Consider the following 223,822-nt stretch of genomic DNA (forward strand, 5'->3'; position numbering starts at 1 on the left):
CGGTCAACTCTCCAGCCTGGTCGCCGGGCTGGAGGCGCTCGGTTCGGCCGCCACCCGGGTCTGCGTCGGCGGCGCCCTACGGCAGATCGTCGTGCAGATGGCCCGCGCCTTCCTCTTCGTCGCCACCACCCGCAACGGCGCCATCCTCACCGTCCGGATCGGCGCCGACGCCGAGGTCGGCGACATGGCGTACGAGGTGGCGCTCTTCGTGGGGCAGGCCGAGCAGCACCTGCCGGTGTACCTCGCACCGGCCTCCACCGTGACGGGCGGGGAGATCGGTGCAGCCGACCGGAGCGCCTGACGAGGCGTGGTACGACGACGACGCCGGACCTGTCGTCCGTCCGTACACCATGACCCGGGGCCGCGCCGCGCCCGAGCGGGGCCGATTCGACCTGATCACCCTGATCATCACTCGCGGTCCCGGCCCCGCGGCGGGACGCCTCTTCCCCGAACAGGCGGCGATCGTCGAGATGTGCCACCGGCCGCTGTCGGTGGCGGAGATCGGCGCGGAGCTCGACCTACCGGTCGGCACCGTCCGGGTGCTCCTCGGCGACCTGCTCGCGGCCGGGCTCATCGAGACACACGAACCGCCGACGCTCGCCGAGCTGCCCTCCGAGGACCTGCTCAGGGACCTGCTCGCCGGGCTCCGCGCGCTCTGAGCCGACGAACCACCGTGGCCGCCTCGCCGCGTCGAACCAGTTGAAGGGGGAAGTAGGCAGTGCCGGCATCACCGCCGCAGCCACGGCGAACCATAGCGATCATCGTGCTCGACCGGATCGTGGCCCTCGCCCGGTCCGTCGGGCGTACGGTCACCGGCCGGAGCACGGGGTCACGCGCCGCCTGGATCGCCGTCCTGGCCGTCCTGACGGTGCTGGCCGCCACGGCGGTCCCCGTCATCCTGATGCTGCGGGCACCGGAGCAGCTGGCCCCGGTGGCACTCGACCCACCACCCAGGACCGGTCCGGCGGCCCCCACCGAGCCCGGCACTCCGGGCGCGGAGGCGCGACCCGCCGCGTCCGCCCACCCCACAACCAGCCACCCGGCGGCGACGTCGAGCCCGAGCAGCGCGGCGCCGCCGTCCCGCGCGCCGGCGAGCGCGTCCGCCCCGGCGCCGACACCGCTGCGCGCCGAGCTCTCGATCGACGAGAGCGCGCTGCTCAGCTACCGCGCGGCGGTGACCATCAGCAACCCGGGGACGGCCCCCGCGCCGGACTGGACCCTGGTGGTCACGCTGCCCCGGGAGTCCCTCAAGCTCACGGCGGTCACCGGGGCCAGCGCCACCCGTGCCGGCGCCACCTGGACCCTGGTGCCGGCCGACGGCGGGCAGGTGCCGGGAAAGGGTTCGGTGCAGGTGACCTTCCGGGTGGCCGGCGCACTCGTCAGCGCGGCCCCGACGGCCTGCACCATCAACGGCGTGACCTGCACCGGCCTCCCCGACTGACCCCGCCTGCGGCCGTCGGCGGAGTGGCCGGCCGACCACGGCAGCAGCCATCGGCGGGTGGCCGACTGACCACGGCGGCGGCCGCCAGCAGCGTGGCCGACTGACCACGGCAGTGGCCGCCAGCGGGTGGCCGGCTCAGCGCGGCGTTGACGGTCGGCGGGGTGACCGTCGCGGACCGGCGCGGCCGGACCGGTCAGTCCCGGTGCGCGGCCGGCACCGCACACGCGGCGGTGCCGCCGGGCAGGCGGTGGCGGTTGCGCGCCACCCAGCGGTACGCGGGCCAGGCGGCGGCGCGCGCCGGTGGGAAGCGCAGGATCGCGCCCGGGATCCGCCAGAGTGGACCGCTGTCGCCGAGCAGCCGGGCGATGGCGTCCGGCCCGGCGGCGCGTACGCCGTCGACGCCCACCCACTGCACGGCCTGCTCGCACTCCGCCTCGGTCAGCCCGAGGGCGGCCAGGTCGGCGAACTGCCACGGCAGCACCCGGGCCGAGGTGGGGATGCGCCGCTCGATGAACTCGGCGCAGCGGGTGCAGAACGCGCAATCGCCGTCGTAGACGAACGTCGACCTCTCCATGCCTCCATCCTCCACCCGGAGGCCGTGGCGCGGCCGGCGAGGTGGCCGGGGACACGGCGTGCGGGCTTGCGCCGCGCTCGTACGTGTGTTCGAATAATGCCCATGCGCTGGGCCAACCTCGCCGCTCCCCCGGCCGAGGGGGCTCCCGAACGGGCAGCGCCAGCGACGCCACCCCTGCCGCTGGCGCTGCCCGGCGCAACCGTGCGCACCTTCGACACCCCCGGCTTCGCCGGCATGACGTTCTACGAGGTGCGGGCAAAGTCGATCATCAATCGGGTGCCGGGCGCCTCCCGCGTCCCGTTCGAGTGGACGATCAACCCCTACCGTGGATGCAGTCATGCTTGCAAATATTGCTTTGCGAGAAATACTCACACCTACCTCGACCTCGACGCCGGGGCGGACTTCGACCAGAAGGTGATCGTCAAGGTCAACGCCGGTGAGCTGGTCCGGCGGGAGCTGGCGGCGCCGCGCTGGCGGGGCGCGCACATCGCGATGGGCACGAACGTCGACTGCTACCAGCGCGCCGAGGGTCGCTACCAGCTGATGCCGCAGATCATCGCGGCGCTGCGCGACTTCGCCAACCCGTTCTCGATCCTCACCAAGGGCACGCTGCTCCTGCGCGACCTTCCGCTGCTCCGGCAGGCCGCCGAGGTCACCCGCGTCGGCGTCTCCTACTCGGTGGGCTTCGTCGACGAGCGGCTCTGGCGGGCCGTCGAGCCGGGCACCCCGAGCCCGCGCCGCAGGCTGGACGCCGTCCGGACGCTCACCGACGCCGGCTTCTCGGTGGGCGTACTGATGGCGCCGATCCTGCCCGGGCTCAGCGACGACGACGAGTCGATCGACGCCACGGTGGCGGCGGTCGCGGCGGCCGGGGCGACAAGCGTTTCGGCGATACCGCTGCATCTGCGCCCCGGTGCCCGCGAGTGGTACGCGAACTGGCTGGCCCGGGAGTTCCCGCACCTGGTGCCCCGCTACCGCGAGCTCTACCGGGCCAGGTCGTACGCTCCGCAGGCCTATCAGCGGGAGTTGACCGCGCGGGTGCGGATCGCGTCGCGCCGCCACGGTATGCATCGGGGCGAGCGGGGCGAGAGCCGCGATCTTCCGGAGCCGCCGTCGCCGCCCGCCGCCGAGCAGCTCACTCTGCTCTGACCGCGCACGCCGGTGGCGCCGTTCCGGAGCTACAGTCGCCGGGTGCGTACCGCTCAGCAGATCCTCGCCGACTCCGCCGTGATCGCCGTCGTGGGCGCGTCCCGCGATCCGCTCAAGGCGGCACACAGTGTGCCGCTGCAGATCCAGCGGCACGGCTGGCGGATCATTCCGGTCAACCCGAGCGCCGATGAGCTGTTCGGGGAGAAGGTGTACCGGACGCTCGCCGACATCCCGCACCCGGTGGACCTGGTGAACGTGTTCCGGCCCGCCGAGGACGCGGTCGACGTGGTCCGGCAGGCGGTGGCGATCGGTGCCCCGGCGGTGTGGTTGCAGCTCGGCATCGTGTCGCCGGAGGCGCGACGGATCGCCGAGGAGGCGGGCATCGAGTACGTCGAGGACCGCTGCCTCGCGGTGGAGCGCGCCGTAGGCGCCCTGACCCGCCGCCCCTAACCCTCGAACCCGACCCCCTCCCCACCCCCACTCAACCCGTTGATCATGAGGTTGGCGGCGTAGTCGATCTCCATTTCGCCCGCCAACCTCATGATCAACGGGGCTGCAGCCGAGGGATGCGATACAGCCGCATTGCGTCCGCGGGTCTGCGGTGGTTACATTGCAGTTGCAATGTAACCACTCAGGGGCGGAGCTACCCGGTGCGGGAGCGGAATCCGATCGCGTTGCTGCGAGCCGCGATCGTGTACGAGATCGGGATGTGGCGCAGCCTCTACCGCTGGCTGCTGCGCCGGCCGCCGACCCGGGAGCCCGGGGCGGAGGTCTTCAGCTACGTCGGCGTGGTGAAGCCGATCCTGATCGCCTTCATCGTCCTCTCGGCGGTCGAGATCCCGATCTTCGACGTGATCCTCGCCCACACCCTCCCGTCGGCGCGGAAGATCGTGCTGGTGCTCGGCATCTGGGGCCTGCTGTGGATGATCGGGCTCCTGGCCAGCCTGCGGATGCACCCGCACGTCGCCGAGGCGGCCGGGCTGCGCGTGCGCAACGGCTTCTCCGTCGACTTCCTGGTGCCGTGGACGGCGATCGCCACGGCCGGCGCCCGCTACCGCTCACTGCCCTCCAGCCGAGCCGTCCAGGTCGAGCGGGACGAGTCGGGAGCGATCCTGAGCGTCGCCGCCGCCAAGCAGACCAGCGTCGACCTGGTGCTGCGCGAGCCGATCTCCGTACGGCTGCCGAAGGGGCCGAGCGAGCCGGTGCGGGAGATCCGCCTGTACGCCGACGACCCCGCCGCCCTGATCAGCCACGCCCGCCGGCAGCTCGCCGCACACGCGCCCGGCGTCGGCGCCTGACCCGGGCCGGAACCACGCACGCGCCCGGCGCCTGACCTGGGCCGGAACGGTCAGAGCTTGTACTCCTTGAGCAGGCCGCGGGAGATGATCGTCTTCTGGATCTCCGAGGTGCCCTCGCCGATCAGCAGGAACGGCGCCTCCCGCATCAGCCGCTCGATCTCGTACTCCTTCGAGTAGCCGTAGCCGCCGTGGATGCGGAAGGCCTCCTGCACCACCTCGGCGCAGTACTCGGAGGCGAGCAGCTTGGCCATGCCGGCCTCGACGTCGTTGCGCTGGCCGGCGTCCTTGAGCCGGGCGGCGTTGACCATGAGGGCGTGCGCGGCCTCGATCTTCGTACCCATCTCGGCGAGTTTGAACGCGACGGCCTGGTGCTTGGCGAGGGGCTGACCGAAGGTGCGGCGCTGCTGGGCGTACGCGACGGCCAGCTCGAAGGCGCGGACGGAGATGCCGCAGGCGCGGGCGGCCACGTTCACCCGCCCGACCTCGATGCCGTCCATCATCTGGTAGAAGCCGCGGCCGACCTGCTCCTCGCCGCCGAGCACGGCCGAGGCGGGCACCCGGACCCCGTCGAGCACCATCTCCGTGGTCTCGACGCCCTTGTAGCCCATCTTCTCGATCCGGCCGGGGATGGTGAGGCCGGGTGCGGTCTCGCCGAAGCCGGGCTCCTTCTCCAGCAGGAAGGTGCTCATGTTGCCGTAGACCGAGTCGGCGCCGGTGTCGGTCTTGACCAGGGTGGCCACCACCGAGGAGTACGCCCCGTTGGTGAGCCACATCTTCTGACCGTTGAGCACGAATCGGTCGCCGTCGCGGACCGCCTTCGACTTGATCGCGGCGACGTCGGAGCCGCACTCCGGCTCCGACATCGAGAAGGCGCCGCGTACCTCGCCGGTGGCCATCCTCGGCAGCAGGCGGCTGCGCTGCTCGGCGGAGCCGTGCTGGGAGATCAGGTACGCCACGATGAAGTGGGTGTTGACGATGCCGGAGATCGACATCCAGCCCCGGGAGAGCTCCTCGACGACGAGGGCGTAGGTCAGCAGGGACTCGCCGAGCCCGCCGTACTCCTCGGCGATGGTGAGGCCGAAGAGCCCCATCTCCCGCATCCCGTCGAGGATGTCGGTCGGGTACTCGTCGGCGTGCTCCAGCCGCTGCGCATGCGGGATGATCTCCTTGTCGGCGAACTCGCGGACGGTCTCCAGGATGGATCGCTGCACATCGGTCAGGCCGGGCGTCTGGGCGAGTCGAGCCATCTCAGCCTCCGGGGATCAACGATTACTCGTAGGTAACCTAACGCTCGGTCAGTATCGGTCGCCTCGCACGGCTGGGCCAAGGTGACCAGTCCACACAACCGCTGTGAAAAGGTTCACCGCTCCGGTAGCGTCCGGCAAGAGGGCCATGACCCTGCGCCGGCACGGAGGAGGAGACCGTGACGAACCCGCCACCGTCCGACCCACCCGGTGGCGAGCAGCCGCCCTCCCCCTACGAGCCGCCACAGGACCAGCCGGGCTCCGCGCAGCCACCGGAGCGCTCGCCCTACGCACCCCCGGCCGACGAGGGCTCGCCGTTCGGCCCGCCACCGGAGCGCCCGCCGTACCTGCCGCCCGGCGACCAGCCGCCCACCCCACCCGCACCGGGCCAGCCGCCGTACGGTCAGCCGGGCGGCTACCCGCCGGGCCCGCAGTGGGGACAGCAGCCGTCGTACGCCCCGCAGCCGCCCTACGGGCAGTACGGTCCGCCACCCGCCGGCCCGGTCCGCACCAACGTGCTGGCGATCCTGTCGTTGATCTTCGCGTTCGTCTTCCCACCGGCCGGCATCGTCCTCGGCCACCTCGGGAAGCGGCAGCTGCGCACCAGCGGCGAGGAGGGCGACCAGCTCGCCACCTGGGGGCTGATCCTCAGCTACGTATTCACCGCCCTAGGGCTGCTCGCCTGCTGCGGCTGGCTCGCCGTGGTGATCCTCGCCGGCAACGACGGCGTCAACTACTGACCATCCGCCGACTCCAAGCCCGGGCTTGCCCCGCCCACGCCCCGCTCAGCGGAACTGGGCCTCCCGCACACTGTTGCCGCCGTCGACGACCAGCATCTGCCCGGTGATGTACGACGCGGCCGGCGAGCAGAGGAAGGCGATGGCCGCCGCCACCTCGTCCGGACTGCCGGGCCGCCCGACCGGCGTACCGAGGCCCTGTTTGATCTCGGCCATGGTGGACGCCGCCGTGTAGATCGTGCCAGGTGCCACCGCGTTCACGGTCACCCCGTCCGCGATCGCCTCCATGGCGAGGGCACGGGTCAGTCCGACCACTCCCGCCTTGGCCGCCGCATAGGCCGCCTCGGTGGGCAGTGCGTTGACCGGCCCGGCGGTGGCGGCCAGGTTGACGATGCGCCCCCAGCCGCGCTCGGACATCCCACCGATGAACGCCCGGCTGCACAGGAAGGCGGTCGTCAGGTTCCGGTCGATCTCACCACGCCACTCGTCGTAGCTGAGCTGGGCGACCGGGCGGAGCACCTCGGGGCTGGCCCGGCTCGCCAGGCCGGCGTTGTTGACCAGCACCTCGACGTCGCCGAGCTGCTCGGCGACCGCGTCGGCCAGCGCACCAACCTCGGACTCGTCGGTCAGGTCGGCGACGAACCCGGTGACGCCCAGCTCGCTCGCTCGCTCATGAATCCGGCGGGTGGTGGAGACGATGGCCACCCGAGCCCCCAGGTCGGTGAGGCGGCGGGCGGTCGCGTAACCGATGCCGTCCGGGCTGCCCGCCCCGGTGACCAGCGCGACCCGACCGTCGAGCCGCATCGTCGCCGGCTCCGGCAGTGCGGCCGGCGCGTCCTGATCGGGCGGGGTGTTCGGTGCCGCCGCACGGTTACGTCGCGCGAAGCTCGGACGGCTGGCGTCCCGTCTCGGTCGACTGCCGGAGCGGTCCGCGGCGCGCGCGTCGATTGCCATGCCTGGATCCTGCCCGTTCCGGCGGGCCCGAGCAACGAGGCACCCGGGTCCGAGGGTCATCGGGTTCGCCCGGTGCTGGATACCCTGGCGGCACACGCAGCCACTGGAGAGAACGCATGACCTATCCCCCACCGTCCGGTTGGAACGATCCGGCGGGAGCGGGCCAGCAGCCCGGTACGCCGGCTGATCCGACACTGCCGATGAGCGGCCCGCCGGTACCCGCCCAGCCCGGTCCGGTCGACCCGTACGCCCCGGTCAACCCGTACGCCGGGCAGCACCCGCCGGCCGCCGCCCCGTACGACCCGTACGCCCAGCAGCAGCCGCCCGCCGCCCCGTACGCGCAGCCCGGCCCGCCGCCGGGCTACCCGGGTTACGGCTATCCGCCCGCGCCCGCCACCAACGGGATGGCGGTCGCCGCGATGGTCGTCGGCATCACCGGAGTCATGGGCCTCTGCGGCTACGGCGTCGGCGGAATCATCGGCGTCGTCGGCGCGATCCTCGGTCACATCGCCAAGCGCCAGATCCGCGAGCGGGGCGAGAGCGGCGAGGGCATGGCGACCGCCGGCATCATCATGGGCTGGGTCTCCACGGGGATCGCGGTGCTCGCCACCATCGTCATCATCATCGCGATCGTCATCGCCGCCAACCAGAGCAGCTGACGTGGATCGTGCCGTCCGGGGCGTCCCGGACGGCACGACCGCCGCTCACTGCGAGGGCGGGGTGAACGAGGACGTGCGGGTCATCCCGGCGGCCCGCCCCTTGGCGGCGATGACCAGGGCCATCTTCCGGGACGCCTCGTCGATCATCTCGTCGCCGAGCAGCACCGCGCCGAGCCGGCCCCCCGCCTCCGAGGTGTAGTGCTCGTACGCGTCGAGGATCAGCTCGGCGTGGTCGTAGTCGGCCTGCGCCGGCGAGTAGACCTCGTTCGCCGCTTCGATCTGCGCCGGGTGCAGGACCCACTTGCCGTCGAAGCCGAGCGCGGCCGAACGCCGAGCCACCTCGCGGAACCCGTCGACGTCCCGGATCTGGAGGAACGGCCCGTCGATGGCCTGCTTGTCGTGCATCCGGGCAGCCATCAGGATCCGCATCAGGATGTAGTGGTAGGGGTCGCCGGGGTACTCCGGGATCAGCGCGCCGACGGTGAGCGACCTCATGTTGATCGAGGCCATGAAGTCGGCCGGACCGAAGATGATCGTCTCCACCCGCGGCGAGGCGGCGGCGATCTCGTCCACGTTGACCAGACCGGCGGCGTTCTCGATCTGCGCCTCGATACCGATCCGGCCGACCTCGAGGCCGAGGGTCCGCTCCAGCTGGGTGAGCGTCAGGTCCAGCCACTGCACCTGGCTCGCGTTCTGCACCTTCGGCAGCATGACGCAGTCCAGGTTGGCGCCCGCACCCTCGACCACGTCGATGACGTCCCGGTAGGTCCACGGGGTGGTGAGGTCGTTGACCCGTACCACCCGGGTCTTACCGGCCCAGTCGCCCTCGTTGAGCGCGGCCACGATGTTCTTGCGGGCGTCCGGCTTCGCCAGCGGCGCGACCGCGTCCTCCAGGTCGAGGAAGACCTGGTCGGCCGGGAGCCCCTGGGCCTTGCCGAGCATCTTGACGCTGGAACCCGGCACCGCGAGGCAGGACCTGCGGGGTCGACCGAGAGCGGCCATGGAGGGCTCCTTCCAGCGCGGCGTCCGCCGACGACGCCGGCGACTTAACGATCCCAAAGGGAGTTACGCCACGGTAACCTCACGCCATGACCGCGGTGAACGGAGCTGTGGAAGATCTCACTGGGCGTCGCCTGGTGGTGGTGACCGGCGCCAGCTCGGGCATCGGCCGGGCGGCCGCGGTCGACCTCGCGCGCCGGGGCGACCAGGTGGTACTGGTCGGGCGTGACCCGGCCCGGCTGCAGGCCGCCGGAAGTCAGGTCCGGGACGCGTCCGGGTTGGCGCCGGAGCTGTTCCGCGCCGACTTCGCGGTGCTCGACGACGTACGCCGGCTGGCCGAGAAGCTGCGGGCGGCGTACGACCGGATCGACGTGCTGGTGAACAACGCCGGAGCGATAGTGCTCCAACCGGTCACCACGGTCGACGGCTTCGAACTCTCCATCCAGGCCAACCATCTGGCGCCGTTCCTGCTCACCAACCTGCTGCGGGACCGGGTCGGCCGGATGGTGGTCACCGCCTCCGGCGCGCACCGCAGCGGCGCGCTGGACCCGGGCGACCTCAACCTTCCGCTGCGCCGCTACCGGGCCCTGACCGCGTACGGCACCAGCAAGCAGGCGAACATCCTCTTCACCGCCGAGGCGGCCCGGCGCTGGTCGGACGTCCACGCGCACTGCTTCCACCCGGGCGTGGTGCGCACCCGGTTCGGCAACGAGAGCCGTTTGGTCGCCGCCGGCATGCGCCTGCTGCCGTTCCGCAGCCCGGAGAAGGGCGCGGAGACGCTGCTCTGGCTGGTCAACTCCGATCCGGCCCGGCTGCGTAACGGCGCCTACTACTACAACCGCAGGCTGCGTCGTCCGCTGCGCAAGGCGGCCGACCCGCAGCTGGCCGACCGGCTCTGGACGGCCAGCGCCAAGGCCGTCGGCCTCGACGGCTGACCCGCAAAAGGGGTCTGCCTAGGGCACCCCATCGCTGCCATACTCCGCGCCATGACGACGGGGAACGACACCACCACCGGGCCGATCCTGCACGTTGCCGGCGAGGACGCCGAGCTGACCGAGCGCATCGACCGGGAGCTGACCGCGTTCAACAACGCCGCCACCGGCACCGACGACGAGGCGGGGCTCTCCGTCCGGGTCACCGACGCCGACGGCGGACTGATCGCCGGCCTGACCGGCTGGACCTGGGGCGGGCGGGCCGGCATCAACACCGTGTGGGTCCGGGCCGACCGGCGGCGCGACGGATGGGGTGGCCGGCTGCTGCGGGCGGCCGAGGAGGAGGCCCGGCGGCGGGGCTGCACCGAGATCTCCGTGTCGTCGTTCTCGTTCCAGGCGCCGGACTTCTACCGGCGGCACGGCTACACCGACACCGGCATCCGGGACGGAATCCCCGGCGGCCACGTCGACCACCACTTCTGGAAGTCGCTGGTCGCCGACCCGACCGGCACGGTGCGGCTGGTCGCGCTGGTCGAGCTCTCCGACGTCGAAGCCGGACAGCGGTACGAGGACGCCGTGCTCGCCCTGCTCGGTCGGCACGGCGGGCGGCTGGAGCGGCGGCTGCGCACCGACGACGGCCGCGAGGAGGTGCACGTCATCCGCTTCACCGCCCCGGAGGGTCTGGAGAGCTTCCTGGCCGACCCGGAGCGGCTCGCGCTGCGGGCCGGGCTCGGCGACTCCGCCCCGATCACCCGGGTGCTCCCGGTCCACGACGTGTGACCGCCCGCGGTGGGCGCGCCCCGGTGCGCCGGCCACGCCAGTGGCGGAGCAGGGCGAGTAGCGGAACGGCCAGCGCCGCCGCGCCGAGCAGCCAGAGCGCGACGAGCCAGAACGGCGGCGGGCCGTAGTCGGGGCGGCCGGACGGGCGTACGTCGCCGTCGACCGCGAGGTCGGCGGCGACCGCCAGCTCGGTGATCCCGGCCGGGGTGCGCAGCAGCACCTCGGGGGCCGGCGCACCCCGGCGGAGCAGCACCAGTTCGACCGCTTCGGTGCCCAGCTCGTGGTAGGGGCCCCACGCGATGTCGTGCTCCTCCGGCCGGTCCACCGCCTCCGGGCCGGGTACGCCCACCAACGCCACCGCCTCGTCCGCCGAGCGCCAGCCGAGCACCTGCACGTACGAGCGGGAACGCAGCTCGGGGAAGGCGGCGGCGGGCCGCGCCACCGCGTCGGTGACGGCGCGGGTCGCCAACCGCCAGGTGCGCGGGTACGACGGCATCGGGCAGTCGGTGCACGTCGACCGCTCCAGGACGGCCACCGACCGCCCGTCCGGCGGCCACGACCCGGCCCCGGCGAGCCGGCCCCCGGTCAGCGGCAGTCTCCGGTACGGCTCGGCGCTGCGATCGGCGCCCGCGTCGGCGACCCGGGTCAGCCACACCTCGTCCCGGACCTGGAGGGCCAGCTCACCGCCGTCGGGTGAAAGGGCGGCCGTGCGCCCTGGCGGGATCCAGGCGCTGCCCACCCGGACCCGCAGCACCTCGGCCCGGCTGCTGCGGTCGTAGACCCCGACGTACGGGGTGGCGTAGGTGTTCGGCGGGGTGAACGTGCCGTCGGCGGCGTAGACGAGCCGGGTTCCGTCCGGCGCGAAGGCAAGCGGCTGGCCGATCGGCGCGCCCGGAACAGTGCTGCCGGTGGTCAGGTCGTACAGCCTTCCCCGCTCCCACGCGTACCGGCCGTCCGGGGAGAGCAGCGCCTCGAACCCGGGCACGTTGGTGCCGGCGTCCAGCACCCGGTACCGGTCCGCGTCGGCGGCCAGCACCCCCATCCGGTTCTCGAACCAGTCGGTGCGCACCGCCGGGCCGCCGAAGAGCAGCGCCGCCGCGCCCGGCGCCGATTCCCGCACCGACGCCGTACGCAGCGGTGGAACGACCAGCCGGGTGGGGAGCCCCGGCTCGTCCACCCGGGGGGTCGCGGGTGCCGGCAGGGCGACCGGGCGCAGCGCGTACCCGGTGCCGGCCAGCAGGACCAGGACGACGACGACGGCGGCCACGACCGTCCGGCGACGACGGTGCCGGGTCCGCGCCGCGTCGAAGAGCTCCTCCGGTACGGAGGTGGCGGGCACCTCGTCGGCCAGGTGACGCAGCGCCTGGGTGAGCCGGGTGGTCATCGCGACACCTCCTCGGGGGCCCGGCCGACCAGTTCGGCGAGTTCGGGGGCGAGGACGCGCAGCCGGGCGAGCGCGTGCCGGGTCTGGCTCTTGACCGTGCCGAGCCGGCAGCCGAGCAGCACGGCGGTCTCCGACTCGGAGCGGTCCTCGTAGTACCGCAGCACCAGCACGGCGCGTTGCCGGGCGGTCAGCCGGCCGAGCGCCGCCCGCAGGGTCAGCCGCAGGTCCGGGTCCTCGACCGGTCCGGTCGTACGCTCCGGCACCGCCCCGCCGAGCTGCTCAGGTGGGCGGACCCGCCGCCATCGCCACCAGCTCGCCGCCTGGGTGCAGAGCGTCCGGCGCACGTACGCGGCCGGGTCGTCGACCCGTTCCCAGTGCACCGCCACCCGGGCCAGGGCCGTCTGGACCAGGTCCTCGGCGTGGTGCCGGTCGCCGGTGAGCAGGTACGCGAACCTGGTCAGCGCGGCGTTCTCGGCCCGCACGAAGTCGGCGAAGCCGGCCCGGGCTCGCTCCTCAGTCGTCAACTCGCCCTCCTCACCCGGACAGACGCCGGGCGAGCGCGCTGTGGAGGGAACCGTATCGAAGATCCGTCGTGAACCCTCCGTGGCCGTTCTGCTGATAACCGGGTGAACCCTCAGCGCCCACGAAAGGTCGCGTATGCATCGGACAGGGCAAGGCGGGATCGTCGTCGACATGGAGGACGACTCGACAGTCATCGAGAGGTCGGCGCGGGATCCGGACTGCTTCGCCGTCATCTTCGACCGGCACGCCTCCCACATCCATCGGTATCTGGCCCGCCGGCTGGGCCGGGAGACGGCCGACGACCTGGTGGCGGAGACGTTCCTCACCGCGTTCCGCAAACGGGGGCAGTACGACCCGCAGCGACCCGACGCCCGGCCGTGGTTGTACGGGATCGCGACCAACCTCGTCGGTCAACACCGGCGGGCCGAGCTGCGCGAGTACCGCCTCCGGCAGGCCCTCGCCGCGGATCGGGGCGAGGACTTCCCCGCCGACCGGATCGACGCCGATGTGACGGCCCGGTCGCTTCGCCGGTTGCTGACCGGGGCGTTGGCCGAGCTCTCCCCCGGCGATCGGGATGTCCTGCTCCTGATCGCGTGGGAGGAGCTGACCTACGAGCAGGTGGCGGCGGCCCTGACGATCCCGGTCGGCACCGTCCGCTCCCGACTGAACCGGGCCCGTCGCAAGGTCCGCCGGGCGCTGGGCGAAACCGACCCCAGCACGACTTTCGAGGAGAGGCTCAGCAATGGATGACCTGCGAATGGTCCGGGAGTTGGACGGGAACGCCCCGCTCCTGAAGACCGATGATCTCGCGCCCGCCCGTGGTCGGCTCCTCGCCGGGATGGGCGCGGAGCAGCACGGCGGCGAACCCGCGGCGCGTCCGGTACGGCGTACCCGGCGGGTGCGACGTCTCCTGCTGGCCGGCTGGGCGACGGCCGGCGTCGCGGCGGCGGTCGCCGCGGTGCTCGTGCTCGCCCCCGACCGGATCGGCGGTCAGGTCCCGGCCGCCCACGCGGAGGCGGCGCAGGTCCTGCACGGCGCGGCGGCGGCAGCGCTCCGGCTGCCGGACGTCGAGCCGCGCCCCGACCAGTTCGTCTACACGAAGACCCGCTCCGGCGACTCGACGGACGAGTCCTGGCTGTCGGTCGACGGCACACACGACGGGCTGCTCCGGCAGACGCCCGCGACCGACGTCGAGAACATGCCAGTGCCGGGTTGCCGCGACGGGCGGGCGGCCGCGACGAAGGGTGGCCGGTTGGACCCACGGCGGACCGAGCCGTGCACGCCGAGCCCGGCCTACCTGCCCGACCTGCCGACCGACCCGGACGCAATGCTCGACCACCTCAACGCGAACTACCGGGGCGAGCCGGGCGATTCGAACGCCCTGGGCAAGGACGTGCACGACCTCCTCGCGTCGAAGTACCTCCGCCCCCAGGTGCGGGCCGCGCTCTTCGAGGCGGCCGCGCGAATCCCCGGACTCACGGTCGTACCGGACGTCGCAGACGGTGCGGGGCGGCCCGGCATCGGGATCGCCTGGTCGCACGAGGGCAAATCCGGGGTGCTCGTCTTCGACGAGGAGAGCCACACCTTCCTCGGCACGGCCGGCACCTCGGCCATCCTGGAGGTCGCCGTCGTGGACGAGGTGGGCCGGCGCCCCTGACCACGTCCGCGACGGACGCCTGATCGGTATCCCGGTTGAACGGGTGCGCCTCCGCTGCGGCGCACCCGGTCAGCTACGGCCCGGACCTGATGGTCCGGGCCGTAGTTCTGCGTTCAGGGCTGCTCGTCGGAGCCTGTTCCCCGCGCCTGGTACGGGCGGTACTCGGCGATCCACGCTTCCACCGCTGCGCGGTCCCAGACGCGCACCTTGCCGCTCGCCACCGTGTCGACGGGGGCCGGGAAGCTGGCGCGGTTCGTGATCTCGGTGGTCCTGGTGCGCGACACACCACCGAGCATTTCGGCGATATCGGAGAGCGCCACGAGTCTCACGCCCTGACCGTATGTACGTGCAACCTGCACACGTTGCCACTTGCAAGCTTGACAGTGCTAACGTTGCAAGTGAGGCTGGAGCGGCTACATCCGGTGAGCGGTCCGGCTGCCTGAACGGGGTTCGGTGGCCGGGCCTGCCCGTCTTGCGGAGGTCCGATGATCGAGCGGGAGCTGTCCCGGGCGCAGTGGCTGCCGCTGCTGGCCAAGGGGATCATCCGGGAGCACCACGCCCACGGTGCGTGCCGGCGGTGCGGCGACGACGGGTGCGCGAACCTGACGTGGGCGCGCGACGTGCTCAAGGTGCTCCGCCGGGCCGGCAACCGGCCGGACCGGTACTGAGCGACCCGCTAGTCGGCGAGGTGCACGGGCAGGCTCGTCACCACCACGCCGGGCAGGGCGCGCAGGGCACGGCGCAGGCGATGCTCCGCCCGGCTGTGCAGCAGCCGGTGCCACGGCCGCCGCACCACCACCTCGGGTACGACGACGGTGAGCAGGACGTCGGGGCGGGAGATGCGCAGCGCCTCCAGGTAGTGGGCGAGCGGCCCGATCGCCGTCCGGTACGGCGACACGATCGTCTCCAGCCGCACGTGGTCACCCCACGCCTCCCACTGCTCCCGGAAGCGGTCCGCCTCGGGATCCTCGGGGGCGATGTGCACGGCCAGGGTCGGCTGGCGCAGCGACGCCGCGTACGCCAGTGCCCGCAGCGACGCGCGGTTCAGCCGCGCGACCGGCACCACCACCAGGTGTTGTACCTGCTGCGGAAGCTCCTGTGCCTCGGCTGGCGCACCCGGTTCGGCCGCACCGGGCAGCGGCGCGACCGCGGCGGGCGGTGCGGGACGCCGGCCGTCCGGCGGCGCGTGCAGCGCCAGCGACCGGTGCAGCCGCCGGTAGTGCCGGTGGATGGCGAGCGAGGTGAGCACCAGCAGCGGCACGGCGACGACCACCAAGAAGGCGCCCTCGGTGAACTTGGTGATCGCGGCCGTCACCAGCACCACGCCGGAGAGCACGGCGCCGAGCAGGTTGATCGCCGCCCGCCGACGCCACCCCCGGCTCCGCCGCCGACGCCAGTGCACCACCATGCCGGCCTGGGACAGGGTGAAGGCGAGGAAGACGCCGACCGCGTAGAGCGGGATGAGCCCCTCGGTACGGCCGCGGAACGCGAGGAAGGCCGCGCCGGCTGTGACCGCGAGGGCGACCAGGCCGTTGCTGAACGCCAGCCGGTCCCCCATGTGCAGAAACCGGCGGGGTGCGTGCCCGGCCCGGGCCATGAAGAAGAGCAGCCGGGGAAATCCGTTGAACGCGGTGTTCGCGGCCAGCAGCAGGATCAGCGCCGTGGCCGCCTGCACCAGCGCGTACCAGGGGCCGGTGGGGAACGTCGCCCGGGCGAGCTGGGACAGCAGGGTGTTCTCCGGGGTCGGCACCAGCCCGTTCAAATGGATCAGCACGGTGAGCCCGACGAAGAGCGCCACCAGCATCCCGATCATCCAGCTGAGCGTCGTGCGGGCGTTTCGCCACTCGGGTGGGCGGAAGACCGGGACGGCGTTCGACACCGCCTCGATGCCCGTCATCGACACCGCCCCCGACGCGAAGGCGCGCAGCACCAGCAGCAGCCCCAGCCCCTCGGCGGCCGGCACCGCCGGCGGCGGGACCGGTTCGAAACCCCGGGCGCCGGCCCGCAGGTAGCCGACCAGGAGCACCGCGAGCAGCGCGAACACGAAGGCGTACGTGGGCCATACGAAGAGGTTCCCGGCGGCGCGTACGCCACGCAGGTTGCCCGCGAGCAGCACGGCGATCGTCAACAGCCCGAGCGGCACGGTGTACCGGGCCAGCCCGGGCAGCGCCGAGGTGACCGCATGCACCCCGGCCGCCACCGACACCGCCACGGTCAGCACGTAGTCGACCATCAGACCGGCCGCGGCGAGCAGTCCCGGCCGGACACCGAGGTTCTCCCGGGCCACCACGTACGAGCCTGCGCCGTGCGGGTAGGCGACCACCGTCTGCCGGTAGGAGAGGCCCACGGCGACCATGAGCACGGCCAGTACGGCGGCGAGCGGCAGCGACAGACCGAGCGCCGTGCTGCCGGCGAGCACCAGCACGGCCAGCATCGCCTCCGGCCCGTACGCCACCGAGCTGAGCAGGTCGGAGGAGAGCACCGGGAGGGCGACCAGCTTGCGCATCCGCTCGTAGAAGACCGCCGCGCTGGTCAGCGGCGGGCCGAACAGCGCCCGACGGCAGCGGAACAGCGCCTGACCCGCCCGGGTCGACGGGGCGTTCGCCGGCTCGGTCGCCACCAGTTCGCCCGGCTCGCCCGCCCGGAACATGGCGATCGGCGCGAGCCGCCCGAACCGGCCGGGGGCCGGCTCGGCCCGGGTCCGTTCGAGCGTCGGATCCAGCGGCAGCCGGTTCGGGGCGGGCGGAGGTCCGTCCGAGGGGACCTGCCATTGCTCACCGATGCTGCGCAACGCGCCCAGCTCCGCCCGGTCCAGCGGTGGAAACTCGGCCGAGGGCGTGACCACCGTCGCCGGCGCCCCCTCGCCCTCACCTCCACCCCCGTTCCCCCGCCCCCGCATACCCCGCCTTCCCGCTCCCCGCCGCGCTTCTCCTTCCCGCACTTTCACGGAAAGTGGGCGCTCCGGCGGCGGAATGGCGACTCTTTCGGAGAAAGTGCGCCCGCCCCGCCGTCAGCGGCGGTCGTCGGCGGGGGCGGTTAGGGGGGTGGCGTCGGGAGGGAGGGCGGCGGGGGTGGCGGCGGGGATGGGGGTGGGGGTGGCGCGGCGGGCCGCTCGGGCGCCGCCGAGCACCACCACGACCACGCCGGCCAGCAGCAGCGCCAACCCGGGCAGGGCGAGCGTCCGGGGCAGCTGACCGAGCCACACCCAGCCGAGCAGGGCGGCACCCGGCGCCTCCAGCAGGATCAGCACACTCACCGTGGTGGCGGAGACCCGCCGCAGCGCGTAGTTGAACATCGAGTGCCCCAGCAGCTGGGCACCGGCCACCAGGGCGAGGATGGCCAGCCAGGTGCGGCCGTCGAACCCGGTCACCGGCACCCCGCCGACCAGGCAGACGACCAGCAGGATCAACGAGCACACCCCGTAGCAGACGGTCGTGTACGTGGTGGTGCTGATGCTGACCCGGGCCCGTTCGCCGAAGGCGGTGTAGATCGCCGCGAACAGCCCACCGGCGACCGCGAGCAGGTCACCGGCGAACGCCCGGCCGGAGGCGGAGAAGTCCGCGCCGGTGGCGAGCACCGCGCCGGAGACCGCGACCCCGATGCCCGCCCACACCACCGGCGGCAACCGCCGCCCCTGGCCACGGGCGATCAGCCCCTGCCACACCGGCTGGGTGGCCCCCAGGGCGGTCGCCGCGGCGACCGAGGTGAGCTGGGCGCTCGGCATCCAGGTCGCGAAGTGGGCGGCGAGCGCGACACCGGAGAGCACGCAGTAGAGGCCCTCCCGTCGGCCGGCGCCGACGGTGAGCGAACGCAGCTCCGCGCGGCGGCGGGTCGCCGAGAACGGGCCCAGCAACGCGACCGAGAAGAGGTTGCGCCAGAACGCGACAGCCAGGGCGGGGGCGGCCGCGAAGGCGATGAGGGGTGCGGACGACGAGACGGCGACCACGGCGAGCGCGAGCGCCCCGACGGTCATCGGGTCGCGCGGCGGGCGGTGTTGAGCTGGGGACACGGGGAGCAATCCTCACACGACCCGAACGACCACGTACCGTCAGCGCTCCGCTACTATCACGCGGTCCGCGCCGGCGACCCCCTCACGCCCGGAGGCGCTCCCTCATGCCCAGGTTCCAGGCGGTGCTCTTCGACTTCTTCGGCACGCTCACCCGTTCCGTCCAGCGCGGTGTGGGCCACCAGGGCACCGCGCGACTGCTCGGCTGCCCGCCCGACACCTTCACGGCGGTGCTGGACCGGACGTTCTACCAGCGGGCCAGCGGCCAGCTCGGCAACGCCGAGGCGACCCTGCGTTGGGTCTGCGCGCAGGCCGGCGTACACCCGTCGGACGGCGCCGTGCGCGCGGCGGTGGCGTCCCGGCACCTGGCGGTACGCGCGGACACCCGGCTCCGGCCCGACGCGGTGCCGACGCTGGCCAGGCTGCGCCAGCTCGGGCTCCGCACCGGTGTGATCAGTGACTGCACCCACGAGCTGCCGGCCTTCCTGCCGGACCTGGCGATCGCCCCGCTGCTCGACGTGCGGATCTTCTCGGTGCAGGTGGGGCGCTGCAAACCGGATCCGGAGCTCTACCTGGCGGCGTGCCGCCGGCTCGGGCTCGCCCCGCACCAGTGCCTCTACGTCGGCGACGGGGGCAGCCAGGAGCTCACCGGCGCGGAGCGAGCCGGGTTGACCGCGGCCCGGCTGGCCGCGCCGGACCTCGCCGAGCACATGGTCTTCAACGCCGATCTCGGCTGGCGCGGCCCGCTGCTCGGCTCGCTCGCCGAGGTGCTCACCATGGTCGACCCCGGGACCGACCAGGCGGAGTCGCCGACGACCCGGTACGCGGCCACCGCTGCCGGCCAGCCCACCGGATGACCGCCCCGCCGGTCGCCGTCGGCGACCGGTGGGACCGCCCCGGTGGACGGTCGGCGACCGGTCAGCGGCGGCGGACCCGGTGCAGCCGGAACGGCTTGCGGGTGGCTCGGGCGGCGGGGGTGTCCCGGGGCGGCTCGGCGAGCGAGCCGGTGGGCAGCGCCTCCCCGGAGACGGTGTCGCCGGCCGGCGTGAGCCGCGTCAGCGCGCAGCCCTCGTCCGCCCAGCGCTGGATCAGCTCGGCGGTGGATCCGGAGGCGTTCAGCCGTTTCGCCGCGACCAGCGGTGCTACGGTCTCCCACTCCTCGCTGCCCGGCAGCAGCCGGTCGACGCGGGCCGACCAGGTGACGACCCGGCCGCCGTGGTCGCCCCGCATGGTGACCTGCGCCGCGGTCGCCTCGGCGAGCCCCGGTGCCGCCTGCTCGCCGGGACCGCTGACGACGAGCAGCGCGCCCTCCAGGGGAGCGCACCAGAGCCCCCGGGCCGGCTCGTCGGCGACGGTCACCCAGGCCACCGCAGCCTTCTTGATCACCTCGTCGACCAGGGGCGTGCCGCGCCGCCCGTCCTCGTCCGTCACAGTGGCATCCTCTCCCACCCGACCCGCGCCGGCATCGGCCTACGTACCGATTCAGCCGACGAACGGCGGCACCATGATCTCGCCCCGGGCCACCGGGACGACCTGGCCCGCCACCGTGGTCCCCACCGCCGCGCCGTTCGCCGCGGTGACCGTGCAGGCGAGCGAGGAGGGGCGGTTGATCTCGATGCCCTGCCGGACGGTGTAGCTGGAGCGGCCGTCGCCGGGGAGCAGACCGCTGGCCACCAGCCACACCCCGAGGCCCAGCGCCGCCGACCCGGTCGCCGGGTCCTCCGGAACACCCATGCCGGGCACGAAAACCCGGCTGTGCGCGGTTTGGCTCGCCGCGTCCCAGGAGAAGACGCTCACATGATCCACACCGACCCGCTGCGCCGCCGCCGGGTTCACCCGGGCGCGGGCCACCGCGTCAGGATGGACCGGCAGGTACGGGAACTCCAGCCCGCACCCGGCGACCCGGGGCGCCGGACCGGCGTGGTCGGCCACGGTGAGACCCGCGATCTCCAGCAGCGGCTCCGGGTCCAGCTCGGGGCCGAGGGTCGGTACGCCACCGGTGAGCGTCGCCCCGGTCTCGGTGACGTCGATCGGCATGATGCCGGCCGTGCACTCCTGCGCGACCTGCCCCACGCCGAACACGCCCCGCCGGGCCGCCACCACGGCCGCCCCGACACTCGGATGGCCGGCAAACGGAAGCTCGTCCGTCGGGGTGAAGATGCGGGCCCGGTAGGTGGCGCCGGCCTGTGTGGGCGGCAGCACGAAGACCGTCTCGGAGAGGTTGAACTCCAGCGCGAGCGCCTGCATCTGCTCGGTGGCCAGGGCTTCGGCACCGAACACCACGGCGAGCGGGTTACCGGCGAAGGGGCGGTCGGTGAAGACGTCCACGATCTCGTAGGACAAGGTCGACATGCTGGTAAACCCTAGGCGCTTAGGCTGGTGGCCGTGACATCGCCGACCCGCATCTACCTCGCCCGGCTGGCCGGAGTCGCCGTCTTCGATCCGAACGGCGACCTGGTCGGGCGGGTACGCGACGCGGTGGCCCGGCTCCGGCTGACCCAGCGGCCGGAGATCGTCGGTCTGGTCGCCGAGATGCCGATGCGCCGGCGGATCTTCCTCTCCATCAACCGGATCACCTCGATCGACGCGGAAGCCGTCGTGCTCGGCACCGGCACGCTCAACCTGCGTCGCTTCGAGAAGCGACCGAACGAGCTGCTGGTGCTCCAGGAGCTGCTGGACCGCCGGGTGCAGCTCGACCCGGGTGGCCAGGCCGGCGCGGTGGTGGACGTGGCGATGGAGTGCAGCCGGGGCGGCGAGTGGGCCCTCACCCGGGTGGCCGTACGCGAGCAGACCGGCCGGCTCACCCGCCGCGGTCACCTGCACCAGGTCGAGTGGGAACGGGTACGCGGGCTGACCGGCATCGCCGACGCCCGGGGTACGGCGAACCTGCTCGCCGTGCTGGAGGACATGCGCCCGGCCGACCTGGCGAACGTGTTGCAGGACCTGCCCGACGCGCGGCGCAACGAGGTCGCCGCCGCCCTCGACGACGAGCGGCTGGCCGACGTGCTCAGCGAGCTGCCCGAGCACGACCAGGTGGAGATCCTCGCCGCGCTGGACCGGGAGCGGGCCGCCGACGTGCTGGAGGAGATGGATCCGGACGACGCCGCCGACCTGCTCAACGAGCTGCCCCCGCCGGAGCAGGACGTGCTGCTCGACCTGATGCAGCCCGACGAGGCCGACCCGGTACGGCAGCTGCTCAAGTACAGCCCCGGCACCGCGGGCAGCATGATGACCTCCGAGCCGGTCATCATGCCGCCGGACGCCACCGTGGCGGAGGCGCTGGCGCGGATCCGTGAACCCCAACTCTCGCCCGCGGTGGCGGCACAGGTCTTCGTGGCCCGCGCCCCGATGACCACGCCCACCGGGCGCTACCTGGGCATGGTGCACTTCCAGCGGCTGCTCCGCGAACCGCCGGCCGACCTGCTCGGCGGGGTGGTGGTCAACGACATCGACCCGTTGCAGGCGGCCACCCCGCTGCCCGAGATAACCCGCCGGATGGCCACGTACGACCTGGTCGCCATGCCGGTCATCGACCAGAACAGCCGGCTCGTCGGCGCGGTGACCGTCGACGACGTGCTCGACCACTCGCTCCCGCGGGACTGGCGGGACCGGGACGCGATGACGGCCCCGACCGAGACGCCGGAAGGTATCGATGGCTGAGCAGCGGCGGGCGGGCCGGCTCGATCAGCCGCGTGAGCCACGGGGCGTGAAGCTGCCCCGCTTCGACCCGGAGGCCTTCGGCCGCTGGTCGGAGGGGATCGCGCGGAGCATGGGCACCGCGAACTTCATCGTCTACATGACGTTGGTGATCGGGATCTGGTTCGGCTGGAACACGCTGGCCCCGCCCAGCGTCCAGTTCGACCCGTACACCTTCACCTTCCTCACGCTCGTGCTGTCGCTGCAGGCCAGCTACGCGGCTCCGCTCATCCTGCTGGCGCAGAACCGGCAGGCGGACCGGGACCGGGTCGCCCTGGAGGAGGACCGGCGGCGGGCCACCGCGCAGAAGGCGGACACCGAGTACCTGGCCCGGGAGATCGCCGCGCTGAGGATCGCGCTGGGCGAGGTGGCCACCCGGGACTTCGTCCGCACCGAACTGGCCCGGCTGGCCGAGGAGTTGGACGAGGCGAACCAGCGCCGGCAGCGGCTCGACCGGCGTCAACCGGGGAAACCGATCCGCCCGGCGGGCAGCGACGGGCTGGCGGAGCCCCGGGACGAGTTGGACGGCGACTTCGCGCCGGACCGTCGCGAGGGCTCGGCGACCCGGCACGATTCGAACGGGTGACGCGGCCCGACCGGTGCCGCCCCCGGACGCTTGAACGCCGCGCGCCTCAAGGGGCCAGGCGAGCGGCGTTCCGCCTCGATCGTCCCACTTCGCCGGGTGGCCGTCCAGCCCCCGGCCGGGTGGCCGGTGGGGCCCATCGATTCGCTCACACCGCCCCCCGCTGACGCGGACACGGATCACTGCCGACGTAGCATTGCGGGCATGTCAGCACCCGCCAGCACCGTCGAGGACGCGATCCAGGCCGCCCTGGCCACGGTCAACGACCCGGAGATCCGCCGGCCCATCACCGAACTCGACATGGTCCGGTCCGCGGTGGTCGGTCCGGACGGCGTGGTTCGGGTCGAGCTGCTGCTCACCGTCGCCGGTTGCCCGCTCAAGGACAAGCTGCGCGCGGACATCACGGCCGCGGTCGCCGCGGTGCCCGGCGTGACGGGTGTGGAGATCGAGTTCGGGGTGATGAGCCCCGAGCAGCGCCAGTCGCTGCAGGCGAAGCTGCGCGGCGGCGCCGCCAGCGCCGAGCCGGTGATCCCGTTCGCCCAGCCCGGTTCCCGCACCCGGGTCTACGCGGTGGCCAGTGGCAAGGGCGGTGTCGGCAAGTCCAGCGTCACGGTCAACCTGGCGGCGGCGCTGGCCGCGCGGGGGCTCGCCGTCGGCGTCGTCGACGCGGACATCTACGGTCACTCGGTGCCCCGGATGCTCGGCGCGGACGGCCGCCCGACCCGGGTGGAAGACATGATCATGCCGCCGCAGGCGCACGGCGTGAAGGTGATCTCGATCGGCATGTTCACCGCCGGCAACGCGGCAGTGGTGTGGCGCGGCCCGATGCTGCACCGGGCGTTGCAGCAGTTCCTCGCGGACGTCTACTGGGGCGACCTCGACGTGCTCCTGCTCGACCTGCCGCCGGGCACCGGCGACGTGGCCATCTCGCTGGCCCAGCTGCTGCCCAACTCGGAGATCCTCGTGGTGACCACCCCGCAGGCCGCCGCCGCCGAGGTGGCCGAGCGGGCCGGCGCGATCGCGCTGCAGACCCACCAGCGGGTGGTCGGTGTGATCGAGAACATGTCCTGGCTGGAGCTGCCCGACGGCTCCCGGATGGAGATCTTCGGTGCCGGCGGCGGGCAGACCGTCGCCGAGTCGCTGAGCCGGACCATCGGTGCCCAGGTGCCGCTGCTCGGTCAGATCCCGCTCGACACCCGGGTCCGCGAGGCCGGCGACGCGGGCGACCCGATCGTGCTGGCCGCGCCCGAGTCGCCCGCCGCGGCGGCGCTGGGCCAGGTGGCCGACCGGCTCGCCGTCCGGCGTGAGTCGCTGCTGGGCAAGCCGCTCGGCCTCAAGCCCGCCGGCCGCTGACAACTGCGCCCGCACGGGCGGCACGCCACAACCCCGGGCCGTGAGCCGCCGCAGCGCTTGGCGGCGGCCGCTGCCCCGGCAAGCCGGGAGCCTCGGGTGCCGCCCGCTCGCCGACGAGTCCGTCCAGGTGCAAGCCCCGGAGCCTCGGGCGCCTCACGCCCGCCGACGAATACGTCCAGGTGCGCGCCCGGAGCCTCGGGCGCCGTTCGCTCGCCGACGATTACGTCCAGGTGCGCGCCAGGGCCCTCGGACGCCTCTCACCCGCCGACGAATACGTCCAGGTGCACGCCCGGAGCCTCGGATGCCGCTCCCTCGCCGACGAATACGTCCAGGTGCACGCCTTTGGAGCTGATGTCGTAGCCGATTCACGGCGGGTCGCCGTTGCCCAACGGCGGGCGGCCCGACCACGCGGGCGGTTCCGCCACCCGGGGCCCTGCGTCGCAACGGTCGCGTGATGGCGTGGACGACTCAGCTCCAAAGGGCGCGAACCCCGAGCATCAGCCTCCGCAGGCAGCTACGGCCGCGGCGCATCCCAACCGGGCTGACAGCCACCTGGCGCTGCCCCACCGGGACTCCCGGGCCGCGCCGCCCAGGCCGGCCGGGCCGAGCGGGCCGGGCCGAGCGGTGCGGGCCGAGCGGGCCGGGCCGAGCGGTGCGGGCCGAGCGGGTGGGGTCAGGTGGCGTCGTCGTAGCTGGCGCGCTGCGCCGGAGCGGGAGTGTTGCCGGTGGCCGTGGAGGTACGACCCCGCGGGTCCGCGGCGTCGGCCACGTCCTTCAGCTCGTCGCGGACACCCGTGACGTCCGCACGCAGGTTGTCGTAAACGCCCTGCAGCGGCTTCCGGATCGCCTGCTCGTCCTCCTCGCTGAGCAGGTGCTTGCGGATGAACGCCTTCGGGTGCAGATCCTCGAGCTGGATGTCGGTGCCGAGCTCCTTGCTCAGGTCGGTGGTGGCGCTACGCGCCATGTTGCGCAGGTTGCGCACCATCCGCAGCCCGTCGTTGATGACCGTGGGCAGCCGGTCACCGAAGATCAGCAGCGCCAGGAGCAGCAGCGCACCGATCTCCCACCAGTTCAGGTTGTCGAGCATCCTGCGGGTCCCCTCTCGGCGTCAGGAGCAAGACTACGCACGACGGGGGCGGGCCGGGGAGGGGGTGAGCCAGTGTTCACTTTGCGTCCGCAGCCAACGTCACCGAGGCGTTCTGCCTGCTCGACCCGCGGCGGTACTCGACCGTGACCACCGATCCGGGGGCGAACTTGCGGACCAGTGCGATCAGATCGCTCGGCTCGGTCATCGGCCGTCCGTTCAGCCGTAGGACCACGTCGCCGGCCCGTAGCCCCGCCGCCTCGGCCGGGCCGGACGGCTCGACCGACTCGAGGCGTACGCCGCCGCCGGGAACCGCCGCGTTCGGGCCGCCCACCTGCGCGCCGATCACCGTACGGCGGGCCTTGCCGGTGCCGATGATGTCCTGCGTCACCCGCTTCGCCTGGTTGATCGGGATGGCGAAGGCGAGGCCGATGTTGCCCGCCTCCTGCCCCTCCGACACCAGTGACTTGATCGTGGAATTCACCCCGATCACCCGACCCGCCGAGTCGACGAGCGGGCCGCCGGAGTTGCCGTGGTTGACCGCGGCGTCGGTCTGGATGGCCGCGTAGTAGCGGACCGGCCCGCCCGGCTCCCCGGCCTGCATCGTCCGGTCCAGGGCGCTCACGATGCCGGCGGTGACCGTGTTCGTCAGGGAGAGCGGCGAACCGATGGCCAGCACCGGATCACCCACCGCCAGCGCGTCGGAGTCGCCGAACTCCACCGCCCGCAGGCCGGAACGCTCCACCTTCATGACGGCGATGTCCGACTCCGGATCCTGGCCGACCAGCTTCGCCGGGGCAGAGGTGCCGTCGTTGAAGATCACCGAGGCGCGGCCGGTGCCGCCGGCCACCACGTGGTCGTTGGTGATCACGTGCCCGTCGGCGCTCGCGATGAAGCCGGAGCCCTCGCTCGTCCCGCCGAGGCTGCTCATCCGGATGGTCACGACGCTGGGCAGCACCCGTTCGGCGACCGCGGCGAGGGATTCCGGCCGGCGCTGGGCCAGTGCGGGCGCCTGCCCCGGTTCGGCGCCGAGCACCGTGCCGCCCGCGACCCCGCCACGCACCGCCAGCGCGTAGCCGAGAGCGCCGCCGAGCGCACCCGCGAGCAGCGCGGTGACCAGCGGGATGAGAAGCAGCTGGCGCAGCCTCGGCCGACCGGGCGCATCCGGATCGCTGACCGGTTCGGGCTCCGTACCGGCGTTGTTCGCCAGCGGGACGACCACCGCCGCCGGCGCCGCCGGGTCCCGCCACGGGTCGGCGAGCGCGTCGGACCACCAGGGCGACGCGGGGTGTCCCGGCGTCGCGGCCGGCGGGCCGCCCGTCACCGGCGGTGCCGCCGACGCCGGAGCATCACCGGGCCGGCGCCAGTCCCAGCCGTCGGTCACGTTGGTGCCTCCCAGTCCGTCCCCCGGGCCCCGCGTCTCGCGACCACGACAAGCGCGTCCGGGCCGCGGCTGACGGGACACCGCTTCCAGGATTGCACGGATGTCCGGGTTGGGGTCAGCGGTTGTCGTCGTGATCGCGTGAGCGGGACGCGCGGCTGCGCGTACGGAGGGCCCGCTCTAGGCTCATAGCCGCGAACCCACCCCTCGCACCACTTCGCCGCCCGGAGGTGCCCCATCGCCACGGTCGCCGGTTCCGGCAGTTCGACGAACCCGGCCCTGCACTTCGCCGAGTCGTACGTCACCGAGGACCTCGTGCTCCGCACCGCCCGCAGCCTGGCCCACGAGGTGGGTCTCGATGCGGTGACCCCCGGCGCGGGTGCCGCGCTGCGCCTGCTCGCCGCCGCCGGCAACGCCCGCGCGGTCGTCGAGATCGGCACCGGCACCGGAGTGAGCGGGGTCTGGCTGCTGCGCGGGATGCGCGCGGACGGCGTGCTCACCACCATCGACGTCGAGGTCGAGCATCAACGGATCGCCCGGCGGATCTTCACGGAGGCGGGCTTCGCGGCCGGCCGTACCCGGATCATCACCGGCCGCGCCTTCGACGTGCTGCCGCGGCTCGCGGACGGCGCGTACGACCTGCTCTTCGTCGACGCCGAGGTGACCGGCTTCCACGCCTGCGTGGACGCGGCGCTGCGCCTGCTGCGCCCGGGCGGCGTCCTCGTGCTCAACGGGGTGCTCGCCGGCGGCCGGATCTGGGACCCGGCCGCCCGGGACGCGGAGACGGTGACGGTCCGGGAGACGATCAAGGCGATCCGGGAGTCGGAGCACTGGATCCCGGCCCTGCTGCCGGCCGGGCACGGGCTGCTCGCCGCCGTCAAGTGCTGACCGCCCCGGCGGGCCGTCGGTCCGCCGGGACGGGACGCCACCCGCCGGTCAGTCGAGCGTCGCCAGCCAGCGCAGCAGCGACCGTACGCCCCAACCGGTCGCGCCCTTGGTCAGCTCCGCGTCGTCGGAGTCCGCCCAGGACGGCGCCGACATGTCGACGTGCACCCAGCGGTCACGCAGGTCGTCGGTGAACTCGCGCAGGTAGAGCGCGGCGAGCACCGATCCGGCCCCCTGCGCCGGCGCGCTGAACAGGTCCGCCACCTCGCTGCCCAGGTACTCGACGTACTCCGACGGCAGCGGCATCCGCCAGGCCTGCTCCCCGGACGCGTCGACGGCGGCGAGGAAGCCGGCGGCCAGCTCGTCGTTCTCGCTGTAGAGGGCGGCCGTGCGCTTGCCCAGCGCCACCGCGTTCGCGCCGGTCAGCGTGGCCAGGTCGACCAGCACGTCGGGCTTGAGTTCGCGCACCGCGTAGCTGATCGCGTCGGCGAGGACGAGCCGCCCCTCGGCGTCGGAGTTGGTGGTTTCGCTGGTCACCCCGCCGTAGTGGCGCACGACGTCGCCGGGGCGGAACGCGGAGCCGCTCACCGCGTTCTCGGCGAGCGGGGCCAGCGTGGTGACCCGGACGGGCAGGCGCAGCGCGGCCGCGCCGAGTGTGGCGGCGACCACAGCGGCGGCCCCGCCCATGTCCTTGCGCATCAGCTTCATCGCCGGCACGGGCTTGATCGAGATGCCGCCGGTGTCGAAGGTGATGCCCTTGCCGACCAGCACCACGTGGGTACGCGCACCGGCCGGGTGCCAGTCCAGCTCGACCAGGCGCGGGGTGCTCGCCGAGCCGCCACCGACGGCGAGGATGCCGCCGAAGCCCTCGGCCGCCAGCTCGGCCGGGCCGCGTACCCGCAGGTGCAGGTCCGGCGTGCCGTCGGCCCGCTCCGCGATCTGACCGGCGAACCACTCGGGGCTCTTCACCGAGGAGGGCATGTTGGTGAGGTCGCGGGCCAGCCGGGTCACCCGGGCCGTGGTGCGGGCGGTCTCGACCGTCGCCAGGTGGTCGTCCGGATCGGCGACCACGAGGTCCACTCCGGCCAGCGCGGGCGCCTCACCGGCGTCGGTCAGCCGGAACCGGTAGGAGGCGAGCAGCAGCCCCTCGTAGAGCCCCCGCACCGCGTCCGGGGAGGCGTCGGCCGGCAGCACCACGGTGGCGTGCTGCTCGCTGGCGACCGTCCGGGCGATCGCCGCGCCGGCCCGCCGCCAGCCCGCCTCGTCTCCGTCACCCACCCCGACCAGGACCAGCACGCCGGGGGCGCGCCCCGGGCGGAGCTGGGTCCGGATCTCGCCCGCCCGACCGGTGAGGCGCGCGGCCCCTACCAGTGCGGCGGCCTCGTCAGCGACGCCGTCGGGCAGCGTTGCCGTGGTCAGGACCGGAACGGCCGGGGCGTCGCCGCCCTCCGCGTCGGCGGCCGGTCGAACGGGCAGGACGAGTGTGTCGAGCCGGTCGGGCTCGGCGAACAGACGGATGGCGAGCACGCGGAACCGTACCTCCAGGAAATTTCTCGATGCGGGGCGTTCCGCACCGGTGAAGCCCTGAGCCACCGGCCGGGCCGGTGGCTCAGGGTATGACGAACCGTCGGGACGGCTGGCGCCGCCCAGATCGTTTCTCGATCAGCCGGCGGCCGCCTTCAGCGCGTCACCGAGCGCGTTGGCCTCGTCTGGAGTCATCTCGACGACGAGCCGGCCACCGCCTTCCAGCGGGACCCGCATGACGATGCCCCGGCCCTCCTTGGTGACTTCCAGCGGACCGTCGCCCGTCCGCGGCTTCATCGCCGCCATGTTGTCTCCCCTCAGACCTACACCAGGGTCGGTGGGTTGCCCCACAGCCACTTCCTCACGACCACCGCGATCATCGCGGGGGCGTCGACCAACGATTTTCCCTGATGAACACCGCCGGACCCAAACCGAAGCAGCATTGATGTAACAGCATCTAGCTTATCTTGAGAAGGCCTGTCACAATGTGCGGTCATGCAGGCACGGTCGGCACTCTTCGACCTGTACGGCGACCACCTCCGGGCGAGGGGTGGCCGGGCACCGGTGGCCGCCCTGGTCAAGCTGCTGGCACCGCTGGGCATCGCCCCGCCGGCGGTCCGCACCGCGGTCTCCCGGATGGTCCGCCAGGGCTGGCTCGACCCGCTCAAACTGTCGTCCGGGCCGGGTTATTCGATCACCCCGAAGGCGGCCCGGCGACTCGACGAGGCGGCCGCGCGGATCTACCGGACGGGGCGGATCGGCTGGGATGGCCGGTTCGACCTGCTCGTGCTGGAGGCGCCGAACCCGCGCCGGGAACGCCAACGGCTCGCCGCGAACCTGACCTTCCTCGGCTACGGGACGCTCGACGAGTGCACCTGGGTGGCGACCCGCCCGGGCGAGGACGTGGACATCCTGCTCAGCGAGGCGGGGGTGCGCTACGAGCGGTTCACCGCCACGCACGCGGCCGGCACCCCGGGCGCGATGGCCGTGGTCCGCCGCGCCTGGGACCTCACCGAGATCGGTCGGGCGTACGAGCGGTTCGTGGCCGAGCAGCGACCCGTGATCGCGAAGGTGACCGTCCGCAGCGGCGACGAGGAGGCGTACGCCGCCCGGTTCCGGCTGGTGCACGCGTGGCGTACCTTCCTGTTCCGGGACCCGCAGCTGCCCCCCGCGCTGCTTCCGGAGCGCTGGCCCGGCGCCGCCGCGGCCAGTTTCTTCGACCGGCACGCCGCCCGGCTGCGCCCCGCCGCCGACCGGTACGTGGAGAGATGCCTCGACGCCGGCAACCGCATCGCCCGACAGAAGGGTCGTTAGACAAGTGACCGAGCCGCTGCTCGTCGACCGGACCGACGCCGTCGTCACGCTGACGCTGAACCGCCCCAAGGCGATGAACGCGTTCGACGTGGCGCTGAAGGAGGCGCTCCGGGAGGTCCTCGCCGAACTGGAGACCGACCGCACCTGCCGGGCCGTGGTGCTCGCCGGGGGGGGCGGCTCGTTCAGCGCCGGGCAGGACCTGCGCGAGCACGTGGCCACCCTGGAAGCCGCCGGTGGGGATCCGCTCTCCACCGTCGGGGCGCACTACAACCCGATCGCCGCCCGGCTGGCCAACCTGCCGAAGCCGGTGGTCGCGGCGGTGCGCGGAATGGCCGCCGGGGCCGGCGCCTCGCTGGCCTTCCTGGCCGACATCCGGGTCGGCGGCCCCAGCACCAGCTTCCTGATGGCGTTCGCGAAGGTCGGGCTCGCCGCCGACACCGGCGCCTCGTGGACGCTGCCCCGGCTGGTGGGCCACGCCAAGGCGATCGAGCTGCTGATGCTCGCCGAGCCGGTACGCGCCGAGGAGGCCTGCCGGCTCGGGCTGCTCAACCGCCTGGTCGACGACGACGAGCAGGTGCTGCCGGCGGCGCAGGAGCTGGCCGCACGGCTGGCCGCCGGGCCGACGGTCGCGTACGGCGCGATCAAGCGGCAGCTCTCCATCGCCGACGCCGGCACCCTCGCCGACGCGCTCGCGGCCGAGGCTCAGGCGCAGAGCATCTGCGGCGGCACCGCCGACCACCGGGCGGCCACCATGGCCTTCGTCGCCAAGGAACGGCCGGTCTTCGAGGGGCGCTGAGCGGGCGACAGACGGGTCACGACCGGACTCAGTCGTCCTCCTCCGGGTCCTGGTTGGCCTCGGCCCCGAGCACGAACGCCTGCATGGCGAGCTCGTCTCCGGCGGGCGAGACGAAGGCGGGCAGCTCCCGGGGGCCCAGCTCCTGCACGTACGCCCAGAAGAGGCGGGCCGCCTCGGCCGGCGAGTCGGCCTCGATCGGCAGGTCGAGGCTGACCAGCCAGGTGCGCCGGGGCGGCGGCGGGCCGAGCCGCTCGGCCAGCGCCCGGTGGACCGCCGGGTCGAGCGGGGTGACCGGCCCGACGGGAGCGAGCTGACCGGCCGGCAGCGGCTCGTCGAAGACCCGCCTGGTGTACGTCACCACCAGCGCCGCCTCGCGGTCGGACTGCGGGTCCTCCGGGTCGTCGGGGCGGACGCCGCTGGGCGGGGCGACGCGGCCGAGCGCCACCACCCGCACCGGGTCGTCGATCAGCACCAGCACGTCGTCGCCGGGGCGGGCGCGCACGGCCTCGTCCAGGCCGGTCAGTTCGAGGGTGTCGTGGTGCACCAGACGTTCGGCGTCGTAGCGGCCGGCGGGCAGCAGGACGGCCCAGGCGCCGGCGCTCGACGCGCGGCTCGTCCCGTCCGCCCGGTGCGCGATGTCGGTCGTCATGCCCACCATCCCATCACGCCGTGCCGGTCGGCTCGACGTGGCAGCCGTCGAGATGGTCGTCGACCATCCCGGTGGCCTGCATCAGCGCGTACGCCGTGGTCGGGCCGACGAACCGGAAGCCGCGCTTCTTGAGCGCCTTGGCCATCGCGGTCGACTCGGCCGTGATCGCCGGCACCTCGGCGAAGGAGGCCGGCCGGGCCGGTCGGGGGGCCGGGGCGAACGACCAGAGCAGCGCGGAGATCCCCTCCGGCAGCTCCGCCGCCGCCCGCGCGTTCGCGATCGCGGCCTCGATCTTGGCGCGGTTGCGGACGATGCCGGCGTCGGCCAGCAGCCGGGTCACCTCGGCGTCGCCGTAGCCGGCCACGGTCGGGATCCGGAACTCGTCGAAGGCCAGCCGGAAGGCGGGGCGCTTGCGCAGGATGGTCAGCCAGGAGAGCCCGGACTGGAACGCCTCGAGCGTCATCCGCTCGTAGAGCGCGTCGTCGCCGTGCAGCGGCTGCCCCCACTCGGTGTCGTGGTAGGCGGCGTAGTCGGGGGTGCTCGCTCCCCAGGCGCAGCGCGGTAGCCCGTCGGCGCCGATCACCAGGTCAGTCACGCGCCCACGCTAGGCCACGCCACCGACAGCCCGGCACTTCCGGCCGTCTCAGGGCAGCCGGCCCTGCTCGACCAGGCGACCGAACCGCCGCAGCGCCCGGGTCAGCCCGAGCTTGGAGCCGGGCCAGACCACCGGCCAGGCGACCCGTCCGGCCGCGCCGCCGGGGAGGTGGAACCATTCGTGCCAGACGACCTGCGTCCGGTCCCGGGCCAACGGGGTGCAGCGCAGCACGCCGGGACCGCGCAGCAGCGGGCCGCAGTGCACCACCCCGATCTCGTACGGCTCGTCGACCCGGACCACCCGCATCTCGTCGCGGAGCTCGGCCGGGCCGAGGGCGGTCAGCGCCTCGACGAGGCTGCCCTCGCGGCCGTCGCCCTCGACCACCCGGACCCGGGTGAACGGGATCCAGTCGGACTGCCGCTCCCAGGCGAGCAGCGCCGCGAAGACCCGTTCCGCCGGGGCGTCGACGATGACCGTCGCGGTCACCTCGCCGGCGCCCGGCTGGGCCGCCTCGGGCAGGTCCTCCCCGCGCTGCTCTGCGGTCACACCGGCTCCGAGCGCACCACCGGGCCGGGCCCGCCGGCGCCGTCGGCCGGCTTGCTCCGGGCGGGTGCCGGGTCGTCCGAGTCGGCTCGGGCGGGGCCGAGGAAGCTGGTCCCGCCGGAGGCGACGCCGTTCGTGGCGACGAAGGGCTCGGCCGCGCTGACCGCCACGTCCGCCGAGCCGCCCGGACGGTCGTCGCCGGAGACGGCCACGATCCCGGTGGCGGCCGACCCGCCGAGGGCGGACTGTTCGCGCGCCCGCCGTAGGGCCTCCGCGTCCGCCGTCCGACCCTCCCGCAACGCGGCGACCTCCGCTTCCAGCACACCTATCAACTCGGACTTGTAGCCGAGGTCGTAGGCGGCGCGACGCAACGCCCGATCGACCTGGGCCATCTGGTACCCACGCAGCACGGTGTCGAACCGGATCTCCTCGACGTCCGTTTCCCGCAGCGGGCGGTCGCCCGGCAGCGGCACGGCACGGCCGTCCGGTTCGGCCGGCACCAGACCCGGATCACGACCGGTGACCAGCACCGCCACCCCGAACACCACCGCCGCGACGGTCAACGCCACGACCAGCATGAGCAGAACCTGACCCATGCACAGATCGTGGCATGCCGAGCGGGCCGGAGCGAGCCCGCCACCGACGCCGGGCCGACGGACCGTGCGAACGCCGTGCGGGCGGACCGGTTAGCGTCGGGACCGGCCGGTGCGGGGAGCGCCCGCGGGGCTCGGGGTGAGGGAGGCGGCAATGGCCGGGGAGCTGCGGCTCGGTGGGCGGAGGTTCGCCGCCGGAGAGCTGGTGGTGATGGCGATCGTCAACCGCACACCGGACTCGTTCTTCGACCGGGGGGCGACGTTCGAGGCGGAGAGCGCGCTGCGGGCGGTGGAGCGGGCCGTGACCGAGGGCGCGGAGATCATCGACATCGGCGGGGTGAAGGCCGGCCCGGGTGACGAGGTGGACGTGACCGAGGAGATCCGCCGCACGGTCGGCACCATCGCCGCCGTCCGCGCCGCCTTCCCGGACGTGGTGATCTCCATCGACACGTGGCGGGCGGAGGTCGCCGTGGAGGCGGTCGCCGCCGGGGCCGACCTGCTCAACGACACCTGGTCGGGCGCGGACCCCGCGCTGGCCCGGGTCGCCGCGGAGACCGGCGCCGGGCTCGTCTGCTCGCACGCCGGTGGGCTGGCACCGCGTACCCGCCCGCACCGGGCGGCCTTCGACGACGTCGTGGGCGACGTGGTCACCACGGTGACCGGGCTCGCGGAGCGCGCGGTCGGGTTGGGGGTACGCCCCGACGGGATCCTCATCGACCCGGCGCACGACTTTGGCAAGAACACCCGGCACTCGCTGGAGATCACCCGTCGGCTCGACGAGCTGACCGCTACCGGCTGGCCGCTGCTGGTCGCGCTCTCCAACAAGGACTTCGTCGGGGAGACGCTGGACCTGCCGGTCGAAGAGCGGCTGGAGGGCACCCTCGCCGCGACCGCCGTCTCCGCCTGGTTGGGCGCGCGGGTGTTCCGGGCCCATCAGGTGCGGCCCACCCGTCGGGTGCTCGACATGGTCGCCTCGATCCGTGGCGACCGCCCGCCGGTGGCGACCCGGCGCGGCCTCGCCTGAGCCGCCCGGCACTCGGCGCTCGACGCCCGGCGCCCGGCGACCCGCGAACGCCGGTTCACCCGCGACAGCGACCGGTCAATCGGTCGGTCGGGCGCTCAGGTCCAGCGCAGGATGTTGCGGCGCCAGGCGTAGAGGATGCCGAGCGCCAGCACCGCCACGAAGATCGCCATCTCGACGACCGTGACCAGGCCGAACCCCGGCCGGTCGAAGACGACGGCCCAGGGGAAGAGGAACACCGCCTCGACGGCGAAGAGCACGTAGAGGTACGCGTACACGTAGTAGCGGATCTGCATCTGCGCCCAGTCGCCGCCGACCGGATCGATCCCGCACTCGTAGCTCGCCCGCTTACCGGCCGGCTCGGCGGGACGCGCCGGGCGCAGCACCCGGTTGGCGGCGAACGCCGCCACGAAGAAGAGCGCGCCGACGAGCAGCAGGAGCCCGAGCGTCGCGTACGAGCCCAGGTAACCGTCCACGGTCGGCAGCCTACCGCCCGGCTCATTGACCGGTACCGGACACGTTACGGATTTGTTTCCGGGTGGGACTGGTGCCGTCGGGCAACCATGCCGACGATGAGACCCCTGATCCGTCGTCACCGGAGGACCGATGGCCAGCGTGGACGTACCACCCGGACGCCGGGGCCGGCGAGCCCTGCCCGCGCTCGGCATGTCCGTCGTGCTCTGCGCGTTCGCCGCGCTCGCCGTCCTGCCGCTCCCGGCCGCTCCCACCGGTCCGGCGACCCGCCCGATCGCGGTGCTCACCGACCCCGAAGAGCAGGGCGGCGAGACGCCGACGGCGGAGCCGACCGCCACCGACCCCGGGCCCACCACCGCGCCACCGACCATCGACCCGCCGCAGGAGACCGGGCCGCCGCCCACGACCGACCCGCCGCTGCCGACCACCACCGCGCCGCAGACGGTGGCGCCCACCACGGCCGCGCCGACCTCGGGCGCCCCCACGAAGCCGTCGAGGCCCTCCGTGCAGCCGTCGGCGCCGCAGAGCGCCCCCGCAGCGCACCCGCTCGGAGTCCGGATCGAGACCGGTGACGTCACGCTGACCGCCGGGTACTGGAACGCGCGCAGCACGGTCACCACGCTGCAGGTGACCGTCACCAACACGGGGAGCGCGACCGCCCGGGTCGGCCTGTCGTACCGGCTGCCCACCGGGTTGACCGACGCCGGCACGGCCGGCTGCGCGCCGGCCGCCGGCGGCGGGTACCGCTGCGGGGATTGGACGGCCCCGGCGGGCGCCCGGTTCAGCAGCCTGATCCGGGTCCGGGTCGCCGGCGACGCGTGGCGGCGGATGCCGTTGGGCGGTTCGGTGGCGGTCACCGCCGCCGCGCCGGGAGTGGCGGGGAGGGTCGGCGACGACGAGGGTTTCGCGGTGCTCTTCCCGCCGGGGCCCCCGGCGGCGGGCATCGCCCTCGACACCGACGAGGTCACCTTCGACATCAGCGGGACCGCCGCTGACCTGGCCGTGCGGCTCGCCAACACCGGCTCGGTGGACGCCGCCGGCCGGATCGACGTGCTGTTGCCCGCCGGGGTGAGCGTGCCGGCGCCGCCCGCCGGCTGCGTACCGCTTGAGGAGACCCGGACCCGGTGCGACCTGGGGACGGTCCGCGCCGGGCACCGCGTGGAGCTGCGCCTGCCGGTGGCGGCGACGCCGGCCGCCCAGCGGGACGCGCCGCTGGCGGGCGCGGTGATCGCCCGGCTCGCGCCCTCCGGCGGGGGCACCCGGCAGGTGCAGATGAGCTTCCGGATCAGCGCCGCGGTGGCGCTGGCCACCCCGGTGGCCGCTCCCGCGCCGACGGGCTCGCAGGGCGTCCTGGGCGTCGGCGCAGGGCTGCCGGACGCACCGACCGGCAGCCCGGAGCGACGCCTCGCGATCGTCCTCGTGGTGGTCTCGACGCTGCTCGTCGCGCTGGCGCTCGGGCTGGTCGTCACGTCGCTGCGCCGACGGCTGCCCGGAGCGGCGTCGGCGGGGCGGGAGTGACGTCGCGGTCCGATCGGCGCAGCGGGGACATCGGCCGATGGTGATCTCCATTACCGCACGGGACGCGAAACACCACTAAGTGGTGAATTTCACCCCCCGATTCGGTCCCGGACGATGAACCTCCGGGGAAGGTGACGGGTCGGTCCGACGTAGGCTCTGAGGTGAGAAACCACATGCGGGCCGGACCACCCACGGCCGGCGCGGTGCGGGGTGCGTCAGGGAGGTCACGTGGCCGGGCAGGGCGGGATCACCAGCAACTCGGGCCGCCACCGCGCGCAGCGAAGCGAGGTGCAGGCGTGAGCAAGCAGATCCGTCAACTGGACCGGGTGGTGATCCGGTTCGCCGGTGACTCCGGCGACGGCATGCAGCTGACCGGTGACCGATTCACCTCCGAAACGGCCCAGCTCGGCAACGACATCTCCACGCTGCCCAACTTCCCCGCGGAGATCCGGGCACCCGCCGGCACCCTGCCGGGCGTGTCGAGCTTCCAGGTGCACTTCGCCGACTACGACATCCTCACCCCCGGCGACGCGCCGAACGTGCTGGTGGCCATGAACCCGGCCGCGCTCAAGGCCAACCTGGCCGACCTCCCGCGCGGCGCGGACATCATCGTGAACACCGACGAGTTCACCAAGCGCAACCTTTCCAAGGTCGGCTACCAGGCGAGCCCGCTCGAGGACGACACGCTCGCCGGCTACGCGGTGCACCCGGTCGCGCTCACCTCGATGACCGTCGGCGCCCTCGCCGACCAGGACGTGTCCAAGAAGGACGCCGAGCGGGCCAAGAACATGTTCGCCCTCGGGCTGCTCTCCTGGATGTACTCCCGCCCGTACGAGTCGACGCTGCGCTTCCTGGAGCGCAAGTTCGCCCGCCGGCCGGAGCTGGTGGCGGCGAACGTGGCGGCCTTCCGGGCCGGCTGGAACTTCGGCGAGACGACCGAGGACTTCGCGGTCCGCTACGAGGTCAAGCCGGCGAAGATGCCGCCCGGCACCTACCGCAACATCACCGGCAACGCAGCGCTCTCGCTCGGCCTGGTCGCCGCGGGCGTCCGCTCCGGGCTGCCGGTCTTCCTCGGCGCCTACCCGATCACCCCGGCCTCGGACATCCTGCACGAGCTGAGCAAGCACAAGAAGTTCGGCGTGCTCACCATGCAGGCCGAGGACGAGATCGCCGCGGTCGGCGCGGCGCTCGGCGCGTCGTACGGCGGGGCGCTCGGCATCACCACCACCAGCGGCCCGGGCGTCGCCCTCAAGAGCGAGACGATCTCCCTGGCGGTGGCGCTGGAGCTGCCGCTGCTCATCGTCGACGTGCAGCGGGCCGGGCCCTCGACCGGCATGCCGACGAAGACCGAACAGGCCGACCTGAACATGGCCCTCAACGGCCGCCACGGCGAGGCCCCGGTCGCGGTGATCGCCCCGAAGTCGCCCGCGGACTGCTTCTACGCGGCCCTGGAGGCGGCCCGGATCGCCCTCACCTACCGCACTCCGGTGATCCTGCTGTCGGACAACTACGTCGCGAACGGCTCCGAACCGTGGCTGCTGCCCGACGTCGACTCCCTGCCCGACCTGCGGGTGGAGTTCGCGACCACGCCCAACGGCGAGGACGGCACCACCTTCCTGCCGTACCTGCGCGACCCGGAAACGCTGGCCCGCCCGTGGGCCATCCCCGGCACCCCCGGTCTGGAGCACCGGATCGGCGGGCTGGAGAAGGCCGACAAGACCGGCGACATCTCCTACGACCCGGCGAACCACGACTTCATGGTCCGCACCCGCGCCGCCCGCATCGAGACGATCCCGGTGCCGGACGTCGAGGTCGAGGACCCCGACGGCGACGCCCGGGTGCTGGTGCTCGGCTGGGGCTCGACGTACGGGCCGATCGGCGCCGCCTGCCGCGGCCTGCGTCAGCGCGGGCTCTCGGTGGCGCAGGCGCACCTGCGCCACCTCGCCCCGATGCCGGCCAACCTCGGCACGGTGCTCCGTTCCTACGACCGCGTGGTCATCCCCGAGATGAACCTCGGCCAGCTGGCGCACGTGATCCGCGCGAAGTACCTGGTCGACGCGATCGGCTACAACCAGGTCCGCGGCCTGCCCTTCACCGCCGCGGAGCTGGAGACGATGCTGGAAGAGGTCCTCAAGAATGTCTGAGCCCATCGCCCTCAAGCTCACCGCCAAGGACTTCAAGTCCGACCAGGAGGTGCGCTGGTGCCCCGGTTGCGGTGACTACGCGATCCTGGCGGCCGTTCAGGGTTTCATGCCGGAGCTGAACATCCCGCGCGAGCGGATCGTCTTCATCTCCGGCATCGGCTGCTCCTCCCGCTTCCCGTACTACATGAACACGTACGGGATGCACTCGATCCACGGCCGCGCCCCGGCGATCGCCACCGGCCTGTCGGCCACCCGGCCGGACCTCTCGGTCTGGGTGGTCACCGGTGACGGTGACGCGCTCTCCATCGGCGGCAACCACCTGATCCACGCGCTGCGGCGCAACGTCAACCTCAAGATCCTTCTCTTCAACAACCGGATCTACGGGCTGACCAAGGGGCAGTATTCTCCCACCTCCGAGGTCGGAAAGATCACCAAGTCGACTCCGGTCGGCTCGGCGGACGCGCCGTTCAACCCGCTCTCGCTGGCGCTCGGCGCGGAGGCGACCTTCGTGGCCCGCACCATCGACTCCGACCGCAAGCACCTCCAGTCGGTGCTCCGGGCGGCCGCCGAGCACGAGGGCTCCGCCTTCGTGGAGATCTACCAGAACTGCAACATCTTCAACGACGGCGCGTTCGAACCGCTCAAGGAGCACGGGATCCGCGACGACTACCTGATCCGGCTGGAGCACGGGCAGCCGATCACGTTCGGCAAGGACGGGCAGTTCTGCGTCGTACACCCGCCGGGCGGCTTCGGCCTGGAGGTACGGGAGACCGCGGCGACCCGCCCGGAGGAGATCGTCGTGCACGACGCGACCGTCACCGACCCGGCGTACGCCTTCGCGCTCTCCCGGCTGCCCGGGCTGGACCTGCGCAACACCCCGATCGGGGTGTTCCGCGCGGTCGAGCGGCCGTCCTACGAGAACGTGGTACGCGCCCAGCTCGACGCCGCCCGGGCGGAGGTCAACGAGACTCCCGAGCAGCAGCTCGCCGGCCTCCTGAGCAGCGGGGACACCTGGACGATCCTCTAGGGTCTGTTTCATAAGACCGCGCCCGGCTGCGCCGGGCTGGACGACGGGAAAGGGGCCCGCAACCGATCGGTTGCGGGCCCCTTCGTCGATGTCGGTGCGATTGTCCCGGGATCAGAGGACCAGGTTGAAGGCACCCCAGCCGGTGGAGATGACCTTGCCACTTCCGTCGACCCAGGCGCCACGACCGTTGGTCGTGTAGAGCCGCATCTGGTTGCTGCTGTTGATGCCCAGCAGGTCCATCATGTTGTCGCCGCTCCAGTCGCCCGGAATCATGATGTTCTTGTAGCTGGCCCAGCCGCTGCCGATGATGGTGCCGGCCGGGTTGGTCCAGCCGCCCCGCCCGTCGGACTGGTACATCTTCAGGTAGCCGGTCGAGGTCCGGCCGATGACCACCTCGAGGCCGTCGCCCTTCCAGGCGCCCGGGGTGATGAACAGGTTGAAGCCGTTCCAGCCGGTGCCGATCCGGGTGCCCGCCGGGTTCTCCCAGCCGCCCGTACCGTTGCTGGTGTAGCGGATCAGGTCGCCGTTGGACTTGCGGGCCAGCAGGCTCGGTCGGTTGTTGCCCATCCAGTTGTTCGTCACCATGAGCGCGGTGAAGTTCCCCCAGCCGGTGCCGATCCTCCGGGCGTCACCGACCCAGTTGCCCTTGCCGTCGGTGTCGTAGATGACCAGCTCACCGTTGGTCTTCACAGCCATGACGGACGGCTTCTTGTCGCCGTTCCAGTTGTAGACCCGGAAGACCCGCTTCATGCTCGACCAGCCGGTGCCGATCTGCTTGCTGGTGTAGAAGCCGCCGTACCCGTCGTTGGAGAAGCCGCTGCCGTAGATCAGGTGGAGCCTACCGGCGCTGTCCCGGGCGAGCAGGTCGGTGTGACCGTCGCCGGACCAGTCCGCGTTGATCAGCGCCGGACGGGTCAGGTCCTCCATGATGGAGTTGCGGTAGTAGCTCAGCCGCTCGTAATAGCCGGGAGACGAGCCACACGGAACGAAGCCCCAGTCGGTGATGCCGACCTGGACGCCGCCCACCAGCAGCGGCCCGCCCGAGTCGCCGCCGCAGGTGTCGCTGCTCGGCGCGGCGGGAGTGCCCGAACCGGCGCAGATCATCCGGTCGGGGTAGTAGAGCCCCGGCGCCGAGCATTCGCTGTTCGACCGCATGTTGACGGTCGCCTTGCGCAGCCGGCTGTCCGGCTTCGGCTCACCGTCGTAGGTCTTGCCGTAGCCGGCGATGACCGCCGGGGTGCCCGCCGTGTACGGCGTCTGGTCGCCCTGCGGGCTCAGCGTGACGGGGGTGTACTCGCTGGGCAGGTTCTGCTTCAGCGTGAGCACCGAGACGTCGTCGAGGATCGGCGCGTTCTCGGGGTCGGCGTACTGCTGGGCGATGTTCCAGCCCGGGTGAGTCCAGGTCGAGGCGACCTCGGCGGCGTACCCGCTGCCAACGAGGATGTTGCCGTCTCCGTCGACGATCCGGTCGTTACCGGCGATGACCCGGGTGGTGCCCGGCCCGTCCGCGGTGCAGTGCGCGGCCGTCAGCACCTTGTTCGGGGCGATGATCGTGCCGGTGCACCAGTACCAGTAGAGGTCCTGGCCCTCCCGGAACGTGGTGACGATACCCACGATGTACGGGAACTCCGAGGCGCTGGCGAACGTCCCCTGGAAGATCTTCGGGGCGTGGTCCGAGCCGGTCTGGAACCGACGGCCCATCGGGCCCGGGTCGGGGAGCGCGAGCTTCCCCTTGTGCAGGTTCGGCAGCTTGCTCTTGCGGTCGTTCTGCGAGCTCGCCGCGTTGAAGACGCCGTCTCCGGCGGGGGCGGCCTGGGCCGCGGTCGCGGGGGCGACGGCCGCCACAGCCGCGAGGGCGAGGCCCGCCAGGATGCCCGCCGACCAGCGTCGTCTGACGCCTACGGATGCTGACAGTTCAGCCACTGATTCGTATCCCGTCGTTCGACTAACGAGGAACTCGGAACAGCCCGCACGAGGGTGCGTCCGACAAGACGGGAGACGACGACCGAGGCACCAACCCCGGACGCGATGCTATGAAGTTCCCCCGTCGTGCCTGTGCCAATGACGCCGTACCGAATCGAGATCGACGGCTCTCCCCCACTGGCAGTTCCAAGCCGCCACAACGTAGCAAGCCTCGCGCCGAGGAGAAAGCGCCTTACAGCCGGTTCTCCTCAGCCGAACGGATCGGGACGGGTCGATCCGGCGGGGCCCGCTCGGCGGCGATTCGTCGGCGACGGTGGAACGTGGACACGACCGGCCCGCGCTGGTCGTCCTCGATGTCGTCACGCCGGCCCGGATCCGGTCGAAGGGCACGAGACCCGCACGAGCCCGGAAGCCGATTCAGCCTCGGAGGCGACAGGCCCGGGAGCCGACGGATCCGGTCGTCGGGCCCGGCAGGCGACGGGCGCGGGATGGCCGCTCCAGGTGGAGCGGCCATCCCGTTCGCGCCGGTGACGGGGATCCGGCTCAGGCAGCGGCGCTGGCCGGCGCCCAGAGTCCGTCGATGGAGCGCTCGGCCGCCGTGAGGCTCTGCTCGTGCAGCGGGATGAGTTCGGCCATGGCCGGCATCACCGGGGCGAGGGTCAGCTCGGCGGCGATGAAGGTCGGCTCCAGACCGGTCTGCGAGATGCCGTGCGGCAGCCAGGGCTCGGCGTGGTCCCAGCCCTCGCGCGGGGTGCCCGGGCCGTAGCCGCCGCCCCGACTCATCAGCACGACGAACTCGCGCCCACCGAGCAGGCCGGCGCCCGTCGCCGGGTCGAACGCGATGCCGGGCGCGATGAGGTGGTCCACCCAGGTCTTCACGCTGCTCGGCGCGCCGTAGTTGTAGAGCGGGAGGCCCAGCAGGACCGTGCTGGCCTGCTGCACCTCGGCGACCAGCTGCTCACTGAGCTCCCAGGACGCGCGCTGGGCGGGAGTGTGCTGGTCGAGCGGCGTCAGCCGGGCGAGGCCGCCCGCCTCGTCCAGGTGCGGCAGCGGCTGCTTGCCGAGGTCGCGGTAGGTCACCGTGCCCCCGGGGTGGGCGGCCTGCCAGGCGGCGGCGGCCCGGGCGGTGAGCCGGCGGCTCACCGAGTGCTCGCCGCGGATGCTCGAGTCGATGTGCAACAGGTGTGCCATGCGCAAACTCTCCGTTAGCTACCAATGGTTGGTGAACGACCAACCATTTATAGCAGGTCTATCGGAGGGGTCGGCGGTAAACTGGCTCACATGCCTGACCTGCCGGCCGTCCAGTCGGAGCGCCGCACGGGGCCGCTGCTCGACCACCTGGCTCGACGGATGCGGCTCCGGGCGAAATCGGTGCTGGAGCCGTTCGGGCTTCGACCGCGGCACCTCATCGCCCTCACGGCGCTCCGCGATGCGGGCGGGATAAGCCAGCAGGGGCTCGCCAGCACCCTCCAGATCGACAGCACGAACGTCGTAGGGCTGCTCAACGACCTGGAGGCGGCGCAGCTGGTGGAGCGACGCCGGTCACCCGAGGACCGCCGCCGGCACATGGTCTATATCACCGAGGCCGGGGCAAATCGCCTCAACGATGCCGAATGCGCCCTGGAGACCAGCGAGATAGAGGTGCTCGGCGCGCTGAACCCCGACGAGCGGGAGACGCTCTACGAGCTGCTCCGGCGGGCCACCCACGGCGGATGGCACATCACCTGCACCGTGGGGGAAGACGACTAGACGAGCCGGGTCAGGCGGTGCTGGCCGCCTGAGGGCGGTCGTCCCGGACGTAGACCAGCATGTCGCCGGTCTCGATCTCGGCCCCCGCCGGGTCGGTCAGCGTGACCACCCGGCCGCGCCGGACCAGCGCGATGACCAGGCAGTCCAGCTCGCGCGGCGTGCGACCCACCTCACTCCGATCGGCCGACCGCATGGCCAGCGCCATCCCCTGACCGGGGGTGAGCAGGTCCTCGACGACATCGATCAGGGGCGGCGCGGAGGTGGAGAGACCGAGCAGCCGGCCCGCCGTGGCGGAGGAGACGATCACATGGTGCGCCCCGCTCTGCTTCAGCAGTGGAGCGTTCTCGGCCTCCCGGGCCGCCGCGATGATCCGCACCTGACCGGCGGTGAGCTGCCGGACGGTGAGCGCCACCAGCACCGAGGCGTCGTCGCTGTCGGTCGCGATGATCACGGCCTTGGCGTTCTTCACGTGCGCGTCGTTCAACGTCGCGGAACGGGTCGCCGACCCCTCGATCGCGACGAGCCCCGCCGCGGTGGCCTGCCGTAGCGCGGTCCCGCTGCGCTCGACGACGATGATCCGCGACTTGTCCAGCCCGTTCTCCAGCAGCGCGGAGACGGCGCTACGGCCCTTGGTGCCGTAGCCGCAGATGATCACGTGGTCCTTCACGGTCTTCCTCCACCGCGTCAAGCGCCGGCCCGTCCGGTACTGCTCGGTCAGAACTTCCAGGGTGGTGCCGACCAGGATGATCAGGAAGATCACCCGGGCCGGGGTGATGAAGAGGACGTTCACCAGCCGGGCGCTGTGGCTGACCGGAGTGATGTCGCCGTAGCCGGTGGTGGAGAGGGTCACCACCGCGTAGTAGAAGCAGTCGAGGAGAGTGAGACCGTCCTCGTTGACGTCGCGGTAGCCCTCACGGTCGAGGTAGACCACCGTGACGGTGGCGAACACGAGGGCGAGCGCCGCGGCCAGCCGCAGGCTGAGCGCGCTGAGCGGACTGCGGCGCTGCGCGGGGAAATGGATCACCCTCGAACCTGCTCCGTCGGCTGCACGCCCACAACATAGCGGGTGGGACGAATCCCGTACGCCGGGTGGGGCACCCGGGCAACCGATCGCCACCGCGCCCACGACTACCAGTCGACGGACGACGGACCGGTCGAGGCCGGCAGACGAGAGGCGGATTCCTCGTGAGAACGAGCGGCGGGCGCAGAGCCGAAGCCGACGCCGAGTTCACCGACTTCGTACGCGGCCGGATGCGGCAGTGGCGGCGGACCGCGTACCTGATGTGCGGCGACTGGGATCGCGGTGACGACATCCTGCAACGGGTGCTCACCGAGCTGTACCGCAACTGGGCCCGGGCCCGGCAGGCCGAGCATCCGGACGCGCTGGTGCGCACCATGTTGTTGCGCCGACTGCTCGACGAGCGGCGGTTGCGCTGGAGCCGCGTGCTGCTCGGGGCGGCCCTGCCCGAACGACGGACCGACCCGACCGACCCGACCGACCGAATCACCCTGGTCGCGGCGCTGCGTGAGGTTCCACCCCGGCAGCGGGCGGTGCTCGTTCTCCGGTACTTCCAGGACCTCAGCGTCGAGGAGACCGCCCGCGCCCTGGGCTGCTCGACCGGAACCGTCAAGAGCCAGGCGGCGAAGGGACTCGCCACCCTGCGCACCGTGCTCGACACCGCAGCCGCCGGCCGATGAGAGGAGCATCCATGCTGGACGAACGGCAACTCGCCGACCTGATGCACGCCGAGGTGGACTCGGCGGAGCGTCCCACCGCCCGGCTCGACGTCGACCGGGCGATGTCCACCGGCCGCCGCCAGCGCCGCTACCGCCAGGTGGCGGGCGCGGCGCTGGCCGTCGGCCTGCTGGTCGCCGGCGGAGTGACGGTCCCCAGCCTGCTGGCACCCGAGCGCCCACCCACCACCGGACCGGCCGACGCCGGGCCGCCCACCGCCGCAGCCGGTCTACCGGCCGCGCTGACCACGGTCGACCCCGAGGTGGTGTACGTCCGCTTCGGCTGGCTGCCGGACGGGATGCGCAGCCTCCAGTACCAGTCCGGCCTGCTGCTCTCCGGGCCCGGCGTGCACCTCAGCGCCGTCAACAGTCCTCCCGGTGAGCTGTGGCGAGGCGTGACGGTGAACCTGTACCCGAAGGGAGTGCAGCCGTCGGCGCCGCAGCGGGACAGCGGGGAGCCTGCCACGCTCACCGGTACCCGCCCCGGGCCGGAGCTCAACGGCGCGCCGAGCGCCTTCGCCACCTACAGCAACCCGGACCGGCCGGAGGCGATCCTGCGCTGGCGGTACGCCCCGGACGGCTGGGCGCAGGTGCGGACCCACGGCGTCCCGGGCGATCCGGCACAGACTGCCGAGCGGGTGGCAAGCACACTCGTCTTCGGCCACGAGGTGCTGCCGATGCCGGTGACCGTGCCGGAGGTCCCGAAGAACCTGCGCCCGATCACGGGCAACGTCTCACTGGACCTCGGCGAGCCGGGGTCCTGGAACGCCTACACCGAGTGGTCGCCGGAGCCGGCCGACGCCGATCCGGGCCGGCAGCGGGCACGCACCCTGATGGTCGCCTTCACCCCGTACCGGCTGGTCACCGACCCCACGGACAAGGCGTACGTGGATCCGAACACCACGCTGGACGGCCACCAGGCGCGGTTCGGCGGGCAGGACGGCGTCGAGTCGCTGATCGTCTACGACGTCGCCGGCCTCAGCGTGTCGATCTCCGACGACGGCTTGCTGCCCAGTGGCGGCACCCGGGCGCTCTTCCGGAAGCTCGACATCGGCCCCGACGCGGCCGGGTGGCGACCGCACCTGACGCGCTGACCGGTCGCTCCGGGCGGGGGTGCTCCCCGCCCGGAGCCACCCCGATCGCCCCCCACCCCACGGTGAGCTGGGGCGACGGATGCCCCTCCGGGGCCCTCCGCGGCGGCGGGACGGGGCATGATGGGGGTGTCCCCGGGACGACGAGGCAGGAGAGTGAGGCCGGCATGTCGTTGCTGCGACGGGTGATCGGTGGGGTCCTGCGCCGGCTCCGCCTGCGTCAGGGCCGCACGCTGCGCGAGGTGGCCGAGTCCGCCGGCGTGTCCGTGCCCTACCTCTCCGAGGTGGAGCGCGGTCGCAAGGAGGCCTCCTCCGAGGTGCTCGCGGCGATCTGCCGGGCCCTCGGCATCCACCTCTCGGAGCTCCTCGAAGAGGCTCGGGACGATCTTCGCCAGGTCGAGCCCCGGCTACCGGCCGCACCGCGCGCGACCACGGTGACGCTGGCCCAGGTGCCGTTGCCCCGGCCGGAGACCGGGCCGAATGTCCGGATCGGCCCGCGCACGCCGGGCACGCTGCTGCACCGCGGCCCGGGAGCGGGCGGCCCCACCCTGCGCGTCGGCCGGTCCGGCTCCGCACCGGCCGGGGGCCCCGGCCCGCGCAGCGCCGGGCTGCTCGGCTGCCGGCGGACCCGCACGTCGCGGCGCACCCTCACCAACGTCTGATCCGTCCGATTCTGCCGGCGGCAGATTCGCCGCCGGCAGAATCGCTGGGACCACCGCGGTCACCGTGCGCAGGCTGGAGGGGCCGGTCCCCCGGGCGCTCCCGCCGCCCGCCGGCACGGAGGGCGGACACGATGATCGGGTACGACCAGGTACGGATGCTCACCGAAGGGCAACCGGCCTTCGGTGACCAGGTGTTCGAGCGGCTACTGAAGGAACGGATCGTCTTCCTCGGCACGGAGGTGACCGACGAGTCGGCGAACCAGATCTGCGCCCAGATCCTGCTGCTCGCCGCCGAGGACCCGGAGCGGGACATCCACCTCTACATCAACTCGCCGGGCGGCTCGGTGACCGCCGGCATGGCCGTCTACGACACCATGCGGTACGTCCGCAACGACGTCGTCACACTGGCGCTCGGTTTCGCCGGCTCGATGGGACAGTTCCTGCTCTGCGCCGGGACGGCGGGCAAGCGGTACGCGCTGCCACACTGCCGGATCATGATGCACCAGCCGTCCGGTGGGATGGGCGGCACCGCCGCGGACATCAGCATCCAGGCCGAGAACATGCTCCACGTGAAGCGGACCATGCAGGAGCTGATCGCCCGGCACAGCGGCCGGACGTTGGAGGAGATCCAGCGCGACTGGGACCGGGATCGCTGGTTCACCGCCGAGCAGGCCCGCGAGTACGGGCTCGTCGACGAGGTGATCACACGGGTCGAGCAGCTGCCGGTGGGGTGAGGCGCGACGGCGGCCGGCGATGGTCCCGCCGGCCGCCGTCGTATCCGCCCCGACCTGCTCCGCAGCGGGGCAGCCGTGCGGCACAGGTGTTCGTGGCGCTGGCGGACGCGCCCCCTCGTTCGCGTCCGACAACCCGCTCATGGAAATACCGTGACTGTCGGTTCGGTACGCCGGAGCCTATGCCTGCCGCACAGAGGGCGCGCCCGCTCGCACCGCAGCGACTTCCGACCAATTCTCGTTACATCACCGGTCGCTTCAAGCGCCGCCGTCGCCGCATCGACCGATCGACCGGACGCCGTAGCGTGCCGGAGATGACCGAACCCGCCTTCCTGCGCGAGACCCGGACGTCGTACGACACCGTCGCCACCGAGTTCGCCGAACAGTTCGCCGACGAACTGGCGAGCAAGCCCTTCGACCGGGCGATCCTCGCCGCCTTCGCCGAGCTGGTGCTCCGCGGCGGCGGCGGGCCGGTCGCGGACCTCGGCTGCGGCACGGGCACGGTCACCGCCCACCTCGCCGGCCTCGGGCTCGACGTGTTCGGCATCGACCTCTCGCCGGGGCTGCTCGCCGTGGCCCGCCGCAACCACTCCGGGCTGCGCTTCGAGGAGGGCTCGATGACCGCGCTCACCCTGCCCGAGGGCCGCCTCGCCGGCATCACGGCCTGGTACTCGATCATCCACGTCCCCGACGAGCTGCTGCCGGTGACCTTCTCCGGCTTCCGTCGCGCCCTAGCCCCCGGCGGCCACCTCGCCCTGGTCTTCCAGGCCGGCGACGAGTCGCTGGTCCGCACCACGGCGTTCGGCAAGGCGATCTCACTGACCTTCCGGCGGCGTCGGCCGGAGCAGGTCGCCGCACTGCTGACCGAGGCCGGATTCGAGGTACGCGCCCAACTCGTGCGGGAACCCGAGCCGTACGCGGGTGGCACGGAGAGCACCCGCCAGGCGTACCTGGTGGCACGCAGGCCAGCCCTCGACCGGCCCACCGCCTGACTCCCCGTCAACACCGGACCGGCCGCTGATTCCCCGTCGACATCGGACCGGCCGCCACCGCGCCTGGGCAATCACGATGGCGGCCCGATCGACAGCCGTCTACAGTGACGGCTCGACCGCACGGCCGGCCGGTACGAGGCCGCCGGAGACGGAATCCAGAGAACAAACGGGGAGTCAGCATGCCCACCCTTCGCCTGCGTACGCTCGGCAGCCTCACGGTCCTCGCCGCGCTGGGCGCGCTCGCCGCCGGCTGCGAGACCAGCACCGAACCGGACGCCGCCGGCAGCGCGCCGTCCAGCGCCGCGGCCGCCAGCCCGACCGTCGACCTCGCCGCGAACAAGAAGACGGTCTGCGAGGCCGGCCTCCAGGCGGTGAAGGCCGGCTTCGGGGGGATGGCCGACGACGCCATCGCCCAGATCGACAAGCCGGTCAGCAAGGCCGAGGAGGATCGCCTGATCCGCGCGCACTACACCACCATCGTCACCGGCCTGAAGGCGCAGGCGCCCCAGGCCGCGGACTCGGCCGTGCGTACCGCCTTCGAGAACCTCGCCGGCGCGATCGAGCAGCGGATGGCGGACAAGAAGCCGATGGAGGTCGACGAGCCCAGCCTCACCAAGCCGATCGAGGCGTTCGACACCGCCTGCGCCAACTGAGCGCGCACCGGTCGGCCGGCGTAATGCCGGCCGACCGGCTCCGGGCGCGCGCACTTTCCCCGAACATAGAGACGCGCCGCTGCGGTGATGCTTTTATGGTCACGACCGCATTACGGCGCTCGCAGGAGGCGCGGACCCACCGGGCAGCCGGGGTCGGCAGTCACACCGCAGCGCGATCCGATGGAGGTAGCCGTGACCGTTCAGCCGCAGACCTTCAACTTCGGCGTGCCGTGGGAGTCGCTCCACGGGTACAGCCAGGCACTCCGCGCCGGTGACACGGTCTACGTCTCCGGCCAGCTCTCGCACGACATGGACGGCAACTTCATCGGCGCCGGCGACTTCGAACTTCAGCTGAACACCACCCTGGCCAACCTGGACCTGGTGCTGGACCACTTCGGGGCGAGCCGCACCCAGATCGTCGAGACCACCGTGCTGGTCCGGAACCTCCGGGACAACTTCGACACAGTGACCCGCCTCCACCTGGCGTACGTCGGGGCCCACCGCCCCACCAGCACCGTGCTGGGCGTCGCCGACCTCGCCCTGCCGGAGCAGCTCGTCGAACTCGGCGCGGTCGTCCGCCTCGACCTGCCGGCGTAGCCGACCGAGGAGGGCCGTGTTCTGGGGCGGAGCCGCTTCCTGACCGAACGTCATAGCGGCCGACGTTGCCACCGCTGTCGGACATCGCGAGGTGAACCAGGGCTACGGGGCGGGCTGCCGTCCGCACCTGCGCATTGCCATGCGAGAACGGCTCATCCGGACGGTGGAGCAGGTCGATGCCGGTGAGGAAGCCCGCTCAACCCACTAGGAGTTCCTAACGAAATGATCTCGGCGCTGGATCCCTCGTCCGTTATGGAGGGACTTGAGCGTCGATCGGTCGCCGAACAGGCGTCGGGCGGCCACGCCGACGCCGCCATTGACGCTAATATCTCCACGTTTTGCTTGCAGCGGGGAGGAAGACCCACATGTCATGGAAGTTCCCGGCCGGCGTGGTAATGGCGCTGGCCTTTCTGATTCCGGCGGCACCGGCGGTGGCGCAAACCGAACCGTCCGGGCTGAACGAGGCCTGCCAAACGGTCGAACGCAAGGTGTACAAGGACATCCGCGAGCTTGTCACCATCGACCTGGATACCGCCACCGATCGCGAGGTGCGCGTGCTGACCGCCCAGATCCTCGCCGTGGCAAACGCCGACTCTCTGCCCATCTTGTCCAAGGCAATTCAGGAGAGGCTGAACGGCACCGCGGATGAACTGCGCGCATTCCTCAAGGCGGACGTGCAGCAGGCCTGGTCGGTGGACCTGCGGATCACGGTGCTCCGGACGTTGACGGGCGCCGGCGCCAACGTGAAGGCCGCCGCGCAGAACGCGCTCGACGACGGTGCCATCGATACGTTCCTGGCTTACCTGAACAACGGCCTGTACGAGGCCCGTGCCCTTGACTGCGCGTCTCAGCCCACGCCGACCCCGACGTCTCAGCCCACATCGACGCCGAGCGCCACGCCCAGCGCCACGACGACCGTTGCACCGACCCCTGCCTCCTCCACGAGCGTGGGCGGCGGCGAGGGCGGTGGGCTGCCCGTGACCGGTGCCGACACCGCGACCGTAGCCGGCATCGGCGGTGCGCTTCTGCTCCTCGGCGGCGCGGGCTACGTGATCGCACGACGACGCCGTTCCCACTTCGTGGCATAGCTCGCTCGACGCGCCCGGCTCGATACTTCGTCGGGCCGGGCGCGATCAGCGGAACCGGCGTAGCCCCCACCCTCGGCCCGGCGGACGATCTCCCGCGCGGGGCTTCCCGGCGGCTCCGCGCCAGCCGAGCGCACTGGTCTCCCGGACGGCCCAATTTCGGTCGATGCTTGCTCCTTGTGCTTGCATGCGGCGCGTTGTCCAGGGAGAGTGCCCCGGTGGGGCGCCGTTCGGGGACGGCGTCGTATGACCTGGGGGTTGGACGGATGTGCGTGGTGGATGCCGCGGCCAAGGAAGCCGCCGTCGCCGGGTTTCTTCAGGAGTATCCGCAAACACTCCAAATCGATAGCGAGCACCCCGCGCTACGGGGCTGCGCCGAGGTTCCCTGGTCCGATATCCCTGGCTGTCCGGCTGGCATCCCATCTCTGTTCTACGGGCTGCTCGATCAGGCGGCCGCCCCCGAGGCCGCGCACGTACTCACCAACGTCCTGATGGATGGCATCTTCTACGTAAGTGCGGCAATGCCGATGGCACTGCCGTTCCTGCTTCGCCTCGTATCCGACCCGGATGTTTCGGTACGGTCAAGCCTGCTCGACATCGTGGTAATCGCGGCCGAACTGTCCGAGCCGGTCGACGCGGAGAACGAGCGCGCGGTGCTGCTACTGGGCTGCGACAGCGATCATCCGGAACGTGAACAGTGCAGAGCCGCGTTTACCAACCATGCCTCGCTGCTTCGCATGCTTTTGGACGACGATGCACTGCCGCACGGCCTGATGAGCGTTGACGACAGAGCATGCCTTCAGAAGATGGCAGAGGCTGGCGGCTGATTCAGGATCTCCTCGTCGGGCGGTCGTAGACCGCCCAGCCCTTGCGGTGCCCGGCGAGGTGATCCTCGGTGGTATCCCTGCGGAGGACCGGGGTTCGGGGGGAGCCCCAAGGTCTCCAACCTTGGACCACACCCCGCCGCCGGGATGGATGTGCCCCATCGCGCCCGGGCAGGTGCCAGTGGGGTACTGGCAAGGCGACGGGCGCCCAGCGGGCACGAAGGGCCCTGAACGCGGATCAGAGATCGGTGATCAAGGATTGACCTGGTGCCCCCGGCAGGATTCGAACCTGCGACACACGGTTTAGGAAACCGATGCTCTATCCCCTGAGCTACGAGGGCGCGAGGGCCTAGTCTAGCGACCTGGGTGTTCACCCGGGGTGGCAGGGAGTGGCCCACGTTCCACCACACCAACTGGAGCCGTTCTCCCAGTCCACGGCGACGCCCCGAGCACAGGAACCCCGATCTGCCCAGTCGCGGCGGCCGACGTCGACCGGCGTACGCATCGACCGGGCATACGGTTCCTCGTCCACAGCGGCGATCGCCCACCACGTCGCCCCCGGCGATCTCGTGGCCGCCGACGCCGCCCATGAGATCGCCGAAATCGATCCTTCGGTACTTACCGGCGCCCGGCCCGGTACGGCCGGCCCGCCGCGTCACCCACGCCGGCACCGACACCGACACCGCGAACGTTGCTGGTCAGGGCGCTAGCCCGGCACGTGCGACGCGCTGGATTCCAGCAACGACGCGAGGAAGAGCCGGGCGCCGGTGCCGAAGACGCCGGGCCAGGGCGTACCCGATCGCCGCGTCCGCGGCGCTGACCTCGACGTCCTTCGTCCACCAGACCTTGATCTCGGTCTGGCTTTCCCGCTTGAACTCGGCGATGGTTCTGCCGTTGCGGACCAGCCGGCTGGTGTCCGGGCTCTTTGGCCGGAGGTGATAGGTGATGTCGCCGTGCACCACGGTCACGTGGTACGAGCGCCGGCTCAGCCGACCCGGCCCGGGCGTCAGCAGTACCGGCGCGTCGTCCAGCGTCATGCGCAGGTGATCGGCGTTCCGGGTGCCGATGGGTACGTGGGTGACGAGCCCGGCGTCGACGGATCGCTCCACCACTGCGGAGTGCTCGGCCGCCGCGTTCCGTACGGTGACGGCGACCCGCCCGTCCGCCACGTCCAGCAGGACCGACTGCTGATCCTTCTTCTGCATTGGCTACCAAGCTTCCTCGCGATGGTCGCGGCACCGGCAGCGGTCACCTGTTTCGCGTGTACTCGCTCGGCATGGACCCGAACTCCTGCCGGAAGAGCTTCGAGAAGTAACTGCTGTTCGGGAAGCCCCAGCGCACGGCCACCTCACGGATGTTCGCCGCTGCACCCGCGACGTCGAGCTCACGCTTGACCGCGCGCAGACGGCCGGTGCGGATGTACGAGGCGACGGTCTGGCCCTTGTCGGCGAACGACCGGTAGAGGGTGCGCTTCGAGACGTGCAGCGCCGCCGCGACGGTGGCGGGGCTGAGTTCCGGGTCGCGCAGGTGGTCGTCGATGAAGGCCTTCGCCGCCGCGTGGAACCCCGGGGCGGCGGCGGGCGCGTTCTCCTCGAGCGTGGCGGCCGCCATGTTGATGAGCGACTCGTTCACGCTCGCCAGGGCCTTCTCGGAGAGAGCGGGCCCCCCTCTCATGCGGTGCGCGAACGAGTGGAAGAAGTCGAAGAGCACGTCTGCGGCGCTGTCCGGAGGCGCGAAGTCGCCGTTCGGCTGGAGCAGCCGCTCCGGCAGGCCCAGCCGTCGCAGTCGTGGGCGGGGAACCGCGATGAGGCTGATGTCCTGGTAGAGCGGGGTGAGGCACTCGAATCCCTGTGCCGTCGACGAGGCGTAGGCGTCCCCGGCCGAGATATCCATCGCGCCGTCGGCCAGCGTGACGGTTCCTCCACCCGCGCCCACTCGGGTGATCGTGATGAAGTCTCCGGGGATTCCTTCTTTCCAGACGGTCGAGGAGGTGGTTCGGGCATTCACGAATGCGACGTCATCGACCTGGCACGCCAGCAACCCGAACGCGAAGTCCTTCATCTCCAACCAGTTGTGGTGGACCTTTCCGACGCCCATCGCGGACTCGACCACAGCGATCTCGCCCCGATCGTTCAGGGTCTTGAATTCACGGTTGAAGACCGACGCGTCCAGGGACACCTACTCGCTCCTCGTTGACAGTCGGTTCGCTCGTCTTCCCAAAGGCGCCCGCGCGTGAAGCGGCAGAAACTACGCCAACAAGTGATCATATCACCCGTAACCCGGCATCCACCCGCTCCGTCATGCGTCCTGCGCCACAGGCCGAGGCGTCGCGCCCAGGGCCGGGTTGGCACGGATCCGCCGGGGGTTGGCACAGGTTTTTCCTTCCCCACCGGAACCGCTCGCCATGATTCAACCAGTGCTCGCCTCTCATTCCGCGAACCCATTAGGAAGAGAAATCATGACTGGTAAGGAAACACAGCTTCCGCCGGCAGTTCGGATGCTGCAGTTGCTGAGCGGATTCGAAATCTCGCAGGCATTGTTCGTCATTGCAGAACTCGGAGTTGCCACGGAACTCCTGGACGGACCACGGAGGGTCGACGAACTGGCGGACGCGGTCGGCGCCGATGCCGACACGCTGGGCCGGCTCATCCGGCTCCTGGCCCAGGACGGGGTCTTCCGCACGTCCGGTGACACCGTAGCGATCACGGAGCTGGGACGAACGCTCGCCGACGGGCCGGGCGACTCCCTCCGGAACGTCGCCCGATATTTCCGGCAGACCCACTACGCGCCGTTCGGCCGTCTGATGGACACCGTACGCAGCGGTGACCCCGCCGCAGCGATCCACTACGGCAAGCCCTTCTTCGACTGGGTCAACGAATCACCGGAGCTCGCCGAGTTGCAGAACAACGCGATGGCCGGCTTCACCCAGAACGCCCGCGGGGATCTGCTCGACGTCTTCGAGCTTCCGGCGGGCCACACCGTGGCGGACATCGGCGGCGCGGACGGCACGCTGCTCGCCGAGCTGCTCACCAGGTACCCGGATCGCAGTGGCATCCTCTTCGACCTGCCGAGCATGGCCTCCGCCGGCAGCGCGACGTTGCAGGCCGCCGGCTTGGAGAAGCGGGCGGAGGTCGTCGCGGGAGACTTCTTCGAAGCCGTGCCGACCGCGGACGTCTACGTACTCTCCGCCGTCCTGCAGGACTGGAACAACGCGACCGCGGGCCGGATCCTGACCAACCTCGCGAAGGCGGCGCCGGCCGGCGCCCGGCTGGTCGTCATCGACATGGTCGTACCCGAAGGCGACGCCCCGCACCCCACCAAGATGATCGACATCACCATGCTGGGGATGCTCGGCGGCCGTCAGCGCAGCGAGACCGAATGGCGGCGGCTCCTCGCCGACGCCGGCTTCACCGTTCAGCGAGTCGTCGCCGGCTCGGGTAACTACTCCGCCCTCGAAGCGACCATCGCCTGACGCGTCCGGCCAGAATCTGGAGATCCAGCACTATGTCAACCATTGGCTTCATCGGGGCCGGGCACATCGGTTCCACCGTGGCTCGGCTGGCCGTCGCGGCCGGGTACGACGTCGTACTCAGCAACTCGCGCGGACCCGAGACGCTCAAGGATCTCGTCGACGAGCTGGGCCCACGAGCCCGGGCCGCCACTCCGGCCGAGGCCGCTGCGGCGGCTGACCTGGTCGTGGTGGCGTTCCGCTCGAAGGCGTACCGGGATCTGCCGGTCGAGCCGCTCGCCGGCAAGCCGGTCATCGACACCAACAACTACGTCCCCGAGTTCGACGGGTCGATTCCCGAGTTCGAGGACGGCACGACCGTCAGCGCGCGCATCCAGCAGCACCTGCACAACGCGCACGTGGTCAAGGCGTTCAGCAACGTCTACTTCCAGCATCTCGCGAGCCTGAGCCGCCCGGCCGGGGCGAGCGACCGTAGCGCGATCGCCATCGCGGGCGACGACGCGGACGCCAAGGCGGCAGTCACCGAGTTCCTGGACCGCGTCGGCTACGACACGCTGGACATCGGGCCGCTCGCCGAGGACCGGCGCCTGCGGCCGGGCACCCCGGCGTACGGCGTCCCGTACGGCGACGGCCGTGCGGACTTCTGGGCCTCCGGCCCCGAACCGGCCGGCGCCGAGCAGCTCCGGAGCGCTGTCACGGCCGCAGACGAGCAGTTGGGCGAGCGCGCCGGCAAGCTCCCGGAGGGGTACGACCACACCACCGGTGCGGTCCACCCGAGCGAACGGTAGCGCCACGGCGACGCGGGTCGACGCGGGTTGCCGTGACCGGTAACGACCGCTCGCTCAGGTTCCGGGCGGGTCGGGTCGGGTCTTGCCCGATCCGCCCGGATCCGGCTCCGGTGAGGCCCCACGCGGACGTGACGCCCGGATCGCAACCCGGCCCGTCACCGCACCTTGAAGTAGAGGTGGGTGTGCAGCCGGCAGCGCTCGTTGAACAGCGCGTCGCAGTTCGGGCAGGAGTCGACCGCTAGGTACTCGTCGATGGTCAGCTCGCTACGGCAGACGCCGCAGAGCACCGCGCGCTGCCCGCGCTGGTCGAGAGGCCACTGACTCGCGGGATGGTCGGTCGTCTCCTCGTGGCAGAGGTGGCACGGGTAGTAGCGCAGGCAGCAGGCGAACTTGATCGCGATGACGTCCACGGGCGTGGCGTAGTGGACGCACCGGGTCTGGTCGTCGACGGTCTTGCCGTGGATCTGCACGACTTGCGCGCTCCCGTGAATGGATGTCCGCTTCGGTGGTGTCGCCGCCGGCCCGCACTCGCACCGGGCGTGGGACGGCGACCCGCCCCGGCAGCCTAGTTCTCGCCCGCCGCCGGAGGTCAACTCGAGTTCGGTGAAGTCGGGTTATCCGCCCGCCTCGGACACCCCGACTTCAGGGAAGGCGAGTCGATCAACCGCTCGCTTCAGCGCGACCCGGCACGCGCTCGATGGGCCGCTCCCGCCCGCACGGCGGGTCCCGATGCCGACGAACGATCGGAAGCTTTCGTGCATTAATTTAAAAGTTTCCATGCATATATCTAAAGTGATAACGTCGGCGATCGATCTTTCGTCTCGCGAGATCGATCTGCCCACCCCGGCGGGAGAAAGTGGGACGACGGCTTCTCCCCGGCCGGGACCCGTACCCAGCTCGGAGGACCGATGACCGGACCGAACCGATGGCGGTATCGCCGTCGCGCCGTGCTCACCACCGTGGGTGCCGCTCTGGCGACCCTGCTCGCCACAGCCCCTGTCACCCCGGCCACCGCCGCACCCGGCACCGCCGACGTACCTCCGCAGGAACCCGGTGTCACCCTGCGGTCGTACGACATGGGCGCGCCGTTGTCGGCGCTGTGCACCCTCAAGCCCGCGCAGACCCCGAACGTCGACAAGCTGATGCCGCAGATCAACTGGACCACCACTGACGAGTTCGGACTCTCCGACCGGTTCATCAGCCACGCCATCGCCAACCTCACGGTGCCCGTCGACGGGACGTACACGTTCCGGCTCACCAGCGACGACGGGTCCCGCCTGACGATCGGTGACCAGGTCGTCGTCGACCACGACGGCCTGCACGGCGAGACCTCCAAGGAGGGCATCGTCGACCTGGCCGCCGGGCTGCACCCGCTCTTCGCCGAACTCTTCGACAACGGCGGCGGCCAGGTGCTGCGGCTGGAGTGGCGTGTTCCCGGCGCGGACACCTTCGAGCTCGTGCCGGCCTCCGCGCTGAGCACCGACGCGGGCGTCGTGCGGGTGACCGCGCCCGGCTGGAAGTACTGCGAGGGAGCCTCCGACTCGGCCGGCGACGGCATGCCGCTCGACCGGGTGCACCCGGGCTACAACCTCACCGACCTGCGCCCCGAAGGGTTCCAGCCGCAGGTCACCGGCATGGCCTTCAGGCCCGACGGCGACCTGGTCGTCTCCACCTGGGGTGGCACCGACAACACGACCGGCGAGATCTACGTCGTGGAGGGCGCCACCGGCCGGACCGGTCCCGAGCAGGTGACCTATCGCCGGTTCGCGGAGGGGCTGCGCGAGCCCCAGGGCGTCGCGGTCGTCGGCGGCACCGTCTACGTCAGCCAGAAGCATGAGCTGACCGCCCTGCGCGACACCGACGGCGACGGCGTCGCGGACAGCCGGCGGACGGTCGCCACCTGGCCGTGGGGCCAGAACTTCCACGAGTTCGCGTTCGGCCTGCTCTACCGGGACGGGTACTTCTATCTCAACCTCTCCGTCGCCATCGACCTCGGCGGCGCCACGACGGTGCCCCAGCCCGCCGCGAACCGCGGCACCTCGATCAAGGTGAACGCGAAGACCGGCAAGATCACGTACGTGGCCGGCGGGCTGCGTACCCCGAACGGCATCGGCTGGGGTCCGCGCGGCGAGGTGCTCGTCACCGACAACCAGGGCGGTTGGCTACCCGCGTCCAAGCTGGTCGAGATCCAGGACGGCGCCTTCTACAACCACTACACCACCCCCGCCGGACCCTTCGACGACGAGCCGGTGACCCGCCCCATCGTCTGGCTCCCGCAGAACGAGATCGGTAACTCGCCGTCCACCCCGGTGCTGCTCAAGAAGGGGCCGTACGCGGGACAGCTGGTCGTCGGTGACGTGACCTACGGCGGCCTGCAGCGCGTCTTCCTGGAGGAGATCGAAGGGCAGTACCAGGGCGCCGTGTTCCGGCACACCCAGGGCCTGGAGGCCGGCGTCAACGAGGTCACCCTCGGCCCCGACGGCGCGCTCTACCTGGGTGGCCTCGGCGCGGGCGGCAACTGGGGCCAGGAGGGCAAGCTCAGCTACGGCCTGCAGAAACTGACGCCCAACGGCACCTCGGTCTTCGAGGTCAAGCGGATGCGCGCATCGCACGTCGGGTTCGAGCTGGAGTACACCGAGCCGTTGTCGGCCGAGACCGCGCAGGACCTCGCCGACGCGTACCAGGTGACGCAGTGGCGCTACGGCGCGACGAGCCAGTACGGCGGCCCGAAGCTCGACCTGGAGACGCTCGACGTGGCCAAGGCCGAGCTCTCGGCCGACCGCCGCACCGTCAAGCTCCGGATTCCGGGCCTCAAGGAGAATCGGGTGGTGCACGTGCGGTCGCCGCGTCCGTTCTCCTCCGCCGACGGCGAGGAGCTGTGGAACACTGAGGCCTGGTACACGCTCAACGAGATCCCGGGTCGCGTGGTGCAGCCGCAGACGTTCTTCGAGGCCGAGGAGGGCCGGACCGTCGGCGTCGGCATGGCGACCGACCACGCCGCCTACTCCGGCGCCGGGTTCGCCGCCGGGTTCGCCGAGGACGGCTCGTCGACCAGGATCTCCGTCGACGTCCGCAAGAGCGGCACGTACGACCTGGCGATGCGGTACAGCAACGGCCCGAACCCCTACTCGGGCGAGAAGCAGCTCAGCCTCTACGTCAACGGTCAACGGGTGGAGCAGACCGTCTTCCCCTCCACGGTGACCTGGGAGGAGTGGGGCACGGTCACCACCACCGTGCGCCTGCGTGAGGGGCGCAACCTGGTCGAGTACCGCAAGGAGGCCGCCGACTCCGGGCACGTGAACCTCGACGTCCTCGCCGTCCGGCCGCACGGCAAGCGCATCGCCCTGCTCGACGGCGGCGGCGACCTCACCGAGTGGCAGCACAGCGACGGGCGCGAGCCCGAGTGGGAGGTCGCGAACGGCGCCATGACGGTGCGCGGCGGGGACCTGCGTACGGTGCAGGCCTTCGGCGACTTCCGGCTGCACGTGGAGTTCAACCTGCCCCAGTACCCGCCGGACGTGACCGGGCAGGCGCGCGCCAACAGCGGCGTGTACCTGCAGGACCGCTACGAGATCCAGGTGCTGGACTCGTTCGGCATCGACCCGCCGCAGACCAACGACGCCGCCGCCATCTACCAGCAGAAGGCGCCGGACGTGAACGCGGCGCGGCCACCGCTGACCTGGCAGACGTACGACATCGTCTACCGGCAGGCGCGCTACGACGCGGCCGGCAACAAGCTGGAGAACCCGCGCGTGACGGTGATCTGGAACGGCGTCACCGTGCACGACGACGTCGAGATCCTCGGCCCGACCGGCGGTAGCCGACCCGAGGGCCCGGCCACGGGCGCCATCCGGCTCCAGGACCACGGCAACCCGGTGCAGTACCGCAACATCTGGGTCGAGCCACTCGACCCGTAGCCACGCCGGTCGCCTGAGCACGGGCGGTCGGGTCCGGTTCGCCGGCCCGGCCGCCCGCCCATGCGGATCATCGCCTTGGCCGCCTCGGATGCCTGGACACCCCGCGCTGTGCGGGCTTCATCCCGCCGAACGGAGACGGCCGCGAGGCATCAGCCGGCGCCCGCCAAACGGACGACTGTCGGTGGATGGTAGTCGGCCACCAGACCCAACACGGTCATCAGATCTTGCATCAGGAGTTCGAACATCGGTTCGTGGTCCGTGATCAGGGGGGCGAACTGATCGAAGACCTCCAGGGCGACCGCACCGTAGATCGACCGCCAGCAGGAGAGCATGACGACGAGAGCGCCAAGTGGAATCTCCACTCCGGTGGCCCGGCGGTACTCGGCGAGCTGTGGTCGGAGGCGGGCATCGAGCTCGTCATCGTCGAGGATCGGATAGGGGCGAGCAGCCCACAGTTTTACGAACTCGGGCCCCCAGACGCCGGCGAGGCGCCGCACCCAGTCGCTCGTGACATCGACCTGGGCACTCCCGGCGGCCGCGGTCGGGGTGCCGAATAGCAGGGCAAACTCCTGCCGGTTGGCCAACGCCCATAAGCGGAACGCCCGGGCCGGCTCCACCAGGCGGGCCGCGTAGTCGTTCTCCTCCTGAGCGTCCACCGTCGTCTGCAGCAGGTCGGTGATCTCGGCAGTGACTTCCCGTGCCGCCTGCCGGACGATGTCCGCGAGGGGCGGGTCCTCGAAATGACGGTAGAGGGCGGCGGGGGTGACTCCCACCCGGCGTGCCACCTCGGCGAGCGTGAGCGCCTCCACCCCCTGGTCCTTGATGACGGCCCTCGCCGCGCTCCGCGCATCCGCCACCATCTGCTCCCGGAGCCGATCGCGCCGCGTTGCTGCTTTCACGCTCTTCACTCTCTCCGCTCGACTACCGCCGCACCATAGTCCCAGCCGGGCATCCTTCCGCCCACGCGCGACCTTGCGGCGAGGCGTCGATGCATCCGTGTGCCGGCGGCTACGGCCTACCCGGCCGCCACTCGACCGAACCGTGTTTCACACACACTGTCCACTTTGTCCGAACACGCATACACGAACATCGTTCGTTGCCGCATCAGGTAAACGCCATTAACATAGTTAATTCTCATCGCTTGGTAATGGGCCATCACGGATCAGCGGACGGAACGGCCGACATGAAGGCCGACGCCGACGAGGCCCCGCACGCGGCCGGCACCGATGCCGCTCGCAGCCAGGTCGGAAAGACGCAGCTCCTTCGTAGGGAGGATGTCACAATGGAGGACTTTTCGCACTATTCATCCCTGTTCAACCAAGCATTGCAGGATGCACCGCACAAGGTCGTGCTCTTCGTCGACATGGTCGGTTCGACTGACCTGAAGCTTCGCTCTCCCGAAGTCGAGTGGCTCCCCACCATGGGCCGATTCCTCGATCTGGTGGACGAGGCCGTACGGAAGCACGGCGGCACGGTCGTGAAGTACCTGGGCGACGGGGTCCTCGCGGTCTTCGGCGACGAGCAGGCGGCAAACGCGATCAACGCGGCCATCATGATCCAGGAATCACTGGAGGCCGACAACGACGGCAACCGGCTCCGCAACTGCCAATGCCGCGTGGGTCTGGCGACCGGCAAGGTCGTCGAGTACGAGGGACCGGGCGGCGTAGTGGACTACGTCGGGACCGTCGTCGATCTGGCCGCTCGACTGAGCAACGCCGCCTCCGCCGGCGCGATCTGGGCGGACATGGCCACCACCGACGCGGCGAACCTGAACAAGATCAGCTCCAGGGTCGGTCGCGCCCTCAAACGTGGTTCCCGCGAGTACGTGAGCGAGCACGAGCAGAAGGTGGACCTGAAGGGCTTCGCCAAGTCGATCATCTACAAGGAGGTCATCTGGGCCCAGGCCAGCAAGGGCGTGAGCAACGAGGTGACGACCATGATGGCCGATCGGGCGGCGAACCAACGGCGCAGCGACGAGCCCGCGCAGCGCACCGTGGAGGGCACCGTCACGTCGTGGATGGCTGAGCCGGGACGCGGGTTCATCCGCACCACCGACGAAGGCGACTTCTACGTCGACCGGCGTTTCCTGGGTGGCGGTGGGACCGACCTGACGGTCGGCCGGACGGTCATGTTCATTCCTCGCCCCGCCACCCGGGCAGACGGACGCCCGGTCGCCGGGTGCACCGTCCAGGACGGTCAGCAGGTGACCGGCCAGTTCGTCACCTTGCACGACCGATACGGCTTCATCAGGTTGGCCGATTCGAGCGGTAACCCGATGAACATCTTCGTTTACCTGGGCGCCAAGGCAACCACGTACGAGATCGGACAGGCCGTGACCGTGACCCTCGCGCCCGGCCGCAGGGGCGGACTGCAGGGGCTCGTCCTGGACGTCGGATCGGGGCAGACGAGCGCGGCCGCATGACCTTGGCACCGGACGGGAGAGAGGAACGGTCGGAGGCAACCGTCGGCGGCATCCCGTTGGACGCACTGCTGCAGGAGACCCGGCAGGAGATCGGCCGGACGGACGCCAAGGCCAGTCTGCTGCTGGCCCTCCTGGCTGTGCTGATGGGAGTGTTCGTGAGCCTCAGCGCCACCGCTACGGCGCTGTCGCCCAGCAGCTGGGCGGTGGGCACGGCGACCGCGTTGTTCATAGTGAGCGCGCTACTGCTGGTCTGGGCCGTCCGGCCGCGCCTCAATGCCGGCGGACGTGGGCGACAGGAGTACTTCGCGCACTTCGCCACGTTCGTCGATCGACCTGACGACCTCGAACGAGAGCTCGCGTGCACCCCTGACGACGTGAACTCGCGTCGGGCCGCTCAACTTGTGGACCTCTCCCGCCTGGTGCTGCGGAAGTACCGGTTGATTCAGGTCGCCGTGGACCTCTTAGTGGTTGCGGTCGCCATCGGGGGGATCGCACTGATGCAGGCACTGTGGCGGTTCTGAAAGCGGCCATCCCGCGGCCGCCCGCATAGGTGGCGCGCCGAAACGCGGAGGGGCCGTGCGGCCCGCGACTCACGCGGCTCAGCGGCACGAGGGCCGGTTCCCCGGGTCACCCACGCCCTGGGAGCCGGCTGCCCCGTCGGGGCCAGCCCTACCCGCTCTCGGGCGCACCGGAGCAATATCATTCCGGTCCGGTGAGACCGGTGCCCACCCACCATCCGTCTGTCCTCTATGGAGTGCGAGCATGGCGCGCATGGATATCTACGAGGACGCCCGTACGGTGTCACGGGCCGACCTGGCCGGCTGGCTGCGTCAGCTGGCGAACCAGCTGGAGTCCGACGGTCGGGTCTACTACGGCGCCGCCGGCGCGGTGGCGGTCGCGGACGAGGTCCGGTGCGAGCTGGAGATCGAGCGCGAGAGCGAGACCGAGCTCTCCGTCGAGATCGAGTTCTCCTGGACCCTGCCCGCTCCGGTGAAGGCGGCGGAGCAGGAGACGGCGGCCGCGACGGACGACGAGGCCGACGAGGAGCCGAAGGCCGAGGAGTCCGCGGAGGAGCCGAAGGCCGAGGAGAAGCCGAAGGCCTGACCGCGGAGCGACCGGGGGGCGGCGGCGGTGCCGGCGCCCGCCGGACGATCGACCCGAGGCCCGTCCACGGTCACGGGGCCGCAGGAGAAACATGACGCCCGCTGTTCCGAGTCCGAGACACCGACTGGCCGACGCGTGCCAGGCGCTGGTGGCGGCCTCCTGGTTCAACCTCACGAGCTTCGTCCTGATCCTGGTCAACTCGTTGGCGCTCGGCCTGGAGACGTACGGCCGGGCGGTGGTGGCGGCCGGTGCCCCGCTGCGGGCGATCGAGCACGCGTGCCTCGCCTTCTTCGTACTCGAACTGCTGGTGCGTTTCGGTGCGCACCTGCGCCGTCCGGCCGGGTTCTTCCGGGATCGCTGGAACATCTTCGACCTGCTGATCGTCGCCACGCCGCTGCTGCCCGGCGTACGCGAGAACGTGACGCTGCTGCGCCTGCTGCGGCTGGCCCGGATCGTCCGCGCGTTCCGCCTCTTTCCCAGCCTGCGGGTGATCCTGGTCGGGATCCGGCGCAGCCTTCCGGGGCTCGGCAGTTTCCTGCTGGTCACGGTGCTGGTGCTGTACGGGTACGCGATGCTCGGCTGGATGCTCTTCGGCACCGCCGAACCGCAGCGGTACGGCACGGTCGGGCAGGCGATGCTCACGCTGTTCCTGCTGTTGTCGCTGGACGGCATCACCGACACGCTCCAGGCCGGCCGGGAGGTCACCGAGTGGGCGGTGCTGTACTACGTGTCGTACATGGTGACCGCCTGCTACCTGCTGACCAATCTGCTGGTGGGCGTGGTGCTCCGCGCGTTGGAGGAGGCCGACCAGGAGGAGCGGGCCACCCGGCGGAAGGTCCCCGACGACCTCGCCGAACCCTCGGTCCACCAGCAGCTGGCGCAGCTCCGCACGATCATCACGGACCTGGAGCGGCGGCTCCCGGAGGCCCCGGACGGCGAGGCCCCCGGTTCGGCTCCGGCGCGACGCCACACCCACGGTCAGCCCGCAGGCCGTCGCCGGGGTCGCGGGAAGCGGAAGGCCGCGTCGACCGCTGCCCGGCCGCGAGCGGGAAAGTCGGAGTCCTCTGTGGAGGGTGTTCGTCGCGGGTGATGTAATTCCTCCCGATCGGTCCCGTCCGGGCGAGATGTCAGCCCGGGTATCGAAGGAGAGTCCATGCCCGTCACCGCCGACCTCACCAAGCTGGTCGACAAGGCCTACCAGGACAAGACCCTCACCGAGCTGGTCGACGCCCCGGTGGCCGCCCTCGCGGGGGTCAGCGAGGGTGGCGCCAAGCTGCTCAAGGAGGCGCTCGGCATCGTCACGATCGGCGACCTCGGCCGCAACCCGTACTTCCGGGCCGCACAGGCGCTGGTCGCCCTGAACTCGAAGTAGTCACCGAGTCCGTGCTGCCCGGCGGTGACCCGAACCCGCCGGGCGTCACGCGGCCCCGGCACGCACCACGGCCCGGCCGGCCGCTAACGCACGATGTGCAGCCCCGCCTTGACCGCGCCCCGGGCATCGAGGTAGCTGCTGATCCGATCCATGGCCGCGGTGTAGAGCGAGCGCCTGCGGTCGATGCGCGGCATGGGCTTCACGGCCGCGGGTAGGTTCACGACACGGATGGTGGGCCGCAGCGACAGCCAGATGGGCGTCGCCTCCGCGCGCGTCACCTTCCACCGGTGGTTCGGCTGCTCGGTGAAGGTGAACGAGGCGATGACGCCCTCCCGGTTGGCGTCGACGGGGAAGTCGTGCCGGGCGAGGGTGTTCCCGACGCCGTACGCGATCCACTTGTCGCCGACCTTCTCGAAGGGCTGCACGACGTGGGCGTGGTGGCCGATGATCAGGTCGATGTTCGGGTCGGCGATCAACTGCCGGGCCCAGTACAGCTGGTCACCGCTGGGCTCGTGGACGAGCTCCTTCCCCCAGTGCGCGGAGAGCACGATGATCTGCGCGCCCGCCTTACGGGTGGCGGCGGCAGCCGCCTTGATCGCCTTGACGTCGATCCGGTTGGCCAGCCACTCCTTCCCGGCCGGCGGCTTGAGCCCGTTGAAGTGCATGGCGTACGACAGGTGCCCGACCTTGACGCCCTTCACGTTGTAGATCGTCGGGCGGACCCGCTCGGCGGCGCTGCGGAAGGTGCCGGTGTGGCCGAGGCCCGCCGCGTCCAGCGCGTCGAGGTTGTCGTAGACGCCCTGCTCACCCTGGTCGAGGGCGTGGTTGCTGGAGGTCGAACAGGCGTCGTAGCCGGTCGACTTGACCGTCGCCGCCAACTCGGTGGGCGCGCGGAACCGGGGGAAGTCCTGCGGACCGCCCGGTCCCATGGGCCCCTCCATGTGGCAGATGGCCAGGTCGGCGGCCGAGACGACGGGACGGATGTCGGCGAAGATGCGTTCGAAGTCGTAGCCGTCCCGGCCGTCCGCCTCCGCGTCGGCGTGGGCCTGCTGCCAGGTCGGCGGGTGGACGAGGATGTCACCGGAGCCCGAGATGGTGATCTGCCGGGGCCCACCGGACGCGGTCGGTGCGGCGACCTGACCGGCCGGGCTCGGCTCGGTCGCCATCCGGTCCCGAATGATGTCGCCGCGCAGCACCCAGACCAGGCCGGGTGAGAGTACGAGCGCAACGATGAGGATGATGCGGACAGCACGCATGACCGTTCCTAGTGTCAGAGCCGGATGACCCGGCGCAGCCGCTCGCCGAAGTAACCGGAGTCGACGACACCGTCTCCATTCACGTCGCCGAAGGTGGGACCGTCGACGGTCTCGCGCGAGGAGACGAAGCGCATCCCCCCGTCCTCATCCTTCCCGAGATAGATCCCGGAGTGGGTGATGAGGTTGGGGTCCTCCTTGTGCAGGGAGAAGAAGACGAGGTCGCCGGGTTGCAGGGCGCTCAGGTCGGCGGGCGCCTTGCCCGGGGTACGTCCGGCGGCGACGAGCACCGAGCGGGCGTACGAGGCCATGCTCGACGCCGTGCGCGGAAGGCCGTCGACGGTGGTGCTGACCGGATCGTTGAAGAGCGGGAGCCCGAACCGGTAGCCGTAGATCAGCCGGACGAAGCCGGAGCAGTCCAGGTCACGGTCCCACCGCTCGGACGGCTTCTTCTTGCCGCTGTCGGAGAACTCCCACGGGATCTCCAGGTAGTCGTAGAAATCCGCCCCGTCACGCTCGTCGGCGCTGTGCACGTACCCGAAGCCGGCGTCGCCGATGTACCTGACACCCTCGTCGTTGCGGCCGTCGGGCGCGTCGGCCAGGTACTGCATCGTGGCCGCGAGCACGTCGATCGGCGGATCCTCGTCCTCGATCTGGTCGAGCAGCCAGCCGACGAACTCCTCGTCCTTGCCGCGTCGCGTCTGCCACGGCTCCGGCGCCACGCGCACCCAGGACGTCGATTCGATCTCCGCGGGAGTGCTGGACGGTTCGCTGAAGCGGCGCTCGGGGCCGGCCACCACGACGGTCCGCGCGCCCACGGTGAGCGTGGCGACGAGCTCGTTGTCGCTGCGGCGATGCACCTCGGTGCGGTCCGGGCGGGTCCGGTCCACCAGCTTGTACTGCTGCTCCAGCCGCTCGACGTCGTTGCGCGGCGAGCGCGTCGGGGTCGGCGTACCCCAGCTCGACGCCGGCGCCGCGCCGTTCGGGCTCCCGGTGACGAGCCGGACGACGACCAGGCCGGCGGCGACGACGGCGACGGCCGCCAGGACGGTGAGGACGACCCGCAGGTTGCGCATCAGAGCGAGACCATCAGCAGGGCGAGGCCGCCGGTGCCGGCGCTGACCACGCCCGTGGCGGCCAGCGTCTGCAGCGCACGCGGCCGCACCAGCTGGTAGGTCATCAGTCCGGGGATGATGAACGACAGCGTGTCGCCGGCGAAGAGGAACGGCAGACGGGTGTGCAGCAGCACGAACGACGTCACCGACATGAAGGAGGAGACCAGCACCGCCACGGCGAAGAGCCGCTTGCCGTACAGGATGGTCATGCGCTGCAGCACCTTCATGATCAGCACCGTGACGGTGGTGATGGCCACGACGGTGATGAGACTGCGGGCGTCCTCCAGCGCGGTGAGCACCAGACAACCGGGCACCATGAGGCCGGCCGGCGCGACGTTGGTCACGAGGTAGCCGACGAGCCCGAACAGCAGCCCCGCCGCGATGATCACGGCGCTGAGCTCGGAGGACAGGTCGAATGTTGGCATCATGTTCCTTCGCTCAGGGGCGGGCGGCTCGACGTCGGTCGCCGTGCAGGACGGCGATGCGGGCGCTGTTCAGCACCGTGGTCGCGGTCAGGTCCTCGCGGGAGAGCACGACTGTCGCGTCCAGGTCGACCTGCGCCCCGCTCTCCGCCGTGTCCGGCTTGCGGGCGGTGTCCAGCTTGTAGATGCGCTCCAGGGTCTGGGAGAGCTCGGCGAACGGCGCCGCGGCGGTCGCCGCGACGGTCACCGAGTGCAGCGCCTCCAGCAGCTCCTCGCCGCGACCGTGGATGTTGCCGATCATCAGCAGCGAGGTCCCGGTCTCGCCCGCGCCGAGCTGTTCGACGATGGCGTCCCGCAGCTCGACGCCGGTGCGGTGCTCGCCGTCGAGGTCGACCACGCGGTCGCGCCACTCTTCCGGGATGAGGTGCAGCGCGCTACGGGTCGGGGCGCCGATGAGGAACACCTTCGTCGGCTTGATCTCCGGGATGATGCCGCCCATCTGGCCGTTGCGCTCGATCCGGTCGGGTCGGCAGTTGATGACCACGGCGACCCGCTCACCGACCAACCCGCGCTCCCGGAGCAGGTTGATGTTCATCAGGGTCGAGGCCGGGTCGTTGGCGGCGAAGAGGTTCACCGCGGCGAACCGCCGCCCGTTGTGGGCGCACGCGTCCACTCGCAGTACGCCCGGGTCCGGGGCGGCCTGCCACATCCCCTTCAGCGCGGTCCGCCGGTCCACGCCGCAGAGCTCCGCGACGGCCAGCGCGATGGCCACGTTCTCCTTGAAGGTGATCCACCGGAAGCGCCGCATCTCCGCGTCCGTGACCGTTTCCGGGTCTACGGCGATCAGGTTGCACTGGCGGCGGTCCGCCTCCTCGCGCAGGATGTGCAACCGTTCCCGCTCCGCGGTCACCACCGTGCCGCGATGAGGCATCGAACGGCTCAACGACCGGGCGACGTCGTCGAGGGTCGGGCCCATCTCCTCCAGATGGTCCTCCCGCACGTTGCTGATCACGACGACGTCGCCCTCGATGAGCAGCTCCTGGTTCACCTGCTGCAGCTCCGGCAGGACCGCCATGCACTCCACGACCAGGGTGTCCGCGCCCGCGTGCACGGCTCGGCGGACCACCCCGATCTGCTCGATGACGTTGACGCCGCCTCGACCGCGACGGATCGGAACCTCCCGGCCCTGCGGGTAGATCAGGCGGGCGGCGGTGCCCGTCGTCTTGGCGAAGACCGTGCGTCGGTCGTCCGCGCGCAGGGCGCCCGCGATGAGCCGGGTCACCGAGGACTTGCCGCGGATTCCGTTCACCACGATCCGGGTCGGCAGCCGGGACAGCTGACGCCGGTGGCGTGCGCGTTCGACCAGAAGGTGAGTGAGCAGGCCCGCGATGCATACCCCGAGCAGCCACAGGGGCGCGGTGACCGACGTCATCGGGACCGCTTCGTCGAGGGCAGGCTGCCGCCAGGCATGGTCGTACTCCGTCTCGGCACGAGGAAATGGCTGAGGAGTGGCGGCCGGACCGTGAGGCGTCAACGGGACCGATGCACGACCGGGGCGCCGGGCTGGGTGAACGGGGTTCGAGGATCAGTGCGGTCGCGGGCCGTCCTTGCCCGACGAGTGACCACAGCGGCTTCCCCGCTGCGAAGACATACGCACCTCCCGGTCGACACACCAGCTGCCGCGGCCGTACACCTGAAGCTGTGCCAGGGCAGCATGACCTACAGCGGCAGACGACCAGCAACTGTCACACGTCATGGAAGACAGGCGGTTAACTTCGGGCGGGTGAGCCTGGCGGCAAATGTGAAAATGGTCCAGCTTGTCCCGTCGGTGTGATGCCTTGTTGGGGCTTTCGACGCGTCTGTCCCCCCGCAACGGACGAGGTCATTCCTGACCACTCGGGTCTCCTGATCAACCTGGTCGGGCACCCCGGCGCGGGCCGCAGCCGGCCGAACGAGGTAGGGCTGGGCATACCCGCGGAGTGGATCCAGTCGGCTGGGTCGGCCCCGGCACCGCCGATAGCGTCGAGGACATGACGTCCTCCCGGCCCTCGCACCTGGCCACGGCGCTGCGCCACCCCCGCTACCTGCTCTCCGAGTGGCCCTGGCGAGCGCTGGCCTACCTGGTCTCCACCGCCCCGGTCGCCGGCGTGCTCTCCGTCGGGCTGCTGCTGGTCGGGGCTCCCCTGCTCGCGGCCGTCAACGCCGTACACCGGCACGACCGTCCGATTCCCCTGCCGCTCGCGCTCTTCCTGACCCTGGGCACGCTCGCCCTCGTCGGGTTCGCGCCGATCGTCAGCGCCGCCGTCGCGGCGGTCGAAAGGTGGCGGCTCGGGCTCATCGACTCGCGCCCGGTGCCGGCCCGCCGCTGGTCGAGCGTCGCCGAGCGCTACACGAGCGCCCACGCGTGGCGCGAGGTCGCGTACCTGGTGTGGCTCGGCGGTGTGGTGCCGGTCGTCTACTGGGTCTATCTCCTGCTGGTGCTGATCGACGTGCTGCTGGTCGCCAGTCCGTGGCTGGCCGGGGACGCCGACCAGGTGATCGTGGTCTGGGACACCATCGACACGCCGGGTGAGGCCGTCCCGTACGCAGTCGTCGCCGTGCTGCTGCTGCCGGTGCTCTGGTACGGACTCGGGGCGCTCGCGGCGACCCAGGGCGCGGTGGCGCGCTGGCTGCTCGGCTCGTCGCCCGACACCGCCGCGCTGCGCGAGGTGACCAGGTCACGGGCTCGCCTCGTGGACGCGTACGAGGCGGAGCGCCGCCGGATCGAACGCGACCTGCACGACGGTGCCCAGCCCCGGCTGACCAGCCTCACCCTGCAACTGGGGCTGGCCCGGCTCGACGTGCCCGACGACTCCCCCGCCGCCCGGCCGCTCACGGTGGCTCACGACCAGGCGAAGGGGCTGATGGTCATGCTCCGGCAGATCGTGCACGGCCTCCGCCCGCAGAGCCTCACGGACCTCGGCCTCGCCGGCGCGGTCCGGGAACTGGCCGACGAGGCCACCGTCCCGGTCACCGTGCACGCCGACCTGGAACGGCCGGTGCCCGAGAACGTCGAGACGACAGCCTGGTACGTGGTCTCGGAGTCGCTCAACAACGTCACCCGGCACGCCTCGGCGACCCGGGCCGAGGTACGACTCACGCGGGCCGGCGAGCGGCTGGTGGTCGAGGTCTCGGACGACGGCCGGGGCGGCGCGGACCCGGCGCGGGGCACCGGGCTGACCGGACTCGCCGACCGGGTGGGCGCCGCCGGCGGGCGGTTGCTGCTCGCCAGCCCGCCGGGCGGCCCTACCCTCGTCCGGGTGGAGCTGCCATGCCACCGGTGACCCGGGTCGTACTCGCCGAGGACGAGGTCCTCCTCCGCGAAGGGCTGGTCGGCCTGCTGGAGCGGTTCGGTTTCGAGGTGCTCGCCGCCGCCGGCTCCGCGCCGGAGCTGCTGGCGGCGGCCCGCACGCACCGGCCGGACCTGGTGGTGACCGACATCCGGATGCCCCCCGGCCGGCGGGACGACGGTCTGCGGGCGGCGGTCGAGTTGCGCGCGGAGCGGCCGGAGCTCGCGGTGGTGGTGCTCAGTCAGCACGTGCAGGCCGAGTACGCCGCCGCGCTCCTCGGCAGCGGGGACGGCCGCCGCGTCGGCTACCTGCTGAAGGACCGGGTCGCCGAGGTGGTCGAGTTCGTCGAGCAGCTGCGCACCGTCACCGGCGGCGGCACGGTCATCGACCCCGACGTCGTACGCCGGCTGCTGCACCGCCCGAACGACCCTCTCGCCGCGTTGTCCGGACGGGAGCGGGAGGTGCTGGGGCTGGTGGCGCAGGGCCGTTCGAACGCGGCGATCGCGGCGGCGCTGCACGTCACCGAGGCGGCGGTCGGCAAGCACGTCGGGAACATCCTCACCAAGCTCGGCCTGCTGCCCAGCGACGACACCAACCGTCGCGTGCTGGCGGTGCTCACCTACCTGCGCGGCGGCTCGACGTGGACCGGCTCGTCCGCCGACCGGCGCGGATGAGGCGGGACGGGCCGGCCACGTCGGACGTCACCAGGAGGCCTTGCGTACCCCCGGCAGCTCACCCCGCAGCGCCATCTCCCGGAAGCGGACCCGGGACAGGCCGAACCGGCTGAGCACCCCACGCGGTCGCCCGTCGACGACGTCCCGGCTGCGCAGCCGTACCGGGCTGGAGTCGCGTGGCAGCCGCGCCAGGCGGCGGACGGCCTCGCCGCGTACCACCGCGTCGGTGTCGGGGTGGGCGATGAGCCGCTTCAGCTCGGCGCGGTGGTCGGCCTGCCGCGCGACCAGCTCCGCCCGGCGGCCCTGACGGTTGACGAGACCGCGGCGGGCCATCAGCGCTCCTCCCGGAACTCGACGTGCCGACGCACGAGCGGGTCGTACTTGCGCAGGACGAGGCGGTCCGGGTCGTTGCGCCGGTTCTTCCGGGTGACGTAGGTGTAGCCGGTTCCGGCGGTGCTGCGGAGCTTGACCACCGGACGGATGTCGGTCTGCCGGGCCATCAGATCCGCGCTCCCCGGCCGCGCAGCTCGGCGACGATCGCCTCGATGCCCCTGCGGTCGACCGTCCGCAACGCCTTCGCGGTGAGGGTGAGGGTGATCCAGCGCCGCTCGGACGGCAGCCAGTACCGGTGACGCTGGAGGTTCGGGTTCCACCGGCGGCGGGTGCGTCGATGGGAGTGGGACACGGCGTTGCCGAAGCCCGGCTGGGCGCCGGTGACATCACATCGTCTGGACACGTGACTCCTTCTGGTTGATACTCGGCCTCTCACTATAATGACAATCGTTTTCAACAAGCGACGAGGAGGACCGTGATGTCGACGTCACCACTCGCGCCCGCCGGCACCCTGGCCGGAGCGGCCGACCTCCGGCCGGCCCTGACCGTGTTGAGCGGCTTCTGGCCGGGCACCACCTACGCCGCCGCCCGCGCCCTGCTCACGGCGGACCCGACCCTGCTGCTGGTCCGCCACGACCTCACCGAGGTGCACGCGGGCGCGGTCCAGCGCATCGTCCGCGACGGTTCCGGCCTGCTGGAGGACGTACGCATCGAACTCGCACACGGCTGCGTCTCCTGCACGCTCCGCGAGGACGTGCTGCCCACCCTGGCCCGACTCGCCCGCACGCACCCCGGCCGGGACCTCATCCTGATGCTCCCCGAGGTCGTCGAGCCGGAGGCGGTCGCCACCGCCTGCGCCCACTGCCTGGTCGACGGCGCCCCGGTCACCGACCTGCTGCGCATCGACTCGTACGTCACAGTGGTCGACGCCGAGCACCTGATCGACGCGCTGGCCACCACCGACGACCTGAAGAGCCTCGGCATCCACGCCGCCGCCGACGACGACCGCGCCGTGGCCGACGTGGTGGTACGCCAGATCGAGTACGCCGACACGATCGTCCTGTGGGGCCTGTCCCGCGACGGGGAGTTCGACACCAGCCGGCTGTCGGTGCTGCTGGACCGGATGGCGCCGTGGACCACTCAGGTCCGGGTCGACGCGGAACTGGTCGACACCCACGCGCTGAGCCGGCAGCTGCGCGACACCCGCCGTCACCGGCCCGACACGCCGGGCACACTGACCCGAGGCCTGGAGGGGTACGCGCTCGGGGTGCACGAGCCGCACCCGGACTGCGGAGTCGTCTCCGCGCTGTTCCGGGCGCGCCGGCCGTTCCACCCCGGCCGCCTGCACGACGCGCTGGAGGAGCTCAACGCCGAGGCGATCCGGTCGCGGGGACACCTCTGGCTGGCCAGTCAGCCGGAGACCGTGATCGCCTGGGACTTCGCCGGTGGCGGCCTCGCCCTGGGTTCGCTCGGGCGCTGGCTCGCCGTCCTGCCGGACGAGCTCTGGGCCGAGGCGTCCGACCACCGGCGGCTCGCCGCCGCTCTGGACTGGGACCCCTACTACGGCGACCGCCACCAACATCTGGTCTTCATCGGCCTGGACCTGGCCGCCGCCGAACTGCACCGCACCCTCGCCGCGTGCCTGCTCACCGACGCCGAACTGGCTGACGGCGAGGAGGTCTGGCGCAGCTATCCCGACCCGTTCGCCGGCTGCTTCCCCCTCGTCACCCTCACCCCGGACGGCAGTCCCGATCCCGATCTGCCCGACAGTTCCGCCAACCCCGAAGGAGAGAGCGCATGAAGCGCGGCATCCACCCCGAATACCGGCCGGTCGTCTACCGCGACCGCGCTGCCGACTTCGCCTTCCTCACCCGCTCCACCGCCACCAGCGACCAGACCGTCGAGTGGACCGACGGCAACACCTATCCGGTCATCGATGTGCAGATCTCCTCCGCGAGCCACCCGTTCTGGACGGGGAAGCAGCGGCTCGTCGACAGCGCGGGCCGGGTGGAGAGGTTCCGGGCGCGCTACGCCCGGCACGGGACGCAGCGGGCCCGCTGAGGGCGCCCGTCGTCACGGTCGGTCGACCGGCGTCTCCGGCCCGGCCGGACGCCGGTAGACGCCGTACCACCAGGTCTCGGCGAGCTCGCGGGCGGCGGCCTCGTCACCGCTGCCGTCGTCGGTGGCCACGTGGTCGGCGAGGAAGCGCTCGCCGCCCAGCACTATCAGGCGGCTCGCGGCGGCGATGTCGACCTCCGCGGGCACCCGGCCGGCCCGCTTCTCCTCCTCCAGCACCTGGGCGGTACGCACGAGGAACAGGTCGAGCCTCGCCCGCCAGAACCTGCGGATCACCGGCTCGTACCCGGAGACCTCGGTGATCGCGGCGAGCACCCCGCTGTGCTGCCGGTAGACGGCGAGGATCTCCCGGAAGCCGGCAGCCAGCGCGTCCAGCCCCACCGAGCCGCCGACCGGCGGACCCTCCGGCGCCGGCTCCCACTCCCGGGCGATCCCGAAGGCGACGCCGGTGAACGACTCGGCGAGCCGCAGCAGGAGCTCGGTCTTGTCGGCGAAGTGCATGTAGAAGGTCGACCGCGCGACGCCCGCCTCCCGGGCGATGCGCTGCACCCCGAGCTCCGTGAAGCTCTCCCCCTCGGCGAGCAGACGCTCGGTGGCGGCGAGGATCTGCGCCTCGACGGGGAGACGCCGGTCGGAGCCGCCGGAGCGTCGTCGCGTGATCGAAGGCATAACCAGATCCTAGGCGTCGCCGCTCGGCTCCGGTTAGGCTGCTCGGACACACTGTCCGAGCAGGCTGTCTCAGCGGCGGCCCCGGCGGGCCGCACCCGGAGGGAGTACCCACCTTGAAGTACCGACTCCTCGGCAACACCGGCGTCTGGGTCTCCGAGCTCTCGCTCGGCACGATGACCTTCGGCGGCGCGAACGACCCCCGCTACGCCGGCCTCGGCGGGCTCGGCCGGGAAGAGGTCGACCGGATGGTGGAGCGAGCGCTCGACGTCGGGATCAACTTCATCGACACGGCCGACGTCTACGGCCGGGGCGAGAGCGAGGAGCTGCTCGGCCGCGCGCTCCGCCGCCGCCGCGACGACGTGGTCCTCGCCACGAAGGTGCACTCGCGTACCGGCCCCGGCCCCAACGACGCCGGCTGGTCCCGGCTGTACGTGACGCGCGCGCTGGAGGCCAGCCTGCGCCGGCTGAAGACCGACCACATCGACCTCTACCAGCTGCACAACTTCGACCACCTGACCCCGTTCGAGGAGGTGCTCAGAGCGCTCGACGACGCCGTACGGCAGGGCAAGGTCCGCTACCTCGGCTGCGCGAACCTCGCCGCCTGGCAGATCACCAAGGCGCTCGGCGTCTCCGCGCTGCACGACCTGCACCGCCTGGTCTCCGTGCAGGTGTACTACTCCCTCGTGGGACGGGACGTCGAGCGCGATCTGGTGCCGATGGCCCAGTCCGAGAAGTTGGCGCTGACCGTGTGGAACCCGCTGGCCGGCGGCTTCCTCACCGGCAAGTTCAGCCGGGACGGGTCGGTGCAGGGTCCCGCTCGGCGCAGCGGCGCGGCCGGCTTCCCGCCGGTGGAGAGCGAACGCGGGTTCGAGGTGGTCGAGATGCTCCGCACCGTCGCCGCCCGGCACGACGCGAGCATCCCCCAGATCGCGATCGCCTGGCTGCTCGCCCAGCCGGCGGTCACCAGCGTCGTCATCGGCGCCCGGACGATGGCACAGCTCGACGACAACATCGCCGCCGGCGGGGTGACGCTGACCGAGCAGGACCTGGCCGACCTCGACGCGGTCAGCGCCCAGCCGCCGGCGTACCCGAACTGGCTCCAGCAGATGTACGCCCCCGGACGCGACGCGAACCGCTGAAACGACCCCGGCGGGCGGCGGTATCACCGTCGCTGGGCCGTCCCCGGCTGGGATAGGATGAGCGCGGAAGGCGCAGATGGGGACGAGTACCGTCGCACGCAGCCAGGAGCGATCCGGGGATGGTGGAAGCCCGGAGGCGTGCGCGGCGGGAAGATCACCCCGGAGCCGTCGGAAGAAAGGCCACCCGGCCCAGTAGACCCGACCACACCCGAAACGAGAGGGCCGGACACCGGCCAAGGAGGGTGGTACCGCGGGGCCACGGCCTCGTCCCTCCGGCGGAGCTTGAGCACACGCGCCGACGGAGGACCGATGTACCGCAGCGTACCGACGCAGGTCGATCTGCCCGACCTCGACCACAACGTCCTGCACTTCTGGCACGCGAACAGCATCTTCAGGCGCAGCCTGGAGCAGTCCGAGGGCCGCCCGGAGTGGGTCTTCTACGAGGGGCCACCCACCGCCAACGGCATGCCCGGCGCCCACCACATCGAGGCGCGCGTCTTCAAGGACGTCTTTCCCCGCTACAAGACCATGAAGGGCTTCCACGTCGCCCGTAAGGCCGGCTGGGACTGCCACGGCCTGCCCGTCGAACTCGCCGTCGAGCGGGAACTCGGCTTCTCCGGCAAGCAGGACATCGAGAAGTTCGGCATCGCCGAGTTCAACGCCCGCTGCCGCGAGTCGGTCACCCGGCACACCGACGCGTTCGCCGAACTCACCGAGCGCATGGGCTACTGGGTCGACATGGACGACGCCTACCGGACCATGGACCCGGAGTACATCGAGTCCGTCTGGTGGTCGCTGAAGCAGATCTTCGACAAGGGCCTGCTGGTCGAGGACTTCCGGGTCGCCCCGTGGTGCCCGCGCGACGAGACCGGGCTCTCCGACCACGAGCTCGCCCAGGGGTACGAGACGGTCGTCGACCCGTCGGTCTTCGTCCGGTTCCCGCTCACCTCGGGCCCGCTGGCCGACCGGGCCGCCCTGCTGGTCTGGACCACCACCCCGTGGACGCTGCCGTCGAACGTCGCGGTGGCGGTCCACCCCGACGTGCGGTACGTGGTCGCCAGCGACGGCAACGAGCAGCTCGTGGTCGCCGAGCCGCTGCTGGCGTACGCGCTGGGCGACGGCTGGGAGCTCACCGGCGAGTCGTTCAAGGGCAAGGAGCTGGAGCGGTGGACCTACCGGCCGCCGTTCGACCTCGTCGAGGTGCCCGACGCGCACTACGTCGTCCTGGCGTCGTACGTGACCACGGACAGCGGCACCGGCCTCGTCCACCAGGCGCCGGCGTTCGGCGCGGACGACCTCGCCATCGCCCGGGCGTACGGGCTGCCGATGGTGAACCCGGTGCAGTCGAACGGACGCTTCGAGCCGGACATCCCGCTGATCGGCGGACGGTTCTTCAAGGAGGCCGACCGGCCGCTGATCGAGGACCTCCAACTGCGCGGCCTGCTCTTCAAGAACGTCCCGTACGAGCACACCTACCCGCACTGCTGGCGCTGCCACACCGCGCTGATCTACTACGCCCAGCCCTCCTGGTACGTGCGGACCACTGCCGTACGCGACGCGCTGCTGCGGGAGAACGAGCGCACCACCTGGCACCCCGGCACGGTCAAGCACGGCCGCTACGGCGACTGGCTCAACAACAACGTCGACTGGGCGCTCTCCCGTCGGCGTTACTGGGGCACCCCGCTGCCCATCTGGCGCTGCGCGAACGACCACCTCACCTGCGTCGGCTCGCTGACCGAGCTGAGCGAGCTGACCGGCACGGACGTGACCGGGCTCGACCCGCACCGGCCCTTCATCGACGACGTCACCTTCGCCTGCCACTGCGGCGAGACCGCCCGCCGGGTGCCGGAGGTCATCGACGCCTGGTACGACTCCGGCTCCATGCCCTTCGCCCAGTTCGGCTACCCGTACCGGAACAAGGAGCTCTTCGAGCAGCGCTATCCGGCGCAGTTCATCTCCGAGGCGATCGACCAGACCCGTGGCTGGTTCTACACCCTGATGGCCATCGGCACGCTGGTCTTCGACCGCTCCCCGTACGAGACGGTGGTCTGCCTGGGCCACATCCTCGCCGAGGACGGCCGGAAGATGTCCAAGCACCTCGGCAACATCCTGGAGCCGATCCCGCTGCTCGACCAGCACGGCGCGGACGCGGTGCGCTGGTTCATGGCCGCCGTCGGCTCGCCCTGGTCCGCCCGGCGGGTCGGGCACACCGCCCTCCAGGAGGTCGTCCGCAAGACCCTGCTGACCTACTGGAACACGGCCGCCTTCCAGTCCCTCTACGGCCGTACCGCCGGATGGACCCCGTCGGCCGAGGACCCGGCCCCGGCCGACCGGCCGGTGCTGGACCGGTGGCTGCTCTCCGAGCTGAACACCCTGGTCCAGCAGGTCGACGCCGCGATGGCCGACTTCGACACGCACCAGGCCGGCCGGCTGCTCGCCACGTTCGTGGACGACCTGTCGAACTGGTACGTGCGGCGCAGCCGGCGTCGCTTCTGGCGGGGCGACCGGGCGGCGCTCGCCACCCTGCACGAGGCGTTGAGCGCCGTCACCCTGCTGCTGGCGCCGCTTACCCCGTTCATCACCGAACGGGTGTGGCAGGACATGATCGTGCCGGTCGACCCGGAGGCGCCGCAGTCGGTGCACCTCGCCCCGTACCCGGTCGCCGACGAGTCACTGATCGACCCGGCGCTGTCCCGGCAGATGGCGCTCGCCCGCCGCCTGGTCGAGCTGGGCCGGGCGGCCCGCGCCGACTCCGGCATGAAGGTCCGGCAGCCGCTGTCGCGGGCGCTGGCCTCGGCGAGCGGCTTCGAGGAGCTTCCGCCGGAGCTGCTGGCGGAGGTCTCCGCCGAGCTCAACGTCGGGTCGGTCGACCCGGTCGGTGGGGCCGGCGGGTCGCTCGTGGACACCACCGCCAAGGCCAACTTCCGCACCCTGGGCAGGCGGTTCGGCAAGACGGTGCAGCAGGTGGCCGCGGCGATCGCGGCGGCCGACGCGGCGGCCCTCAAGGACTCGCTGCGCGACACCGGGTCGGCGACCGTCCAGGTCGGCGACGAGACGGTGACGCTCGGCCCGGACGAGGTGGTGGTCACCGAGACCCCGCGCGAGGGCTGGGCGGTGGCCAACGACGCCGGCGCGACGCTCGCGCTCGACCTGCATCTCACCCAAGAGCTGCGGCGGGCCGGCGTGGCCCGCGACGCGATCCGGCAGATCCAGGAGGCGCGTAAGAGCAGCGGCCTCGAGGTCACCGACCGGATCGAGCTGCGCTACCGCACCGACCGGGACGAAACCGCGCTGGCCCTGAGCGAGCACCGTGACCTGGTGGCCGAGGAGGTGCTGGCGTCCGACTGCGCCGAGGGCGAGCCGTCCTGGCCCGGCGCGGAGCCGTTCACCGACGAGTCGTTGGGCCTGACCTTCTGGATCCGGAAGTCCTGAGCCGACACCGGGTGCTCCGGGCCACTCTCCGGCCCGGGGCACCCGAGCGGCGTCACGACGCCGCGGTGAGACGCGCCGCGATCTCCCGAGCCGTCCGGTCGTGGGCGACGGCCTCGTCGTCGCGACGGAGCGCCCTGGCCAGGTCGGCCAGGTGCCGGGCCACCGGACCGAAGCTGAGCACGCCGCTGCCCGCCCCGGCCAGCTCGGCCGCGGCGGGCAGCAGCTCGGCGTACGCGTAGCGCATCGTGGGCTCGTCGCCGACGGCGAGCGCGGCCCGGGCGGCCAGGCAGAGGCGGGCCTCCCGGAGCAGGTCGTGCGGCGACTCGGGCAGCGCGCGCAGGGCGGCGACGGTCTCGTCCGGGCGGCCGGCGGCGGCCACCTCCAGCGCCCGCACCCACGGCTCGTACGGCCCCCGGTCAGCCTCGCCGGGCACCGGCCCCGCCGGGTCCGCGAGCGCGTCCAGCGGCCGCAACGAGAGCAGCGCGAGCGGCAGCAGACCCTCGGTCAGGCCGGGCATTCCCGCCGCCGGGGTCCGGGCCGCCGCCCGACGGTAGGCGACCGCCGCGTCGGTGCGGCGTCCGAGCAGGGCGAGGCGCAGCGCGGCGTACCACTCGGTGAAGACGCCCACGAGGGGCAGGTCGTGCCGGACGGCGAGCCGGTCGGCGGCGGCCGCCGCCGCGTCGGCGGTGCTGAGGTCGGCCAGCGCGCAGCTCGCCTGCACCACGATGAGATGACCGAGCACCTCGAAGGTCACCAGGTCGTGCCGGGCCGCCAGGTCGACCAGCTCCGCGCCGAGCCGCGCCCGCTGCGGGGCCAGGCCGGTCCGCTCGAAGGTGTGCATGAAGCGGGCGTTGAGCGCGAACGCCAGCAGCGCCGGTCGGTGCAGTCGCCGCGCGATCGTCTCGGCCTCGACGGCCGCCCGACGTCCACGGTCGCCGGTGCTGCCCCGCAGCTCCAGAGCGAGCGTGCTGAGCAGCCGGCTCCGCAGCTCCGGGTCGTCCGCGCCGGCCGCGCCGAGCGTCCGGTCGGCGGCCGCCACGATCCGGTGGGAGAGCTCCTCGTCGTCGTTGCGGGTCCACACCGCCGGCACGTCGAAGGCGGAGAGCACCGCGGCGACCAGGGCCGGATCGTCGAGCGTCTCGGCCGTGCCGATCGCCTCGGCCCGGTAGCGACGGGTGCGGTCCAGCTGGCCGGTCACGGCCAGCGCCCGGCCGAGGCCCATCATCGCCACCAGCCGCCCGCGCACGTCGGCGTCGCCGGCCCGGTCGTGGGCGTCCACCGCCTGCTGCCACAGCCGGGCCGCCTGGTGCGGGTGGGCGCGCCGTTCGGCCTGCTCGGCGGCGACCCGGGCGTACCGGCCGGCGCGCCCGGCGGTGGCCCGGCTCGCCGCTTCGCCGAAGTGGTGGGCGAGGGTCACCACGTCGTCGGGGTGCAGCCGCTCGATCGCCTCCCCGGCGGCGGTGTGCCAACGGGCCCGGCGCGGCGCGGAGAGGTCACCGTAGATCGTGTCCCGGACCAGGACGTGGGTGAACCGCAGCTCGCCGCCCTGCTCGGTGAGGAACCCGGCGGCCAGCGCCTGGTCCAGCGCGTCGAGCACCATCACGTCGTCACCGGCGAGGACGGCCAGCACCTCCGGATCGACGTCCCGGCCGAGGACCGCGGCCTGCCGCAGCACGTCCTGCGCCGCCACCGGAAGCCGGTCGAGCCGGTGCCGGATGACGTCCCGAACCCCGGCGGGCACCCGCTCCAACGCCGCGTCACCCTCGGTCGCGAGGAGCCGGGCCAACTCCCGTACGAAGAACGGGTTGCCACCGCTGCGGCGGTGGATCGAGCGCACGACGGCTCCGTCCAGGTCCCGCCCGGCGACGGCTCGGGCGAGCACACCGGTCGCCGGTTCGGCGAGCCCGCCCAGGTAGACGCGGAGGGGCTCGATCCGGGCGAGCCGGGCCAGCGCCGTGGTCAGCTCCGGCGTGATCTCGGTGGCCCGGTAGGTGCCGAGCACCGACACCGGGCCGCTCACCGGTTCCGGGCCGGTGAGCAGCGCGGAGAGCAGGTCGAGGGTGCCGTCGTCCGCGCGGTGCAGGTCGTCGAGGACCAGCAGCACCGGTCCGCGTCCCGCCGCCTCGGTGAGCTGTGCCGCGGCGGCGCGGTGCAGGCGGAACCGTGCGACGGCCGGATCATCCTCGGCGCCCGCCGGGTTCTCCGCCTCGACGCCGGGTGGCGCGGTTCCGGTCGCCGCGGTCAACTGGTCGGCGATCTGCCGCCACGGCCAGGCGACCGGAGCGCCGTCGTACTCGGGGCTGCGACCCCACGCCGTGGTCCAGCCGGTGGCCGCGAGCTCGGCGGTCAGCGCCTCGGCGAGCGCGGACTTGCCGGCGCCCGCGTCCCCGGAGATCAGGGCGAGGCTCGGGGCGCGGCCCTCGGCGAGCTGCTCGGCCGCCTGTCGGAGGCGAACCAGTTCGTCGTCCCGCCCGACGAGCGGGCGCCGCCCCGCCCCGATCACCCCACGGGCGGGCGGGATCCGGGGGCCGGCCGACGCCGTGGCCGCCGGGGCGGATGCGGGGCCGGCGAGGTGCGGCGCCTGGGCGAGGACGTCCGCCTCCAGTTGCCGCAGCCGGGGGCCGGGGTCGACGCCGAGCCGCGTCACCAGCGTCTCCCGGGCACGGCGTAGCGCCGCCAGGGCGTCGCCCTGCCGGTCCGCGCGGTACAGGGCGAGGGCCAGCAACCGCCAGGCGTCCTCGCGCAGCGGCTGGTCGGCGACGTGCGCCCGTAGGTCGGAGGCGGCCTCGGCGGCCCGACCGGAGGAGAGCAGCGCCTCGGCCCGCCGCTCGACGGCCAGCAGCCGCAGCTCGTCGAGCCGGTCGATCTCCGCGCGGGCCCAGCTGCGGCCGGCGTACTCGGCGTAGGCGGGGCCGCGCCACAGGGCGAGCGCCTCGTCGAGGCGGGCGAGCGCCTCGCCGGGTTTGCCGCCGGTGAGCAGCTCCGCCGACTCGCCGACGGCCGCCTCGAATCGCCACGCGTCCACCGCGCCGTCGGCGGGGTGCAGCGCGTATCCGGGCGGCACGGTCACCAGCAGGCGCGGCGGTTGGCGGGGCGGTCGCTCGGGTTCCAGGGCCCGGCGCAGGTCGGCGACGAAGGTGCGCAGCGCGGCCACGGCCCCGTCCGGCGGTTCCGCCCAGAGCGCGTCGAGCAGCCGGTCGACCGGCACCACCCGCCCCCGGGCGACCAGCAGCCGGGCCAGTACGGCGCGCTGGCGGGCACCCCGCAGCGCCACCGGGCCACGGGCGTCGTCGGCGCGTACCTCCCCGAGGACGCCGAACATCACCGGGGAGGTGGCCGGCTCGCTGGTCATGGCCCCAATCTAGGTCGACTCCGCGGCGGCCGAGCAGCCACTCATCCGACGCTGATCGGTTGCTGATCGGTCGGGCGCAGGCTCGACGCGTACCGCCCGGGGCGGCGTCCCCGCCCCGGGCCTCCGACAGCGAAAGGTCCCCTCGTGGAGATCAAGGGTTTCGACTACCAGCGCGTCACCGTCGCGGACGGTGTGACGCTCCAGGCGGCGGTGGGCGGCTCCGGCAGCCCCGTCGTGTTGTTGCACGGCTTCCCGCAGACCCATCTCATGTGGCGGCACGTCGCCGCCGATCTCGCCGCGGACCACACGGTGATCTGCCCCGACCTGCGCGGGTACGGCGCCAGCGACAAGCCCGTCGACACCGACGGGGAGCGGTACGCCAAGCGGACGATGGCCGCCGACATCGTGGCGCTGGCCCGGGCGCTGGGCCACGAGCGGTTCGCCCTGGCCGGGCATGACCGGGGTGCGCTGGTCGCCGTGCGGGCCGGCCTCGATCACCCGGACGCCGTCACCCACCTCGCCGCGTTGGACGTGCTGCCCACCCTCGACATGTGGGACGTCCTGCACGGCACCACCGCCGCCGTCGGCTTCCACCTGTACCTCATGGCCCAGCCGCCCGGCCTGCCGGAGCAGCTGATCAGCGGAAGCCCGGACGCCTTCTTCGGGCACTTCCTGGATGTCTGGACCCGCGACCCGGCGGCTCTCCCGGCCGACGTGCGGGCCGCGTACCTGGCGGCGTCCCGGGCGGCGGTCCCCTCGATCGTGGCCGACTACCGGGCGTCGGCCGGGATCGACGTCGTGCACGATCGGGCCGACCTGTCGGCGGGGAACCGGCTGCGGATGCCGGTGACCGTGCTCCAGCAGGACTGGGGTGCCGCTCTCGGCTACGACGCGGCGGCGCTGTGGCGGGCCTGGGCGCCGGATCTGGAGCACCGCACCGTCTCCTGCGGCCACTTCATGGCGGAGGAGGCACCGGCCGAGGTCGTCGCGGCGCTGCGCGCCCTGCTGGGCCGGTAGCTGCTCGTTCGGTAGCGGCGGCCCGGCCCGCGTCACCTCGGCGGGCGATCAGCGCGCAGAACGACGAGAATTTCCTGCGGGGCGTGTCGATTGGCGCCGGCCCCGTTCGTCGTCAGAACGTAAGGCAGCCGGAGAGACGACAGGAGTCGGACATGAAGTACATGCTGCTGATCTACAGCGGTTCCGCGGACGCACCGGACCCGTGCACCGTCGAGGACTGGGTGGCCTTCGACAAGGCGGTCGCCGAGGCCGGGATCCTGGTCTCCGGCCACTCGCTGGCCGACCTGACCACCGCCACCACGGTGCACGTCGCCGAGACCGGCGAGCGGGCCGTCACCGACGGGCCGTTCGCCGAGTCGCGGGAGGTGCTCGGCGGCTACTACGTCATCGACGTGCCGGACCTCGACGTCGCCGTGGACTGGGCCGCGCGCTGCCCCGGGGCACGCGGCAACGGGGCGATGGAAGTCCGGCCGATCGCCGAGTTCTGAGGTCGAGCGGAGTGGACGAGCGGGCAGCCGGCACGCGCTCCTCGGTCGAGGCGGTGTTCCGCGAGGAGCACGGCCGGCTGCTCGCCGCCCTGGTGCACCGCTTCGGCGATCTCGACCTCGCCGAGGACGTCGCCTCCGAGGCGATCGAGGCGGCCCTGCTGCACTGGCCGGTCGACGGCGTACCGTCCCGGCCCGGCGCCTGGCTGCTCACCACCGCCCGCCGCCGGGCCGTCGACCGGCTCCGGCGCGACCAGGCGTACGCGGCCCGGCTGGCGCTCATCGCGGCCGAGGCGGAGCGGGCCGACGCGGCCGCGCCGGTGAGCGACGACGACGGCCTCCCCGACGAGCGGTTGCGGCTCTTCTTCACCTGCGCCCACCCGGCCCTGCCGGCTGCGGACCGTGGCGCGTTGACCCTGCGCTACCTGGCCGGACTGACCACGCCCGAGGTGGCCCGGGCCTACCTGGTGCCGACGGCGACCATGGCCCAGCGGTTGGTACGGGCGAAACGGAAGATCTCCGAGGCGCGCATCCCGTTCCGGGTGCCCGAGCCGGCGGAGCTGCCGGGGCGCCTGCCCGGCGTGCTCCAGGCGGTCTACTCGATCTTCACCGAGGGGTACGCGGCCAGCTCCGGCCCACGGCTCCAGCGGCTCGACCTCGCCGAGGAGGCCATCCGGCTGGCCCGGATCCTGCGCGGGCTGCTGCCCACCCAGCGGGAGGTCGCCGGCCTGCTCGGGCTCATGCTGCTCGTCCACGCCCGGTGGGACGCCCGGATCGGCGCCGACGGTGAACTGGTGCTCCTCGACGCCCAGGACCGCACCCGGTGGGACCGCGACATGATCAACGAAGGGCGCTCCCTGGTGCTCGTCGCGCTCACCGGCGGCACGCCCGGCCCGTACGGCGTACAGGCCGCGATAGCGGCGCTGCACGACGAGGCGGCCGACGAGGCGTCCACCGACTGGCCGCAGGTGGTGGCGCTCTACGACGTACTCCTCGCGTTGACGCCCTCGCCGGTGGTGGCCCTGAACCGGGCCGTGGCGGTCGCGATGCGGGACGGCCCGGAGGCCGGCCTCGCGCTCCTGGACGAGCTGGCCGGCGAGGCACAGCTACGCGGCTACCACCCCTACCCCGCCGCCCGGGCCGGTCTGCTGCACCGGCTCGGCCGGCACGCGGAGGCGGCCGCCGCCTACCGGGAGGCGCTCGACCTGGCCGGCACCGAGCCGGAGCGGGAGCACCTGCGTGGCCGGCTCGCCGCCGTCGACCCGACCGACGGTTGACCGCCGGCCCCACCGAACCGGGGGCCGGGACACCGCAACCGGCCGGTGCGGTCGGGTCAACGCGCGGTGCGGGCCCGCTCCTCGGCGACCAGCTCCCGGGTGGCCGGGGCGACCTCGGCGGCGAAGACCTCGATGGTGGCGGGATCGTCGGCCATCAGGATGAAGGCGCTCACCCCGTACTCCAGGGTCAGGCCGGCGAGATCCTCCGCCCACTGCTCCGGCGGGCCGTTGAGCAGCGACCGACCGGTGGGCGAGAACTCGCCACCGATGTTGAGCAGCCGCCGGATCTGTGCCGGCTCCCGACCCGCCGCCGCGGCGGCCTCGTCGATCTGCTCGTTCATCGGGGTCAGCTCGGCCGGTCCGTTCTGGAAGTACGGCAGGGACGGCAGCCAGCCGTCGGCCATCCGCCCGGTCAGCCGCAGCATCCGCGGCTTGTACGCGCCGACCCACACGTTCACCTCGTGCGCGGGGGCGGGTCCCCGCTTGGCGCCGTTCACCCGGTAGTGCTCGCCGTCGACGCGTACGCCGCCGGGCCTGTCGGCCGCCCAGACCTCACGGATGATCCGGATCGCCTCGTCGAGCGCCGTGATCGCCTGACCGGCGCTGCGTCGCGGGCCGCCCATCGCCTCGATGGCGTCCCAGTACGCGCCCGCGCCGATGCCCAGCTCGAACCGCCCGCCACTGAGCAGGTCGAGGCTGGCCGCGCTGCGGGCGATCATGGCGGGCTGCCGCAGCGGCAGGTTGAGCACGTTGGCGCTGAGGTGTACGCGCTCGGTGCGCGCGGCCACGTAGCTCAGCAGCGTCCAAGTGTCGTGGAAGCGCGGCTGGTACGGGTGGTCCTGGAAGGTGACCAGGTCCAGCCCGGCGCGGTCGGCGACGACTGCCAGGTCGACGGCGTGCCGGACGGGTTGCACGGTGGGCGTGGCGAAGGTGCCGAACAGTAGGTCGTGCCCGTAGTCGGTCATGGCGTCGTCCTCGATGCGGTGTCGGGTGTGATGGCGAAGTTGTCGCGGAAGAGGCCGTCCGGGTCGTAGCGCTTCTTCAGCGTGCGCAGCCGGGCCAGCGTGCGGGGCGGGAACGCCTCGGTGAGGCGTTCCGGCCGCAGGTCGGTCTCGAAGCTGAGGTACGTGCCGCTCAGGTGCTCGGCGAGCAGGTCGTCCCAGAGCGTGTCGAGCCGGGCCCGGTGCCGCCCGAAGGCGGTCACGTGGAAGTTGGACCCGCGGTGGCTCCAGGCCATCGCGTCCGGGTCCACGTCGGTGACCGCGCCGCCGATCGAGCGGATGTGGAAGAAGTAGACGACGCCGCTGGTCAGCAGTCGGGCGGCGGCCGCCGCGAACTCGGGGGTGAGGTGGCTGATCAACCCGGTGCGGGAGATCGGTTCACCCTGCGCCTGGTGCGGCGCGTCGCTCGCGTTCGCCATCACCGAGGCGTACGAGGTGATGACGACCTGCTGGTCGTACCCGGGCGCGACGTCGGCGAGCGGCTGGAGCTGGGCGACGATCGTGGCGGGATCGGCCGAGTCGACCATCGCCATCACCTGCGCGACCGCCGGTTGACCCATCCGGGGCGGGCCCATGATGATCGCGCTGGTCAGGTCGCGCGGCGCGGCCTCGACCGCGGCGCCCCAGCGGGTGAGCAGACCGGCGGGGTCACCGGCGTCGAGTGCGAACTGGGCCCAACCGACCGGCCCGACCTCGTCCACCTCGAACTCGAACGCGGTCACCACGCCGAAGTTGGCGCCGGCGCCGCGTACCGCCCAGAAGAGGTCGGGGTTCTCCGTCTCGCTCGCCCGCGCGACGCGGCCGTCGGCGAGGACCAGCTCGACGGCGCGGAGGTGGTCGATGGTGAGCCCGTGCTTGCGCGCCAGCCAACCGACACCAGCCGCGGTGGCCAGCCCGCCCACGCCGACCCCGCCGTAGTCGCCGGAGGTGAGCGCCCAGCCGTACGGGGCCAGCGCCTGGGCGACGTCCGTCCAGCGCGCGCCGGGACCGATCCGGACCAGGCGGCGGGCCTCGTCGAGCACCTCGATGCCGTTCAGCTCGCCGACGTCGAGGACGATGCCGCCGTCGTTCGTCGACCGGCCGCTGATGCCGTGCCCGCCGCTGCGGATGCCGAGCGGCAGGTGCCGGTGCGCGCGGGCGAAGGCGAGCGCGTCGGCCACCTCGGCCGGGGTACGCGGCCGCAGGACGAGACCGGGCGTGCCGCCGCGCAGGTAGTTCGACTTCACCCGGGAGTAGTCGATGTCGCCGGGCTCCACGGCGCGGTCGGCCAGGGAGGCGGGCAGCTCGTCGTACGCGATGCCGGGACGCCGCTTGGCGCGGACCGCACCGCTGCGCGCGGCGGTGCGGGGCAGCGGCGCGGGCAGGGCCCGGTCGGCCGCCTCCCGCAGGGCGGGTGCCACCTCCCGGGCGAACCGCTCCATGGTCGCCACGTCATCGGTGATCAGGATGAAGGTGCCGACACCGTCCTCGACGACCAGCGGCAGCAGGTCCTCGACCCAGCCGGCGGCCGGTCCGTGCAGGAAGCCCTGGCGGGTGTCGGTGAAGCGTCCGGAGACGTTGAGCAGTCGGCGGATCTCCGAAGGGTCGCGGCCCGCCTCGCGGGCCGCCTCGTCAATGAGCTTGTTGCCGGCCCGGACCGCGTCGGGCGTGGCCGGGTCGAGGGTGCTGAGCCACCCGTCGGCCGTCACGCCGACCAGCCGCAGCAGCCGGGGGTCGGTTCCGCCGAGCCAGATCGGGATGTGGTGGGCCGGCAGCGGACCCCCCGCCGCCCCGTCGAGGCGGTGGTGTTCGCCGCGGTAGCGAACCGGTGCCGGGTCGCCGGCGTCGAGCATGGCCCGGACGACGTCGACCGACTCGCCGAGCGCGTCGACGGCCGCTCCCGGTTCGAGCGCGGGGCCGCCCAGCGCCTCGACGGCGGCGAGCCCGCCGGGGGCCCGGTCGCTCTCGCCGGTGCCGAGGGCGAGTTCCAGCCGCCCGCCGGAGAGGAGGTCGAGGCTGGCGGCGGAGCGGGCGAGCAGGGCCGGGGGCCGCATCGGGGTGGTGAGCACGTTCGCGGCGAGGTGGATCCGGTCGGTCCGGCCGGCGACCCAGGCGAGCAGCGTCCACGTGTCCAGGTGGGCGGGCTGGTCGGGGTCGTCGGAGAAGGTGACCAGGTCGTAGCCGAGCGCCTCGCTGCGCCGGGCGAGCGCCACCGGGGTGTCGGGCGACGCGTTCACCGGCGTGACGAACGTGCCGAACTCGAGGCGGTGGCCGTAGCTGCCTGACACGACTGCCTCCCAAAGGTTGATGCGTCAACCAGACTACGGCGCGCACGGTGGATGCGCGTGTGATCCCGGTCATCCCCGACCGGCCCGGGTTCCCGACCCGGGCGGTCGGCCCCATCCCGAATTACGCTGGTCGGATGGGCGAATCCGGCAACCGGCTCGACGGGCGCGAGTACCAGAGCTGGCGCGCCTTCCACCGGATGCACGACCAGCTCTCGCTCGCCCTCAACCAGCACCTCCAGCGGGACGCGGGAATCTCCGAGCCCGACTTCCAGGTGCTCGCCGCGCTGGCCGAGGCACCGGGGCAGGCGCTGCGGTCCCGTGAACTCCGCGAGGAGCTCCAGTGGGAGAAGAGCCGGCTCGCCCACCAGCTCCGCCGGATGGAGCAGCGCGGCCTGGTCCTGCGGGACGACTGCCCGGAGGACGCCCGGTCGGCCACCGTCCGGATCACCGACACCGGCCTGGCCGGCGTCCGCACCGCCGCGCAGGCCCACGCGGCCCTGGTCCGCGAACTCTTCTTCGACGCGCTCACCCCGGCACAGCTCGACGCCTTCGACGAGGCCGGCGCGGCGGTGATCGAGCGGCTGCGGCAGCGCTGCCCGGCGGAGGCGCCGTGACCGGACGAGTGGCCCTAAACTGCCCGCATGGGGCAGCGGGCGTGATCAGCGGCATGACGCCTTCGACGACGTACGGGCACGTCTGCTGGGTCTATGACGATCCGGCCGCGCTCGACCAGGCAGCCCGGACGTTCCTCACCGCCGGCCTCGCCGCCGGCGAACAGCTCTGGTACGTCACCGCCGGCCCGGTCGAGCCGGTCGTCGCGAGGCTCACCACCACCCCGGCGCTGGGCGACGCGCTGGCCCGCGGGGCGGCCGAGGTGGTGTCGCTGCCCGACACCTACCCCTCCGGCGCCGTCGTGGACGGCCCCGCCCAGGTGCGGGCGTACGCGGCGGCCACCGAGGCCGCCCTCGCCGCCGGTTACCGCGGCCTGCGGGTGGTCGCCGAAGCCACCCCGCTGGTCCGCACCCCGGCCCAGCTCGACGCCTTCACCCGCTACGAGCACCTGGTCGACCGGTACATGCGCGCCCGGCCCTTCCGGGCGATGTGCGCGTACGACCGGCGGGAGCTCGACGGCCGCGCGGTGGCCGAGCTGGCCTGCCTGCACCCGGAGACGAACGCCGTCGAGGCCCCGTTCCAGCTCTTCGCCTGGGACGGGACGGGTCACCGCGCGGGCCTGACCGGGGAGCTCGACGAGACCGGCGAGGAGCTCTTCGTCACCGCCCTGGAGCGGGCCGACCTGCGACCGGTCGACGGCCGGCTGGTGCTGGAGGCCCCCGGCCTGCGCTTCGTCGACCACCGGGCGCTGCTGCGGCTACGCGAGTACGCCCGCCGCCGGAACACTGCCGTGCTGCTGCGCTCGCCGCTCCCCGCCGCGGCGCGCCTCGCCGCCCTGCTCGATCTGCCCGGTCTCACCGTGGAGGTGGCCCGATGAGGACGGGTGGCGCCGCAGGCCACCACGGCTACTTCCACGAGGCGGTCCGCTACGACTCCGACGAGCAGCTGCTCGCCGTCGTGCTGCCGTTCCTGCTCGGCGGAGTCGAGGCCGGCGAGCCGACGTTCGTCGCCCTCGGCGAGCGCACCGGCGGGCTGGTGCGGGCCGCCCTGCCGACCGGATCGGGCGTCGAGTTCCTGACCGGCGGCAGCGTCTACGCCCGCCCCACCGCCGCGATCCGCTCCTACCGGCAGCTGCTCGCCGACCGGGTGGCCGCCGGAGCCGGTCAGATCCGGATCATCGGCGAGCTGCCGGAGGTCGCCTTCGGGGCGACCTGGGACTGGTGGGCCCGGTACGAGTCGGCGATCAACCACGCGTACGACGACTTCCCGCTCTGGAGCATGTGCGCGTACGACACCCGGATCACGCCACCGCACGTGCTCGACGAGGTGGCCCGCACCCACCCCCGGTACGCCACCCCCGGCGGAGAGCACCTGCCCAGCCCGACGTACACCGAGCCGGTCGTCTACCTGCGCGAGGAGCGCGCCGCGCCGGCCGATCCGCTCCAGGCCACCGCGCCCCTGATCGAACTGACCGATCCCACCGCCGCGCAGGCGCGCGCCGCCGTGCAGGCGGTCGACCGGGGCGTACTGCCCCCGGACGACGTCGACGATCTGATCGTGGCGGTCAGCGAGACCGTCACCAACGCGCTGCGGCACGGGCGCACCCCGGTCCGGCTACGCCTCTGGGCCGGTCCGGACCGGATCGTGGCGACCGTCAGCGACGCCGGGGACGGCCCGAAGGATCCGTTCGCCGGGCTGCTCCCGGCCGGCGACGGCGCGACCGGTGGCCTCGGACTCTGGATCACCTACCAGTCCTGCAACCACGTGAGCCTGCACCGTGGCGGCCCGGCCGGTTTCACCCTCCGGCTCACCGCCGGCAACCCGCACTGACGCCCCGCGCATCGTCCACCGCGGCACCGTCATCGGCTGCCCGGGCGCGCCGCGGCCATGGGCCGAACGCACGCGACAGCGAAGCAGGCCGCTGAGCAGTAGCTCAGCGGCCTGGGCGGGCGGGTGGGGCCACCGTCACTGGGGCAGCTGCCGCCAGGCCGGATGGTTGCCGCGCCACGCGCCGGCCAGGATGGCGGCTGCGGCCCGGCTCGGGCACTCCTGCACCCGGGACCGCCCGGATTCACCACCGATCTGGGCCTGGACCTCCCAGCGCTGCCCGTCGGTGCGGATGTACACGTCCCGGCGCCCCCGCGCCGTCCGGTCACCGTTCCACCAATGCTGCTCGACAATCACGTCGCTGACGCTATAGCACCGCTCCGACGGTGGTAAGGGCACGGCCACCGGATCGCCAGTGCCTGGCACATCGCGCGAAGTCACTCGGCCACCACCAGCGCCTGCGGGGCGGCCTGCTTCATCCGGCTACGCAGCCACTTCAGCTGCATGGCGGTCTCGCCCTCACACCGCCGGACCACCGCGAGCAGGTCCCGGTCCCGGGCGCCGTACGCGGCCTGCCCCACCACCGTCCAGCAGATGTCGCACTCGGCCGCCATCAGATAGAGGTCCTGAAGGTCGCGGAGCAGCCCGATCCCACCGCTGCGGGTACCACCGAACAACTCCGAGTGCAGCCGGTCCGGCTCGGCGGGCGCCTCCTCGGCGTACCGGGCGACGAACGGCTTCAGCAGCTCCGCGTACCCGTGGCACCGCTTCGCCTGCTGCGCGCAGAGGTGGAAGACGTCCGGCTCCTCCTGGTGCGCGGCGCCCACCTGCCCGAACGCGTCCGCGAGGTTGGTCTCGGCCCGGTGCAGCAGCCCGAGATAGAGCGCGAGATGCATGACTCACTCCCCTCCCACCTGGCTGGTCGCCTCCGCCGCCGGGCCACCGACCGTCGCCGGGATCCCGGCGACGGCGGGCGCGCTGCCGCCCACCGTCGGCGCCGGCGCCGGGACGCCCCCGCCGCCGGCAAGCCGGGTCACGGCCACCGCGGCGACCTTGAAGAGCGGCTGCTTGGAGACCGGATCCCAGGCAGTGATGGTCAACTCGTTGGCGGCCCGCGGCGTACGGTCGGCCGGGTCCTGGTCGAACCAGCCGTAGTGGAACGGCAGGAAGACCACCCCGGGGCGGATGCCGCTGAGCCGCGCCCGGGCCTGCACGGCGCCGCGCGCCGAGGAGACCCCCACCAGGTCACCCTCGCCGATGCCGAGCCGCTCGGCGTCGACCGGGTTCAGCTCCACCCAGACGTCCGGCGCGGCGGCGTTGAGCTGCGGTGCCCGGCCGGTCTTCGTACGGGTGTGGAACTGGTAGACGGTGCGGCCGGTGGTGAGCAGCATCGGATGCTCCGCGTCGGGCACCTCCGGCGACGGCCGGTACTCGTCGGCGTGCAGGAACGCCCGCCCGCCCGGCTGCTTCGCCCGGTACTCGTCGGCGAGGAGTTCGGCGCCGGTGGCCAGATCCTGGCCGTAGGTCTCGCACACCTCCGGGTCGGTGGGGAAGACCCCGTCGACGTAGAGCCGCTCCGTGCCCTCGGGTCGGGCGTCGGTGCACGGCCACTGGATGCCGCTGCCGCCCCTCAGCCGGTCGTAGCTGAGCCCGGTGTAGTCGCACGGGCGGCCCCGGGAGCACTCCTTCCACGCCTCGAACGCCTCCTCCGGCGACGTCCACCTGATCAGCGGTCGACCGTCGCGGTCACGGAAGTCCATCCGCCGCGCGTACTCCAGGAAGATGTCCAGATCGGGTCGCGCCTCGCCGGGTGACTCGACCGCCTTCTCGCTGAGGTGCACCGTCCGGTCCACGTTCGTGAAGGTGCCGGTCTTCTCGCCCCAGGTGGCACCGGGGAGCACCACGTCGGCGAACTCCGCGGTCTCGGTCAGGAAGAGATCCTGCACCACCACGAAGAGCTCGGGCCGGCGCAGGATGCGCCGGATCCGGGAGAGGTCGGGCAGGGAGACCGCCGGATTGGTGGCGCTGATCCAGAGCAGCTTGATGGAGCCCTGTTCGGCGTACCGGAAGATCTGCATGGCGTGCGTGGGCGGCGCCCAGTGCGGGATGACCTCGGAGTCGACGTTCCACAGCCGGGCCAGCTCGGCGATGTGGTCGGGGTTGTCCCAGTTGCGCAGCCCCGGCAGGTCCCCGTCCGCCCCGGTCTCCCGGGTGTTCTGCGCAGTCGGCTGGCCGTTCATCTGGTAGAGGCCGGCGCCCGGACGGCCGATCATCCCCCGGAGCAGGTGCAGGTTGTTCACCTGGCAGGCCGCCGCGGTGGCCTGGTTGGACTGGTAGAAGCCCTGCAGCACGGTGGAGAGCAGGCGCTGCGACCCGCCGAGGAGCTCGGCGGCGCGGCGTACGTCGGCGGCGGGCACGTCGCAGATCTCGGCGACGCGCTCCGGCGGGTAGCCGTCGACGGTGCGGGACAGCTCGTCGAAGCCCAGCGTGTGCGCCGCCACGTACTCCTCGTCGTACCAGCCGTTGCGGATGACCTCCCGCAGCAGCCCGTTGAGCAGCGCCATGTTGGTGCCGTTACGGATCGGCAGGTGCAGGTCGGCCTCGCGGGTCACGGCGGTGGACCGCGGGTCGACGGCGAGCATCGCCGGCGGGTTCGGACCACGGCGGCGATCCAGCATCCGCATCCAGAGCACCGCCTGGGTCTCCGCGACGTTGTGCCCCCAGAGCGCCAGCGTGTCGCAGTGGTCGATGTCGGTGTACGAGCCGGGCTGCCCGTCCGCGCCGAAGGTCGCCTTCAGCGCCGCAGCCGAGGTCGCCGTGCAGAGCCGGGTGTTGCCGTCCATGTGCGGCGTGCCGAGACCGGCCTTCCCGATCACGCCGAGCGTGTAGTACTCCTCGAGGAAGAGCTGACCGGTGGTGTAGAAGCCGAAGTGGCCCCAGCCGCCGGGGCCGTCGAGCAGCTCCTTCGACCGGTCCACGATCCGCCCCATGGCGGTGTCCCAGTCGGTCTCCACCAGCCGGTCACCGTCGCGGACGAGCGGACGGGTCAGCCGGTCGGGGCTGTGGTTGGCCTGCCAGCCGTAGAGGTCCTTCGGATCGAGCCGCCCCCGGTTGACCCGGTCCACCGCCCGGCCCCGTACGCCGACCATCCGGCCGTCCCGCACCGCGATGTCGAGCGCGTCGCCGTTGGAGTGCAGGATCGACGCTGACTGGACCCATTGGTCCACGTCCTCGGCGCGCAGATCGCCGTCGAGGAAGGTGTCCACCCGTACCGGCCACTCCTGTCCCGCCCCGTACGGGGTTCGCGGACCCCACGGGTCGGCGATCCGGTCGACCACGTCGCGCTCCCTCCGACTCCCTGCTCCGATCCTCACACCTGCCCACTGCGAATCGGGCGAAACCGCGAACCGGGGCCGATCCCGCTCGCGGCGGGACCAGGTCGAGGCATGGCACCGTGACGGCCGGGTAGCCGGACCCGTGGCCGCCTGGGAACAGTTGTTCGTTCCGAGTACACCGCTGCTGGAGACGGTCATCCGCGGCAGCGTCATGTACCTGGTGCTGTTCGGGCTGCTCCGGATCATCCTCAAGCGGGAGAGCGGCACCACCGGCGTCACCGACCTGCTGGTCATCGTGCTGCTCGCCGACGCCGCCCAGAACGGTATGTCGGGCAACTACACGTCGATCACCGACGGGGTGCTGCTCGTCGCGGTGATCATCGGGTGGTCGTACCTGCTCGACGCCGTGGCGTACGGGTGGCCGGCGGCGGCCCGGGTGATCCGGCCCAGCTCGCTGCTGCTGGTTCGCAACGGGCAGATCATGCACCGGAACATGCGTCGCGAGCTGATAACGGACGAGGAGCTGAACCAGCTGCTCCGCGAAGAGGGGGTCGACGACATCTCGAAGGTGCGGGAGGCGCGGATGGAGTCCGACGGGCAGATCAGCGTCACCACCCACCACAGCGTCGACCACCGCCGAAAGCGGCGTAGACGACAAATGCCCTGACCGGCGGGGCCGGTTTGTACCGGTGGTGGGCGGGAAAGCGGGGGGTTGCCCGGCGCGAGGCCGCGCCTCGCGCCCGTCCTACAGATGGAGGCTGAGATGACCAGCCGGGAGCAGCTGCACGACATGCGTCAGCAGGCCCACAAGATGGGCATCGAGGGCAACTCCAAGATGACGGAGAGCCAGCTCAAGGACGCCATGAAGATGGCCGGCAAGGGCATGAAACCGCAGGAAGCCAAGGAGCAGGCCAAGCGCTGACCCGTCATCCCGCCGGCCGCCCGGGCACACCCGGGCGGCCGGCGGTCGTACGTCAACTCATCGCGGCCAGCAGGTCCCGGCAGGCCTTCTCGCACTCCCGGCAGACGTCGGCGCAGATCCGGCAGTGCTCGTGCATCTCGGCGTGCCGGGCGCACTCGTCGCCACACGCCCGGCAGGCCGCCACGCACGCCTCCAACACGCTGCGCGTCACGTTCGCGTCGTAGCCCTCGTGCCGGGAGAGCACCCGCGCCGTGGTGGTGCAGACGTCCGCGCAGTCCAGGTCGGTCCGCACGCACTTGGTCAGCTCGGCCACATCCTCCTCGCTGAGGCAGGCGTCGGCGCACGCCGTGCACGCCTGGGCACACGAGTTGATCGTGTCGATCACCGCGGCGAGCTTCGCCCGGTCCAGGTTGATCGACTTCGGGTACGCATCGAGCATCTGCCTCGTCACGCTGGCCATGGCCGGCTCCTCCGTTCGACGGCGCACTCTTGCGACCCGCCGTACCCCTGGGTGCCGCGTCCACACCTCGCACCGGAGCGCCCGCCGACGGCAGGTGTGAACGACGCGTCAAGAAGAGCCTCGTTCGCCGTCAAATCGGCGTATAGAGACGGGTAGGGCCGCCCGGTGGCGCGTCACGATGGCGACATGACCTCACGATGGTCGAGGTGGCCGGAGCCCGAGCCGGCACCGGACGGCGTCCCACCCGGCGACGAGCCCGAACGGCGGCACGAAGCGCTGATCGGCGTACGGCTGACCGCCGCCACCCCCGGCAGCCACCTCCTCGAGTACCTGCGGACCGAGCCGTGCGCGGTGGCCGCCTGGTGGATCGCGGCGGACCTCGACGCCGTCGTACGACTCTCCGCCGACAGCCTGACGATGCTGCACCGCGCCGTGGCCGACCTGCGCCGGCGAGGCGGAGCGGAGGTCGTCGTCACGCTCAGCATCCTGCGCCCCCTCGACCTCTCCGAAGCCACCCCGAAGAGCCTGGCGACCTCGGCATGAGCCGCCCCGCCACCACCCGACGCGTCGTCGTCGGCGTCGACCGCTCCTTCTGCGGCCTGGCGGCGCTGCGCGCCGCCGTACGCCTGGCACACCGGGAGAACGCCTGCCTGTACGCGGTACGTGCGTGGGCGTACGCACCGGTCTGGCGCCCGGGCACCATGCCCTGGCTCTGGCAGGAGGACCTGGACCGCGCCGCCCGCGCGTACATCCGGGAAGCGTTCGACGCGGCGATGGGCGGCGTGCCCCGCGACGTCCCGGTACGGATCGTCGCCGAACAGGGGTACGCCGGCCAGGTGCTGGTCGACCAGGCCTGCCGGGAGAGCGATCTCCTCGTCGTCGGCAGCCCCCGGCGCGGCCGCTTCAGCGTGGCCGGCGGGCATGTGACCCGCTACTGCGTCAGCCGCGCACAGGTGCCCGTCGTGACGGTTCCCGCCCCGGCCTGGGCCCGCGCCGAAGTGATCCGACGCTTCGGCGCGAGCCTCGAACGATTCACCCCGTGACCGGCAACCCGCCGGTCGTACACCCGAAAGGCACCAGAATGGACGAGCTTCCGGATACCTACGTCGTCCCGGTACGCACCACACCGGGGCGGCAGGCGCTCGCCGTACGGACCGGCCGGCTACCCCAGGGGCAGCGGGTCGGTCTCGCCTTCACCGACCCGGAGCGGCTCGCCCGCGCGATGGGCGCGGACCAGCCGTGGACCCGGCTCTGCGAATCGGCGCTGCGGTCCATGCTGAGACCGCTCGGCATCGACCGGATCCAGGTCGACCCGCTCCTGGTGGCGCCTCCGGTCCGCCCCGAGGCCCCTACCGAGGCCCCCGCACCGCAGCAGCCGGTCGCCGCGCTGGCCGGAACCCGGGAGGCCTAGGTGGCACCCGAGCTCACCGTGCTGCGGCCGGTGGCCCGTCCGGCCGGACCGGCGACGGTCGACGGGGACCGTCCCGGCGTCCTCGTCGAGATCCGCATCCTGCTCCGGACGGCCGGCGACGCCACGACCGCCGCCCGGGACCTCGTCGAAGGGCTCGCCGCCCTGCTGGACGGCGCACCACGGCTCGACGACCGCCCCGCCCACGCCACCACCGGTACGAGCGACGCCGACCGCCGTCGGCTCACCAGGCCGGTGGAGCTGGTGACCGTACCGGTCGGTGCCGCAGCCGAACCCGCACGGACCGGGCTGGTGCTCCGGCCGGTACGCCGTACCGCCCTGCTGGACGGCACCCCGCTCGCGTTGACCCGCCGCGAGTACGACCTGCTGCTCTTCCTGGCCCACCGCCCGGATCAGGCGCTCGGCCGGGAGCAGCTGCTGCGCGAGGTGTGGGGCCACGGCCCCTGCCTCGGCCCGCGCACCGTGGACGTCCACGTGAGCCGGCTGCGGCACAAGCTGGCCGGCCGGGGCCCGGTCATCACCACCGTGCACGGCATCGGGTACCGCCTGGACCGCGCCGAGCGGCTGCGGATCGCCGCGGACTGACCTCGGTCAGGGGCGGTAGCGGTAGCCCATGCCCGGCTCGGTGATGAGGTGCCGGGGACGGGCCGGGTCGTCCTCCAGCTTGCGGCGCAGCTGCGCCAGGTACTGCCGCAGGTAGTTGCTCTCGTTCTCGTACTCCGGCCCCCACACCTCGTGCAGCAGCTGCCGCTGGCTGACCAGCTTGCCGGGGTGGCGCAGCAGCTTCTCCAGCACCGACCACTGGGTGGGGGTCAGCTTGATCTCCGTGCCGTCGTCGCTGGTGACCGTACGGTCGGCGAGGTCGACGGTGTTGCGCCCCACCTTCAACGTGGCGCCCACCTCGGTGGCGGGGCCGAGCCGGCGGGTGACCGCCCTGATCCGCGCCAGCAGCTCCTCGACCCCGAACGGCTTCGTGATGTAGTCGTCGGCCCCGGCGTCCAGCGCCTCCACCTTGTCCTCGCTGCCGGCCCGGCCGGAGAGCACGATGATCGGCACCCCGGTCCAGCCGCGCAGCCCCCGGATCACCTCGACCCCGTCCAGGTCGGGCAGGCCGAGGTCGAGGACGACCAGGTCGGGCGGGTGGCTGGCGGCGGCCTTGAGCGCACCGGCGCCGGTGTCGGCCACCACCACGTCGTACCGCCGGGCGCGGAGGTTGATCCGCAGAGCGCGCAGGATCTGCGGCTCGTCGTCCACGACCAGGATCCGGGTCATTCCTGTGGTCCCTCCGCCATGCCGTGGGTAGCGGCGGGCAGCCGCAGCACCATGGTCAGTCCACCACCCGGCGTCGTCTCCGGGGTGAGACTGCCGCCCATCGCCTCCGCCAGCCCCCGAGAGAGCGCCAACCCGAGCCCCACCCCGGTCTGGTTGTCCCGGTCACCGAGGCGTTGGAACGGCAGGAAGACGTGCTCCCACTGGTCCTCCGGAATGCCCGGCCCGGTGTCGATGACCCGCAGCTCCACCTGGCCCGCGTGGGCGCTCGCGGTGATGTGCGGTGGTTGACCGGGCGGGCTGTACCGCAGGGCGTTGGCGATGACGTTGACGAGCACCCGTTCCAGCAGGCCGGGGTCGGCGGTGACGGCGGGCAGGTCGGCCGGGATGTCGGTGCCGACGCCGGCGGCCGGGGGGCCGAGTTCGTCGAGGGCGAGCGGCACCGCGTCCTCCAGGCCGATCGCGGCCGGTAGGACCCCGAGCGCGCCGGCCTGGAGCCGACTCATGTCGAGCAGGTTGGCGACGAGCCGGGCCAGCCGGTCCAGCGACTCCTCCGCGGTGGCCAGCAGCTCCGCCCGGTCGTCCTCGTCGAAGTCGACGTCGGGGCTGCGCAGGCTGGTCACCGCCGCCTTGGCCGAGGCCAGCGGGGTACGCAGGTCGTGGCTGACCGCGGCGAGCAGCGCGGTGCGCATCCGGTCCGCCTCGGCGAGCGGCCGGGCCGTGGCGGCCTCCTCGGCCAGCCGCTCCTGACGGAGCGCGACGGCCGCCTGGGCGGCGAACGCCTCGACCAGGCGGCGGTCGGCCGCCTCCAGCCGGGCGCCGCAGAGCACCACCGTGATCCGTTCGTCGACCGGCACCACCGTCTCGCCCCGGTCGGGGGTGGTGGCCGGGTGCTCGCCGACGCTCGCCACCACGCACCAGGCCCGCTCCTCCCGGGACCGGGCGGGCCGCCCGCTGGCCTCCTCGGCGAGCTCCAGCACGCTCACCGCGCGCAGCCCGAACGTCTCGCGGAGCTGGTCCAGCAGTGCGATCAAGGGGCGCCCACCGCGCAGCACCCCGCCCGCCACGGCGGCGAGGGTCTGCGCGTCGGCGGCGGCGCGGGCCGCCTCCCGAGTGCGCCGGGCGGCGACGTCCACGATCCAGCTGACCGCGACCGCGACGCCGACGAAGACGGCGAGGGCGAGCAGGTTGTCCGGCTCGTTGATGGTCAGCGTGTTGAAGGGTGGAGTGAAGAACCAGTTGAGGATCAGCGACCCGCCGAGCGCGGCGACCAGCGCCGGCCAGAGCCCACCGACCAGCGCCACCACGACCACAGCGGCGAGGAAGAGCAGGATGTCGCTGGCCAGGGTGAGGTCGGGCACGAGGGTGAGCAGCAGGGTCAGCAGCGGTACGCCGAGCGCGGCGAGGGCGAAGCCGAGCAGCCGACGACGCCGGGACAGCGCCGCCGGCACCCCGCCGGCGCGGCGCCCGCGACCGGCCTCGGTGTGGGTGACCAGGTGCACGTCGATGGCGTCGGAGTGCGCGATGGTGGTCACCCCGACCCCGCGGGCGAACATCTGGGCGAAGCGACCACGGCGGCTGGCGCCGAGCACGAGCTGGGTGGCGTTGACGCCCCGGGCGAAGTCGAGCAGGGCCGCCGAGACGTCGGCGCCGAGAACCTGGTGGTAGGTGCCGCCCAGGCTCTCCACCAGTACCCGCTGCCGGGCGAGCTGCGCCGGGTCCGCGCCGACCAGCCCGTCACTGCGGGCCACGTGCACGGCGAGCAGGTCGGAGCCCTTGCTGCGGGCGGCGATCCGGGCGGCGCGACGGACCAGCGTCTCCCCCTCGGGGCCGCCGGTCAGCGCGACCACCACCCGCTCGCGCGCCTCCCACGTCTCGGCGATGCCCTGCTGGTCGCGGTACCGGCCGAGCTGTTCGTCCACCTTGTCGGCCAGCCAGAGCAGCGCCAGCTCCCGTAGCGCCGTGAGGTTGCCGACCCGGAAGTAGTTGCCGAGCGCCGCATCGATCTTGTCGGGTCGGTAGATGTTGCCGTGGGCCATCCGCCGGCGCAACGCCTCCGGCGTCATGTCGACCAGCTCGACCTGCTCCGCGGCCCGGACGATCTCGTCCGGCACCGTCTCCCGCTGCACGGTGCCGGTGATCTGCGCGACCACGTCGTTGACCGATTCGAGGTGCTGGACGTTGACCGTGGAGAGCACGTCGATCCCGGCGTCGAGCAGCTCCTGGACGTCCTGCCAGCGCTTGCCGTTGCGGGAGCCGGGGACGTTCGTGTGGGCCAGTTCGTCGACCACGGCGACCTCCGGCCGGCGGGCGAGCACCGCGTCGAGGTCCATCTCGGCGAACTCGCTGCCCCGGTACTCGACCGTCCGGCGGGGCACCTGCTCCAGGTCGCCGATCATGGTGGCGGTGTGCTTACGGCCGTGCGTCTCGACCAGCCCGATCACCACGTCGGTGCCGCGCTCGGCACGCCGGTGGGCCTCCTCCAGCATCGCGTACGTCTTGCCGACGCCGGGGGCCGCACCCAGGTAGATGCGCAGCTCTCCTCGGGACACGGAACCATCCTCTCCTGCGCCCTCGGGTGGGCGGTCACGGCGCGGGGCGAGACCACGTTCGTGGTCTCGCCCCGCGTGTTCGACGGGTCAGCGGGCGGGGAACTCCCGGTCCAGCGCCAGGTTCAGTTCCAGCACGTTCACCGCGGGCTCCCCCATGAAGCCCAGCGCCCGGCCGGTGGTGTTCGCCTCGATCAGGCGGCGGACCGCCGCCGGGTCCGCGTCGCGCTCGCGCGCGACCCGGTTCACCTGCAGCTCGGCGTAGGCCGGGCTGATCTGCGGGTCGAGGCCGCTGCCGCTGGCCGTCACCGCGTCGGCGGGCACGGCCGGATCGGCGGGGGCATCGCCGCGGATCGGGGTGATGATCCCGCCCTCGGCGACGTAGTCCTGGCCGGGCTCGGCCAGCTGCACCCGCACGCCCTGGTAGTCGGCGAGGAACGGGCTGGCCGGGGCCGCCTGGTTGACGCTCACCACCCGGGTGATCGCCCCGGTGAGGCCGTCGGCGCGGAACACCGCGAGCACCGCGCCGACCCCGTCCGGGGTGCAGAACGGGCGGCCGCCGTCCACCCCGTCGAGTTCGCCGACCGCCTTGCTGCGCTCGCAGACCTGGGTGAGCAGGCTCTGCGAGGACTCCTCCGGATCGGTGGCGATGGTGTCGACCACGCTCTCCGGGCCGAGGTTGCTGGCCGAGGTGGCGGTCGGGTCGTAGCCGTCGCCAGCCATCGACGGGCGGCTCTGGAAGTAGCGGGCGATCGGGTTCCCGTCCGCGTCGGTGAAGGACTGTCCGATGAGGCTGCTGCCCACGGTGCGTCCGTCGACGCTGATCAGGGAACCGTTCGCCTTGCCGTCGAGGCCGGGGAGGTGGCCCACGGCGACCATGGCGAGCGGGTAGGCCAGGCCGAGCAGCACGGTGAAGACGAGCACGGCCCGCAGGGCGGCTAGGTGCTGGGTGATCCAGCTGGGTAGGCGCATCACGAGATCCCTGGGATGAACTGGATGAGCAGGTCGATGAGCTTGATGCCGAGGAACGGCACGACGAGGCCGCCCAGGCCGTAGAGCCAGAGGTTGCGGCTGAGCAGCTTCGACGCGCTGGCCGGCCGGTACCGCACGCCGCGCAGGGCGAGCGGGATCAGCACGACGATGATGATCGCGTTGAAGATGACGGCGGAGAGGATCGCCGACTCCGGGCTGGCCAGCCGCATGATGTTCAGCGCGTCCAGGCTCGGGTAGAGGCCGGCGAACATGGCCGGGATGATGGCGAAGTACTTCGCCACGTCGTTGGCGATGGAGAACGTGGTCAGCGCGCCCCGGGTGATCAGCAACTGCTTGCCGATCTCGACGATCTCGATGAGCTTCGTCGGGTCGGAGTCGAGGTCGACCATGTTGCCGGCCTCCTTCGCGGCCGACGTGCCGGTGTTCATGGCCACGCCGACGTCCGCCTGGGCGAGCGCGGGCGCGTCGTTGGTGCCGTCGCCCGTCATGGCGACCAGCCGACCGCCCTCCTGCTCCTTCTTGATGAGGGCGAGCTTGTCCTCCGGGGTGGCCTCGGCGAGGAAGTCGTCCACCCCCGCCTCGTCGGCGATCGCCTTCGCGGTCCGCGGGTTGTCACCGGTGATCATCACGGTTCGGATGCCCATCCGGCGCATCTCGTCGAACCGCTCACGCATCCCGGACTTGACCACGTCCTTCAGGTGGATGACGCCGAGCGCCCGGGCCGGCTCCCCGGCGACGTGCTCGGCGACGACCAGCGGGGTGCCGCCGGTGCCGCTGATCGCGTCGACCAGCTCACCGACCTGCTCGGTCGGGTGGCCGCCGTTGTCGCGTACCCACTTCATGACGGCCGCCGCGGCGCCCTTGCGGATCCGGCGTACCGGCCCGGTGGTACCGCCGTCGACGCTGGCGTCGGGCGTCAGGTCGACGCCGCTCATCCGGGTCTGCGCCGTGAACGGCACGAAGGTGGCGTGCGGCACGACACCCGGCTCCCGCTCGCGGAGCCCGTACTCGTTCTTCGCGAGCACCACCACCGAGCGCCCCTCGGGGGTCTCGTCGGCGAGGCTGGAGAGCTGTGCGGCGTCGGCGACCTCCGCCGCCTCGACCCCCTCGACCGGCAGGAACTCCGCGGCCTGCCGGTTGCCGAGGGTGATCGTGCCGGTCTTGTCGAGCAGCAGCGTGTTCACGTCTCCCGCCGCCTCGACCGCGCGACCGCTGACCGCGAGGACGTTGCGCTGGACCAGGCGGTCCATGCCGGCGATGCCGATCGCCGAGAGCAGCGCGCCGATCGTGGTGGGGATCAGGCAGACGAGCAGCGAGGCGAGCACCACGCCGGTGATGCCGGCGTCGGTGATCGCGCCGGTGTCCGACGCGGCCGCCTGGAAGCCCTTCGAGAAGATCGCCAGCGGCTGGAGGGTGACCACCGCGAGCAGGAAGATGATCGTGAGCGCGGCGAGCAGGATGTTGAGCGCGATCTCGTTCGGCGTCTTCTGCCGGTTCGCCCCCTCGACGAGGGCGATCATCCGGTCGATGAAGCTCTCCCCGGGCTTCTGGGTGATCTTCACGACGATCCGGTCGGAGAGCACCTTGGTACCGCCGGTGACAGCGCTGCGGTCACCGCCGGACTCCCGGATCACCGGCGCGGACTCACCGGTGATGGCCGACTCGTCGACGCTGGCGATGCCCTCGACCACGTCACCGTCGCCGGGGATGATGCTCCCCGCCTCGACGAGGACGATGTCGCCCTGCCTCAGCTCGGGCGCGGCCACCGCCTCGTCCCGGTACGAGTTCGCCGCGGCGCCCGGCTGCCAACCGATCAGCCGGGTGGCGATGGTGTCCCGCTTGGCCTGGCGCAACGTGGCGGCCTGCGCCTTGCCCCGGCCCTCCGCCACGGCCTCCGCGAGGTTCGCGAAGATGACGGTGAGCCAGAGCCAGACGGTGATGGCCCAGGCGAACACCGACGGGTCGGCGATCGCCAGCACGGTGGTGAAGACGGCGCCGATCTCGACGATCAGCATCACCGGGGTGCGCCACAACGTGCGCGGGTCGAGCTTGCGCAGCGCGTCCGGAAGGGACCGGAGCATCTGCTTCGGGTCGAGCAGGCCGCCGCCGACCCGGTTGCCCTGGGTGGCGGGCGTGCCGGCGGTCGGCGCGTCGCCGGCCCCCGATGTCACCGACGTGACGGACATGTTCTCGTTCCTCATGAGAGATCAGAGCCCCTCGGCCAGCGGGCCGAGCGCGAGGGCGGGCAGGAAGGTGAGCGCGACGAGGACCACCGTGACGCCCGTGACCATCCCGACGAAGAGCGGCCGGTGGGTCGGCAGGGTGCCCTCGGACGCCGGGGTCGGCTGCTGGCGGGCCAGCGAGCCGGCGAGGGCGAGCACGAAGATGATCGGCAGGAACCGGCCGAGCAGCATGCAGAGCCCGAGCGCGGTGTCCCACCAGGTGGTGTTCACCGTGATGCCGGCGAAGGCGGACCCGTTGTTGTTGCTCGCCGAGGTGAACGCGTAGAGCACCTCGGAGAGCCCGTGCGGGCCGGCGTTCAGCGCGGTCTCGTTGTTGCCGGTGGCGAACGCCGCGGCCGTCCCGATCAGCACCAGCGCGGGCATGATCAGGAAGTACATCGAGGCGAACTTGATCTCCCGGGCGCCGATCTTCTTGCCCAGGTACTCCGGCGTACGGCCGACCATGAGCCCGGCCACGAAGACCGTGATCACCGCGAGGATCAGCAGGCCGTAGAGGCCGGAGCCGACGCCACCGGGGGCGACCTCGCCGAGCATCATGTTGAACAGCGGCATCATGCCGCCGAGCGGGGTGAACGAGTCGTGGAACGAGTTCACCGCGCCGGTGGAGGTCAACGTGGTCGCCGCAGCGAAGGTGGCGGAGTTCGAGACGTCGAACCGGAGCTCCTTGCCCTCCAGCGCGGCGCCCACCGCCTGCGGCACGGTGCCGTGCCCGGTCAGCTCGAAGACGTTGGTGAGGGTGACGCTCGCCAACGCGAGGATCGCCATCACGGCCGCGATGGCGTACCCCTGCCGGTTCTGGCCGACCATCCGGCCGAAGACCCGGGGCAGGCTGAACGGGATCAGCAGGATCAGGAAGATCTCGATCCAGTTGGTCCAGGACGTCGGGTTCTCGAACGGGTGGGCACTGTTGGCGTTGTAGAAGCCGCCGCCGTTGGTGCCCAGCTCCTTGATCACTTCCTGGCTGGCCACCGGGCCGCCGGTGATCGTCTGGCCGCCACCGGTGAGGGTGGTGACGTCGGTGCCGCCGGAGAGGTTCTGCACCACCCCGCCGAGCATCAACGCGAACGCGCCGAGCACGGCGATCGGCAGCAGGATGCGGACGGTGATCCGGGTCAGGTCGACCCAGAAGTTGCCCAGCCGCTCGGTGCGGTGCCGGGAGAAGCCCCGGACCAGCGCGACCGCGACCGCGATACCGACCGACGCGGAGACGAAGTTCTGCACCGCGAGGCCGGCCATCTGCACCAGGTGGCCCATGGTCGACTCACCCGAGTACGACTGCCAGTTCGTGTTGGTCACGAACGACACCGCGGTGTTCCACGCGCCGTGCGGCACCACCGGGTCGAAGCCCAGCGACAGCCAGAGCTTGTCCTGCACCCGCTGGAGCAGGTAGAGGAAGAGCAGCGAGACGACCGAGAAGGCCAGCACGCTGCGGGCGTACACGCCCCAGCTCTGCTCGGCGGCCGGGTTGACCCCGACCAGCCGGTAGATCCCGCGCTCGACGCGGGACTGCCGGGTGCCGGAGACCACCCGGTACATGTAGTCGCCGAACGGCTTGTAGACGGCGACCAGCGCCACCACCAGCGACAGGACGAAGATGACGCCGGCTGTTGTCATGGTCATCAGAAGCGCTCCGGGAAGAGCAGGGCGACGACCAGGAAGATCCCCAGGCCGATCGCGAGCACCAGACCGACGGCGTTGACCGCGCTCACAGCTTCTCCACCGCCCGGACCACCAGGGCGAGCGCCGCGAAGAGCGCCACCGTCAGGACCACGAACACCACGTCAGACACGCTGACTCCTCGTACGGATAAGGTTCGTCGCGACCGCCTCCCGGTCGCGCCGGGCAATCAAAGCCCCACCGTCAGCGGTGCGACAGGGGCTATAACGGGACCGTGACGGGGGCGCACAGCTTTTTGACGCCCTTTTCACGGGCCGCCCGGCTACGGGTGAACCGGGCCACAGGGACGGCCGTCCGAGCCGGCCGAATGCGGCGAGAGCTGGGCATCGGGCGCGCCGGCGCGCGCCGCGCCGTGATCCGGCGCCGGGCCCGCTCCGGTGGGCCGGGCGAGCGTCCGGACCCACCGGCAGCCGGCGCCCAGCAGCGCGGCGAACCCGATCACCGCCGAGTACGCCCAGACCTGCGCGGAGGCGCCGGTCAGCTCGCCGAACCGGTTGACCAGGAACCCGACGAAGCAGGCCACCGCCAGCACGGTGACCCCGGCCAGCGCCCGCAGGCCCGGCACGAGAACGGCGTACCCGCCGACCGTGAGCGCGACGACGGCCAGCCGCCCGGGCAGCTCACCCGAAGGGAAGAGCGCAGCGGCCAGCAACGTCGCGCCGACGACCAGCACGGCGCCCGTCGCGACGCCGATCCCGGTCGGCGTCCCCTCGTCCCGCGTCCCGCGACCGCCACGATCGACCTTCACGGCTCTGCCTCCGCCGGTGCCGAAGAGGCCCGCCTGCCGGGCCCGTCGGCCGCCATCCCATGCCGGTCCGCGCGCCGAAGTCGACGGTTTTCACGCCCCCGTGACGGGGCGAGGGGAAATCTTGACGACGCCATCACACCCGGGCGGTCCACGGCCCGGGGAGTCGATCGACGCTTGTTGACACGTCGCCGGACGGGCACAAGGGTGGGGCCATGCCGACGCTCCACCCCTCGCCGTGGCTTAAGCCGGAGCACGACGACCTGGCCGAGCTGGCCCGTACCTTCCTCACCCGGGAGGTGCTGCCGCACACCGACCGGCTGCTGGCGCAGGGGCACCCGGATCGGGAGCACTACCGCCGCGCGGGCGAGCTGGGCCTGCTCGGCCTCTCCGTTCCGGAGCAGTACGGCGGCGGGGGCGGCGACTTCACCCACGAGGCGGTGCTGCTCCAGGAGCAGACGTACGCCGGGGAGAGCAGCCTCGGCCTCGCCGTACACAGCGGAATCGTCACCGGCTACCTGGTGGCGTACGGCAGCGAGGAGCAGAAGAGGCGCTGGCTGCCCGGCCTCTGCAGCGGCGAACTGGTCGGGGCGATCGCCATGACCGAGCCCGACGGCGGCTCGGACCTGCAGGCGATGCGCACCCGCGCGGCGCGCGACGGCGACGACTACCTGGTCACCGGGGCGAAGACCTTCATCAGCAACGGTGGGCTCGCCGACCTGGTCATCGTGGCCGTCAAGACGGACCCGCAGCAGCGGGCCGCCGGCATCTCGCTGCTGGTCTGCGAGGTCGGCGGCGACCCGGCCGGCTTCCGCCGGGGCCGGCTGCTCACCAAGATCGGCCTGCACGCCAACGACACCGCCGAGCTGTTCTTCGACGGGCTCCGGGTGCCGGCCGCCAACCTGCTGGGCGACGCCGAGGGGCTCGGCTTCGTCCAGCTCATGCAGCAGCTCCCGCAGGAGCGGCTGGTGATCGGGGTGGGCGCGGTCGCCGCCATGGAGCGGGCCGTCGAGCTGACCGTGGCGTACGCGAAGGAGCGGACCGCGTTCGGCAAGCCGCTGCTCGGGCACCAGAACACCCGGATGGTGCTCGCCGAATGCGCGACCCGGACGCGGGCGAGCCGGGTCTTCCTCGATGACTGCATCGTCCGGCACGGCCGGGGCGAGCTGGACGTGCCGACCGCCGCCATGGCGAAGTACTGGCTCACCGACGGACAGTGCGAGGTCGTCGACCGATGCCTGCAACTCTTCGGCGGCTACGGCTACACCACCGAGTACCCGATCGCCCGGATGTACGCCGACGCCCGCGCCCAGAAGATCTACGGGGGCACCAACGAGATCATGAAGGAGTTGATCGCCCGTGCCCTCTGACGGCAGGCCGGCCGGAGGCAGCGGGCCGGCCGGAGGCGGCGGAGCGGCCGGAGGCGGCCGGCCGGACGGGCCCGGCGAGGACGCCCACCGGGGCGAGGCCGGCGTGCGCGGCGGGCCGCTGGCCGAGGAGAACGACGGGCTGTCGGCCACGGCGCGCGGCGGGCCGCTGGCCGGGGTGCGGGTGGTCGAGCTGGCGAGCCTCGCGCCCGCCCCGTTCGGCTGCATGGTCCTCGCCGACCTCGGCGCCGACGTGGTCCGGGTCGACCGGCCGGGCGGCCCCGCCTCCGGCCGGCTGGCCGCTCCGGTAACGGGGCCGTTGCAGCGCGGTCGGCGGGTCACCGGGCTGGACCTGAAAACCCCGGACGGCGTCGCGGCGCTGCTGAGCCTCGTGGAGCGGGCGGACGTGCTGGTCGAGGCGTACCGGCCGGGGGTGGCCGAGCGGCTGGGCTTCGGCCCGGAGCCCTGCCTGGCCCGCAACCCCGGCCTCGTGTACGCGCGGATGACGGGCTGGGGACAGGACGGGCCGCTGGCTCCCCGGGCCGGTCACGACATCGACTACATCGCGGTCTCCGGCGCGCTCGAACCGCTGGGCCGCGCCGGTGAACGCCCGTACCCGCCCACGAACCTGATAGGTGACTTCGCGGGCGGCGGGATGCTGCTCGCCGTCGGTGTGCTGGCCGCGCTGCTGGAGCGGGAACGCTCGGGGGTCGGGCAGGTGGTGGACGCCGCGATGGTCGACGGATCGGCGCTGCTAACGGCGTTCCTGCACGGGATGATCGGCACCGGTGCCTGGTCCGCGCCGCGCGGCGGCAACCTGCTCGACGGCGGCGCGCCCTTCTACGACACGTACCGCACCGCCGACGGTGGTTTCCTGGCGGTCGGCGCGCTGGAGCCGGCCTTCTACGCCGCCCTACTCACCGGCCTGGACCTGGCCGACGATCCCGACCTGCCGGCCCAGTACGACCCGGCCGGCTGGGGCGAGCTACGTCGCCGGTTCGCCGAGCGGATCGCCGGCCGTACCCGGGACGAGTGGGCGGCCGTCTTCGCCGACCTGGACGCCTGCGTGGCACCGGTGCTCGCCCCCGGCGAGGCGCACCGGCACCCGCACAACGCCGCCCGGGGGACCTTCGTGGCGGTGGGCCGGGAGATCCAGCCGGCCCCCGCGCCCCGCTTCGACCGCACGCCGGCGCCGCCCCCGACCCCCGCCCCCGACCCGGAGCGGGACGCCCTCCCCGTGCACACCATCCTGAACACCTGGCCACCCCGCCCCTGACTGGCCCACCCCCGCCCTGCCCTGCCCTGACCCGCCCGCCCGCCCGCCCGCCCCAAGATCCGCGCAAATTCACGGAAAGAGTGGCCATCCAGCCTCGGATGGCCACTCTTTCCGTGAATTTGTCCCCGCCGACGGGGCGGGGGTGCGGGGTGGGGGGTGGGTGAGACGGGGGCGGGCCGTCGCCGGGGCGGCGGCACCCTGCCCCGGCGACGGCCTGGAAGGTGGCGTGCAGCGGAGGCGGCGGGGGGTGCCGCTTCCGCTGCACGCTCGTCAGCGGTTGCCCGCGCCGGCCTTGACCTCCTCGGCCCGGTCCTGGGCGACGGCGGTCTCCGGCTCGGCCACGTCAGCGTCGCCGTGGTCCTCGTCGAGCATGGTCGCCTCGTCGAAGGGCCGCTCACCGGAGAGCACCGCCTGCGCCTGCTCCCGGTCGAACTCGCCGGTCCAGCGACCGATGAGCACGGTGGCCACGGCGTTGCCGGCGAAGTTGGTCAACGCCCGCGCCTCGGACATGAACCGGTCGATGCCCACGATCAGGCCGACGCCGTCCACCAGGTCCGGCCGGTGCGACTGGAGGCCGCCGGCGAGCGTGGCGAGGCCCGCGCCGGTGATCCCGGCGGCACCCTTCGACGCAATGATCATGAAGACCAGCAGCGAGATCTGCTCGGTCACCGAGAGCGGGTCGCCCATCGCCGAGGCGATGAAGAGCGACGCCATGGTCAGGTAGATGGCCGTGCCGTCCAGGTTGAAGGAGTACCCGGTCGGCACGGTGATGCCGACGACCGGCTTGCTGACCCCGAAGTGCTCCATCTTCGCGATGAGCCGCGGGAGCGCCGACTCCGACGACGAGGTCGAGACGATCAGCAGGAACTCGCGCCCGAGGTACCGCAGCAGCGAGAAGATCGAGATCCGGGCCACGAGCCAGAGCATGGCCCCGAGCACCACCACGACGAAGATCAGACACGTGGCGTAGAAGCCGAGCATGATCTGCGCGAGGCTCTTCAGCGCGTCCACCCCGGTCGCGCCGACCACCGCCGCGATGGCGCCGAACGCGCCGATCGGGGCCAGCCACATGATCATGGTCAGGACCTTGAAGACGAGACGCTGGGCGATGCCGACGGCGCGCAGCACCGGCTCGCCCTTGCGGCCCATACCCTGCACCGCGAAGCCGACCAGCAGCGCGACCAGGAGCGTCTGCAGCACCTCACCGCCGGTCAGCGCGGAGAGCAGCGAGGTCGGGATGATGCCGAGCAGGAAGTCGACGGTCCCCTCGCTCTCGGCGCCGGCGGCCTTCTGGCCCGCCTCGGCCAGTTCGTTGCTGAGCTGGAGCCCGGAGCCGGGGTGGACGATGTTGCCGACGACGAGGCCGATGGCCAGCGCGACTGTCGACATCACCAGGAAGTAGCCCAGCGCCAGACCACCGACCTTGCCGACCTTGGCGGCCTGCCGTACGGAGCCGACGCCGAGCACGATCGTGCAGAAGATGACCGGGCTGATCATCATCTTGATCAGCGCGACGAAGCCGGTGCCGATCGGCTTGAGCTCCTGCGCCGCGTCGGGCGCGACGAAGCCGACCAGGATGCCCGCCAGAACGGCGACGATCACCGCGAGGTACAGGAAGTGTGTTCGGTCGCGGCGGGTTCGCGCGGCCGGTGTGCTGGTGGTGGGGGTCTGCATGGCTGAGACTGTGGGCCACGTCTCAACCGGAATCAGCCTTGCGTTCATTCTGTTCACCGACCTGAGCCCACGACCGGGCCCGGACGTCACCGACCTGGCCCCGGCCGGAGCGATGCCGCACCGACCTGAACCGGCGACCCGACGGGCACGTGCACCGATCGGAACCGCCGGCCGGGCGGGGAACCCGAGTCCCGCGACGACGAGGAGACATGAGCGGACGGAAGTGGAGCATCGCCGGGCAGCTCTTCGCCCTCCAGGTCGTGGTGGTGACGTTGTTGGTGGCGGCGGCCACCGCGGGGGTCGCGCTGGTCGCCCGGGTCGACGCCCGGGAGGCGGCCCGCAAGGAGGTGCTCGCCGTCGCCGAGACGGTCGCCCGCTCCCCCGAGGTCGCCGACGCGCTGCGCGCACCCGACCCCTCGGCCGTGCTCCAGCCGTACGCCGAGTCGATCCGACGCGCGACGCAGACCGACTTCGTGGTGGTGATGGCCCCGGACCGGACCCGCTACTCGCACAAGGATCCCGCCCAGATCGGCCGACCGTTCATCGGCGAGATCGCCCCGGCGCTGGCCGGGCAGCCGATCACCGTGGTGAACACCGGCACGCTCGGCGAGTCGGTCCGCTCGGTGGTGCCGGTACGCGCCGCCGACGGCACGGTGATCGGGCTGGTGTCGGTCGGCATCACCACCGAGGCGATCAACCGGGAACTCCTCGACCGTTCACCGGTGCTGCTCGTCGCCACCGCCGCCGCCCTGGCCCTGGCCGCCGCCGGGTCCTGGCTGCTCAGCCGACGGCTGCGGCGGCAGACCCACGGTCTCGGTCCGGCGCAGATGACCCGGATGTACGAGTACTACGACGCGGTGCTGCACTCCGTCGGCGAGGGGCTCATGGTCATCGGGTCGGACCGCCGGATCGCACTGATCAACGACGAGGGTCGCCGGCTGCTGGGGCTGCCCGCCGACACCCCGCTGGTGGACCGGCCGGTGACCGAGGTGGACCTGCCGGCCACGCTGACCGAACTGATCACGAACGGGCAGACCGCCCGTGACGAGCTGATCCTGACCGCCGATCGTGCGCTGGTCGCCAACCTCCGGCCGACCGGTACCGGCGGGCACACCATGGGCACGGTGCTCACCCTGCGCGACCACACCGACCTGCGGGCCCTCACCAGTGAGCTGGACTCCGTCCGAGGGCTCACCGACGCGCTCCGGTCGCAGGCGCACGAGGCCGCGAACCGGCTGCACACCGTCCTCACCCTGGTCGAGCTGGGTCGCACCGAGGAGGCCGTACGGCTGGCCACCGAGGAGTTGGCGCTGGCGCAGCAGCTCACCGACGAGGTCGTCGGTGCGATCACCGAGCCGGCCCTGGCCGCGCTGCTGCTCGGGAAGTCGGCGCAGGCCGCCGAACGCGGCGTCGAGCTGACCGTCGATCCGGCGTCCCGGCTCGACGTCGGCACCCTGCCCGCCGGTGACCTGCTGACCGTGGTGGGGAACCTGGTCGACAACGCGCTGGAGGCGGTCGCCGCGGGACAGCCGCCCCGCCGGGTACGCGTGCACGTGGCCGAGACGGCGGGCGAGGTGCTGGTGGAGGTGACCGACAGCGGTGCGGGGCTGCCACCGGATCGGGTCGCCGACGCGTTCCGCCGGGGCTGGTCGACCAAGGCCAGCGGCCGTGGACTGGGGCTCGCCCTGGTCGGCCAGGTGCTGACCCGGCACGGCGGCCGGCACGAGGTGGCGGAGGCCGCGGACGGCGGCACGGTGTTCCGGGTACACCTTCCGCTGCCGGTGCAGCAACGCACAGGCGAGCGCAGCGAGCGAATCATCCGGCAGAGCGCGAACGTGCCTCACGCCGGTGCCGAGCGCAGCGAGGGACCGGCGTGAGCGACATCCGGGTGCTCGTCGTCGAGGACGAGGAGTTGATCGCGGAGGCACACCGCGCGTACACCGAACGGGTGCCCGGCTTCCGCGTGGTCGGCGTGGCGCACAACGCCCGGGAGGCGATGCGGGTGCTGCGGCGTACCGGTGCCGACGCGGTCGACCTGGTGCTGCTCGACCTGCACCTGCCCGACGTGCCCGGCCTGGACGTCTGCCGGGCGATGCGCGCGGCGGGCAGCGACGCGGACGTGCTCGCGGTGACCTCGGCCCGGGATCTGACGATGGTCCGCGCGGCGGTGGCCCTCGGGGTGACCCACTACCTGCTCAAGCCCTTCACGTTCGCCGCGTTCCGCGACAAGCTGGAGCGCTACGCCGAGTACCGGCGGCAGGCCTCGTCGGGCGGGGCGGTCGCCGCCCAGCACGAAGTGGACCGGATGCTCGCCACGCTGCGCGGAACGGCGCCGGACACGCTGCCCAAGGGCCTCGTCGCGCAGACCCTCGACGTCGTGCTGGACGTGCTGCGCCGCCGGCCGGGCCTCTCCGCCTCGGAGGTCGCCGAGCAGACCGGGATGTCCCGGGTGACCGCCCGGCGCTACCTGGAGCACCTGGCCGACACCGGCCGGGTGACCCGCACCCCGCGCTACGGCACGCCGGGGCGTCCCGAGGTCGAGTACCGCCCGACCTGACCGTGGCCGGCTCGTCCGCCCCGAACAGGTCGAAGTGCGAGGTCAGTGCGCGCCCCGTCCGGACGGCGGACCCGACCGGCGGGCATGATCGAGTGGGCGGCGGAACCGCCAGCGAGGAGGGAGTACGCCGTGCCGGAGACCGAGGAGCTGATCGACGCCGCTCTGACGGCCGCGCGCGGCCGGGACGTACGCCTCGCCGAACGGCAGCTGGACCGGCTCGTGGTCGGCACGGGCGGACCGGACGCCGTCGCGGAGGTGGACGCGGCGCTGCTGCGCCGGCTGACCCGCGACGTGGGGCGGCTCTGGTCGCGCGGATGGCAGCCGGTCGACCTGGCCCGGCTCGCGCACCGCCGCCTCGGGCCCCGGCCGGCGCGACTGCTGCACGACGTGCTCGCCGTGCAGCGACGGGAGCTGCCCGATCCGGTTCCGCAGTGGTGGGACGAGCAGCTTCGGGAGCTGGACGCCCGCGTGTGGTGGACGGAGGAGAGCAGTCACCTCGCGGCCTGGGCGGCGCGGGAGGGGATCGACCGGGTGACCGCCATGCGGGAGGCGGTCGACGCGCTGGCGCTCGTGGTGGCGCTGCCGCCGATCGCCGTGCTCCGCCCGCCACCCGGTGCCACGGGGGCCCGCCCGGCGACCGGAACTGCCCGCGGCGGCAGCGGCTCCCGGATCCTGGACCGGGTCCGGGCGCTGCTCGCCAAGGCCGAGTCGACCACCTTCCCGGCCGAGGCGGAGGCGCTGACCGGCAAGGCCCAGGAGCTGATCGCCCGACACCGGCTCGACGAGGCGCTGCTGGCGGCCGAGACGCAGCGGTCCGACCTGCCGGGCGGGGTGCGGTTGAGCACCGACGCCCCCTACGCCGGCGCGAAGGCGCTGCTGGTGCAGGAGGTGGCGGCGGCGAACGGGTGCGAGTCGGTCTGGTCCGACGACCTCGGCTTCGCCACTGTGCTCGGCTGGCCGGCCGACCTGGACGCGGTGGAGCTGCTCTACACCTCGCTCCTGGTGCAGGCCACCGCCGCGATGCTCGCCGGCCGGGGTGAGCGTCGGGCGTCCAGCGGGCGGCGCACCCGCGGCTACGACGACGCTTTCCTCAACGCGTTCGCGCTGCGGATCGGGGAGCGGCTGCGCGCGGCCACGGCGGCGGCGAGCCAGCAGGCGGCGCAGGAGGCCGGCGCGGAGCGGCTGCTGCCGGTGCTCGCGGCGCGGGGCGAGGCGGTACGGGAGCAGCTCGAGACGCTCTTTCCCGGGGTCACCCGGAGCAGGCTGACCGTACGCGACGAAGAGGGCTGGGCCTCCGGCACGGCGGCGGCGGATCGGGCGTCTCTCGACGTGGGCGACCCCCGGGGCGCCCGTCAGGTCCGTGGCGGCCGGCGGGGCCGCCGCTGAGCCGGCGAAACTCGCGGCGGACAACGGGCTCGACGGAACCCGACGGCGGACCGAAGGGCTCGACGGAACCCGACGGCGGACCGAAGGACACGACGGGGCCCGACAGCGGGCCGAGGGGTCATCGGTGAGCCGGCCGCCGGCGGGCCGAAATTTCTGGGATTTTCTTTCCTGGCGGATGTAGGGAGCGGGGTGTCGGCTCCGACCCCTGGGCGAGCCGCGCCACCCCACGGTCGCGGCCGGGACGTGAGGAGCAGGTTGTGAAGTACATGCTGTTGATCTGGAACCGGCCGGGTTTCGTCGAGGAGCTCTCCGAGCAGGACCGGGTGGCGCTCTTCGGCGAGGTCGACGAGATCATGAAGGAGCTCTCCGAGTCCGGCGAACTGATCGGCGGGCAGGCGCTGGCCGACCCGTCGCAGTCCCGTACGGTCCGGCTGGCCGGCGGCCACCCGGAGGTCGTCGACGGGCCGTTCCTGGAGAGCAAGGAGCAGTTCGCCGGTTACCTCGCCGTCGACTGCGACACGCCGGAGCGGGCCGCGGAGATCGCGCAGCGCTGGCCGGACGTGCGGTACGGCGGCGTCATGGAGATCCGCGCGATCATGGACGAGGCCGGGCCGGAGATGTGATGACCGGGTCGCGCGAGATCGAGGAGCTGCTGCGCACCCTGGCGCCGCAGGTCCTCGGTCTGCTCGTCCGCCGGCACGGCCAGTTCGACAGGTGCGAGGACGCGGTGCAGGAGGCGCTGCTCGCGGCGGCCCTACAGTGGCCCGGGCAGGGGGTGCCGGAGAAGCCGCGCGCCTGGCTGCTCACCGTCGCCACCCGACGGCTGACCGACGAGTGGCGCAGCGAACGGGCCCGCCGGGATCGCGAGGTCGCAGTGGCGGTACGCGAGCCGGCGTACGCCGGGGTCGCCCCGGCGGCGGACGCGGAGCCGCCGGCCGGCGACGACACGCTGCGCCTGCTCTTCCTCTGCTGCCATCCGGCGCTGGCCCGGTCGGCGCAGGTGGCGTTGACCCTGCGTGCGGTCGGCGGGCTCACCACCGCGCAGATCGCCCGCGCGTACCTGCTGCCCGAGGCGACGATGAGTCAGCGGATCCGTCGGGCCAAGCAGCGGATCGAGGCGACCGGCGCGCGGTTCACCATGCCGTCGGCGGCCGATCGGGACGAGCGGCTGAGCGCGGTACGCCAGGTCCTCTACCTGATCTTCAACGAGGGGTACACCTCCTCCGGCGGCCCGGACCTGCACCGGGCCGAGCTGACCGGCGAGGCGATCCGGTTGACCCGGATGCTGCACGCGCTGCTGCCGGACGACGGTGAGGTGACCGGTCTGCTCGCGCTGATGCTGCTCACCGACTCGCATCGGGCCGCCCGGCTGGGCCCGGGCGGCGAGCTGGTGCCGCTGGCCGAGCAGGACCGCACCCGGTGGGACCGGGCGGCCGTCGAGGAGGGCGTCGCGCTGATCACCGATTCGCTGACCTGGTCGCCGCCCGGGTCGTACCAGCTCCAGGCGGCGATCGCCGCGGTGCACGCGGAGGCGCCGTCGGCGGCCGAGACGGACTGGCCGCAGATCCTCGCGCTCTACCGGCTGCTCGCCCGGATCGCGCCGAACCCGATGGTCACCCTGAACCAGGCGGTCGCCGTGGCCATGGTGGACGGGCCCCGGGCAGGGCTCGCCATGCTCGCACCGCTCGTCGAGGACGAGCGCACCGCCGGGCATCACCGGCTCGCGGCGGTCCGCGCCCACCTGCTGGAGCTGGCCGGCGAGCCCGGTCCGGCGCGCGCGGCGTACCTGGCCGCAGCGCGGGGCACCACCAGCCTCCCCGAACAGCGGTACCTGGAGCTGCGGGCCGCCCGGCTCGTGGTGGCCGACCAACCCCGGAGGACGGATCCATGAGTACGGTGACCAGTCAACTGTCGATCTCGCTCGACGGCTACGTGGCCGGGCCCGAGCAGAGCCTCCAGGACCCACTCGGCCGGGGCGGCGAGCAGCTGCACGAGTGGGCCTACAACCTCGAGAGCTGGCGGGCGCACCACGGGTTGTCCGGTGGCGAGCCCGGAGTGGACGCGGACGTCGTGGAGGAGATGACCCGGGACGTCGGCGCGTACGTCATGGGACGGCGGATGTTCGGCGGCGGCGACGGGCCCTGGGACGAGACGTGGCGCGGCTGGTGGGGCGAGGAGCCGCCCTTCCGTACACCGGTCTTCGTGCTCACCCACCAGCCGCGCGAGCCGCTCCCGATGGCCGGCGGTACGACGTTCCGGTTCGTCACCGACGGCGTCCACTCGGCGCTGGAGCAGGCGCGGGAGGCGGCGGGTGACCGGAAGGTCGCGGTCGCCGGCGGGGCGAGCACGGTCCGGCAGTACCTGGCCGCCGGCCTGCTCGACACCCTCCAGCTGCACATCGTCCCGGTCGTTCTCGGCGGCGGCGAACGCCTCCTCACCGGCCTCGACGATCTGCGGCTCGAACAGGCGGCGGTGGTCGCCGGGCCGACCGTCACCCACGTGACGTACCGGGTGCTGCGCTGACCCGGGAGGCGTCCGGCCGCGGACCACGCGACGGCCGGACGCCCCCGGTGGATCAGGCGGTCGGGTCCACCGCGGGGCAGCGGGCACCGCGCTCCGGCACCGCCCCGTCGAGCAGGTACCGGTCCACGGCGCGGGACACGCAGCGGCTCGTCGTGTAGCTGCCGTGCCCCCAGCCGTCGTACGTCAGCAGCACGCCGTGTCGTCCGAGCTGGCGGGCCACGTTGGTCGCCCAGTTGTAGCCGCTGGCCGGGTCGTGCCGGGTGCCGGCGAGCAGCAGCGGCACGTCGGTGCGGACGCGGAGGCGGTGCTGCGGGTTCGCGACCGGGGTCGGCGTGCCCAGGCAGGTCGAGAGGGCGAAGACGGCCTGGGGATACCGCAGGTCGGGCGCGAGCCGGGCGAGCCGGCGCAGGTGGCTCGCGTACTCCCGGTAGTCGCGGACCGGCAGTGACCAGTCCTGGCAGAAGACCGCGAAGGGGTACGGGCTGACCGAGGTGCCCGCCGTGGTGCTCGACGCGGCGACCGGAGCCGGTCGGTTCGACTCCATGGTCTGGATGTCCTCCGCCAGCCCCGGCCAGTCCGGGCCGTAGAACGCCCGCTGCGCGAGCCGGCTGAGCAGGAACGGGCTCAGCAGCGCGCCGGGGCGATCGGGGTCGGTGAGTTCGCCCCGCTCGGCGCGGGACCAGAGGCCGGCCCAGACCGCCCGAACGTCCCGCCCGTGCAGCGCGCACTTCTCGGCGGTCTCGCACCAGGCGACGAACTCGTCGAACGAGTCCTCCGCGGTGACCGCCTGGGTGTCGAGGAAGGACCGGGTCGCGTGGCTGTGGTCGACGGTGCTCTCCAGCACCATGGCCCGCACCCGATGCGGGAACAGCTCGGCGTACTGGAGGCCGAGCAGGGTGCCGTACGAGCTGCCGTGGAAGGTCAACCGGCGCTCGCCCAGGGCGGCCCGGACCGCGTCCAGGTCCCGGGCCGCGCTGATCGTGTCCACGTGGTCGACGAGCGGCCCGGTCCGTGTCCGGCAGTCGACGCGCAGCCGCGCGTTGCCGGCGACGGCGGCGGCGAACTGCTCCTGGTCGGCGATCACCTGCGGCTGGGCGGCGAGCAGGTCCGTGGCGCAGACGACCGGGTGACTGCGGCCGGTGCCGCGCGGGTCGAAACTCACGATGTCGAACCGGCGGCGCAGATCGTCGCTGAACCGGTCGATGCCGGTCACCACCCGATCCACGCCACTGTCGCCGGGTCCTCCGGGACCGAAGACCAGCGCGCCCTCGCGGGCCTGCGGGTCGGTGGCCGCCCGGCGGGCGAGGGCCAGACCGAACCGCTCCCCGTCCGGGTGGTCCCAGTCGACCGGGACGGAGAGCGTTCCGCACTCGGCGGTGGCGTCCTGCTCACAGGGCTGCCAGCTGATGGTCCGGACCGGATCGGGCGGGGCCGCCGCGGCGGGCGGTCCGGCGGCGCCGACCAGCGCGGCGACCGTCGCGACCGCCAGCGTCCAGCCGACGGATTTTGCGTACGCGCAGCACGAGATGTTGTCCTCTCCTCGAAGGGGCGTTGCGGAAAGAACTCGCCCGTGGGCGAGGCGATGCTGCTTCCACCCGGGCCGTCGAGTTGCCCCTCGACGGCCCGGGGCTCCGGGCCGGACTAGTCGACCTCGCGCAGGACGCGCTCCAGTGCGGTCATCCGGTCCTCCATGGAGCCCAGCCGGCCGTCGAGCGTTGCCAGCAGGCGTTCGTTGCTCTCCTGGAGCCGGACGGCCGTCTCGGCGAGGTGGCGGTACTCCTCCTCGCGAATCCCGGCGAACCGCGCCCGCCGGGTCTTGGCGAACTGCACCACGGTCACCGTGAACACGCTGATGAGCAGGGCGAAGACACCGAACGCGCCGACCACCTCGGTCCAGTCGTGATCGCTCATGCCGGTCACCGCTCGGCTCGGTGCGGGTCGACGGTCTCCGGCGGGGTCAGCGTCCGGGCCGCCGCCGCGATGGTGCCCGGGGTGAGCCGGAGCACGAACGGTTCCACCTCGTAGTACTTCATTGCCTTCCCGTCCTCCGACAGCTCCAGGTGGGCGGACACGAGGCCGGCCGCCGTCAGCTTCCGCAGGTGGACCTGCAGCAGCGCACGGCTGATCCCGAGATCCCGGGCGAGCCGACTGACGTACGCCCGCTCCCGGGACAGCGCGGCGATCACCCGCATCCGGTGTGGATTGGCCAGGGTGCCGAGCACCCGGACCAGGTCGTCCCCCGACAGCGGTGGGTCATCACTCATGCCAAGCCCTTGCACATGCAAAGGAAAGCTAGCGGGTGAGCGTCCACGATGAACAGGGCCGCGCCCGCGACCGAGGGTGAAGTCAGGGTTGGCACCCAGGGGGTGACGGGCGGGGCCGTCAGGGGCGGCAGTCCCGCATGAGGGTCGCCGGGATCCCGGTGAATCGACTCGGGTTCATTGAAGTCGGGGTGTCCGGCTGCGGCGGATACCCCGACTTCAAGAAGGACGAGTTGACCATCGGCCGGACCGGACCACGCAGGGGTGCCGGTGACGAGCCGCCGGACCGAGGGGCTTGCAGGCAGCGCGCCGGGCCGGTGACGACCGGCCCGGCGCGTACGCGTGCGATCAGCTCTTGAAGGCGTCCTTCACCTTCTCGCCGGCCTGCTTCAGGTTGGCGGCGGCCTGGTCGTTGCGACCCTCCGCCTCCAGCCGCTCGTCGTCGGTGGCCCGGCCGGTGTGCTCCTTGACCTTGCCGGCCGCGTTCTCGGCCGCGTTGCTGACCTTGTCGTCGATACCCATGACGGCACCTCCCGTGCAAGACGTCGCTACGCCCGCACAGTTACCCACCCCCACCCACCCCCAACCCACCCCCACGCCCCCGTTGACCATGAGGTTGACGGGGATCCGGAGATCGAATCGCCCGCCAACTTCATGATCAACGCCGAGAGCGGCGGGGGGTCAGGGGGTGGTGAGGGGGCGGAAGCGGCGCAGGCGGAGGCTGTTGGCGACCACGAAGACCGAGGAGAGCGCCATCGTCCCGCCGGCGATCATCGGGTTGAGCAGCCCGGCCGCGGCCAGCGGCAGCGCCGCGACGTTGTAGCCGAACGCCCAGACCAGGTTCCCCCGGATGGTGTTCAAGGTGCGCCGGGCCAGCCGGACGGCGTCCGCCGCGGCGGTCAGGTCGCCCCGGACCAGGGTCAGGTCGGACGCCTCGATCGCCACGTCGGTGCCGGTGCCCATGGCCAGGCCCAGGTCGGCCTGGGCCAGCGCGGCCGCGTCGTTCACGCCGTCGCCGACCATGGCGACGACGCGCCCCTCGCGTTGCAGGCGGGCGACCACGTCCACCTTCTCCGCCGGCAACACCTCGGCGATCACCTCGTCGATGCCGACCTCCTCGGCGACCGCGCGGGCGACCGTGGCGTTGTCCCCGGTGAGCAGCACGGGGTGCAGCCCCAGCTCGCGCAACCGGGCCACCGCGGCCCGGCTGGTCGGCTTCACGGCGTCGGCGACCGCGAGCAGGCCGCGGGCCCGCCCGTCCCAGCCGGCGAGCACCGCCGTCCGACCGGCTGCCTCCGCGTCGGTCACCGCCCGCTCCACCTCCGGAGGTACGTCGAAGCCGCGCTCGCGCAGCAGCCGGAGCCGCCCAACCACCACCGCGCGCCCCTCGACGACGCCTGTCACACCGAGCCCTTCGACGTTGGCGAACTCGGTGACGGGCGGCAGTGCGCCGGCCTCGGCCGCGCCGGCGGCGACCGCCCGGGCTACCGGGTGCTCGGAGGCGGCCTCCAGTGCGCCGGTGAGCCGGAGCAGCTCCGCGGCCTCGACGCCCTCGGCGGGCGCCACCTCCGCCAGCGTCATCCGCCCGGTGGTCACGGTGCCGGTCTTGTCCAGCACCACGGTGTCGACCCTCCGGGTGTTCTCCAGCACCTCCGGACCCTTGATCAGGATGCCGAGCTGGGCGCCCCGGCCGGTGCCGACGAGCAGCGCGGTGGGCGTGGCGAGGCCCAGCGCACACGGGCAGGCGATGATCAGCACCGCGACGGCGGCGGTGAACGCGGCGGTCGGCCCGCCGCCCGTGCCGAGCCACCAGCCGAGGGTGCCGACGGCCAGGGCGATCACGATCGGCACGAAGACACCGGAGATCCGGTCCGCGAGCCGCTGCGCCGCCGCCTTGCCGCTCTGCGCCTGCTCGACCAGGCGGGCCATCTGCGCGAGCTGGGTGTCACCGCCGATCCGCGTGGCGGTGACCACGAGCCGTCCACCGGCGTTGACCGTGGCGCCGACGACGGCGTCACCCGGGCCGACCTCGACCGGTACGGACTCGCCGGTCAGCATGCTCGCGTCGACCGCCGAGGTGCCCTCGTCGACCACCCCGTCGGTGGCGATCTTCTCGCCCGGCCGTACGACGAACCGGTCCCCGACGGCGAGCTGCTCGACCGGGACGCGGGTCTCCACCCCGCCGCGCAGCACGGCGACGTCCCGCGCGCCGAGTTCGAGCAGCGCGCGCAGCGCCGCCCCGGCGTTGCGCTTCGAGCGGGCCTCGAAGTAGCGGCCGGCGAGGATGAAGAGAGTGACCCCGGCCGCCGCCTCCAGGTAGATGTTCCCGGCGCCGTCGGAGCGGGCGATGGCGAAGCTGAACGGGTGCGTCATGCCGGGCGTTCCCGCGTCGCCGAGGAAGAGCGCCCAGAGCGACCAGCCGAACGCCGCGAGAGTGCCCACCGAGACCAGGGTGTCCATGGTGGCGGCGCCGTGCCGCAGGTTGATCAGCGCGGCCCGGTGGAACGGCAGCCCGCCCCAGACCACGACCGGGGCGGCCAGGGTCAGCGACAGCCACTGCCAGTAGTCGAACTGCCAGGCCGGCACCATGGCGAGCACGATCACCGGGACGGTCAGCGCCACCGACGTCCAGAGCCGGTTGCGCAGGCCGCGCAGTTCGTCGATGGGCGCCTCGGCGGCCGGCGTGCCGGCGGGCGTGGGTGGCGGCGGCAGCTTCGCCGTGTAGCCGGTCTTCTCCACGGTGGCGATCAGCTCGTCGGGGGTGACCTCGTCGGCGAAGCGGACGGTGGCCTTCTCCGTCGCGTAGTTGACGGTGGCGGAGACGCCCTCCATCCGGTTCAGCTTCTTCTCGATGCGCGCCGCGCAGGAGGCGCAGGTCATGCCGCCGATGGCGAGTTCGATGAGATTCGGCGCCGTCGGCAGCGGGGTGCTGCTGCTGGTGGTGGTCATGACGCCTCCCGTCAGTCGTGCCCGTGGCCGGGCCCACCGTGTTCGGCGGTACCGGTCGGGGCGGGGGCGGTCGGGACGGCGGCCGGGCTCTCGTCGGCCAGCGCGACGCCGGCCACCACGGTGAACTCGGCGGTGCGCACGACGCCGCCGTGCTTGAAGTCGAGGTAGAGACGGTAGGTGCCGGCGGCGGGCACCTCGGCCAGGAAGCGGACGGCCGGCCCGCGCGCGGTCCGCCCGTCGCCGGGCTCGCCGTCCGGGTGGACGTGCAGGTACGCGAGGTCGCCCTGGCGGAGTGCCACCAGGTGACCGTACGCGCCGAGGTAGGGCTCCAGGTCGGTGACCGGCGCGCCGTCACGGCTGACGGTCAGGGTCAGCTCGGCGGTACGGCCGGGCTGCGTGTCACCGGCGAGCGTGACGGTGTACCCGTCGACAGTGGTGCTGGTCGCCGGCGCCGGCAGCGACCGGGGGGTCAGCGCACCGGGCACGGTCACGTCGACGCCGAGCGTCAACGGGTCGCCCCCGGTGGGGGTGAAGTCGGCGAAGGCCCGCCACACGCCCGGCCCGGCCAGCGGGGAGGCGACCCGCCAGGTGCCGTCCGAGCCGAGTTCGGGGTGTACGTGCCGGAAGCCGGAGAGGTCGCGCCGGGCGACGATGAGGTGCATCCGCTCGTCGTGCGCCACGTCGTACCGGGTGACCGGCCGGCCGTCGTGGTCGGTGATCCGGAAGGCGAACTCGCCGGCCGGGGCGGTGACGGGGGCGAGCGTGTAGCCCCGGTCGGAGACGAGCAGGCCGCCGGGGAGGTGTTCGTCCTCGGTCCCGCCGTGTCCCGGATCGTCCTGGGTGCCGTGTTCGGCGGTCGCCGGGCCCTCGTGCCGGGATTCGGCGGCCGGGGTGACGGGGTCGGCCACTCGGCCGACCCCGTACGCCGCGCCGAACACCGCCGCGAGGCCGAGCGCGAAGCCGCCCAGCTTCATGGGTGTGTTCATCGGTGTGACCTCGTTTCCGGGTCAGCCGCCGCTCACTCGCCGACGAGGTCGTAACCGGCCTCGTCGACGGCGGAGCGCACGGCACTGGTCTCCAGCGGGCCGTCGCTGGTGACGGTGACCTGGCCGGTGGCCAGGTCGACCTGGACGTCGCTGACGCCGGCGACGGCGCCGACCTCGGCGCTGACCGCGCTCACGCAGTGTCCGCAGGTCATGCCCTGCACCTGGTACGTCGTGGTGACCATCGGAGCTCTCCTTCCGCCGCACAGCCCATACCCCCGGGGGGTAAGAGCCGGACAAACTTCCGCCCTAGTCGCTGTACCGGTACCCGGCGGGGGTATCGGCTCCTGCGAGGACCGTACCATACCCCCTGGGGGTAGGCTATCCTTGCGCCATGACCACACCGACCCCCATCCGCGGATACACGGCCAGCAAGGACCAGCTGCTCGCCCGGCTGCGCCGCATCGAGGGGCAGGTACGCGGCGTCGAGAAGATGGTCGACGAGGACCGTTACTGCATCGACGTGCTCACCCAGATCTCCGCGGTCCAGGCCGCGCTGGACAAGGTCGCCCTCGGGCTGCTCGACGGCCACGCCCGGCACTGCATGCACGAGGGAGCGGCCGAGGGGCGCGCCGACGAGATGGCCAGCGAGATGATGGCCGCGGTCGGTCGGCTCATGAAGCGCGGCTGACCCGGCCGCCCCGCGGCGCCCGACGCCTCCTCGGCTCGTGGCAGGGCGCGGCTCTCAGCCCGCGTTCGGCGCGCCGAGGCGTACCCGGCGCAGCAGTTGGGCGTTGAGCGCCACCACGATGGTGGAGCCCGACATCAGCACCGCGGCGACGGCGGGGCTCAACGACAATCCGACGCCGGCCAGCACCCCGGCCGCCAGCGGCAGGGCCACCACGTTGTAGCCCGCCGCCCAGGCGAGGTTCTGCAGCATCTTGCGGTACGAGGCACGCGAGAGCCGGATGACCGCCCCCACCCCGCGCGGGTCGGAGGAGGCGAGCACCACCCCGGCGGACTCGATGGCCACGTCCGTGCCGGCGCCGATGGCGATCCCCACGTCGGCCCGGGCCAGCGCCGGCGCGTCGTTCACCCCGTCGCCGACCATCGCCACGGTCAACCCACGCCGCCGCAGTTCGGTCACCTTGGCGTCCTTCTGCGCCGGCAGCACCTCCGCGAACACCTCGTCGCCGGGACCGAACCCGAGGTCCGCGGCGACCGCCTCGGCCACCGGCCGGGCATCCCCGGTGATCATCGCGAGGGTCCGTACGCCCTGCGCCCGCAGCTCGGCGACCGCGTCGCGCGCCTCGGGGCGCAGCTCGTCGGTGAGCGCCAGCGCACCGAGCACCCCGTCCGGCAGCCGCACCAGGTGCAGCACCACCGCGCCCCGGCCGGCCCAGTGGTCGGTTTCGGCGCGCAGCTCGTCGGGGAGGCGTACGCCCAGCTCGCGCAGGAGCGCCGGCCCGCCCACCGCGTACCTCCGGCCCGCCACGGTGGCCTCCACCCCACGGCCTGGCCGGGACCGGAACCCGGTGGCCGCGACGGCCCCACCACGCTCCCCCGCCGCCGCGACGATCGCCCGGGCCATCGGATGCTCGCTCTCCGCCTCGATTCCGGCGGCGAGCCGCAGCAGCTCGTCGGGCTCGATGCCGGGGACCGTGGCCAGGTCGGTCACCACGTGCTCGCCGCGGGTGAGGGTGCCGGTCTTGTCGAACAGCACGGCGTCGACGGTCCGCATCCGCTCCAGCGCCAGCCGGTCCTTGACCAGGATCCCGGACTTCGCGGCCACCGCCGTGGAGAGCGCGATCACCAGCGGGATCGCCAGACCGAGTGCGTGCGGGCAGGCGATGACCAGCACGGTGACGGCCCGGACCACCGCCTCGTCGCCCCGGCCCATCAACGTCCACGCCAGCACCGTCACCACGGCTGTCGCCATGGCGACGTAGAACAGCGCCGCGGCGAACCGGTCGGCCAGCACCTGGGCCCGCCCGCTGGACTGCTGCGCCTCGGCGACCATGCGTTGGATGCCCGCCAGCGTGGTCTGCTCCCCGACCGCCTCGACCCGGATCCGCAGCGCCGAGTCGGCGGCCACCGTGCCCGCCACCACCCGATCGCCGACGGACCGGGACACCGGCCGGGACTCCCCGGTGATCATCGACTCGTCCAGCTCGGCGGCGCCGTCCACCACGCGTCCGTCCGCCGGCACCCGGCCACCGGGCCGGACCAGCACCACGTCACCGACCCGCAGGCCGGTCACCGGCACCGGCTCGGTCCGGCCGTCCTCGGTGACCCGCTCGGCCTGGTCGGGCAGGAGTGCGGCGAGCGCCGCGAGCGCCCCGCGCGCCTGCCCGATCGCCCGCATCTCCTGCCAGTGTCCGAGCAGCATGATGGTGACCAGAGCCGCCAGCTCCCACCAGAAGTCCAGGTCGAAGGCGCCCAGGCTGGTGGCGAGCGACGCGCCGTACGCGACGGTGATCGCCATGGCGACGAGCAGCATCATGCCCGGCGCCCGGTCCCGCACCTCGCGTACCGCGCCGACCAGGAACGGCCAGCCACCCCACCAGAACACCACCGAGCCGAGCACCGGCCCGACCCAGGTGAGGCCCGGCGCGTCGAGCCGGTAACCGAGCCACTCCATGACCATGTGGCTGGTGACCACGACCGGCACGGTGAGCGCCAGACAGATCCAGAACCGCCGCCGGAACATCGCCGGGTCGTGGCCGGCGTGCTTGTCGTGGCCACCCCGGCCGTGGTCCGGCTCGGCTGCGCCCGGGTGGTGCGGTGACGGATCTGCGGCCATGAACCCAACATGCCCCGTCGGCCGCCGCCGTGGGGGCCTTCGCCGTCATGACGTGACACCGTCGGCGTGAACAGGCGCCGGAGGGTCGCCATGGTTAGCATTCCGACGATGACTCTCCGGATCTTTCGTGGCGGGGCGGTCCCGCGCCGCTGAGCCGATCGCCCCACCGGCACGTACCCTGCCCCGGATTCGTTGGGAGATTCGTAATGGGCGCCGACCACAGCCGTCCCGCACCGTCCACCCCACCGGGGGTGCGACGGATCCTCCTCGTGACGGTCGTCCCGCTCGTCCTCGCCACCGTGGTCGCCGCCCTGGTGCTCTGGCCCCGCGACGTTCCGGAGACGGAGGGCAGCGGCGATCCGGCCCGGTATCACGGCACCGTCACCCGGGTGGTGAGCGAGGCCTGCTCCCCGGTGTCGGAGACGCCGGAGGGGACGCCCGGTGGACGGCCACAGCGCTGCGGCACGGTGACCGTACGTGTGCAGGACGGCCCGGCCGCCGGTCAGCAGGTCGAGGCGCCGGTCCCGGACGGTCCGGGGGCACCGGTCGTCGAGGCGGGCGACGAGGTGATCATGGTGCAGCTGACCGATCCGACCGACCCCTCGTCGTCGAGTTGGAACGTCGCCGAGCACCAGCGCGGCCAGCCGCTCGTCTGGCTGGCGCTGATCTTCGCCGGGGCGATCGTCGCGTTCGGACGGTGGCGGGGCCTGGCCGCGCTCGCCGGCCTCGCCGCGAGCTTCGGCATCCTGCTCACCTTCGTCCTGCCCGGCATCGGCGCGGGGCACTCACCGCTGCTGGTCGCCGTGGTCGGCGCCGCCCTGATCATGTTCGTGGTGCTCTACCTGACGCACGGCGTGACCGCGCAGACCTCGGTCGCCGTGCTCGGCACCCTCGGCAGCCTGGTGCTCACCGGCGTCCTCGGCGCGGCTGCCACCGCCGCCACCCACCTCACCGGCTTCGGCAGCGAGGACGCCCTGACGCTCTCGATGTTCCGCGGCGACGTGGACCTGCGGGGCCTGCTGCTCGCCGGGATCATCATCGGGTCGCTCGGCGTGCTCGACGACGTCACGGTCACCCAGGCGGCCACGGTCACCGAGCTGGCCCACGCGAACCCGGGGTTGTCCCGGCTCCAGCTCTACCGGGCCGCGACCCGGGTCGGCCGCGCGCACATCGCGTCCACGGTGAACACCATCGTGCTCGCGTACGCGGGCGCCTCGCTGCCGCTGCTGCTCCTGCTCACCGCCGACTCGCGCCCGGTGGGTCAGCTCCTCACCAGCGAGTTCCTGGCCCAGGAGATCGTCCGTAGCGCGGTCGCGACGCTCGGGCTGATCGCCGCCGTCCCGCTCACCACCGGCCTGGCCGCGATCGTCACGACGGCCGGACGCTCAGTCGCCGCACCGGCCGACGGCGAGGCGAAGCCCACCCACCCGACCACCCGGCCCGCCCCGGACCGGAGCGACGTGTTGGAGGCGCTGGGCGCCGGGCGACACGACCCGAGCCCGATCCCACCCCCCGCCACCCCCGGTGGCCGGCCCGACCCGGACAGGAGAACGGAGAGCGCATGGTGACACTCCTCAACGTGACCGCGCAGGCTCGCCGGCCTGGCAGCTGCGCCACTGGTTACCCAGCGCTATGGCGAAATGACGCCTTTAGTCGGCATCCGGGCGTAGCTCCCCGGCCGGGCTCTCGGGTAACCTCGCTGCCGGTAACCGCCGAAGGCGCGCAGCGGCGCCTGCGGTACCACCGCCCAATCGCCGGACGGCGAGCCGGGAACCCAGGTACCTGGGGTGAGTCCGCGTCAGCGGTAGGGGCCACTTCCGCCCCGAACCCGTCAGCTAACCCGGTCGGCGGTCGACGGAAGGGAAAACTGTGACGGCACCCCTACGCCGCTGGTTGATACCCGTGGTGGCCGTGATCGCCGCGCTGACCGTGCTCGCCGGGCCCCTCCCGGCGTCCGCCGCACCCAAGCCGGCCGTTCCGTCCGGGCACGAGGACGACGACCCGCCACTGCTCACCGACGTCGTCGAGACGACGAACCGCAACTACACCGCGGCCAAGGCCAAGCTGGAGAAGTCCAAGAAGCGCCAGGTGGAGCTGGGCCTGGACGTCAAGCGGGCCGAGGCCGAGCTGAACGCGTTGGCGCCGCAGGTCGGCCAGGTCGCCGCCCAGTCGTACCGCACCGGTCGGATGGGCGCGGTCGGGATGTTGCTGTCGAGCAACGACCCGGACTCCTTCGTGGAGCGGGTGATGGGCCTCGACGAACTCAACATGGTCAACTCGCAGAAGCTGTCCCGGATCAACGAGGTCAAGCACCGCGCCGAGCTCGCCAAGCTGGCGATCGACACCGAGGTCCGCGAGCAGCAGAAGCAGGCCGCCATCATGGCCAAGCAGAAGCGCGAGGCGGACAAGGCCCTGGCCCTGGTCGGCGGAAAGGGCTTCACCGGCGGTCTCGTCTCGGCCACCTCGCCGGTGGCGAGGATGGGTCCCGGCCGGACGGCCGACGGCGACTGGAAGCCGATGTCGTGCAGTGAGCCCGACCCGACCACCTCGGGCTGCATCACGCCCCGCACGCTGCACGCCTACAAGGAGGTCAAGCGAGCCGGCTTCAACCGGTTCGTCGGCTGCTACCGACCGGGCGGGCCGTGGGAGCACCCGAAGGGCCGGGCCTGCGACTGGTCCCTGCAGAAGAGCGGCTTCTCGCCCTGGCACAACGACGACACCCGGATGTACGGCAACAACGTCGCCGCGTTCCTCATTCGCAACGCCGACCGGCTCGGCATCTACTACGTGATCTGGAACCGGCAGATCTGGTTCCCGGCCACCGGCTGGAAGTCCTACAGCGGCCCGTCCAACCACACGGACCACGTGCACATGTCGCTGCTGTAGCGACCGGTTGAGAACGGCAAGGGCCGCCCCGCATTCGCGGGGCGGCCCTCTCGCTTCTCCTGGCGTCGTGGAGGGTGTCAGCCCGCCGTCGGATCCGCGCCCGCCGCGGGCGGAAGCACCCCGGCGACCTGACGGACCTCGCCGGCGGCGAGCCGGTACGACATGCCGACCACCCCGCACCGCCCGGCCTCGACCTCGGCGGCCAGCACTGCCGAGTTCTCGAGCAGCGCCTCGACGGTCTGCGCGATGTGGAGGTCGATGATCCGGTCGAGGTCGTCGACCCCCTCGGCGGCGGCGCGACGCAGGCTGGGCAGCACGGCGTCCACCACCGCGCCCAGGTGACCGGGGGGCTGCGTGCCGGTGTCGAGCGACTCCCGGGCCGCCTTCACGGCCCCGCACGAGTCGTGCCCGAGCACCACGACCAGCGGCGCGCGCAGCACCGTGACCGCGTACTCGACGCTGCCCAGCACCTCCGGCCCGGTGGTGTGCCCGGCCGTACGCACCACGAAGAGGTCGCCCAGCCCACGGTCGAAGATGATCTCGGCGGCGAGGCGGGAGTCGGAGCAGCCCACGATCACCGCGAACGGGTGCTGCTCGTCGGCGACCGCGGCCCGGTGGCCGGCGTCCTGGTTGGGGTGGCTCGGGGTGCCGGTGACGAAGCGGTGGTTGCCCTCGATCAGCTCGGCGAGCGCCTGCTCCGGACGCAGCACCGGCGTTTCGGGTCCACTCATCCCCGCACCTCGACTTCCTATGCGATCGGTGTGATCACCCACGGTGACCGCCGCGGGCTCCCGTCCACGGTCACACCCACCCGGAGACACGTCAAGGTATACGTGATTTGCGTTTCAGGTATTCGCGGACGGGTCACGATCGATGGAATCGGAGGGATGGGCCGGGCCCTACGATGACGGCCATGGCGACGAGCGCGAGCGGGTACGGCGGCACCCGGAACTGGACGTTCCTCACCAATCATGGACATGTGCTGCTCGCCATCGCGCGCAATCCCACCGCGCGGCTGCGGGACGTCGCGGACGAGGTGGGGGTCACCGAGCGGGCCGCCCAGGCGATCGTCGCCGACCTGGAGGCCGGCGGTTATCTCAGCCGGACCCGGGTGGGGCGCCGCAACGAGTACACCCTCAACCCAGCCGGCCGGTTCCGCCATCCGGCCGAGGCCGACCTCGAGGTCGGGGCCCTGCTTGCTCTCTTCACCGAGCTGCCCGACACCGCCGTCGCCGGGTCCACGGCCGACGGCGGCCGGTCCGACGCCGACGATCCCGGGCCCACGACCGACGGCGGCCGGTCCGACACCTGACTCGGCGGGCCACCGCCGACACGGCCCGGTCCGCCACCGCCGGGCCCGCGACCGACCCGGGCCGGTCCGACGCCGACGATCCCGGGCCCACGGCCGACGGCGGCCGGTCCGACACCTGAGTCGGCGGGCCACCGCCGACACGGCCCGGTCCGCCACCGCCGGGCCCGCGACCGACCCGGGCCGGTCCGACGTCGACGACGCCGGGACCGGTGACCTGGACGGTTGATCGACTCGACCGAGGCCCGGATGCCGCGAGGTGGCCGGGCCGCGGTCGCGCCCGCCGTCGGTCACCGGTGACCGTCCGTCCGATGAGGACGGGTGGGCACGGTCACGTCGGCGGTGGTTCCGGCCAGGCTGCGCCCGACGGCCGAGAGCGGTAGGTTGGTCCCGTGCTGTCCGTAGCGTCCGCCCGCCCCACCTGGCGGGCCACGCTGCGCACGTTGGGCGAGCTGACCCGGCTCGCCGTGGCCACGCTCGCGCTCGCCGTCGGCCTCGGCGCCGCGGCCCCGGCCGGGCCGCCGGCCACCGCCGCCCAGCTCCAGCCCACCTCGGTCAGCAGCCAGGTCGAGGTGCTGCGACCCGAGATCGCGCCGGCCGCCGAGCGGTTGACCCCGGCCGAGGCTCCCGCGCACCGTCCGGCCGACCGGCCGCTGCTCGCCACCCCGGCGGTCGGCACCCTGACGGCGATGCCCGAGGCTCTCCCGGCGATCGACGCCGGCCGCGCCGCGCCCGGTCGCCGGGGCCCTCCGCTCGCCTGACCCGAGGGCCATCCGCCCCGGCACCGACGGCCCACCACGGCCGTGGCCGAGGCCGTTCGCGCCGTAAGCCCTGGCCGGCGTCGTTCGCCCGCAACGGCCTGACCGCTGCGTCGCCCGGCTCGACCGCCGAACCCGCACACCGGATGGCCGCCGTGCGTCCCGCACCACCGACCTCCGCGTCACGGAGCGGTGCGGGACCGGCCCCCGAATCTTCCCTCCGCTCACCAGCGGGTCAGATCGTCCATTACCGACAACCGACCACGAGGTGCAGATGATGCAGACCGTCCTCTCCGCCGTCCTGCCCGACGTGCCCCGCGCCGCCGTGATCTGGCTGAGCCTGCTCGCCGTGGTGGGCGTCGTCATCGCCACCCTGCTGCTCCGACCGGGCCGGCTCGCCATCGGCGCCGCCACGAGGATCCGGCGCGCAGCGATGCCGGGCCGGCTCGAGTTCGCCGAGGAGGAGCGGGACCGCACCCGCTACTCGCAGGAGGTCGCCGTGGCCGCGGAGCGCGCCACCAGCACCGCGGAGCGACAGCGGGCGGAGTGGCTCGCCGCGCAGGACGCGGTCGAGGTGGCCTGGCAGGCGTACGAGGCGGCCGAGGCGGACGTCCGACGCCTGGGCGCCGCCGCTGCCATGCCGCTGCCGCGTACCGCCCGCACGCCGGCCGAGTACGTGGACCGCGAGCGCTTCCTGCACCGCGCCGCGCTCGACGCGTACTGGCAGCGGGAGCTCTCCGTCGAGCAGCTCAGCGACGTGTTCGCGCACCGCAACGGCTGGGACCCGCGGCTGCACCCGGTGGAGCAGGAGCTGGTGCTGCGACGGGCAGTGCGCGACAACCTCCTCGCCCGCCACCAGGTGGCACGCGAACAGGAGCAGCTCGCCTGGCGGGAGGTCGAACGCACTGCCGCGGCCGCCCGCAGCCTGCGGGAGGAGGCGTTCGCCGCCACCGGACGCCGGGCGGAGGACGCCGAGTCGGTGCTGCCGCTCAGCGAGGTCGCCCGGCCGATGGAGCAGACGCGGGAGAACCAGGTCGTGGCGCGGGGGCGCGCGGCCGTACCGGCGTACTGACCGGGGCCCGGCGCTGACGGCCGCCTCGAACAGGGTGCAGGCGGCCGGATTGGGTTAGCGTGACCGCATGTCGCGCGAAGCGTGGATCGTCCTCCTCGTCATCGCCGGCGTCGTGCTGCTCGCGACGCTGGTCGGCGCCGTGGTGCTGGCCGTCCGGGTGGTACGGACCCACCGGCTGCTGACCTCGCTCGGCTCCAGCGGCAAGGTGGCTCTCTACGGGGCCCTGGCTTACACGATCTTCCCGGTCGACCTGCTGCCCGACCCCATCTACCTGGACGACATGGGCATCCTCGCGGGCACGTTGATCTATCTGAGCCGGCTGGTGCAGAAGCACCGGGAGGCCGCTCGCCGGTTGCCGAGCCAGCCGTACGCGCCCCCGGGCCCCGGGCAGGACCGCCGGCGCGTGCCATGATCGGTCGACGGATTGGGGGGACCGGAGATGCCGGGCACGCGCCTGCTGGACGTACGTGACGATCGGGTGATCGCCTTCTGCCGGGAACGGCACCTCGCCACGCTCACCACGCTCCGGCCGGACGGTACCCCGCACGTGGTGCCCGTCGGGGTGACCCTGGACCCGGCGTCCGGCCTCGCCCGGGTGATCACCTCCGCCGCCTCCCGCAAGGCCCGGCACGTCGCCGCTGCCGGGGCTGAGGGCGCGCCGGTGGCGCTCTGCCACGTCGACGGCCGCCGCTGGCTCACCATCGAGGGGCGGGCGGTCGTCCGGTCGGACGGGACGGCGGTCGCCGAGGCGGAGCGGCGGTACGCGGAGCGTTACCGCGCCCCGCGCCCCAACCCGGAACGGGTCGTCATCGAGGTCACCGTCACCCGACTCATGGGCAGTTTGTGACGTACCGGCCGATTTGACCGGTCTCGCGGCCCTCGAATGGACCTTCGCGAGGATCGGGCTGGCACCCGGGGCGGAGCCCGGTCGCTGGGCACTACCCGCCGCCCCTCCAGGCCGCAAACCGGGCACATCGCGCTCATCGCCCGTGCGCGCCGATGATCGACTCGGTTTCCTTGATGTCGGGGTGTCCCCGGCCGCGTGATGCCCCGACTTCAAGGACCCCGAGTCGATCAAGGGCCCAGGGCCGGGCCGCGCGGCCGGGTCGATGAGTCGACCGGCCGGGACGGCGGGGCCGCCACGGTTGTCGCATCATCCCGCCGGGACTGCGAGGAAGACGGAGCGGGCCGCGCCCCGGGTTGTTCCCGCCGGGCCCTGCGACGTGCACGACGTCACGGCGCCTCGGCGCGCCGGAATCCCCCTGCCACCGCCGCCGTTGCACCTGGTCGCGACGCCCTTGCCCCCGGCATCGGCGGCCGGAATGCCGGCCGTGACGGGGCCGTTGCACCCCCGGTACCCCGGGAGTGTCCGACGGCTCGGGGTCGCCCGTAAATGAGCCGAGCGCCCCGTTCTGGTGCTTACGCCTCCGTCGGAGGCGGCAAACCCCCGATTGGAGCCCGATTCATGAACCCGATCATCCACCGGAGTGGCCTCTCCGTCGCCGGCCTGCTGGTCGCCGGCGGGTGTGCGCTGGGCCCGGCGGTGGCGGCCCACGCCGCCCCGGTCCAGTCCGCCCCGACGACGTCCACGCAGTCCGACAAGGGCCACGACAGCCGGTCCGAGCGCCTGCTGAACGTGGACTACCAGGCCCAGCCGAACTTCTTCTACTGTGGGCCGGCCGCGACGCGGATCGCGCTCTCCGCGCAGGGCAAGCAGCTGTCGCAGGACGACGTGGCAGCACTGCTCGGCACCACCGAGGCGGGCACCCCGTCCGCCCTGGACACCACCCGCGTGCTCAACCAGCTGACCGGCGGGAAGTACAAGACCGGCGAGATCCCGGACGACGTGGCCAAGCCGAGCGAGGTGCAGCGGCTCCGTGACGACGTCATGAAGGCGCTGGACGACGGCCGTCCGGTGGTGGCGAACGTCAGGGGCACGGCGGTCGACGAGATCGGCAGCCCGCACTCGTACGAGGGCGGTCACTACGTGACCCTCATCGGCTACCGGGACGGCGGGCAGAGCATTCAGATCGCCGACCCGGCCGATCCGGCCGACAACGAGTACTGGATGCCGCTCGACAAGGTCGCGAACTGGATCGCGTCGCGCGGCTACTCCGCCTGATCCGAGCTTCACCGCGCCGGGCTGCCCCCACGGGGGCGCCCGGCGCTTCTCGTCGTTCGGGGCCGGTCCCTGCGCGGACGCAGCGAAGCCTTACGGGCCAGCCGTACGGTCCTGGTGGAGAAGGTCCGCCGAGCGGCCCGCTGCAGCCGGCGGTGCACCAACGGGCGGACCGCCCGCTGACCCGCGCCGGCGGCCGTACGCACCAGCCGGTTCGCCTCTTCGGGCTCGTAACCGGTGGCCCGCATCAGGTCGCTGGCGCTGGCGCGCAGGTCGGTGGTGAGGGTGTCGCCGAACGAGCGGACGCCCTGGGCCCACGCGCGGCCGGCGAGGTCGGCGGTCTCCAGGATGAGGGCCCGGGTCCGCTCGGGCCTCTCCTCTCCTCGCCGGCACTCCTCCCGCAGCTCCCGCACGGCGGCGGAGAACCGCGTGAGGGCGGCGGGCAGCTCGTCCGGAATCGGTTCGCCGTACTGGATGGCGGTCGCGGACCGTCTCGCCATGACCCGGACGTTGATCACGACTCGTTCGACATGGGTGAGGCCGCGGGCGTACCGATGGAACACCGCCCGGCGGTGCCAACGCGCCGGGGCCAGGGTGACCACCTCCTCCGCCCCGCTGAGCGCCTCGTTCAACCGGCCGATGTCCCCTTCGAGGCCACGCACCCGCTCCAGGGACCGGATCGAGCGCTCCGCGTCTCGTTGGCGAAGTGCGGCGGCGATCTCGTCGAGCTGATCCGAGACCGCCGCGAAGACCGGCGTCGCCGCCCGGTCGAGCACCCGTATCGGGTTGACCGGCAGCAGCAGCACGACGACCACCAGGCCGATGACGCCCCCGATCAACGCGTCGAAGATCCGGGGCAGCTCCAGCCGGCCCTCCGTGGGCATCAGCGTGGAGATCAGCACTGCGGTACCACCCGCCTGGCCGACGAGCGCCCCACCCCGGCCGGCCACCAGCAGTGCGATCACGATCGCGAAGGCCACCACCAGCCCGGTCTGCCAGGCCCCGGTGCCGAGGGAGTAGCGGAGCAGGTCACCGACGACGATGCCGAGCCCCACCCCGGCCAGCAGCTCGAAGGTGCGGCGGGCGCGTTGCCCGATCGCGCTGGCGATGGTGGCGACGGCGGCGGCCGGGGCGAAGACGTGCATGCCGCGGCCGAAGAGCTCCTGTGCGATGAGGGAGGCGAGCGCGGCGGCGAGCCCGGCCTGCACCGCGATCACGGAGATGATCTCCAGTTGGCGCAGCCGCGCCTTGCTGGCCTCACTGCCCAGACGCCGGAAGCGGCGGAGATGGCGACCGCCCCGTTCGGCGGCCGCGCTCACGGGCGACCGTTCGGGCTCCTGGTCGGCGCGGTCGTCGGTCATGACGGTAGTTACCCCACCCGGGACGGGTGAATCGTCCGGCGCGGCGGCTCTGCGGGGCGGACGTCGGGCGACGGGCCGGGACGTTCCGGGCGGCCGGTACCCGGCCGCCCGGTGAACGCTGTTCCGGTCAACGCACCTGGTCACCCTCGCCGGTACGCGCCTGCGCCCGGTCGACGCCCTTGTCGATCTTGTCGGCGTACTTGCCGCCGGTGCGCTTGTCGGCCATCTGGCCGCCCTTCTCGAGCGCCTGGTCGACCTGCTTGTCGTGCTTCTTCGCGAAGTCCTTGGCCTTGTTCATGAACTCACCCATGGCTACCTCCCCGGTCCGAGCATCGAACCGGATGCCTTCCCCGGAGTCCGGACGGCAAACGGGGGGGTCAACGGGCGAGGTGCGTGCTGAACCAGTCGGCGGCCGCCTCGGTGACCTGGTCGAGGGTGCCGGGCTCCTCGAAGAGGTGGGTGGCGCCGGGCACGATGCGCAGTTCGACAGTCCCGGTGAGCATGGCGCGCGCCTGCTCGTTCAGGGTGATCACCTCGTCGTCGAGGCCGCCGACGAGCAGGAGCGTCGGGGCGCGTACGCCGGACAGCGCGGAGTGGGCCAGATCCGGCCGGCCGCCCCGGGAGACCACCGCGCCCACCTGCGCGGGCCGGGCCGCCGCGCTGACCAGCGCCGCCCCGGCGCCCGTGCTGGCGCCGAAGAGCCCGATCGGCAGCCCGCTCGTCCACTGCTCGCCGCCCAGCCAGTCGACGATCGCGGAGAGCCGGTCGGCGAGCAGTTCGATGTTGAAGCGGAGCTCGGCGGTGCGGGCGTCCACCGCGTCCTCGGCCGGCGTGAGCAGGTCGACCAGTACGGTGCCGAGCGCCCGTTGCTGCAGTACGCGGGCCACCGCCGTGTTTCGGGGGCTGTGCCGGGAGCTGCCGCTGCCGTGGGCGAAGAGCACGACTCCGACCGGTTCGCTCGGGAGGATCACGTCGGCCACGAGTTGGGCGTCGCCGACCGGGATCGTCACCTCACTGCTGCGCACGTCCATGCCAATGACCTCCACCCGCCGGTCTCTGCACCGGGCGGGGAACGTCTTACCCCGCCCGCCGGAGGGCAAGCGTGCCGCCGCACACCGCACCACGACGAGCCGTGCCGGGGGCGACACCGCGCACCACGACGGGGGGCACTGCCGGTCGGGGCGGTGCCGCCCCGCACCGCGCACCACGACGGTGGCACCGCCGGACGGGGGCCTGCGCCGTGCACCAACGACGGTGGCACCGCCGGACGGGCCGGCCGGCGTTTGCCGACGGGTGCGCCGGGTAGCCGACGTATCGACCGCAGACCGTGTCGGCGCAGCCGCGCCCCGACGGATCGCGAGGATCACCATGGCCCAGCAGCGGCAGACGTCCCGGCAGCAACAGGCGTCCCGGCACAAGCAGAGGGCGGAGGAGGAGAACCGGCTACGGTCGGCCGAACGCAACAAGGACTGGGCGGACGATGCCGCCCACGCGCGTACGGCCGACGATCCCCGGACGATGGCACCGCGGGACGCGGGGGGCCGCCCCTCCACGGGTGACCGTTTCTGACCCGAGAGGGTGTTTGAGAAGGCCGTGCCCTACTGCGCCGGCCACAGACGACGCCCGGCCGCGTTGTCGGTTCGCCCGGATACAACACCGGTATCCGGGCGAACCTCCGCCTTGCCGAACGCCGCCTGGCAACCGGCTCGCTACGGGCGAGCCTCCTCAAACACCCTCTGAACCCGACGGTCGGGGTGGGCGTCGTCCCACCCCGACCGCGCGTCAGCGCTCCCGCTCCGGCAGCCGGAGCAGCGGCGACCGCCCGGGTGGGTGTTCCGGGGCCGGTCCAGCGGGATGCGCCGAGGGGACCGGCACGGTCACCGGCTCGTCGCAGGTGACCCGGATCGTCTCACCGTGGTGGCGCAGCTCGATCACGTCGTCCGGGTCGGCGTGGCGCAGCGCGTACGTGGTCTGGTGCTGCCGGACGTCCACCCGCAGCCGCCGGCCCCGCCACAGCAGCGAGAACTCCAGCCGGTTCAGCCCGCTGGAGAGCCGGGGCGCGAAGGAGAGTGTGCCGTCGTGGTCGCGTAGCCCACCGAACCCGGCCACCAGGGCGATCCAGGCGCCCGCGAGCGAGGCCATGTGCACGCCGTCGCGGGTGTTCTCGTTCAGGTCGTGCAGGTCCATCAGCGCGGCCTCGCGCAGGTAGCTGTGGGCCAGCTCCGGGTGGCCGACCTCGGCGGCGAGCACCGCCTGGGTGCAGGCCGAGAGGGACGAGTCCCGCACCGTGCGCCGCTCGTAGTAGAGGAAGTTGCGCAGCTTCTGCTCCGGGGTGAACGCGTCGCCCCGCCAGTGCATGGCGAGCACCAGGTCCGCCTGCTTGACGACCTGCTTGCGGTACAGGTCGAAGTAGGGGTAGTGCAGCAGCAGCGGGTACTTCTCCGCCGGGGTGTGCACGAAGTCCCACTCCTGGAGCCGGGTGAAGCCCTCCACCTGCTGGTGCACGTCGACGTCGTCGTCGTACGGCAGGTGCATGTCGGTCGCCGCGTCCCGCCAGCCCGCCGCCTCCTCGTCGGTGACGCCGAGGCGCAGCGCCTCGTCCCGGTAGCGGTTCACCGCCTCGGCGGCGGCGAGCAGGTTCCGCTGCGCCATCAGGTTGGTGTAGACGTTGTCGTTCTTGACCGCCGTGTACTCGTCCGGCCCGGTCACCCCGTCGATGTGGAACTTGCCGTGCCGGTCGTGGTGGCCGAGCGAACGCCACAGGCGGGCGGTCTCCACCAGCAACTCCAGGCCGATCTCGCGCTCCAACTGGTCGTCCCCGGTGACCAGCACGTACCGGCGCAGCGCGTCGGCGATGTCGGCGGCGATGTGGAACCCGGCGGTGCCCGCCGGCCAGTAGCCGGAGGACTCGGGGCCTTCGATGGTCCGCCAGGGGAAGGCCGCGCCCTTCAGGTTCAACGTCTGGGCCCGCTCCCGGGCCGAGTCGAGGGTTGCGTGCCGCCAGTGCAGCGCATCGCGGACCGCGTTCGGCTGGGTGTACGTGAGCACCGGCAGGACGAACATCTCGGTGTCCCAGAAGGCGTGCCCGTCGTACCCGGGGCCGGTCAGCCCCTTCGCCGAGATCGGTCTGCGCTCGGCCCGAGCACCGGCCTGGAGCACATGGAAGAGACCGAAACGGACCGCCTGCTGGACCTCCGGGTCGCCCTCGACCCGCACGTCCGAGGCGTCCCAGAACTCGTCGAGGTAGGTCCGCTGCTCGCGGCAGAGCCCGTCCCAGCCGTCGAGCCGGGCGGCGGCGAGCGCCGCGCCGACCTGGTCGCGCAGCGCCGGCAACGACCGGCGGCTGGACCAGCCGTACGCCAGGTACTTGACCACCCGCAGCTTCTCGCCGGGCTGGAGCACGCAGCCGATCGTGGTGCGGACCCAGTCCTCGTACCCTTCGGACTCGATGGTGGTGCGGTCGGGCCCGTACACCTCGTGGTCCATGGCGGCGGCGACCCGCAGCCCGGAGACCTTGGTGCGGTGCAGGAGCAGCCCGCCGTCGTCGGTGGTCAGCTCCTCCTCGGCCTGCAACGGCGATTCGAGTACCGCCGCGACGCGCGGGTCGCGGCTCTGCGCCGGCAACGTCTCGTTGGCGACCAGCTCCGACTGGACGATCAGCCGCAGCGGGGCGTCGATCGCCTCCACCTCGTAGTTGATCGCGGCCACCGACCGCTGGGTGAACGAGACCACCCGGGTGGTGCGCACCTTGACCTCGCGGCCGGCCGGCGAGCGCCAGTGCACCTCCCGGTGCAGGGTGCCGGCGCGCATGTCGAGGATGCGTTCGTGGGAGAGCAGCTCGCCGTAGCGGACGTCGAGCGGCTCGTCGTCGACGAGCAGCCGGATCAGCTTGCCGTTGGTGACGTTGACGATGGTCTGGCCGGACTCGGGGAAGCCGTATCCGGCCTCGGCGTACGGCAACGGGCGCAGCTCGTAGAAGGAGTTCAGGTACGTGCCGGGCAGTCCGTGCGGCTCGCCCTCGTCCAGGTTGCCGCGCAGGCCGATGTGCCCGTTGGAGAGCGCGAAGACCGACTCGGACTGGGCCAGCACGTCCATGTCCAGCCGGATCTCCCGGACGTGCCACGGGTCGACCGGATAGGCCCGTTCCCTGATCATGCGCCGCGCCCTTCGTCGAGCAGCTCGGAGAGGTCGCGGACCACGACGTCGGCCCCGTGCGCCCGTAGCTCGTCCGCCTGGCCCACCCGGTCGACCCCCACCACGTAGCCGAAGCCACCGGCGCGGCCGGCGGCCACGCCGGCGAGCGCGTCCTCGAAGACGGCCGCCCGGGACGGGTCGACGCCGAGCATCCGCGCCCCGGCGAGGAAGGTGTCCGGCTCCGGTTTGCCGCGCAGGCCCTGGGCGCGGGCGACCAGTCCGTCGACCCGTTCCTCGATCAGCGGTTCCAGGCCGGCGGCGGCGACCACCTCGCGGCCGTTGGCGCTCGCCGTGACCACGGCCCGCCGCAGCCCGGCGGCGGCCGCCGCCTTGAGGTACGTCACCGAGCCGGGGTAGACGTCGACGCCGTGGGTACGCAGCTCCTTCAGGAGCAGGACGTTCTTCCGGTTGCCGATCCCGTTCACCGTCGCCGCCTCGGGCGGATCATCCGGGCTGCCCTCGGGGAGCACGATCCCGCGGGAGGCCAGGAAGGTCCGTACGCCGTCGGCCCGGGGGCGCCCGTCGACGTAACGGTTGTAGTCCGGCCCGGGGTCGAAGGGTCGGTACGGCTCCCCGGTGGCGGCGGCGCGCTGTCGCAGGAACTCGTCGAACGTCTCGGTCCAGGCCGCGTTGTGCACCCGGGCGGTCTGCGTCAGCACACCGTCAAGATCGAATAGGCAGGCGGTCACGTCAGCAGGCAGGCCCAGCACGCTCCGAATCTAACCACCGGAACCGGCCGGCAAACCCGTTTCGGGGGGTCGAGATCGGCTTCGGGCGGTTCGCGCCCGCCGGGTCACTGCGAGCGGAGCGTCCAGATCACCGTCATCTCCGACGTCGGCGTGCCGTCGTCGGTGGTGATCTCGATCCGCACCGGGAACTCCGGTCGCCGCCCGGACTCCAGCTCCGCGATCACCTCGGCGGGCGGGCGTCCCAGCCGGGCGGTGGCGCGCACCGGCCCGAGGGCCAACTTGCGGTAGGCGATGTCCGCGCGTACGGCCAGCGGCACCACCCGGTCGAGCAACTGCCCGAAGGCGGCCAGCACGACCGCGCCGGAGGCGGTCTCGCCGAGGGTGAAGACGGCCCCGGCGTGCGGACCGCCGACGTGGTTGTGCGTGTCCGGCGTGTCGGGCAACCGGAGGACCGCGCGGACGCCGCCCTCGGCCTCGGGAGCGATCTCGACGAACTCGAAGCCGAGCGTACGGGCGAACGGCACGGCCTCGGTCATCCGGGCCGCCACCTGGCGTGAGTCGATGGACATGACGGAACGCTACTCCTGGGTAACCCGATCTCGCTAGGCCCGGATCAGCGCCCGGTCTGCTGCCGGCGGGGGAGGCGACGGCCTTCTCGGCGCGGAGCGCTCAGCGGGCCTTGGTGAAGCGCACGAACGCGGCCCAGGCCCGCGGGTCGAAGGCGAGCACGGAGCCCTGCCGGTCCTTGCTGTCCCGCACGGCGACGACGCCCGGCAGATTGTCGGCCACCTCCACGCAGTCGCCGCCGTTGCCGCTGCTGCGGGTGCTCGTGCGCCAGGTCGCGCCGGTCAGGTCCATGTCTCCGCCGCCTCCGAAATCAGCTTCAGGGTGGCCCCGTGGGGCATCGCCTCGGCCCGCACGGACTCCCAGATCTGCCGCAGGGAGTGTACGTCCGCGCTCCGCTCGACGATCGTGCCGTGCAACTGGTTGTCCAGGTACGCGATGTCATCGCCCTCGGGCGGCGTGGCGAGCACGAACGCCCCGTTCAGGCCGGGGTAGGCGCCGGTGCTGCGCGGCACCAGGTGCAGATGGACCTTCGGCCGGCCACCCACCTCCAGCAGGTGGCGCAGCTGCTCGCGCATCACCTTCGGCCCGCCGACCGGGCGCTCCAGCACCGTGTAGTCGAGCACCACGACCAGCTGCGGCGGGGCCGGGCGGGCGAGCACCGTCTGCCGGGCCAGCCGGGCGGCGACCTGCTGCTCCACCTCGTCGCCGACGAACTGACCGGCCCCCTCGTAGAGGGTTCGCGCGTACGCCTCGGTCTGGAGGAGACCGGGCACGACCAGCGGCTGGAAGCTGCGCAGCGCGGCCGCCTCCTGCTCGATCGTCACCCACTCGCGGAACCACGGCATCAGGCTCTCGCGGACCAGCGTCTCCCGGATCCGCGCCAGCAGCCCGCCGCCCGAGAGCACCTCGTCGCAGCGCCGGGCGAACTCCTCCCGGGGCGGGCGGCGACACTGCTCGACCGCGGCCACCAGCGAGGCGGAGTAGCTGAGGCGCTCGCCGAGCGCCTCCTGAGAGAGCCCGGCGGCCACCCGAAGGCGGCGCAACTCCCCGGCGAACAGCTCCAGCATCGGCATCCGGCTCATCTGCACACCTCTGCACACGGGTGACGGCGAACTGCACGGCGGCGCCGTACGGCGCGTTCCACTTCCGACCGTAGTGCCGCCATCAGCAGACTGTCACCCAGCGGCCCGTCCCTGTCCAGCGAGAACGGGTCGCCGGGGCCGTCCCGCCTCCCCCGGGCCGGGACGGCCCCACCCGACCACGATCCGCGGGGCAGCCGCGGCGAGAGGAGGCGGACGTGACAGGTCACCGGCTACCGCAGCCGCAGGAGGGACCGGCCGCCGAGCGGCCCAGGCCGTACCCGTCGTACGCGAAGCCGCACCTTCCGCTGCGCCCGATGTGGTGCTGCGGAGCGTGCGGCCGGCCCTGGCCGTGCGCCGACGCGCGGCTGCTGCTCAAGGCGGAGTACGCGGCCGACCAGGTCGCGCTCTCGATCTACCTCTGCGGGCTGCTCTACGAGGCGGCCCAGGACCTCTACCGACTCGACCCCGACCACGGCCCGAGCCCCGGCGACCTCTTCACCCGGTTCGTCGCCTGGGGCCCGTACCGGCGGCCGATCGTGGACCTCCCCCGCTGAGCGTTCCGGCCAAGAGACCGTCGGGAAACCCGATGGTCTCTAACGCCAGCCCACGTCGATCCGGTCGCCCCGCTCGTCGAAGAAGTGCAGGGCGTCCATCCGTACCCGCACCGAGAGCGAGTGACCGGCCGCGGCCGCCGGGTACGGCGCGAGGCGTACCGCGAGATCGGCGGCGCGCCGGGCGTGCGCGCCGGCGTCGGGCAGCACACTCGACCGGGCCCGGCCCTCGGCCCGCTCCGGCGCCTCGGCCGACTTGCCGGCGAGCCGCTGGACCACCTGCCCGAAGCGACGCCGCCCGCGCTGACCGGGGTCCGCAGGCTCGCCCCGGCTGCCCATCTCGTCCACCACGATCGCGGTGGCCCCGATGTCGAGGTAGGCCAGCGACTCGTGCCCGTGGTGCTCCAGGTAGCGGATCCGGCCGTGCAGCAGGTCGCCCGGGTCGTCCGGGCCGACCGGGGTGAGCGCCTCGGCCCGCATCCCGACCACGATCCGCTCACCGTGGTAGTGCGCCACCGCCCGGCTGCGGATGTCGTCCCAGGGCAGGTAGAGCGCCTGCTCGCCGAGGGTGAGGGTGACGTAGCGGTCGAGGTGGACGTAGACCGACGCCTCCAGCAGGTTCATCCGCGGGCTGCCCAGGAACGCGGCCACGTAGAGCGTCGCCGGCCGGCCGTAGACCTGGGTGGGCGTGCCGACGTCCTGGAGCACGCCGCGGCGCATGATCGCGACCCGGTCGGCCATCGTGAGCGCCTCGGCCTGGTCGTGCGTGACGTAGACGGTGGTCACGCCCAGCTCACGGGTGAGGCCGGAGATCTCGGCGCGCAGTTCGGCGCGCAGCCCGCTGTCGAGGTTGGACAACGGCTCGTCCATCAGGAACAGCCGGGGCCGGCGGACGATCGCCCGGCCCATGGCGACCCGCTGCCGCTGCCCGCCGGAGAGCTGGCCGGGCCGGCGACCGAGCACGTCGCCGATGCCGAGCGCGCCCGCCACGTCGGTGACGCGCTCACCACGCGCGCCCGGCTCCATCCCGGCGAGCCGCAGCGGGAAGGAGATGTTGTCGCCGACCGTCATGTGCGGGTAGAGCGCGAAGTCCTGGAAGACCATGGCGACGCCCCGCTCGCGCGGCGACAGGTCGTTGGCCAGCTCGCCACCGAGCATGACCGCGCCCCGGGTCGGGTCCTCCAGGCCGGCGACCATCCGCAGCACCGTCGACTTTCCGCACCCGGACGGGCCGAGCAGCACCATGAACTCGCCGTCGCTGACGTCGAGGTTGACGCTGTCGACGGCCACGGTGCCGTCCCGGAAGACCTTGGTGACATCCTTCAACGCGACGGTGGTCACCGCCACCTCCCCGACTCGTCGCACCGAACCCGAATGACTGTGACGAAAGTCATGCCGCGCGCACATCGGGTGAACGTGCCAAGTTCGCTCCGTGACGACGCCGTCACGGACGGATCGAGGCACGACTATGCCGCCGGGTGGCGCGTCGATGCGGTCGGGCGCGACGGTCAGCAGCGGTGGCGGGACTCGGGCGGCTCGCCGAGGAAGACCTGCCGGACCACCCGTTCGGCCGCCCGCCCGTCGTCCAGGGTGCAGAACCGGTCGCGGAACCGCCGGCGGGCCCGGGTCGCCGCGTCCGCCGAGACCGCGCCCGTGCGGAACACCTGGAGCAGGTCGTGGAAGGTCATCGCCACCGCGCCCGGCGGCTCGGCCGTGATGTCGAAGTAGACCCCCCGGGCCAGCCGGTACGCCTCCCAGTCGGGCGCGTAGATGACGATGGGCCGGTCCAGGACGGCGTAGTCGAACATCGCCGATGAGTAGTCGGTGATCAACACGTCGGCGACCAGGTAGAGCTCCTCCACCCGTTGGTACGCGCTCACGTCGGTCACCTGGTCCCGCTGCACCGCGCGACGCGGCCGCCGGTCCCGGTCGTGGAAGTAGTGGCTGCGCATCAGCAGCCGGACGGAGGGCCCGAGCGCGTCGACGAAGTGATCCGGGTCGAACGGCGGCCGGTAGTTGGGCAGGTGCTCCCGGTGCGTGGGCGCGTAGAGCACGACCTGCTCGGCGAGGCCGATGCCGAGTCCGGCACGCAGCCGCCGGACGTCCTCCGGGGTGGCCGTCACCAGCAGGTCGTTGCGCGGGTAGCCCACCTCCAGCGTGGTGTACCGCGCCGGGTACGCGCGGTCCCACATCTGGGTGGAGAAGCTGTTCGAGGTGATGCTGTAGTCCCAGCGGTCCACCCGGCGCAGCAGGCCGGCGAAGTCCATCCGGCCGGCGCCGATCGGGTACCGCTGCTGGTCGAGCCCCATCACCTTGACCGGGGTGCCGTGATGGGTCTGCACGTGCGTGGAGCCGGGCCGCTTGCGGACGAAGTCCGGGAAGTTGACGTTGTTCACCAGCCAGCGGGCCCGAGCCAGCGCCCGGTAGTAGGCCCGGCTGCCGGCCACGACGAACTCGACGCCGGGCGGGAGCGTCCGCACCCGGTCCCGCCGGACCACCCAGACCCCGCGTACACCGGGTGCGAGCCGGCGGGCCGCCTCGTAGATCGCCGCCGGGTTACAGGAGTACCCCCGGTACCAGTACGCGGCGTAGACGGCGAGCGTCGGGTCGAGCGGCCGTCGCAGCTCCGCCCGGTAGTACTCGCGCAGCAGGACGTCGCGGGCCCGTCTGGCGCTGCGCCGGGCCACCGGCGTCACCCGCCGCCTGGCGGTACGCGCCGACCGGCGGGCCGCGTCCCGGGCCCGGTTCGCGGTCCGCAGGGCGCTGAAGGTACGCCAGCGGCCGGTGGCGACCAGCCGGTGCTTCAGCCCCTCCACGCCGTGCGGGGCCGGATAGCCCTCGGGCGGCAGCCAACGGGAGTAGTCGGCGGTGATCTGCGCGAAGAACGCCGGGCGCAGCTCCGGCGCGATCCGCTGCCCGTTGCCGAGGACGGTCAGGTAATGCCAGATCATCCGCTCGAAGACCGCCGGGCGTAGTCCGTCGACCGCCGACCCCCACCGGTCCATCAGCCGGAACACCCGATGCCACTGCGGGAAGACCTCGAAGTGCCGCTCCCCCCGGGTGCGGGTGATCGCCCCGGCGCGGCGCTGCCGGTAGTTGACGCAGACCCGGTCCAGTACGCCGATCCGGTCGGCCGCCATCAGCGCCGGGTAGCTGAACGACACGTCCTCGTACCAGCCGGGCGCGAAGCGCAGCCCCAGGTCGAGCAGGAACCGCCGGCGGACCAGCCGGTTCCAGGCGGTGTGCAGCAGCCGCATCGTCTCCGGCCGGTCCCGCAGCCGGAACGTCTCGACGCCGGGTGGGGTGGGGAAGACCTCGCGCATGGCGCTGCGGGTGGCGCTGTCGTTCCAGTGGGTGCGTACGTGGTCGACGACCAGCACGTCCGGCCGGGTCTCGTGCAGCCGCTCGACGACCACCGGCAGGCACTCCGGCGTCAGCCAGTCGTCCCCGTCCACGAACCAGACGTACTCGCCGGTGGCCCGGTCCAGCCCGATGTTGCGGGCCGGACCGAGCCCGACGTTCTCGGTCAGCCGGACGGCGCGGACCCGTGGGTCGCGCGCCGCGTACTCGTCGATGATCTCGCCGCTGTCGTCCGGCGAGCAGTCGTCGACGGCGATGACCTCCAGGTCGGTGAAGGGCTGGTCGAGGATCGAGTCCAGGCACTCACGCAGGTAGCCCTGCACTCGGTAGGCCGGCACGACGAAGCTGATCAGGGTCATCCGGCCGTCCCTCCGTCAGCCCGGTACGCCGTCCCCCATCCGCACCGGCACCGCCGACGCCCGTGCGGCGCGGGCCGGCAGAACCACCCAGGCCAGGACGACGCTCGCCACGAAAACCACGAGAAGGTACGTACCGAGTGTAGCCATCCCGATACCGCCGAACCCGACAATTGCCGCGAGGGTCAGCAGCACCGAGCGCCCGTCCCAGCCGAACGTGGCCGCGTGCAGCGGCGGGGCGGCCTGCCGCTTCTCCAGCCGGGCGGTGAGGTCGTAGTGGTGCACCGTGAGCACGAAGAGGTACCCGAAGATCAGCCAGGGCGGCACGTCACCGAGCACCCCCACGGTGATCGCGAAAAAGAACTCGGCGGCCCGCAGCGCGGCCGGCACCAGCCAGTCCAGCGGACCGTCGTGCCGGGCCCGGGCCCCCAGGCCGCCGACCAGCAGCATCAGCAGGGCGACCGGCAGCAGCCAACGCAGCTCGTCCGTCCCGCCGTCGGAGCGCCCGACCACCAGCGCCGCCACCAGCAGCGCCGCCGGGCCGAGCGCCGCGAGGAGCGCGTAGCCGAGCGGCCCCGGCGTACGCGACGCCGGCAGCCACCGCACCAGCGGGCCGTCGTCACGGTGCAGGGTGGCATCGACGGTGGCCAGCACCCCGACCCGCATCCAGCGCGCCCGCAGCGTCCGCAGCGCACCCGTGTAGACGAACGCCAGCACGCCCCAGACCAGCACCGCGATCAGGCTGACCAGCGGGTTGAACAACGCCACGGTCAGCGCGATCAGCGCCCACCGCTCCCCGATCGGGAAGACCACCGTGCGCTTCAGCCAGTACGACAGCGAACCCGTGTCGGCCTGCACCCGGGTCGAGGCGCTGTTCAGCCGGTCGCCGATGCCACCAGCGGTGGCCGCCGTCCGGGGGCGACGCGCCGCCTCGTCGTGCAGGACGCCGTACCACGTGTCGGTCATGTGCCGGACGGTCTGCAAGGTCATGGCGGCGATCGCCAGCGCCCAGCCGTACCGGTGACCCGCCTGCGTCGCACCGATGCCCAGGCCGGCGTAGACCACGTACTCCTTGGCCCGGTCGGCCATCGTGTCGAGCCAGCCACCCCAGGCGCTGAAGTTGCGGGTGTAGCGGGCCAGCTGCCCGTCCACGCAGTCGAGCACGAACCCGAGGTAGAGCAGGATCGCCCCGCCGACCAGCGCCGCCCGGTCACCGACCGCGAAGAGCACCGCGGCGGCCACCGCGAACGCCACCGAGATCGCCGTGACGATGGTCGGGGTGAGACGCAGCCGGGCCGAGGCCCGCACCACCAGCGTCGACCAGGTGCTCACGAAGAAGGTGGTGAAGAAGTCGTCCCGCTCCTTCACCGACAGGCGCAGCTCGGCGCGCTTCTCGTCGACCGCGGCCACCGCCGCCTCGGCGGCGGCCAGCTCGGCCGCGTCGCCCACCCGGTGCGCGACGAGCAGCCGTACCCGGTGGGCGAAGGCGACCGTGCCCCGCGCGGCGAGCCCGGCGAAGAGCCGGTCCACCGCGGTCTCCCCGGCCGGTGGAACCGCGGCGGCCCGGGCGGCGGCGGCGAGCGCGGGCAGATCCTGCGCGGCGACCCGCAGCGCGCCACCGAAGACCCCGGTGGCGTCGGGCAGCGCCCCCGCCGGCCCGGTCTCGACCACCTGCCCGCGCTCCTCGCGCACCGCCGTCCGATCGGCGGCCGGCGGGTCACCGAGCACCAGCGCCACGGTCGGGCCGACCGGACTGGTGAGCAGGTGCCGGAGCACCGCCGTGTGCGCGACCAGGTCGGCGCCGGCCACCAGCACCGGGCCGGTGGCGACCTCGACGAGGGCGGCCAGTTCACCGAGGTCGGCGACGAACCGGACCTCGTCCGCCCCGGCCCGGCCGCACTGCGCGGCGAGCCGGTCGGCGAGCGTCTCGCCGGCACGCGTGGGCAGGCCCGCCGTGCTCCCGCCGGCGAGCACGATCGCGAGGGTCACCGGGGGACCGCGCTGTGGTAGGCCTCGAGCGCCTCGGCGACCGTGCCGTCGACGGTCAACCGCCCGCCGTCGAGGAAGAGCCCCCGACGGCAGAAGCGGGTCAGGTCCTTTTCGTTGTGTGACACCAGCACCAGTGTGCGCCCCTCCCCGAGCAGACGGTCAATCGTCGCATAACACTTTTTTCGGAACTCGGCGTCACCGACCGCGGTCACCTCGTCCATCAGCAGGATCGGATGCGGCAGATGCGAGATGATCGCGAAGCCGAGCCGGACCTTCATGCCGGACGAGTAGTGCCGCACCGACGTGTCGATGGCCCGCTCCACCTGCTCACCGGCGAACGAGACGATGTCGTCGAAGTGCCGCTTCAGATAGCCCGACGACAGCCCGTGCAGGCCGCCCACCAGATAGAGGTTCTCCCGCCCGGTCAGGTCGTTGGAGAAGCCGGCGGAGAGCTCCAGCAGCGGCGCGACGTCACCGCGAACCCGGATGTCACCCTCGTCGGGGATCAGCACCCCGGCGATCAACCGCAGCAGCGTGCTCTTGCCGGTGCCGTTGCGCCCGATCACCCCGATCGTGTCACCGGCCCGGACGGTGAACGACACGTCCCGCAGCGGCCAGAACTGGCCCGACAGGGCGTTCCGCCCACCCCGGTGGATGAACAGGTCACGCAGCCGCAGCTGCCGGCGCCGGTTGCGGACGAACCGGATGCCGAGACCGTTCGCCTCGATGATCACGTCGCCCATGTCAGAGTTCCTTGAGCACGGCGGGTTCGAGACGACGGAACGACCACCAGCCGGCCGCCAGCACCAGCAGACTGCCGGCGACTGTGGTGCCGAGCAGCCGGGCGTCCGGGAACTCGTCCGCGTACCAGATCGAATGGTGCAGTTGGAAGACGCCGACCAGCGGATTGAGCTCGTACACGATCTTGAGCCAGCCGGGGAGGTCGGAATCCCGGACCAGGCTCAGCGGATAGATGATCGGCGTCGCGTAGAAGAGCACCCGGATGATCAGCCGCATGAACCGCTCCACGTCGCGCATCAGCACGTTGAACGCGGAGAGCAGCAGCGCCAACCCGACCAGCAGGGTGCCCTGGACGAGCACGGCGAGCGGCAGCGCCAGCAGGGACCACCCGAGGTCGATCCGCCCGTGCACGGCGTACGCCACCGCGACCGCGACGAGGACCGGCAGACCGGCCAGGTACTCGGCGAACCGGCCGGTCACCCGCCCGATGGGGAAGACCTGCCGCGGCACGTTCATCGTGGTGATCAGCCGGGCCTGGCCGGTGAGCGCGTTGGTCGCCTCGCTCAACGCCGAACTCGTCCACATCCAGGCGAAGATCCCGGTGATCAGGAAGAGCGGGTACGACTCCGCCGCCTCACCCAGATGCCGGCCGGTGTCCCGGGAGTAGAGCACCCCGAAGACGAACCAGTAGATCGCCCCCATGCCGAGCGGCTCGATGAGCGACCAGACGTAACCCAGCAGCGACTGCTGGTACTTGACCGCGAGATCGCGTTTGACCAGGATGCGCAGGGAGTTGCGGTGCGACCACAACGCCGCGACCCCAGAGGTCACCGCTGCCTCCCGCCTGAGTAAACGGACGACAGGTTAGCAGTCGGTGAACGGTCGCCCTGCCGGCACGCTCAACACTCGATCACGTTGACGGCCAGACCGCCGCGTGCCGTCTCCTTGTACTTGACCTTCATGTCGGCGCCGGTCTCCCGCATGGTCTTGATGACCTTGTCCAGCGAGACGGCGTGCACCCCGTCCCCGCGCAGCGCGAGCCGGGCGGCCGTGATCGCCTTGATGCTAGCCACCGCGTTGCGCTCGATGCAGGGGATCTGCACGAGGCCGCCCACCGGGTCGCAGGTCAGCCCCAGGTTGTGCTCCATACCGATCTCGGCGGCGTTCTCCACCTGCTCCGGGGTGCCGCCCAGCGCCTCGGCGAGCCCAGCGGCCGCCATCGAACACGCCGAACCCACCTCGCCCTGGCAGCCGACCTCCGCACCGGAGATCGACGCGTTCTCCTTGAACAGCACACCGATCGCGCCCGCCGCCAGCAGGAACCGGACCACCCCGTCCTCGGACGCATCCGGCACGAACCGCGTGTAGTAGTGCAGCACCGCGGGGATGATCCCGGCCGCGCCGTTGGTCGGGGCGGTGACCACCCGGCCGCCGGCCGCGTTCTCCTCGTTGACCGCCAACGCGAAGAGGGTCACCCAGTCCATCGCCCGCAGCGGATCGTCACTGCCGGCCTCCGCCTCCAGCCCACGGCGCAGCTCGGCGGCCCGACGGCGGACCTTCAACCCGCCGGGCAGCACCCCGTCCCGCTCGCAACCCCGATCGACGCACTCGCGCATCACCCGCCAGATCTCCAGCAGGCCCGCGCGCACCTCGGCCTCGCTGCGCCAGGAGAGCTCGTTGGCGAGCATCACCTCGCTGATCGACAGCCCGGTGGCGGTGGTGACCTTCAGCAGCTCCGCGCCGGTGAGGAAGGGGTAGGGGACGGCTGTCGTGTCGGGCACGATCCGGTCGGCGCCGGCCGCCGCCTCGTCGACCACGAACCCGCCGCCGACGGAGTAGTAGGTGCGCGCCCGCAGCTCCGCACCGCTCTCGTCGTACGCGGTGAAGGTCATCCCGTTCGGGTGGTACGGCAGCGAACGGCGGCGGTGCAGCGCCAGATCCCGGTCCGGATCGAAGTCGATCTCGTGCGCGTCGAGGAGGCCGATCCGCCGCTCCTCACGGATCCGGGCCACCCGGGAAGCCACGCTGTCGGTGTCGACCGTCTCCGGCGCCTCGCCGGTCAGCCCGAGCAGCACCGCCCGGTCGCTGCCGTGGCCGTGGCCGGTCGCCCCGAGCGAGCCGAACAGCTCCACGTGCACCCGGGCGGTGACGGCGAGCAGCCCGTCGGCCTTGAGCCCGGTGACGAAGGTCCGCGCGGCCCGCATCGGCCCGACGGTGTGCGAGCTGGATGGCCCGATTCCGACGCTGAAGAGGTCAAAAACGCTGATCATGGCTGCACTTTCCTCGCCGTCACGCCCGTCGTGCGGGTACGGCCCCGTCATGGTCGCCCGGGTCGGGCGGCCGCCGCGGAAGCCCAGGGGTGTGGGTGTCCAACCGGCGAGCCTACCCGGCGGGTCCGCACCCCACCCGGCAGTCCGCACCGATCGCCGCGTCGCAGGGTCACGGCCACACAACCGACGGTGACCCACCCTGATCCGCTTCGCCAGGGGCACGTACGGGCTGCGGCGCGAACTGCGCCGAATCGGACATATGGCTGCGACGAGTCGGCTGCGGCGGACGCGGGTAACCACCTACGGGTACGGGATCCACCGTTCGTCCTGCGGGCTGAGGGCGGGGCGGCAGCGGGTTCCTACCGTGGATTTCAGACGCGGCACTCACCGCCGCAGAGTGGGAGTACGACGATGAGTCGCAAACTGGTCCGGCCCCGCCAGGGGCGCATGCTCGCCGGTGTCTGCGCCGGCCTGGCCCAGCGGTTCGGCATGTCGGCCGGCATGGTCCGGCTGCTGTTCCTGCTGTCGCTGCTGCTGCCCGGCACGCAGGTGATCGTCTACCTGGTGCTCTGGCTCCTGATGCCCAACGAAGACCGCCACCTCGCCCCCACCCGCTGACCAGCCGGCCCCCGGGCGGCCCGGCCCCCTGCGGCCCGGCCCCCGGGGCGACCCGGCCCTCCGAACGGCCCCAGCCCCCGGACGGCCCGACCCACGGGCGACCCGGCCCACGCGGCAGAGCAATTTCCGGGAAGTTGTCGCCTTTCCCCAGCCGCAAGCAGCAATTACCCGGAAATTGCGCAGATCTTCAGCCACGCCCCGCAGGCACACAGCGCCCAGCACCCCCACGCCCCACCCCCTCCCCTCCCCCGCGCCCCGTCCGCGCCCGCCCCCGCCGCCGCGCCCGCGCCCGCCGCCAACCCCGTTGATCAAGAGCTTTGCGTCACCGCAGCTGCGGAATCTGACGCAAAGCTCTTGATCAACCGGACGATCGGAGGGCGGAGGGCGGAGGCGCGGAGGCGCGGACGGGGAGGACGGGGAGGACGAAGCGGTGGGGGCGGTGGACGGGGCGGCGCCCGCCCCGGGATCGGGGCGGGCGCCGTCGGGGGTTTGCGGTCAGGGGGCCACGTAGGTGATGGTGACCCGCTCGTAGCCGAGGGAGCCGAGCAGCCCCTCCAGCATCTTGCGGGTGTTCTCCTCCGCCCGGGCGCCGAGCCCGCTGTCCCGGGCGGCGGCGGTGATCCGGTCCTCGGCGAGGCGGTAGACCTCCTGCTGCCGGTTCGGGTCACTGCCGAACACGTCACCCAACCGGTTGAGCAGGCCACGCTTCTCAGCGAAGACGTAGCTCTTCTCCAGGTCCAGGTTGGTCTCGCCGAGCTGCGGCGCGGGCAGCTTGATCTCCACCGACTTGCCGTCGGCCGACTCGACGATCGCCCCGTCGGAGATCTTCGAGAAGTCCACGTACGCCTCGACGCTGCCCGCCCCGACGAAGAGGGTGCGCTCGTTGAGCAGGAAGTCCGGCACGTACTGGCGGTCCTTCTGAAGATCGACCACCACCTGGAAGTTGCCCTCGGCGGCCACGTAGCGGCTCAGGTCCTGAATCGACTTCAGCAGCGTCGGTTGGCTGCGATCCGTCGTCTCCTCGGCGAACGGGTTGCGGAAGCTGGGGAACAGCCCGGCGGTCTGCACACCGAGCAGCACGATCACGGCGAGCGCCGCCGCGCCGAGCACCCAGAGCAGACCCCGGGCGGGGCGGTTGGTGGCCGTCGGTGTCGCCGGCGCCTCGGGCGCGGCGTCCGAGCGTTCCTTGAGCGCATCGCCGGTCGGGTAACCCGGGAACTCCCTGGTGGGCTCGTTGCTGTCAGCGTCGCGGGCCATCGCCCTCACCGTCCTCGTCAGACACTGCCGTCTGCAATGACGGTACGTCCGCCGTACGACAGCCGCGCGTCGAGCCGGTATGAAAGCTGTATCCGCAGGTCAGCCCCGGCACACGGGAGGGCTCAGGCGAAGGCGTTGAGCCCGGTCAACCGCTGCCCGATGACGAGCTGGTGGATCTCCGAGGTGCCCTCGTAGGTGAGCACGCTCTCCAGGTTGTTGGCGTGCCGCATCACCGGGTACTCGCCGGAGATCCCGTTCGCGCCGAGGATCGTCCGGCATTGCCGCGCGATCTCCAACGCCTCACGGACGTTGTTGAGCTTCCCGACGCTCACCTGCTCGGGGCGGAGCCGGCCGGCGTCGGCGAGCCGGCCCAGGTGCAGCGCCAGCAGGTAGCCCTTCTGCAGCTCCACGGTCATGTCGGCGAGCTTGGCCTGGGTCAGCTGGAAGCCGGCCAGCGGACGGCCGAACTGGGTGCGGGTGACCGCGTACGCCAGGGCGGTCTCCAGGCAGTCCCGGGCGGCGCCGAGCGCACCCCAGACGATGCCGTGGCGGGCCTCGGTGAGGCAGCTCAGCGGCGCCTTGAGCCCGACCGCCTCGGGCAGTTGGGCGGCTGCGGGAAGCCGCACGCCGTCGAGCACGATCTCGCCGGTGAGCGACGCGCGCAGCGACATCTTGTGGCGGATCTCCTGGGTGCTCACGCCCGTTGTGTCCATGGGCACCACGAAGCCCCGCACCCCGTCCTCGGTACGCGCCCAGACCACCCCGACGTCGGCGATCGGCGCGTTCGTGATCCACATCTTGCCGCCGTCGAGGACCCAGTCGTCGCCGTCGCGGCGGGCCCGGGTGGCCATCGAGGCCGGATCGGAGCCGTGATCGGGCTCGGTCAGCCCGAAACAGCCGATCGCCTCGCCGTCGGCCATCGCCGGCAGCCAGCGCTGCTTCTGCTCCTCGCTGCCGAAGCGCCAGATCGCGTACATCGCCAGCGAACCCTGCACCGAGACCAGCGAACGGATCCCCGAGTCACCGGCCTCCAGCTCCAGGCAGGCCAGCCCGTACGCGACCGCCGACGCGCCCGCGCAGCCGTAGCCGCTCAGGTGCATGCCGAGCAGGCCGAGCTTGCCGAACTCGCGGGCCAGCTCACGGGCGGGCAACTGGCCCTGCTCGTACCAGTCGGCGACGTGCGGTCGTACCCGCTCGTCCATCAGCTGGCGCACGACGGCGCGGATCTGCCGCTCCTCCTCGCTGAGCGCGGAGTCCAGGTCGAGCAGTTCGAGCGGTGCGCTGGTGCGGGGGCTCATGGCAGCCACCCTAACGGTGGCTCAGCTCCGGAGGCGAGGAGCGGATCACTCCGCCGGCTCGGAGAGCACCAGCACCCGGGCGTGGATCTGGTTGCGCTGCTGGAGCGCCGCCCGCAGCGCCCGGTGCAGGCCGTCCTCCAGGTAGAGGCCGCCGTGCCACTGCACCACGTGCGGAAAGAGGTCGCCGTAGAAGGTGGAGTCCTCGGCGAGGAGCTTGTCGAGGGCCAGCTCGCGCTTGGTGGTGATCAACTGGTCCAGGCGCAGCGGTCGCGGCGGGATCTCCGCCCACTGCTTGAGCGTCAGGTTGTGCTCCGGATAGGGACGCCCGTCCCGAACCGCTCTGAAGATCACGACGGCACGCTCCCTCCCCGTGGCCGAGCCGACCGGCGGCGCCGTGCCGGGTCGCGGCGTGGCACCGCAGGGCGCGGCACCGATGACCCGTGCCAGCCTAGCCGCCTGTCGCACACCGCGTACTTCTCCCTGATGTCAGTTTCGCTACCGCTCGCCCGATCTCCAACCGGGCGAATCCGGCGTGCCGGTCAACTCCACCGGCCCCGGTGGACCACCTCGTCGACCGGACGCCGCCCCCGCCGCAGCGACGGTGACCGATGGTCGGCCGCCCGGTAACCGACCGTCACCGCACCGATCGGCTCGTACTCCTCCGGCACGCCGAACGCCTCCCGGTACGCCGCCAGCCGCTGAGGGTGGATGCCGAAGAAGCACGCCCCCAGCCCCTCGTCCACCGCCGTGAGCAGCATCAGCAGGGCGGCGAAGCCGGTGTCCACATACCAGTAGGGCACCGGCCAACGCTGCTCCGAACGGTCCGTCCAGCCCTTGTCCGGCTCGGCGTACCGCTCCAGGTAGGCCGAGCGGTTGGCGTGCGGCACGACGATCAGCGGTGCCTTGCGCATCCCCGCCAGCCAGCGCTCCCGGCCGCCACCGTCCGGAGTGGCCGCCGCCCAGAACCTCTCCCGGTCGGCGGCCTCCTCCAACACCAGGAACGCCCAGCCCTGTGCGAAGCCGGCCGAGGGCGCGCGGAGCGCGTGGTCGAGCAGGCGCTGCACCACGTCGGGCGGGACCGGACGGTCCGGGTCGTAGTTGCGCACCATCCGCCGGCGCCGCAGCGCCTCGGCGAACTCCATGCTGCTCCCCCTCCCGCCTCAGGCGCCGGGACGGATACCCCAGACGCCCCGCCAGGTCTCGTCCGGCCCGAGCACGATCACGTCGTGGTTGGAGCGGAAGGCGTCCGGCGGGCAGGTCATCGGCTCGATCGCGACCGAGCGGCGGTGCCGCTCACCGGTCAGCGTGTCGCCGGTGAAGACCTGCCACCACCCGAACTCCCGGTCGGCCCAGATGGTCACGCCCGACCCGTCCGGCGCGGCCAGGCTCACCGACGAGCCACCGTCGGCCTCCCGGACCACGTCCCCGAAGGCGAGGTCGAGGACTGCCGCGCCGATCGGGCGCGGGCTCGTCCAGTCGTACTCGGTGCCGTCCACCGGGGTCACGCCGATCGGGAGCAGGCGGTTGTCCAGCATCATCCGGCTCCGGCCGGGCACCCGCATCGCCAGGTCGTCGACCGGCACCCCGGGCAGCTGCAGGTACGGGTGCACGGAGAAGCCGAACGGCGCCGGCTCACCGCTGACGTTGCGCACCTCGTGCTCGGCGCGCAGGCCGCCCTCCCCGACGCTCCACCGGCTGCGCAGCTGCAGCGCCCACGGGTAGCCGGGCTGCGGCGGCATCCAGCACCCGAGGGTCACCGCGTCCGCCGACTCCTCGATCAGCTCCCAGGACACCCAGTTGACCAGGCCGTGGATCGCCACGTGCCGCGCCGGCTCGGTGAGCGGCAGCTGGTGGGTCCGCTCGCCGGTGCTGTAGCGCCCGTCCCGGATCCGGTTCGGCCACGGAGCGAGCACCTGGCCGGCGGAGCCGGGGCAGAGTTCGTCCTCGGCGTACCCGTCGAGGTAGTCGACGCCGTCGTGCGAGTACGTCCGCAGCCCGCCACCCACCTCGACGATGACGGCCTCATGGCCGGCGGCGGAGATGGTCCACTGGGTGCCCGACGGGGGACGCTGGTCAGGGGTGCGCATGTCGGCGACCCTAATCGGTCACTCTCGGTCACCGCCCGACGCCGTCGCCGCACGGTCGCCGCCGGGTGCCCCGGCCGCCGGACTACCGTCCACGGCCGTCGATCCCGCGCCACCGGCCGGCGCCGCGTCGGTGCCGGCCGCGTTCGTGGCGGCCCGGTAGCGCAGCAGCGCCGGGAAGGCGACCGCGAGCACCACGACCAGCACCGCCGAGGCGACACCGCCGGCTATCCACGCGACTCCGCCGCCGAGCCCGGCCGCCATCGCGCCGGCGCGCAGGTCACCGAGGCGCGGCCCGCCGGCGACGACCACCGTGTTGACCCCCTGGAGCCGGCCACGCATCCGGTCCGGCGCGTAGATCAGCAGCATGGACTGGCGCAGCACCGCGCTGACCAGGTCGGCCGCGCCGGCGACGCCGAGCAGCAGGACCATCAACCAGAGTTGGTGGGCGAACCCGGCCGCCGCGATGGCCACGCCCCAGGCGACCACCGCGAGCACCAGCCCGAGCCCCTGCCGGCGGAGCCGGCTGATCCAGCCGGAGGTGAGCCCGCCGATCATCGAGCCGATGGCGATCGCGCTGTACAGCCATCCGACCGCCCCGTCGCTGAACCGCTCGTGGGCGATCTCCGGGAAGAGCGCCCGGGGCATGGCCAGGATCATCGCGATCAGGTCGACGGCGAACGAGAGCAGCAGCACCGGGGTCGTCGCCAGGTAGCGGAAGCCGTCCACGACGCTCGCCAGCCCCGCCCGGCGGGGTGTGCCGTCGCCCTCCGGGTCCGGCTCGGGCGGCAGCGCGGGCAGCCGCAGCGTGGCCCAGAGCGAGACCGTGAAGAGCAGGGCGTCGACCGCGTACGCGACCGGCAGGCCGACGTCGACACCCCAGGACGAGAAGATCAGGCCCGCCGCGAGCGGGCCGACCACCGAGGCGGCGGTGAAGGTGGTGTAGTTCAGCGTGCTGGCCGCGGGGACCAGCTCGTCGGGCACCAACCGCGGCAGGATCGCGCTGCGGGCCGGCGCGGTGATCGCGAAGGCGATCGACTGCACCGCCACCAGGATCAGCAGCAGCACGGGACTGCCCACCTGCAGCAGCGACTGGGCCAGCAGCCCCAGGGTCGACGCCCAGAGCAGCGTGCCGGCGCCGAGCAGCACCTTGCGTCGGTCACTGGCGTCGGCGACCGCGCCGCCCCAGAGACCGAAGATCAGCAGAGGTACGAAGCCGGCGATGCCGAGCAGGCCCACCCAGAGGGAAGCCTCCGTGATGTCGTACATCTCGACCGGCACGGCCACCGCGGTGAACTGGAAGCCGAACATCGCGATGCCGTTGCCGAGCCAGATCCGCCGGTAGTTCGGCACCCGCAGCGGACGCAGGTCGATCGCCCACCGGCGTACCCCGGCGCGTTGTTTTCCGGTCACGGCGCCAGCCGTTCGACGGTCCAGTCACCGGCGTCGGTGCGCCGGAACCGCAGCCGGTCGTGCAGCCGGCCGGCGTGGCCCTGCCAGAACTCCACCGAGTCCGGGCGGACCCGCAGCCCGCCCCAGTGCGGCGGGGCGGGGATCGGGCCGTCGCCGAAGCGCTGCGCCGCCTCCCGGTAACGGGCCTCCAACGCCGCCCGGTCGGGGATCACCTGCGACTGCGGGCTGGCCCAGGCGCCGAGCTGGGAGGCGCGGGGCCGGGTCGCGAAGTACGCCTCGGTCTCCGCCCTCGGCACCTCCCGCACGGTGCCGGCGACCACGACCTGGCGCTGCATGGGGAACCAGGGGAAGACCAGGCTGGCGTACGGATTCGCGGCCGCCTCGGTGCCCTTGCGCGAGGCGTGGTTGGTGAAGAAGACGAAGCCCTCCGGGTCGTAGCCCTTCAGCAGCACGGTGCGGCCGCTGGGCCGCCCGACGGCGTCGGCGGTGCCGACCACCATGGCGTTCGGCTCCGGAAGGCCGAAGGCCACGGCGTCGGCGAACCAGCGGGCGAACTGGGCGTGCCAGTCGCCGGCCAGGTCAGGCTCGGAAAGGCCCCGGTCCGCGGCGTACTCGTTACGCATCGCACCCGGGGCTGGTGTGTCGCCCGTCACGTTTCTACTCCCTTTCACCGGGTCGGCGCACGCCGGTCAAGGCTGGCCAGCCCGTACCGCCCCAGTCTTGCCCAGCCGCGAACGGGATGCGCGTCCGGGGATGTCGCGTGCGGCACAGTCGCAGCGGGTCGCGGACTCGGTTACTCACCAGGCAAGATGTTTCGAACGAAACCCCAAGGGTCGCCCAAGGTGCTCGACCGACCGGGCCGTGCGCAGCCGTGAGGGTGGCGACCAGAGCCAGGAGAGCGACATGGCCGATTTCAAGCCGGGACTGGAGGGCGTCGTCGCCTTCGAGACCGAGATCGCCGAACCCGACCGCGAGGGTGGCGCGCTGCGCTACCGCGGGGTGGACATCGAGGATCTGATCGGCCAGGTCTCCTTCGGCAACGTGTGGGCGCTGCTGGTCGACGGCCGGTTCGGGCCGGGCCTGCCGCCCGCCGAACCGTTCCCGGTGCCGGTGCACTCCGGCGACATCCGGGTCGACGTGCAGTCGGCGGTCGCGATGCTCGCCCCGTACTGGGGCCTCGACCAGCTGCTCGACATCACCGACGAGCAGGCGCGTGAGGATCTGGCCCGGGTCTCGGTGACCGCGCTCTCCTTCGTCGCCCAGTCCGCCCGTGGTCTCGGCCTGCCGGCCGTGCCGCAGAAGGAGATCGACAAGGCGTCCACGATCGTCGAGCGGTTCATGAAGCGCTGGCGCGGCGAGCCGGACCCGCGGCACGTCAAGGCCGTCGACGCGTACTTCATCTCGGCCGCCGAACACGGCCTGAACGCCTCGACCTTCACCGCCCGGATCGTCGCCTCGACCGGCGCGGACGCGGCCGCCTGCATCTCCTCCGGCATCGGTGCCCTCTCCGGCCCGCTGCACGGTGGCGCCCCGTCCCGGGTGCTCAACATGCTGGAGGCGGTCGAGCGCGGCGGCGACGCCGAGGGGTACGTCAAGGGTGTGCTGGATCGCGGCGAGCGGCTGATGGGCTTCGGGCACCGGGTCTACCGGGCCGAGGACCCGCGTGCCCGGGTGCTCCGTCGGACGGCCAAGGAGCTCGGCGCGCCGCGCTTCGAGGTGGCCGAGGCGCTGGAGAAGGCCGCTCTGGAGGAGCTGCACAACCGCAAGCCCGACCGGGTGCTCGCCACCAACGTCGAGTTCTGGTCCGCCGTCGTGCTCGACTTCGCCGAGGTGCCGGCCCACATGTTCACCTCGATGTTCACCTGCGCCCGGATGGGTGGCTGGAGCGCCCACATCCTGGAGCAGAAGCGGCTCCAGCGGCTGGTCCGCCCGTCCGCCCGTTATATCGGCCCCGCCCCGCGCAAGCCGCAGGAGGTCGAGGGCTGGGACGCCATTCCGCACGGCGTCTGAGCTCTGATCCGAGGGGCTCCTCGTGCCGCCTGGTGCGGCACGAGGGGCCCCTTTCTGCGACGCATCCCGCCCTGGCGCCCGCGTTCCCGCCGGCCCGCCAGCGGCCCCGTCGTCGGCGACGATCCCGCCGCACCACCCCTGCCAGCCGCCCCGGGGGCTGTGGCGTACGCCTCAATGCCGGAGGCGGGACCAGAACTCGGGCCCGCCGGCCGGGATGGGAGGATGTGATTTCGGCAGTGCCGCCGGACCGGGCTCGGATCCCGGCCACCGTGCGCCTCCGCGCCCGCCGCCGCTCCGCGCCCGCCAGCTGACCGGGCCCCGGCCCACGCGGAAGGATCTTGAGAACCGTGGCTGACGCACCGACCATCCGGATTCCCGACGAGATCAAGCCTGCCGACGGGCGGTTCGGCTGCGGACCGTCCAAGGTCCGCCCAGCGGCGGTCTCCGCCCTCACCGAGGTCGCCACCAGCTACCTCGGCACCTCCCACCGGCAGAAGACGGTCCGCGACCAGGTGGCCCGCCTGCGCAGTGGCATCGCCCAGTTCTTCTCGCTGCCCGAGGGCCACGAGGTGATCATCGGGAACGGCGGCACGACGGCCTTCTGGGAGGTCGCCACCTTCGGCCTGATCCGCGACCGGGCCCAGTTCGCCAGCTTCGGCGAGTTCGGCGCCAAGTTCGCCAAGTCGGTCAAGGACGCGCCCTTCCTCGGCGAACCGACCGTCCGCAAGTCGGAGGCGGGCACCGCACCGAGCCTGGTCGCCGAGGCGGGCGTCGACGTCTACGCGACCCCGCAGAACGAGACCTCGACCGGTGTGGCCGTGCCGATCTCCCGGGTCCCCGGGGCGGACGCGGGTTCGCTGCTGCTGGTCGACGCCACCTCCGGCGCGGGCGGTCTCGACGTGGACATCGCGGAGACCGACGTCTACTACTTCGCACCGCAGAAGTGCTTCGGCTCCGACGGCGGACTCTGGCTCGCCCTCATGTCCCCCGCCGCGCTGGAGCGGGCCGCCGAGATCAAGGCCTCCGGCCGCTACATCCCGGCCTTCCTCGACCTGGTCACCGCCATCGACAACTCGCGGCTCGAGCAGACCTACAACACCCCCGCGCTGGCCACCATCTTCCTGGCCGCGGAGCAGACCGACTGGATGAACGAGCAGGGTGGCCTGGCCTGGGCGGCCAAGCGCACGGCCGAGAGCGCCTCCATCGTGTACGGCTGGGCCGAGCGCTCGGAGGTCGCCACGCCCTTCGTCACCGACCCGGCGCTGCGCTCCAACGTGGTCGCCACCGTCGACTTCGCCGACGGGGTGGACGCGGGCGCGATCGCCAAGGCCCTGCGGGCCAACGGCATCGTGGACACCGAGCCGTACCGCAAGCTGGGCCGCAACCAGCTGCGGGTCGCGCTCTTCCCGGCCGTCGAGCCGGCCGACGTCGAAGCGCTCACCGCGTCGATCGACTACGTGATCGAGCGTCTCTGATCCAGATGACAGTGGGTGGTCGACGCGCCGAGCGCCGGCCACCCACCGTGATCATCGCTGCAGCTCACCCACAACATGCGGGTGTCGCATCCCCCACCTCAGGGCAGATGAGCGTACGGTGGTGCGAGACGCCCGGGTGGCTGACTCGTGGCGTGGGCCAACGAAGCGGGACGGAGGCAACGTAATGCGCCCAGTACGCTTCGTCGCCCTTTCCGAGGACGGCCAGGCTCTGGTGCTCGCCGACGAGGTCGGGCGACTGCTCGCGCTGCCCATCGACGAGCGGGTGAGTTCGGCGATGCACGCCGAACCGGGCGCCCCGCCGCTCGCCGTGGCGGCCACGACCGCCGATCCCGTCCCGTCCCTGTCCCCACGCGACATTCAGGCCCGCATCCGCTCCGGCGAGTCCGCCGAGGACGTCGCCCGGATCGCCGGAGTGCCGGTCGACCGGGTGCTGCGCTACGCCGGCCCGGTGCTGCAGGAGCGGGCGATGCTCGCCCAGCACGCTCGGCGCACCCGGCTCAAGGGCGCCGACAAGCCGACGCCGCTCGCCGAAGTGGTCAACGGCCGGCTGGCCCAGCACGGCATCGACACCGAGAAGATCTCCTGGGACGCTTACCGGCGCGACGACGGCACCTGGCGGATCATCGCCACCTGGCCGTCCGGCAAGGCCACCGCGCAGGCGATCTGGGTTCTCGAGAAGACCCGGCAGTCGGTCGCCCCGCACGACGACATGGCGCAGTATCTCTGCGCCGAGCGGCCCACGCCGATCCTCGGTCAGGAGCCGCCGGAGCGGGGCGGGCACGCCCTGCCCGGGCCGGCCCGGAGCGAGCCGAGTCGGGGCGGGCACGGCCTGCCGGCTCCCGCCGAGCACCCTCGCCCCGGTCGGGACCCGATCCGGGCCGGTCGGGACGCGCTGCTCGCCTCCCTCGACCGTCCGCTGGGCGGGTCGTCCGGCCGAGGCCTGGAGCCGCGTACCCCCGCGGCCCTCGCGGGGTCCGACGCACCCCGGCAGCGGGCCGTCGCGGGCGGTGCCGCGTCGCTGCTCGGCGGCGGGCCCGGTTCCGCCTTCGACGACGACTCGGACGCGCCCAAGGAGGTGCCGGCCGTGCCGTCGCTGGCGGTGCTGCGGCCCCGCCGGACCGGAGCGGCGGCCGCCGCGGGCGGTGAGTCCACCGACAGCTCGGGCAAGCCGCGCAAGCGCCTGCCGAGCTGGGACGACGTGCTCTTCGGCAGCGGCCCGGCGGCCCGCGAGTCCTCCTAGCGCGCCCTCGGAAGGCGGGCGGATCCGCCCGCCTTCCGACCCGAAGGAGAGTCAGCCCACAGTAGATCGCCCGAACCGCGGGCGGAGCAGACGCGTGTCCACGTAGTCCCCTCACGTGGAAGGCACGCGGCTTGAGCCTCGAAGTGGCACAGCAGAACAGTCCGGCCCGGCGAACGGCCCTCGGCCGGATCGGCATCACCCTCAGCGCGCTGCTCGCGCTCGTTCTCCTGGCGGTGGCCGTCCTCTACGCCTGGCCCCTGGGTGGGAGCGACCTCCAGCGCGCCACCCCCAAGACCTTCACCTTCGACGCCGCCGTCGGCCAGGCCCAACAGGTCGTCGCCGCCGAGACCGCAGACCCGGCGGTACGCCCCGAGTGCCGCAGCGTGGTGATGTCACACGGTGCCAAGACGACCAAAGCCGTCCTGCTGCTGCACGGATACACCGACTGCCCGAAGCAGTACGCGAGCCTCGCGAAGCGCTACTTCGACGAGGGCTACAACGTCTGGGTGCCTCGGGCGCCCCGCCACGGGGTCACCGACGAGCTGGCGCACGCGAAGCTCGAAGCCGGCGAGCTGGTGAGCTACGCCCACGACGCGCTGAATCTGGCCACCGGGCTCGGCGACGAGGTCGGCGTGGTGGGCATCTCCGGAGGCGGGGTGCTCGCCACCTGGCTGGCGGACCGCCGACCCGACGCGGTACGCCACCTCCTGCTGCTCTCGCCCTTCTACAAGCCGAACAGCGCCCAGGCGCCGGGCTTCGTGGTGAAGCCGACGATCGTGCTCTTCGGCTTCCACCTCCTCCCGGACAAGGTCAACTCGGCCGGTTTCTCGTTCGCCGCGCTCTCCCAGTACCTGCGCATCGCGCGCAACCTCGACCTGGACCACCGGAACCCGCAGCTGGCGAGCGTGGCCGTCGTGACGTCGGCGAACGACGACTTCATCGATCGCCAGGAGGCGGTGGCCGTCCCCCGGCGTCTCGCCACGTCCAGCAACCGCACACTCGTCGTGCACGAGTTGCCCGCGGAGCTGGGTATCGGGCACGACGTCGTCGAGCCCGACGGGCTGGGCGGCCGGGCCGACGAGCTCGACGGGATCTACTTCGACCTCTACGAGGGCACGCGCAAGGGCTGAGATCGACACATCCGGGAACACCCGGTCAAAGCGGCCAGGCGGCGACCCGGTCGTACCGTGGCCGGGGCCCGGGGTGGCTGCGCGTCAGCACCAGCTCGTGCGCCGGCCACTCCGGCCCCTGGTAGCCGTCGAGGGCGATCCGGTCCGCCTCGACGTCCGACTCGTCCACCCGGTCACCGGGCCGGGCGATGGTGAGGTGCGGACGGAAGGGTTTCTCGTCGTGGGGCAGGCGGGCGCTGCGCAGTCGGGAGCGGATCAGCCGGGCCAGGGTGGCGAGGGCCTCGACCTCACCCCGTACGTCCACCCAGAGGATCGTGAACCGGTTCGCGCCGAACCGGCCACCTCCGCCCAGCCGCAGCCGGGGCGCGGTGTCCCGGGACTCGCGGAACCACTGGGCGGCGAGCCCGAGGGCGCTCTCCACCTCGACCAGCCGGGCCTCCTCGACCTCACCGAGGAAGGCGAGCGTGAGGTGGGCGTGCGCCGGGTCGGCCAGCCGTACGTTGGTGCCGGCGGCGGCCGCTGCCGCGACCCGGAGTCGGGAGATCTGCGTGGTCAGGTCGGCGACCACGTCCGCCGGCGGGTTGACCGCGACGAAGAGCCTCAACCGGCGTACGTCCTCACCGGTGCTGCTGGCGGCGACCCACACCCCTCGCGGCGGGCAGGGTCAGCCCGGCGGCGTGCAGCACCCCCTCCACCCGGACCCGCTCGATCTCCTGGTCGACGCCGTCGAGCTCGCTCAGGTGTTCGGTGATGCCGAGGGCGCGGCAGGCCAGGCGCAGCCGGTCGTCGTACGCCTGGAGCACCGAGTCGTGCCAGACCATCGGCCGGCCGTGACCACCGAGCCGCTGGCCGCCCAGCCGGCGCAGGTCGTTGGCGAGCTGCTCCAGCGGGCGCCGGTCCTCCCGGTCGAACTCGGACAGGTCGATGTTCCGGGTCAACGCGTCGGCCTCGACGGCCCGGTCCAGCCGGGCGATGACGCGCCGTTCCCGTCGGCGCTCACGCCACTCCGCCCAGCCGCAGGCCACCCGGTCGATGATCTCGTCGGCGCAGAAGAGCAGGGCGATCACCGCCGGCAGGCTCGCCACGGCGACGAACGCCAGGGCGAGCAGCAGTGCACGTCCGACCTCCACGCATCGACGCTAAGCTCCGCGATGCCGCTCCGCCACCGGAATGGCGGCATCCGCGCCATCCGCGCATCGGGATGCTTCGCCCGGCCACGGAGAAAGGAGCCCCTGCGCCGGATCCGGCAACAGGGGCCCCTCGCGGCTCAGCTCTCCGTCTGCGTCACGTAGAAGCGGGGCAGCGGCAGCACCCGGAACCGGAGCCGGGCGCCGGAGCGGCGCAGCTGCCAGGCCAGCGCCAGCAGGGCGGTGACCAGCGAGATCAGTGCGCCGATCCAGATGGCGGCCCCGGCGCCGAAGGTCTCCGCGACCCAACCGATCAACGGCGCGCCGACCGGGTTGGTGCCGAGGAAGACCAGCACCCAGAGGGCCATGACCCGGCCCCGGAAGGCGGCGTCCACTCCGAGCTGCACCCGCTGGTTGGCGGCCTGGGCGAAGAAGACCATGAAGAAGCCGGTCGGCACCAGCAGTACGGTCACCAGCCAGTACGCCTGGGCGAGGCCAACCAGCGTGCCGAAGCTCGCGCAGGCGATGGCGGCGCCGAGCACCAGCCAGACGGACGGCCGGCTGCGCCGCCCGGTGCCGGCGAGCGCCCCACCGAGCGCGCCGACCGCCAGCGCGGTGGTGAAGAGGCCGAACGAGGCGGCCCCGGTGTGGAACACGGTCTTGGCGAGCGCCGCCAGGGTGAGCTGGAAGTTGAACAACGACATGCCGATCACCGACATGACGACCATCGGGAGCAGCAGGTCGGAGCGGTGCCAGACGTACCGCAAGCCGTCGATCACGCGGGCCTCGGCGCGTTCGTCGCGCGGCGGCAGGGCGTCCCGGTAGAGCTCGGACGTACGCATCCGCACCACGTTCACCAGCGGCGCGATCGAGCTGACCGCGGTGATGAGGAAGACCGGCCCGACGTCGAAGAGGGCGATGGCCACGCCGGCGATGGCCGGGCCGATGATCCGCGCGGAGTTGAAGACGGCGGCGTTGAGCGAGAGGGCGTTCGGCAGCAGCGAGACGCCGACCAGCTCGGAGACGAAGGACTGCCGGACGGGGGTCTCGACCGCGTTGGCGACGCCGAGCAGGAGGGCGAAGGCGAAGACGTGCCAGAGCTGGGCCAGGCCGGTGAGGACCAGCACGCTCATGCCGAGCGCCAGCACCGTCCAGAAGGTGTTGGCGACGAAGAGCAGGATGCGCTTGTCGTACCGGTCGGCGAGGCGGCCGGAGAGGAGGGTGAGCAGGAGCACCGGAGTGAACTGGAGGGCCGTGACCACGCCGAGCGCGGTCGCGGAGTTCCCGGAGAGGTCGAGGACGAGCCAGTCCTGGGCGATGTACATCATCCAGACGCCGAGCAGTTTGATCAGCTGTCCGGTGGCGAAGAGCCGGTAGTTGCGAACCGTTAGGGACTGGAACATGGTGCTCAGCCGGGCCTGCACTCTTGGTTGCGCCTCCTCAGGTCGTACGCGTCATCCACAGCGGACGGCGCGGACCCGGCGGTACGGGCGCGTGAGTCAGGCGCGTGCGATCTGCTGCAGAAGCTCGGCGGCTCTCCGCAGCGTCTCCCGATCGGCCTCGCTGAGTTCGGCCAGCTGGTTAGCCAGCCACTCGTTGCGAGCGCGCTCGAACTGCTCGAGCACCGCCCGCCCTCCCTCGGTCGACGAGAGGATCACCTGGCGTCCGTCGGTCGGATGGGGGGTGCGCTGCACGAGGCCGCGCTCCTCCAACTTCGCGACGATCCGGGTCATCGTCGGCGGTTGTACCCGCTCGACGTCGGCCAGTTCCCGAGGTGTCAGCGCGCCCGCCAAGCCGAGGCTGGTGAGTGCGCTGAGCTGGGTGATCGTCAGGTCTCCGACCGGCCGGGCCTGTCGGACCCGCCGGTTGAGTCGAGTGATCGCATCACGCAGCTGAGGGGCCAGCTGCGCCGGTGGCACGCGTTTCGCCGTCACCGTCCGCTCCGTCACGATAGTTAGCTTAACTAATGAGCATGGCTAACGACATCTGATATGACCAGGCTCACGAGGACATCGCCGGTCCCGGGGCCGGCCCTCCACTGCCGGACGACCGGCCCCGGGACGAGCGTTCACAGCACCAGGGACTCGATCGGCCCGCGCAGGAAGTAGAGGACGAAGAGCGCGGCCACCCCGTACATCAGCGGATGCACCTCCCGCGCCTTGCCCCGGGCCAGCTTCAGCAGTACGTAGGTGATGACACCGGCCCCGATCCCGTTGGAGATCGAGTAGGTGAAGGGCATCAGCACGATGGTGAGGAACGCCGGGATCGCGATCTCGTAGTCGGACCAGTCGATGGTCCGCACCGCGGTCATCATCAGGAAGCCCACCACCACCAGGGCGGTCGAGGCCGCCTCGAACGGCACGACCACCACCAGCGGCGCCAGGAACATCGCCAGCAGGAAGAGCCCGCCGGTGACCAGGTTCGCCACACCGGTCCGGGCGCCCTCCGCCACACCCGCGGCGCTCTCGATGTACGAGGTGTTGCTGGAGGTGCTCGCCGCACCGCCCGCCGCCGCCGCGATCGAGTCGACCAGCAGGATCTCCTTGGCCCGCGGCGGGGTGCCCCGCTCGTCGAGCATCCCGCCCTCCTGGCCGACCGCGACCATCGTGCCCATCGTGTCGAAGAAGTCCGTGATCAGCAGCGTGAAGACGAACATCAGCACGACCAGCCAGCCGGCCCGGCCCCACGAGTCGAGCACGTTGAAGTGACCGAGCAGCGACAGGTCCGGCAGGTCCACGATGGTCTTCGGCAACTCCGGAACGTTGAGCGACCAGCCCTTCGGGTTGGGCTTGCCGTCGACCACCGACGGGCCGACGTTCGCGATCGCCTCGACGATGATCGCCAGCACCGTCGAGCCGAGAATTCCGATCAGGATCGCGCCCCGGACCCGGCGTACCACCAGCACCAGCGTCAGCAGCAGCCCCACCACGAAGACGAGCAGCGGCCAGCTGACCAGCTTGCCGCCGATCCCCAGCCCCACCGGCACGGTGGTGTTGGCCACGTCGGGCACCCGACGTACGAAGCCGGCGTCGACCAGCCCGATGATGGTCAGGAAGAGCCCGATGCCGACGCCGATCGCCGTCTTCAGCTGGGTGGGCACCGCACGGAACACGGCGGTACGCAGCCCGGTCAGCACCAGCACCGCGATGATCACACCCTCGATCAGCACGAGGCCCATGGCGTCGGCCCAGGTCATCTCCGGGGCGATCTCGAACGCGACCAGCGCGTTGACGCCGAGGCCCGCGGCGAGCGCCAGTGGGAACCGGCCTACCACACCCATCAGGATGGTCATCACGCCGGCGACCAGCGCCGTCGCGGCCGCGATCGCCGGGATCGCGAGTTTCTTGCCGTCACCGTCGGCGGCGCTGCCGAGGATCAGTGGATTGAGCACCACGATGTAGGCCATCGTGAAGAAGGTCGCCAGGCCACCACGGACCTCCCGGCTCAACGTCGAGCCACGGGCGGAGATCTCGAAGTACCGGTCGAATCCGTTGCGCGGCGAATCGGGATCGGGTGGTGTGCCGTTCTTGGGGGGCGGTACTGCCATCACGTCCTCGCAGGTGATCTTCGGGTCGTCGCGCGCATCGTCCCAGATCAGTGGGCTGGCAGGGAAGTTGATCGCGTACGCTTGCGACGTGCCGAACCAGCAGCCGCCGCGGCCCGCGCCACTCGATCCGCCGATGGTGCCGTTCGCCCTCGCCGGGATGGCCGGCTGGGCGGTAGTCGGCCTGGTGCTACTGCTCTTCTTCCGTGGCTGGCTGACCGAGCACGGGCACGAGAACTGGCTCTGGATCAGCCTGGCGGGGTTCCTCTGGGGCCTTCCCGGCCTCGCCGTGATGCTCCGGCACGACGCGAACCGTCGCCGCCGTCGCGCCGCCCCCCGCTGAACCGCGCCCCGCTGACCGGGGCGTTTACTCAGGAGTGGCCGTACGGCTCCGCCGGCTCGGCCCCCTCGACCGACCCGGGCGCGCGGCTGACCGCGACCGCCTCCACCGCGCTGTCGTCGTAGACGGTCGGCATCTCGTCGACGGAGGTCTCGGCCGCCTCGATGAGCGTCTCCGAGTGCGCGCCGCAGCCGTGATCGACGCTCACCACCCGGCCGTCGTCCGGCGCGTAGAAGTTGCCGCAGGCGCCGAAGGCCTGCCGGAGCTGGCCGGCGAGCGGCAGGTAGAAGCCACAGGTGCCGCAGCGGGCAGCCGCCGGGGCGGACGTGGAGATCGGCGCGGAGGGGCCGTGGTCCCCGTCGTACCAACGCTGGGCGGCCTCGGCGCGCCCCTCACGGGAGAAGACCCGGGCCCGGCCCTGGCCGAGCTCCCAGGCCGTCTCCTCGACCGCCGGGTCGTCGGAGAGCAGGTAACCGGGGGCGAGCCGCTCGTCGTCGGGCGGGGTGGGCAGCAGGTCGCCCGGGCCCAGGTCGCCCGGCTTGAGCCGCTCCTGCCAGGGCAGCCAGCCGGGCGCGAGCAGCGCGTCCGTGCCGGGCAGCAGCACCGTCTCGCAGATCGTCACGTTGCGGCTGCGCGGCACCCGGGTGACGGTGACCGCCCAGCGCCAGCCGCGGTAGCCGGCCAGCCGGCACTCGAAGTAGTGCGTGACAAGCCGTTCACCCTCGGCGACAGCCTGTAGATGCTCACCGACGTCGGAGGCGTCCACCTCGGTGATGCCGGCGCGGGCCACCTCGACGGCGGCGGCGCAGACCTGGTCGAGACGGGCGGCACGGGTGGAGGCGGGCCTGGTCACCCGACCATTGTTCCCCATGCTTACGTCACCGGCGACGGGGACTCCCCGACCGTTCTCCCGAACTGGTGCGGCACACCCGGATCCGATGGGCGAGGATGGTGCACATGCCGCCGTCATCCCGCCCTGAGCGGTCCGTCCTCGGGCGGACCGCCGGCACCGGCATCCGCTTCGCCCGGCTGATGCTGCGCGGTTCGATCGGCAGCGGACGCTGGGTGACCCGGAGCGCAGGGCGGGCCCGGGCACGGGGCGCGGGTGGCGAGACCGGCATGGTCCGCCTCTTCGACCTGCACGCGCTCTCCTGCGCCGGGGACACCCTGATCGCCATCGGCCTGGCGGGCACGATCTTCTTCAACGTCCCGTTGGGCGAGGCGCGCAGCAAGGTGGCGCTCTACCTGCTGATCACCATGGTGCCGTTCGCGATGCTCGCCCCCGTGGTCGGGCCGCTGCTCGACCACTTCCGCCACGGCCGCCGGTACGCGCTCGCCACCACCATGCTCGGCCGCGCCTTCCTGGCCTGGATGATCAGCGACCACATCCACGGTCTCGGGCTCTATCCGGCGGCCTTCGGGGTGCTGGCGCTCTCCCGGGCGTACGGGGTCGCGCGTTCGGCGGCGGTGCCGAGACTGCTGCCGGAGGGGCTGGGCCTCTCCCAGGTCGGGGCGCGGGCCAGCGTCTACGGCACGATCGCCGGTGGCCTGGTCGCGCCGATCGGACTGGCCGCGTTCTGGTTCGGGCCGCAGTGGCCGCTGCGGGTCGCTTCGGTGATCTTCCTGATCGGCATGGTGATCTCGCTACGGCTGCCGCCGAAGGCCGACTCGGAGCCGCCGGAACGGGTGCCCCGTCCGCTGCGGGCGCTGCTGCGCCGCCGCCGGCCCGCGGACCGCCCGCTGGGCCGGGGCAACCCCGCCGGCCGGCTGGTGATCGCCACCCTGATCGGCGCGGCCACGCTGCGCGGGGTCTACGGGTTCCTGCTGCTCTTCCTCGCCTTCGCCATCAAGAAGGGCGACCTGACGACGGTCGCGTTCGGTCGCGACCTCACCGACGAGGCCGCCCTCGGCCTGGTCGGTGGCGCCTTGGTCGTCGGAACCTTCCTGGCCACCGCGATCGGCACCCGGCTGCGCATCCACCGGCCGACCGCCATCCAGTCCAGCAGCATGATCATCGTGGCCGGGGTCGCGGTGCTCGCCGTGGTGAAGTTCTCGCTCCCCATGGTCGCCCTCTTCTGCCTGGTCGCCTCCCTCTTCAGCGGCATCGCCAAGCTCGCTGTCGACGCGTCGATCCAGGAACGGATCCCGGAGCGGCTGCGGGCCAGCTCCTTCGCCCACTCCGAGACGGTGCTGATGATCGCGTTCGTCGCCGGTGGCGGGCTCGGACTGGTCCCCTTCGACGGTCGGATCGGCATCGCGGTCGCCGGCGCCGTGGGCGTGGTCGCGGCGATCCGGGGCGTACTGGTCGCCGGCCGGCTCCGTGGCGAACGCCTGGTCGGTCGCCCGCTCGGCGACGACGAGCTGACCGAGACGGAGGAGCCGGCGGAGCAGCCGACGGCGCGGCCGGCCGCGGAGACCGACGATCCGCGCCCCACCTCACCCGCGCCGGCACCGCAGGAGAGCGCGGGTTACGAGCCCGGTCCCACCGCCCCGCCCGGCTACCACATCTACCGCCCCTCCCCGTCCGTCGCCGGGCCGGGTGGCAGCGACGAGGAGAGCCGCCAGGAACCACGCGGACCGGTGTCGTGAGCGGGCTGCTGGTGGTCACCGCCGTACCCGCCGAGGCGGAGGCGATCCGGGCGGGCCTCATCGACCCGACGGTGACCGTGCTGCCGGCGGGCGTGGGGCCCGCCGTCGCCGCGGCGGCCACGGCCCGGGCGCTGGCGCTGGCCGAGGCGGCCGGGCAGCCGTACCGCGCGGTCGTCAGCGCCGGCGTCGGCGGCGGCTTCGTCGGTCGGGTCCCGGTCGGCGGCACCGTGCTGGGCACCGCGAGCATCGCCGCCGATCTCGGCGCCGAGACCCCGGAGGGTTTCCTCCCGATCGACGAGCTGGGCATGCCCCCGGCGCTGCTGGGCGGCGGAAGCACCGTCCCCGCGGACCGGGAGCTGCTGGCCGCGCTCCGGGCCGCCCTGCCGGACGCCACGGTCGGGCCGATCCTCACCGTGAACACGGTGACCGGCACCGCGTCGAGCACCGAACTGCTCGCCCGACGCCACCCGGAGGCGGTGGCCGAGGCGATGGAGGGGTACGGCGTGGCGATGGCCGCCGCGCAGACCGGTCTCCCCTTCGGCGAGCTGCGGACGATCTCCAACCCGGTCGGCCCCCGCGACCGCGCGGCCTGGCGGATGCGCGAGGCGCTCGCCGCCCTGACCGAGGCCGCCCCCGCCCTGAGCTGAGCGCGACGGTGGGCGGGACGTCAACGTCGGGGCCGGTCGAGCCGTAGCGCCGCCGGCCGGCTCGCCTCGAACCGGAATCCGCACGCCAGCAGCAGGTCGATGCCCGGGCCGTCGGCGATCGCGTACGCGCTGACGATCTCCCGCTCACGCATTCCGGCGACGAGCGCCTCGACCAGTTGCCGCCCGATGCCCAGACGGCGGTAGTCGTACGCCACCAGGATCCCGTCGAGCACCATCTCCCGCTCGTGCGCGAGCCCCTGCCCGTACCTCAGGTGCGGGTCCCGCTCGTGGGCCCGCAGCTCGCCGACGAGTTCGCCGTCCGGCAGCTCGGCGACGAACCGCCAGCCGGTGTGCGGCACGTCCGCGCCGGTCACCCGGCGTAACCGCACGGTCCGCCGCACCGCCTCGCGCCGCCGCCGGTTGTCGCGGTAGCGCCGGTTCCGCTCGTAGGTCGCCGGCGGGAGGGGCAAGGGGTACCGCTCCGGTGGCAGCTTGTACCAGTCGGCCCACCAGGCTCCCGGCCAGTCGCGTGGCTCACGGACCTCCCACACGTCCAGATGGGCCGGGTAGCGCCGCCCCGCCTCGTCCCGCATCTCGTCGTGCGGCACTTCCGGCGCCGGCAACACCTCTCCGGCGGGTGCTCCGATCGCGAGGTCGCCACGGGCGGCCCGCACCAGGCGCTCGACCGTGCGGAACCTCGGGTCTCGCGTCCGGCCGGACTCGATGCGCGCCAAGGTCGCCTGCGGTACGCCCGATCGCTCGGCCAGCTCCCGTTGGCTCAGATCCGCCCTGCGGCGCAGGGCCCGCAGCGTCCTGCCCAGCTCGACGGCTGTGCCCTGCTCGACCGCCGTGCCCTGCTCGACGGCCCTGCGCTCGACCGCGTCCACCGGTTCGCCCACGGATCGATGCTCGACACTGGCGGCGCGGTTATCAACACCCGTCGCGGACCTGTGGACAACCTTGTGGATAACCCGGTGGAAACTCATGGAGCGGTGGACAGACGACGGACGCACCGGGGACCAACCCATGGTCCGCCGACGCTTTAGAGCTGAGCCACCCACGTCATCACGATGCGCGAGCCAGCACGATGCCGGGGTCAGCACGACGCGCGAGCCAGCACGACGCGCGAGCCAGCACCGATGCGCGAGCCGGCACGATGCGCGGGTCAGCACGATGCGGGCCACCGGATGCGGGGTCATCACGGTGCGGGTCACCGGATGCGGGGTCATCACGGTGCGGGTCACCGGATGCGCGGCGGCATCGACCACCCACCGGCCACCTACGCACCTGCCGCGCTGCGCTCGAATCGCCTACGACATCAGTTCCAAAGGCTGCACGCACCACATACGCTTGCCGACTCCGCCCCGATCCGCTCGGGGGAGAGCCGATCCGCTCGGGGGGAGAACCGTGGTCCAGGTCGCGCACCCGGGACCGAGGTAGCGGCGCGTCACACCACAGGGGCCGGTTCAGACGGTCGTCACGGCACGGGGCTACGGTGGGGTCGTGGCGCTCTCGTTGGCATTCTCGCCCTGCCCCAACGACACCTTCATCTTCAACGCCCTGGTGCACGGCCAGGTCGCCGGCGCTCCGCCGGTCGAGGTGACCTTCGCCGACGTGGACGTCACCAACACCGCTGCCGAGCGCGGCGAGTTCGACCTGGTGAAGGTGAGCTACGCGGCGCTGCCGTGGCTGCTGGACAAGTACCATCTGCTGCCCTGCGGCGGTGCGCTCGGCCGCGGCTGCGGCCCCCTGGTGCTCACCCGCGGCGACCGCAGCGACCTGTCGGGCGCGACCGTGGCGGTGCCCGGCGACCGCACCACCGCGTACCTGCTGTTCCGGCTCTGGGCGGCCGATCGCCCACCGGCGCGCATCGAGGTGGTTCCGTTCCACGAGATCATGCCCGGCGTGGCCGCCGGCCGGTACGACGCCGGCCTGGTCATCCACGAGGCGCGGTTCACCTACCACCGGCACGGCCTGACCTCGCTGGTCGACCTCGGCGAGTGGTGGGAGGCCGACACCGGCCTCCCCATTCCACTCGGCGCGATCCTGGCCCGGCGCGGCGCGGTCGACCCGGAGGCCGCCGCCGGCTGGATCCGGGAGTCCGTGCGGATGGCCTGGGCCGACCCGGCCGCCAGCCGCGACTACGTGCTCTCGCACGCCCAGGAGATGGAGCTCGACGTGGTGGACCGGCACATCGGTCTCTACGTCAACGAGTTCTCCGCCGACCTGGGCGAGGCGGGATTCGCCGCGGTGGACGCGCTGCTCGGCCGGGCCGCCGCCGCCGGGCTGGTCCCTCAGACCTCCAGCTCGTTCGCCACCGCGTGGACCAGCTGAGCGATCTTCTGCGCGGTCTTCCGGTCCGGGAACCGGCCCCGGCGCAGATCCGGCTGGACCTTCGCCTCCAGCACCTTGATCATGTCCTCGACGAGCCCGTGCAGCTCCTCCGCCGGCCGGCGGCGCAGCTCGGCCATCGACGGCGGGGCGTCCAGCAGCTTGACCCCCATGGCCTGCGCGCCGCGCCGGCTGTCGACCACGCTGAAGTCGACCCGCTGACCACCCTTGAGGTCGGTGACACCCGCCGGTAGCGCGCCCTTCGGCAGGAACACGTCGCCACCCTCGTCACTGGTGACGAAACCGTATCCCTTGGCCGCGTCGTACCACTTCACTCGACCCGTAGGCACCTGAGATCCCCTGCTTCGTTGAGACGTCTACTGCTCCAAGGCTAGCTGGATCATGCGGTCCAGCGCCGCTGGGAATCCGCTGAGATCGTCGAGCACCTCTTCCGCTCCGGCCGTCCGCAGCTCCTCGGCCGAGCACGGGCCGGTCACCACGGCGATCCCCGGGATCCCGGCCGTCTCGGCGGCGACCATGTCGGCCACGTGGTCACCGACGTAGTGGGTCGCGCCGTGCTCACGCAGGGCGGTCGCCTTCCCCTCGGCGAAGAGATCACCGGCCACCTCGTCCACCTCCAGTCCGAGGTGATCAAGGTGCAGCCGGGCCAGCCGGCCGAGCTTGGAGGTGACCACGAGCACCCGTCCGCCCCGCGCCCGGACCGCGTCGATCGCCTCCCGGGCGCCGGGCAGCGGAACGGTCGGGGTGATCGCGTACGCCGGGTAGAGCTCACGGAAGATCGACACCGCCGACTCGACCTGCTCCGGCGGGAACCACCGCGCGATCTCGGTACGCAGCGGCGGCCCGAGCCGGGACACCGCCGCGTCCGCGTCGACCGGCACGCCGGTGCGCGCCGTGAGCGCCCGGTACGCGGCGGCGATGCCGGGACGCGAGTCGACGAGGGTCATGTCGAGATCGAACCCGACAGTCAGTGCAGGCATGCGGAGAACGTACCGGCCGGGCCCTCCGCGCCCCGGAGGCCGGTGCCCGGCAGGCCAGCCTGACGTCCGAGGGGCGGGACGGGCCCGCGCCGGGCTAGCGTGGAACGACGATGACCACCTCACTCGCCGACCACCTGCGGTCGCTCCCCGACGAGTCGCTGGCCGCCCTCCTCCAGCTGCGGCCGGACCTCGTCGTGCCCGTACCCGCCGACATCTCCGCGCTCGCCACCCGCGCGCAGTCCCGGGTGTCGGTGGCCCGCGCCCTGGACGGGCTGGACCAGTTCACCCTGCAGATCCTCGACGCCGCCCGGCTCACCCGGGACCCGGCCGACGGCACCACCGCCACCGAGGCGGTGCTCGCCATGGCGACGAGCGGGCCCCGGCCGCCCGCGCCGACCACCGTCCGGGGCGCGGTCGACCGGCTGCGCGCGCTCTTCCTGCTGTACGGCCCGGAGCACGCGCTGAGCGTGGTGGAGAGCGTCGACGAGGTGTCGCCCTACCCGGCAGGGCTGGGTCGGCCGGCGGCGGAGCTGGACGGGCGCGCGGCCGCGCTCTGCGCCGACCCGGCGAAGCTGCGTCGGACGCTGCTGGCCGCACCGCCCTCGGCCCGGGCGATCCTGGACCGGCTGGCGGCCGGACCGCCGGTGGGCAGTGTGCCGCCGGGCGCGTTGCAGGCGCCGCCGATCGGCGAGGAGGACCAGCTGCCGCCCAACCCGGTCAACGGCGGTGTGCCGACCGGGTCACCCGTGCGCTGGCTGGTGGAGCACCGGCTGCTCGTACCGGTCTCGGCCGGAACGGTGGAGCTGCCCCGCGAGGTGGGGCTGCTGCTGCGCCGGGACAGCGGGCCGCTCGGGCCGCTGCGGACCAGCCCTCCGCCGGTCTCCGCCGCGCCCCGCGAGCCGAAGGCCGTCGACTCCGCCGGGGCCGGGCAGACCATGGAGGTGGTACGCCACACGGAAGGTCTGCTGGAGCAGCTCGCCGCCGAACCGGCCGCGGTGCTCCGCTCCGGCGGCATCGGCGTGCGTGACCTGCGTCGGCTGGCCCGCACCGGCGGGTTGGACGAGCCGACGACGGCGCTGCTGATCGAGGTGGCGTACGCGGCCGGGCTCCTCGGCGAGCTGGAGCTTCCCGGCGTCACCACCAACCGGTACGGTGCCGACCAGCAGGTGTTGCCGGCCGCCGGTTACGAGGTGTGGCGGGCGGCCTCGCTGGCCCAGCGCTGGGAGCAGCTGGCCCGCGCCTGGCTGACGATGACCCGGCAGGTGGGGCTGGTCGGCCAGCGCGACGACCGGGACCGGCCGATCACGGCGCTCTCGGCCGAGGCGGAGCGGGCCAGCGCCCCGCTCTCCCGACGAGCGGTGCTCGGGGTGCTGGCCGATCTGGAGCCGGCCACCGCACCCACCGTCGACGAGGTGCTGGCGCTGCTGGACTGGCGCTCGCCGCGGCGCAGCCGGGGGCGGGAGGCCGCGCACCGGGAGGTGCTGGCCGAGGCCGCCCAGCTTGGTGTGACCGGGCTGGGGGCGCTCACCTCGTACGGGCGGCTGCTGCTGGCCGACGTCACCCGCACCGACGACGGCGCGGCCGACCCGCTCGGGCTGCACCTGGAGGCCGACAGCGACGAACCGTCGACGGCGGCGCGGGCGCTGGACGCCCTGCTGCCCGCCCCGGTGGACCACTTCCTCATGCAGGCCGACCTGACCCTCGTGGTGCCGGGCCCGCCCGAGCCGGCGCTCGCGGCCGAGCTGGACGCGGTGGCCGAGCTGGAGTCCGCGGGCGGTGCCAGCGTGCACCGGGTGACCACGGCGAGCGTGCGTCGGGCGTTGGACGCGGGGTACAGCGCCGACGACCTGCATGCGCTCTTCCGGCGGCGGTCCCGTACGCCGGTGCCGCAGTCGCTCACGTACCTGGTGGACGACGTGGCGCGCCGGCACGGTGGGCTGCGGGCCGGGTCCGCCGGCGCGTACCTGCGCAGTGACGACGAGGCGCTGCTCAGCGAGGTCTGCGCCGACCGGCGGTTGGAGTCGCTGGCGCTGCGCCGACTGGCGCCGACCGTGCTGGTCAGCCCGTACCAGGTCGGGCGGCTGCTGGGCGCGCTGCGCGACGCCGGGTACGCCCCGGTGCCCGAGGACGCCACCGGCGCGGCGGTGCTGTCCCGCCCGAAGACCCGGCGGGCGGCCGCCCGGGTGTCGGTGGGCACCCGGACGCTGGACCCGCTGGCCGCGCCGCGGGTGCCGATGCCGCGACTGCTCGGGGTGGTGGAGCAGATCCGGCGCGGCGACGCGGCGGCACGCGCGGCGCGGCGGGCCCCGGCGGCGGTACGCGGCGGCGGGCGGGGTGCCACCGGTCCGGCGCCCGTCCAGGGCCACAGCGACGCGCTCGCCGTGCTCCAGCAGGCGGTACGGGACAAGGCGCTGGTCTGGGTCGGTTACGTGGACGCGCACGGGGCGACCGCGTCCCGGCTGGTCAAGCCGGTCTCCATCGGCGCCGGTTACCTGCGGGCGGAGGACGAGCGGACCGAGATGCTGCACACCTTCGCGCTGCACCGGATCACCGCGGCGGTGCGCGCCGACTGACCGCCGAAGAGCGGAGCGGGCCCGGCCGCCGGCGATCCGGCCGGCCGGGTCAGCGGCGGCTGCGGCGTACGGTGCCGACGATCGAGACGATCAGCAGCAGTGCGAACCCGGTGCCGGCGGCCTCGCCGATCGAGTTGACGAAGCCCTGCCGGAGCACCAGCCAGCCGTAGAGGAACCAGCCGAAGAGGACCACCGCGGCGAGCACGTAGGCGACCACTGTCGCGGTGGACACCTCTTCCTCGTCCCGTTGCCGGGCCACCTCATGATCGAGCGCCATCTGCGCCTCCCCGTCCGGTACGACGCCGGACGTCCAGAGTGGCACCGTTGTGGCGGGAGTGACAGGGTGAAACACCCCGACTCCCGCCCGCTGATCAGCGGCTCAGGTGCCGGGGCGGCGGCCGACGAGCACCACCCGGCTGCCGACCTTCCCGAGTTCCCAGTACCGGACCGCGTCGGCGTGCAGCAGGTTGACGCAGCCGTGCGAGCCGATCGACTTGTCGTGCAGGTAGGTGGTGGTCTCGTGGAAGCCCATCCCCTGGGTGAAGTGCTGCCAGTAGGGCAGCCAGACCTCGTACGGGTCGGACCACTCCTTGACGTTACGGAAGTTGATTTTGTAGGTGCCGGCCGGCGTCCGATAGCCGGACATCCCGGTACGGGTCACCGTGGGCGCCACGACCACCTCGCCGCCGCGCATCACCCAGGTGGTCTGCCGGGTCAGGTCGATGCAGAAGGTCAGCCCCGACCCCGCCTCGCATCGGCCGGTGTCGGTGGTGGCGAGCCGCTTCGCCACGTCGTACGTTGTGGGCCCGGCGCGGCCCTGGACCGGGCGGATGTCGTACCTCTTCTGGAACTTCTTGATGGCGGCGCAGTCGGCGGCGGACTGCCGGCCGTCGACGGTCACCCGGCCGAAGCCGCCCAGCTGGGCCAGGTACGCCTCCACGGCCCGCTGGTGCTCGCCCTGAGGGCAGCCGGACGGCGCGGCGGTGGAAGGCTTCGGCTTCGGAGTCGGCTTCGTCGGCGGGGCCATCCGGGTCGGCGTCGCCTTCGGCTTCGCCGGCGTCGTGGCAGGGGGCTGGTCCGGGCCGGGCGCCGCGCTCGCCCCCGATACCTGCTCCGCCGCGCCGACCGGAGCGGCGCCCCCGCCCCCACTCCCGCCGGCCTGCGGATCGAGCGCGCACGCACCGGCCCCGACCAGCGTGACCACCACGAGGGCGACCAGCCGGGAAGTTGTCCGAACACGCTTCATGGGGCCTCCCTGGGCAGCCGTCCCATTCTTAGACGTTCACGAGCGCCAGGTCGGTTGCACCCCGTGCGCAACTTCCTGTCCGGCTCCGGCCGCGTGCAACACTGGATGGTCGGCCTGCGGTGGGTACTCCACCTCGTCGGGCAGCCCATCGGACGGAAGGACGCTGGCGTGAGCGGTGGACCCCTGATCGTGCAGTCGGACAAGACCCTGCTGCTGGAGATCGACCACCCCGACGCGCAGGCGTGCCGGATGGCCATCGCCCCCTTCGCCGAGCTGGAGCGCTCCCCCGAGCACGTGCACACCTACCGCTTGACCCCGCTCGGCCTCTGGAACGCCCGGGCCGCCGGGCACGACGCCGAGAGCGTGGTCGACTCGCTGATCAAGTTCTCCCGCTACCCGGTGCCGCACGCGCTGCTCGTCGACGTGGCCGAGACGATGGACCGGTACGGCCGGCTCCAGCTCGCCAACGACCCGGTGCACGGCCTCGTGCTGCGGGCGCTGGACCGGGTGGTGCTGGTCGAGGTCGCCAAGAGCAAGAAGCTCGCCGGCATGCTCGGCGCCAGGATCGACGACGACACGATCGCGGTGCACCCCTCCGAGCGGGGCCGGCTCAAGCAGGCGCTGCTGAAGCTCGGCTGGCCCGCCGAGGACCTCGCCGGGTACGTCGACGGCGAGGCGCACCCGATCGAGCTGGCCGAGGCCGGCAAGGAAGGCCGGAAGCCGTGGACGCTGCGGTCGTACCAGCGGGAGGCGGTCGAGACGTTCTGGGCGGGCGGCTCGGGTGTCGTGGTGCTCCCCTGCGGCGCCGGCAAGACGCTGGTCGGCGCGGCCGCGATGGCCGAGGCGAAGGCCACCACGCTGATCCTGGTCACCAACACGGTCGCCGGGCGGCAGTGGAAGCGTGAGCTGATCGCCCGCACCTCGCTGACCGAGGAGGAGATCGGCGAGTACTCGGGCGAGCGCAAGGAGATCCGCCCGGTCACCATCGCCACGTACCAGGTGCTCACCTCACGGCGCGGCGGCGCCTTCACCCACCTGGACCTCTTCGGCGCCCGTGACTGGGGCCTGGTCATCTACGACGAGGTGCACCTGCTGCCCGCGCCGATCTTCCGGTTCACCGCGGACCTCCAGGCCCGCCGCCGGCTGGGCCTCACCGCGACCCTGGTCCGCGAGGACGGCCGCGAGGGCGACGTGTTCAGCCTCATCGGCCCGAAGCGGTACGACGCGCCGTGGAAGGACATCGAGTCGCAGGGCTGGATCGCCCCGGCCGAGTGCACCGAGGTACGCGTGACGCTTACCGACGCGGAGCGGATGTCGTACGCCACGGCGGAGGCCGAGGAGCGCTACCGGATGGCGGCGACCGCCCGCACCAAGCTCCCCGTGGTCAAGGCGCTGGTGGACCGGCACCCCGACGACCAGGTGCTGGTGATCGGCGGCTACATCGACCAGCTGCACCAGCTCGGCGAATACCTGGACGCGCCGATCATCCAGGGTTCGACCACCAACAAGGAGCGGGAACGCCTCTTCGACGAGTTCCGCTCCGGTTCGCTGCGCACCTTGGTGATCTCGAAGGTGGGCAACTTCTCCATCGACCTGCCCGAGGCGGCCGTCGCCATCCAGGTGAGCGGCACGTTCGGGTCCCGGCAGGAGGAGGCGCAGCGCCTCGGCCGGGTGCTCCGCCCCAAGGCGGACGGCCGGCAGGCGCACTTCTACACGGTGGTCTCCCGGGACACCATCGACACCGAGTACGCCGCCCACCGGCAGCGCTTCCTCGCCGAGCAGGGGTACGCGTACACCATCGTGGACGCCGACGACGTCCTCGGCCCCTCGCTGCCGGCAGTCGACTGAGCGAGCACGGTGGGCCGCCCGCACGGGCGGCCCACCGTCACCATCGGGTCAGGAGAAGTTGACCAGGAAGTAGTAGCTCGTCATGTCGGTCCACGCCCCGTCGGCGGTGCGCCCGCGCACCCGCATGGTGTGCGAGCTGAACGAGGTCGGCGTGTAGGTCACGGTGGCGACTCCGGCGGCGTTCGCCGCCACCGTCACCGGCTGCCCGTCGTCGACCGTGTACTCGAACTCCACCACACCCGGGCTGCCCTGGGTGAAGGTGAACTCACCCGGCACGCCCACTCCGCCGGCCCACTCGTCGGCCGGATAGGTGCTCGACGCGACCTTCGGCGCCGTGCCGACCAGGAACGGGTAGTCGGTCTGCGGCGTGTAGTCGCCCGACGCGGTCCGGCCCCGCACCGAGAAGACGTTCGCGCCGTTGCGGTCCATGGTCACCGAGATGTCCGTGACGAGCGCGTCGGGCTCCTTCGGCACGCTCTGCCAGGCCCCGCCGTTGAGCTGGTACTCGAAGGTGGTCACCTCGCTGATCTCGGTGTAGACCCCGAACCTGCCGACCGAACCGATCCCGCCGCGCGGGCTGTACTCGTCGTACGCGCTGCTCACGTTCACCCGGGGATCGCGGACCCGGAAGTAGTACCGGCGCTCCGGGCTGACCGTGCCGTCGGCCGTCCGGCTGGTGACCGTCAGCAGCGTGTAACCGGAGTGGGTCGGCGTGATCTCGACTGTGGCCCGGCCGTCCGCGCCGGCGGCCACCACCTGCTCCTCGCCGGTGTACTCCAGCACGTAGCGGTACTCGGTCACGCCGGAGCGGCCCGGGTTGAAGGTGAACCGGCCCGGCTGGCCGGGCTGGCCGGCGTCGCCGTTCTCGGGGTAGTCGCTGGACGCCACCACCGGCGCGTCGCTGACCTCGAAGGTGTAGGTGCGCGACGGCGAGAAGGACCCGTCCAGGAAACGCGTACGCACGGTCAGTGTGTTGCTGCCGGAGCGGTCCGGCGCGAGCGTCACCCGAGCAGAGCCGTACTCCGCATTGGCGATCTGCTCGGGCCCGTCGTTGAGCCGGTAGAGGAAGACGTCCACATCCGGCATCGCGGTGCCGAAGTCGAACTCGCCGGGGATGCCCACGCCTCCCCAGGCGCCGTATTCGTAGTAGGTGCTGGAGTAGACGCCCGGCTTGATGTCGATGACGTTGAATTCGTACTGTGCGGTCTCGGAGACGGTGCCGTCGGCGCTGATGCTGCGCACGTTCAGCACGTACCAGTTGGGCTCGGTCGGAGTCCATCGCAGCACCGCGGTGCCGTCCGCCGCCGCGTCGAGGCGCTGCAGATCGCCGCCACCGAGCGTGTACTCGTACGCCACCACGCCGGTCCGGCCGGGCCGGAACGTGAAGGTGCCGGGGCGGTCCACCACCCCGTCGTGCTCGGGGAAGGCGAAGTCGTCCGACGCCACGGTCGGGGTGTCCCGGACCGACACGGTCTCGGTGTACCCGCCGACGAGCTCGCTCCCGGCGTAGCTGCGTACCTCGATCTTGACGTTGCCCGTCCGGTCGAAGACCACGGGGATCCCGGCCGTGCCGTCGGCGCCGGCCGGCACCCGGGTCTCACCGCCGTCGCCGATGCGGTACCCGAACTCGGTGACCCCCTCGACGTTCGTGGAGACGGCCAGCTTGCTGGGCAGACCGACGCCGCCCATCGTCACCCGCACCTGCGGCGCGGTCGACTTCACCCGGAACTCGTAACGGACAGTCTCCGAGGAGTTCGACGCGCTGTCCACGCTGCGTACGCTCAGCGACTCGAAGAACGAGGTGGGGGTGTATTCGAGCGTCACGTCGGCACCGGGTGCGGGCGCGGGGATGTAGTTGTACGTCTCGCCGAAGCGCCCCCAGTAGTAGCCGACCACGTCCGGCGACCCGTTGGCCTTGAACGTGAACGTGCCCGGCACTCCCGACCCGCCGTGCGGCTGGCCGTCGTCCGGGTACTTCGCCGAGACGACCACCGGAGTGGCCGGCCGCTGCGCGTCCACCTTGACGTAGCACGGCTTCGCCCAGGCCGAGAAGTCGTGCCCGTCGTAGGCCCGGGCGGTCCAGGCCACCACGGTGCCGTCGGGGTACTGCGACATGTCCCAGTCGATCTTCGACAGCGCGCCGCCGTAACTCGACCCGAACTGCTCGACACGCTGGTTCTCGTCGCCGACCGGCCACGCGGCGAACTGCCCGCTGTAGTCGTAGTCGTAGGGGTCCGCGTCCGCGCCCCTGACCATCAGGCTGTAGTAGCGCGGTCCCACGGGCTGCGGCTTCGCCGACGTCCCGCAGGCCCACGACGGGAACTCCAGCCCGATCTGCCCCACCGTCGGCGCGTGGTTCGACTCGCTGTGGATCACCGGGAACGGGCGGAGCTTACGGCCGTGGGAGAGCTTGGCCTCGAAGCCGTGCGGCAGCCGGATCTCGACGGTCAGCGTCTGCTTGCCCTGATCCGCGAGCTTCTGCAGCGCGGGCATGATGTCCCAGACCAGATAGCCGGGGCAGGCCGCCTCGCCGCCGGCCTGGACCGTGCCGAGCAGTTCGCGGCGGCGCGGCGACGAGTTCCAGCTCGTGGTCGCCGTGATCGGGTCGGTGCGCCACAGCTCGACCGGCTGGGCGGTCGCGCAGTCCGCCGCCGACCGCTCCTCGATGACCAGGTCGGCCTTGTGGATGACGGTCCCGCGGAAGCGTGCGACGTCGAAGGTGAAGTAGGACCGGGACTTGTGCCGAGCGCCTGCCGCGTCCGTCCACGCGCCGATCGGCGCGTCTCCGGACGGGTTGACGAACGACTTCTTCGGCAGGTGCGAATCCGTGTAGGCCCAACCGGACTTGCCGGTGTCGCGCTGCTCGTAGGCCTGCGCCGGGCTGGTGTTGACGCTGATCAGGCCGGCACCGAGCACTGTGCCCAGTGACGCGGCAAGCAGTCTTCGTGCGCGCACGACGATACCCCTCCCCCGTGAACGACGGCGTACATCGCCATCGAGTTGCACGAGGGTATCGAAGCGGGACGACAACGGTGTACGCCAATTCGGGTGGCTTCGGGCGACCGTGCGGACCGCGTCGGCGCGGCCCGCCCGGTCCCCGCCGTCAGCCTCTGCCGCCGGCCCGGAACGCCACCCAGGCGTCGCTCATCCGGTCCGCCTGGCCCGGGGTGAACATGTTCATGCAGGAGTCCTGCGTGTAGTCCATGAAGTTGTGGATCGGGTCCAGGCCGGGTGCGGTGCAGGTGTCCGCGCCCACCGGGCAGTCGAACTGCGGTGCCGCCTCCCGCGGAGTGTCCGCCACGAAGTCACCGGAGGCCGAGCAGCCGTGCGCGAAGGTGTGCTCCAGCATCAGCCAGTGCCCGACCTCGTGCGTCAGCGTGTCACCCAGCGAGTACTTGCCGGCCGTGCCGCCCGGCATCGACTCGTCGAGCATCACCACGCCGTCGATGTAGTCGCGGCCGTTGTTGTAGCCCTTCGGGAAGTACGCCCAGCCGAGCAGCCCGCCGCCGATGTTCGCCGCGTACACGTTCAGGGTGCGGGAGTCGCCGGTGTACAGCGCCTGCTTCATGTTCCGCTCGTTCTTGCCCGGCACCACCGTGTACCAGGCGCTGTTCACCGTCCAGGTGGTGTCGACGAGGGAGAACCGGAACGGCGTGTCGGAGGCGTCCGCCGCCGTACGGCCCGCGAACGAGTCGTTGAGCACCGTCATCTGCGCCGCGATCATGGTGTTCCACCGGGCCGTCTCCGCCGCGCTCAGCGGATGGTCGGAGATCATGTGGAAGATCGTGGGAATGGTGACGCTGCCGTTGGGCAGGCGCGGCGAATCCTTGATGACGCCGTACGCGTTCGCTTCGTTCTTGGCGTACAGCTCCGGCTCCTTGACGGTGGCGCCCTCGGCGACCCGCGCCACGCTCTGCTCGTCGGCGCCCGGCTCACACGCCTCGGCACCCGGGGCGACGGTCGCGGGTGCCGCCGCGACCGCGCCGTAGGTGCCACCGGACGCCAGCAACGTCGCGGCGGTGGCGGTGAGAACTGCCAGTCGGAAGATCGGTCTCCTGTGCATCGGTGCACCTTTCAGGGGATGGGAGCGGTGCGGAATCGACGCGGGGTTGCCACGACCAGGTCGGTGGCGTCGTCTGCCCGGTATGAGACCACGTCAGGAGCGTCGACAAAAGCCCTGCTCAGAGGGCTGATCCCGATGTAACGGCAGGGGGGCGAGGAGCGCTTTCGAAGAGGCGCCCGGACGCGCGGGAGCCCGCCCGTAGCGAAGGTCGGCACCGCAGACAACCCGGTGAAGGTCCGGTTTACCCGACGGAAAGCAGTTGGCAACATCAATGCGACAGCTCGTGCGTGACGATCCTCCCGGCGGCGCCATCCCGGCGTTTCGGGCGATCCCACGCGCCCGCCCTCCTGGCAGACGGGAGCCTTCATGGGCAACAGCACTCACGCCACCACGACACCCACCACAACTGAGAACACCCAGCCGGGTGTCCGGCGCCGGTACCTGCTCGGCGGTGGCGCCGCGGCAGCCGGTGCGACGGTGGCCGGCCTGGTCACCGCGCAACCGGTCACGGCCGCCCCCGACTCCACTCCGGACCTGCTCAGACAGCTGCCGTCGGTCGGCCAGATCCCGCGCCGGTCGCGGATCGTGGACTACGAGCTCAGTGAGCTGATCGTGCTGCTACGCGCCCGGAAGCTGAGCTCGGTCGAGGTGACGCGGGCGTACCTCGACCGCATCGATCGGCTCAACGGCCCCTTCGAGGTCTACGGCGACAACGGCGGGTACAACGCGTTCGTCCGGATCGACCGGGACAGCGCCCTCGCCCAGGCCGCGGTGGCGGACCGGGTGCTCCGCCACGATCGGCGGCCACCGCTGCTCTGCGGCATCCCCTTCGGGATCAAGGACTCGATCGCGGTCAAGGGGCTGGAGGCGAAGAACGGCACCCACGCGTACGACGGGAACCTGTCCCGCCGCGACGCGACCATCGTGGCGCGGCTGCGCGCACAGGGAGCGGTGATCATCGGCCACACCATCGCCTCGGCCTTCTCCGGCAGCATCGCCGGCACATTCGCCGGCAACGCCTGGAACCCGCGCTTCATCCCCGGCGGGTCGAGCCAGGGATCCGGAGTGGCCACCGTGGCTCGACTGGCCGCGGCCACGATCGGTGAGGAGACCGGAGGCTCCATCATCATGCCGGCGGCGGCGAACGGCGCGAGCGCCATCAAACCCTCGCTCGGTCTCGTCTCCACCGCCGGGACGATGCCGCTCTCGCCCGGCTATGACGTGCTCGGGCCGATCGCCCGGTCGATCCGGGACGCCTCGCTCGTGCTCGCCGCCGTCCTCGGCCCGGACCCCGCGCCCGACCCGCTCACCCTCGCCGCCCCGCACCCCTTCCCCGCGCTCCCCCTGGCCGCGCGGCATGGCAGCCGCCCCCTGGCGGGTACGACCATCGGCATTCCGCAGACCGACTGGATGACCCGGGGCGGCACGGGCGTCCCACCCGCGGAGACGTACGACGGCGACTACCGGGCCGCCTTCGAGCGTTTCAAGGCCGAACTGGTCGCGCTGGGCGCCACGGTCAAGGAGTTCCCGGGCCTCGACGTCACGGTGTCGGCGAACGACCCGTACTTCCGCACCACCGAACGTCTCCCGCTGCCGGACGGCGACGCCGTGTCGCCCGCCACGGCGGTGCTCAACCCGAACCGCTACGAGATCCGCTACTGGCAGGCGATCCAGGCGTTCGCCGAGTCGCACCCCGAGAACGCCCCCGCGTTGGAGCGGCAGTTCGGCGACCTCGCCCGGGCCGCGGCCGCCGCCGGCGCGATCCCCACAGCCGTACGCGACGAGGGCGAACGCCGCCGCCGCACGCTGCAGGCCAACTACCAGCGGGCGCTCGACGAGGCCGGCGTCGACTTCATGCTCGTGCTGCCGATGGGCGCGCAGATCGGACCCCGGTTCGGCGGCACGCAGCTGCGCAACTACCGCAGCTTCTACCAGCTCCCCAACGCGCTCACCTGGCCCATGGTGACCTTCCCGATCGGGTACGACAGCACGGAGGGACTGCCGATCAACGCCGCCTTCTGGGGCCCCCGCTTCTCCGAGCCGGCGCTGGTCCAGGCCGCCCTGGACTACCAGCACCGGCACCCGCAGCATCATCGGGCGGCACCGGCCGACCCCGTCTTCGCGCCGCCGCAGGCGCGGGGCATGGCCCCGGGCGATGAGACGGTGCCACCTGAGCTGTCGAACGACCCGCTCGTCGCGGAGGAGGCGTGGTCATGACCGAGCCCTTCCTGACCGTGGAGTGGCAGCCGCTGCTCAACGCGGGCCTCCCGCTGCGCGACCCGGACGACGAGCCCGAGCCGCCGCTGACCGTCGAGTGGGGGCCGAAGCTCGGCACGAGCTGGTACGCCTACGGCGAGCACCTCGCCGAGGAGACCGACGGGCGTTGACGAACCGCGACCGCCCGCCGGCCTCGCTCGGGTCGACTCGACTTCCTTGAGGTCGGGGTGTCCGGACCGGCCGGACACCCCCACTTACCGGTAAGTCGAGTCGATCAACCCGCCGGCCGGCCGGGAGCGGGCGGGGGCGGTCGGCGGGCCAGCGAGTCGGCCGGTTGGCGGGTCGCCGGTCGGCGGGTCGGCCGGTCAGCGGGTCGGCCGGTCAGCGGGCCAGCGGGTCGGCCGGTCAGCCCCAGAGGGCGGCGACGGCCACGGCGTGGGCCTTGCCGACGGCCCGGCCCGCCTGAGCCGCCGGCCCCCGGGTCGCCGGAGAGAGCGCGTTGGTGCCGAACGCGTCGACGGAGGCCTGGTCGGCGCTGATCACGTGCAGCTTCGCCGGGGCGAGCGCCGCGATCTCGTCGTCGAGGTTGCCCCACGGCTGCGGGGTGCCCTCCAGGGTGGGCTGGATGATCAGCACCCGGTCGGCGCCGGCCGCGAGGTCGGCGTTGGTCATGGAGCGCACCCCGCCGTCGATGTAGCGGCGCTCGCCGATAGCCACGGGCGGCCAGATGCCGGGTACCGCGCAGCTGGCGGCCACGGCGTCGCGCAGGGACACCCCGGAGTCGCCGGTGAAGACGGTCACCTCGCCGCTATCGGCGTCGACAGCGGGCAGCCGTACGTCCCGACCCGGCCACGCCTTGACCGGGAGCCGGGCGTCGATCGCGGCGAGCCGGAGGGCCGGCTCCACGGTCTGCGCGGCGAGCGCGAGAGCGCCCAGCCGACGGCGGGCCTCCGCCGGGTCGGAGACGCCGGTCAGCACCGCGCCGTAGTCGGCGAAGAGCTTCTCCGTGTCGACGTCGACCTCGATCTCGGCGGTCTCCGGGCGCAGCTGGGCCGCGTACAGGTCGTCGAGCGGGGTGCCGTTGGTGATCTGCGCGGCGACCGCCGAGCCGGCCGAGGTGCCCACCACCAGGTCGGCGGCGATGACCCGGTCGGCGAGCGCCGGATCGGCGTCGGCGAGGCCACGCAGGACCCCGAGTTCCCAGGCGATGCCGGCCACCCCGCCACCCGCCAGTACCAGTGCGCTTCCCATGAACGGAGCCTTCCACAGCGCCCGGGGGCTAGGAAGTCGGTTCCACTGTGATCCGACTCCACCTTCCTTGAAGTCGGGGTGTCCAGACCAGCCGGACACCCCGACCACCTGCAAGTCGAGTCGATCAACCCGCCGGGTGGCCGGGAGCGGTCGGCGGATCAGAGCACCCGGGTGACCTGCTCGGCGGCGATCCGGTCGTCGAGCCGGGACCGGTCCAGGTTCGCGCAGACCACCACGGACGCGCCGACGGAGAGCGGGGCGAGCAGCCACTTCAGCGGCTGCTCGTGCTCAGCCGCGTCGACCAGCAGCCGGTCGCCGGCGCGCAGCCCCCACAGCTCGGCCATCTCCCGCGCCAGCCCGCCCCACTCGCCGTAGGTGGTGCCGTCCGGGGTGGCCGGGTCGGACGGGCGGATCTCGGTGTAGTTCGGCGCGGCGTCGGAGTGCCGCAGCACCTCGGTGGACCAGTCGAGCCAGCCCACCGGCACCTCCGCCAGCGGCTCCACCCCGGTGCCGACGAGATAGCGGTGCGTCCCGTCCGGCACGTCCTCCAGCCAGTCGTCGAGGCGCTCCGGCGTCACGAACACCGCGTCGTACGGCCGGTCGCCACCCGGTTCGAGCACCGGCAGGCCGGCGAGGGCCCGTGGCCGGTACGACACGGCCAGCCCGACCGACCACGCGCCCAGCAGCACCGCTGCGGTACGCCAGTGCGGGGTCAGCAGCACCGCGACCCGGCTGCCGGGGGCGAGACCGCAGCCTTCGCGCAGCAGGCCCGCACTGCGCGCCGCCCACTCGCCGAGCTGCGGCGCCGTCAGGTCGATCCGCACGCCGGTCGAGTCGTCGAGGTAGGTGAGCAGCGGCCGGTCGGCGCTGCGGGCAGCCTCCGCCGGGGCGGTCGTGGGGGTGCTGGCGGTCATCGTGGCGCTCCTCCCTGCCGGTGCGCCCACCATAGCCACCGGCAGGCCAGCTGCGGGTCACCCCGGCCCGCCGCATCGGTGCGACGGTGCGCGGCCGCGGATGAGCGTGAGCTGCCCGCGACCGTCGGGTCGTGGGCAGCTCACGGAGGAGGAACTACTCCTTGATTTCGACGACGTCGGTGGGACGCTCCACCTGCACCTCGACGCCGTAGTCGAAGAGTTCGAGCGTCACCTCGACGGTTCCGGTGTCGAGGCGGCCCTTCGCCGTGGACTGCCAGGTGCTGCTGAGCGCCACAGTCGCGATCCGGCCGTCGGCGTCGATGGTGACGTCGCCGGACGAACTGCTCGATCCTGCGGCGGACTCCGTCGCGTACGCGAAGTGCAGCGTGCCGTCCGGGTTCTCGGTGACCGTCGCGTCCGCCCGCTGCAACGCCGCGAACAGGGCCGCCGGGTCGGGCGACGCCACACCGAGGATGTCGTTCCCGTCGCCGTAGAGAGAAAGCCGGTCGTACCTGCCCGGGTACTGGCCGTAGCGGCCGTACGTCTCGCCCGGACCCTTGTCGGCCGGCGGCGTGCCCTGCGGCCGTTCGCCGCCCTCGTACCGGATGCCGTCGATCAGCAGCTCGGTCATGACCGAGTCGTCCTGCGGGGCGCGCACGTACCCGGTGGCGGTCCTCGGGTCGAACGCGCCCTCGTAACTCAACCCGCCCCCCGACTGGGTGAGCCGCATCCGGTAACTGATGTTCTCGCTGGCGGTGGCCGCCGAGACCAGCCTCATCGCGGGCGAGGTCGGCCGCGCCGCCCCCTCGGCGGTGACGGCCGGACGGTCCGCCGCCGGTAGCGTCGCCACGGTCACCGCCGTGGCGGCGCCCAACGCCAGGAAGGCGCACGTCGCGCCGACCATCGCGGTGCTCCGGCGCCGCCGCGCCCGCCGGCCCCGGTCGAGCAGCGCCTCCACCGGGGGTACGGAGTCCTGTTCGCCGTCGACGATGTCGTGCAGCCGGTGGGCGAGCTGTTCATCGAGTGAGTTCATGACTGGTCACCTGCTTACCGCGTAGGAGGGTTCATCGAGTAGGTGGCGGAGCTTCTCCAGCGCCTTGGCGTTCTGGCTCTTGACCGTGCCGAGCGAGCAACCCAGCACCCGGGCCACCTCACGCTCGGTCAGGTCCTCGTAGTGGCGCAGCACCACGACCGCGCGCTGCTTCGCCGGGAGCGACATGAGCGCCCCGCGCAGGACGAGGGCGTCGGGGCCGATGTCGCCGCCGGTGGCGGGCCGGTCCGGGACGTCCGCCACGAGGTTCTCCCGGCGACGTCGCCGCCAGCTGGACGTGTGGTTGTTGACCAGGGCGCGGCGAAGATAGGCGTGCGGGTCATCGAGCCGGGACAGCCGCCGCCACCGCTCGTACACCTTGACCAGGCTCTCCTGGAGCAACTCCTCGGCCCGCCACCGATCGCCGGTCAGCAGCATGGCCAGCCGGATATGCCGCCGCCAAGCCACCTCGACGAAGGCCACGTACGACCGGTCCGCCGTGGACATCGCTTCTTCTTGGTCGGTCACGCCCCTACCACGTCGCGGTGCCACAGAAGGTTGCCTCCGATCGCCTCGGGCCGGTCGGCACCCGCCGTCGACACTCGCGACCGCCACCCGGCCCGCCTGTCGACTTTGGTCGGCCGCGTCTTCTGCCGATGGCCGTAGCGGCGGTCCAGGTGGTCCGGGCACGGTACGGATGACCCCGACACGCCGCCGAGGAGTGCCGATGCCCGCCGAGCGACACCCCGATCGTCTCCCCCTGCGCCGCCGGTTGGTGCCGGCCGTCGCGCTACTACTGCTCGCCCCCTGGGCCGCCGAGTGCTCCTGGGGCGGCTTCACCCTCACCGACACCCCGTTCGTGATCCTCGTCCTGGCGCCGATGTACGGCGGGGCGGCGCTGCTTATCCGGGAGACCGCCCGCCGGGTCGGGGCGGGCTGGCCGACGATTGCGCTGTTCGCCGCGGCGTTCGGCGTGATCCAGGCCGGGCTGGTCGACCAGTCGCTGTTCAACCCAGGCTTCCTCGACGACACGGAGTTCGCGGACACCCAGGCCACCGCCGAGGCCACGCTCGTACCGGGGCTCGACTTCAGCGCCCGGCAGGCGTTCGACTACATCGGCAACCACATCGCGCTGAGCATCTGCGCACCGATCGTCATCGTCGAGTCACTCCTACGCGGAGATCGGCGGTCGCGCCCGTGGCTGGGCCGGCCGGGGCTCACCGTGGTCACACTGCTCTACCTCGCCGGCAGCCTCCTGATCTTCTCCGACGACGAGGGCCGCAAGGACTTCCTGGCCAGCCCGGCGCAGGTCGGGTTCGCCGTGACGGTCGCCGTCGCGTTGATCGGCGCGGGGCTGCTGATCCGCCGCCGCCGCGGCAGCCCGGCCCTCCCCGCGCCGCCGGTCGTCGCGACGGTCCCGGCCACCGCCGGCGCACCGGTCCCGGCACACGACTCCGGCGTCCCGGCGGCGCCCGCGCCGCACGACGACAGCCGTCCACCGGTCGCGGCGAAGGGTCGTCGCGCGCCCCGGCCGGTCTGGCCGGGGCTGGTGGTCCTCGTGGCGTACGCCGGCTCCAATCTCGCCCCCGGCTGGGCCGGGATCGCCGTCGGGCTGGTGCTCGCCGCCGCCGCCGCGACCCTGCTGGTGACCTGGTCCCGGCGCTCCGGTTGGGGGCAGCGACAGGTGCTCGCCGCCGGCACGGCCAGCATGCTCGTCGCCGCCGCGTACGCCTACGCCGTGCCGACCTACGCCCCGGCGACGCCGGCCGCTGCCCTCGTCGGTGACATCGCGATCAGCATCGTCACCCTCACCCTGATCGGCGGCGCGGCGTGGCGGCTGCGCATGACTTCGTCGACTGTTCACGCAGCCGCAAGCTGATGCTCCCCGAAGGGTGCCAGCCTCCGACCGGGCATCACCGTACGGAGGAAGGCCTTGACTTTGAGAAGAGCATTCACCCTGCTCACCGCGGCCGGAGTCGCAGCCGCCGGTCTGACCGGCGCCACTGCGGCTTCGGCCAGCGGAAACCACCACCCGGGCAAGCCTCTCGCCTTTGACCGGGTCGCCACCTACCCCGTCTTCCAGAACCGCCCTGCCGGCGAGGACCCCACCTCTCCCACCGTCGCGGAGATCTCGGCGGTCAGCGAGGACGGGCGCACCCTCATCTACACCGACGCCCTGGGACGCCGGATCGGCTTCCTCGACATCTCCCGGGCCGAGAAGCCCCGTGGCCTCGGCACCCTCTCGCTGTCGCAGCTCGGTGACGCCGAGGACGAGCCGACCTCGGTCGCCGTGGTCGGCAGGTACGTGCTCGTGGTGGTGAACACCAGCCGCAGCTTCACCGCGCCGTCCGGACGCCTGGACGTGATCGAGCTGGCCACCCGCAAGCGGGTCCGCAGCTTCGACCTCGGCGGCCAGCCCGACTCGATCGCCATCAGCAAGAACCACCGGTACGCCGCGATCGCCATCGAGAACGAGCGCGACGAGGAGGCCACCCCGCCCGGCGGCGAGGAGGGCGACCTGCCCCAGGCTCCCGGCGGTTTCGTGCAGATCGTCGACCTGGCGGGCACGAACCCGGCCGGCTGGCGGGTGCGGCCGGTGCCGCTGACCGGCCCGCAGGGCCAGGCGCTGCCCGCCCTGGTCAAGGCCGGCCTCACCGAGCCGACCGACCCGGAGCCGGAGTACGTCACCATCAACAGCCGTAACGAGCTGGCGGTGACCCTCCAGGAGAACAACGGGATCGCCCTGATCGACCTGCCCACCGGCCGGATCACCCGGGTCTTCAGCGCGGGCACCGCGACGATCAGCGGGGTCGACACCGCCGACGACGGCACGATCGACCTGACCGGCACGATCACCGACGTGCCGCGCGAGCCGGACGCGGTCGCCTGGATCGACGACCACTACCTCGCAACGGCCAACGAGGGTGACTGGAAGGGCGGCAGCCGAGGCTGGACCGTCTTCGACAGCCGCACCGGCAAGGTCGCCTGGGACGCGGGCAACACGTTCGAGCGGCTCGCCGCGACGTACGGCCTGCACAACGAGGACCGGGCCGGCAAGAAGGGCACCGAGCCGGAGGGGGTGGCGGTCGCCGAATACGACGGCGTCCGGTACGGCTTCGTCGGCTCGGAGCGAAGCAACTTCGTCGCCGTCTACGACCTCAGCAACCCGACCCGGCCGGTCTTCAAGCAGATGCTGCCCTCCACCAACGGGCCGGAGGGGCTGCTGCCCATCCCGTCCCGGGGGCTGATCGCCATCTCCAGCGAGGAGGACGACGCCTCGGTCAACGTCCGGGCCTCCGTCTCCCTCTACCAGCTGGGCAAGGGCACGCCCGCGTTCCCGAGCATCGTCTCCGCCTCCGACAAGCACGGCACGCCTATCGGTTGGGGTGCCCTCGGCGCGCTGAGCGCAGTGCCGGGCAAGCCGAACGAGCTGGTCAGCGTCACCGACTCGGCGTACTCGCAGACCCGCATCCTCGACATCGACGTGAAGCGCTCGCCCGCCGTCATCACCGGCGCGCTGAGCGTCAAGGACGCCGCCGGCAAGCCGGTCGGCTACGACGCCGAGGGCATCTTCGCCCGCCCGCAGGGCGGCTACTGGCTCGCCGTCGAGGGGGCCAGCGGTCCGGAGAACGCACTGGTCCGCCTGGACGCCGCCGGGGTCACCCGGCAGGTCGTCGCACTGCCGGCGGACGTCGCCGCCGGCCTGGGCAAGCAGGGCCTGGAGGGGGTCACCGCCACGACCGACCGGCGCGGCCGGGAGGTCGTCTGGGTGGCCGTACAGCGTGAGCTCTCCACCGACCCGGCCGGCACCGTCCGGCTCGGCCGGTACGACGTCGCGGCCGGCACCTGGAGCTGGTTCGGCTACAAGCTGAACAGCACCGACGTCGCGGGGGACTGGATCGGGCTCTCCGAGATCACGGTGGTCGGTGACCGGCTCGCGGTGATCGAGCGGGACAAGCTGAACGGCCCCGCCGCCACCCTGAAGCGGGTCTACACCGTCCCGATGCCGGACTCGGCGGCCGCGCCGGGCCCGCTGCGCGTGCTGCCGAAGACGCTCGCCGTCGACGTGCTGCCCGCGCTCCGCGCGACGAACGGGTGGACGCAGGAGAAGCTCGAGGGTCTGACCGTGGCCGGCAACGGCGAGGTGTACGCGGTCACCGACAACGACGCGCTCAACGACGCGACCGGTGAGACCGTGTTCCTGCGGCTCGGGTCCAGCCGGAAGGTCTTCGGGCGCGACTGAGCCCCGCGCAGCGTCCGGCTGATCGGCACCGGCCCGGCGTCCCACCTCACCAGGTGGGCGCCGGGCCGGCGTCGTCGTGGGGTGCGGGCTCGCCGTCCCGCGCCGACGTCGTCGCCGGACGGCGTGCTCCCCCGTCCCGCCGGCGTCGTCGCCCGGCAGAGCGCTCCCCGTCCCGGCGCCGGTGGTCGGGGCAGTGGTGGCGTCGCGCGCCGACCGTCAGCGGCGGCGCAGGTAACGGGCCCGCCGACCGGCGTCGACGAAGCCCAGGCGCCGGTACAGCGCGCCGGCCGGGTTGTCGTCGTTGACGCAGAGCCACGCCTGCGGAGCGCCCTCGGCGGCGAGGGACCGCAACACACTCCCCACCAGGTACGCCCCGACCCGCCGCTTCCGCCACGCCGGCACGACGCCGACCTGGTCGACCCAGGTGCCGAGAACGTTCACGAAACCGACGGGCTGCCCGTCGGGGGCTCGGGTCAGCAGGGACAGGTCCGGCCGGTACTCGTCGTCCTCGAACAGCTCCGCCAGCCACTCGTCGGCGTCGGGCGTCACGAAGCCCGGCCGGTCGGCGAACGCCGCGCAGTAGGTGCTGAAGAGCTCCCCGCCGACCCCCGCGGTCACCGGCTCGGTGCGCACCGAGTCCGGCTGGGCGACCGCCGGCACGGCGTCCAGGTCGTGTCTCAGCACCGATTCGGCAAAGGTCCGGTGGAAGCCGTGGGCCGTGAGGAGGCGGTCCGCGTCGGCGCTCCACGTCTCGGTGGTCAGCAGCAGGTCGCTGTCGCCGGCCCGCTCGGCCGCCCAGGTGATCAGGCGGGTGCCGAGCCCCTGACCGCGCCGGTCCGGATGCACCAGACCGGTCGTGGTGGCCGGTCCCGCGCCGACACCGGTGCCGGCCGTCGCCGTGTTCCCGATTCCGGCCGCGGCGACGAGCAGACCGTCGTGCCAGGCGCCGAGCGTGTACGTCTGGAGTAGGCGCGCCCGCAGCAGCGGCGGTGTGGTGAGGAGCGGCAGGCCCCCGTCGGCCGCGAGGCACTCCTCGGCCAGCTTGGTCAGCGCCGCGGTGTGTCGCTCGTCGAGTTCGCCCCAGTCGAGGGTGTCGGTCGGTTCCACGTCGTCCTTCGTTGCCGCCAGTCGGGGCCGCGCCGCCCGCGTGCCCGGTGGCCCAGTAGGCGCCGGGGGCGGCGGGGCTGTCAACCTCGATTCGGTCTCCTCGGCGCACCGGGCCGGCCTTCGGCGGAAGGGCCGGGGTCGGGCTTGAGCGGAGGGGCCGGGGCCGGGATCCGGTGGAGGGCCGGGCTTCGGCGGGGGCCGGGCCGGACGGGGTCGGTCTCCCCGTTCGGGTCCTCTGCGCTGCCCTGAGATGAATGGATCGGAAACCGCCGGGGACGCCGAAAAAGGCCGTCCCCGACTCCGCGTAGTCAATTCCTGACCATCGGGTCAGCGCCCCTTCCTCTATGTGCGTTTGGTCACTCGCCGTAATACAGCCGCGCAGGACAGGCGTGTTTAATGTGCGGCGGCCCGTGCCGTCCTGCGATTGGAGCGATCGATGCACAACCGGCCCGGGGATCGGCACGAGCCCGCCCCTGATCACCGCCGCGGTCCCGGCCACCCCGGGGCGCAGACCGGTGGGCGCGGAGACTGGCGGGACGGCGGCCAGCCCAGGGAGGGCCACCCCGGGCGGCAGGCCGATCGTCGCGGACCGTGGCCGGACGAGCGCTACCCAGGCGTGCAGGCCGACCGGCGCGGGCAGTGGCCGGCCGGCGGCCACCCCGGGACGCAGGCCGACCCGCGCGCACAGTGGCCGGGCGGCAGCCACCCCGGCACGCAGGCCGACCCGCGCGCACAGTGGCCGGCCGGCGGCCACCCCGGGACGCAGGCCGACCCGCGCCGGCAGTGGACGGACGGCGGCCACCGCACGGACGGCCGTCCCGGGCGGCAGGCCGACCCGCACCGGCAGTGGCCGGACGACCGATACCCGGGCGCGCAGGCCGACGGGCAGCGGCAGTGGCCGAACGGTGGCCACCCCGGAGCGCAGGCCGACCGGCACGGGCAGTGGACGGACGGCGGTCACCCCGGGACGCGGCCCGACGAGCGGACGGACGGCGGCATTCCGCGGCAGCGGACGGGCGGCCGGCGGCGGAGTGCGGAGTCACCGGAGGAGCCGAACCGGCGTGGCCATACGCGTCGCGGGGTGTTGGCGGCCGCGCTGGTGACGCTGGCCGGCGGCGGCCTGGTCGGCGGGGGTGCGATCTGGCGCCTCTCCGGCTCGGGCGACGGGTCCGGGTCGTCACCGGCGTCCGCCGTGTCGGCCAAGCCGACGCCCAGCCCGACGCCCGACTACCTCGGCCCGGCCCGCAAGCGGGTCGAGGCGTACGTGCGGGCGACCAAGGGGCGCATCGCGGTGGCCGTCCAGGACCGGGTGACCGGGGTGAGCGTCACCGTCGGCACCCAGCGCTTCCAGACGGCCAGCATCGTGAAGGCCGACATCCTCGCCGCGGTGCTGTGGCACGCGCAGCAGGACGGGAAGAAGATCAGCAGCGCCGATCGCGAACGGGCCAGAAAGTCGATCACACTGAGCGACAACGACGCGACCTCAGTGCTCTACGACCGGATCGACGGCAAGCCGGGGTTGACCGCGGCGAACCGCACGTTCGGCCTGAAGGAGACCACGCCGAACGTGCGCTGGGGAATGACGCTCACCACCGTGGCCGACCAGATCCGACTGCTCACCGCGCTCAGCGCCGAGGACGGGCCGCTGACCGAGGCTGACCGCGCCTACCTCTTCGGCCTGATGAGCAAGGTCGACGAGGAGCAGGACTGGGGCATCACCGCCGCCGGTACCGACACCACGGAGAGCTACGTCAAGAACGGCTGGGATCAGCTCGACGCCGATAACGGCAAGTGGGCGGTCAACAGCATCGGGCGGCTCGTCGAGCCGGAGCACGACTGGCTCATCGCCGTGCTCTCCAGTCAGCACACCAAGATGGAGACCGGAATCCGGATGGTGGAGAAGGTCGCCAAGTACACCGTGGGTGAGCTGCGGAAGATCCCGCTGCCGTCCTGATCCGGAGTCGCCGGCACATTCCGACGGTCGTCGTGGTCGCAGCCGATCGGCGCCGATTTTCTTCCGGCGCCCGGTAAATGGATCGGGGCGCTGGTGCGTACACCAGGTGTGGAACGAGAACGGAAGGACTTCGCGGACTTCTATCAGCGCTCCCGGGACAACTGCCTGCGCGCCGTACTCGCCGGAACGGGCGATCGCGCGCTGGCCGAGGACCTGGTCGCTGAGGCGTTCGCGCGGGCCTGGGCCTCCTGGCAGAAGGTGAGCCGGCATCCGGCACCGGCGGCGTGGGTGGTGCGCACCGCCCTGAACCTCCGGGTGTCCTGGTGGCGGCGGCGCAGACGCGAGGTCGCCCTCGACGGCCACGACCGGGCGCTCGCCGAGGCCGACCTCGGCACGGACGACGCCCTGCTGACCGCCGTTCGCAGGCTGCCCAAACGGCAGCGTGAGGTGGTCGTGCTGCGCATCTGGCTCGACCTGGACACCAACGCCGTAGCCGAGGTGCTAGGGATCTCCGCCCGAACCGTGGCCGTCCACCTCTCCCGTGCCACCGCAACCCTGCGGGCGCAGATCGTGCTCGTGGCCAGCTAGGAGATCGGATGATGAACGAAGATGAGGTGCTGGACGCGGTGAAGCAGACCCTCTCCGACGTACGGATGGAGCGCCCGGTCGAGGCGATCCAGCAGCGTGGCCGGGAGCGGCGGCGCAACCGCAAGCTCTTCGGCGTGGCCGCCGGCGGTGGCCTGGCGGCCGTGGTCGCGCTCGCGCTGGCCCTGCCGACGGCCGCCGCGCAGCCCGACGCGACCCCGACCGACACCGGTCCGGTCGCCGGCAGCAGCGGTACGACGGCAATGGAGCCGGCGGCGTTCACGCTGGCCAGGCAGGCGGACAGCACGGTGAAGCTGACCTTGAACTACCGGCAGCTTCTGGATCCCGCCGCCCTGAAGAGCGCACTGGCCGACGCGGGTGTCCCCGCCGAGGTCAAGACCCACGCCATCTGCACGCCGGAGGGCAAGGAGCTGCCGCAGGCCGACCAGGTCTACTCGAACAAGCGGGTCAACTGGCCGGACGGGTCGCCCAAGCAGTACGACATGGTGATCGCGCCAGCGAAGATGCCGAAGAACAGCCGGCTCTACTTCAGCGTCTTCTCCATTCGGCCGGGCGAGGAGTACGCAAAGATCGCCAACTATCTGGTGTCGAACGACGACCCGATGAAGTGCGGCTCCGAAAAGTGATTCCCGCGCTCGGCCGGTGAGCTGAACCCGGCAGGCCGACGCCGGTGGGTGTGCCCGCTCATCGGCGTCGGCCCGCCGGGCGTCGGAACGAGCGGGGCAGGTTCAGGGCGCGGGCAGCTCGGGGCCGCCGTCGAGCAGCGGGGCCAGCAGGTCACCGGACTTCTCCACCCGTTGGAGCACCTCGGCCGTCGTGTACGGCTTCGACGCCGGTCGCTTCCCGGCCGCGCCCGCCTCGACCTCGTCCCAGGTCAACGGTGTGGACACCGACGGCACCGACTGGGCCCGCATCGAGTACGGCGCGACTGTGGTCTTCGCCGCGTTGTTCTGACTCCAGTCGATGAAGACCTTCCCGGGCCGCAGGTTCTTCGCCATCTTCGAGACGACGACCTTCGGATGCGCCCGCTCCAGCTCCTGAGCGATCCGCTTCGCGTACGCCGACACGTCGTCCGAGGACTGGGTGCCGGCGATCGGGCAGCAGAGCTGCATGCCCTTCTTCCCGGACGTCTTCGGGTAGCTGTCGATGCCGTCCTCGGCGAGCCGGTCGCGCATCGCCAGGGCCACCTGGCAGCACTGCTTCAACGCCGCCGGCGCCCCCGGGTCGAGGTCGACCACCATCATGTCCGGGTGCTCGCCGACCCTCCACTGCGGTGTGTGCAGCTCCAGCGCGGCGAGGTTGGCGAGCCAGACCAGGGTGGGCAGGTCGTCGGCGACCACGTAGTCGATCGTCTCCCGCCCCTTGCTCGACCCGGGTGCGGGCAGTGTCTCCGTACGCACCCAGCCGGGAGTGGCGGCCGGGGCGTTCTTCTCGAAGAACGAGCCGCCCTCGACGCCGTTGGGGAAGCGGATGCGGGTCAACGCCCGGTCCCGCAGGTGCGGCAGGAGCACCGGGGCGATGCGGGTGTAGTAGTCGATCACCTCGCCCTTGGTGAAGCCTGCGGCCGGATAGAGCACCTTGTCCAGGTTGGAGAGCTCCAGCGCGCGCCCCTCGACCTCCACCCGGAGCCGGTCAGCCGACATCGTCCACCTCCTCGGCCGGCTTGTCCGGCCGGAGCCGGAGCACCCGCGGGAAGCGCAGCCGCCCGTCCGGGGTGCGCTGGCCGTACTTGACCTCCACCACGACCCGGGGTGTTACCCAGATCGCGCCTCGCGCATCCTCGCGGGGCACATCCCCGGCGAACGAGCCCTCGGCGGTGCGCAGCGGCTCCAGCTCGGCGAGGAGCTGCCGTTCCAGGGCGGCGCCGATCCCGCCGCCGACCCGACCCCGATAGGTGAGCCGGCCGTCCGGGCGCGGGACCCCGACGAGCAGACCGCCGATCTTCCGCGCCCCCGGCCGCCAACCGCCGACCACGAAGTCCCCGGTCACCTCGAGCTTGACCTTCACCCAGTCCGGTGAGCGGACCCCGGCCCGGTAGGTCGCGCCGAGCCGCTTGGCCATCACCCCCTCCAGGCCGTGCTCACCGGCCGCCTCGTAGGTGGCGGGGCCATCGGAGAAGACCGGCGGTACGGCCCAGCGGGCGCCGCCCAGGCCGAGGCCGTCCAGGGCCTCCCGGCGGCGTTCGTACGGCCGGCCCGTCAGGTCCTCGCCGTCGTGCCGGAGCAGGTCGAAGATCATGTACGTCACCGGCATGACCGCCGCCAGCCGGGCGGCCTTGTTCCGGTCCCGGACGTGCATCCGCTCGGCGAGCGCGGTGAACGAGGGCTGTCCGGTCTCGCCGAGCAGCACCACCTCGCCGTCGAGCAGCGCGTCGTCCACCTGGTCGCGGAGCGTGGCCAGCTCCGGATACGCCGCGGTGATCTCCACACCGGAACGCGCGTAGAGGTGCTGCCGGCCGCCGGAGATGTCGGCGAGCGCGCGCACCCCGTCCCACTTGAACTCGTACGCCCAACCGGCACCCACCGGGAGCTGCCCGGTCATCGCGAGCATCGGCTTCAGAGGCGCGCCGGGCACCTCCTGACTGTAGTTCGCGGCCGAAGTCCTCGCGCCCGCTTCGATCCTTTGCGATCCTGGGCTCTACCGGGGAGAGGAGCCGACATGAGGGCCATCTGGAAAGGAGCCGTCTCGTTCGGGCTGGTCTCGATCGCGGTGCGGCTCTACTCCGCCACCGAGGAGAAGGACATCCGCTTCCACCAGGTGCACCGGGAGGACGGCGGACGGATCAAGTACAAGCGCACCTGCTCGATCGACGGGGAGGAGGTCACCTACGACGACATCGCCAAGGGCTACGACATCGGCGGCGGCGAGATGGTCATCCTCACCGACGAGGACTTCGCCGATCTGCCGCTGACCACGTCCCGCGCGATCGACGTGCTGGAGTTCGTGCCGGCCGAGCAGGTGGACCCGATCCTCTACAACAAGGCGTACTTCCTCGAACCGGACGGCGCGGCCACCAAGCCGTACGTGCTGCTGCGCGACGCGCTGCTCGACTCGGAGCGGGTGGCCATCGTGAAGGTCGCCCTGCGTCAGCGGGAGCAGCTCGCCACCCTGCGCGTACGCGAGGGGGTGCTGCTGCTCAACACCATGCTCTGGCCGGACGAGGTGCGCCGGCCCGACTTCGGTTTCCTGGACGAGGACCTCAAGGTCCGTCCTCCGGAGTTGGCGATGGCCAGCTCGCTCATCGACTCGATGACCGGCGAGTTCGAGCCGGACGTCTTCACCGACGACTACCGGGCGGCGTTGCAGGAGGTCATCGACGCGAAGATCGAGGGCCGGGAGGTGGTCCAGCCGGAGGAGGTCGAGGAGGCCCCCGCCGCCGCGGTGGACCTGATGGCCGCGCTGAAGGCCTCCGTGGAGCGGGCCCGCTCGGCGCGTGGTGAGCCGGCGGGTGGCCGGGGCGCCGCAGCGCCGACCCCGATCTCGTCGGCCCGCTCGGCGCAGAAGAAGGCGGCCGAGAAGAAGACCGCCGGTGCGGCGGCGAAGAAGACCGCGGAGAAGAAGGCCGCGCCCAAGAAGACGGCGGCCAAGAAGGCCGCGCCGAAGAAGACCGCGGCGGCTGAGAAGAAGGCCGCCCCGAAGAAGGCGGCGGCCAAGAAGACCAGCCGCAAGACCGCCTGAGCGGCCCGGCTCAGAGCGCGGTGCGGCCCAGCCTCCGCATCGGCGTCACCCGGATGATCACCCGCTGCTCGCCGGGCTGCCGGAACGGGTAACTCTCCTGGCCGAGGTACTTCCTCGCCAGCCGGTCGAGGTGCTCGTCGGCGCCCTCCGTGACCAGCTCGGCCCGGCCCTTGATCCAGAGGGTGCGGAAGTCGTTCGCCCGGTCCGCCACCGAGATCGCCACCTGCGGGTTTCGTCGCAGGTTCTCGTACTTGGTCCGCCCTCTGATCGTGTTGAACAGGATGTGCTCACCGTCGGTGTCGATCCAGACGGGCGTGACGTGCGGGCTCCCGTCCTCCTCGATCGTGGCCACGTGCGCGAGCTGCGGCTCGGCCAGCAGGGCCAGGTCGTCGTCGGTCAGGATCGCCATGGTCGGAATCTACCGGCGGCCCGGCCGCCGGGCCGGCCGTTCGGACCGCCTCGACGCCGACGGCGAGGTGCCGCGACTGTCCGGCCGGTACCGGCCACGACGAACCCCGGTCCGTGGGTGGCGGTGGCCGCGACGGCCACCGGTCCCGTCGGTGGCGGCCGGCCGGGGCGGATCCGCAGCGCCAGGGCGGGCACCGGAGGCCTCCGGGCGGGTACCGTGTGCGTCGGCTGTCTCCCGGCACCGGTGCCGGCCACCCACCTCTTCCCAGGGAGTCGACGAGTGAGCGAGCGGACCCAGAACCGGTCGAAAACGGAGCGGCGACTGGCCGCTCAGCTGGCCGCGCAGAAGGCGGCAGAGGCGAAGCGCCGCCGGCAGGCATGGCTCGGTGGCCTCGCCGCCCTCGCCGTGGTCGCGGTGCTGGTCACCGTCTTCGTGATCGTCGGTCAGGGGGGCGACGACGACGCTGCCCCGCAGGCCGACGCCTCCCCGTCCGCGACCGCCGCCGGCGAGCAGGCCCCCGCCACCCCCGCCGCGCCGCAGCTGCCCGAGGGCGCGGATCCGGCCTTGAACACCGCACCCAAGGTCACCGCCGGCAAGGGCGACCTGACGAAGCTCACCGTCACCCCGCTGATCAAGGGCACCGGCCCGGCGGTGAAGGCCGGCCAGACGATCACCACGAACTACGTGGGCGTGCTCTACAAGGACGGCAAGGAGTTCGACTCGTCGTGGAGCCGGGGCGAGCCGGCGAGCTTCCCGATCGGCGTCGGCCAGGTCATCCCGGGCTGGGACCAGGGCCTCGTCGGGGTCACGGTGGGCAGCCGGGTGCAGCTCGACATCCCCTCCGAGCTGGCGTACGGCGACGACGCCGCCAACGGGGTCTCCGGCCCGCTGCGCTTCGTGGTGGACGTCCTCGCCGCCCAGTGATCGACCGGCGTACCGGTTCGTCCCGCTCCGTCACCTGATGGTGATGCAGTTGACCACAGAGGGCTTCCGGCCCGTTACGCACCTCCAGTAGGTTCCGGGGTCACCCTGGGTCGTTTCGGCCCGGGGTCGACCTCGGACGCGACGTGGAGGTGCACGTGCACGTGACGGCGCTGGACGACCTCGGCCGGACCGCTCGACTTCTGTGGCGGTACTACGAACCGGTGCACGCGGTGACGTACTTCCACCCGCGCAGCCGAGCCGCGTACGAGGCGGCCGGGCTGCGCGGGTACTGGCGGGGGTACTTCGCGGGCCGGGCCGCGCCGCTCGGCGCTACCGACGCCGCCCCGGTGATCGCCGCCTTCTTCTCCTTCGCACCGTCGATGGTGAGCCGGGCGCTGCCGGCCGTGTGGCGGCTCGCCACCCCGCAGGAGGCGTTGCGGGCCCGGCTCACCGGCGCGGTGCAGGCGCTCGCGGAGCTGACCTACGAGCTGCCCGAGACGCACCTGGCCGAGGCCGCGGAGCTGCTCGAGGTGGCGGCCGGCGCGGCCGAGACCGGTGGTCGGGTGCTCGGCGCCGCCAACGCCGCCCTGCCCGCCGGCGAGTACCCGCTGGCCCGGCTCTGGCAGGCCGCCACGACTCTGCGCGAGCACCGGGGCGACGGGCACGTCGCCGCACTCGTCGCCGCCGGCCTCGACCCGGTGGAGACGCTCGCCTGGCGGGTCGCGGTGGACATGCCCGCGGTGAACCTGCTGGGGCGGGGCTGGACCGAGGAGCAGTGGCGGGGCGCCCGGGAGCGGTTGACCGAGCGCGGCTGGCTCACGTCGGACGGGAAGCCGACCGAGCGGGGCCACGCCGGTTTCCAGGCGGTCGAGGAGGCGACGGACGCGGCGGCCGCCCGACCCTGGCGGGCGCTCGGCGCGGACCGGGTCGAGCGGCTCTGCGAGGTGCTGCACCCCGTCACCCGCGCCTGCCACAAGGTCCTGCCGCCGGACAACCCGATCGGGCTACCGCCGCTGCCGGAGTGACCGTGCGCCCCGCCCACCACCCGCGCACCCTCACCGGGTGGGGCGAACGCCCGGCCCGCCCGGCTTGCCGGCGATGGGCGATCGGGCAGGATGGGGACGTGGTGGATGCGGTGATCTTCGACCTGGACGGCGTGATCGTGGACTCCGAGCCGGTCTGGGAGGAGGTCCGGCGGGCATACGTGGCGACGCACGGCGGTACCTGGCAACCGGACAGCCAGCGCCGGCTGATGGGGATGAGCACCGGCGAGTGGGCCCAGTACCTGAGCGGCGAACTCGGCGTCACTCGTACCGCCGAGCAGGTGGCCACGGAGGTGGTCGACGAGATGACCCGGCGCTACGCGGAGCGCGTACCGCTGATCGACGACGCCGACGAGGTGGTGCGCCGGATCGCCGCGCGCTGGCCGCTGGGGCTCGCGAGCTCCTCGCCGACCCGGCTGATCGCCGCGACGCTGGCCGTGACGGGGCTGACCGACTCGTTCCGCACGACGCTCTCCACCGAGGAGACCGCCCGCGGCAAGCCGGCGCCGGACGTGTACCTCGCCGTGGCCCGGCGGCTGGGCGTCGACCCGACGCGCTGCGCCGCCGTGGAGGACTCGTCGAACGGGGTGCGGTCGGCGGCCGCCGCCGGGATGCGGGTGGTGGCGGTACCGCACGGGTCGTACCCGCTGGATCCGGACGCGGCGCAGCTCGCCGCGGTGACGCTGGGTTCGGTCGACGAGCTGACTCCCGAGGTGGTGGAGCGCCTGCCGTGAACCGCCGCCCCGGCAGGGCCGAGCACATACGGTCGGCTTGAGTGCGGTGGGCACCGGTTCAAAGCACGAGAGAGGACGGCGATGAAGGCGATCGTGTACGAGCGCACCGGCGATCCGTCGGTGCTTCAGCTGGTCGACCGGCCGGTGCCGGAGCCGGGGCCCGGTGAGGTCCTGGTGCGGGTGGCCGTCTCCGGGGTGAACCCGACCGACTGGAAGGCGCGACGGAACGGGCCGGTGCCGGGCGGGTGGCAGATTCCCGGGCAGGACGGCGCCGGGGTGGTCGAGGCGGTCGGCGAGGGCGTGGACCAGCAGCTGATCGGCGAGCGGGTCTGGCTCTGGGAGGCCGCCTGGCAGCGGCCGTGGGGCACCACTGCCGAGTACACCGTGGTGCCGGTCCGGCAGGCGGTGAGCCTGGGCTCGGCCTCGTTCGACCTGGGCGCCTGCCTCGGCATTCCGTTCCTCACCGCGCACCGCTGCCTGACGGTGGGCGAGTACATGCCGCAGAAGCTGCACGCGGGCGCGCTCAGCGACCACACGGTGCTGGTGCAGGGCGGCGCGGGCGCGGTGGGCAACGCGGCGATCCAGTTGGCGCGCTGGGCCGACGCCTGCGTCGTCGCGACGGTGAGCAGCCCTGAGAAGGCGCAGCTCGCGGCGGCGGCCGGTGCCACCCACGTGATCAACTATCGCGAGCAGGACGTGGTGGCGGAGGTCCGCAAGATCGCGCCCGACGGGGTGCACACGATCGTCGAGGTCGCTCCCGCGGCGAACGCGGAGATCGACGTGCAGCTGCTGCGCAGCGGCGGCGCGGTCTGCGTGTACGCCAACGACGGCGGCGACGAGGTCACCCTCCCGATCCGCCCCTCGATGACGCCGAACGCGCGCTGGCAGTTCGTGCTGGTCTACACCGAGCCGAAGGCGGCCAAGGCGCACGGGGTCCGCGACGTCTGCGCCGCCGTCGTGCAGGGCGCGATCCGGGTGGGCGAGGAGGCCGGGCTGCCGCTGCACCACCACCCGCTCAGCGCGGCCGCCGCGGCGCATCAGGCGGTGGAGAACTCGGTGGTCGGAAAGGTGCTGATCAGCACCAGCGAGCAGTGACGTCCCGGCACGATCGGATTTCGCCGTCATCGGGACGGAGGCGAACAACTCTCGCAATAATGGATTTGCGGGTCGCCCCGCGTGGAACGGGCGGCCCCGGCGCGGTGCGAACGCCGGGGCCGCCCCTGGGGAGGAGAGTCTCTCCTCAGTCAGGCGTCAGCCCGTGCGGAAACGTTACGGGGCGCTCAACACCCGTACGGTGAGTTCGCCCTCGGCGTACCGCGAACGGACGACCTTCTTGTCGAACTTGCCGACGCTCGTCTTCGGCACCGCCTCGACGAACGCCCACCGCTCCGGCAACTGCCAGCGGGCCACCGACGCGGCGAGGAAGTCCCGCAACTCCTCCGCGGTGACCGAGGCACCCTCCCGGAGCACCACCGTCGCGAGCGGACGCTCGTCCCAACGCTCGTCCGGCACCCCGACCACGCAGGCCTCCAGCACGGTCGGGTGCGCCATCAGGGCGTTCTCCAACTCGACCGACGAGATCCACTCCCCGCCGGACTTGATGACGTCCTTCGCCCGGTCGGTAAGGGTGATGAAGCCGTCCGACGAGAGCGTTCCCACGTCCCCGGTACGCAGCCAGCCGTCGCGGAACTTCTCCTCGTCCGGGGCGTCGTCGCCGACGTACCGCGCGGTGACCCACGGCCCGCGGACCTCCAGCTCACCCACGGACGTGCCGTCGGCGGGCAGCTCCTTTCCGGCCGGCCCGACGATGCGCGCCTGCACCCCGGCCGGAATCCGCCCCTGCGTGTAGCGGTAGCGCCAGGCCTCCTCGCCGCTCGCCCCGCGAGGCGGCCGGGAGACCGAACCCAGGGGTGACATCTCGGTCATGCCCCAGGCATGGACGACCTGGACGTCGTACCGCTCGGCGAAGGCGTGCATCAGCGCCGGCGGGCAGGCCGAGCCGCCGACGATCACCTCCTGCAACGAGGAGATGTCCACCTCGTGGGTGTCCAGATAGGCCAGCAGGTCGGTCCAGATGGTCGGCACCGCACCCGCCAGGGTGGGCCGCTCGGCGGCGATCATCGCGGCGATCGGCTCGGCCTGGAGGAAGCGGTCCGGCATGATCAGCGACGCGCCGGAGAGGAACGCCGCGAACGGCAGCCCCCACGACATCGCGTGGAACATCGGCACGATGGCCAGCTCCCGATCGGTCGGCCGGAGCCCGAAGCCCTCCGGCATGCAGACCTGGAGGGTGTGCAGGTAGATCGAGCGGTGCGAGTACGCCACGCCCTTCGGGTTGCCCGTCGTCCCCGAGGTGTAGCAGAGCGCCGCCGCGTCCCGCTCGTCCACCTCGGGCCAGTCGTACGTGTCGGGGCGGCCCGCGAGCAGGTCGTCCCAGCGGTGCACCGTGATCCGGTCGCCGGCCGCCTCGACGAGCGGAGCCGGATCGCCGCCACCGACCACCACCACGTGGCGCACGGTGGTCATCGCCCCGATCGCCCGGGCCAGCAGCGGGATCAACGTGGTGTCGACCAGCACCACCCGGTCCTCGGCGTGGTTGGCGATGTAGGCGACCTGGTCCGGAAAGAGCCGGAGGTTCAGCGTGTGCAGCACGGCGCCCATGCTCGGCACCGCGAAGTACGCGACCAGATGCTCGTTGTTGTTCCACATGAAGGTGGCGACGCGCTCGTCACCGGTCACGCCGCACTCGGCGCGCAGACCGTGGGCGAGACGGGCGGCGGCCCGCCCGACCTCCGCGTACGTCATCCGGCTGGGCTCGGCGCCGGTCCAGGTGACCACCTCGGCCGTGCCGTGCACGGTGGCGCCGTGGTCGAGGATCCGGGAGACCTGGAGAGGGGCGTCCATCATCGTGCTCCGCATGGCTGACAAATTAGTGTCGTCGGTCACATCTTGGGAACCCCGGAAAGCCGTCCGCTCCGAGCCGCGACTCGTAGATTGTCCGGGTGAGCATCTCCTGGGCCGATTCCTACGTGGGGCAGCTACGCGCCATCGCCGGAGACCGGACGCTGATGTTCGTCGGGGCCCGAGCCGTGGTGCGGGACAACGCCGGGCGCGTCCTGCTTATCCGGCGGTCGGACAACGGCCAGTGGGCGATGCCGGCCGGCGCGATGGAGCTCGGTGAGTCGATCGCCGACTGCGCGGTACGCGAGGTGCGCGAGGAGACCGGACTGCGGGCCCTGCGGGTGTGCGCGTTCGCCCTCTACACCGGCCCGGACCGTACGCACACCAACATGTACGGCCACACGTACCAGATCTTCACGACCGCGTTCCGGGTCGAGGAGTGGGACGGCAGCCTCGCCCGGGTGACCGACGAGACCACCGACGCCGCCTTCTTCCACCGGGAGCAGTTCCCGTCGCCGCTCTCCGCCTCGGTCCTGGAGACCCTCGCCGACCTGGACGTCTTCGAGCAGACCAACCGCCTGATCCTGAAGTGACGCCGAAGGCGGCCCGCAACCGCGGATCCGCCTTCGACCGTTGCCCGCGCCGCCTTCGGCCGCTGTCGGGGCCGCCGCATCGCCTTCGACCGTTGCCCGCGGCCACGGCGCCGGGCGCCGGGGCGTCCGGCGCTCAGATCATCGTCTGGGAGTTGGCCTCCATCTGGGCGGCGGCCTGGTCCTTGGACTCCTGCGACAGTGGCTTGCCACCGGCCGCCGGCGCCTTGCCGCCGAGCGGGTCGGCACCACCGGTGGCGCCCTCCGGGCCGGCCCCGCGCAGCTGCGCGTTCGGCATGGCGACCGTGACCAGCACGGCCACGATCGCGATCAGGCCAGCGGTCAGGAAGACCGGGTGCAGCGCCGCCACGAACGCCTCCTGGATCGCGTTCCGGACCGGCCCGGGCAACGCCATGATGGTCGCCGGGTCGTTGATCGAGATGTTCGTCCCGCCGGCCGCCTCCGCGGCGGCCCGCTGGTCGGGGGGCAGCTGCGCGATCGCGGCGGGCAACCGACCGGCCAGCCCGGTGGCGAGCCCCGAGGAGAGCACGGTGCCGAGGATGGCCACCCCGAACGAGCCGCCGAGCGACCGGAAGAAGGTCGCCGAGGAGGTGCCGGCACCGAGGTCCCGGACGGAGACGGCGTTCTGCACGGCGAGGATCAGCGACTGCATACAGAGACCCAGCCCGACGCCGATCACCACCATGTAGAGGAAGGCCAGCCAGAGCGTGGTCGCCACGTGCAGCTGGGTGAAGAGCAGCATGCCGACGACCAGCACCACCGAGCCGATGACCGGGAACCACTTGTAGCGCCCGATCCGGGTCATCGCCCGGCCGGTGAGGATCGAGGTGCCGATGATGCCGACCATCATCGGCAGCATCAGCAGACCGCTCTGGGTCGGCGAGGCGCCCTTGACGATCTGCAGGTAGAGCGGGATGAAGATGATCGACCCGAACATCACCAGGCCGATGACGAAGACGGCGGTGTTGGCCAGCGCGAAGGTACGCAGCCGGAACAGGTGCAGCGGCAGGATCGGCTCGGCGACCCGGCGCTCCTGGAGCACGAAGAGCGCACCGAGCACCACCCCGGCCACGATCAGCCCGATGATCACGCCGGAGCCCCAGGCGTACTCGTTGCCGCCCCAGCTCAGCGCCAGCAGCAGGGAGCTCACCCCGGCCACCAGCAGCGCCGCGCCGAGCCAGTCGATGCTCCGCTCCCGCTGCTCGAACGGGATCATCCGCATCACGTGGTAGCAGACCACGATCGCCACGAGGGCCAGCGGGACGTTGATGTAGAAGATCCACCGCCAGTTCGTCTCCGCGAAGTACCCGCCGACGAGCGGGCCGGCCACCGAGGCGATGCCGAAGACCGCACCGAAGAGACCCTGGTAGCGGCCGCGTTCCCGCGGCGAGAGCACGTCCGAGATGATGGTGAACGCGAGCGTGATCAGGCCACCGGCACCGAGGCCCTGCACGCCCCGCGTGAGGATCAGCTGGGTCATGTTCTGCGACAGCCCGGCCAGCAGCGAGCCGACCAGGAACGCGCCGATCGCGAAGAGGAAGACCGGACGCCGGCCGTAGAGGTCGGAGATCTTGCCGTACAGCGGCGTCGACGCGGTCGAGGCGAGCAGGTACGCGGTCACCACCCACGAGTAGTGGTTGATCCCGCCCAGCTCGCCGACGATCGTCGGGAGGGCCGTACCGACGATGGTCTGGTCGAGCGCCGCCAGCAGCATGCCGGTCATCAGGCCGACCATGAGCAGGCGGATCTGCCGGCGGTTCAGCATGGTCCCGGGTTGCGCTTCGCTGGTCACCCGCCCTTCTTTCCCGGCAGGCGAGGAACATGCCCCGACTGGAAGATCTCGCACTGTCGATCATGAGGTTGGCGGCGGCTCCGGAGATCGAGAACGCCGTCAACCTCATGATCACCGGGTTAGTGGCGGCCCTCGGCGAACTCTTCGACGATCTTCGCGCAGAAGGCGGGGAGGTCGTCGGGCTTGCGGCTGCTGACCAGCCCGTTGTCGGTCACGCACTCCTCGTCGACCCAGCTCGCGCCGGCATTGACGAGATCGGTGCGCAGGCTCGGCCAGGAGGTGATCCGGCGGCCCCGCACCACGTCCGCCTCGATCAGCGTCCACGGCCCGTGGCAGATCACCCCGACGGGCTTGCCCGCGTCGAAGAACGCGCGCACGAACCGGACCGCATCCGCGTCCGTACGCAGGAAATCCGGATTCGCCACCCCACCGGGCAGCACGAGCGCGTCGTAGCTGCCGGCGTCCGCGTCCGCCGCCGCGACGTCCACGTCGTAGGTCTTCGAGTGGTCGAGGTGGTTGAAGGACTGGATCGAGCCCGGCTTCACCGAGACCAGCTCGGCCGTCGCGCCGGCCTTCTCCACCGCCGCGCGGGGCTGGACGTACTCGACCTCCTCCACCCCGTCGGCGGCCAGGAAGGCGATCCGCTTGCCCTGAAGTGTCGTCGCTGACATCTGCTGAACATCTCCTCTCCGAGGGGTACGGCTGGATCGTTCCCGGGACGCAAGGTACGAAAACCCCGGCCGCGGTGACCGCCGCCACCGTGCGCAGCCCGCCCGCGACCGGGTTTGACCCATCGGGCCGGGGGGATCCGCAACGACATGGCAGAAGCAGCAGCGGAACAGCGGCGGCTCGCCAGCGTGGTGGAGAGCTGGCAGGGACGCCCGGTCCTGGTGATCGGTGACGCCATGCTCGACGAGTGGCGGTTCGCGGAGTCCGACCGGCTCTGCCGGGAGGCGCCCGCGCCGGTGCTCACCCTCCGCCGCCGGATCTCGGCGGCCGGCGGAGCCGCGAACACCGCGGTCAACATCGCCGCGCTCGGTGGCCGCGCGTTGCTGGTGGCCCCGGTCGGCGCCGACGTGGCCGGCGACGAACTGCACGACTGCCTCGACCGGGCCGGAGTCTGGGACCGTACGGTCAACCAGCCCGGCCGGCCCACCCCGCTGAAGCGGCGGATGCTGGCCGGCAACCAGATCCTGCTCCGCGAGGACTCCGGTGAGCCGGACGACCCGCTGGACCCGGAGGGGGTGCAGCGGCTGCTCACCGCGCTGGACTGCGCCACCGAGGAGCTGCGCGCCGTGGCCGGCGGGGAGGCGCCCACCATGGTGGTCTGCGACTACGGACTCGGTGCCCTACCCGCGCCGGTACGCGCCTGGCTGGTCGCCAACCGGGAGCGCTACGCCACCGTGGCGCTGGACGCGCACGACCTCGCCGACTGGCGCGGTCTCGCCCCGACCGTCGTGACCCCGAGCTTCGCCGAGGCGACCCGCCTGCTGGCCCGGGCCGCCCGGCGCAGCGGCGGCACCGAGCTGCACCTCGACCACCCGGACGGCGACCCGGCCGACGGCCCGTCCGAGCTGACCGTCGGCGCCGCGCCCGGCGACCGTACGACCCGGGCGGAGGACTCCCCGGCGGTCCGGGCGAGCACCGGCCCGACCGGGTCCGACCCGGCGGGCACCGGTCCCACCGGCGAGCCCACCCCGGGCGAGGGCCGGGTGGCGATGACCGGCGACGGGCTCAGCGTGACGGCGACCGGGGTCACGGTGAACGCGGCCGCCGGCGAGGGCGTCGATCGCGCCATGCTGGCCGAGTCGCGCCTCGCCGAGCTGCACGCACACACCGGCGCCGACGTGGTGGCGGTGACCCTGGACACCGAGGGCGCGGTGGTCGGCGCGGCCGACGGGGAGCGGCGACGCAGCCACAGCACCCCCGTTCCGGCCAGCCACGCGGTGGGGGCCGGGGACGCGTACCTCGCGGCGATGACCCTGGCCCTGGCCGCCGGTGCGCCGCTGTCGACGGCGGCCCAGCTCGCCCAGCTCACCGCCACCATCACCGTCTCGGACACCGGGACCTGCGTCTGCCGCCGCGAGGATCTGCTCGCCGCGCTCGACCAACCGGTGCGCGACGCCGAGCACCCGGTGGTGGTCGACGGGGACGAGCTGAGCGCCATCGTGGCGGCGCAGCGCGACGCGGGCCGCTCGGTGATCTTCACCAACGGCTGCTTCGACGTGCTGCACCGGGGCCACGTCCGCTACCTGGAGCAGGCCCGCGCCCTCGGTGACCTGCTGATCGTGGCGGTGAACGCCGACGAGAGCGTGCGCCGGCTCAAGGGGCCGGACCGCCCGGTGAACCCGGTCGAGGACCGTGCCACCCTGCTCGCCGCCCTCTCCTGCGTGGACCATGTGGTGGTCTTCGAGGAGGACTCGCCGGCCGCCCTGATCGAGGTCGTCCGCCCGGACGTGTACGTCAAGGGCGGCGACTACCCGCCGGAGATGGTGCCGGAGGCGCCGCTGGTCCGCCGGCTGGGCGGGCAGGTGCGCACCCTCGGCTACGTGCCGGACCGCTCCACCTCGCGGATCATCGAGCGGATCCGTACGCACGGCCAGGAGCGGGAGACCGACCCGTCGATGTCCAGCAAGCCGTCGTGAACCGGCCGCTCGATCCGGGCACTCCGGAGCAGTTCCGCGCCGACCGGTTGGTCGACGTGCTGATCCCGACCCGTAACCGCCCCGCCGAACTGGCGGTCACCCTCTCCGGGCTGGCTGCCCAGGAGGAGGTGCCCGGGTTCGGGGTGGTGGTGAGCGACCAGTCCGACGGGGAGCCCGCGTACGCCCATCCGGCGGCGGCGACGATGGTCCGGGCGCTACGCCACCGGGGTCACCCGGTGCTGCTCACCCGCCGGCTGCCGCGCCGTGGGCTGGCCGAGCACCGGGCGTACCTGCTCGCCGCGTCGACGGCCCGGTACGTGCTCTTCCTCGACGACGACGTCTGGCTGGAACCGGGGACGCTGCACCGGCTGCTGACCGTGCTGACCGAGCTCGGCTGCGGGTTCGTGGGCAACGGCGTGCACGGTCTCTCCTACCTGGACGACGTACGGCCCGAGACGCACGGGCACTACGAGGAGTGGGGCGGCAGACCGGTGCCGGAGCGGATCCGTCCGGACACGCCGGAGTGGAACCGGGCGCGGATCCATTCGGCGGCGAACCTGCTGCACCTGACGGAGAAGCTGGCGCTCTCATCCGGGGCCTGGCGCGCGTACAAGGTCTCCTGGATCGGCGGGTGCGTCCTCTACGACCGGGCGAAGCTGGTCGACTCGGGCGGCTTCGACTTCTGGCGACGGGTGCAGGAGAAGCATCAGGGTGAGGACGTCGCCGCCCAGCTCGCCGTCCTGGCCCGGCACGGGGGCGCGGGGGTGCTGCCCAGCGGGGCGTACCACCTGGAGTCGCCGACCACTGTCACGGAGCGGGACGTCGAGGCGTGGGAGGTCGTCCTCGCCGACGAGGACGCCGCCCAACCGGCCTGAGGGTGTCGTCCCCGTCAGGGGAGCAGCTCGTGGGCGGCCTCGAGCACCTCGGCCACCGGCACGTCGGTCACGAACGAGTCCCGGTGCGGGCACCCGTCGTCGCCGGGGCGGTGCGGGTAGATGTCGGTCGTGCAGTCCACGCCGCAGACCGGGCAGCGCACCGTCCAGGAGATGATCGGCCGGTGCCGGCCGCGCAGCGGTGTCGCGGTGTTGATGAGGTTGCCGACCCAGAAGATGCCGACCGTCGGGGTGTTGACCGCGGCGGCCAGGTGCAGCGGCCCGGTGTCGTTCGAGACGACCAGCGCGCACTCCGCGTAGCAGCCGGCGAGCCCGCCGAGGCTGAGCGTGCCGACCTGTGGCCGGACCGGCACCCCGGCCGCCGCGACCACCCGATCCACCACCTCCCGCTCGGCCGGGGTGCCGGTGACCAGCACCTCGTACCCCGCGCCGACCAGGTCGCGGGCGACCTCGGCGAAGCGTTCGGCGGGCCAGCGCCGCCGGGTGTCGGTCGCGCCCGGGTGCAGCGCCACCCGGGGCCGCTCGACCGGGCCGAGCACCTCGGCCGCCTCGGCCCGGTCCACTGCGGTGACTGCGAGCGCGGGCACGATCGTGGTGGCCGGCGCGCCGACGAGCGCCGCCACCTCCAGGTAGCGGATCACCTCGTGCTGGTAGTAGACGTACCGGATCCACCGGTCCAGCGGCGGCGCGTTCTCGGTGCGCAGCCCGGCCGTCACCCGGGCCCCGAGCGCGCTGATCAGCGGGTTCGAGTTGGCGCCACCGCCGTGCAGCTGCAACGCCAGGTCGAAGCGCTCCGTGCGGGCCGCCGCGAGGAACTCGTCGGTCGTCGCCGGCTTCTCGTCGGGCTCCGGCCGGCGGATGCCGTCCGCGGGCGGCACCACCAGCACCCGGTCCACCGGGCCCGGCCGGTCGCGCCAGAGCTGCACGTGCCACGGCGCGCCGAGCAGCACGATCTCCGCCTGCGGGTACGTGGCCCGCAGCGCGTCCAGCGCCGGCAGTACGAAGATGAAGTCGCCGAGCGCGTTCGCGCGCAGCACGGCGATCCGTTCGACCTCGGGTACACGCTCGGCGACCGGACCGAGCAGGGACGGGGCGACCACGCCGGACCGCTAAGGCCTGTCGATCTCGCCGGCGGCGGTGTCCGGGCGGTGCAGCTCCCGGTCCGCGGCGGGATCACCCGGGGCCGGCGTACGGCTGCCGAGCGGGCCGGTACGCGGCCCGGTACGGCCGACGGTGATGGTGCGCGGCGCGGGCCGGGCGGATCGCGGCAGGTGGACCCGGAGCAGCCCGTGGTCCATCACCGCGTCGATGACGTCCGGGTCGACGCGGCTGGGCAGCTCCACGCGGTACTCGAAGCCGCGGGCCTCGAAGCCGCCGGGAATGCCCTGGTCGGCGTTGACCTCCGCCTCGGAGCGCGCCCGTACGCACAGGTCTCGATCGTCCAGCTCGACGGCGACCTCCTCCGGTGCCACGCCGGGCAGCCGGACGATGACCTCCCAGCCGTCGGGCACCTCGGTCAGCTCCACTTCCGGCGGACCGGAGCGACCGCTGACCAACCGGCGCAGCTCGGCGCGGAGCGACTGGAGTTCGCCCATCGGGTCCCAGCCCTGTTGCCGGCCGCGCCAGCGGCCGAGCCCGCCACCCTGTTCGCTCATGCCGTGCTCTCCCTCCGGTCGATCACGACCTGAGGCTCAACCGCGCAGTGCCCGATGATTCGCTCGCTCCGCTCGCTCATGCCGTGCTCTCCCTCCGGTCGATCACGACCTGAGGCTCAACCGCGCAGTGCCCGATGATTCGCTCGCTCCGCTCGCTCATGCCGTGCTCTCGCCCATGCCGTGGTCTCCCCTCGGATCAGCGCGTCCGCGGAACGCGGTACCCCGGGCCGCAGCCGGCAAACCTTGGTCCGGCCGGTCGTACGCTGGGCGGCACGGGCCGCAGCGTGGCGGCGCCACCCGCACACTTACTCACCCCCGGGAGGACCTGTGACGGTGGAGATCACGTCGGCGGAGGAGCTACGCGAGCTGCTCGGCGAGCCGACGGCGCACGCCGCCAACAAGGAGCGCGTCCGGCTGCACGACCTGGACCGGCAGTGGCTGGCCGCCTCGTCGTTCTGTCTGGTCGCGACGGCCGGCGCGGACGGCAGCTGCGACGTCTCGCCGAAGGGCGACCCACCGGGCTTCGCTCTGGTGCTCGACGACACGACGATCGCGCTGCCGGAGCGGCCGGGCAACCGGCGGGCGGACGGCTACCGCAACATTCTGGAGAACCCGCACGTCGGGCTGCTCTTCATGATTCCGGGGCGCTCCGACACGCTGCGGATCAACGGACGCGCGCGGCTGGTCCGGGACGCGCCCTGGTTCGAGGAGTTGACCGTCAAGGGTCACCGTCCCGTCCTCGCCGTGCTGGTGGAGATCGAGCAGATCTTCTACCACTGCCCGAAGGCGTTCCTCCGCTCGCAGCTGTGGAAGCCGGAGAGCTGGCAGCCGGAGGTGCTGCCCTCCCGGGCGCGGCTCGTGAAGGAGCTGGAGGCGCCGGAGAAGGAGCTCGCGGAGTTGGAGCGCCACTACGGCCCGGACTACCTGCGCAAGCTCTACGCCTGATCGGTGCCGCGTGCCGAATCGAGGTCGCCAACCCTATTGCTAAAGACATCTTTATAAAGATAGCTTTAGCGTATGTCGCTCTCCAGGACGAAGCTGACCGACCCGAAGGCCCTGCGGGGGTACGCACACCCGCTGCGGATGGCGCTGCTCGGGCTGCTGCGCGCCCACGGACCGATGACCGCCACCCAGGCCGCCGAGCAGCTCGGCGAGAGCGTGCCGAACTGCTCGTTCCACCTCCGCCAGCTCGCCAAGTACGGCCTCGCCGAGCGGTCACCGGGAGCGGACGCCCGGGAGCGGCCCTGGCGCGCCACGGCGCTCGCCACCTCCTGGGACGACGACTCCGACGACCCGCAGGTGCGCGCCGCCACCGACGAGTTGAACGCGGCCCAACTCGCGCTCTACACCCGCCGCGCGGAGGAGTTCCTCCTTCGGCGGGCCGACGAATCCGCGGCCTGGCGAGCCGTCACCGGCTTCAGCGACCAGTCGCTCTACGTGACCGCCGACGAGCTGGCCGAGCTGACGCGCCGGCTCGACGAGGTGCTCTCCGAGTACGACGATCGGATCCTCGACCCGTCCCGGCGGCCGGCAGACGCGCGCCGGGTCAGCCTGATCCAGCTCGCGGTGCTCTCGCCGTCACCGACCGACGGCGCCCGGCCCGCCACGCCGGCACCCACCACAGAGGCGCCCGAGGCACCGGGCGGCGCCCGGTGAGCGGCGATCCGGCCAGCGGCCTGACGCCCGGCGGCCCGACCTCCGGCGACGCCGTGCCGACCCGCACCGCTACCACCGGCGGCGCGACCGGCACGGTGCCCAACGGCGGCGCGACCGGCACGGTGCCCAACGGCGGCGGGACCCGCACGGTTTCCGGCGGTGGACCGACCGGCATCGCGCCCGACGGCGGACCGATCGGAACCGCGCCGACCGGCGGCCCGACCGGTGCCGTGCCCAACAGCGGACCGATCGGGGCCGGAACGATCGACGGCCCGACCGGCAGCGGCCCCGGTGGCTCGCTCCGCCGCCTCCGGCTGCCTCGGCTGCTGCAGGAGCGGATGTTCCGCCGGTACTGGGCGGCGCAGACGGTGTCGTACTTCGGAGACGAGATCTCCACGCTGGCGCTGCCGCTGCTCGCCGTGCTCATCACCGACGCCGGGCCGACCCAGATGGGCTACCTGACCGCCGCCGCGCTGGCGCCGAACCTCCTCTTCTCCCTGCTCGCCGGGGCGTGGGTGGACCGGCTCGCCCGGAAACGGCGCATCATGGTCCTCAGTGACGTCGGCCGGGCGCTGCTGCTCGCCACGATCCCCGCCGCCTACCTGCTCGACGTCCTCACCCTGGCCCAGCTCTACGGCGTGGCGTTCGCGGTGGGCACCCTCGCGGTCCTCTTCGAGGTCTCCCGCGGGCCGCTCTTCGTGTCCCTGGTGGAGCGTCGGGACTACGTCGAGGCGAACACGCTGATCAACGGCAGCCGGGGGTTGTCCCTGGTCGCCGGGCCGAGCATCGGCGGTCTGCTGGTGCAGCTGCTCACCGCACCGATCGCGCTGGTCGCCGACGCGCTGTCGTACGTCTGGTCCGCCGCCTTCCTGGCCCGGATGCGCACCACGGAGCCGGCGCCGGTCCGCGGCCGTGGCCTGGGGATCGCCGCCGGCCTACGGTTCATCGCCGGAACGCCGATGATGCGGGCGATCGTGCTCGGCACCACCACTGTCAACCTCTTCAACTTCATGTTCGCCGCGCTCTTCGTCCTCTACGCCACCACCGAGCTGCACCTCTCGCCCGGCCTGCTCGGTACGGTGCTCGGCGCGGGCGCGGTGGGTGGCCTCTTCGGCGCCGCGGTCACCGGCCGGCTGACCCGCCGCTTCGGCATCGGCCCGACGATGGTGACCGGCTTCCTGCTCTTCCCCGCTCCGCTGCTGCTCGTTCCGCTGGCCGACGGCCCGACACCTGTGGTGCTGGGCATGCTCTTCGCCGCCGAGTTCTTCTGCGCCGTCGGCGTGATGGTGCTCGACATCGTCACCGGTTCCGTGCAGACCGCCCTCACCCCGGAGACGATGCTGGCCCGGGCCACCGGGGTACGACGCACGATCAACTACGGCATCCGGCCGATCGGCGCGCTCATCGGCGGTGCCCTGGGTGCCGCGATCGGCGTACGCGAGGCGCTCTGGATCGCGACCGTGGGCGCGTTGGCCGGCGTGCTCTGGGTGCTCTTCTCCCCCGTCCGCCGCCTACGCGAGCTGCCCGAAGCGGTCGAGGCCTGACCTCACCCGCACCCGTCGGCGCTGTGCCATGCTGGCGCCCATGTCGAGCCACCCCTTCGCCGACACCCCGGACCCGCCGTACGTGGCGGTCATCTTCACCTCCGTCCGCACCCCCGGCGACAACGGGTACGCGGTGATGGCCGCGTCGATGGCGGAGCTGGCCCGGGAACAGCCCGGCTTCCTCGGCATCGAGTCGGCCCGGGAGGACGTCGGGATCACCGTGTCGTACTGGACGGATCAGACGGCGGCTCAGGGCTGGAAGCGGGTCGCCGCGCACCTCGTCGCCCAACGTCGCGGCCGCGACGTCTGGTACGACGACTACCGCGTCCGGATCGCCACCGTCGAACGCGACTACGGGCGCGACTCCTCCCCGCTCGACCCCGGCTGACCAGGCCCGGCCGGAAAATGACGGCGCCCACCGATAGGCTCATGCCCATGCGTCGACTGATTCCCGTCGTTTCGATCGCCCTCGCCGTTCTCGTGGCCGGCTGCGGCACCAACTCCGACAGCCCCACGGCCGGCTCGTCCGCCAGCAGCGCGGCCGACCCGGTCACCGCCATCAAGGAGGGCATGGGCCGCAGCCTCGCTGGCACGGTCATCATGGACGCCTCGGTGAAGGCCGGCCCGGCGACGATGGAGCTCACCGGCAAGATGGACCCGGCCGCCAAGGTGCTCACGGTCACCACCACGGCACCCGAGGAGATGGAGGCCCGGCTCATCGGCGACGCCGCCTACATCAAGATGGAGGCGTCCGGCAGCGGCAAGCCGTGGATGAAGATCGACCTCACGAAGCTGCGGCCGGAGAGCTCGCTGCGCCAGTCCTTCGACCTGGAGTCGCAGACCGGCCTGGTCGGCGGCATCGTCACCGCCGAGAAGGTGGGCGAGGGCAGCTACAAGGGCACCGCCGACCTGGAGAAGGCCGTGCAGGCCGCGCCCGCCGACGGTGGGATGCGCGACGGCCTCGAGTCGACCGCCAAGCTGGCGAAGGACCCGAAGGCGATTCCGTTCGAGGCGACCGTCGACGCCGAGGGCCGCGTCACCTCCCTCTCGTACACGATCGCCACGAAGAGCCTCGGCGATCTGGTCACCGAGATGAAGATGCATGGCTTCGGCGAGCCGGTGAAGGTGGAGGCGCCGCCCGCCGGCGAGACCGAGGACGCCGCCGCGGAGATGTACACGTTCCTCTGACCCCGCAGCCCGGCGGCACAAGCGCCAGGCGTGACACGGAAGGCCCAGGTTGCCGGCGGCGAGCCGGACGGCCTGGGCCTTCCTCGCATCCGGCGCCCGGCCGGCTACAGCGGTGGCGCCGGCAGCTCGGCCGGGCGTCCTCGGGCGCGGATCCCGTCGGTCACCGCGATCCAGGCCAGGACGAGAGCGGGCACCACGGCGACCAGCAACCGCGGCAGGAACATCATCGCCGGTGAGCCGACGACCAGCAGGCCCGCCCCGATCACGCGATTCCGGGACACCCGGCCGAAGACCGCGTACTCGAACATGCCCCGCCCGACGAGGAAGAGCGTGGGTCCGCCGAGGATGACGGCGACCAACGCCGGCTGCACGTGCCCGAACGGGTGCTCGATGACGAGCTCCACGGCGATGGCGCTGGGCACGATTCCGCCGACCATCAGCAGGTGGGAGTAGAGCGCCCAGATGCTGGCCCGGACGGGGTCGCCGGCGGCTCCGATCGCCACCGCCAGCAGGCTTCCGGCCCGGTGGAGGTAGATCCGCCACAGCAGCGCCGTGGTGACGAACGCGACCACGACCGCCGCGATCTGCCCGGACCCGAACTCGCTCCCGCTGAACGTCAGCCCGGTGACCAGGACGAGCTCACCGAGCCCGACGATGAAGAGCTGCCGGTGACGTTCGGCCAGGTGCTCGCCGGAGATCGCGAACTCGGGCCGCATGTACGCCCGCCCCAGCCCGGGTGTCGGCAGACCGAAGGCGAGGGCCGCGCACTCCAGACCAACCGCCGACGCCCACAACACGTCACGCGCCACCCCGTGCGTGAACGCACCCACGATCCACGGCACCGAGGCCACGCAGTGCCAGAAGAGCACCCGCACGAAGGCACGCCACGCCTCGTGGCCGCGCAGCAGGAATACCACGAGGACGGCAGGGCCGACCTGGGTGACGACCCACGTACCCGCGAAGAAGACGCCCTTCCCGTCGAACGCCTCGGGGGCCGCGGCAGCCATCAGCAGGGTGCCGAACATGGTCGCGAGAACCAGCAGCTGCACCACCGGATGCTGCGGATCCAACCGGTCGGTCAGCCCCGACGTGGCGGTCCAGACCATCCAGAGGGCGAGCAGCAGCACCAGCGTGTGGAAGGCGCCGTGCCAGCTCAGGTTCTTGACCAGCCCGGCGGCGAGGGCGGCGAGCGTGAAGACGAACACCAGGTCGAAGAAGAGTTCCAGGAAGGCGGCCCGAGGCGCCTCTGGTCGTCGCAGCAGCGCGGCTGCCTTACTCGTCATCGACCCGCCCGTTTCTGCCTGATCTGGCCGCCTTTCCGGCAGTCGTACCACACGGCGGCGCTCGCAAAATGTGAATGAGTGGCGGCGGGCCGAACCCGGCCGAGCGGCGAGGAACGATCGCCTCTCCGGGCAGTCTCCCCACACCGGCCTTGCCAACGGGCGCGCCGGCGGCGAGATTCGATTCGTGGACGCGGATGTGCTGATCGCCGGATGTGGACCCGTCGGAGCCGTACTCGCCGCGCTGCTCGGCGGCCGGGGCGTCCGGGTCGCCGTCGTGGACCCGGCAGCCGATGCCGGCTCCCCGTCGCACCCGCACCCGCGCGCGGCGGTCCTCGACGCGCACACCCAGCGGATCCTCCGCCGCATCGACGGCCTGGCCGGCTGGGAGGACTGGGCGGTGCCGTTGCGCCGCTCGCAACTGCTCGCTCCGGACCGCCGCCCCCTGCTGACGCTGCGCCTGCCCGACGGCGTCCCGGCCGGCGTCATGCTCGACCAGCCGCGCCTCGAGCGGGCGCTACGCGACCGGCTGGCGCGGACGCAGACGGTCCGGCTGTACGCGGGGCGGTCGGTGACAGCGCTCCAGCAGTCCGCCGACCGGGTCACCGTCACCCTCGACGACGGCTCGTCGTTGACCGCAGCCTGGCTCGTCGGCTGCGACGGGGCGTCGAGCACCGTGCGGGGCCTGATCGGAGTCGGTTACGACGGCGTCAGCTACCCGGAGCCGTGGCTGGTCGTCGACGCCCGCACCGACGAGCCCGGCACCGGCGAGCCGACCTTCTCCTACGTACTCGACCCCGCTCGGCCCATGGTGGCGTTCGAACGACCGGGTGCCCGGAGGTGGGAGTGGATGCTGCTGCCGGGCGAGGATCCGGCCGGCATGACAGCGCGGGCCGACGAACTGATCCGACCCTGGGCCGACCCCGCGGCGCTCCGCGTCGAGCGGGCCGCCGTCTTCACCTTCCACGCCCGTACGGCGTCGGCGTGGCGCCGTGGCCGGGTACTGCTCGCCGGCGACGCCGCGCACTCGATGCCGCCCTTCACCGGCCAGGGCCTCGGCGCCGGCCTGCGCGACGTCGCGACCCTCTCCTGGCTGCTGACCGACGCGCCCGCCGACCTCGACAGGTACGAACGCGAGCGGCGGCCGGCCGTGACGCGGATGACCCGGACCGCGCTCCGCACCGGCCGGATCGTGCTCGGCCGCAACCATCTCGCCGCTGCCGCCCTGCGCGGCGTCGTACGGACCGCCGGGCTGCTCCCGGGCCTCGACGCGCGCGTCGCCACCGCTGCCGCGGCGCCCGAGCGGCTCCCCGACGGCACCCGGCAGCTGCCCGACACCCCGCTCGTCGTCGACGGTCGACGGACCACCCTCGACGCGTTGCTGGGTAACCGGTGGGGCGTGCTCTCCGGCGGTGCGGGCATCCTCGATCCCGAGACCCGGGCGTGGCTCACCGCGCGCGACGCCGTCTTCGCCGACATGGACGGGTTCGCGCAGGGGCAGGTGACGATCGTTCGCCCCGACCGCTTCATCGCGACCGGAGTCCCGCTCGGCTGACCGCCCGTCGCGGGCCTACCGCAGCCGTGGGTCCGGCACCCGTACCGACGCCATGCCCGCCGCGGTCGCGGCCTGGATGCCCATGTCGGTGTCCTCGAAGACGAGACAGTCCTGCGGGGCGACACCGAGGAGCTCGGCCGCCCGCAGGAACGCCTCCGGGTCCGGCTTCGCCCGCGCGTAGTCGCCGGCACAGACGAACACGTCGAACCGGTCGAGGAGGCCGAGCGCGCCGAGGGAGGCGGTGACCGACTCGCGGGTGCTGCCCGAGACGACCGCGAACGGGACCCGCCGGTGCGACTCGACGATGTGTTCGAGGACGCCCGGCACGGCGGTGACCTTCGGCAGCAGTTCCAGGTAGAGATCCTCCCGACGTCGGGCGACGACCTCCACCGGCATGGCCAGGCCGTGCTGGTCGTTGAGGTCCACGATGATGTCCGCGACGGGACGGCCGCCCCACGCGTAGAAGAGGTCCTCCGGTAGCTCGCAGCCCCAGTCCTGGAGGGCCTGCTGCCAGGCGACGTGA

The 223,822-nt window shown here is 72.6% G+C and carries 217 protein-coding genes, 1 tRNA gene, 2 pseudogenes and 1 riboswitch (2 of these 221 only partly in view); of the genes and pseudogenes, 111 read left to right on the forward strand and 109 right to left on the reverse strand.

The window, feature by feature from the left end; genetic code table 11:
* From D7147_RS01850 to D7147_RS01860, 3 genes are all read left to right on the forward strand, one after another.
* Positions 1–301 carry the 3' portion of a roadblock/LC7 domain-containing protein gene (locus D7147_RS01850; protein WP_120673484.1) on the forward strand. Its footprint begins 146 nt before the window's first position, so 301 of the gene's 447 nt are visible here — the last part of the coding sequence; its start codon lies beyond the left edge, outside the window; it ends in the stop codon at positions 299–301.
* A complete protein-coding gene (locus D7147_RS01855) occupies positions 279–659 on the forward strand; it encodes a DUF742 domain-containing protein (protein WP_120673485.1) in 381 nt (126 codons plus the stop codon). The genes D7147_RS01850 and D7147_RS01855 overlap by 23 nt, the downstream gene beginning before the upstream one ends.
* A 104-nt stretch (positions 660–763) precedes the next feature.
* Entirely contained in the window at positions 764–1,441 is a 678-nt protein-coding gene (locus tag D7147_RS01860; protein WP_120673486.1) for a cellulose binding domain-containing protein, read from the forward strand.
* A gap of 193 nt (positions 1,442–1,634) precedes the next feature.
* Here the strand turns inward: D7147_RS01860 and D7147_RS01865 are convergent, their stop codons facing one another.
* Complete coding sequence (locus D7147_RS01865) at positions 1,635–2,015, reverse strand: thiol-disulfide oxidoreductase DCC family protein (protein WP_120673487.1); 381 nt, start codon at positions 2,013–2,015, stop codon at positions 1,635–1,637.
* A 102-nt stretch (positions 2,016–2,117) separates the two neighbouring features.
* Here D7147_RS01865 and D7147_RS01870 point away from each other — a divergent pair, with 102 nt between their 5' ends.
* The 3 genes from D7147_RS01870 to D7147_RS01880 all read left to right on the forward strand — a co-directional run bounded on the left by D7147_RS01870 (position 2,118) and on the right by D7147_RS01880 (position 4,462).
* Complete coding sequence (locus D7147_RS01870) at positions 2,118–3,164, forward strand: Rv2578c family radical SAM protein (protein WP_120673488.1); 1,047 nt, start codon at positions 2,118–2,120, stop codon at positions 3,162–3,164.
* 42 nt (positions 3,165–3,206) lie between these two features.
* The gene (locus D7147_RS01875; protein WP_120673944.1) at positions 3,207–3,614 is read left to right on the forward strand and encodes a CoA-binding protein; all 408 of its coding nucleotides are present in this window, start codon (positions 3,207–3,209) and stop codon (positions 3,612–3,614) included.
* A gap of 200 nt (positions 3,615–3,814) precedes the next feature.
* Complete coding sequence (locus D7147_RS01880; RefSeq protein ID WP_233562871.1) at positions 3,815–4,462, forward strand: hypothetical protein; 648 nt, start codon at positions 3,815–3,817, stop codon at positions 4,460–4,462.
* A gap of 50 nt (positions 4,463–4,512) precedes the next feature.
* Here the strand turns inward: D7147_RS01880 and D7147_RS01885 are convergent, their stop codons facing one another.
* Positions 4,513–5,709 (reverse strand): acyl-CoA dehydrogenase family protein, encoded by a 1,197-nt coding sequence (locus tag D7147_RS01885; RefSeq protein WP_120673489.1) that lies wholly within the window; start codon positions 5,707–5,709, stop codon positions 4,513–4,515.
* Between the two features lie 176 nt (positions 5,710–5,885).
* Between D7147_RS01885 and D7147_RS01890 the strand changes: the two genes are divergently transcribed.
* Positions 5,886–6,446: a DUF4190 domain-containing protein gene (locus D7147_RS01890; RefSeq protein WP_120673490.1), complete on the forward strand. Its 561-nt coding sequence runs from the start codon at positions 5,886–5,888 to the stop codon at positions 6,444–6,446.
* 45 nt (positions 6,447–6,491) lie between these two features.
* On the opposite strand, the gene D7147_RS01895 is transcribed toward D7147_RS01890, so the two are convergent.
* Positions 6,492–7,397, reverse strand: coding sequence for an SDR family NAD(P)-dependent oxidoreductase (locus D7147_RS01895; protein ID WP_120673491.1), 906 nt, complete (start codon positions 7,395–7,397; stop codon positions 6,492–6,494).
* Positions 7,398–7,513: 116 nt separating this feature from the next.
* Between D7147_RS01895 and D7147_RS01900 the strand changes: the two genes are divergently transcribed.
* Positions 7,514–8,056, forward strand: coding sequence for a DUF4190 domain-containing protein (locus D7147_RS01900; RefSeq protein ID WP_120673492.1), 543 nt, complete (start codon positions 7,514–7,516; stop codon positions 8,054–8,056).
* 45 nt (positions 8,057–8,101) lie between these two features.
* On the opposite strand, the gene D7147_RS01905 is transcribed toward D7147_RS01900, so the two are convergent.
* Positions 8,102–9,058, reverse strand: a complete 957-nt coding sequence (locus tag D7147_RS01905) for an HpcH/HpaI aldolase/citrate lyase family protein (RefSeq protein ID WP_120673493.1) — start codon at positions 9,056–9,058, stop codon at positions 8,102–8,104.
* Between the two features lie 107 nt (positions 9,059–9,165).
* Here D7147_RS01905 and D7147_RS01910 point away from each other — a divergent pair, with 107 nt between their 5' ends.
* Positions 9,166–9,990 (forward strand): SDR family NAD(P)-dependent oxidoreductase, encoded by an 825-nt coding sequence (locus D7147_RS01910; RefSeq protein WP_120673946.1) that lies wholly within the window; start codon positions 9,166–9,168, stop codon positions 9,988–9,990.
* 51 nt (positions 9,991–10,041) lie between these two features.
* Positions 10,042–10,767, forward strand: a complete 726-nt coding sequence (locus D7147_RS01915; protein ID WP_120673494.1) for a GNAT family N-acetyltransferase — start codon at positions 10,042–10,044, stop codon at positions 10,765–10,767.
* Here the strand turns inward: D7147_RS01915 and D7147_RS01920 are convergent.
* Both D7147_RS01920 and D7147_RS01925 read right to left on the reverse strand, forming a co-directional pair.
* Positions 10,736–12,151, reverse strand: a complete 1,416-nt coding sequence (locus D7147_RS01920) for a hypothetical protein (protein WP_120673495.1) — start codon at positions 12,149–12,151, stop codon at positions 10,736–10,738. The two genes, D7147_RS01915 and D7147_RS01920, sit on opposite strands and share 32 nt — an antisense overlap.
* Positions 12,148–12,675: a SigE family RNA polymerase sigma factor gene (locus D7147_RS01925; RefSeq protein ID WP_233562872.1), complete on the reverse strand. Its 528-nt coding sequence runs from the start codon at positions 12,673–12,675 to the stop codon at positions 12,148–12,150. The genes D7147_RS01920 and D7147_RS01925 overlap by 4 nt, the downstream gene beginning before the upstream one ends.
* A gap of 169 nt (positions 12,676–12,844) precedes the next feature.
* On the opposite strand from D7147_RS01925, the gene D7147_RS01930 reads away from it, so the two are divergent.
* Together D7147_RS01930 and D7147_RS01935 are read left to right on the forward strand one after the other, a co-directional pair.
* A complete protein-coding gene (locus tag D7147_RS01930) occupies positions 12,845–13,423 on the forward strand; it encodes an RNA polymerase sigma factor (protein WP_233562873.1) in 579 nt (192 codons plus the stop codon).
* Positions 13,416–14,330 (forward strand): CU044_5270 family protein, encoded by a 915-nt coding sequence (locus D7147_RS01935; RefSeq protein ID WP_147437318.1) that lies wholly within the window; start codon positions 13,416–13,418, stop codon positions 14,328–14,330. The genes D7147_RS01930 and D7147_RS01935 overlap by 8 nt, the downstream gene beginning before the upstream one ends.
* A 113-nt stretch (positions 14,331–14,443) precedes the next feature.
* Here D7147_RS01935 and D7147_RS01940 read toward each other — a convergent pair whose 3' ends face one another.
* Positions 14,444–14,659 (reverse strand): hypothetical protein, encoded by a 216-nt coding sequence (locus tag D7147_RS01940; RefSeq protein WP_120673498.1) that lies wholly within the window; start codon positions 14,657–14,659, stop codon positions 14,444–14,446.
* 156 nt (positions 14,660–14,815) lie between these two features.
* On the opposite strand from D7147_RS01940, the gene D7147_RS01945 reads away from it, so the two are divergent.
* A complete protein-coding gene (locus D7147_RS01945) occupies positions 14,816–14,998 on the forward strand; it encodes a hypothetical protein (protein WP_120673499.1) in 183 nt (60 codons plus the stop codon).
* An 8-nt stretch (positions 14,999–15,006) separates the two neighbouring features.
* On the opposite strand, the gene D7147_RS01950 is transcribed toward D7147_RS01945, so the two are convergent.
* Both D7147_RS01950 and D7147_RS01955 read right to left on the reverse strand, forming a co-directional pair.
* Entirely contained in the window at positions 15,007–17,229 is a 2,223-nt protein-coding gene (locus tag D7147_RS01950) for an APC family permease (protein ID WP_120673500.1), read from the reverse strand.
* Positions 17,230–17,340: 111 nt separating this feature from the next.
* Positions 17,341–18,303, reverse strand: coding sequence for a DMT family transporter (locus D7147_RS01955; RefSeq protein WP_120673501.1), 963 nt, complete (start codon positions 18,301–18,303; stop codon positions 17,341–17,343).
* A gap of 140 nt (positions 18,304–18,443) precedes the next feature.
* Between D7147_RS01955 and D7147_RS01960 the strand changes: the two genes are divergently transcribed.
* On the forward strand, positions 18,444–19,193 hold the full coding sequence (locus D7147_RS01960; RefSeq protein ID WP_120673502.1) for an HAD family hydrolase: 750 nt from the start codon (positions 18,444–18,446) through the stop codon (positions 19,191–19,193).
* Between the two features lie 61 nt (positions 19,194–19,254).
* Here D7147_RS01960 and D7147_RS01965 read toward each other — a convergent pair whose 3' ends face one another.
* Together D7147_RS01965 and D7147_RS01970 are read right to left on the reverse strand one after the other, a co-directional pair.
* Positions 19,255–19,767, reverse strand: a complete 513-nt coding sequence (locus D7147_RS01965) for a hypothetical protein (protein WP_120673503.1) — start codon at positions 19,765–19,767, stop codon at positions 19,255–19,257.
* A 51-nt stretch (positions 19,768–19,818) separates the two neighbouring features.
* Positions 19,819–20,688: a PhzF family phenazine biosynthesis protein gene (locus D7147_RS01970; protein WP_120673504.1), complete on the reverse strand. Its 870-nt coding sequence runs from the start codon at positions 20,686–20,688 to the stop codon at positions 19,819–19,821.
* 33 nt (positions 20,689–20,721) lie between these two features.
* On the opposite strand from D7147_RS01970, the gene D7147_RS01975 reads away from it, so the two are divergent.
* From D7147_RS01975 to D7147_RS01985, 3 genes are all read left to right on the forward strand, one after another.
* Positions 20,722–21,996 (forward strand): magnesium transporter MgtE N-terminal domain-containing protein, encoded by a 1,275-nt coding sequence (locus tag D7147_RS01975; protein WP_120673948.1) that lies wholly within the window; start codon positions 20,722–20,724, stop codon positions 21,994–21,996.
* Positions 21,989–22,618 (forward strand): DUF1003 domain-containing protein, encoded by a 630-nt coding sequence (locus tag D7147_RS01980; protein ID WP_120673505.1) that lies wholly within the window; start codon positions 21,989–21,991, stop codon positions 22,616–22,618. The genes D7147_RS01975 and D7147_RS01980 overlap by 8 nt, the downstream gene beginning before the upstream one ends.
* Positions 22,619–22,819: 201 nt before the next feature.
* Positions 22,820–23,968, forward strand: a complete 1,149-nt coding sequence (locus D7147_RS01985; protein ID WP_120673506.1) for a P-loop NTPase — start codon at positions 22,820–22,822, stop codon at positions 23,966–23,968.
* A gap of 673 nt (positions 23,969–24,641) precedes the next feature.
* Here D7147_RS01985 and D7147_RS01990 read toward each other — a convergent pair.
* Positions 24,642–25,055, reverse strand: a complete 414-nt coding sequence (locus D7147_RS01990) for a Sec-independent protein translocase family protein (RefSeq protein ID WP_120673507.1) — start codon at positions 25,053–25,055, stop codon at positions 24,642–24,644.
* A 76-nt stretch (positions 25,056–25,131) separates the two neighbouring features.
* Positions 25,132–26,451: a S1C family serine protease gene (locus D7147_RS01995; protein ID WP_199734065.1), complete on the reverse strand. Its 1,320-nt coding sequence runs from the start codon at positions 26,449–26,451 to the stop codon at positions 25,132–25,134.
* Positions 26,452–26,748: 297 nt separating this feature from the next.
* On the opposite strand from D7147_RS01995, the gene D7147_RS02000 reads away from it, so the two are divergent.
* Entirely contained in the window at positions 26,749–27,321 is a 573-nt protein-coding gene (locus D7147_RS02000) for an O-methyltransferase (protein WP_120673509.1), read from the forward strand.
* Between the two features lie 48 nt (positions 27,322–27,369).
* Here D7147_RS02000 and D7147_RS02005 read toward each other — a convergent pair whose 3' ends face one another.
* A complete protein-coding gene (locus D7147_RS02005; RefSeq protein ID WP_120673510.1) occupies positions 27,370–28,845 on the reverse strand; it encodes a leucyl aminopeptidase family protein in 1,476 nt (491 codons plus the stop codon).
* Positions 28,846–28,980: 135 nt separating this feature from the next.
* Positions 28,981–29,148, reverse strand: coding sequence for a DUF3117 domain-containing protein (locus tag D7147_RS02010; protein ID WP_007455245.1), 168 nt, complete (start codon positions 29,146–29,148; stop codon positions 28,981–28,983).
* Positions 29,149–29,337: 189 nt separating this feature from the next.
* Between D7147_RS02010 and D7147_RS02015 the strand changes: the two genes are divergently transcribed.
* Together D7147_RS02015 and D7147_RS02020 are read left to right on the forward strand one after the other, a co-directional pair.
* A complete protein-coding gene (locus D7147_RS02015; protein WP_120673511.1) occupies positions 29,338–30,156 on the forward strand; it encodes a PaaX family transcriptional regulator in 819 nt (272 codons plus the stop codon).
* Positions 30,157–30,160: 4 nt separating this feature from the next.
* Complete coding sequence (locus tag D7147_RS02020) at positions 30,161–30,952, forward strand: enoyl-CoA hydratase-related protein (RefSeq protein ID WP_120673512.1); 792 nt, start codon at positions 30,161–30,163, stop codon at positions 30,950–30,952.
* Positions 30,953–30,980: 28 nt separating this feature from the next.
* Here D7147_RS02020 and D7147_RS02025 read toward each other — a convergent pair whose 3' ends face one another.
* From D7147_RS02025 to D7147_RS02040, 4 genes are read right to left on the reverse strand one after another with little or no spacing between them, the layout of a single operon-like run.
* Entirely contained in the window at positions 30,981–31,601 is a 621-nt protein-coding gene (locus D7147_RS02025) for a hypothetical protein (protein ID WP_120673949.1), read from the reverse strand.
* Positions 31,602–31,614: 13 nt separating this feature from the next.
* Positions 31,615–32,196 (reverse strand): DNA-3-methyladenine glycosylase I, encoded by a 582-nt coding sequence (locus D7147_RS02030; protein ID WP_120673513.1) that lies wholly within the window; start codon positions 32,194–32,196, stop codon positions 31,615–31,617.
* A 48-nt stretch (positions 32,197–32,244) separates the two neighbouring features.
* Positions 32,245–32,742, reverse strand: a complete 498-nt coding sequence (locus D7147_RS02035; RefSeq protein ID WP_120673514.1) for an SRPBCC family protein — start codon at positions 32,740–32,742, stop codon at positions 32,245–32,247.
* Entirely contained in the window at positions 32,739–33,335 is a 597-nt protein-coding gene (locus D7147_RS02040) for a DivIVA domain-containing protein (protein ID WP_120673515.1), read from the reverse strand. Before D7147_RS02040 ends, D7147_RS02035 begins: the two co-directional genes overlap by 4 nt.
* 151 nt (positions 33,336–33,486) lie before the next feature.
* Here D7147_RS02040 and folP point away from each other — a divergent pair, with 151 nt between their 5' ends.
* The gene (gene folP / locus D7147_RS02045; protein WP_120673516.1) at positions 33,487–34,356 is read left to right on the forward strand and encodes a dihydropteroate synthase; all 870 of its coding nucleotides are present in this window, start codon (positions 33,487–33,489) and stop codon (positions 34,354–34,356) included.
* 95 nt (positions 34,357–34,451) lie between these two features.
* Here folP and ndhC read toward each other — a convergent pair whose 3' ends face one another.
* Positions 34,452–34,829, reverse strand: a complete 378-nt coding sequence (ndhC, locus tag D7147_RS02050; protein ID WP_120673517.1) for an NADH-quinone oxidoreductase subunit A — start codon at positions 34,827–34,829, stop codon at positions 34,452–34,454.
* 130 nt (positions 34,830–34,959) lie between these two features.
* Between ndhC and D7147_RS02055 the strand changes: the two genes are divergently transcribed.
* From D7147_RS02055 to D7147_RS02065, 3 genes are all read left to right on the forward strand, one after another.
* A complete protein-coding gene (locus tag D7147_RS02055; RefSeq protein WP_120673518.1) occupies positions 34,960–36,345 on the forward strand; it encodes a hypothetical protein in 1,386 nt (461 codons plus the stop codon).
* Positions 36,346–36,641: 296 nt separating this feature from the next.
* The gene (locus tag D7147_RS02060) at positions 36,642–38,489 is read left to right on the forward strand and encodes a 2-oxoacid:acceptor oxidoreductase subunit alpha (protein ID WP_120673519.1); all 1,848 of its coding nucleotides are present in this window, start codon (positions 36,642–36,644) and stop codon (positions 38,487–38,489) included.
* The gene (locus tag D7147_RS02065) at positions 38,482–39,516 is read left to right on the forward strand and encodes a 2-oxoacid:ferredoxin oxidoreductase subunit beta (protein WP_120673520.1); all 1,035 of its coding nucleotides are present in this window, start codon (positions 38,482–38,484) and stop codon (positions 39,514–39,516) included. The genes D7147_RS02060 and D7147_RS02065 overlap by 8 nt, the downstream gene beginning before the upstream one ends.
* A 111-nt stretch (positions 39,517–39,627) precedes the next feature.
* Here the strand turns inward: D7147_RS02065 and D7147_RS02070 are convergent, their stop codons facing one another.
* Both D7147_RS02070 and D7147_RS02075 read right to left on the reverse strand, forming a co-directional pair.
* Entirely contained in the window at positions 39,628–41,439 is a 1,812-nt protein-coding gene (locus D7147_RS02070) for a trypsin-like serine protease (protein ID WP_147434677.1), read from the reverse strand.
* Positions 41,440–41,982: 543 nt separating this feature from the next.
* A complete protein-coding gene (locus D7147_RS02075) occupies positions 41,983–42,630 on the reverse strand; it encodes an FMN-dependent NADH-azoreductase (RefSeq protein ID WP_120673522.1) in 648 nt (215 codons plus the stop codon).
* Positions 42,631–42,720: 90 nt separating this feature from the next.
* Between D7147_RS02075 and D7147_RS02080 the strand changes: the two genes are divergently transcribed.
* Positions 42,721–43,188 (forward strand): MarR family winged helix-turn-helix transcriptional regulator, encoded by a 468-nt coding sequence (locus D7147_RS02080; RefSeq protein ID WP_120673523.1) that lies wholly within the window; start codon positions 42,721–42,723, stop codon positions 43,186–43,188.
* 10 nt (positions 43,189–43,198) lie between these two features.
* Here D7147_RS02080 and D7147_RS02085 read toward each other — a convergent pair whose 3' ends face one another.
* Positions 43,199–44,212, reverse strand: a complete 1,014-nt coding sequence (locus D7147_RS02085) for a potassium channel family protein (protein ID WP_120673524.1) — start codon at positions 44,210–44,212, stop codon at positions 43,199–43,201.
* Between the two features lie 161 nt (positions 44,213–44,373).
* Here D7147_RS02085 and D7147_RS02090 point away from each other — a divergent pair, with 161 nt between their 5' ends.
* From D7147_RS02090 to D7147_RS02130, 9 genes are all read left to right on the forward strand, one after another.
* Positions 44,374–44,886, forward strand: a complete 513-nt coding sequence (locus D7147_RS02090; protein WP_233562874.1) for a SigE family RNA polymerase sigma factor — start codon at positions 44,374–44,376, stop codon at positions 44,884–44,886.
* Positions 44,887–44,897: 11 nt separating this feature from the next.
* The gene (locus D7147_RS02095; protein ID WP_120673525.1) at positions 44,898–46,016 is read left to right on the forward strand and encodes a hypothetical protein; all 1,119 of its coding nucleotides are present in this window, start codon (positions 44,898–44,900) and stop codon (positions 46,014–46,016) included.
* A gap of 164 nt (positions 46,017–46,180) precedes the next feature.
* Positions 46,181–46,675 (forward strand): helix-turn-helix domain-containing protein, encoded by a 495-nt coding sequence (locus tag D7147_RS02100; protein ID WP_120673526.1) that lies wholly within the window; start codon positions 46,181–46,183, stop codon positions 46,673–46,675.
* A gap of 131 nt (positions 46,676–46,806) precedes the next feature.
* Positions 46,807–47,409 (forward strand): ClpP family protease, encoded by a 603-nt coding sequence (locus D7147_RS02105; protein WP_120673527.1) that lies wholly within the window; start codon positions 46,807–46,809, stop codon positions 47,407–47,409.
* A 311-nt stretch (positions 47,410–47,720) separates the two neighbouring features.
* Positions 47,721–48,398, forward strand: coding sequence for a class I SAM-dependent DNA methyltransferase (locus D7147_RS02110; RefSeq protein ID WP_120673528.1), 678 nt, complete (start codon positions 47,721–47,723; stop codon positions 48,396–48,398).
* Positions 48,399–48,577: 179 nt separating this feature from the next.
* Positions 48,578–49,051, forward strand: a complete 474-nt coding sequence (locus tag D7147_RS02115) for a hypothetical protein (protein ID WP_120673529.1) — start codon at positions 48,578–48,580, stop codon at positions 49,049–49,051.
* A gap of 192 nt (positions 49,052–49,243) precedes the next feature.
* Positions 49,244–49,648, forward strand: coding sequence for a RidA family protein (locus D7147_RS02120; protein ID WP_120673530.1), 405 nt, complete (start codon positions 49,244–49,246; stop codon positions 49,646–49,648).
* A gap of 365 nt (positions 49,649–50,013) precedes the next feature.
* A complete protein-coding gene (locus tag D7147_RS02125) occupies positions 50,014–50,736 on the forward strand; it encodes an LPXTG cell wall anchor domain-containing protein (protein ID WP_120673531.1) in 723 nt (240 codons plus the stop codon).
* 263 nt (positions 50,737–50,999) lie between these two features.
* On the forward strand, positions 51,000–51,560 hold the full coding sequence (locus D7147_RS02130; protein ID WP_147437319.1) for a hypothetical protein: 561 nt from the start codon (positions 51,000–51,002) through the stop codon (positions 51,558–51,560).
* Between the two features lie 262 nt (positions 51,561–51,822).
* Here the strand turns inward: D7147_RS02130 and D7147_RS02135 are convergent.
* The 3 genes from D7147_RS02135 to D7147_RS02145 form a co-directional block, all read right to left on the reverse strand.
* Positions 51,823–51,898, reverse strand: a tRNA-Arg gene (locus D7147_RS02135).
* 357 nt (positions 51,899–52,255) lie between these two features.
* Positions 52,256–52,762, reverse strand: coding sequence for a hypothetical protein (locus D7147_RS02140; protein ID WP_233562875.1), 507 nt, complete (start codon positions 52,760–52,762; stop codon positions 52,256–52,258).
* 43 nt (positions 52,763–52,805) lie between these two features.
* Positions 52,806–53,735, reverse strand: coding sequence for a helix-turn-helix domain-containing protein (locus tag D7147_RS02145; RefSeq protein WP_120673533.1), 930 nt, complete (start codon positions 53,733–53,735; stop codon positions 52,806–52,808).
* A 319-nt stretch (positions 53,736–54,054) separates the two neighbouring features.
* On the opposite strand from D7147_RS02145, the gene D7147_RS02150 reads away from it, so the two are divergent.
* Together D7147_RS02150 and D7147_RS02155 are read left to right on the forward strand one after the other, a co-directional pair.
* Complete coding sequence (locus tag D7147_RS02150) at positions 54,055–55,029, forward strand: methyltransferase (RefSeq protein ID WP_158609257.1); 975 nt, start codon at positions 54,055–54,057, stop codon at positions 55,027–55,029.
* 14 nt (positions 55,030–55,043) lie between these two features.
* The gene (locus D7147_RS02155) at positions 55,044–55,814 is read left to right on the forward strand and encodes an NADPH-dependent F420 reductase (RefSeq protein ID WP_267900749.1); all 771 of its coding nucleotides are present in this window, start codon (positions 55,044–55,046) and stop codon (positions 55,812–55,814) included.
* A 155-nt stretch (positions 55,815–55,969) separates the two neighbouring features.
* On the opposite strand, the gene D7147_RS02160 is transcribed toward D7147_RS02155, so the two are convergent.
* Entirely contained in the window at positions 55,970–56,284 is a 315-nt protein-coding gene (locus tag D7147_RS02160; protein ID WP_199734053.1) for a CHY zinc finger protein, read from the reverse strand.
* Positions 56,285–56,722: 438 nt separating this feature from the next.
* On the opposite strand from D7147_RS02160, the gene D7147_RS02165 reads away from it, so the two are divergent.
* Positions 56,723–59,731: a family 16 glycoside hydrolase gene (locus D7147_RS02165; RefSeq protein ID WP_120673536.1), complete on the forward strand. Its 3,009-nt coding sequence runs from the start codon at positions 56,723–56,725 to the stop codon at positions 59,729–59,731.
* Positions 59,732–59,880: 149 nt separating this feature from the next.
* Here the strand turns inward: D7147_RS02165 and D7147_RS02170 are convergent, their stop codons facing one another.
* On the reverse strand, positions 59,881–60,591 hold the full coding sequence (locus D7147_RS02170) for a TetR/AcrR family transcriptional regulator (RefSeq protein WP_120673952.1): 711 nt from the start codon (positions 60,589–60,591) through the stop codon (positions 59,881–59,883).
* Between the two features lie 323 nt (positions 60,592–60,914).
* On the opposite strand from D7147_RS02170, the gene D7147_RS02175 reads away from it, so the two are divergent.
* From D7147_RS02175 to D7147_RS02195, 5 genes are all read left to right on the forward strand, one after another.
* Positions 60,915–62,153 (forward strand): adenylate/guanylate cyclase domain-containing protein, encoded by a 1,239-nt coding sequence (locus D7147_RS02175; RefSeq protein ID WP_158609258.1) that lies wholly within the window; start codon positions 60,915–60,917, stop codon positions 62,151–62,153.
* Positions 62,150–62,674, forward strand: a complete 525-nt coding sequence (locus D7147_RS02180; protein WP_120673538.1) for a Pycsar system effector family protein — start codon at positions 62,150–62,152, stop codon at positions 62,672–62,674. Before D7147_RS02175 ends, D7147_RS02180 begins: the two co-directional genes overlap by 4 nt.
* A gap of 241 nt (positions 62,675–62,915) precedes the next feature.
* Complete coding sequence (locus D7147_RS02185) at positions 62,916–63,257, forward strand: amphi-Trp domain-containing protein (protein ID WP_120673539.1); 342 nt, start codon at positions 62,916–62,918, stop codon at positions 63,255–63,257.
* Between the two features lie 91 nt (positions 63,258–63,348).
* On the forward strand, positions 63,349–64,347 hold the full coding sequence (locus D7147_RS02190; protein WP_120673540.1) for an ion transporter: 999 nt from the start codon (positions 63,349–63,351) through the stop codon (positions 64,345–64,347).
* A 63-nt stretch (positions 64,348–64,410) separates the two neighbouring features.
* Positions 64,411–64,629, forward strand: coding sequence for a hypothetical protein (locus tag D7147_RS02195; protein ID WP_120673541.1), 219 nt, complete (start codon positions 64,411–64,413; stop codon positions 64,627–64,629).
* Between the two features lie 83 nt (positions 64,630–64,712).
* On the opposite strand, the gene D7147_RS02200 is transcribed toward D7147_RS02195, so the two are convergent.
* Genes D7147_RS02200 through pgsB form a run of 4 tightly spaced genes read right to left on the reverse strand, consistent with a single transcriptional unit; the run spans position 64,713 to position 68,851 of the window.
* Positions 64,713–65,885: a CapA family protein gene (locus D7147_RS02200; protein WP_233562876.1), complete on the reverse strand. Its 1,173-nt coding sequence runs from the start codon at positions 65,883–65,885 to the stop codon at positions 64,713–64,715.
* 14 nt (positions 65,886–65,899) lie between these two features.
* Positions 65,900–66,958 carry a C40 family peptidase gene (locus tag D7147_RS02205; protein WP_120673542.1) on the reverse strand — a complete coding sequence of 353 codons (1,059 nt, stop codon included), beginning with the start codon at positions 66,956–66,958 and terminating at the stop codon, positions 65,900–65,902.
* Positions 66,958–67,422, reverse strand: a complete 465-nt coding sequence (locus D7147_RS02210; RefSeq protein ID WP_120673954.1) for a poly-gamma-glutamate biosynthesis protein PgsC/CapC — start codon at positions 67,420–67,422, stop codon at positions 66,958–66,960. The genes D7147_RS02205 and D7147_RS02210 overlap by 1 nt, the downstream gene beginning before the upstream one ends.
* 13 nt (positions 67,423–67,435) lie before the next feature.
* Positions 67,436–68,851, reverse strand: a complete 1,416-nt coding sequence (gene pgsB, locus D7147_RS02215; protein ID WP_120673543.1) for a poly-gamma-glutamate synthase PgsB — start codon at positions 68,849–68,851, stop codon at positions 67,436–67,438.
* A gap of 598 nt (positions 68,852–69,449) precedes the next feature.
* Here pgsB and D7147_RS02220 point away from each other — a divergent pair.
* Both D7147_RS02220 and D7147_RS02225 read left to right on the forward strand, forming a co-directional pair.
* Positions 69,450–70,742 carry a sensor histidine kinase gene (locus D7147_RS02220; protein WP_120673955.1) on the forward strand — a complete coding sequence of 431 codons (1,293 nt, stop codon included), beginning with the start codon at positions 69,450–69,452 and terminating at the stop codon, positions 70,740–70,742.
* Positions 70,730–71,422 (forward strand): response regulator transcription factor, encoded by a 693-nt coding sequence (locus tag D7147_RS02225; RefSeq protein ID WP_120673544.1) that lies wholly within the window; start codon positions 70,730–70,732, stop codon positions 71,420–71,422. The genes D7147_RS02220 and D7147_RS02225 overlap by 13 nt, the downstream gene beginning before the upstream one ends.
* Positions 71,423–71,449: 27 nt before the next feature.
* On the opposite strand, the gene rpsN is transcribed toward D7147_RS02225, so the two are convergent.
* Genes rpsN through rpmB form a run of 3 tightly spaced genes read right to left on the reverse strand, consistent with a single transcriptional unit; the run spans position 71,450 to position 72,158 of the window.
* A complete protein-coding gene (gene rpsN, locus D7147_RS02230; RefSeq protein ID WP_120673545.1) occupies positions 71,450–71,755 on the reverse strand; it encodes a 30S ribosomal protein S14 in 306 nt (101 codons plus the stop codon).
* Complete coding sequence (gene rpmG / locus D7147_RS02235) at positions 71,755–71,922, reverse strand: 50S ribosomal protein L33 (protein ID WP_120673546.1); 168 nt, start codon at positions 71,920–71,922, stop codon at positions 71,755–71,757. Before rpmG ends, rpsN begins: the two co-directional genes overlap by 1 nt.
* Entirely contained in the window at positions 71,922–72,158 is a 237-nt protein-coding gene (gene rpmB / locus D7147_RS02240) for a 50S ribosomal protein L28 (RefSeq protein WP_120673547.1), read from the reverse strand. Before rpmB ends, rpmG begins: the two co-directional genes overlap by 1 nt.
* 72 nt (positions 72,159–72,230) lie before the next feature.
* Between rpmB and D7147_RS02245 the strand changes: the two genes are divergently transcribed.
* Together D7147_RS02245 and D7147_RS02250 are read left to right on the forward strand one after the other, a co-directional pair.
* Complete coding sequence (locus D7147_RS02245; protein ID WP_120673548.1) at positions 72,231–73,556, forward strand: CobW family GTP-binding protein; 1,326 nt, start codon at positions 72,231–72,233, stop codon at positions 73,554–73,556.
* Positions 73,553–73,816 (forward strand): type B 50S ribosomal protein L31, encoded by a 264-nt coding sequence (locus D7147_RS02250; protein WP_120673549.1) that lies wholly within the window; start codon positions 73,553–73,555, stop codon positions 73,814–73,816. The genes D7147_RS02245 and D7147_RS02250 overlap by 4 nt, the downstream gene beginning before the upstream one ends.
* A 12-nt stretch (positions 73,817–73,828) precedes the next feature.
* Here the strand turns inward: D7147_RS02250 and D7147_RS02255 are convergent, their stop codons facing one another.
* Complete coding sequence (locus tag D7147_RS02255) at positions 73,829–74,500, reverse strand: TetR/AcrR family transcriptional regulator (protein WP_120673550.1); 672 nt, start codon at positions 74,498–74,500, stop codon at positions 73,829–73,831.
* Between the two features lie 113 nt (positions 74,501–74,613).
* Between D7147_RS02255 and D7147_RS02260 the strand changes: the two genes are divergently transcribed.
* Both D7147_RS02260 and ileS read left to right on the forward strand, forming a co-directional pair.
* Positions 74,614–75,639, forward strand: a complete 1,026-nt coding sequence (locus tag D7147_RS02260) for an aldo/keto reductase (protein WP_120673551.1) — start codon at positions 74,614–74,616, stop codon at positions 75,637–75,639.
* Positions 75,640–75,948: 309 nt separating this feature from the next.
* Complete coding sequence (gene ileS, locus D7147_RS02265; protein ID WP_120673552.1) at positions 75,949–79,071, forward strand: isoleucine--tRNA ligase; 3,123 nt, start codon at positions 75,949–75,951, stop codon at positions 79,069–79,071.
* A gap of 52 nt (positions 79,072–79,123) precedes the next feature.
* Here ileS and D7147_RS02270 read toward each other — a convergent pair whose 3' ends face one another.
* Positions 79,124–82,423 carry an AfsR/SARP family transcriptional regulator gene (locus tag D7147_RS02270; RefSeq protein WP_120673553.1) on the reverse strand — a complete coding sequence of 1,100 codons (3,300 nt, stop codon included), beginning with the start codon at positions 82,421–82,423 and terminating at the stop codon, positions 79,124–79,126.
* 144 nt (positions 82,424–82,567) lie between these two features.
* Between D7147_RS02270 and D7147_RS02275 the strand changes: the two genes are divergently transcribed.
* The 3 genes from D7147_RS02275 (at position 82,568) to D7147_RS02285 (ending at position 85,202) form a co-directional block, all read left to right on the forward strand.
* Positions 82,568–83,440, forward strand: coding sequence for an alpha/beta hydrolase (locus tag D7147_RS02275; RefSeq protein ID WP_120673554.1), 873 nt, complete (start codon positions 82,568–82,570; stop codon positions 83,438–83,440).
* Positions 83,441–83,592: 152 nt separating this feature from the next.
* On the forward strand, positions 83,593–83,928 hold the full coding sequence (locus D7147_RS02280; RefSeq protein ID WP_120673555.1) for a YciI family protein: 336 nt from the start codon (positions 83,593–83,595) through the stop codon (positions 83,926–83,928).
* Between the two features lie 11 nt (positions 83,929–83,939).
* Positions 83,940–85,202, forward strand: coding sequence for an RNA polymerase sigma factor (locus D7147_RS02285; protein WP_120673556.1), 1,263 nt, complete (start codon positions 83,940–83,942; stop codon positions 85,200–85,202).
* Between the two features lie 56 nt (positions 85,203–85,258).
* Here D7147_RS02285 and D7147_RS02290 read toward each other — a convergent pair whose 3' ends face one another.
* Both D7147_RS02290 and D7147_RS02295 read right to left on the reverse strand, forming a co-directional pair.
* Positions 85,259–86,167, reverse strand: a complete 909-nt coding sequence (locus D7147_RS02290) for an LLM class flavin-dependent oxidoreductase (protein WP_120673557.1) — start codon at positions 86,165–86,167, stop codon at positions 85,259–85,261.
* Positions 86,164–88,470 carry an LLM class flavin-dependent oxidoreductase gene (locus tag D7147_RS02295; RefSeq protein WP_120673558.1) on the reverse strand — a complete coding sequence of 769 codons (2,307 nt, stop codon included), beginning with the start codon at positions 88,468–88,470 and terminating at the stop codon, positions 86,164–86,166. The genes D7147_RS02290 and D7147_RS02295 overlap by 4 nt, the downstream gene beginning before the upstream one ends.
* 134 nt (positions 88,471–88,604) lie before the next feature.
* Here D7147_RS02295 and D7147_RS02300 point away from each other — a divergent pair, with 134 nt between their 5' ends.
* From D7147_RS02300 to D7147_RS02310, 3 genes are read left to right on the forward strand one after another with little or no spacing between them, the layout of a single operon-like run.
* Complete coding sequence (locus tag D7147_RS02300; RefSeq protein ID WP_120673956.1) at positions 88,605–89,084, forward strand: MarR family winged helix-turn-helix transcriptional regulator; 480 nt, start codon at positions 88,605–88,607, stop codon at positions 89,082–89,084.
* A gap of 41 nt (positions 89,085–89,125) precedes the next feature.
* Positions 89,126–89,959, forward strand: coding sequence for an MEDS domain-containing protein (locus tag D7147_RS02305; protein WP_233562877.1), 834 nt, complete (start codon positions 89,126–89,128; stop codon positions 89,957–89,959).
* The gene (locus D7147_RS02310) at positions 89,956–90,912 is read left to right on the forward strand and encodes a sensor histidine kinase (RefSeq protein ID WP_120673559.1); all 957 of its coding nucleotides are present in this window, start codon (positions 89,956–89,958) and stop codon (positions 90,910–90,912) included. The genes D7147_RS02305 and D7147_RS02310 overlap by 4 nt, the downstream gene beginning before the upstream one ends.
* Positions 90,913–91,047: 135 nt before the next feature.
* Here the strand turns inward: D7147_RS02310 and D7147_RS02315 are convergent, their stop codons facing one another.
* From D7147_RS02315 to D7147_RS02325, 3 genes are all read right to left on the reverse strand, one after another.
* Positions 91,048–91,266: a hypothetical protein gene (locus D7147_RS02315; protein ID WP_120673560.1), complete on the reverse strand. Its 219-nt coding sequence runs from the start codon at positions 91,264–91,266 to the stop codon at positions 91,048–91,050.
* 80 nt (positions 91,267–91,346) lie between these two features.
* On the reverse strand, positions 91,347–91,805 hold the full coding sequence (locus D7147_RS02320) for a hypothetical protein (protein WP_120673561.1): 459 nt from the start codon (positions 91,803–91,805) through the stop codon (positions 91,347–91,349).
* A gap of 3 nt (positions 91,806–91,808) precedes the next feature.
* Positions 91,809–94,247: a molybdopterin oxidoreductase family protein gene (locus D7147_RS02325; RefSeq protein WP_120673562.1), complete on the reverse strand. Its 2,439-nt coding sequence runs from the start codon at positions 94,245–94,247 to the stop codon at positions 91,809–91,811.
* Between the two features lie 139 nt (positions 94,248–94,386).
* On the opposite strand from D7147_RS02325, the gene D7147_RS02330 reads away from it, so the two are divergent.
* Both D7147_RS02330 and D7147_RS32265 read left to right on the forward strand, forming a co-directional pair.
* Entirely contained in the window at positions 94,387–94,911 is a 525-nt protein-coding gene (locus D7147_RS02330) for a DUF421 domain-containing protein (protein ID WP_233562878.1), read from the forward strand.
* Positions 94,912–95,007: 96 nt separating this feature from the next.
* Positions 95,008–95,166 carry a hypothetical protein gene (locus D7147_RS32265; RefSeq protein ID WP_158609259.1) on the forward strand — a complete coding sequence of 53 codons (159 nt, stop codon included), beginning with the start codon at positions 95,008–95,010 and terminating at the stop codon, positions 95,164–95,166.
* A gap of 52 nt (positions 95,167–95,218) precedes the next feature.
* Here the strand turns inward: D7147_RS32265 and D7147_RS02335 are convergent, their stop codons facing one another.
* Positions 95,219–95,626: a four-helix bundle copper-binding protein gene (locus D7147_RS02335; protein WP_120673563.1), complete on the reverse strand. Its 408-nt coding sequence runs from the start codon at positions 95,624–95,626 to the stop codon at positions 95,219–95,221.
* Between the two features lie 186 nt (positions 95,627–95,812).
* Here D7147_RS02335 and D7147_RS32270 point away from each other — a divergent pair, with 186 nt between their 5' ends.
* Genes D7147_RS32270 through D7147_RS02350 form a run of 4 tightly spaced genes read left to right on the forward strand, consistent with a single transcriptional unit; the run spans position 95,813 to position 97,640 of the window.
* Positions 95,813–96,169, forward strand: a complete 357-nt coding sequence (locus D7147_RS32270) for a hypothetical protein (protein ID WP_158609260.1) — start codon at positions 95,813–95,815, stop codon at positions 96,167–96,169.
* Positions 96,166–96,669, forward strand: a complete 504-nt coding sequence (locus tag D7147_RS32275) for a universal stress protein (RefSeq protein WP_158609261.1) — start codon at positions 96,166–96,168, stop codon at positions 96,667–96,669. Before D7147_RS32270 ends, D7147_RS32275 begins: the two co-directional genes overlap by 4 nt.
* 38 nt (positions 96,670–96,707) lie before the next feature.
* On the forward strand, positions 96,708–97,037 hold the full coding sequence (locus D7147_RS02345) for an SAV_915 family protein (RefSeq protein ID WP_187398931.1): 330 nt from the start codon (positions 96,708–96,710) through the stop codon (positions 97,035–97,037).
* On the forward strand, positions 97,038–97,640 hold the full coding sequence (locus D7147_RS02350) for a winged helix-turn-helix transcriptional regulator (protein WP_233562879.1): 603 nt from the start codon (positions 97,038–97,040) through the stop codon (positions 97,638–97,640).
* 6 nt (positions 97,641–97,646) lie between these two features.
* On the opposite strand, the gene D7147_RS02355 is transcribed toward D7147_RS02350, so the two are convergent.
* From D7147_RS02355 to D7147_RS32580, 7 genes are all read right to left on the reverse strand, one after another.
* Positions 97,647–98,327, reverse strand: coding sequence for a response regulator (locus tag D7147_RS02355; protein WP_120673565.1), 681 nt, complete (start codon positions 98,325–98,327; stop codon positions 97,647–97,649).
* A complete protein-coding gene (locus D7147_RS02360; protein ID WP_120673566.1) occupies positions 98,324–100,876 on the reverse strand; it encodes a sensor histidine kinase in 2,553 nt (850 codons plus the stop codon). The genes D7147_RS02355 and D7147_RS02360 overlap by 4 nt, the downstream gene beginning before the upstream one ends.
* Positions 100,877–100,963: 87 nt before the next feature.
* A complete protein-coding gene (locus tag D7147_RS02365; protein WP_120673567.1) occupies positions 100,964–101,845 on the reverse strand; it encodes a potassium-transporting ATPase subunit C in 882 nt (293 codons plus the stop codon).
* A complete protein-coding gene (gene kdpB, locus D7147_RS02370; RefSeq protein ID WP_120673568.1) occupies positions 101,845–104,052 on the reverse strand; it encodes a potassium-transporting ATPase subunit KdpB in 2,208 nt (735 codons plus the stop codon). The genes D7147_RS02365 and kdpB overlap by 1 nt, the downstream gene beginning before the upstream one ends.
* A gap of 21 nt (positions 104,053–104,073) precedes the next feature.
* The gene (kdpA, locus tag D7147_RS02375) at positions 104,074–105,729 is read right to left on the reverse strand and encodes a potassium-transporting ATPase subunit KdpA (RefSeq protein ID WP_120673569.1); all 1,656 of its coding nucleotides are present in this window, start codon (positions 105,727–105,729) and stop codon (positions 104,074–104,076) included.
* Entirely contained in the window at positions 105,729–105,818 is a 90-nt protein-coding gene (gene kdpF, locus D7147_RS02380; RefSeq protein ID WP_091592907.1) for a K(+)-transporting ATPase subunit F, read from the reverse strand. The genes kdpA and kdpF overlap by 1 nt, the downstream gene beginning before the upstream one ends.
* A 230-nt stretch (positions 105,819–106,048) precedes the next feature.
* Positions 106,049–106,534 carry a hypothetical protein gene (locus tag D7147_RS32580; RefSeq protein ID WP_199734055.1) on the reverse strand — a complete coding sequence of 162 codons (486 nt, stop codon included), beginning with the start codon at positions 106,532–106,534 and terminating at the stop codon, positions 106,049–106,051.
* Between the two features lie 212 nt (positions 106,535–106,746).
* Here D7147_RS32580 and D7147_RS02395 point away from each other — a divergent pair, with 212 nt between their 5' ends.
* Positions 106,747–107,901, forward strand: coding sequence for an acyl-CoA dehydrogenase family protein (locus D7147_RS02395; RefSeq protein WP_120673571.1), 1,155 nt, complete (start codon positions 106,747–106,749; stop codon positions 107,899–107,901).
* Positions 107,902–108,040: 139 nt separating this feature from the next.
* On the forward strand, positions 108,041–109,174 hold the full coding sequence (locus D7147_RS02400) for a CaiB/BaiF CoA transferase family protein (protein ID WP_120673960.1): 1,134 nt from the start codon (positions 108,041–108,043) through the stop codon (positions 109,172–109,174).
* A gap of 270 nt (positions 109,175–109,444) precedes the next feature.
* On the opposite strand, the gene D7147_RS02405 is transcribed toward D7147_RS02400, so the two are convergent.
* A complete protein-coding gene (locus tag D7147_RS02405) occupies positions 109,445–110,848 on the reverse strand; it encodes a cation:dicarboxylate symporter family transporter (RefSeq protein WP_120673572.1) in 1,404 nt (467 codons plus the stop codon).
* Positions 110,849–111,057: 209 nt separating this feature from the next.
* Between D7147_RS02405 and D7147_RS02410 the strand changes: the two genes are divergently transcribed.
* The 6 genes from D7147_RS02410 (at position 111,058) to D7147_RS02435 (ending at position 117,314) form a co-directional block, all read left to right on the forward strand.
* The gene (locus D7147_RS02410; RefSeq protein WP_120673573.1) at positions 111,058–112,725 is read left to right on the forward strand and encodes a sensor histidine kinase; all 1,668 of its coding nucleotides are present in this window, start codon (positions 111,058–111,060) and stop codon (positions 112,723–112,725) included.
* Positions 112,722–113,405, forward strand: a complete 684-nt coding sequence (locus D7147_RS02415; protein WP_120673574.1) for a response regulator — start codon at positions 112,722–112,724, stop codon at positions 113,403–113,405. The genes D7147_RS02410 and D7147_RS02415 overlap by 4 nt, the downstream gene beginning before the upstream one ends.
* 129 nt (positions 113,406–113,534) lie before the next feature.
* Complete coding sequence (locus D7147_RS02420; RefSeq protein WP_120673575.1) at positions 113,535–114,791, forward strand: DUF2786 domain-containing protein; 1,257 nt, start codon at positions 113,535–113,537, stop codon at positions 114,789–114,791.
* A 266-nt stretch (positions 114,792–115,057) separates the two neighbouring features.
* The gene (locus D7147_RS02425; RefSeq protein ID WP_233562913.1) at positions 115,058–115,414 is read left to right on the forward strand and encodes a YciI family protein; all 357 of its coding nucleotides are present in this window, start codon (positions 115,058–115,060) and stop codon (positions 115,412–115,414) included.
* On the forward strand, positions 115,414–116,682 hold the full coding sequence (locus D7147_RS02430) for an RNA polymerase sigma factor (protein WP_120673577.1): 1,269 nt from the start codon (positions 115,414–115,416) through the stop codon (positions 116,680–116,682). Before D7147_RS02425 ends, D7147_RS02430 begins: the two co-directional genes overlap by 1 nt.
* Complete coding sequence (locus D7147_RS02435) at positions 116,679–117,314, forward strand: dihydrofolate reductase family protein (RefSeq protein ID WP_120673578.1); 636 nt, start codon at positions 116,679–116,681, stop codon at positions 117,312–117,314. The genes D7147_RS02430 and D7147_RS02435 overlap by 4 nt, the downstream gene beginning before the upstream one ends.
* Positions 117,315–117,366: 52 nt before the next feature.
* Here D7147_RS02435 and D7147_RS02440 read toward each other — a convergent pair whose 3' ends face one another.
* The 7 genes from D7147_RS02440 to D7147_RS02470 form a co-directional block, all read right to left on the reverse strand.
* Positions 117,367–118,527, reverse strand: a complete 1,161-nt coding sequence (locus D7147_RS02440; protein ID WP_233562880.1) for an alpha/beta hydrolase — start codon at positions 118,525–118,527, stop codon at positions 117,367–117,369.
* Positions 118,528–118,955: 428 nt separating this feature from the next.
* Entirely contained in the window at positions 118,956–119,225 is a 270-nt protein-coding gene (locus D7147_RS02445; protein ID WP_120673961.1) for a hypothetical protein, read from the reverse strand.
* Between the two features lie 5 nt (positions 119,226–119,230).
* Positions 119,231–119,578: an ArsR/SmtB family transcription factor gene (locus D7147_RS02450; RefSeq protein ID WP_120673580.1), complete on the reverse strand. Its 348-nt coding sequence runs from the start codon at positions 119,576–119,578 to the stop codon at positions 119,231–119,233.
* A 345-nt stretch (positions 119,579–119,923) separates the two neighbouring features.
* On the reverse strand, positions 119,924–120,097 hold the full coding sequence (locus D7147_RS02455) for a CsbD family protein (RefSeq protein WP_120673581.1): 174 nt from the start codon (positions 120,095–120,097) through the stop codon (positions 119,924–119,926).
* Between the two features lie 159 nt (positions 120,098–120,256).
* A complete protein-coding gene (locus D7147_RS02460) occupies positions 120,257–122,524 on the reverse strand; it encodes a heavy metal translocating P-type ATPase (protein ID WP_120673582.1) in 2,268 nt (755 codons plus the stop codon).
* 11 nt (positions 122,525–122,535) lie between these two features.
* The gene (locus D7147_RS02465) at positions 122,536–123,510 is read right to left on the reverse strand and encodes a hypothetical protein (RefSeq protein ID WP_120673583.1); all 975 of its coding nucleotides are present in this window, start codon (positions 123,508–123,510) and stop codon (positions 122,536–122,538) included.
* A 32-nt stretch (positions 123,511–123,542) separates the two neighbouring features.
* Complete coding sequence (locus D7147_RS02470; protein ID WP_120673584.1) at positions 123,543–123,752, reverse strand: heavy-metal-associated domain-containing protein; 210 nt, start codon at positions 123,750–123,752, stop codon at positions 123,543–123,545.
* A gap of 149 nt (positions 123,753–123,901) precedes the next feature.
* Between D7147_RS02470 and D7147_RS02475 the strand changes: the two genes are divergently transcribed.
* A complete protein-coding gene (locus D7147_RS02475; protein WP_120673585.1) occupies positions 123,902–124,198 on the forward strand; it encodes a metal-sensitive transcriptional regulator in 297 nt (98 codons plus the stop codon).
* A gap of 54 nt (positions 124,199–124,252) precedes the next feature.
* On the opposite strand, the gene D7147_RS02480 is transcribed toward D7147_RS02475, so the two are convergent.
* On the reverse strand, positions 124,253–126,310 hold the full coding sequence (locus D7147_RS02480; protein WP_120673586.1) for a heavy metal translocating P-type ATPase: 2,058 nt from the start codon (positions 126,308–126,310) through the stop codon (positions 124,253–124,255).
* Between the two features lie 206 nt (positions 126,311–126,516).
* Here D7147_RS02480 and D7147_RS02485 point away from each other — a divergent pair, with 206 nt between their 5' ends.
* Positions 126,517–127,878 carry a YibE/F family protein gene (locus D7147_RS02485; RefSeq protein ID WP_120673587.1) on the forward strand — a complete coding sequence of 454 codons (1,362 nt, stop codon included), beginning with the start codon at positions 126,517–126,519 and terminating at the stop codon, positions 127,876–127,878.
* Between the two features lie 166 nt (positions 127,879–128,044).
* Positions 128,045–128,176: riboswitch (cyclic di-AMP (ydaO/yuaA leader) on the forward strand.
* A 3-nt stretch (positions 128,177–128,179) separates the two neighbouring features.
* A complete protein-coding gene (locus D7147_RS02490) occupies positions 128,180–129,196 on the forward strand; it encodes a coiled-coil domain-containing protein (protein WP_120673588.1) in 1,017 nt (338 codons plus the stop codon).
* A 77-nt stretch (positions 129,197–129,273) separates the two neighbouring features.
* On the opposite strand, the gene D7147_RS02495 is transcribed toward D7147_RS02490, so the two are convergent.
* The gene (locus tag D7147_RS02495; protein WP_120673589.1) at positions 129,274–129,927 is read right to left on the reverse strand and encodes a carbonic anhydrase; all 654 of its coding nucleotides are present in this window, start codon (positions 129,925–129,927) and stop codon (positions 129,274–129,276) included.
* Between the two features lie 173 nt (positions 129,928–130,100).
* Between D7147_RS02495 and D7147_RS02500 the strand changes: the two are divergent.
* From D7147_RS02500 to D7147_RS02525, 6 genes and pseudogenes are all read left to right on the forward strand, one after another.
* Positions 130,101–130,421, forward strand: a pseudogene (locus D7147_RS02500) (helix-turn-helix transcriptional regulator); the annotation flags it as partial.
* 476 nt (positions 130,422–130,897) lie between these two features.
* On the forward strand, positions 130,898–131,266 hold the full coding sequence (locus tag D7147_RS02505) for a hypothetical protein (RefSeq protein ID WP_120673590.1): 369 nt from the start codon (positions 130,898–130,900) through the stop codon (positions 131,264–131,266).
* A gap of 271 nt (positions 131,267–131,537) precedes the next feature.
* Positions 131,538–132,335, forward strand: a complete 798-nt coding sequence (locus tag D7147_RS02510) for a hypothetical protein (RefSeq protein ID WP_233562881.1) — start codon at positions 131,538–131,540, stop codon at positions 132,333–132,335.
* A gap of 67 nt (positions 132,336–132,402) precedes the next feature.
* Positions 132,403–132,747, forward strand: coding sequence for a YkvA family protein (locus tag D7147_RS02515; protein ID WP_120673591.1), 345 nt, complete (start codon positions 132,403–132,405; stop codon positions 132,745–132,747).
* Positions 132,748–132,774: 27 nt separating this feature from the next.
* Positions 132,775–133,182, forward strand: a complete 408-nt coding sequence (locus tag D7147_RS02520; RefSeq protein WP_120673592.1) for a pyridoxamine 5'-phosphate oxidase family protein — start codon at positions 132,775–132,777, stop codon at positions 133,180–133,182.
* A gap of 618 nt (positions 133,183–133,800) precedes the next feature.
* Entirely contained in the window at positions 133,801–134,457 is a 657-nt protein-coding gene (locus D7147_RS02525; RefSeq protein WP_120673593.1) for a C39 family peptidase, read from the forward strand.
* A gap of 8 nt (positions 134,458–134,465) precedes the next feature.
* Here the strand turns inward: D7147_RS02525 and D7147_RS02530 are convergent, their stop codons facing one another.
* The 3 genes from D7147_RS02530 to D7147_RS02540 all read right to left on the reverse strand — a co-directional run bounded on the left by D7147_RS02530 (position 134,466) and on the right by D7147_RS02540 (position 136,846).
* Positions 134,466–135,815: an FUSC family protein gene (locus tag D7147_RS02530; protein WP_120673594.1), complete on the reverse strand. Its 1,350-nt coding sequence runs from the start codon at positions 135,813–135,815 to the stop codon at positions 134,466–134,468.
* A gap of 127 nt (positions 135,816–135,942) precedes the next feature.
* Positions 135,943–136,125, reverse strand: a complete 183-nt coding sequence (locus tag D7147_RS02535) for an antitoxin (protein WP_120673595.1) — start codon at positions 136,123–136,125, stop codon at positions 135,943–135,945.
* A 67-nt stretch (positions 136,126–136,192) separates the two neighbouring features.
* Positions 136,193–136,846, reverse strand: coding sequence for a dienelactone hydrolase family protein (locus tag D7147_RS02540; protein ID WP_120673596.1), 654 nt, complete (start codon positions 136,844–136,846; stop codon positions 136,193–136,195).
* Positions 136,847–137,183: 337 nt separating this feature from the next.
* On the opposite strand from D7147_RS02540, the gene D7147_RS02545 reads away from it, so the two are divergent.
* Positions 137,184–137,384 (forward strand): hypothetical protein, encoded by a 201-nt coding sequence (locus D7147_RS02545; RefSeq protein ID WP_120673597.1) that lies wholly within the window; start codon positions 137,184–137,186, stop codon positions 137,382–137,384.
* A 213-nt stretch (positions 137,385–137,597) separates the two neighbouring features.
* On the opposite strand, the gene D7147_RS02550 is transcribed toward D7147_RS02545, so the two are convergent.
* The 5 genes from D7147_RS02550 to D7147_RS02570 form a co-directional block, all read right to left on the reverse strand.
* On the reverse strand, positions 137,598–139,970 hold the full coding sequence (locus D7147_RS02550) for a glycoside hydrolase family 65 protein (RefSeq protein WP_120673598.1): 2,373 nt from the start codon (positions 139,968–139,970) through the stop codon (positions 137,598–137,600).
* The gene (locus tag D7147_RS02555) at positions 139,967–140,719 is read right to left on the reverse strand and encodes an HAD-IA family hydrolase (protein ID WP_120673599.1); all 753 of its coding nucleotides are present in this window, start codon (positions 140,717–140,719) and stop codon (positions 139,967–139,969) included. Before D7147_RS02555 ends, D7147_RS02550 begins: the two co-directional genes overlap by 4 nt.
* A gap of 83 nt (positions 140,720–140,802) precedes the next feature.
* A complete protein-coding gene (locus D7147_RS02560) occupies positions 140,803–141,267 on the reverse strand; it encodes a DUF4442 domain-containing protein (RefSeq protein ID WP_120673600.1) in 465 nt (154 codons plus the stop codon).
* Positions 141,268–141,367: 100 nt separating this feature from the next.
* Positions 141,368–141,556, reverse strand: coding sequence for a DUF397 domain-containing protein (locus D7147_RS02565; RefSeq protein WP_120673601.1), 189 nt, complete (start codon positions 141,554–141,556; stop codon positions 141,368–141,370).
* Entirely contained in the window at positions 141,547–142,347 is an 801-nt protein-coding gene (locus D7147_RS02570) for a helix-turn-helix domain-containing protein (protein WP_120673602.1), read from the reverse strand. The genes D7147_RS02565 and D7147_RS02570 overlap by 10 nt, the downstream gene beginning before the upstream one ends.
* Before the next feature lie 215 nt (positions 142,348–142,562).
* Between D7147_RS02570 and D7147_RS02575 the strand changes: the two genes are divergently transcribed.
* The gene (locus D7147_RS02575) at positions 142,563–142,901 is read left to right on the forward strand and encodes a hypothetical protein (RefSeq protein WP_120673603.1); all 339 of its coding nucleotides are present in this window, start codon (positions 142,563–142,565) and stop codon (positions 142,899–142,901) included.
* Positions 142,902–142,940: 39 nt separating this feature from the next.
* Here D7147_RS02575 and D7147_RS02580 read toward each other — a convergent pair whose 3' ends face one another.
* The 6 genes from D7147_RS02580 to D7147_RS02605 all read right to left on the reverse strand — a co-directional run bounded on the left by D7147_RS02580 (position 142,941) and on the right by D7147_RS02605 (position 151,614).
* The gene (locus tag D7147_RS02580; RefSeq protein ID WP_120673963.1) at positions 142,941–144,239 is read right to left on the reverse strand and encodes an ABC transporter ATP-binding protein; all 1,299 of its coding nucleotides are present in this window, start codon (positions 144,237–144,239) and stop codon (positions 142,941–142,943) included.
* A gap of 167 nt (positions 144,240–144,406) precedes the next feature.
* Positions 144,407–146,617 (reverse strand): bifunctional glycosyltransferase/CDP-glycerol:glycerophosphate glycerophosphotransferase, encoded by a 2,211-nt coding sequence (locus D7147_RS02585; protein ID WP_120673604.1) that lies wholly within the window; start codon positions 146,615–146,617, stop codon positions 144,407–144,409.
* A gap of 15 nt (positions 146,618–146,632) precedes the next feature.
* The gene (locus D7147_RS02590) at positions 146,633–148,603 is read right to left on the reverse strand and encodes a DUF5941 domain-containing protein (RefSeq protein ID WP_120673605.1); all 1,971 of its coding nucleotides are present in this window, start codon (positions 148,601–148,603) and stop codon (positions 146,633–146,635) included.
* Positions 148,600–149,346, reverse strand: coding sequence for an ABC transporter ATP-binding protein (locus tag D7147_RS02595; protein ID WP_120673606.1), 747 nt, complete (start codon positions 149,344–149,346; stop codon positions 148,600–148,602). The genes D7147_RS02590 and D7147_RS02595 overlap by 4 nt, the downstream gene beginning before the upstream one ends.
* A gap of 1 nt (position 149,347) precedes the next feature.
* Positions 149,348–150,175: an ABC transporter permease gene (locus D7147_RS02600; RefSeq protein ID WP_120673607.1), complete on the reverse strand. Its 828-nt coding sequence runs from the start codon at positions 150,173–150,175 to the stop codon at positions 149,348–149,350.
* A 68-nt stretch (positions 150,176–150,243) separates the two neighbouring features.
* A complete protein-coding gene (locus tag D7147_RS02605) occupies positions 150,244–151,614 on the reverse strand; it encodes an L-serine ammonia-lyase (protein WP_120673608.1) in 1,371 nt (456 codons plus the stop codon).
* A gap of 411 nt (positions 151,615–152,025) precedes the next feature.
* On the opposite strand from D7147_RS02605, the gene D7147_RS02610 reads away from it, so the two are divergent.
* A complete protein-coding gene (locus tag D7147_RS02610) occupies positions 152,026–152,232 on the forward strand; it encodes a PspC domain-containing protein (RefSeq protein ID WP_120673609.1) in 207 nt (68 codons plus the stop codon).
* A gap of 495 nt (positions 152,233–152,727) precedes the next feature.
* Here the strand turns inward: D7147_RS02610 and D7147_RS02615 are convergent, their stop codons facing one another.
* From D7147_RS02615 to pdxH, 7 genes and pseudogenes are all read right to left on the reverse strand, one after another.
* The gene (locus tag D7147_RS02615) at positions 152,728–153,489 is read right to left on the reverse strand and encodes a DUF4230 domain-containing protein (RefSeq protein ID WP_120673610.1); all 762 of its coding nucleotides are present in this window, start codon (positions 153,487–153,489) and stop codon (positions 152,728–152,730) included.
* 122 nt (positions 153,490–153,611) lie between these two features.
* Positions 153,612–154,787, reverse strand: coding sequence for an acyl-CoA dehydrogenase family protein (locus D7147_RS02620; protein ID WP_120673611.1), 1,176 nt, complete (start codon positions 154,785–154,787; stop codon positions 153,612–153,614).
* Positions 154,788–154,832: 45 nt separating this feature from the next.
* On the reverse strand, positions 154,833–155,138 hold the full coding sequence (locus tag D7147_RS02625; protein ID WP_120673612.1) for a type II toxin-antitoxin system VapB family antitoxin: 306 nt from the start codon (positions 155,136–155,138) through the stop codon (positions 154,833–154,835).
* Between the two features lie 188 nt (positions 155,139–155,326).
* Entirely contained in the window at positions 155,327–155,929 is a 603-nt protein-coding gene (locus D7147_RS02630) for a nitroreductase family protein (protein WP_120673613.1), read from the reverse strand.
* A gap of 18 nt (positions 155,930–155,947) precedes the next feature.
* Positions 155,948–156,874, reverse strand: a complete 927-nt coding sequence (locus tag D7147_RS02635; protein ID WP_120673614.1) for an aldose 1-epimerase family protein — start codon at positions 156,872–156,874, stop codon at positions 155,948–155,950.
* 135 nt (positions 156,875–157,009) lie between these two features.
* A pseudogene (locus D7147_RS02640) lies at positions 157,010–158,284 on the reverse strand (MFS transporter); the annotation flags it as partial.
* The gene (gene pdxH / locus D7147_RS02645) at positions 158,281–158,907 is read right to left on the reverse strand and encodes a pyridoxamine 5'-phosphate oxidase (RefSeq protein ID WP_120673616.1); all 627 of its coding nucleotides are present in this window, start codon (positions 158,905–158,907) and stop codon (positions 158,281–158,283) included. The gene pdxH and the pseudogene D7147_RS02640, both read right to left, overlap by 4 nt.
* Positions 158,908–159,187: 280 nt before the next feature.
* On the opposite strand from pdxH, the gene D7147_RS02650 reads away from it, so the two are divergent.
* From D7147_RS02650 to D7147_RS02665, 4 genes are all read left to right on the forward strand, one after another.
* The gene (locus D7147_RS02650; protein WP_120673964.1) at positions 159,188–160,294 is read left to right on the forward strand and encodes a citrate synthase 2; all 1,107 of its coding nucleotides are present in this window, start codon (positions 159,188–159,190) and stop codon (positions 160,292–160,294) included.
* Between the two features lie 347 nt (positions 160,295–160,641).
* The gene (gene serC / locus D7147_RS02655; protein WP_120673617.1) at positions 160,642–161,769 is read left to right on the forward strand and encodes a phosphoserine transaminase; all 1,128 of its coding nucleotides are present in this window, start codon (positions 160,642–160,644) and stop codon (positions 161,767–161,769) included.
* A 184-nt stretch (positions 161,770–161,953) separates the two neighbouring features.
* On the forward strand, positions 161,954–163,030 hold the full coding sequence (gene sepH / locus D7147_RS02660) for a septation protein SepH (protein ID WP_120673618.1): 1,077 nt from the start codon (positions 161,954–161,956) through the stop codon (positions 163,028–163,030).
* 131 nt (positions 163,031–163,161) lie between these two features.
* The gene (locus tag D7147_RS02665; RefSeq protein WP_147437320.1) at positions 163,162–164,160 is read left to right on the forward strand and encodes an alpha/beta fold hydrolase; all 999 of its coding nucleotides are present in this window, start codon (positions 163,162–163,164) and stop codon (positions 164,158–164,160) included.
* 25 nt (positions 164,161–164,185) lie between these two features.
* Here the strand turns inward: D7147_RS02665 and thpR are convergent, their stop codons facing one another.
* From thpR to D7147_RS02690, 5 genes are all read right to left on the reverse strand, one after another.
* On the reverse strand, positions 164,186–164,764 hold the full coding sequence (thpR, locus tag D7147_RS02670) for an RNA 2',3'-cyclic phosphodiesterase (protein WP_120673965.1): 579 nt from the start codon (positions 164,762–164,764) through the stop codon (positions 164,186–164,188).
* A gap of 13 nt (positions 164,765–164,777) precedes the next feature.
* The gene (locus D7147_RS02675) at positions 164,778–165,290 is read right to left on the reverse strand and encodes a hypothetical protein (protein WP_120673620.1); all 513 of its coding nucleotides are present in this window, start codon (positions 165,288–165,290) and stop codon (positions 164,778–164,780) included.
* 137 nt (positions 165,291–165,427) lie between these two features.
* On the reverse strand, positions 165,428–166,711 hold the full coding sequence (locus D7147_RS02680) for an MFS transporter (RefSeq protein ID WP_120673621.1): 1,284 nt from the start codon (positions 166,709–166,711) through the stop codon (positions 165,428–165,430).
* A gap of 75 nt (positions 166,712–166,786) precedes the next feature.
* Positions 166,787–167,236, reverse strand: coding sequence for a MarR family winged helix-turn-helix transcriptional regulator (locus D7147_RS02685; protein ID WP_187398797.1), 450 nt, complete (start codon positions 167,234–167,236; stop codon positions 166,787–166,789).
* A 119-nt stretch (positions 167,237–167,355) separates the two neighbouring features.
* A complete protein-coding gene (locus D7147_RS02690; RefSeq protein WP_120673967.1) occupies positions 167,356–168,834 on the reverse strand; it encodes an NCS2 family permease in 1,479 nt (492 codons plus the stop codon).
* An 88-nt stretch (positions 168,835–168,922) separates the two neighbouring features.
* On the opposite strand from D7147_RS02690, the gene D7147_RS02695 reads away from it, so the two are divergent.
* Complete coding sequence (locus tag D7147_RS02695) at positions 168,923–169,174, forward strand: DUF2530 domain-containing protein (protein WP_120673622.1); 252 nt, start codon at positions 168,923–168,925, stop codon at positions 169,172–169,174.
* A 28-nt stretch (positions 169,175–169,202) separates the two neighbouring features.
* On the opposite strand, the gene D7147_RS02700 is transcribed toward D7147_RS02695, so the two are convergent.
* Entirely contained in the window at positions 169,203–170,042 is an 840-nt protein-coding gene (locus D7147_RS02700) for a DUF3027 domain-containing protein (protein WP_120673623.1), read from the reverse strand.
* Positions 170,043–170,128: 86 nt separating this feature from the next.
* Here D7147_RS02700 and D7147_RS02705 point away from each other — a divergent pair, with 86 nt between their 5' ends.
* Together D7147_RS02705 and D7147_RS02710 are read left to right on the forward strand one after the other, a co-directional pair.
* On the forward strand, positions 170,129–171,760 hold the full coding sequence (locus D7147_RS02705; RefSeq protein WP_120673624.1) for an MFS transporter: 1,632 nt from the start codon (positions 170,129–170,131) through the stop codon (positions 171,758–171,760).
* Positions 171,757–172,407, forward strand: a complete 651-nt coding sequence (locus D7147_RS02710; RefSeq protein WP_120673625.1) for a futalosine hydrolase — start codon at positions 171,757–171,759, stop codon at positions 172,405–172,407. The genes D7147_RS02705 and D7147_RS02710 overlap by 4 nt, the downstream gene beginning before the upstream one ends.
* A gap of 20 nt (positions 172,408–172,427) precedes the next feature.
* Here D7147_RS02710 and D7147_RS02715 read toward each other — a convergent pair whose 3' ends face one another.
* Positions 172,428–173,306, reverse strand: a complete 879-nt coding sequence (locus D7147_RS02715; RefSeq protein ID WP_233562882.1) for a GNAT family N-acetyltransferase — start codon at positions 173,304–173,306, stop codon at positions 172,428–172,430.
* A 604-nt stretch (positions 173,307–173,910) separates the two neighbouring features.
* Between D7147_RS02715 and D7147_RS02720 the strand changes: the two genes are divergently transcribed.
* Positions 173,911–174,741, forward strand: a complete 831-nt coding sequence (locus tag D7147_RS02720; RefSeq protein ID WP_120673627.1) for a 1,4-dihydroxy-6-naphthoate synthase — start codon at positions 173,911–173,913, stop codon at positions 174,739–174,741.
* Here the strand turns inward: D7147_RS02720 and D7147_RS02725 are convergent.
* Positions 174,702–175,088 carry a cold-shock protein gene (locus D7147_RS02725; RefSeq protein ID WP_120673628.1) on the reverse strand — a complete coding sequence of 129 codons (387 nt, stop codon included), beginning with the start codon at positions 175,086–175,088 and terminating at the stop codon, positions 174,702–174,704. The genes D7147_RS02720 and D7147_RS02725 overlap by 40 nt on opposite strands.
* Before the next feature lie 27 nt (positions 175,089–175,115).
* Positions 175,116–175,739: an HAD family hydrolase gene (locus D7147_RS02730; RefSeq protein WP_120673629.1), complete on the reverse strand. Its 624-nt coding sequence runs from the start codon at positions 175,737–175,739 to the stop codon at positions 175,116–175,118.
* Positions 175,740–175,849: 110 nt separating this feature from the next.
* Between D7147_RS02730 and D7147_RS02735 the strand changes: the two genes are divergently transcribed.
* A complete protein-coding gene (locus D7147_RS02735; protein ID WP_120673630.1) occupies positions 175,850–178,312 on the forward strand; it encodes a helicase-associated domain-containing protein in 2,463 nt (820 codons plus the stop codon).
* Between the two features lie 49 nt (positions 178,313–178,361).
* Here D7147_RS02735 and D7147_RS02740 read toward each other — a convergent pair whose 3' ends face one another.
* Positions 178,362–178,589, reverse strand: a complete 228-nt coding sequence (locus tag D7147_RS02740; RefSeq protein ID WP_120673968.1) for a hypothetical protein — start codon at positions 178,587–178,589, stop codon at positions 178,362–178,364.
* 102 nt (positions 178,590–178,691) lie between these two features.
* Positions 178,692–179,558: a L,D-transpeptidase family protein gene (locus tag D7147_RS02745; protein WP_120673631.1), complete on the reverse strand. Its 867-nt coding sequence runs from the start codon at positions 179,556–179,558 to the stop codon at positions 178,692–178,694.
* A gap of 168 nt (positions 179,559–179,726) precedes the next feature.
* On the opposite strand from D7147_RS02745, the gene D7147_RS02750 reads away from it, so the two are divergent.
* Positions 179,727–181,406 (forward strand): DNA repair helicase XPB, encoded by a 1,680-nt coding sequence (locus D7147_RS02750; protein ID WP_120673969.1) that lies wholly within the window; start codon positions 179,727–179,729, stop codon positions 181,404–181,406.
* A gap of 48 nt (positions 181,407–181,454) precedes the next feature.
* Here D7147_RS02750 and D7147_RS02755 read toward each other — a convergent pair whose 3' ends face one another.
* Both D7147_RS02755 and D7147_RS02760 read right to left on the reverse strand, forming a co-directional pair.
* Complete coding sequence (locus tag D7147_RS02755; protein ID WP_120673632.1) at positions 181,455–184,361, reverse strand: RHS repeat domain-containing protein; 2,907 nt, start codon at positions 184,359–184,361, stop codon at positions 181,455–181,457.
* Positions 184,362–184,509: 148 nt separating this feature from the next.
* Positions 184,510–185,469 carry a zinc metalloprotease gene (locus D7147_RS02760; protein ID WP_120673633.1) on the reverse strand — a complete coding sequence of 320 codons (960 nt, stop codon included), beginning with the start codon at positions 185,467–185,469 and terminating at the stop codon, positions 184,510–184,512.
* Between the two features lie 366 nt (positions 185,470–185,835).
* Here D7147_RS02760 and D7147_RS02765 point away from each other — a divergent pair, with 366 nt between their 5' ends.
* Positions 185,836–187,686: an amidase gene (locus D7147_RS02765; RefSeq protein WP_120673634.1), complete on the forward strand. Its 1,851-nt coding sequence runs from the start codon at positions 185,836–185,838 to the stop codon at positions 187,684–187,686.
* Positions 187,683–187,856: a hypothetical protein gene (locus tag D7147_RS32280; RefSeq protein ID WP_158609262.1), complete on the forward strand. Its 174-nt coding sequence runs from the start codon at positions 187,683–187,685 to the stop codon at positions 187,854–187,856. The genes D7147_RS02765 and D7147_RS32280 overlap by 4 nt, the downstream gene beginning before the upstream one ends.
* 235 nt (positions 187,857–188,091) lie before the next feature.
* On the opposite strand, the gene D7147_RS02770 is transcribed toward D7147_RS32280, so the two are convergent.
* The 4 genes from D7147_RS02770 to D7147_RS02785 all read right to left on the reverse strand — a co-directional run bounded on the left by D7147_RS02770 (position 188,092) and on the right by D7147_RS02785 (position 191,388).
* Entirely contained in the window at positions 188,092–188,937 is an 846-nt protein-coding gene (locus tag D7147_RS02770; RefSeq protein ID WP_120673635.1) for a patatin-like phospholipase family protein, read from the reverse strand.
* A gap of 158 nt (positions 188,938–189,095) precedes the next feature.
* Positions 189,096–189,851 carry a TIGR03089 family protein gene (locus D7147_RS02775; RefSeq protein WP_120673636.1) on the reverse strand — a complete coding sequence of 252 codons (756 nt, stop codon included), beginning with the start codon at positions 189,849–189,851 and terminating at the stop codon, positions 189,096–189,098.
* 154 nt (positions 189,852–190,005) lie between these two features.
* A complete protein-coding gene (locus D7147_RS02780) occupies positions 190,006–190,884 on the reverse strand; it encodes a hypothetical protein (protein WP_120673637.1) in 879 nt (292 codons plus the stop codon).
* 6 nt (positions 190,885–190,890) lie between these two features.
* Entirely contained in the window at positions 190,891–191,388 is a 498-nt protein-coding gene (locus D7147_RS02785) for a SigE family RNA polymerase sigma factor (RefSeq protein ID WP_120673638.1), read from the reverse strand.
* A 220-nt stretch (positions 191,389–191,608) separates the two neighbouring features.
* Between D7147_RS02785 and D7147_RS02790 the strand changes: the two genes are divergently transcribed.
* Both D7147_RS02790 and D7147_RS02795 read left to right on the forward strand, forming a co-directional pair.
* Positions 191,609–192,760, forward strand: coding sequence for a hypothetical protein (locus D7147_RS02790; protein WP_120673639.1), 1,152 nt, complete (start codon positions 191,609–191,611; stop codon positions 192,758–192,760).
* Positions 192,761–192,814: 54 nt separating this feature from the next.
* Complete coding sequence (locus D7147_RS02795; RefSeq protein ID WP_120673640.1) at positions 192,815–195,124, forward strand: esterase-like activity of phytase family protein; 2,310 nt, start codon at positions 192,815–192,817, stop codon at positions 195,122–195,124.
* A gap of 216 nt (positions 195,125–195,340) precedes the next feature.
* Here the strand turns inward: D7147_RS02795 and D7147_RS02800 are convergent, their stop codons facing one another.
* Positions 195,341–196,231: a GNAT family N-acetyltransferase gene (locus tag D7147_RS02800; protein WP_120673641.1), complete on the reverse strand. Its 891-nt coding sequence runs from the start codon at positions 196,229–196,231 to the stop codon at positions 195,341–195,343.
* Between the two features lie 616 nt (positions 196,232–196,847).
* On the opposite strand from D7147_RS02800, the gene D7147_RS02805 reads away from it, so the two are divergent.
* The 3 genes from D7147_RS02805 (at position 196,848) to D7147_RS02815 (ending at position 199,417) form a co-directional block, all read left to right on the forward strand.
* Complete coding sequence (locus tag D7147_RS02805; protein WP_120673642.1) at positions 196,848–198,185, forward strand: serine hydrolase; 1,338 nt, start codon at positions 196,848–196,850, stop codon at positions 198,183–198,185.
* A 108-nt stretch (positions 198,186–198,293) separates the two neighbouring features.
* Positions 198,294–198,773 carry a sigma-70 family RNA polymerase sigma factor gene (locus tag D7147_RS02810; protein ID WP_233562883.1) on the forward strand — a complete coding sequence of 160 codons (480 nt, stop codon included), beginning with the start codon at positions 198,294–198,296 and terminating at the stop codon, positions 198,771–198,773.
* An 8-nt stretch (positions 198,774–198,781) separates the two neighbouring features.
* A complete protein-coding gene (locus tag D7147_RS02815) occupies positions 198,782–199,417 on the forward strand; it encodes a hypothetical protein (protein ID WP_120673644.1) in 636 nt (211 codons plus the stop codon).
* Between the two features lie 102 nt (positions 199,418–199,519).
* Here the strand turns inward: D7147_RS02815 and ligD (D7147_RS02820) are convergent, their stop codons facing one another.
* Together ligD (D7147_RS02820) and ligD (D7147_RS02825) are read right to left on the reverse strand one after the other, a co-directional pair.
* Positions 199,520–200,434 (reverse strand): non-homologous end-joining DNA ligase, encoded by a 915-nt coding sequence (gene ligD, locus D7147_RS02820; protein WP_120673645.1) that lies wholly within the window; start codon positions 200,432–200,434, stop codon positions 199,520–199,522.
* On the reverse strand, positions 200,424–201,365 hold the full coding sequence (gene ligD, locus D7147_RS02825) for a non-homologous end-joining DNA ligase (protein ID WP_120673646.1): 942 nt from the start codon (positions 201,363–201,365) through the stop codon (positions 200,424–200,426). Before ligD (D7147_RS02825) ends, ligD (D7147_RS02820) begins: the two co-directional genes overlap by 11 nt.
* An 84-nt stretch (positions 201,366–201,449) precedes the next feature.
* Here ligD (D7147_RS02825) and ku point away from each other — a divergent pair, with 84 nt between their 5' ends.
* Entirely contained in the window at positions 201,450–202,469 is a 1,020-nt protein-coding gene (gene ku / locus D7147_RS02830) for a non-homologous end joining protein Ku (protein WP_120673647.1), read from the forward strand.
* Positions 202,470–202,479: 10 nt separating this feature from the next.
* On the opposite strand, the gene D7147_RS02835 is transcribed toward ku, so the two are convergent.
* Complete coding sequence (locus tag D7147_RS02835) at positions 202,480–202,878, reverse strand: PPOX class F420-dependent oxidoreductase (protein WP_120673648.1); 399 nt, start codon at positions 202,876–202,878, stop codon at positions 202,480–202,482.
* 243 nt (positions 202,879–203,121) lie between these two features.
* On the opposite strand from D7147_RS02835, the gene D7147_RS02840 reads away from it, so the two are divergent.
* The 4 genes from D7147_RS02840 (at position 203,122) to D7147_RS02855 (ending at position 206,674) form a co-directional block, all read left to right on the forward strand.
* Complete coding sequence (locus tag D7147_RS02840) at positions 203,122–203,802, forward strand: FKBP-type peptidyl-prolyl cis-trans isomerase (RefSeq protein ID WP_120673970.1); 681 nt, start codon at positions 203,122–203,124, stop codon at positions 203,800–203,802.
* A 170-nt stretch (positions 203,803–203,972) separates the two neighbouring features.
* A complete protein-coding gene (locus tag D7147_RS02845; RefSeq protein ID WP_407663306.1) occupies positions 203,973–204,827 on the forward strand; it encodes an SCO6745 family protein in 855 nt (284 codons plus the stop codon).
* Positions 204,828–204,925: 98 nt separating this feature from the next.
* Positions 204,926–205,579 (forward strand): HAD family hydrolase, encoded by a 654-nt coding sequence (locus D7147_RS02850; RefSeq protein ID WP_120673649.1) that lies wholly within the window; start codon positions 204,926–204,928, stop codon positions 205,577–205,579.
* A gap of 81 nt (positions 205,580–205,660) precedes the next feature.
* Entirely contained in the window at positions 205,661–206,674 is a 1,014-nt protein-coding gene (locus tag D7147_RS02855; RefSeq protein ID WP_120673650.1) for an NADPH:quinone reductase, read from the forward strand.
* A gap of 174 nt (positions 206,675–206,848) precedes the next feature.
* Here the strand turns inward: D7147_RS02855 and D7147_RS02860 are convergent, their stop codons facing one another.
* Positions 206,849–208,483 (reverse strand): fatty acid--CoA ligase, encoded by a 1,635-nt coding sequence (locus tag D7147_RS02860; RefSeq protein ID WP_199734068.1) that lies wholly within the window; start codon positions 208,481–208,483, stop codon positions 206,849–206,851.
* Between the two features lie 98 nt (positions 208,484–208,581).
* Here D7147_RS02860 and D7147_RS02865 point away from each other — a divergent pair, with 98 nt between their 5' ends.
* Positions 208,582–209,073 carry an NUDIX domain-containing protein gene (locus D7147_RS02865; protein WP_120673652.1) on the forward strand — a complete coding sequence of 164 codons (492 nt, stop codon included), beginning with the start codon at positions 208,582–208,584 and terminating at the stop codon, positions 209,071–209,073.
* Between the two features lie 133 nt (positions 209,074–209,206).
* Here D7147_RS02865 and D7147_RS02870 read toward each other — a convergent pair whose 3' ends face one another.
* Both D7147_RS02870 and D7147_RS02875 read right to left on the reverse strand, forming a co-directional pair.
* The gene (locus tag D7147_RS02870; RefSeq protein WP_233562884.1) at positions 209,207–210,883 is read right to left on the reverse strand and encodes an MDR family MFS transporter; all 1,677 of its coding nucleotides are present in this window, start codon (positions 210,881–210,883) and stop codon (positions 209,207–209,209) included.
* Between the two features lie 119 nt (positions 210,884–211,002).
* Complete coding sequence (locus D7147_RS02875) at positions 211,003–211,554, reverse strand: type 1 glutamine amidotransferase domain-containing protein (protein WP_120673654.1); 552 nt, start codon at positions 211,552–211,554, stop codon at positions 211,003–211,005.
* 147 nt (positions 211,555–211,701) lie between these two features.
* Between D7147_RS02875 and rfaE2 the strand changes: the two genes are divergently transcribed.
* Positions 211,702–213,528 carry a D-glycero-beta-D-manno-heptose 1-phosphate adenylyltransferase gene (gene rfaE2 / locus D7147_RS02880; protein WP_120673655.1) on the forward strand — a complete coding sequence of 609 codons (1,827 nt, stop codon included), beginning with the start codon at positions 211,702–211,704 and terminating at the stop codon, positions 213,526–213,528.
* A complete protein-coding gene (locus D7147_RS02885) occupies positions 213,525–214,403 on the forward strand; it encodes a glycosyltransferase family 2 protein (RefSeq protein ID WP_120673656.1) in 879 nt (292 codons plus the stop codon). The genes rfaE2 and D7147_RS02885 overlap by 4 nt, the downstream gene beginning before the upstream one ends.
* 14 nt (positions 214,404–214,417) lie before the next feature.
* On the opposite strand, the gene D7147_RS02890 is transcribed toward D7147_RS02885, so the two are convergent.
* Positions 214,418–215,521, reverse strand: a complete 1,104-nt coding sequence (locus tag D7147_RS02890) for a glycosyltransferase family 9 protein (protein ID WP_120673657.1) — start codon at positions 215,519–215,521, stop codon at positions 214,418–214,420.
* Between the two features lie 9 nt (positions 215,522–215,530).
* Positions 215,531–216,076: an Hsp20/alpha crystallin family protein gene (locus tag D7147_RS02895; protein WP_120673658.1), complete on the reverse strand. Its 546-nt coding sequence runs from the start codon at positions 216,074–216,076 to the stop codon at positions 215,531–215,533.
* 327 nt (positions 216,077–216,403) lie between these two features.
* Here D7147_RS02895 and D7147_RS02900 point away from each other — a divergent pair, with 327 nt between their 5' ends.
* The 5 genes from D7147_RS02900 to D7147_RS02925 all read left to right on the forward strand — a co-directional run bounded on the left by D7147_RS02900 (position 216,404) and on the right by D7147_RS02925 (position 220,464).
* Complete coding sequence (locus D7147_RS02900) at positions 216,404–217,021, forward strand: pyridoxamine 5'-phosphate oxidase family protein (protein WP_120673659.1); 618 nt, start codon at positions 216,404–216,406, stop codon at positions 217,019–217,021.
* Positions 217,022–217,093: 72 nt separating this feature from the next.
* On the forward strand, positions 217,094–217,732 hold the full coding sequence (locus D7147_RS02905) for a winged helix-turn-helix domain-containing protein (protein ID WP_120673660.1): 639 nt from the start codon (positions 217,094–217,096) through the stop codon (positions 217,730–217,732).
* Positions 217,729–219,276, forward strand: a complete 1,548-nt coding sequence (locus D7147_RS02915) for an MFS transporter (protein ID WP_325050629.1) — start codon at positions 217,729–217,731, stop codon at positions 219,274–219,276. The genes D7147_RS02905 and D7147_RS02915 overlap by 4 nt, the downstream gene beginning before the upstream one ends.
* A gap of 40 nt (positions 219,277–219,316) precedes the next feature.
* Entirely contained in the window at positions 219,317–219,664 is a 348-nt protein-coding gene (locus tag D7147_RS02920) for an antibiotic biosynthesis monooxygenase family protein (protein ID WP_120673973.1), read from the forward strand.
* Positions 219,665–219,711: 47 nt separating this feature from the next.
* Positions 219,712–220,464 carry a hypothetical protein gene (locus D7147_RS02925; protein WP_120673661.1) on the forward strand — a complete coding sequence of 251 codons (753 nt, stop codon included), beginning with the start codon at positions 219,712–219,714 and terminating at the stop codon, positions 220,462–220,464.
* Positions 220,465–220,568: 104 nt separating this feature from the next.
* Here the strand turns inward: D7147_RS02925 and D7147_RS02930 are convergent, their stop codons facing one another.
* Entirely contained in the window at positions 220,569–221,747 is a 1,179-nt protein-coding gene (locus D7147_RS02930; RefSeq protein WP_120673662.1) for a low temperature requirement protein A, read from the reverse strand.
* Positions 221,748–221,931: 184 nt separating this feature from the next.
* On the opposite strand from D7147_RS02930, the gene D7147_RS02935 reads away from it, so the two are divergent.
* A complete protein-coding gene (locus tag D7147_RS02935) occupies positions 221,932–223,299 on the forward strand; it encodes an FAD-dependent monooxygenase (RefSeq protein ID WP_158609263.1) in 1,368 nt (455 codons plus the stop codon).
* 15 nt (positions 223,300–223,314) lie between these two features.
* On the opposite strand, the gene D7147_RS02940 is transcribed toward D7147_RS02935, so the two are convergent.
* On the reverse strand, positions 223,315–223,822 hold the 3' portion of the coding sequence (locus tag D7147_RS02940) for an HAD family hydrolase (protein WP_120673664.1). The gene runs 83 nt beyond the window's last position; only the last 508 of its 591 coding nucleotides appear in the window; its start codon lies beyond the right edge, outside the window; the stop codon is at positions 223,315–223,317.

The organism is Micromonospora musae, from assembly GCF_003626545.1.
Taxonomy (GTDB): domain Bacteria; phylum Actinomycetota; class Actinomycetes; order Mycobacteriales; family Micromonosporaceae; genus Micromonospora; species Micromonospora musae.

What these genes read in the sequence shown, in the direction of transcription:
- D7147_RS02565 (WP_120673601.1), bottom strand. Translation starts at nt 141,556, where the DNA reads ATGGACCTGACCGGCGCGACCTGGCGCACGAGCACCCGCAGCAGCGGC.
- D7147_RS02635 (WP_120673614.1), bottom strand. Translation starts at nt 156,874, where the DNA reads ATGCGCACCCCTGACCAGCGTCCCCCGTCGGGCACCCAGTGGACCATC.
- D7147_RS02815 (WP_120673644.1), top strand. Translation starts at nt 198,782, where the DNA reads ATGATGAACGAAGATGAGGTGCTGGACGCGGTGAAGCAGACCCTCTCC.
- sepH (WP_120673618.1), top strand. Translation starts at nt 161,954, where the DNA reads ATGCGCCCAGTACGCTTCGTCGCCCTTTCCGAGGACGGCCAGGCTCTG.
- D7147_RS01905 (WP_120673493.1), bottom strand. Translation starts at nt 9,058, where the DNA reads ATGGCCGCTCTCGGTCGACCCCGCAGGTCCTGCCTCGCGGTGCCGGGT.
- D7147_RS02105 (WP_120673527.1), top strand. Translation starts at nt 46,807, where the DNA reads ATGATCGGGTACGACCAGGTACGGATGCTCACCGAAGGGCAACCGGCC.
- D7147_RS02780 (WP_120673637.1), bottom strand. Translation starts at nt 190,884, where the DNA reads ATGAACTCACTCGATGAACAGCTCGCCCACCGGCTGCACGACATCGTC.
- D7147_RS32280 (WP_158609262.1), top strand. Translation starts at nt 187,683, where the DNA reads ATGACCGAGCCCTTCCTGACCGTGGAGTGGCAGCCGCTGCTCAACGCG.
- D7147_RS02790 (WP_120673639.1), top strand. Translation starts at nt 191,609, where the DNA reads ATGCCCGCCGAGCGACACCCCGATCGTCTCCCCCTGCGCCGCCGGTTG.
- D7147_RS02735 (WP_120673630.1), top strand. Translation starts at nt 175,850, where the DNA reads ATGACCACCTCACTCGCCGACCACCTGCGGTCGCTCCCCGACGAGTCG.
- D7147_RS02255 (WP_120673550.1), bottom strand. Translation starts at nt 74,500, where the DNA reads ATGCCTTCGATCACGCGACGACGCTCCGGCGGCTCCGACCGGCGTCTC.
- D7147_RS01985 (WP_120673506.1), top strand. Translation starts at nt 22,820, where the DNA reads ATGTCAGCACCCGCCAGCACCGTCGAGGACGCGATCCAGGCCGCCCTG.
- D7147_RS02345 (WP_187398931.1), top strand. Translation starts at nt 96,708, where the DNA reads ATGGACGAGCTTCCGGATACCTACGTCGTCCCGGTACGCACCACACCG.
- D7147_RS02730 (WP_120673629.1), bottom strand. Translation starts at nt 175,739, where the DNA reads ATGCCTGCACTGACTGTCGGGTTCGATCTCGACATGACCCTCGTCGAC.
- rpmG (WP_120673546.1), bottom strand. Translation starts at nt 71,922, where the DNA reads ATGGCCCGGCAGACCGACATCCGTCCGGTGGTCAAGCTCCGCAGCACC.
- D7147_RS02130 (WP_147437319.1), top strand. Translation starts at nt 51,000, where the DNA reads ATGTGCGTGGTGGATGCCGCGGCCAAGGAAGCCGCCGTCGCCGGGTTT.
- D7147_RS02485 (WP_120673587.1), top strand. Translation starts at nt 126,517, where the DNA reads ATGGGCGCCGACCACAGCCGTCCCGCACCGTCCACCCCACCGGGGGTG.
- D7147_RS01955 (WP_120673501.1), bottom strand. Translation starts at nt 18,303, where the DNA reads ATGACCGTCGGGGCGCTCGCGCTCGCCGTGGTCGCCGTCTCGTCGTCC.
- kdpB (WP_120673568.1), bottom strand. Translation starts at nt 104,052, where the DNA reads ATGTCCGTCACGTCGGTGACATCGGGGGCCGGCGACGCGCCGACCGCC.
- D7147_RS02395 (WP_120673571.1), top strand. Translation starts at nt 106,747, where the DNA reads ATGCCGACGCTCCACCCCTCGCCGTGGCTTAAGCCGGAGCACGACGAC.
- D7147_RS02025 (WP_120673949.1), bottom strand. Translation starts at nt 31,601, where the DNA reads ATGACGACCGACATCGCGCACCGGGCGGACGGGACGAGCCGCGCGTCG.
- D7147_RS02335 (WP_120673563.1), bottom strand. Translation starts at nt 95,626, where the DNA reads ATGGCCAGCGTGACGAGGCAGATGCTCGATGCGTACCCGAAGTCGATC.
- D7147_RS01885 (WP_120673489.1), bottom strand. Translation starts at nt 5,709, where the DNA reads ATGGCTCGACTCGCCCAGACGCCCGGCCTGACCGATGTGCAGCGATCC.
- D7147_RS02760 (WP_120673633.1), bottom strand. Translation starts at nt 185,469, where the DNA reads ATGCACAGGAGACCGATCTTCCGACTGGCAGTTCTCACCGCCACCGCC.
- D7147_RS02425 (WP_233562913.1), top strand. Translation starts at nt 115,058, where the DNA reads ATGCTGTTGATCTGGAACCGGCCGGGTTTCGTCGAGGAGCTCTCCGAG.
- D7147_RS02185 (WP_120673539.1), top strand. Translation starts at nt 62,916, where the DNA reads ATGGCGCGCATGGATATCTACGAGGACGCCCGTACGGTGTCACGGGCC.
- D7147_RS32270 (WP_158609260.1), top strand. Translation starts at nt 95,813, where the DNA reads ATGACCTCACGATGGTCGAGGTGGCCGGAGCCCGAGCCGGCACCGGAC.
- D7147_RS02170 (WP_120673952.1), bottom strand. Translation starts at nt 60,591, where the DNA reads ATGGTGGCGGATGCGCGGAGCGCGGCGAGGGCCGTCATCAAGGACCAG.
- D7147_RS32265 (WP_158609259.1), top strand. Translation starts at nt 95,008, where the DNA reads ATGACCAGCCGGGAGCAGCTGCACGACATGCGTCAGCAGGCCCACAAG.
- D7147_RS02705 (WP_120673624.1), top strand. Translation starts at nt 170,129, where the DNA reads ATGCCGCCGTCATCCCGCCCTGAGCGGTCCGTCCTCGGGCGGACCGCC.
- D7147_RS02595 (WP_120673606.1), bottom strand. Translation starts at nt 149,346, where the DNA reads ATGGGCGACGTGATCATCGAGGCGAACGGTCTCGGCATCCGGTTCGTC.
- D7147_RS01980 (WP_120673505.1), top strand. Translation starts at nt 21,989, where the DNA reads ATGGCTGAGCAGCGGCGGGCGGGCCGGCTCGATCAGCCGCGTGAGCCA.
- D7147_RS02040 (WP_120673515.1), bottom strand. Translation starts at nt 33,335, where the DNA reads ATGGGTCAGGTTCTGCTCATGCTGGTCGTGGCGTTGACCGTCGCGGCG.
- D7147_RS02455 (WP_120673581.1), bottom strand. Translation starts at nt 120,097, where the DNA reads ATGGGTATCGACGACAAGGTCAGCAACGCGGCCGAGAACGCGGCCGGC.
- D7147_RS01945 (WP_120673499.1), top strand. Translation starts at nt 14,816, where the DNA reads ATGATCGAGCGGGAGCTGTCCCGGGCGCAGTGGCTGCCGCTGCTGGCC.
- D7147_RS02465 (WP_120673583.1), bottom strand. Translation starts at nt 123,510, where the DNA reads ATGAACACACCCATGAAGCTGGGCGGCTTCGCGCTCGGCCTCGCGGCG.
- D7147_RS02650 (WP_120673964.1), top strand. Translation starts at nt 159,188, where the DNA reads ATGGCCGATTTCAAGCCGGGACTGGAGGGCGTCGTCGCCTTCGAGACC.
- D7147_RS02510 (WP_233562881.1), top strand. Translation starts at nt 131,538, where the DNA reads ATGATGCAGACCGTCCTCTCCGCCGTCCTGCCCGACGTGCCCCGCGCC.
- D7147_RS02475 (WP_120673585.1), top strand. Translation starts at nt 123,902, where the DNA reads ATGACCACACCGACCCCCATCCGCGGATACACGGCCAGCAAGGACCAG.
- D7147_RS02875 (WP_120673654.1), bottom strand. Translation starts at nt 211,554, where the DNA reads ATGTCAGCGACGACACTTCAGGGCAAGCGGATCGCCTTCCTGGCCGCC.
- D7147_RS02210 (WP_120673954.1), bottom strand. Translation starts at nt 67,422, where the DNA reads ATGCCAACATTCGACCTGTCCTCCGAGCTCAGCGCCGTGATCATCGCG.
- D7147_RS02075 (WP_120673522.1), bottom strand. Translation starts at nt 42,630, where the DNA reads ATGGCACACCTGTTGCACATCGACTCGAGCATCCGCGGCGAGCACTCG.
- D7147_RS02550 (WP_120673598.1), bottom strand. Translation starts at nt 139,970, where the DNA reads ATGATCAGGGAACGGGCCTATCCGGTCGACCCGTGGCACGTCCGGGAG.
- D7147_RS02115 (WP_120673529.1), top strand. Translation starts at nt 48,578, where the DNA reads ATGCCCACCCTTCGCCTGCGTACGCTCGGCAGCCTCACGGTCCTCGCC.
- D7147_RS02175 (WP_158609258.1), top strand. Translation starts at nt 60,915, where the DNA reads ATGAAGGCCGACGCCGACGAGGCCCCGCACGCGGCCGGCACCGATGCC.
- D7147_RS02150 (WP_158609257.1), top strand. Translation starts at nt 54,055, where the DNA reads ATGCTGCAGTTGCTGAGCGGATTCGAAATCTCGCAGGCATTGTTCGTC.
- D7147_RS02095 (WP_120673525.1), top strand. Translation starts at nt 44,898, where the DNA reads ATGCTGGACGAACGGCAACTCGCCGACCTGATGCACGCCGAGGTGGAC.
- D7147_RS01865 (WP_120673487.1), bottom strand. Translation starts at nt 2,015, where the DNA reads ATGGAGAGGTCGACGTTCGTCTACGACGGCGATTGCGCGTTCTGCACC.
- D7147_RS02630 (WP_120673613.1), bottom strand. Translation starts at nt 155,929, where the DNA reads ATGGAGTTCGCCGAGGCGCTGCGGCGCCGGCGGATGGTGCGCAACTAC.
- D7147_RS02855 (WP_120673650.1), top strand. Translation starts at nt 205,661, where the DNA reads ATGAAGGCGATCGTGTACGAGCGCACCGGCGATCCGTCGGTGCTTCAG.
- D7147_RS02080 (WP_120673523.1), top strand. Translation starts at nt 42,721, where the DNA reads ATGCCTGACCTGCCGGCCGTCCAGTCGGAGCGCCGCACGGGGCCGCTG.
- D7147_RS02055 (WP_120673518.1), top strand. Translation starts at nt 34,960, where the DNA reads ATGGCCAGCGTGGACGTACCACCCGGACGCCGGGGCCGGCGAGCCCTG.
- D7147_RS02220 (WP_120673955.1), top strand. Translation starts at nt 69,450, where the DNA reads ATGACGTCCTCCCGGCCCTCGCACCTGGCCACGGCGCTGCGCCACCCC.
- D7147_RS01990 (WP_120673507.1), bottom strand. Translation starts at nt 25,055, where the DNA reads ATGCTCGACAACCTGAACTGGTGGGAGATCGGTGCGCTGCTGCTCCTG.
- D7147_RS02930 (WP_120673662.1), bottom strand. Translation starts at nt 221,747, where the DNA reads ATGACGAGTAAGGCAGCCGCGCTGCTGCGACGACCAGAGGCGCCTCGG.
- D7147_RS02745 (WP_120673631.1), bottom strand. Translation starts at nt 179,558, where the DNA reads ATGAAGCGTGTTCGGACAACTTCCCGGCTGGTCGCCCTCGTGGTGGTC.
- D7147_RS02835 (WP_120673648.1), bottom strand. Translation starts at nt 202,878, where the DNA reads ATGGCGATCCTGACCGACGACGACCTGGCCCTGCTGGCCGAGCCGCAG.
- D7147_RS02435 (WP_120673578.1), top strand. Translation starts at nt 116,679, where the DNA reads ATGAGTACGGTGACCAGTCAACTGTCGATCTCGCTCGACGGCTACGTG.
- D7147_RS02125 (WP_120673531.1), top strand. Translation starts at nt 50,014, where the DNA reads ATGTCATGGAAGTTCCCGGCCGGCGTGGTAATGGCGCTGGCCTTTCTG.
- D7147_RS02520 (WP_120673592.1), top strand. Translation starts at nt 132,775, where the DNA reads ATGCCGGGCACGCGCCTGCTGGACGTACGTGACGATCGGGTGATCGCC.
- D7147_RS02460 (WP_120673582.1), bottom strand. Translation starts at nt 122,524, where the DNA reads ATGACCACCACCAGCAGCAGCACCCCGCTGCCGACGGCGCCGAATCTC.
- D7147_RS02540 (WP_120673596.1), bottom strand. Translation starts at nt 136,846, where the DNA reads ATGGACGTGCGCAGCAGTGAGGTGACGATCCCGGTCGGCGACGCCCAA.
- D7147_RS02770 (WP_120673635.1), bottom strand. Translation starts at nt 188,937, where the DNA reads ATGGGAAGCGCACTGGTACTGGCGGGTGGCGGGGTGGCCGGCATCGCC.
- D7147_RS02765 (WP_120673634.1), top strand. Translation starts at nt 185,836, where the DNA reads ATGGGCAACAGCACTCACGCCACCACGACACCCACCACAACTGAGAAC.
- pgsB (WP_120673543.1), bottom strand. Translation starts at nt 68,851, where the DNA reads ATGACGTCGGTCACCGCGCCCCTGTGGCTGCTCGGGGTATGCATCGCG.
- D7147_RS01895 (WP_120673491.1), bottom strand. Translation starts at nt 7,397, where the DNA reads ATGGCAATCGACGCGCGCGCCGCGGACCGCTCCGGCAGTCGACCGAGA.
- D7147_RS01960 (WP_120673502.1), top strand. Translation starts at nt 18,444, where the DNA reads ATGCCCAGGTTCCAGGCGGTGCTCTTCGACTTCTTCGGCACGCTCACC.
- D7147_RS02200 (WP_233562876.1), bottom strand. Translation starts at nt 65,885, where the DNA reads ATGCGTGCTGTCCGCATCATCCTCATCGTTGCGCTCGTACTCTCACCC.
- D7147_RS02920 (WP_120673973.1), top strand. Translation starts at nt 219,317, where the DNA reads ATGTCGAGCCACCCCTTCGCCGACACCCCGGACCCGCCGTACGTGGCG.
- D7147_RS02925 (WP_120673661.1), top strand. Translation starts at nt 219,712, where the DNA reads ATGCGTCGACTGATTCCCGTCGTTTCGATCGCCCTCGCCGTTCTCGTG.
- D7147_RS02290 (WP_120673557.1), bottom strand. Translation starts at nt 86,167, where the DNA reads ATGACCGACTACGGGCACGACCTACTGTTCGGCACCTTCGCCACGCCC.
- D7147_RS02280 (WP_120673555.1), top strand. Translation starts at nt 83,593, where the DNA reads ATGAAGTACATGCTGCTGATCTACAGCGGTTCCGCGGACGCACCGGAC.
- D7147_RS02405 (WP_120673572.1), bottom strand. Translation starts at nt 110,848, where the DNA reads ATGCAGACCCCCACCACCAGCACACCGGCCGCGCGAACCCGCCGCGAC.
- D7147_RS02065 (WP_120673520.1), top strand. Translation starts at nt 38,482, where the DNA reads ATGTCTGAGCCCATCGCCCTCAAGCTCACCGCCAAGGACTTCAAGTCC.
- D7147_RS02560 (WP_120673600.1), bottom strand. Translation starts at nt 141,267, where the DNA reads ATGTCCATCGACTCACGCCAGGTGGCGGCCCGGATGACCGAGGCCGTG.
- ileS (WP_120673552.1), top strand. Translation starts at nt 75,949, where the DNA reads ATGTACCGCAGCGTACCGACGCAGGTCGATCTGCCCGACCTCGACCAC.
- D7147_RS01870 (WP_120673488.1), top strand. Translation starts at nt 2,118, where the DNA reads ATGCGCTGGGCCAACCTCGCCGCTCCCCCGGCCGAGGGGGCTCCCGAA.
- D7147_RS02010 (WP_007455245.1), bottom strand. Translation starts at nt 29,148, where the DNA reads ATGGCGGCGATGAAGCCGCGGACGGGCGACGGTCCGCTGGAAGTCACC.
- D7147_RS02515 (WP_120673591.1), top strand. Translation starts at nt 132,403, where the DNA reads ATGTCGCGCGAAGCGTGGATCGTCCTCCTCGTCATCGCCGGCGTCGTG.
- ligD (WP_120673645.1), bottom strand. Translation starts at nt 200,434, where the DNA reads ATGTCGGCTGACCGGCTCCGGGTGGAGGTCGAGGGGCGCGCGCTGGAG.
- D7147_RS32275 (WP_158609261.1), top strand. Translation starts at nt 96,166, where the DNA reads ATGAGCCGCCCCGCCACCACCCGACGCGTCGTCGTCGGCGTCGACCGC.
- D7147_RS02535 (WP_120673595.1), bottom strand. Translation starts at nt 136,125, where the DNA reads ATGGGTGAGTTCATGAACAAGGCCAAGGACTTCGCGAAGAAGCACGAC.
- D7147_RS02320 (WP_120673561.1), bottom strand. Translation starts at nt 91,805, where the DNA reads ATGCATCTCGCGCTCTATCTCGGGCTGCTGCACCGGGCCGAGACCAAC.
- D7147_RS02700 (WP_120673623.1), bottom strand. Translation starts at nt 170,042, where the DNA reads ATGGGGAACAATGGTCGGGTGACCAGGCCCGCCTCCACCCGTGCCGCC.
- D7147_RS02610 (WP_120673609.1), top strand. Translation starts at nt 152,026, where the DNA reads ATGAGTCGCAAACTGGTCCGGCCCCGCCAGGGGCGCATGCTCGCCGGT.
- D7147_RS02775 (WP_120673636.1), bottom strand. Translation starts at nt 189,851, where the DNA reads ATGACCGCCAGCACCCCCACGACCGCCCCGGCGGAGGCTGCCCGCAGC.
- D7147_RS02190 (WP_120673540.1), top strand. Translation starts at nt 63,349, where the DNA reads ATGACGCCCGCTGTTCCGAGTCCGAGACACCGACTGGCCGACGCGTGC.
- D7147_RS02165 (WP_120673536.1), top strand. Translation starts at nt 56,723, where the DNA reads ATGACCGGACCGAACCGATGGCGGTATCGCCGTCGCGCCGTGCTCACC.
- D7147_RS01935 (WP_147437318.1), top strand. Translation starts at nt 13,416, where the DNA reads ATGGATGACCTGCGAATGGTCCGGGAGTTGGACGGGAACGCCCCGCTC.
- D7147_RS02620 (WP_120673611.1), bottom strand. Translation starts at nt 154,787, where the DNA reads ATGAGCCCCCGCACCAGCGCACCGCTCGAACTGCTCGACCTGGACTCC.
- D7147_RS02530 (WP_120673594.1), bottom strand. Translation starts at nt 135,815, where the DNA reads ATGACCGACGACCGCGCCGACCAGGAGCCCGAACGGTCGCCCGTGAGC.
- D7147_RS02905 (WP_120673660.1), top strand. Translation starts at nt 217,094, where the DNA reads ATGTCGCTCTCCAGGACGAAGCTGACCGACCCGAAGGCCCTGCGGGGG.
- D7147_RS02470 (WP_120673584.1), bottom strand. Translation starts at nt 123,752, where the DNA reads ATGGTCACCACGACGTACCAGGTGCAGGGCATGACCTGCGGACACTGC.
- D7147_RS01950 (WP_120673500.1), bottom strand. Translation starts at nt 17,229, where the DNA reads ATGCGGGGGCGGGGGAACGGGGGTGGAGGTGAGGGCGAGGGGGCGCCG.
- D7147_RS02100 (WP_120673526.1), top strand. Translation starts at nt 46,181, where the DNA reads ATGTCGTTGCTGCGACGGGTGATCGGTGGGGTCCTGCGCCGGCTCCGC.
- pdxH (WP_120673616.1), bottom strand. Translation starts at nt 158,907, where the DNA reads ATGCGTAACGAGTACGCCGCGGACCGGGGCCTTTCCGAGCCTGACCTG.
- D7147_RS02365 (WP_120673567.1), bottom strand. Translation starts at nt 101,845, where the DNA reads ATGCGCCTACCCAGCTGGATCACCCAGCACCTAGCCGCCCTGCGGGCC.
- D7147_RS01970 (WP_120673504.1), bottom strand. Translation starts at nt 20,688, where the DNA reads ATGTCGACCTTGTCCTACGAGATCGTGGACGTCTTCACCGACCGCCCC.
- D7147_RS01900 (WP_120673492.1), top strand. Translation starts at nt 7,514, where the DNA reads ATGACCTATCCCCCACCGTCCGGTTGGAACGATCCGGCGGGAGCGGGC.
- D7147_RS02310 (WP_120673559.1), top strand. Translation starts at nt 89,956, where the DNA reads ATGAGGACGGGTGGCGCCGCAGGCCACCACGGCTACTTCCACGAGGCG.
- kdpA (WP_120673569.1), bottom strand. Translation starts at nt 105,729, where the DNA reads ATGACCATGACAACAGCCGGCGTCATCTTCGTCCTGTCGCTGGTGGTG.
- D7147_RS02015 (WP_120673511.1), top strand. Translation starts at nt 29,338, where the DNA reads ATGCAGGCACGGTCGGCACTCTTCGACCTGTACGGCGACCACCTCCGG.
- D7147_RS02300 (WP_120673956.1), top strand. Translation starts at nt 88,605, where the DNA reads ATGGGCGAATCCGGCAACCGGCTCGACGGGCGCGAGTACCAGAGCTGG.
- D7147_RS02740 (WP_120673968.1), bottom strand. Translation starts at nt 178,589, where the DNA reads ATGGCGCTCGATCATGAGGTGGCCCGGCAACGGGACGAGGAAGAGGTG.
- D7147_RS02430 (WP_120673577.1), top strand. Translation starts at nt 115,414, where the DNA reads ATGACCGGGTCGCGCGAGATCGAGGAGCTGCTGCGCACCCTGGCGCCG.
- D7147_RS02895 (WP_120673658.1), bottom strand. Translation starts at nt 216,076, where the DNA reads ATGAGCGAACAGGGTGGCGGGCTCGGCCGCTGGCGCGGCCGGCAACAG.
- D7147_RS02495 (WP_120673589.1), bottom strand. Translation starts at nt 129,927, where the DNA reads ATGAGTGGACCCGAAACGCCGGTGCTGCGTCCGGAGCAGGCGCTCGCC.
- D7147_RS02180 (WP_120673538.1), top strand. Translation starts at nt 62,150, where the DNA reads ATGACCTTGGCACCGGACGGGAGAGAGGAACGGTCGGAGGCAACCGTC.
- D7147_RS02355 (WP_120673565.1), bottom strand. Translation starts at nt 98,327, where the DNA reads ATGACCCGGATCCTGGTCGTGGACGACGAGCCGCAGATCCTGCGCGCT.
- ku (WP_120673647.1), top strand. Translation starts at nt 201,450, where the DNA reads ATGAGGGCCATCTGGAAAGGAGCCGTCTCGTTCGGGCTGGTCTCGATC.
- D7147_RS02615 (WP_120673610.1), bottom strand. Translation starts at nt 153,489, where the DNA reads ATGGCCCGCGACGCTGACAGCAACGAGCCCACCAGGGAGTTCCCGGGT.
- D7147_RS02605 (WP_120673608.1), bottom strand. Translation starts at nt 151,614, where the DNA reads ATGATCAGCGTTTTTGACCTCTTCAGCGTCGGAATCGGGCCATCCAGC.
- D7147_RS02250 (WP_120673549.1), top strand. Translation starts at nt 73,553, where the DNA reads ATGAAGCGCGGCATCCACCCCGAATACCGGCCGGTCGTCTACCGCGAC.
- D7147_RS02140 (WP_233562875.1), bottom strand. Translation starts at nt 52,762, where the DNA reads ATGCAGAAGAAGGATCAGCAGTCGGTCCTGCTGGACGTGGCGGACGGG.
- D7147_RS02860 (WP_199734068.1), bottom strand. Translation starts at nt 208,483, where the DNA reads ATGGACGCCCCTCTCCAGGTCTCCCGGATCCTCGACCACGGCGCCACC.
- D7147_RS02570 (WP_120673602.1), bottom strand. Translation starts at nt 142,347, where the DNA reads ATGAGCCGGATGCCGATGCTGGAGCTGTTCGCCGGGGAGTTGCGCCGC.
- rfaE2 (WP_120673655.1), top strand. Translation starts at nt 211,702, where the DNA reads ATGGCAGAAGCAGCAGCGGAACAGCGGCGGCTCGCCAGCGTGGTGGAG.
- D7147_RS02450 (WP_120673580.1), bottom strand. Translation starts at nt 119,578, where the DNA reads ATGAGTGATGACCCACCGCTGTCGGGGGACGACCTGGTCCGGGTGCTC.
- D7147_RS02110 (WP_120673528.1), top strand. Translation starts at nt 47,721, where the DNA reads ATGACCGAACCCGCCTTCCTGCGCGAGACCCGGACGTCGTACGACACC.
- D7147_RS02270 (WP_120673553.1), bottom strand. Translation starts at nt 82,423, where the DNA reads ATGACCAGCGAGCCGGCCACCTCCCCGGTGATGTTCGGCGTCCTCGGG.
- D7147_RS02545 (WP_120673597.1), top strand. Translation starts at nt 137,184, where the DNA reads ATGGCCCAGCAGCGGCAGACGTCCCGGCAGCAACAGGCGTCCCGGCAC.
- D7147_RS02690 (WP_120673967.1), bottom strand. Translation starts at nt 168,834, where the DNA reads ATGGCAGTACCGCCCCCCAAGAACGGCACACCACCCGATCCCGATTCG.
- D7147_RS02585 (WP_120673604.1), bottom strand. Translation starts at nt 146,617, where the DNA reads ATGACCCTGATCAGCTTCGTCGTGCCGGCCTACCGAGTGCAGGGCTAC.
- D7147_RS01920 (WP_120673495.1), bottom strand. Translation starts at nt 12,151, where the DNA reads ATGACCACCCGGCTCACCCAGGCGCTGCGTCACCTGGCCGACGAGGTG.
- rpsN (WP_120673545.1), bottom strand. Translation starts at nt 71,755, where the DNA reads ATGGCCCGCCGCGGTCTCGTCAACCGTCAGGGCCGCCGGGCGGAGCTG.
- D7147_RS01915 (WP_120673494.1), top strand. Translation starts at nt 10,042, where the DNA reads ATGACGACGGGGAACGACACCACCACCGGGCCGATCCTGCACGTTGCC.
- D7147_RS02525 (WP_120673593.1), top strand. Translation starts at nt 133,801, where the DNA reads ATGAACCCGATCATCCACCGGAGTGGCCTCTCCGTCGCCGGCCTGCTG.
- D7147_RS02785 (WP_120673638.1), bottom strand. Translation starts at nt 191,388, where the DNA reads ATGTCCACGGCGGACCGGTCGTACGTGGCCTTCGTCGAGGTGGCTTGG.
- D7147_RS02480 (WP_120673586.1), bottom strand. Translation starts at nt 126,310, where the DNA reads ATGGCCGCAGATCCGTCACCGCACCACCCGGGCGCAGCCGAGCCGGAC.
- D7147_RS02410 (WP_120673573.1), top strand. Translation starts at nt 111,058, where the DNA reads ATGAGCGGACGGAAGTGGAGCATCGCCGGGCAGCTCTTCGCCCTCCAG.
- D7147_RS02195 (WP_120673541.1), top strand. Translation starts at nt 64,411, where the DNA reads ATGCCCGTCACCGCCGACCTCACCAAGCTGGTCGACAAGGCCTACCAG.
- D7147_RS02205 (WP_120673542.1), bottom strand. Translation starts at nt 66,958, where the DNA reads ATGCGCAACCTGCGGGTCGTCCTCACCGTCCTGGCGGCCGTCGCCGTC.
- folP (WP_120673516.1), top strand. Translation starts at nt 33,487, where the DNA reads ATGGCCGGGGAGCTGCGGCTCGGTGGGCGGAGGTTCGCCGCCGGAGAG.
- D7147_RS01930 (WP_233562873.1), top strand. Translation starts at nt 12,845, where the DNA reads ATGGAGGACGACTCGACAGTCATCGAGAGGTCGGCGCGGGATCCGGAC.
- D7147_RS02225 (WP_120673544.1), top strand. Translation starts at nt 70,730, where the DNA reads ATGCCACCGGTGACCCGGGTCGTACTCGCCGAGGACGAGGTCCTCCTC.
- D7147_RS02445 (WP_120673961.1), bottom strand. Translation starts at nt 119,225, where the DNA reads ATGAGCGATCACGACTGGACCGAGGTGGTCGGCGCGTTCGGTGTCTTC.